Origin of the sequence: Thioalkalivibrio sp. AKL12, assembly GCF_000377925.1 — a bacterium.
Classification (GTDB): Bacteria; Pseudomonadota; Gammaproteobacteria; order Ectothiorhodospirales; family Ectothiorhodospiraceae; genus Thioalkalivibrio; species Thioalkalivibrio versutus.
Genome location: NZ_KB898891.1, coordinates 1 through 229,440, shown reverse-complemented (window position 1 = coordinate 229,440; position 229,440 = coordinate 1). Strand labels below are relative to the sequence as shown.

Below are 229,440 nucleotides of genomic sequence, written 5' to 3'. Positions count from 1 at the left end.
TTCACGAGAACGTGAGTGACTCGATTGGCCTGTTGAAGGAGAAGGGGGTCATTTGATCCCTGGACCCATGCCCGGCATGGCCCATCGATGACTTTGGAAGACGGGCGCCTGGCGCCCGTTTTTTTGTGTAGGCACGGGTCCCCGCGGTCCCGGGAATGAGGCGAAACATGGATTGCAACGGCTGCGAGTTTCACCCTGAACTGTTCTACGACGACGAATTCCAGATCTGGCTTCGGCGCGAGGACGACGACACCCTGACCGTGGGCATGACCGACCTGTCGCAGACGATTGCGGGCAAGATCATCCACGTGCGGGTGCGGCGGCCGGGTACGCGGCGACCGCCGGGCAAGCCGGTTGCCACGATCGAAAGTGGAAAGTGGGCGGGTCCGATCCCCAACTTCATCGACTGCAAGATCGTCGAGGGGAACGAGGAAGTGCTGGAAAACCCGGTGCTGCTGAATTCCGACCCCTACAATGCCTGGATTGCCCGAGTCGAGCCCACCAACGGGATCGAGGCCGCGCTGGAGGTGTTCCTGACCGGGGACAAGGCCGAGGAAGGCTACTGCAAGCGGGCCAAGGACGATGACATCCAGTGCCAGCGAAAGCTGCGGTGAGCGGGACCATGGCTGATATCGACGACGATTATTACCTGGACAACGACGAGCAGACGGTCGTGATCATCATGACCTCGGGCCCGTCGACGCCCGGCCGTTGCGCCACGCCGTTCTATCTCGGCGCGGTCATGGCCTCGATGGATGTGGACGTGCACATCTTCTTCACCATGGAGGGCGTGCGCCTGATGGAGCAGGGTGTAGCGGATGATCTGCGTGCCATGGAAGACGGCAAGTTGATCAAGGACTTTATCCAGGACGCAAAACGCGCAGGCGTGCGCTTGCACGTTTGCCAGCCCGCTCTGCCGGGGTATAGAATCGACGCGTCTTCGGATCTCATCGACGATGTCGATGAAGTGAATCGGGCGAGCGAGTTAGCCGACCTGATACTACGCAGTGATAAAACGATAACGTTTTAATTTTCCCGCTTTATTTGAATATTCCTGGAGGAAGACATGGGTGCAGTTCGGGGTTGTGATATTCCGGAAGATCTGATGTACAACGTTGAAAACAACGTTTGGGTGCGCAAGGAAAGCGACGGTACCGCCACCGTCGGTCTGACGTCCTACGCCTGTTCGCTGGCGGGCACGATTGTGTCCTACACCCCGAAGAAGGTCGGCAAGACGGTCAAGAAGGACAAGTCCTGCACCACCGTCGAATCCGGCAAGTGGGTGGGTCCGGCCAAGACCCCGGTCACCGGTGAAGTCACCGAGACCAACGACAAGGTTGCGGGTAACCCGGGCCTGATCAACGAAGATCCCTACGGCGAAGGCTGGCTGATCAAGCTGAAGCCGGAAGACTGGGATGGCGAAATCGGCGACCTGAAGACCGGTTCCGACGCCCATGCGGCCTTCGAAGCCAAGATGGAAGCGGACGGTTTCGGCGGCTGCTAAGCCCCGATCCGGTCCGGGCCGCTGACCCGTTGCGGTTGGCGGCCTCTTTTTTTCGGTAATACCCGAGTAAAACCTTCAAGAAATGCGCCGACCCGGAGACCGCCGATGACAAGCTGGAACGATGTAATCCAGCGGGTAGAGCCCCTCGAGGACGTCCCCGTCGATCCGTTGCTGGTTGATGACCTCCAGCATAGCCTGCAACACGCCGGGGATCCGGGTTCGGTGCACTTTTATACCCCGACCTTCAAGTCCTACCAGTCCAGCGAGCTGGCCGATTGTGGCAAGAGTGCGTGGCCTGCGATGTCCATCACCGGTGGTGATTGCAAGCTGGCCTGTGACCACTGCAAGGCCAAGATCCTGGACCCGATGATCCCCGTCCGCACCCCGGAGGATCTCTGGCGCCAGGTGAATGGTGTGATCGAGTCCGGCGCCCAGGGCATGCTCCTGACCGGTGGCTCGAATCATCGCAACGAGGTGGAATACGACCCGTATTACTCCACCATCCGGCGCATCAAGGACGAGTTCCCCGAATTCCGCATTGCCATGCATACCGCACTGGTGGACGACGACATTGCGCTGTCCATGGAGCAGGCGGGAATCGATGCGGCGATGATGGACGTCATCGGTGCCCAGGACACCATCACGCAGGTCTATCACCTGCGGCGCAGCGTGGACGACTTCGAGCGCACGCTCGAGAGCCTGGTGAACACCAACATGAAGGTGGTCCCGCATATCGTGATCGGCTTGCACTACGGCAAGCTGCTGGGCGAATGGAATGCGCTCGAGATGCTGGCGCGCCACCTGCCGGATGCCGTGGTGTTGGTGGTGGTCATGCCGTTCTACGCGCCGGCCAGTCGCCCGTTCGAGACCCCGGATGTGCATGCGGTGGGACGCTTCTTCCACGACGCCCGCGCGCGCCTGGGTGATACCTCGCTGCTGCTGGGCTGCGCCCGTCCACCGGGCGAGGCCAAGAGCCAGATCGACAGCTACGCCGTGATGGCGGGCCTGTCCGGGATCGCCCACCCGGCGGAAGGGGTGGTGGAACTCGCCGCGCGCCTGGGCAAGAAGGTGCGCGTGACTCCGGCCTGTTGCTCGATCGCTGTCGGGGACGAGGTGATGGCCGAAGACGCCGGAGCCGCCAGTGGCGTCGAACTGGACCTGGACACCATCGTGGCCGAGGAAGCCCGCCGTCGCGAGCAGGAGCGCAAGGCGCGCCAGGGGCTGGGCGGCATTCGCATCGTCACCGAGGGGGGCGAGGTTGCAGCCGGAGGTGGTTGTCATGCCTGAGCGCGACCAGACGACCCTGCGCATCCTCGATACCGGGCTGCGCCCGGCCGCCGAGAACATGGCGTTCAACCGCGCCCTGCTGGAATGTCATCAGGAAGGCGCATCGCCACATACCCTGCGCTTTTTGCAGTTCCAGCCCTGTGCCCTGGTGGGGTTCCACCAGAACGTGGACCAGGAGATCAACACCGAGTACTGCCAGGAGAACGGCATCGCCATCCAGCGCCGCATCACCGGCGGTGGTGCGATCTATTTCGATGCCACCCAGCTCGGTTGGGAGCTGTATCTGGACAAACGCTTTCTCGGTTCGGCCGACATGGGTCAGATTGCCGCGCGCATCTGTAACGCAGCGGCGGCCGGCATGCGTTCGTTGGGCGTGGACGCGCAGTTCCGCCCGCGCAACGATATCGAAGTGGATGGTCGCAAGATCTCCGGTACCGGCGGCGCCTTTGACGGCGATTCGATCATGTACCAGGGCACGTTGCTGATCGAGTTCGATGTCGAGGACATGCTGCGCATCCTGCGCATACCGGCGGAGAAGCTTTCCAACAAGGCCATCGAGTCCGCGCGCGACCGGGTGGTGAACCTCGCCACGCTGCTCGACGAGATGCCCGCACTGGATGTGGTCAAGGAGGCCATTGCGCGCGCCTTCGCCGAGGAGTTCGGGGTGCGCACCGAAGCCGCCGACCTGCTCCCGGAAGAACGCCGCGCCTTCGACGAGGCGCTGGCCGACATCGATACCGAAGAGTGGGTGTATCAGCGCAACCGTCCGGCGACCGATGCCCCGATGTTCGAGAGCATCTCCAAGTCCGATGGCGGGCTGATGCGGGTGGGCGTGGCGCTGGACCCGGAGCGCAAGCGTCTGAAGCAGCTGTGGATTACCGGGGATATCTTTGTGAAGCCGGCCCGCACGATCGCCGATCTCGAGGCGGCCCTGCGGGATACGCCGCAGGCGGAGATGGAGGAGCGCGTGCGCGCCTTCTTCGCCGAACGCGATGTCGAGATGCTCCAGCTGAGCGCGGATGACTTCATCGCCGCGATCCAGTCTGCGCTGGCGCAGGCCGAGGTCGAAACGGTCGCGGAATGATGAACGGAACACGAGGTTTTCGCTAATGCTGCCCGCCGCGGTGGATGTGCTGGTCGTTGGTCTGGGCCCGGGCGGGGCCTCGGCCGCGCGTGTGTGTGCCGAGGCCGGGTTGTCGGTGCTCGCGGTCGAGCGTAACAAGGCCTTCGGCGAGCCGGTGCAATGCGCCGAGTTCATCCCCAACCCGATGGGCGCGTACGCGCAGCCCGACGGCGTGTTGCTGCAGCGGATCGACGCGATGCAGAGCTTCCTGCCCTCCGGCGCGGTGGAACATTCCGACTTCCCGGGCCTGATGGTGGATCGCGGCGAGTTTGATCGCGCCATCATCCGTGCCGCCGAGGCGAACGGGGCGCAGCTGGTGACCTCGACTCCGCTGGTGGCGGTGGACGCGGAGCGTCATACCGCCCGGCTGAAACACGCCGGTGCCGAACATGAGATCGGCTATCGCGTGCTGATCGCGGCCGATGGGCCGCATTCGCCGGTCGCCGAGTCGCTGGGCCTGCCGGCCCTGCCGACGGTGCAGACCCGCCAGTACACCGTGCCGCTGAACAAGCTCTACACCGCCACCGATGTCTGGCTGTCCGATGACTACCCGGGCGGCTACGCCTGGCTGTTCCCCAAGGGCCAATGGGCCAATCTCGGTCTGGGCGCCGACAAGCGCATTGCCGGTGATCTCAAGGCGCCGCTGGAATCCCTGCATGCCCAGCTGGTCGATCAGGGTCTGCTGGGCGAGGAGATCCGCTACCGCACCGGCGGGGCGATCCCGGTCGGCGGCCTGCGGGAGTCGCTGGTCGCGGGCGACGTGCTGTTCGTCGGCGACGCGGGTGGCCTGACGCACCCGATTACCGGTGCCGGTATTGCCGCAGCGGTGGTTTCGGGCGAGGCCGCCGGCGAGGCCGCGATCGGCCACCTGGGAGGCGACGCCGAGGCCCTGGCCGACTATGACGAGGACATGCGCGACCAGTACGGGCCGGCGCTGGATCGCGCCTGCGACCGGCGCGCCTTCCTCAACGAACACTGGCGAACCCCACGGGCGCAGGAAGATGCCACTCAGCGCCGCGGATGGATTGCATTTTCCGAGTATTTCAACGATGGTGACCGGGCCGCGTAATCGGCCCCGGTCGACGGATGCCTGGCATCCCCGTGACAACGCTGGAGGAATTCCATGAGTGCAAGTGCAGAGGAGATGGTCGCGCCGATCAACTTTTATCGGCCCGACTATCACATCAAGACCCCGGACATGCGTTCGCCGGAGTACGTGCAGATGTCCACCGCGGCCGCGATCACGCTGGGCCTGGTGCCGGGCACCATGCATCGCACGTCCTGCACGCACTGCCTGAACCTCCTGGTCACGTACCCGGAAGGCTGCCGTGCCAACTGCTCCTACTGCGGCCTGGCCCGCCACCGCGAGGAATCGCGGGATTACGCCGACCGCAACTTCATCCGCGTCGACTGGCCCACCGCCAAGTACGACGAGGTGATCGAACGCGTGAAGAACCACGCCGACGGCGGCCAGTTCGAGCGCATGTGCATCTCCATGATCACCCACCCGAACTCCGATGCCGACACCGTCGAGCTGCTGGAGCGTTGGGTCGCCGAGGTCAATCACATCCCGGTGTCGATCCTGTCCAATCCGACCACGATGAGCTATGAAGACCTACAGCTCCTGCGGGACAAGGGTGCGGACATCTTCACCGTCGCACTGGACGCGGTGACCCCGGAGATCTTCGAGCGCACCCGCGGCAAGGCGGTCGAGAGCCCGCACAGCTGGGACAAGTACTGGCAGTCCATCGAGTGGGCCGCCGAGATCTTCGGCCCCGAGAAGTTTGGCGCGCACCTGATCTGCGGCATGGGCGAGACCGAGGAAGAGATCCTGCAGGTCTGCCAGCGCATTCGTGACCTGGGCGGCCACAACCACATGTTTGCCTTCTTCCCGGAAGAGGGCTCGCTGATGGAAGACTGGAACCCGGTCCCGCGTGACCAGTGGCGCCGCGTGCAGCTGGGTCGCTTCGTCATCGACTACGCCGGTGGCCGCATCGACGACATGAAGTTCAATGCCGACGGCCAGGTCGTGGACTTCGGTCTGCCGCAGGCCGAGGTGGAAGAACTGATTGCCTCCGGCAAGCCGTTCCAGACCTCCGGCTGCCCCGGCAAGTCGGACGAGGAAGTCTCGGCCTGCAACCGCCCGTATGGCGATTCCAGCCCGACGGACATCCTGTCCTTCCCGTTCGCGCTCAACTCGACCGATGTCGGCTTCGTCCAGCGGCAGATGGCCGGGGAGGATGTCGGCACCTTCGACTTCGACGCCGACGAGGCGGAAGACGAGAAGACAGCCTGAAATCGTTAGTGGTAGTATCCTGCGAAAGCCCCGGTACCCCCGGGGCTTTCGCACGTCAGGGGATCAATAAGACTTTTTGAATATTCAGGTTTCGAGCAGGGTTATCAAGGCCATTCGTCCGAGTGCCCTTGAACACACCTGCCGAAAAACTCGCGCCACGGTCGGTCACCGCGGCGCGAGCCGTGGGAACACCACCAAGACCGGACCGGCGGCGATACAAGGGGGCCGCGCGGAACCGGGGTGTTCGCACAACACAACAAGAAGACCACCAAAGGAGATATACAATGGAAGCACGCATCATTCGCCGCAGCGTGGTGACGATCGCGGTCGGCCTGGCCATGGGCTCTGCCGGCGTCGCGCACGCCACCAACGGCTACTTCGCCCACGGCTACGGCACCAAGGCCAAGGGCATGGGGGGCGCCGGCATGGCGATCTCCCAGGATTCCTACGCCCCGGCCATCAATCCCGCCGGCATCGCCGGTATGGAAAGCCGTATCGACGGTTCTCTCGCTTACTTCCGTCCCGAGCGCTCGGTGACCTTCACTGGTAGCCCGTCGATTGATAGTGATAGTGAAAACTTCTTCATCCCGTCGATTGGCTACGTCCAGCAGATCGATGAGAACCGTTCGTGGGGTATTGCCCTGATGGGTAATGGCGGGTTGAATACGGATTATCCCGCGTTCCAGAACCCTGGATGCCCCGCGCCCCCGCAAAGTGCCGGAACGGGCGTATTCTGCGGTGGCTCTGCCGGCGTTAATTTGGAACAGCTCGCGATCATCCCGACCTACGCGCAGAAATTTGCGGATGGTCGTGTGAGTGTCGGCTTCAGCCCGATCATCAGTTACCAGCGGTTCGAGGCTAAAGGGATTGGGGCCTTCGCTGTTAACCCGCAGACTGGGGACCCGGCCAGCGTGAGCCCCGAACATGTCAGCGACAACGGTACTGACACGACTTGGGGCTACGGTGGCCAGATCGGTTTCCAGGCAGACGTGGCGGATGGTGTGACCCTGGGCGGTAGTTATCGCTCCAAGATCCGTAACGGCGATTTCGACGACTACCGCGGTCTGTTCGCGGGTGGCGGCAGCTTCGACATCCCGTCCACCTATGGCCTCGGGATCTCCGCGGCAGTGACGCCCTCGGTTACGGTCACCGCTGATTATGTTCGCATCAACTATTCGGATGTGGATGCGATCTCGAACCCCAGCACCAATCAAGCCCTGCTGGGTTCCGCGGACGGCCCTGGTTTCGGCTGGCGCGATATTAATGTGTTCAAGATGGGTGCGCAGTTCGAGACGGCCAATGACTGGACGTGGCGAGTCGGTTACAACCGCGGCCAGAACCCGATCCGTTCCCGGGATGTGCAGTTCAACATCCTGGCGCCGGGTGTGATGGAAGACCATTTCACGGCTGGTTTTACCAAGGCCTTTGGCGATCAGCATGAATTGAACTTCGCCGCCATGTACGCGCCATCGAACAGTGTTACGGGGCAGACGCAGTCTGGTGAGGCCACGATCGAGATGAAGCAGTACGAGCTCGAGATCGGGTACGCGTACCGGTTCTGATCGGGAGGCCCGGGCGGTCGCCTGACCGCAGCGGGTCTCGGTGTTACGCGCCCGGGAGGGGCGCCTGGCCTTGAGGGGAAGGCCGGATCCGCCAGGGAGGGCGGGTGACCCCGAGGTTCGTGACGCACTGGGGGGGTGCGTTCCGGGCCCTTCTTCCTGCCGAGCATTCCGCTCGAACCTATTAGTGAATTCAAAGGAGGATGCCATGCGAGCAATCCACGCCTTGCGCGGGAGCGTCCGTGCGGTCGGCATGGTCGCGGCGGTTGCGCTGTTCGCGGCGAGCCAGACCGTGGCGGCCGATACCTATCGCCCGTTTGTACTGGCCTACACCGAATCGGGGACCGATGTCTCCGGCGAGGCTGCCAGTGTGCGGGAACGCCTGGAGGGGGCCGATTTCCGGTTTCTGGGCGAATACCCCATCAGTAATGACCGACACGTGGTCGTGGTCACCCACGATGACCTTCTGTCCGTCGCCGGCTCGGAGGCGCGGGGTGGCTATATCGCCCCGATCCGCGTGGCCGTAACCGCGGTCGATGGCGAGCTGCAGGTGAGCTACAACAACCTGGAGTACTTCCGCCACGCCTATCGCCTGGATCGTCCGGTCACGGGTGTCGCCAACCGCCTGTCCAGCACTCTGGGTGCCGAACGCGAGTACGGTTCCGAGGACGGGCTGAGCGAACGTGATCTCAGCCGTTATCGCTATACCTTTGGCATGGAGCGCTTTGATGCCCCGTACGAGCTGGCGAGTCATGGCTCCCGGCGGGCGGCGCTGAACGAGCTGGATGGCAATCTCGCATCCCGTGTCGCCGGGGTCAGCGAGGTCTACCGGGTGGACATCCCGGGGCAGGACGTCACCGTGATCGGCGTGGCCGTGCGCGAGGCCGACGGGGCCGCCCAGGACTCGGCCGACCTGCACCAGCTCGGCATCGTGGACGTGGGCGAGTTCCGCCATACCGCGACCGTGCCGCTGGAGATCATGGTCCGCGGGGGTGAGGTGGAGGCGCTGCACATGCGCTTCCGCAAGGCGCTGCATTTCCCGGATCTGCGGATGCTGGGGGACAACAGCTTCATGCGTCTGCGCAGCTCGCCTGGCGCGCTGGAGGAGACCCTGAAGGCGGTCGCCGGCTTTGAGGAACCGGAGGACAGCGGATTCGAGTGGTAACCCCGCTATAATCCGTACGCGCCACGGAACGGCGCAAGGGGTGACGGAATTCCCGCGTACCCCACTCAAGAACCCCGGTCTGCCGGGGTTTTTTTACGGCCCGGGCACGCAGTTGTTTTATGCTCCCGCAACACTCGCGGCAGGATGTACATCCATGAAATCGATGAAGATCGCCAATATTGGCGAGATCCGCAACGAACTCAACAAGTACAAGAAGGGCAAGAAGCTCGATATCCATCAGTTCAACCAGGTCGCGCGCCTGGCCTGGCTCGGAAAGATCGTGATGCAGCCGCTGGATCTGGAGGATGCCGAGTGCAAGTCCTTCCTGGTCTACATCCAGGAGCCGGAAGAGCTGGCCGCGCACTTTCTCGACACCGACCAGGAACTGTCCGGCGGCATCCATATCATCGATGGCGAGCAGGCCATGGCCATGGTCGAGATCATGCGCAGTGGGGTCGAGGAGCGTGCCAAGCTGTACGAGGATCTCTCGCGCAGTGACTTCTATTTCCGTTACTTCTACCAGCCCGGCCAGGAGGACAAGGCGGACGATCCCGCTGCCGGCCAGGACAAGACCGAGGGCTGACACTTGGTCGCATCGACGGTGACCCCGGAGTGGATCGACGCCGGGGCTCGCTCCGCCGAGGAACTCCACGCGCTGTATGCGGGGCTGGCGAGCATGACCTCGCCGGACGCCCCCCCGCGCGTACTCTGGACGCACGCCCGCGAGCCACATATTTCGGTCGGCGCCAGCCAGGATGCTGCGTCCGATCTGGACCTTGCGGCCTGTGCGGAGCAGGGCGTCCCGGTGGTGCGACGCCCGCTGGGCGGTGGCTCGGTCTGGGTGGATGCCGATCAGGCTTGTTTCTTCCTGGTCCAGCCGCGTCATGTCCTCGCTCGGGGGCATCGCCACTTGTTTGCCATGGGCCTGGGCATTGCGATGGATGTCCTGCGCGAGCTTGGGCTGGAGGGCGTGGAGGCGCGGGGTCAGGATGTCTGGGTCCAGGGGCGCAAGATCATGGGCACCGGCGCGGCCACGCTCGACGAGGGCTGCGTGTTCGGTGCCAGCTTCCTGCGGCACTTCCCGGTCGAGCGTTTTCTTGCCTGTGTCCATGCCCCTAGCGAGGGCTACCGCGACTGGCTGCGCCCGGCGCTGGAGACCGGCATGACGGATTGCGCCCGTCAGTGCCCGGAGCCGCCCGAGCCCGCGCAGGTCGAGGCCGCCCTGCGCGCGGTCCTGGAGCGCCGTTTCGGCGTGCCGGTGCGGGTGATCGAGCCGGACCGAGACACCATCGAACAGTGGCTGGCGGCCGGGCGCGAGGAGCTCGAGGATCTGGCCGACGGGCAGGGGTCGCCTGCGGTGCGCGACGGGATTCGGGTGAACCGCGACAACCACGTGTTCGAGACCCGCGGGGCCTGTGGGCGCCTGCGCCTGCACGTCGAGGGCTCGCACATCGCACGGGTCTGGTGCGAGGACCCGGCGACCACCGCCATCCTCGAGGAGCACCTGATTGGCGAGTCCCCGGAGCGCCTGCGCGTGCGCTCGCGCCTGAATGGCCAGCTCGACGCCCGCATGGTCGACGAGATCAGTGCCCGCATCGACGGGCTCTATCGCGGAATCGCGGCGGCCTGACCCGCCCATTTCGTTACCCACGAACGCCGGAGATGCCGTATGTCCGAACCGACGATCGAACGCCGCCTGGAGAAACGCGTCATCCTGATGACGCAGGATGCCGGCTTGACCGAGCGCATGCAGGCCCACCTGCCGCAGGGCTGGCAGTTACACCGTGTGACCGACCTGGATGAGCTCGGTCCGTGGAACGAGATCCTGCTGTATCGCTTCCTGCTGCTGGACCTGGACGAGATCGAGGCCTTCGACCCGCTGGACGTGATCCGGATGCTGCGCATGGAATACCAGATCAATCTTCCGGTATTCTGCTTCGGCGGGGATCAGGACATCCAGGACGAGATGCGCCTGGCCCGCGCCGATCGTTTCTTCGGGCGCGAAGAAATGATCGACAAGCTTCCCGAGTTCATTCGCCAGTACGACTGGTAACGGGCCCCGGTCCGGCCCGAGGGTCGGACGCAGCGTTACAGGGAGATCGTGGCATGGAACCCATCATCCGGGTGCGCGAGCTGTACAAGGTCTTCGGGCCGAACCCGCAGGAAGGCCTGCGCCTGATCGAGGACGGGCTGGACAAGGACACCATCTTCGAGCGCACCGGCAACACGGTGGGCGTGAAGGACTGCAACCTCGATATCGCCGAGGGCGAGATCTTCGTGGTGATGGGGCTGTCCGGGTCGGGCAAGTCCACCCTGGTGCGTCTGCTCAACCGCCTGATCGAGCCCACTGCCGGCACCGTGGAGGTCCGTGGGCGTGACGTCACGCGCATGAGCCAGCGCGATCTGATCCGGTTGCGCAGCGAGGATCTGGCGATGGTGTTCCAGTCTTTCGCCCTGATGCCGCACAAGACCGTGATCGACAACGCCGCGCTGGGTCTGGAGATCGCCGGGGTCGGCCGCACCCGGCGCCGTGAACGCGCCCAGGAGGCGCTGGACCAGGTGGGTCTCAAGGCCCATGCCCGCAGCTATCCGGATGAACTTTCCGGCGGCATGCAGCAGCGCGTGGGCCTGGCCCGTGCGCTGGCCACTGACCCCTCGATCATGCTGATGGACGAGGCCTTCTCGGCGCTGGATCCGTTGATCCGCACCGAGATGCAGGACCGTCTGCTGGACCTGCAGCGCGAGCACCGACGTACGGTCGTGTTCATCTCCCACGATCTCGACGAGGCGATCCGGATCGGGGATCGCATCGCCATCATGCAGGGGGGCGAGGTGGTGCAGGTCGGTACGCCGAAGGAAATCATCACGCACCCGGCCAACGAATACGTGCGCTCGTTCTTCCACGGCGTGGACATCACCCAGGTATTCCAGGCCTGCGACATCATGGACAGCGAGAACATCCCGGTACTGGATGCCGATACCACGGCCGGTGAGGCGCGCAACCGCATTGCCCACGTGCCGGGTAACGAGGCCGTGATCGTCGATGCCGGCGGGCGCTTCCAGTCCGTCGTCCAGGCCAAGCGTCTGGGCGAGCTTACCCTGGATCGCGCCGCCAGCGAGGTCGCGGTGGAGGTGGAGCCGGTCCCCGAGGATACGGCGCTGGCCGACCTGCCGCGGCGTGCTGCGCAGAGCCCGGTATCCATCCCGGTGGTGGATGGCGAGGGCCGGTTCCGCGGCCTGGTAACCCTGCGGCGCCTGGTCGAGGCCCTGGACCGCAGCCGCAACGCGGCCGCCGCGAACGGAGATTACTGACATGGAGGGGCGCATCAATATCCCGGTGGGCGACTGGATCGAGAGCGGAGTCGACTGGATCCTCGATAACCTGGAGCCGGCGCTGGACGGTATTGCCTGGTTCTTGGGGCTGCTGACCAATTCCTTCGAGGGGGCCTTGCTCGCGATCCCCGCCTGGCTGCTGGTGCTGGTGCTGGTGGGGCTTAGCTGGTGGCGGGTCAGCTGGCGCTTCGGCATCTTCGCCATCGTGGCGCTGGGCCTGATCCTCGGGATGGACCTGTGGGAGCCCACCATCAAGACGTTGTCGCTGGTGCTGGCGGCCACCGCCGTGGCGCTGGCGATCGGTATGCCGGTCGGGGTCGCGATGGCGCGCAGCGACTGGCTCGAGGCCTCCATCCGTCCGGTGCTGGATCTGATGCAGACCATGCCGCCCTTCGTCTACCTGATCCCCGCCGCAATCTTCTTCGGGCTGGGCACGGTGCCCGGCGCGATCGCCACGGTGGTGTTCTGCATGCCGCCGGTGGTGCGTCTGACCAATCTCGGCATCCGGCAGGTGAATCGCGAGCAGATCGAGGCCGGGCTGGCCTTCGGTTGCAATCGGCGCCAACTCCTGACCAAGATTCAGTTGCCTCTGGCGATGCCGTCGATCATGGCCGGCATCAACCAGACCATCATGCTGGCGCTCTCCATGGTGGTGATCGCGTCGATGATCGGTGCCGGCGGGCTTGGCAACACCGTGCTCACCGGTATCCAGCGGCTCGATGTCGGGCTGGGGTTCGAGGGCGGCCTGGGGGTCGTGATCCTCGCCATCCTGCTCGACCGGATCACTCAGAGCGTAGGACTGCGGCGCAAGGCGAGCAGTTGACCGGCCCTCGCGTCGCGCTATCCGTTTCACTCGAAGGAAGGAGTAGCACGATGAACAAGACACTGACTTCAACCCTGCTGGGCGGCGTGCTGGCCGCCTCCATGGGGCTCTCCACGGTCCAGGCTGACGATATCCAGATTGGCTGGACCGCGTGGTCCGACGCCGAGTTCGTGACCCGGCTGGCCGAACGCGTCATCGAGGACGAGATGGGCTACTCGGTCGATCTGATTCAGACCGATATCGCCCCGCAATACCAGGGTCTGGCCTCCGGCGACATCGACATGATGCTGATGGCCTGGCTGCCAGGGACCCACGCCGACTACATGGATCGTGTGGGTCAGGACGTGGTGAACCTGGGGCCGCTGTACGGAAACGCCCGCCTTGGCTGGGTGGTGCCGGACTATATCCCCGAGGACGAGCTCGGTTCCATCGAGGACCTGAAGAAGGACTCCGTGCGGGACAAGCTGAATGGCCGCATCACCGGGATCGACCCGGGCGCTGGCCTGACGCGGCTGTCGGAAGAGGCCATGGAGACCTACGGCCTGGATGGCTACAACCTGCAGATCTCCTCCGGGGCGGGCATGACCTCCGCGCTGGAACGCGCCATCCGTCGTGACGAGTGGATCGTGGTGACCGGCTGGAGCCCGCACTGGAAATTCGGCGCCCATGATCTGCGTTACCTCGAAGACCCGGAAGGGGCCCTGGGCAGCTTCGAACGGATCCATGCCCTGGCGCGTGAAGGCTTCGCCGAGGAGTACCACGACGTGGCGATGATGATCTCGCGTATGCACCTGGATCTCGAGGTCCTGGAAGACGCGATGTTCTACGCCCAGGAAAACTCCTACGCGGAGGCCGTGGATCGCTTTATCGAGGACAACCCGAAGTACGTGCAGTACTGGGTGACCGGCGTGATCGACTGATCACCGCAGGCCATGGCCATGCCCGAAAGCCCCGCTCCGGCGGGGCTTTCTTCGTCTGGGCCCCGACTCCATTGTTAACCACGAAGCGCACGAAGATACGAAGAAGGGCCAAGGCGATTGCACCACGGAGGACATGAACCGCACGCGGAAGCCCGATTCGGGGGCGGGCGACGGGTCGATCGGAACACCTTGTCGGCATTCTCCGGTCACCATGAAGACGCCCCTCCCTCGGCATCCCGGAAACCGCGCAGCGGTTATCCGGGATCGCCACTGCTGGAGATCACCCGGACGTCCGGGGGCTCGCCCGGGAGATCCCGGCTCTCCGCTTCGCTGCGGCCGGGATGACGAGGGGGTATGCGGGGCCGGGGATGACGAGGGGCGTGCGGCCGGGGATGACGGGGGCGTGTGGCAGGAGATGGCAAGGGACGGTTGTGGCTGGACCCGAAACGCGAAAGGCCCCGGGCAGGTTGCCGCGGGGCCTTTCGCTGTTGCCGTCCCCGATGGAGCGGGGCCGCGCTGGTCGGACTGGATCAGCCGATCCAGGCGTGTTCCAGCACGTCGATGCGGACCTTCTCGTGGAAGGTCTCGCCATTGCCCTCGATCACCAGGTCGCCAATGCGGGTGCCCGCGGTGTCGTAGCTGAACTTGCAGTCGAAGGTGCCCGGCAGGGACACGCTGCCCTCGCACAGGGTCTCGCCTTCCACGGAGAACGAGCACTGGGCGCTGCCGGAGCCGTTCAGCACGGCCTGCAGCCGGAATTCCTCGTTGACCGGACGGCGGTAGAAGTTCGGGTCGCGGTTCGGGTTGTACTGCAGGTTGTTCAGCTTGACGAGCTTGACAAGTTTCATACCGGGTCCTCTATTGAAGCGCTGAATCCGAGTGACGGGCGCATCCGCAAGACCAACCCCGCAGCCGTGGGGCGTTTGGTTCATGCAAGTGCGCAGGTTCGATAGAATAGAAACAGAGAATGATACAACAAAGCCTGCGGGAACACGATTGGCGGCCCGCCCAACGCGCAGCAGGGTAACGCCGCCCCCGCGCATACACCAGTCCCGGCCCCGCGGTCAGTCCCGACCGCGCGGTCGACATCGGAGATCCCATGAAGAACCTGATCAACCGCATCCGCGGTGTGGAACGCGACGTCATCGAGAAACCGGGGGACGCGGGCGACGCCCCGTTCTACAAGCCCCAGCGCGACGAGATCGAGATCTTCAAGGCGGCCTACTCGAAGCGCCTGCCGGTGATGCTCAAGGGGCCGACCGGTTGCGGCAAGACCCGCTTCCTGGAACACATCGCCCACGTCCTGGGCCAGCCGCTGGTGACGGTGTCCTGCCACGAGGACCTGACCAGCTCCGACCTGGTCGGGCGCTTCCTGCTGGAGGGCGAGGAAACCGTCTGGCAGGACGGCCCGCTGACGCGCTCGGTCAAGGAGGGTGCGATCTGCTACCTCGACGAAATCGTCGAGGCGCGTACCGACACCACCGTGGTGATCCACCCGCTGACTGACCACCGCCGCCAGCTTCCGCTGGACAAGAAGTCGCAGATCATCGATGCGCATGAAGACTTCATGCTGGTGATCTCCTACAACCCGGGCTATCAGACCGTACTGAAGGACCTGAAGCCCTCGACCAAGCAGCGCTTCGTCGGTATCCACTTCGACTACCCGGAGGAGGACGTCGAGCGCGAGATCGTGGCCAAGGAATCCGGTGGCCTGGATGCCGATCGCGTGGAGAAGCTGGTCGCCGCCGGGCGCAAGGCGCGCGCGCTGAAGGACCACGGTCTGGAAGAGGCCACCTCCACCCGTGCGCTGGCCTACGCCGGCGAACTGATGCAGGCGGGCTTGAGCCCGCGTGTCGCCTGCCGCGCCGCGATGATCGCCCCGATCACCGATGACCCCGAGCTGATCCAGGCACTGGAGGAGATCTTCGACGCCCACTTCCCCGAGTCCGAAGCGGCGTGAGTGACCCCGCGACTCAAGGCGGCGCGAAACCGGAGGCGGAAGAACTCGTCGAGATCGAGGAGATCCTCCAGCACCTGGAGGACATCAGCTTCGTCGCGCACCGCGATACGAAGGAGGCCCTGCCGGCGATTCGTCCGTTCGGGGCGACCATCGCGCGGCGCTGGATCGAGACCGCGCGCGACCTGTTTTTCCATGACCGCGAGGCCGGCAAGAGCTTCATGCGCCACTCGGCCCGGCTTGCCGAGCACATGCAGACGGTGGAGCTGTGGCTGGAGCAGGCTGCGCACTTTCAGGAGTGGGTGAACTCCAATTACGCCCTGGAAGGCTTCATGGCGCAGGCCGACCGGGTGTACGCGGAGTGGGGCGAGGCCGGCGAGCGCGAGTGGGCCGAGATCGGCCTGCGCTGGTGCGCACGTAGCCTGCCGGATGCCCGGGCCTATTTCGAGGCCCCATTCGACAAGCTCTCGGGCGGGCGCGGCATCGAGGGCCTGCGCGCCCTGATCGAGCCGGCCGAAAAGCTGTTCGACGAGCGTGGCCTGACCCTGGACGCCTACCTCGAGGGCGCCCCGATCGCCCGCAACCTGGTCGGCGACACGGGCCTGCTCTCCTGGGCGCGGCGCGGGGCGGACTTGCTGAAGGCCGGGCGCTCGCGCGGCGAGGCCTATTTCCGCCTGGAGAGCGACGAGAGTCTGAAGCTCCTGCTGGAGGCGCTGCCGGGCTTCCGCCCGCGGATGAACGGGCGCTTCCTGCGCCTGGTGCTGATGGCCTGGCTGGATGCCGACATCCCGCTGGCCGACTCCAGCTGGAAGCCGGGCGAGGGCCGCCCGATGCTCGAGACCGACGGGCGCCGCCTGTTCATGCCGGCCGTGATGGACTCCCGCGAGGAGGCGATCGTCGCCACCCAGCACGCGGCCGCGCATCTCGCCTTTGATACCTACGCGCAACCCGACGTCGAGCGCCTGTTCGAGCGCGCCGGCGCCGAGCATCCGCCGCTGGACGACAAGTCGCGCATCACCTGGCGCCCGTTGTTCGCTCAGTTCGAGGCGCGCATGTTCAGCTTCCAGGTCCTGTTTGACCTGGCCGAGGATCTGCGCGTGAACACGCGCCTGGCCCCGCGCATCCCGAACTTCCTGTCGCGCCTGGTGGAGCTTGCCCGGGCCCACGAGCGTCCGGAGGGTGCGGCCGGCATCTATTACGACTTCGCCCTGCGCGCCCACGAGGCCCTGCTGCGCGGCGAACCCCAGGACCCGCGCCTGGCGCGCATGCTGGAGCCGGACGCCGATATCGTCACTGCGTGGGCCGTGGGCGAGGAACTGTTCGCCGACGATACCTTCCCGGACATCACGATTGAGGAGCGTGCCGAGGCCTACCTGCCGGGGTTGTCGCTGAACCAGTCGCTGCCGGTCTACCCGCAGCGCAAGCGCGATGGCAGCCTGGCCGACTTCCGCGATCACGAGGCCCACGACGAGCACAAGCTCGAGCACCAGAAACAGGAAGAACAGCCGCAGCAGGCCCCGGAACAGGCGCAGAAGGACCCGGACGCGGATATCCAGACCCCGCAGCAGGAGACCTCCGGTACTGGCGGGCGCATCGGCACCGGCATACCGCAGCCGGCCCAGGTGGCCAAGCGCGGCGTACCCTATACGCCACGGAAGGACGGCATCCCGTATCCCGAGTGGGACTACCGCGAACAACGCTACATCTCCGACTGGGTGAACCTCTACGAGCGCGTGCTGGACGACGAGAACCCGGAGCTGGCGGCGACCATCCTGTCGGAGAACGCCGACACCCTGAAGCGTCTGACCCGCGGCCTGGAGATGCAGCGCCCGATGCGCCTGGCGCCACAGCGCAAGCAGCTGGACGGCGACGAGCTGGATACCGAGGCGGTGATCGACTACATCGCCGACAAGAAGGCCGGGCTCTCGCCCAAGGCCTTCATCTACCGCCGCCGCGCGGTGCAGCACCGCGACACCTCGGTGCTGATGCTGGCGGACATGTCCACCTCCATCATGGCGCGCCACCCGAGTGGGCAGGGCAAGATCGTCGACCGCATCCGCGAGGGGATGATGCTGTTCGCCGAGGCGATCGAGAAGGTCGGCGATCCCTACGCGCTCGCCGGCTTTGCCTCCAAGCAGCGTGACCAGGTCAACTACTACTGGTTGAAGGATTTCAACGAGGACTTGAACGACACCGTGCGCGCCCGCATCGCCGGGGTGTCCGGGCGCCTGGCCTCGCGCATGGGGGCGGGCATCCGTCACTCGCTGGAGGCGTTCAAGCGCAACTCCAGCCAGCGCCGCCTGTTGCTGATCCTCACCGATGGGCGCCCGGCCGACTATGACGACGGCGGTGACCAGCGCTATCTGCACGAAGACACCCGCATGGCGATGAAGGAGGCGGTGGATGCCGGTATTCACCCCTTCTGCATCACCCTGGACCCGTCCGGGTCCGAGTACCTGCCGGCCATCTTCGGGCCCGGGCACTACACCATCATCGACCACGTGGACGAGCTGCCGCGCCGTCTGCCCGAGATCTACCTGAGGCTGCGCCAGTGAATGCCACCCCCGAAGCCATCGATCAGGACGCCACAGCCCCGGGGTCGGAGCGCGCTCCGGCCCGGCGCCACGCGACCCTGCTGCATGCGCCGCGCTATCGCGGGCACAGCTACGGTGACAATCACCCCCTCGGTATCCCGCGCATCTCGCTGACCATTGACCTGATCGAGGCCTATGACGCGATCACCCCCGGGGAGATGGCCGTCACGCGCCGTGCGCAGCCGGCCGAGCTCGAATGGTTCCACACCCGCGAGTATGTCTCCGCGATGCAGCGCGCCGAGGCGCTGGGCAAGGTCTTCCAGCGCTACCGCGACCGCCACAACATCGGCAACTTCGAAAACCCGTTCTTCGTCGGCTTCTTCGCCACCCCGGCCACTGCCACCTTCGGTTCCATCCAGGGCGCCGAGGTCGTGCTGGGCGGGCAGATGGCCTTCAACCCGGCCGGCGGCATGCACCACGCCGCCCCCGACCAGGCGCGCGGTTTCTGCTACTTCAACGACCCCGCGCTCGCGATCCTGCGCCTGCGCCAGGCCGGTCAGCGTGTGCTCTATCTCGACATCGATGCCCACCATGGCGACGGCGTCGAGGCCGCGTTCATCGATGACCCGGATGTCCTCACCGTCTCCCTGCACATGGATACCGAATACGGCTATCCCTTCGAGGGCGGCCGCATCGAGGACACGGGTCCGCTCGGCAACGCCGTGAATGTGCCGCTGCCGAAGGAGACCAATGACAGCGAATTCCGCGCCGCCTTCACCCGGGTCTGGGACGCGGTGCTTGATCGCTGGCGGCCGGACGTGATTGTCGTCCAGGCCGGCACCGATGCCCTGCTGCCGGATCCGCTCGGCAAGTTCGGCATCTCCACGCAGTGTTTCCTCGCCTGCATCGACGACGTGATCGAGACCAGCCCGCGCCATGCGGATGGCACGCCGAAGCTGCTGGTCCTCGGTGGTGGCGGTTATCACCCCCTCGCGCTCGCCCGCTGCTGGACCGGCGTCTGGGCCCTGCTGACCGGTCGCGAACTCCCCGCCGCGATCCCCGCGGCCGGCCAGGCCTTGCTGCGCGAGGTCGACTGGGACATGGACGAGGAAGAGGCGTGGTACGCGAACCTGTTCGTCTCCCGCCTGGACGCCGACCGTTCCGGCCCCGTGCGTCCCGAACTCGAGGACCGCCTGGAGCGGCTTTTCCATACACACCCGCTGTTGCGCGGGTAGTGAAGAGACGCTGACCCATCACCGGCCCGTGACTGCGGGCACACACGATACCGAGCCTGGATTGCGGCTCCGCGTCTCCTGGGGCGCCCATCGGGTGTAAAGCTTTCCGACGGGGTTTCGGGCCGTTTTCCCGAAAAATGTCGGAATGGTTTACACGAGGCCCTTCGCGGTGAATCGGGTTTGAGAAGAGATCCCGATCAAACAGGGTCTTATCGGCTTTGGCGTGTGTCTTGCTTCGTAGTTGCTCGAGAGGGCGAAAGGCGCCCTGAGCGGCCAAAAGGCCGGGAGCCGGAGGTGAGTGTGATGCGCAAGTGGTGGAGTAAGCAGGTGGTGGTGCTAGCGGGCGTAATGCTCGCAGGCTCGGTGGCGAACGCGGCCATTATCGAGCTTCCGGACGTCGACGAGACCTATGACGGGATCCCGGTCGCCATTCAGTACAACGATTTCTATTCTTACTCCGGCTCGTTGCTGAACCAGTGGGGCTTCCTGTCGCAGGCCAACTACACCGGGCAGGGCACCGGCACGCTGGACCTGATTGTGGGCACGGGTGCGGGTGGTCAGAACAATCAGGGTATCGGGCCCGACGGCAGCTACAATTTTGAAGATCCCATGCCCTTCCCCGGTGGCGGCGCGAACGACTTCACCGGTAACTGGGGACTGGGTACCCAGGCCAATGGACCCGTGCTGGTGGACAACCTCCTGGCGTACCTGGATGCGATCAACCCGGGGGCCACGATCCCCACGTTCATCTTCGACCACAACCAGACAGGGAGGAACCCCGATCTGTTCGTCCAGGCCGAGGTCTTCATCTACGACCCCGTCACCGGGGAACGCGTGGCTCGCTGGATCTTCGACGACGGTAATGGCGGCCCGGTTCTCTCGCCCGGCGACGTCCAGGTGGTTGGCGAATCGGGCGAGGTGTACGAGGCCGATGCCAACAAGGGAAGCGGCAAGCTCGACTACATCGTGTTTGCCCCGACCATGGATCTCGGCCTGTTCTCCGGTGCGGGCTATCTGTTCGGGATCGATTTCTTCATGGACGACCTGAACAATGGCTTCGAGGAGCTCTATCTCAGCGGTCGATTCTCTACCACCGCCACTGAGGTCCCGCTGCCGGGGCCGGTCTGGTTGATCGGGCTTGGGCTCGTGATGCTGGGGGCCTTCCGCCGCTATCGGCATTCGGCCCCGGGCCTGTAGTCTCCGCTGGTTTCCCCTGCCGCCCCCTGGCTTCCGGCTCGGGGCGGCCTCTGACCCGCGCCCTGGCACATGCCGGGGCGCGGCTGTTTGTGCGGCCGTACAATGCCGCCGGTAGTGGCCCGCTCGCGTTGCGGGTTTTCGCAAATCCCGTCCGCTGACGTACGATTCTCCCCCACATCGGGTGGGTGAGGGTTCGGGGCATCCCGGAATCCGTCACCTGGGGCCCGCGACCAATCGAGGAGACGCATGCAGCCCGTGCAGAAACTGATACCCGGATACGCCAATGCCAAGGCGACGCGTCGTTACGCAGAGCAGTTCGTGTCCGAGGGCAAGGCCGCCGAGGGGCATTACAGCGAGTTCTCGCGCGCGAAGATGCGCCTGTCGAGCCTCGGGATCGGCACCTTCGGCGGGGCAGCCACCGCCGAGGTCGACGCGCAGATCTCCGCGATCGTTGCGCGTGGCCTGGCCGAGGGCGTCAACGTGGTCGATACCGGCGCGCACTACCGCTACGGCCGGTCGCTGGCCGCGGTGGGGGCCGGTGTGCGCACCGCGCTGGAGGCCGGGGTTGCGCGCGAGGCGATGTTCCTGATCTCCAAGGGCGGCTTCCTGACCCTGCGTGGTGGGCCTCCGGACGATATGGAGGCCTGGTTCCAGCGCGAGATCGAGGCCCAGGGCATGGGTACGAAGGATGATCTGGCCAAGGGCGCGCATCTGCTGACGCCGGAATACCTCCACTACCAGATGGAGCTGTCGCGCTCGCTGATGGGGGTGGAGACGCTGGACGCGTTCCTGATCGATCAGCCCGAAGTGCACATCCACGAGATCGGCAAGGAGCCGACCAACCGCAAGCTGGAGCCCGTGTTCGAGATGCTGGAGCGGGCGGTACTCGAAAAGAAGATCCGCACCTACGGCATCTCCACCTTCGAGGGATTCCGCGAGGAGACCGACGCGGCGGTGTTCCAGTCGCTCACCTCGATGCAGGGCCTGGCCGAACGCGCCGCGCAGACGGTGACCGGCGACGACCATGCGCGGCACCACTTCAAGATCGCCATGCTGCCGTTCAACCAGGTGATGCTGGAAGGCTTTACCCGCTTCAACACCGCGACCGGGCAGGGCAATGTGGCCAGCCCGCTGCAGGCCGCGCACCAGCTGGAGGTGTACATGATCGCGTCGCATTCCATGCTGAAGGGGCACTTGGCGAAACAGTCGGTGGAGGTGGTCGAGCAGCAACTGGCGAGCCTGCCCAACCCGGCGCAGCGCGCGTTGCAATTCAACCGCTCCACGCCGGGTCTGGGCACCTCGCTGGTCGGCATGAGCACGCCGGAACACCTGGACGACATGCTGGCGGTGATGCGCGAGCCGATGATGGACAAGAAGGCCTATCTCGGCATGTTCAAGAAGGCCGAGGAGGAATAACCCCGGCGCCATCTTTTTACCTCCCGTCATTGCGAGGAGCGCAGCGACGAAGCAACCTCCGTCCGGAACCACCGGATTCTGGATTGCGGGCGCGCTGCAAGCTTCAGGAGATTGCTTCGTCGCTGCGCTCCTCGCAATGACGGGCGACTTCGAATTTGTTCCGTATTGAATCGAAATCCACAAGGTCCGAGCCCATGCAGGTTGATCTGAAGGCCCTCGAATTCCCCGCGATCCAGCGTCTGCTGGAGCGCCTGACTGCCACGCCCTATGGCGCCGACGCCGCGCGCGGGCTGGAACCGGCGCCGAATCTGGATGCGGCGCGGGCGCTGCAAAAGGCGGTGACCGTCGCACGCCAGCGTCTGGATGCCGGCACGCTGCCGCGGCTGGGCCAGTTGCCGGATGTGCGTGCCGCGCTGCGCCAGGCGGCCAACCCCGGTTCGGCCTTGCCGGTACAGGCCCTGCACAATCTCCAGGTCATCATGCGCCAGGCCCGTGAACTGGCGGATCAGTTGGCCGACACCCCGGAGATCTATCCGGCGGATCTGAACAAGCTGTACCCACCCGAGGCACTGGAAGAGCGCCTGGCTGCCTGCCTGAACCCCGGCGGCTCGCTGCGCGAAGACGCCAGCGCGGAGCTGGTCGAGGCCTTCGGGCAGCGCGGGCGGCTGCGTGACGAGGTCGAGGCGGTGGTGAAAAAGCGCCTGGCGGACTCCGATCTTGCGCAGAAGGGCGAGGATGCGTTGAAGGTGCAGTGGCACCAGGAGCGCGCAGTCATGGTGCTGCGCGGCGACGCGGCCGGGGCGGTCAAGGGTGTGCGTCGGGGCACCGCGATGGGTGGGCGCGACCAGATCGTGGAGCCGATCGAGGCGGTCCCGTTGAACAACCAGATCGATACGGTCAACAGTCAGATCAACACCGAACAGCAGCGTCTGTTGCGCGAGCTGACCGATGGGGTGCGTCAGCATGGCGAGCCGTTGGACCTGATGCTGACCGCGCTGACCTGGATTGATCTGGCCTCGGCCGCCGCACAGCTTTCGGCGCAGATGAATGCCCATGCCCCGAGGCTGGAGCCCGAGGCCGGCGTGGAGCTGATCGAGGCCTACCACCCGCTGCTGCTGTTGCAGTTCGCCGAGGGGAACGGCCCGCAGCCGGTTCCCCTGTCGATCCGGCTGGATGGCGAGCAGCCGCTGTTGCTGATTACCGGCCCGAACACCGGCGGCAAGACGGTCGCGCTGAAGACCCTGGGCCTGCTGGTCACCATGGCCTGGTGCGGGCTGCATATCCCGGCCGAGCAGGACTGTCGCATCGGTCGTTTTGATCGGGTCATGGTCGATGTCGGTGATCACCAGAGCCTGTTTCACCATCTGTCGACCTTCGCCGGGCATGTGGAGGTGCTCAAGCGGATCCTCGACCATGCTGGCTCCGAAAGCCTGATCCTGCTGGACGAGCTGGGTACCGGTACCGACCCCGACGAAGGTGCAGCCCTCGCCATGGCGATGCTGGACGAGCTGCGCACCCGCGGTACGCGCGGGATTGTGAATACCCATCTGGCACCGCTGAAGGACTACGCGGCGCAGCATGCGGGCATCGTGAATGCCTCGATGCAGTTCGACGCGGAGACCCTCTCGCCCACCTATCGGTTGCTGATCGGCGAGCCGGGGGTCTCCTTCGGGTTGACCATCGCCGAGAAGAACGGCCTGCCACCGCAGCTGGTGGCGCGGGCCCGCGAGCATTTCGCCGAGCTGCCCACCGCGCAGGCCGGGGGCGAGCACAGCTGACCTTGCCGCGCCCGCTCGGTTTGACGTCGGGGCCGCCCAAAAAGATCGCCACGTCGCTGCGCTCCTCGCGATGACGGTGCTCGCAACCCCGTCATTGCGAGGCCCCGCCAGGGGCCGTGGCAATCTCGCGGGACCGGCAGGCCGGCGGGGTCAGCCAGCCCCGTTTGCAGGTGGCTACATCGCTGGCTCCTCGCGACGTCTGTCGCGTGCCCATCCGCTTTATGGCGTGAAATGGGGGCGATTTCATATTAGAATGGTGGGCTATTTTGATTTGTGGTGCGTGATCGCCCGACGATCGTGCACAAGCCCCCGGTAAGGAAGTCGACCACCATGTCCGAGTCCGCAAGCTCCGCCACCGCCATCACCGGCGCCGAAATCTTCTGTCGCAGCCTCCAGGCCGAGGGCGTCGAAGTCGTATTCGGGTATCCCGGTGGTGCGGTACTGCACATCTATGATGCGCTGTACCGGCAGGACAAGGTCTCCCATGTGCTGGTGCGCCACGAGCAGGGTGCGGTGCACGCGGCCGAGGGCTATGCCAAGTCCTCCGACAAGCCGGGCGTGGCCCTGGTCACCTCGGGCCCCGGCGCGACCAACGCGATTACCGGGATTGCCGATGCCTACATGGATTCGGTGCCGCTGGTGGTGTTCACCGGCCAGGTGCCGACCAGCATGATCGGCAACGACGCCTTCCAGGAAGTGGATACCGTGGGGATCACGCGTCCCTGCGTGAAGCACAACTTCCTGGTCAAGGACGTGAAGGACCTGGCGTCCACGATCAAGAAGGCCTTCTACGTGGCGACCACCGGGCGTCCCGGCCCGGTGGTGGTCGATATCCCGAAGGACGTGACCGCCGATACCTGCGTGTTCGAGTACCCGGAGAGCATCCACATGCGCTCCTACAACCCGACCACGAAGGGGCATACCGGCCAGATCCGCAAGGCGGTGGACCTGATCCTGTCGGCCAAGCAGCCGATGATCTACACCGGCGGCGGCGTGATCCTGGGGCGTGGCTCCGAGGCCCTGACCGAGTTCACCCGCCAGCTGGGCTATCCGATCACCAACACCCTGATGGGGCTGGGTGGCTATCCGGCGTCGGACAAGCAGTTCCTGGGCATGCTGGGCATGCACGGCACCTACGAGGCCAACATGGCCATGCACCACGCGGATGTGCTGATCGCCATTGGCGCGCGCTTCGATGACCGCGTGACCGGCAACATCGAGAAGTTCTGTCCGCATGCGAAGATCGTGCACGTGGATGTCGATCCGTCCTCCATCTCCAAGAACGTGAAGGTGGACGTGCCGATCGTCGGCGAGGTAGAGCCGGTGCTGCGCGAACTGATCAAGGGCCTGAACGAGGCCGGCGGCAAGCCGGACGCCGAGGCCCTGGCCACCTGGTGGAAACAGATCGCGGAATGGCAGGCGCAGGACTGCCTGAAGTACGACCAGACCTCCGGGCTGATCAAGCCGCAGTACGTGGTGCAGAAGTTCTGGGAACTGACCGAGGGCGATGCCTACGTGACCTCCGATGTCGGTCAGCACCAGATGTGGGCGGCGCAGTTCTATGGTTTCGACAAGCCCAATCGCTGGATCAACTCCGGTGGCCTGGGCACGATGGGCGTGGGTCTGCCGTTTGCGATGGGCGTGCAGTTCGCGCATCCGGAGGCGACGGTGGGCTGCATTACCGGCGAGGCCAGCATCCAGATGTGTATCCAGGAGCTGTCGACCTGCTTCCAGTACCAGCTGCCGCTGAAGATCCTGAACCTGAACAACCGCTACCTGGGCATGGTCCGGCAGTGGCAGGAGTTCTTCTATCAGGGCCGCTACGCCATGTCCTACATGGATGCGCTGCCGGACTTCGTGAAGCTGGCCGAGGCCTATGGCCACGTCGGTATCCAGATCACCCAGCCGGGCGACGTCGAGGGTGCGATCAAGGAGGCCCTGGCGCAGAAGGACCGCCTGGTGTTCATGGACTTCATTACCGACCAGTCCGAGAACGTGTATCCGATGATCCCGGCCGGTGCCGGCCAGAACGAAATGATCCTGGTCTGAGCCGGGTACAGGGAAGAGCCGTATGCGTCATATCATTAGTGTCCTGCTGGAAAACGAATCCGGTGCCCTCTCGCGGGTGGCCGGACTGTTCTCCGCGCGTGGTTACAACATCGAATCACTGACTGTCGCGCCGACCGACGACCCGTCGCTGTCGCGCATGACCATCGTCACCAGCGGTTCCGACGAAATCGTCGAGCAGATCACCAAGCAGCTGAACAAGCTGATCGACGTGATCAAGCTGCTGGACATGACCGCCTATCCGCACATCGAGCGCGAGATGGCGCTGGTCAAGGTGCGTGTGCCGGAGGCCGCCGAGCGCGAGGAGGTCAAACGCCTGGCGGATATCTTCCGCGGCCGGATCATCGACGTGGCCCACGACAGCTACGTGATCGAGATCACCGGCGAGGGCTCCAAGCTGGACGCCTTCCTCGTGGCCCTCGACGCGTTTACCGTCCTGGAGGTCGTGCGCTCCGGCGTGATGGGCATCGCCCGGGGCGACGTCGCCCTGCAAATCTGAATCCCCGGGCCCGGCCCCCGGTTGCGGGGGCCGGGCCCGTTTGTTTGCCATGGGCCCCGCTTGGGGCTGATATCAAGGAAATTGCGATGAATCTCTATTACGACAAAGACGCCGACCTCTCCATCATCAAGGGCATGAAGGTGGCCATCATCGGCTACGGTTCGCAGGGCCACGCCCATGCGAACAACCTGAAGGACTCCGGCGTGGACGTGACCGTCGGCCTGCGCGAAGGCTCCAGCTCGCGCGCCAAGGCCGAAGAGGCCGGCCTGACGGTGGCCGATGTCGATGCCGCGACCGCCGGCGCCGACCTGATCATGGTGCTGGCCCCGGACGAGTACCAGGCCGCGCTGTACCGCGATGTGCTGGAGCCGAACCTGAAGCAGGGCGCGACCCTGGCCTTCGCCCACGGCTTCGCGATCCACTACAACCAGATCGAGCCGCGCAAGGACCTGGACGTGATCATGATCGCGCCCAAGGCCCCGGGCCACACCGTGCGTTCCGAGTTCGTGCGTGGCGGCGGCATCCCCGACCTGATCGCCATCCAGCAGGACGCCTCCGGCAAGGCGCGCGACATCGCCATGTCCTACGCCTCGGCGATCGGCGGCGGGCGTACTGGCATCATCGAGACCAGCTTCAAGGACGAGACCGAAACCGACCTGTTCGGCGAGCAGGCCGTGCTGTGTGGGGGTGCCGTGGAACTGGTCAAGGCGGGCTTCGAGACCCTGACCGAGGCGGGGTATGCACCGGAGATGGCCTACTTCGAGTGCCTGCACGAGCTCAAGCTGATCGTCGACCTGATGTACGAGGGCGGCATCGCCAACATGAACTACTCGATCTCCAACAATGCCGAGTACGGCGAGTACGTGACCGGCCCGAAGGTGATCAACGAAGAGTCGCGCTGGGCCATGCGCGAGGCGCTGCGCAACATCCAGAATGGCGAGTACGCCAAGCAGTTCATCCTGGAAGGCGCGATGAACTACCCGTCGATGACCGCCAACCGACGCCTGAACGCCGCCCACGAGATCGAGCAGGTCGGCGAGCGTCTGCGCTCCATGATGCCGTGGATCACGGCCAACCAGCTGGTCGACAAGTCCCGCAACTGATGCGAGGCCCTGCGATGGACATTCCGGTCTGTCGCAGGGCGTCCTCTCTCTCGAGCACCCGATGCTGTTTCCGCTAGCTCCCGAAGGCCGTCTGTTCGTCATCATCGCCGCGTGGATGACGGTGATTACGCTGCTGGTCGGGGAGGCGGAGCTGGGCCTGTTCATGGTGATCCTCACCGTGGCCCTGATGGGGCTGTTCCGGAACGTGCGGCGCAAAGCCCCGGCACCGGCCCTGGGCGTGATCGCCCCGGCCGATGGCACGATCGAGTCGATTACCGAGACCCGGGATCCGTTTACGAAAAAGCCGGCGGTCTGCATCCGCCTGCGTCAGCGCCGCCTGGGCGAATACAACGTGCACGCCCCGCAGGAGGCCGAGATTCGCGAACGGGTCTGGCCCGGCAAGGAGACCGACGAGGTGCCGGATGCCCAGCTGGAGGGGCGTCTGGCCTATGCGCTGGAGACCGACGAGGGCACCCGGCTGACCCTGGCACTCAGCGTCGATCACTGGCCCCGCATGGTGCGCATGCAGAACAACGTCCCCGGCAACCGCCTGGGACGCGGCAAGCGCATGGGGTTCGCCGGCTTTGGTGGTACCTTCGAGGTCTGGCTGCCGGTCGGCGCGCAGGTGATGGTCGAGCCGGGTCAACGGGTCCTGGCGGGTTCGGCGTTGCTCGGCGGGTTACCCGAATCCGAGGCGACCGGGGACGACGAGAGCGCGGCGGAGGTGCTGCAATGAGTGGAGGGGACGAAGGCGACCGGCGGACGGATCCCGAGCCGGACTACATCGAGGGCGAGGATACCGTCGCCGACGACCAGCCGCCCCATCGCCGGCGCCGGCGCGGGGTGTATCTGCTGCCCAACCTGTTCACCACGGGGGTGCTGTTCTCCGGATTCTTCGCCATCGTGTCCGCAATCAATGGCGAATACATCACCGCCGCCATCGCGATCTTCGTGGCCATGGTGCTGGACACCCTGGATGGGCGCGTCGCGCGCATGACCGATACCCAGAGCGAGTTCGGCGCGCAGTACGACTCGCTGTCGGATCTGGTGTCCTTCGGTGTGGCCCCGGCGCTGGTGGTCTACCTCTGGCAACTGCACGACCTCGGCAACTTCGGCTGGGTGGCGGCGTTCTTCTTTGCCACCGCCGCGGCCCTGCGCCTGGCGCGCTTCAACAGCCGGCTCGCGGTCAGCGACAAGCGCTTTTTCCAGGGGCTGCCAAGCCCCGCCAGCGCCGCGATCCTGGTGGGCATGGTCTGGGTGCTGGAGGACTGGGGTATCCCGGCGGAGCTGGCCGACCCCTATCTGGTGGGCATCCTGGTGGTCACCGTGCTCGCCGGGGCGGCGATGGTCAGCAACCTGACCTACTTCAGCTTCAAGGACATGGACTTCAAGCATCGGGTGCCTTTCCTGGCGATTGTCGGGGTGGTGCTGGCGCTGATGCTGCTGGCCCTGGATCCGCCCAAGGTCCTGCTGGCGGCCTTCGTCATCTATGCCCTGTCCGGACCGTTGCTGACCCTGGAGCGCTGGCGCCGGCATCGTCGCCGGGCGCCGTCGGGGGAGTAACCGCGTGTCGCTGTCGGTGCGCCAGCGCCGCATCCTCGCGGACATGGGCATTCCGGTGTGGCGCTCGCGCATTGCGCTGGAGGACAAGACCGAGGCCGCGGCGCCACCGGCGGAATCCGCCCTTGTGGCGGGCGAGCACGCCGAGGTCGTGGATGCCGGGGCGCCGGACGCCGCGGTCGATACCCTGGACTGGGAGGCCCTGGAGGCGCGGGTGCGTGGCTGCCATGCCTGCGCCGAGCTGGCCCGCGAACGCACGCAGACCGTGTTCGGGGTGGGCGACCCGCGCGCGCGCTGGCTGTTCGTCGGCGAGGCCCCGGGTGCGGAAGAGGACCGCCGTGGCGAGCCCTTCGTGGGTCGTGCGGGGCAGCTACTGGACAACATGCTGCGGGCGCTGGGCCTGGACCGGAGCCGCGACGTGTTTATCGCCAACGTGTTGAAGTGCCGCCCGCCCGGGAACCGCGACCCGAAACCCCAGGAGTCCGCGGCCTGCCGCGGGTTTCTCGATCGCCAGATCGAACTGATCCAGCCAGAGGTCATTGTGGTGCTGGGGCGTGTAGCGGCCCACGCCTTGCTGGCGACGGACGAGCCGCTCGGTCGGCTGCGTGGCACGGAGCAGCGCTACCAGGGCGTTCCTCTGGTCGTGACCTACCATCCGGCCTACCTGCTGCGAAAGCCGGGCGACAAGGCGCGTGCCTGGAAGGACCTGCAGCGCGCCCGGACCTGTCTGTCAAAACCGCTCACTGATTGAGGGATTGGGAGCCTTGGCCGAGTCGCCGGGTTCCGAACCAACGACACCTCGCCCCGTCCTTTCCTTCACTGCTGCTGGAGAAGCCTGCGTCATGAGTGCCGAACCCCGCGTCCAGCCCGAGTTGCGCCGCATGCAGGTGGCGGATGTGGAAGGCGTGATGCGCGTGGAGCGCGAGGCCTATGCGTACCCCTGGACCGCCCGCATCTTCGAGGACTGTCTTCGGGTGGGTTACGACTGCTGGGTGCTGGCGGTGGATGGTCGCCAGGTGGGGCATAGTGTGCTGACGGTGGCCGCCGGCGAGGCCCACCTGCTCAACCTTACGGTGGACCCGCGCTGGCAGGGCAACGGGCTTGGCCGTTTCATGGTCCGTCGCCTGTTTGACTATGTGTGCAGTCAGGATGCAGAGGCGTTGTTCCTCGAGGTGCGCCCATCCAATGTGGCGGCGGTGCAGCTCTACCGCTCCGAGGGCTTTGAGCATATCGGTACCCGTCCGCGCTATTACCCGCTCCCCAGTGGCCGCGAGGATGCCTGGGTGCTGACGCGTCGCTGCGCCGCACCCGCCGGGGCATGAGGTGTCGGTTCGGCGCCGGAGTGTGAAGTCAGTCACAGCGTCGGGTGCAAAATCCGTAACCCGGTCGGGTTTTGCCGCCTTGGGTTCTCGTCCCGGGACCTCCGCGTTGTGACGGTCACCCCCCGGGTCTATGATCGAACTCGGTATTGGCCCCGACTCCGGATGAGGTAACCCATGTCCCGATCCCTACGTGCATTGTTTGTTTCGCTCCCCCTGGCGCTGCCGCTCCTGGCTACCGGAGGGCTTGCCCATGCCCAGCAGGCCTTCGGCTATGACGAGGCCGAGCGCCAGCAGGAGCTGCTGGAAGTCTGGTACGAGATCCGTGAAAGCAACGCACAGAAGGGCAATACGGCGGCGATGTTCGACGTGGGCATGGCGAACTACGCCGGGCGCGGCACGGCGGTGGATTACGATCAGGCCCTGCGCTGGTTTGCTCGCGCTGCGGATGCCGACCACGCCAGTGCGCATTACTATCTGGGTTACCTCTTCGCGACCGGCAAGGGCACCTCGGCCGACGCCGAACGCAGTCACGAACACTACTCCCGCGCGGCGGAACTGGGTCATGCCGATGCCCAGTACTGGCTGGGCAGCCATCTGGCCAATGGCGAGCAGGATCCGACCGCCGCACTCGAGTGGTTGGGCAAAGCGGCCGATCAGGGACTGCCTGCCGCGCAGTATTATGTGGGGTTGATGCACGAGAATGGTCAGGGCACCTCGCGTGATCCGGCCGCCGCCGCGCGCTGGTATACCGCTGCAGCGGAGCAGGGCTACCGGCATGCCCAGATCGGGCTGGGTCGCCTGCACCAGAACGGTCGCGGGGTCGAACGTGATCTGGTGCAGGCACATGTCTGGTACAGCATGGCGGACGACCGGGAACGCCTGGCCTCGCTGGAGACCCGCATGAACAACCGTGACCTGGTGACTGCCCAGGGGCGCCTCAAGGAACAGAACGCCGCGCTTCAGGCGGCCTCGGCGCGCTGATCGGGCAGCGCCGGAACCCATGCAAACGGCCCCGTTTTTCGGGGCCGTTTGCATGTTGGGCACCCGGAAAGATGAACCGGACCCGCGCTTTCGCGTTAAACTGACGGGCTTGATTCAAGCGGCCCGTATTCATGTCCTTTATCGAGGAAACCCGCCGACGCCGGACCTTCGCGATCATTTCGCACCCGGACGCCGGCAAGACCACCATGACCGAAAAGCTCCTGCTGTACGGCGGCGCGATCCAGCTCGCCGGTACGGTCAAGGGGCGCAAGTCAGCGCGCCATGCCACCTCCGACTGGATGGAGATGGAGAAATCGCGTGGCATCTCGGTCACCTCTTCCGTCATGCAGTACCCGTACAAGGGCCGCATGGTGAACCTGCTGGACACCCCGGGACACGCAGATTTCTCCGAGGACACCTATCGCACGCTGACCGCGGTGGACTCCGCGCTGATGGTGATCGACGCCGCCAAGGGTGTCGAGGAACGGACCATCAAGCTGATGGAGGTCTGCCGGCTGCGCGATACGCCGATCATGACCTTTGTGAACAAGATGGACCGCGAGGGCCGCGATCCGATCGAGTTGCTGGACGAGGTCGAGGAGGTGCTGAAGATCCAGTGCGCCCCGATCACCTGGCCGATCGGCTCGGGAAAGCGCTTCCGTGGCGTCTATCACCTCCGCCGCGACGCGGTGCATCTGTACGACCCCGAAGAGGGTGGCAAGAAGTCCACCGGCGAAATCATCGAGGGCCTGGACAACCCGCGCCTGGACGAGGTGCTGGGGCCGCAGGCCGGGGAGCTGCGCGAGGAACTGGAGCTGGTGCAGGGCGCCTCGCACGCATTTGACCCGGAGGCCTACCTGAGCGGTGCGCAGACCCCGGTGTTCTTTGGCTCGGCGATCAACAACTTCGGGATCGAGGAGCTGCTGGATGACTTCGTCGAGTATGCTCCGGGCCCGTTGCCGCGCCCGACCCACTCGCGCAAGGTAGAGCCGACCGAGGAGAAGTTCACCGGCTTCGTGTTCAAGATCCAGGCGAACATGGACCCGAACCACCGTGACCGCATCGCCTTCATGCGCATCTGCTCGGGCACCTTCGACAAGGGCGCCAAGCTGCGCCACGTGCGCATCGGGCGCGACGTGAAGATCCCGGATGCGCTGACCTTCCTGGCCTCCGACCGCGAGCATGTGGAGACGGCCTATCCCGGCGACATCATCGGTATCCACAACCACGGCACCATCCGCATCGGGGATACCTTCACCCAGGGCGAGGACCTGACCTTCACCGGTGTGCCGAACTTCGCCCCGGAGCTGTTCCGCCGCGCGCAGTTGAAGGACCCGCTGAAGATGAAGCAGCTCGCCAAGGGGCTGCAGGAGCTGTGCGAGGAGGGTGCGACCCAGCTCTATCGCCCGTTGACCAACAACGACCTGATCCTGGGGGCGGTCGGCGTGCTGCAGTTCGAGGTGGTCGCCGAACGCCTGCGCACCGAGTACAAGGTGGAGGCACAGTTCGAGAACGTGAACGTCCAGACGGCGCGCTGGGTCGAAAGCGATGATCCGAAGAAATTCGACGAGTTCAAGGAGAAGGCGGCGACCAACCTGGCCATCGACCACGGCGGCGATCTGGTCTATATCGCCCCGACCCGGGTCAACCTGCAGATGGCGCAGGAGAAGTGGCCGGAGATCCGCTTCCAGTCGACCCGCGAGCACGGCCAGCCGACGGAGTAACCTCCGCGCTCCTAACTACTCCCTCGGCGCGCGGGACATTGGCCCGTCATTGCGAGGAGCGAAGCGACGAAGCAATCTCCCGTGGGCTATCGGATCTAGCTGGGGTGCGAGCTTCTGGAGGGTGCCGCGGCGCCTTCGGCGCCTCGCAATGACGTTGCATCTGGCCTGCGCAGGAGGTTTGCATGGCGTTGAATTTCCGATGGACCCCGGCCCTGGTGGTTGTAGTGCTGGCGCTGGGCGTTGGTGCCTGTTCGGTGCACAAGACCGAGACCCGGGGTGACGGGCCCGAGCCGCGTCCGGGCACGGTCGAGCAGATGAACCCGTTCCTGCATTTTCTCGAGAGCCGCCCGACACCCGCGGAATTCGGGCGCGTCTACCCCGACGTGATGCTGGTGCTGCCCGGCGACATCGTGACCCAGGAATACCGCACCGATCACAGTCGGTTCTTCGCCGATCTGGACGACGACGGCCGGATCCGTGGCGGCGAGTTTCGCTGATCCCGCGATGCTGCAAATCTCCAACAGCGTGAGCGTCCCCGAGCACGAGATCGAGCTGATTCCGATCCGTGCCCAGGGGGCTGGCGGCCAGAACGTCAACAAGGTCGCTTCGGCCATTCACCTGCGCTTCGATATCCGCGCCTCCGGCCTGCCCGATGTCTACAAGGAACGCCTGCTGCGCCGCCGCGATCAGCGCATCAGCAAGGAGGGCGTGATCGTCATCAAGGCGCAGCAGTACCGTACCCAGGAGGCCAATCGCGAGGACGCGCTCGAACGCCTGGCGGAGCTGCTGCGCGAGGCGGGCCGCCCGATCAAGGCGCGCAAGGCCACGCGGCCGACCCGCGCATCCAAGCTGCGCCGCCTGGAGGGCAAGACCCAGCGCGGCCGCAAGAAGGCCCTGCGCGGCCGCGTCGACCCGGACTGATTCACTTCTCGGTTCACCACGAAGCGCACGAAGAAATGGAGGAATTCAAGGGCGTATTCAGCACGGAGGACAAGGAGAAATTCGAAAGGCTCTGATGTGCGTGATCCGTCAAGGGTGCGGGGTGCCGCCAAGCGCACGCAGCAGCGGCGGTTAACCGGCAGTAACCCAGGCTGCAATCAATACCCGTATCTCACTTCCACTTCCACTTCGCTGTTTTCTCTGTCCCCTCCGTGGTGAACAAGGGTTTAGTCCCCGGCGTTCGGGCTTGCGTTGGCGGTGGTGGGTTCGTGTTCCTGCTGGTGTTGCCACAGGCGGGCGTAGGCGCCGTTCCTGGCGAGGAGTTCGCGATGGGTGCCGCGTTCGACCACGCGGCCCTGGTCCAGCACCACGATCTGCTCGGCGTCCTTCACGGTGGACAGGCGGTGGGCAATGACCAGCGTGGTGCGCCGCGCCGAGACCTCGTTCAGGGCCTGCAGGATGGCCTTCTCCGAGCCCGAGTCCAGTGACGAGGTGGCCTCGTCGAATACCAGGATCGGCGGGTCCTTCAGCAGCATGCGGGCGATGGCGATGCGCTGTTTCTCGCCGCCGGAGACCTTGAGCCCGCGTTCGCCGACCACCGTGTCCAGACCGTCGGGCAGGCGTTCGATGAAATCGTCCAGGTGCGCCAGGTGTACCGCGCGCAAGATCGCCTCTTCGGACGCTTCCGGGTCGCCGTAGGCGATGTTGTAGCGAATGCTGGAGTTGAACAGCACGGTGTCCTGCGGGACCACGCCGATCGCGCGGCGCAGGCTCTGCTGGGTCACCTCGCGGATGTCCTGTCCGTCGATGGTGATGCGCCCGTCGGTCACGTCAAAGAAGCGGAACAGCAAACGCGCGAGCGTGGACTTGCCGGCCCCGCTGGGCCCGACCACCGCGAGCTTGTGCCCGGCGGGGATCTCGAGCGATACGTCGGCGAGGATCGGCCGTTCCGGCTGGTAGTGGAAGGCGACCTGTTCGAAGCGCACCTGCCCGCTGGTGACCTCGAGATCCGGTGCGTCCGGCCGGTCCTCGACCTGCACGGGCTTCTCCAGCAGCCCGAACAGGCGCTCGATGTTCGCCAGCGACTGGCGGATCTCGCGATAGACGAAGCCAAGGAAGTTCAGCGGCATGAACAGCTGGATCATGTAGGCGTTGACCATGACCAGGTCGCCCAGCGACATCTGCCCCGAGGCCACACGGCTGGCGGCCAGCAGCATCATCACGGTGATCGCGCCGGCGATGATCAGGGCCTGCCCCGAGTTCAGCAGCACCAGCGACAGGACGTTCTTGGTGCGCGCCTGTTCCCAGGTGGCCAGGCCCTCGTCGTAGCGCCGGGCCTCGAAGCCCTCGTTGCCGAAGTACTTCACCGTCTCGTAGTTCAGCAGGCTGTCGATCGCGCGGGTGTTGGACTCGTTGTCACGCTGGTTGGCCTCGCGCACGAAGCGGGTACGCCACTCGGTAATCCACACCGACCAGGCGATGTAGGCCGCCACCGCGATGATCACCGTCAGGGTGAATACCGGGCCCACCGCGATCAGCAGGATGACCGCGACCATCGCGATCTCGATGATGGTCGGCAGGATGTTGAATACCATGAAGCGCAGCAGGAAGCTGATACCGCTGGTGCCGCGCTCGATGTCCCGGGCCAGGCCGCCGGTCTCGCGCGCCAGATGAAAGCTCAGCTCCAGCCGATGCAGATGTTCGAACACGCGCAGGGCCGCCCGCCGCATGGCGCGCTCGGCCACCCGCACGAAGACCGCGTCGCGCAACTCCCCGAACAGGGTGCCGCCAAAGCGCAACAGGCCGTAGGCCACCACCAGTGCCACCGGTACTGTCACCAGCGCGTCGGTGCCGGAATCCTCGAAGTGATCGACGATGTATTTCAGTGCCAGCGGGACCAGCACGGTCGCGAGCTTGGCCAGGCCCATCAGCCCGAGGGCGAGGAACAGCCGCCCGCGGAACTCCGCGAGATAGGGGAACAGGGAGCGAACGATGCGCCAGTTGATCGCCTCGTCGGGCGCGTCGTGCACGCTGGAATGACCGCGCATGGGGGAGTCCGGGGCTGGGTAGGTCGCTTACTTTAGAGAGGCGCGGCGGAATTCGCACATGGGCGCGCGTTCAGTAGCGGCTCATCCCTGCGTCCGCGGAAGGTCAGCGGTGGATGCGGTAGCCCTCGCCCCGGTCCTGTTCCAGGTCGACCCGCAGACGCCGGATCGAGTTCACGTGCCCTGTACCTGGTTGCGCCCGGCATTCTTGGCAGCGTACAGGGCGCGGTCGGCGCGATCGACCAGGGCCTCCGCGCTCTCGCCCGGGTTCAGCTGGGCCACGCCGAAGCTGGCGGTCAGCGCGTGCCCGGTCTCGAAGTCGGTGGCCTCAAGGGTGCGGCGCAGATCCTCGGCCAGTTGGCTCGTGGCCACGACATCGCCCTGCGGGCACAGGATGAGGAATTCCTCGCCACCCCAGCGGGCGGCCCGGTCGGTTTCGCGGATGCGGGCGGCGATCAGGCGACCGACCTCGGTGAGTACGGCATCGCCGCGACCGTGCCCCAGGGTGTCGTTGATCGGCTTGAAGTGGTCCAGATCCATCATGATCGCGCCAAGCAGGCCCCCGTGACGTTCGGCCCGCCGGATTTCGTCGGCCAGCATCTCGCTCGCCTTCATGCGGTTGTGCAGGCCCGTCAGCGGGTCGGTGGTGGCGAGACGTTCCAGGCGTCTCTGGGCCGCCTCCAGGGAGTGTGTTCGCTCCTGGACCAGGCGTTCGAGCACATGCGCGCGTTCCTCCAGCTCCTTGACCGGGTACGGCTCGTCGGCATCGTGGACGCTGGCAGGGAAGGAACCGTGCAGGTGTTCCAGGCGCCAGCCGTCGCCGGTCCGGTGCAGCAAGAGGCTGGCCCGCAGCCCGTTCAGTCGCACCCGTTGTCCGCGGGTGTCGAGCAGCATGTCGAATACCAGCATCACCAGGGCGACCTCATCCGTGACGAGGCGGACGTCTTCGCGGTGTATCTCGTAGTCGAAGGGTTCCGGGACCTGTTCGATGTCGCGTCCGACGACGCGCTCCACGTCCTCGGGTGTGAAGGCCGCTTCGTCGCCTCCGGTTCCGAAGCCACTGACCTGTGGTGCGTGCCACCCGAGTACGCGTGCGAGGTCGCGCTCACGCAGCCAGGCGTCGAGGTAACCGTGAACGACCTGGCGGATTGCGGCCTTGCCGTTGGGGGGCATCGAGATCAGTCGATGCCGACGGCGCGCTGCTCCTGGCGGATCCACGCGATGATGTGGGCGGTGTCCTCGCCGGACACGCCGGCTACCGGAGGCATCTCGCCAAATTCCCAGTGGTGCTGGTGCACGCCCAGGGCCACGGCACGATGGAAGGTGATATCCGGGTGGTGCGAGGGTTCGTAGATCCGGTGGATCAGCGGTGGACCCTGGTCGGTACCGCGGGCATCCTCCCCGTGGCACTGCATGCAGTTGGCCCGGAACAGCGAGCGGCCGGCCTCGGGGTCGGCGGCGAAACCCTCCGGCGGCAGGCTGTAGTCGAGCTGCGCCGTGGAGCCCGAGGCCGCGTTCGACTCGCTGGCGGGTGCCTGCGCGGCCGCGTCGCCGGTGTCCGAATCCGGAGCCTCGGAGCAGGCGGCGAGCGTCAATAGCGCGAGACAGACAACGGGCAGGAGGCGGACGGGGGTCGGCATTGGAACTCCGGAGAAGAGGGGCTGGGTTGGCAGTCTAGCGTGGCGGGTGTTATCGCGGAAAGGCGCAAAAAACCGAATCAGCGCCTTCTTGAAAGTGTCGGTTGCGGGCGGCGCAGGGTGATTCCGACGCCTGTCGCTTGCAGCGGTGCCGGGCATTCGGCAGTCTTGCCCGCCTGTCATCTTGTTTGGAGTGTATCCATTGGAACCCTCGGGTCTTGCAGCTGGAGAAGCGCAGGGAAGCGCTCCGGCGGCGGCGCTACTGGAGATCCTGCGCGAGACCTTCGGCTATACGGAATTTCGCGGCCAGCAGCAGGCGATCGTCGAGCACGTGACCGGTGGTGGCGATGCGGTGGTGCTGATGCCCACCGGCGGCGGCAAGTCGCTCTGCTACCAGATCCCGGCGCTGGCTCGATCCGGCTGCGGCATCGTGATCTCACCCCTGATCGCGCTGATGCAGGATCAGGTCGCCGCCCTGCGCCAGAACGGCGTGGCCGCGGCCAGTCTCGACTCCGGCCAGAAGGCGGACGAGGCGCGTTCCGTGCTGGCGGCCCTGCACGCCGGCGAACTGGATCTCCTGTACATGTCGCCAGAGCGGCTGTTTGCCTCGGGCATGCTGGAACGCCTGGAAGGCATCGACCTCGCCTTGTTCGCGATTGACGAGGCGCACTGCGTCTCGCAGTGGGGGCATGACTTCCGCCCCGAATACAGTCAACTGGCGGTGCTGGCCGAGCGTTTTCCACAGGTGCCGCGCCTGGCCCTGACCGCGACCGCCGACGGCCCGACCCGCCAGGAGATCCGCGAACGGCTGTGCCTCGATCAGGCGCGCGCCTTCGTCAGTTCCTTCGACCGCCCCAATATCCGCTACCGCATCGCCCAGGCAGACGGCGGCCGGGGCGGCTCGGCACGTGATCGGCTGCTGCGCTTCATCCGCGCGGAACACGCCGGGGAGGCGGGGATCGTGTATTGCCTGTCACGCAAGAAGGTGGATGCCGTGGCCGAATGGCTGGCGGAGCAGGGTGTCACCGCCCTGCCGTATCACGCCGGCCTGCCGGCCGCGACCCGCGCGGCGAACCAGACCCGCTTCCTGCGCGAGGAGGGGGTGGTGATGGTCGCCACCATCGCCTTCGGCATGGGCATCGACAAGCCGAATGTGCGCTTTGTCGCCCACCTGAACCTGCCGAAGAGTCTGGAGGGCTACTATCAGGAGACCGGCCGCGCCGGCCGCGATGGCCTGCCGGCCAATGCCTGGATGGTCTTTGGGTTGCAGGATGTCGTGACCCTGCGCCAGATGCTGGAGGGGTCGCAGGCCGGGGCCGAGCGTCAGCGCGTCGAACAGCAAAAGCTGGAGGCCATGCTGGGCTTCTGCGAGATCACCAGCTGCCGCCGCCAGGCCCTGCTGGGATATTTCGACGAGCACATGCCGGAACCCTGCGGGGCCTGCGACAACTGTCTGGAGCCGCCGGCGACCTGGGATGCCAGCGTGCCGGTGCAAAAGCTCCTGTCCTGCATCTATCGAACCGGCGAGCGCTTCGGCGCCGGGCATGTGATCGACGTGCTGCGCGGCTCGGCCAGTGAGCGCCTGACCCGTCTGGGGCACGATCGTCTGAGCACCTTCGGCATTGGCAAGGAACTCGACAAGGCGCAGTGGCGCGGCGTGGTCCGGCAGTTGCTGGCGCGTGGGCTGCTGCGCCTGGATGACGAGGGCTACGGCGGACTGAAGCTGGATCCGGCCTGTCGCCCGGTTCTGCGCGGAGAGGAGGGGATTCACCTGCGCGAGGAGGCGGCCCGTCCGGAGAAGGGGGCACGTACCGCCAGCCCGGCACGGCGTGATACGGCCCGTACAGTCGCGGCGATGGACACCGAGGATCGCTCCCTCTGGGAGGCGCTGAGGGGCCTGCGTACCGAGCTGGCGCGGGATCAGGGGGTGCCGCCCTACGTGATCTTCAGCGATGCCACATTGCTGGAGATGGTGGCGGCCGCGCCGCGCACCCATGACGAGATGGCCGGGATCTCCGGGGTCGGGCAGCACAAGCTGGAACGCTACGGCGATGCCTTTATCAAGGCCATCGAGGGGCATTTCGGGCTATAGTGGTGCGAAAAACCACACCAAATGATGCGTTCGGGGAGACCGCGTGACCGATACCCGCTTCCTTGAGGATTTCTACCGCCTTCGCGACGGTCAGCTGGTCGTAACCCCGGAGCAGGGCAGCGACTTCGCCAAGACCCTCGCGGGCGACTTCAATCCGATCCACGATGCCGACAACCGGCGCTTCTGCGTCCCGGGGGATCTACTGTTTGCCCTGGTGCTGGACACCTACGGCGCGAGCGCGGACATGCTTTTCCGTTTCACCGGCATGGTGGGAGGCAATGTGCCCCTGGTCTTTCCGGAAAACCCGGGCGCGGCCTTTGCCATTACCGACGAGAGTGGCAAGAGCGTAATCGAGGTCGAGCGTTCGGGGGCGGTGATCGACGAGCCTAGTGCGATCGGATCCCTGATCCGCAGCTATGTCGGCTTTTCCGGGCAGAACTTCCCGCACGTGCTGGTGCCGCTGATGGAGGAGCACGGCGTGATGGTGAACCCCAAGCGGCCGCTGGTGATGTACGAGCGCATGGGTTTTCATCTGCCCGAGCCGCTGGCAGCCAGCGCAGGGGTGCCGGAGCCCCGTCTGAAGGATGCAGTGATGACGGTCAATGGCAAGCGCGGAGAGATTCGTCTGGACTACGAACTGGTCATCGACCAGTCGGTGGTTGCCGACGGCAGCAAGCACCTGGTGCTGAGCGGGCTGCGCGCGTTCGATGCCGCCGATGTCGAGCGGCTCGTCGCCGACTACGAAAGCTGGAAGGCCGCCTACTTCAATCAGCAGGCCGGGGCCCACGCCCAGGCCTGAAGTGCCTTGTTCACCACCACGCGCACGAAGACAGGAAGAAGGGCCAGGTCCAAAGCGAAAAGCCTTTACAGGTCGGCGGGAAGACGGGGCGTTTTTGCTACGAGGGCATTGGGGAGAACTGCGGACGACAGCGTCGTGCCAGGCACTGGGGCTGGGCGTGAGCGCTCGAGAACTCTTCTGACTTTCCCGTCTTCCTGTGAATCGCCCTTGAACTTCTTCCTGTCTGTGTGTGCTTCGTACTGAAAACTCAGTAGAACTGGCCGAGCGCCGAGCGGACCTGGACTTCGGTCTCGGGCGTGAGGTGTTCCGCGAGTTTTAGCGGGTGATAGGGCAGTAGCAGCACGACTGACGATCCCAGGTTGAAGCGTCCCATCTCCATCCCGCGCTCCAGTGTGATCTCGCGGTCGGGATACTCGCTCACACTGATCTCGTGACCATGGGGCGGGGTGACCTCGCCGGCCCAGACGGTCTCGATGGAACCGACGTTCTGGGCGCCGATCAGGGCCATGGCCATCGGCCCCACCGGGGTGTCGAAGCAGGTCACCACGCGTTCGTTGCGGGCGTACAGCCGCGGCACGTGACGCACGATGCGCGGGGCGACCGAGAACAGCCGTCCGGGCACATGGATCATGTGGGTCAGGGTGCCGGTCAGCGGCATGTGCAGTCGGTGGTAGTGACGCGGCGACAGGTACAGGGTCACGAAGTGCCCGTGGCGGAAGGCCTCCGCGAGCTCGTCCTCCCCGCCCAGCAGTTCCCGGACCGTGTAGTGATGCCCCTTGGCCTGGAAGATCTGTCCGCCCTCGATGCGCCCGGCGGCGCTGACCCGGGAATCGGCCGGGCTGACCAGGGTATTCGCGTCCCCCTCCAATGGCCGTGCGTCCTCGCGCAGGGCGCGGGTGAACAGCGCGTTGAAGCTGGGGTAGGTGGTCAGGTCCGGTTCCGCGGCCTCGTCCATGTTCAGGCCGAAGCGGCGCACGAAGGCGCGCAGCAGCGGTTGCAGCTGCGGCGACTCGATGCGCGCCAGACGATGCACCACGCGCGACAGGGCGTGCTGTGGCAGCAGGTGCGATAGGCGCGCCAGCCAGGGGTCGATCTTGCTCATGCGGGATCTCGTTCGGGCGTACACAGTGACATCGAGGCGGTATGATGACCGCCCCCGCACGCAACGGAAAGACCGGGCATGGATTCAACCACCGGATTGCGCACCTTGCGCGACTTCATTCGCTTCGGCGCCAGCCAGTTTCGCGGCGCCGGGCTGACCTTCGGCCATGGCACCGACAACGCCTTTGACGAGGCGGCCTGGCTGGTGCTGCACACCCTGCACCTGCCGCTGGATCTACCCGAGTCGTGGTGGGATTCGCGCCTGAGCGAGGCCGAGCGCACGCGAGTCGTGGCGGTGTTGCGCGAGCGCATCGCCACCCGCAAGCCGGCGGCGTACCTGACCCGCGAGGCCTGGTTTGCCGGGTTGCCGTTCTATGTCGACGAGCGCGTGCTGGTGCCGCGCTCGCCCCTGGCGGAGTTGATCGCCGCGGGCTTCGAGCCGTGGCTGGATCCCGATGGGGTGACTCGGGCCCTGGATCTTTGCACCGGGGGTGGCTGCATCGGTATCGCGATGGCGCTGGCCCTGCCGCAGGCGCAGGTGGACCTGGCGGATGTCTCGCCGGATGCGCTGGCGGTGGCTCGGATCAACATCGAGCGCCACCAGATGGGCGAACAAGTCCGCGCATTGCAGTCCGACGTGTTCGATGGGCTGCAAGCCGGTGACCGCTATGACCTGATCGTGTCCAATCCGCCGTACGTGGATGCCGAGGATATGGCGGCCTTGCCGGAGGAGTACCGCCACGAGCCGGCATTGGGACTGGCTGCCGGGGGCGACGGGCTGGATATCGTGCGCCGCATCCTGGACGGGGCCCGCGAGCACCTGACCGGGGACGGCGCGCTGATCGTGGAGGTCGGCAACAGCCAGGCCGCGGTGGAGGCGGCCTTCCCGGACCTGCCAATGATCTGGCTGGAGTTCGAGGCCGGCGGGCATGGCGTGTTCCTGGTCTACGCCCGCGACTTGCCCGCCGGCGCCTGACCCACGCGGACCCGCGCCCGGACCCCGGTCCGAAAACCCGGCAGAAGGCCCTGTAAACGGCGCCGGTGGCGATGCATACTGCGAGGCTATGGAATCACGTCTGGTGGATATGCAGAGTCGGTCCGAGGAAGAGCGGGCGGAGGTCAGCCTGCGCCCGAAACGGCTCGCGGACTACACCGGTCAGCCGCGCGTGGTCGAGCAGCTGGGGCTGTTCATCGAGGCCGCCCGCGGGCGTGACGAGGCCCTGGACCATACGCTGGTCGCCGGCCCGCCCGGGCTGGGCAAGACGACCCTCGCGCATATCATTGCCAACGAACTGGGGGTGGGCCTGCGTCAGACCTCCGGCCCGGTGCTGGAGCGCGCCGGCGACCTGGCGGCGATCCTCACCGCGCTGGAGCCGCGCGATGTCCTGTTCGTTGACGAAATCCACCGCCTGCCGACGGTGGTGGAAGAGATCCTGTATCCCGCCCTGGAGGATGGCCAGCTGGATATCGTGATCGGCGAGGGTCCGGCCGCGCGTTCGATCAAGGTGGACCTGCCGCCGTTCACGCTGGTGGGGGCCACCACCCGCGCCGGGCTGCTCTCGGCCCCGTTACGTGACCGGTTCGGTATCGTCCAGCGCCTCGATCATTACACTGTCCCCGATCTCGCGCATATCGTGAATCGCGCCGCCGGCTTGCTGGGCGTGGGGGTCGAGGCCGAGGGCGCGACCGAGATCGCGCGTCGCGGGCGCGGCACGCCGCGTCTGGCCAATCGTCTGTTGCGGCGGGTGCGCGATTTCGCCCAGGTGCGGGCCGACGGCGTGGTGACGCTCGATGTGGCTGCGCAGGCGCTGGACCTGCTGGCGATCGATGCCTCGGGGCTGGATGCCCAGGACCGCCGTCTGCTGGAGGTGCTGGTGGAGAAGTTTGATGGTGGCCCGGTCGGGGTCGAGAGTCTGGCCACCGCGATGAACGAGGACCGCGGCACGCTGGAGGATGTGGTCGAGCCGTTCCTGATCCAGCAGGGCTATCTGCAGCGCACCCCGCGCGGGCGCCAGGCGACCCGCCGCACGCTGGCCATGTTTGGTCTGGCGCGCACGGAGGAGGGTGACCTGCTGACGCCGATGGCCGAGGGCGCGCGCCAGCCATGACGACGGATTTCGAATGGCCGGTGCGGGTGTATTACGAGGACACCGATGCCGGTGGCGTGGTCTACCACGCGAATTATCTGAAATTCATGGAGCGCGCGCGGACCGAATGGCTGCGTGCGCTGGGCTTCGAGCAGGACCGGCTGCGCGCCGAGTACGGAATTGTGTTCGCCGTGCGGCGTCTGTCTGTGGAGATGCAGCGCCCCGCCCATTTCAACGAGGCCCTGACGGTGACCTGCCGGGTGCAGCGTCTGCGCCGCGCCAGCATCGAATTCGCGCAGGCGGTGCAGCGTGACGCGGCGGTGCTGGTGACCGGCGAGGTCGGCATTGCCTGTGTGGACGTGGCCCGGCAGGCGCCGGTGGCAATCCCCGATGAAGTGACGCACGCGCTGCGTGCGGCGGATGGAACAAAGGCATAACGGGAGATGGACAAGTGACAGTCGACTTTTCAATGTACCAGCTGATCATGGACGCGAGTCTGATCGTACAGCTGGTCATGGTGATCCTGGTGGTCGCCTCGGTGCTCTCCTGGCTGGTGATTATCATCAAGGCGCGTTCCCTCAACGCGGCCCACCGCGCCAGCGATGAATTCGAGGAGCGCTTCTGGTCCGGCGCCGATCTGTCGCATCTGTACGAGGGGGTGCGGCGCAAGTCGGAGATGTCCGGCATGGAGCATGTCTTCTCCTCGGGCTTCAAGGAATTCCTGCGAGCCCGCCAGCACGGCATGGCGCCCGGCGAGCCCGCGCACCGCGCGATGCGTGTGGCCATCGCGCGCGAGACCGACGAGATGGAGCGCTACCTGCAGTTCCTCGCCACGGTCGGTTCGACCAGCCCGTACATCGGCCTGTTCGGGACGGTGTGGGGCATCATGCATGCCTTCCTGGGGCTGTCCGGGGTGCAGCAGGCCACACTGGCGATGGTGGCCCCCGGGATTGCCGAGGCCCTGATCGCGACCGCGCTTGGCCTGTTCGCCGCCATCCCGGCGGTGATCGCCTACAATCGCTTCGCCGGGGATGTTGACCGCGTGGCCTCGCGCCTGGAGAACTTCGGCGACGAGTTCGTGGCCCTGCTGAATCGCCAGGGGGCGGGCAAGCCTGCCGAGGGTGCCGCCGGGGCGCCGGCCTAAGCCATGGCCGAGTCGCGTCGCAACAGTCGCCGCCTGCGGCGGCCCATGTCGCAGATCAACGTCGTGCCGTTCATCGACGTGATGCTCGTTCTGCTGATCATCTTCATGATCACCGCGCCCATGCTGCAGCAGGGCGTGGAGGTCGACCTCCCGGAGGCCGATGCCGAGGCCATGGAAGAGGACCCGCAGGCGGCCGAGCCGCTGGTGGTCACGGTGGATGCCGGCGGCGCCATGAGCCTGAACCAGGGGCCCTATGTGAACGAGCCGCTGGCGCCGCAGGAGATGACCGAGATCGTGCGCGAGTTCCTCGCCGAGAATCCGGGTACCCAGACCTTCGTGCGCGGTGACCGCAATGTCGATTACGGCCGCGTGATCGATGCCATGGTTGCCCTGCAGCGTGCCGGAGGCGGCCGGGTCGGGCTGATCACCGAGCCGCCGCGCGACAACCAGGACTGAGCCGCCCCGCCGTGTTCGAGCTCCTGCGCCGTCATCCCTTGAGCCTGGTCCTCGTCCTGCTTCTGCATGGCGTGTTGTTTGCGGCGTTGTTGCTGAATGTCAGCCTCGTCTCGCCGACCTCCACCCGTGCCGCTGTCGAGATCGCGGTGCAGGAGGATATCGAGGTGATCGACGCGGTCGCGGTGGATGCCGAGACCTTCGATCGCATCGAACACCAGCGCGAAGTCGCCGAGCAGGAGCAGGTCGCCGAACAGCTGCGCGCCGAAGAGGAACGCCGCCGCGCCGAGGAACAGGCCCGGCGCGAGGAAGAGCGCCGCCAGGCCGAGGAGCAACGCCGCCGCGAGGAACAGGAGCGCGCGCGCCAGCAGGCCCTGGAGGATGCCGAACAGGCCCGCCGCGAGGCCGAGGAGGAGCGTCGCCAGGCGCGCGAGGAGGCCGAGGCCGAACGCGAGCGTATCCGCCAGGAGCGCGAGGCTGCGGAACAGGCCCGGCGTGAGGCCGAGGAGGCGCGCGAGCGTGAGGCGGCGGAACGGCGGGAGCGCGAGGAAGCGGAGCGTCAGGCGCAGGAAGAGGCGGAGCGCCGCGAGCGCGAGGCGGCCGAACGCCGCGAACGGGAAGAGGCCGAGCGTCGCGCCGAGCAGGAGCGCGAACTGGAAGAGCAGCGCCGCCGCGAGGCGATGGAGCGCGAGCAGGAGCGCATGGCCGAGGCGCAGGCCCGGCGCGAGGCCGCGGAACGCCAGGCACAGGCGGATCGCGAGCTGAACGAATGGCGCGCGCAGGTGCAGTCAGTGGTGCAGCGACGCTGGCGCCAGCCATCGGGGCTGGATGCCTCGGATCGTGCCATCGTTCTCGTGCGCGTCAACGAGACCGGGCGTATCATCAATTTCGACATCGAGAGCTGCTCCGGCGGGCCCGCCTTCTGCGACTCGGTCCGTCAGACCATGGATCGCCTGTCGTCGCTGCCGCGCCCACCGGATGCGGATGCCGTGCGCGGTGGGGTGCGCATCCGCTTCGAGCCCGACTGACCGGGCCGGCGCAAGCCGGTCCACGAGGAAACACATGCAACGAATGATTCATACGATGCTGCTGGGGTTGGCGCTGCTTTGGTCGGCGCAGGCCCAGGCGGTACTGGAAGTGACGGTAACCGAGGGGGTGACGGGTGCGATCCCGGTGGCCGTGGCTCCGTTCACCTGGGACGGCGACGGGCGTCCGGGCGAGGATGTGGACCAGATCCTGGCCGCGAATCTGACCCGGAGCGGGCTGTTTGACGTCGAACGCGACGGTTTGCCCCAAGCACCCTCGGGCCCAGCCGACTTCCTTGCCCAGCCCTGGGCCGAGGCGGGTCTGGAGTACCTGGTGGTCGGCTCCATGCGCCCCGACGGCGACAACGTGCTGGTCGAGTTCCACGTGTTCGACGTGCTGGCCGAGGAACGCCTGGGCGGCTGGCGTATCCCGGTGCCGGCGGACATGCTGCGCCGCGGCGCGCATCGCGTGTCGGATATCGTCTACGAGCAGATCACCGGAGACCCGGGTGCCTTCAGTGCGCGTATCGCGTTTGTCAGCGTCGAGCGCCGCAACGACTCGCGCGAGTTTCGCCTGGAGGTCGCCGACTCCGACGGCGCCAATCCGCGCACCCTGTTCCGGTCGCGGGATCCGATCATGTCGCCGGACTGGTCGCCGGACGGTCGTGAGCTGGTCTACGTCTCCTTCGAGAATCGCCGCTCCGAGGTGTTCCGTCAGAATGTGGAGACCGGCGAGCGCAACCGGATCGCGAGTTTTACCGGCATTAACAGCGCCCCGGCCTGGTCCCCGGACGGCCGCCAGCTGGCGCTGAGCCTTTCGCGCGACGGCTCGCCGAATATCTACGTGATGGATCTGGCCTCAGGCGATCTGCGTCAACTGACGCGCTCCAGCGCGATCGAGACCGAGCCGGTCTGGTCACCCGACGGCGACACCATCTACTTCACCTCGGATCGTGCGGGCGCGCCGCAAATCTATGCCCAGCCGGCCAGCGGTGGCAATGCGCGCCGTCTTACCTTCGAGAGCGGCTACGCGGCGGCGGCCACGATTTCCCCGGATGGTCGCTCATTGGTGTACGTCCATGGGGGCGATGGCGGATTTCAGCTGGCGCGTCTCGATCTGGATGATCGCCGTGTGACGCGCCTCACGGACGGGCGCGATGCAGAGTCGCCAAGCTTTGCACCCAATGGCAGCATGATCCTGTATGCCATGACGGATGGGGGGCGAGGCGTGCTCGGCTCGGTCAGTCGCGACGGCCAGGTGCACCAGCGGTTGGCCGCCCGCGAAGGCGAGGTGCGCGAACCTGCCTGGTCGCCCCTGAACTGATGTCCCCAGACCTATTTACTATCCCTTTTTCGAGGAAACGAAAGCCATGAATAACCTGTTTCGCCTGGCCCTTGCGGCTGTCGTCATTGCGGCCCTGTCGGCCTGTGCCACACCCACGCGCGATGCCGAGGATGCCGAACGTGCTGCCGAGCGCGAGGCGGCCGCCGAACAGGCGCGTGCCGAACGCGAGGCCGCCGAGGCCCGCGGCCTGGGTCGAGATCGCGATTTCGACGCGGCGGCCCTGGACGACCCGGAAAGCCCGCTGGCCGAACGCCTGGTGTATTTCGAGTTCGACCGCGACGAGGTCAAGTCCGAATACATGCCGATGCTGGAGGCGCATGCCGCCTATCTCTCGCAGAATTCGGGTGCGCGCCTGCGTCTGGAAGGGCATACCGACGAGCGCGGCACGCGCGAGTACAACCTGGCTCTGGGCGAACGCCGGGCGCAGTCGGTGCGCCGGGTGCTGAATCTGAACGGCGCTTCGGATGACCAGCTCGAGGTCATCAGTTATGGTGAAGAGATGCCGGTGGCCTTCCAGCAGAACGAGGAGGCCTGGGCCAAGAATCGCCGGGTCGAGCTGGTCTACGAATCCCGGCGCTAAGCGACGGGAAGCCAGATGCAATCAAAGCTCGACAAGTCTTGCGGAAATGCCCCCTCGGGGGCATTTCTGTTTCGGTGCCCGGGACGTCCGGGCCTTCTTTCTGGCGTCATTCTGGCCGTAACCTTTGCCCTGGCCCCGCTGGCCCTGGTGCCGGGCACGGCCGGGGCCCAGGACGATACGGTGTTCGCCACCCAGTCGCAGATCCGCCAGCTCGAACGCCGCCTCGAGCGGGTCGAGCGGGTGCTGGATTCCAGTGCGATGAACGAACTGCTGCAGGTCTCGGAATCGCTGAGTCGGGACCTGCGCGAACTGCGTGGCGAGGTGGAAACCCTGCGCCACGAGATGAACCGTCTCAGCACCCGCCAGCGCGATCAGTTCCGTCATCTGGATGAGCGGGTGGGCGCGTTCGAGAGCGGGGCGTTAGCCACGGATGCCGCTCCGCGGGAGGAAGTGGTCGAACTGGACCTGCCGGAAGCGGACGAGCAGGCCGCCTATCAGGCGGCGTTTGACGACCTGATGGCCGGGGATTACACCACGGCCATGCGCAAGCTCGAGCAGTTCATCGAGGATTACCCCGAGGGCAACTTCACCGCCAATGCCTGGTACTGGCTGGCCGAGGCGAAATACGCCAGCGGCGAGTTCGAAGCAGCGCTGGAGGATTTCGAGCGTCTGCGAGAGGATTTCCCCGAAAGCGACAAGGGTGGGGATGCCCTGCTGAAGATCGGCTACGCCCACTACGAACTGCAGAACTTCGACGCGGCGCGCGAGGCCCTGGAGGCGGTGCGTGCCGACTACGGCGGGACCACCCTGGATCGCCTGGCCCGTGAGCGCCTGCGGCGGATCGAAGACAGCCAATGACCACGGATACGCTGCGCGATGCCCGGGGCGCCGGGGTGATCGACCCGGCCGCGGTGCGGCTGAGGATCACCGAGATGTTCGTCTCCCTGCAGGGGGAGGCGGCGCAGGTAGGCTGGCCCACCGCCTTTGTGCGCCTGACCGGTTGCCCGCTGCGCTGTCGCTGGTGTGACAGCGAATACGCCTTCGAGGGGGGCGAGGCCCTGATGCTGGCGACGATCCTTGACTGGGTCGGGCGCGCCGGGGTTCGGCATGTCTGCGTGACGGGTGGCGAGCCGCTCGCGCAGCCGGGCTGCCTGCCGCTGCTGGAGGGCCTGTGCGATGCCCGTTTCAGCGTTTCGCTGGAGACCAGCGGGGCGATGGCGATCGCGGGTGTCGATCCGCGGGTGGCGATCGTGATGGACTGGAAGGCGTCGGCCTCGCAGGAGTCCGCTCGCAATCGCCCTGAAAATATCCCCCGGCTGAAGGCCGGCGACCAGCTGAAGTTCGTGCTGGCCGGGCGCGAGGACTTTGACTGGGCGCGAGCCGAGCTGGAGCGTCTGGGGCTGGCCCCGGAGGTCGAGGTCCTCTTCTCGCCGGTGTACGGCGAACTGGAACCGAGGGCCCTGGCCGACTGGATCATCGCGGAACGCCTCCCGGTTCGCTTTCAGCTGCAGCTGCACAAGCTCCTCTGGGGCGACCAGCCAGGGCGCTGAGATGAGTGAGCGCGCGGAGAAGGCCGTGGTGCTGCTCTCGGGCGGGCTTGACTCGGCGACTTGCCTGGCCATGGCCCGCGCCGAGGGGCTGGACTGTCACGCCCTGTCGATCGACTACGGTCAACGCCATCACACGGAGCTGGACGCTGCGCGGCGCGTAGCCGCCGCCCAGGGCGTGACCGATCACCGCGTAGTGGCGGTGGATCTGAGCGCGATTGGTGGGTCCGCACTGACGGACGCCGCGATCGCCGTTCCCACGGCACCGACCGAGGGTATCCCCGTGACCTACGTGCCGGCACGCAACACGGTGTTTCTGGCGCTCGCCCTGGGGTTTGCCGAGACCCTGGACGCGCGCCTGCTGTATGTGGGGGCCAATGCGGTGGACTACTCCGGCTACCCGGATTGTCGTCCGGCCTTCATCGAGGCCTTCCGCGACCTCGCCCGGGTGGCGACCCGCAGCGGGGTGGAGGGCACGCCCTGGGAGGTGCGGGCGCCGCTGATGCACTGGTCCAAGGCCGAGATCATCCAGGCCGGGGTCCGCCTCGGGGTCGACTACAGCCAGACGGTCAGCTGCTACCAGGCCGATGCCGCCGGCCGCGCATGCGGGCGCTGCGACAGCTGCCGCATCCGCCGCGAGGGCTTCGCGGCCGCCGGTGTGCCCGACCCGACCCGCTATGTCCCCGACTGATCCGTGGCCCCGGAATGCCGCGGGGAGGAATGAAAGCGGGCTCGATCTCGTCTAGCGTCCGATGTATGCTGCGCACCCCATGGGTGCAGGCGTGCCCTGAAATCTTTCATTGAGAGGATACGCGATGGAATTCTCCAGCTTTTCAACCGCCGCATTGGCGTTCCTCGGCGGGACGTTCATTCTCGCCTTCATCATGGGTGCGGTCGCGAACAAGACCAACTTCTGCACCATGGGTGCGGTCTCCGACTGGGTAAACATGGGGGATACTGGGCGCATGCGCTCCTGGTTGCTGGCCATTGCCGTGGCCATGCTGGGTGTGGCGGTGCTCGAATTCTTCGGTGTGTTGAGTGCCGAGGGCTCGTTCCCTCCCTACCGTGGGTCCAACTTCAACTGGCTGGGCCATGTGCTGGGCGGTTTCCTGTTCGGGATCGGCATGACCTATGCGTCGGGCTGCGGTAACAAGACGCTGGTGCGTGTCGGTGGCGGTAACCTCAAGTCCGTGATGGTCATGATCATCATCGGCGTGATTGCCTTCTGGCTGACCAGCCGCGAGACGGTTTTTGGCACGGGCCAGACCCTGTTCCAGCTGCTGTTCGGCTGGATGGACAGCGTCGCCGTCCAGATGGAAAACGGCCAGGATCTGGGTTCCATCATCGCCGGCGAGAACGCGCTGACTGCGCGCCTGGTGCTGGGTCTGGTGATCGGCGTGCTGCTGCTGGCCCTGATCTTCAAGGCCGCGGACTTCCGTCGCAGCTTTGACAATATCCTGGGCGGTCTGGTGATCGGCCTGGTCGTGATCGGTGCCTGGTGGTTGACTAGCAACATCCAGGTCGACGACGGCATGGGTGGCGTGTACAGCACCCAGGAATACATCCAGGAATGGGATTTCGTGTCCGATGCGGATGATGGCGAGCGTCCGGCGCTGTCCGCGCCCTGGGCCAATCAATCGTTTACCTTCATTAACCCGATGGGGCAGAGCGTGGGCTATGTGTCCAGCGGCTTCGACCGCACCCTGCTGTACTTCGGCGTGTTGGCTCTGGCGGGCGTTATCTTGGGTTCGTTCTTCTGGGCCCTGGTGTCGCGCAGCTTCCGTTTCGAGTGGTTCTCGTCCTTCCGCGACTTCGCCAATCACTTCGTTGGTGGCATCCTGATGGGCGTTGGCGGCATCCTGGCGCTTGGCTGCACCATTGGTCAGGCGGTGACGGGGGTCTCCGCGCTGGCACTGGGTGGCTTCTTCACCTTCGCCTTCATCGTGTTCGGCTCTGCGCTGACCATGAAGATCCAGTACTACAAGATGGTCTACGAAGACGAGGCCAGCTTCGGCAAGGCGCTGATCACCTCGCTGGTGGACATGAAGCTGCTGCCGGGCGGCATGCGCAAGCTGGAAGCCATCTGATGGCATAGCGACGGGGGCACGTCTTGCGTTTTCCCCGTCGCGCCGTAAACTACGCGGCACTGGAGGCCCGGCGATCCCGGGCCTTCGACTTTGCAACGGCCAGGGCGATTCAGATGTTCGCTCCGGGCCAAACCGAAAAGGGTCGTTAGCTCAGTTGGTAGAGCAGTTGGCTTTTAACCAATTGGTCGTAGGTTCGAATCCTACACGACCCACCATTTTCTCCGGTCCCCGCACCGGCACAAGGGCCCGTCTATACGGGCTCTTTGTGTTTGTGGGTGGGGAACACGCTAGAATGCGCGGCCAACGCGCGAACGCAACAAGAGTTTTCTGCAAGATTGCGAAAGTGGCGGAACTGGTAGACGCGCTGGGTTTAGGTCCCAGTGGGGTAAAACCCGTGAGAGTTCGAGTCTCTCCTTTCGCACCACTGTCTGCATTCCGACCAGCCATGAAGGTTACCACTGCGATCGGCAGGGATGACCGATTACCGAACTATGACGAGGCCCTCCATGCAAGTTTCTGTTGAAGCCACCGGCAACCTGGAACGCAAGATGACCATCCAGGTCCCCTCCGAGCGGATCGATACCGAGGTCGACAATCGCCTGAAGTCCCTCGCCAAGCGGGTCAAGCTGGACGGCTTCCGCCCGGGCAAGGTCCCGCTGAAGGTCGTGCGCCAGCGCTACGGCACCGGTGTGTATCAGGAGGTTCTGAGCGAGGTCCTGCAGGAAAGCTACCGCGAGGCGGTTCAGCAGGAGGGCCTGGAGCCGGCCGGTAACCCGAGCATCGAGCCGACCAATCTGGAAGGCACCGACGCGATCGAATTCACCGCCAGCTTCCAGGTGTTCCCGGAAGTGCAGGTGGCCGACTTCTCCGGCGTCGAGATCGAGCGCCCGGTGGCCGAGGTCGGGGACGAGGACATCGATCGCGTGATCGACTCCCTGCGCGAGCAGAACAAGGAGTGGGCCGAGGTCAAACGCAAGGCGAAGAAAGGCGACCGGGTGACGCTGGACTTCGTCGGCTCGCTGAACGGCGAGGAGTTCGAGGGCGGCAAGGCCGACGACTTCCAGATCGAGCTTGGTGCCGGGCGCCTGATCGAGGACTTCGAGAAACAGCTCAAGGGCGTGAAGACCGGCGAGGAGCCGACCATCGATGTCACCTTCCCCGACGACTACCCGGCGGAGAACCTGAAGGGCCAGACCGCGCAGTTCGCGCTGACCATCAAGCAGGTCGAAGGCCCCAAGCTGCCGGAGGTCGATGAGGAATTTGCGAAGAAATTCGGCATCGAGGACGGCTCGGTCGAGAAACTTCGCGCCGATGTGCGGTCCAATATGGAGCGGGAACTGCGTCAGGCCCTGAAGGGTCGGGTCAAGCAACAGGTGCTGGAGGCCGTGGTCGACAAGCACGACTTCGATCTTCCGGAGGCCCTGGTGAAGTCGGAGGTCAACCGCCTGCGCGAAGAGGCCGAGAAGCGTTTCGGCGGCGCGCAGCAGACCCAGCCACTGCCGGACAGCCTGTTCGAGGAAGAAGCCAAGCGTCGCGTGCGCCTGGGCCTGGCGCTGCGCGCCATCATCGAACAGAAGGGGTTCGAGGTGGACGCCGAGCGGGTCGAGCGCGATCTCGAGGAGATGGCCGCAACCTACGAGGATCCGGAAGAGGTGAAGCAGTACTACCGCTCCAATCCCCAGGCGAAGAGCAACCTGGAGTCACTGGTGCTGGAAGATCAGGTGGTTGACTGGGTGCTCGAGCAGGGCAAGGTCACCGAGAAGGAAACCAGCTTCCAGGACGTGATGAATCCGAACAAGGAGTCGACTGAATGAGCCACGATATGGCCGACCAGGGCGCACAACACGCCCAAGGGCTGAACCTGGTACCGATGGTGGTCGAGCAGACCGCCCGCGGCGAGCGCGCCTACGACATCTACTCCCGCCTGCTGAAGGATCGAGTGATCTTCTGCGTGGGTCCGGTCGAGGACTACATGGCCAATGTGATCGTGGCCCAGCTGCTGTTCCTCGAGTCGGAAAATCCGGACAAGGAAATCAGCCTGTACATCAATTCCCCGGGCGGTGCGGTCACCGCTGGCATGGCGATCTACGACACCATGCAGTTCATCAAGCCCGAGGTCAGCACGCTGTGCGTCGGCCAGGCGGCGAGCATGGGCGCCGTGCTGCTGGCGGGCGGTGCCGCTGGCAAGCGGCACACCCTGCCGCATTCACGGGTGATGATCCATCAGCCGCTGGGCGGATTCTCGGGCCAGGCCTCGGATATCGACATCCACGCCCGCGAGATCCTGAAGATCCGTGATGAACTGAACAATGTGCTGGCCCACCACACCGGCCAGCCGGTGGAGAAGATCGCGGAGGACACCGATCGCGACCGTTTCCTGACCGCGACCGAGGCGAAGGAATACGGCCTGGTCGACCACGTGCTGACCCACCGCGACTCCGCGAGCTGAGTCCGCGTCCTTCGCAACTGCGCCCCGGAGCACCGCTGCGGGGCGCAGCTTCAATACCGGACTTCCGCTTGGCTCGTTTGCAACTGCCAGGCAAACGGGGCATGTTCTGAAGAACACTGAAATCGCAACCGAGGCAAACGGATGAGCGACGAAACCACCCCCCCCGCCGACGGCAAGCTCCTGTACTGTTCTTTCTGCGGAAAGAGCCAGCACGAGGTGCGCAAGCTGATCGCCGGGCCATCCGTATTCATCTGCGACGAGTGCGTCGAACTGTGCAACGACATCATCCGCGAGGAGATGCAGGAAGCGGGGCACGCCGAGCGTGATTCCCTGCCGACGCCGCACGAGATCCGCGCGATCCTCGACGACTACGTGATCGGCCAGAACTCCGCGAAGAAGATCCTTTCGGTCGCGGTGTACAACCACTACAAGCGCTTGCAGGCCCGGGCCGGCAAGGACGATGTCGAGCTGTCCAAGTCGAACATTATGCTGATCGGCCCCACCGGCTCCGGCAAGACGCTGCTGGCCGAGACCCTGGCGCGGGTACTGAATGTCCCGTTCACCATCGCCGATGCCACGACGCTGACCGAGGCTGGCTACGTGGGCGAGGATGTCGAGAACATCATCCAGAAGCTGTTGCAGAAGTGCGACTACGACGTCGAGAAGGCCGAGAACGGCATTGTCTACATCGACGAGATCGACAAGGTCTCGCGCAAGTCGGACAACCCGTCCATCACCCGTGACGTCTCGGGCGAGGGTGTGCAGCAGGCCCTGCTGAAGCTGATTGAGGGCACCACCGCCTCGGTGCCGCCGCAGGGCGGGCGCAAGCACCCGCAGCAGGAATTCCTGCAGGTCGATACCAGCAATATCCTGTTCATCTGTGGCGGTGCCTTCTCCGGGCTGGAGAAGGTGATCCAGCAGCGCGCCGAGAAGGGCGGGATAGGCTTTGGCGCCGAGTTGCGCACCACCGAGGCGGCCAAGTCCGGTGGTCAGTGGTTGAAGCAGCTGGAGGCCGATGACCTGGTGCGCTATGGCCTGATTCCCGAGTTCGTTGGCCGTCTGCCGGTGCAGGCGACGCTGGACGAGCTCGACGAGGACGCACTGATCACGATCCTGACCCAGCCGAAGAACGCCCTGATCAAGCAGTACGCGCGCCTGTTCGAGATGGAGGGCGTGGAGCTCGAGTTCCGCGACGATGCCCTGTCCGCGATCGCCCACAAGGCGATGGCCCGCAAGACCGGTGCGCGCGGTCTGCGCACCATCATGGAGAACATCCTGCTCGACACCATGTACGAGCTGCCCTCCATGGAGGGGGTCAGCAAGGTGGTGATCGACGAGGCGGTGATCCGTGGCGATGCCGAGCCGTACCTGGTCTACGAGAACGACTCGTTCGCCAAGAAGCAGGCTGCCGCGGATTCCTGAGCGGAAGTGTTGCGGCGCCCTTGAAAAGGGCGCCGCCGCCCCCACTTCCTCCTGTACATTCGTCCAGCCCTTAGGGGGCAACATGACCGATACCCACTCCTCCCAGAACGAGGTGGACTCCCCCGTCAAGCGCGTCGCGGTCCTGCCGCTGCGCGATGTCGTGGTCTATCCCCACATGGTCATCCCGCTGTTCGTGGGTCGCGAGAAGTCGATCCGGGCGCTGGATTCGGCCATGGCCGAGAACAAGCAGGTGCTGCTGGTCGCGCAGAAGAGCGCAGAGGTCGACGAGCCGGAGGCCGGCGACCTGCACCAGATCGGCACCCTCGGCAATATCCTGCAGCTGCTGCGCCTGCCCGACGGCACCATCAAGGTGCTGGTGGAGGGTGCCCAGCGCGCCCATGTGATGGATATCTCCACTACCGGCAATGTCGAGAAGGAAGAGGACTACTTCGTCTCCGACATCCGGTTGATCGACGAGGAATACGACACCGAGGACAAGGAGCTGGAGATCCTCGGCCGCTCCGCGCTGAATCAGTTCGAGCAGTACATCAAGCTGAACAAGAAGGTCCCGCCGGAGATCCTGACCTCGCTGGCCGGGATCGACGACACCTCGCGCCTGGCCGACACCATTGCCGCGCACATGTCGCTGAAGCTGGAGGAAAAGCAGGAAGTCCTCGAGATCGCCAATGTGCGCGCGCGCCTGGAGCACCTGGTCGCCAAGATCGAGGGCGAGATGGATGTGCTGCAGATCGAGAAGAAGATCCGTGGCCGCGTGAAGCAGCAGATGGAGAAGTCCCAGCGCGAGTACTACCTGAATGAGCAGATGAAGGCCATTCAGAAGGAACTGGGGGATCTCGAGGACGCGCCGAACGAGCAGGAAGACCTGGCCGACAAGATCGAGAAGGCGGGGATGCCGGAGGAGGCCAAGAAGAAGGCCACCGCCGAGCTGAACAAGCTGAAGATGATGTCCCCGATGTCGGCCGAGGCCACCGTCGTGCGCAGCTACATCGACTGGCTGGTCAACGTCCCGTGGAAGAAAAAGACCCGGGTCAGCAAGGACCTGACGCGCGCCGAGAAGATCCTCAACGAGGACCACTACGGCCTGGAAGAGGTCAAGGAACGTATCCTCGAGTATCTCGCGGTGCAGTCCCGCGTGCGCAAGCTGAAGGGCCCGATCCTGTGCCTGGTCGGCCCGCCCGGGGTTGGCAAGACCTCGCTGGGGCAGTCCATCGCGCGTGCGACCAATCGCAAGTTCATGCGCATGGCGCTGGGCGGGGTGCGCGACGAGGCCGAGATCCGCGGCCATCGCCGGACCTACATCGGCTCGCTGCCGGGCAAGATCATCCAGAACCTGGCCAAGGTCGGTGTGCGCAACCCGCTGTTCCTGCTGGACGAAATCGACAAGATGGCGATGGACTTCCGGGGTGACCCGGCCTCGGCGATGCTCGAGGTGCTGGATCCGGAACAGAACCACACGTTTAGCGACCACTACCTGGAGGTCGATTTCGACCTGTCGGACGTGATGTTCGTGGCCACGGCCAACAGCATGCACATCCCCGGGCCGTTGCTGGACCGCATGGAGGTCATCCGCCTGTCCGGCTACACCGAGGACGAAAAGGTCCACATCGCGCACAACTATCTGCTGACCAAGCAGATCAAGGCCAACGGCCTGAAGCCGGCCGAGATCCAGATCTCCGATTCGGCGGTGCGCGACATGGTGCGGTACTACACCCGCGAGGCCGGCGTGCGCTCGCTGGAGCGCGAGATCGCCAAGGTCTGCCGCAAGGTGGCCAAGCAGCGTCTGCTGGCCAGCGAGAAGGAGCGGGCACGCACCACCTCGGTCACGCCCAAGACGCTGGAGAAATATCTCGGCGTGCGTCGCTTCCGCTTCGGCCTGGCCGAGGAAAACGACCAGGTCGGTCAGGTCACGGGCCTCGCCTGGACCGAGGTCGGCGGCGAGTTGCTGACCATCGAGGCCAGCGTGGTCCCGGGCAAGGGCAAGACCCAGCAGACCGGCAAGCTCGGCGACGTGATGCAGGAGTCCATCCACGCCGCCCTGACCGTGGTTCGCTCGCGCGCCGAGGCCCTGGGCCTGGAGGAGAACTTCCACGAGAAGAAGGACCTGCACATCCACGTGCCGGAGGGCGCGACGCCGAAGGATGGCCCGTCCGCGGGCATCGGCATGTGCACCGCGATCGTCTCGGCACTGACCGGTATCCCGGTGCGGGCGGATGTCGCGATGACCGGCGAGATTACGCTGCGTGGTCAGGTTCTGCCGATCGGGGGCCTGAAGGAGAAGTTGCTGGCCGCCCACCGCGGAGGGATTCGCACCGTCCTGATCCCGGAAGAGAACGAGAAGGATCTGGTCGACATCCCGAAGAACATCAAGCAGAAGCTGGATATTCGTCCGGTCCGCTGGATCGACGAGGTCCTCGAGCTCGCGCTGACCCACATGCCGGAAGGCAAGGCCGGGGAAACGCCAGAGAAGGTCGAGGAAGTCGTCAAACCGGCCAAGGAAACCGGTCGCCGTCGGGTCCGGCATCACTAAGCATCTGTAATTGGAGCGAAACCGCGGGCGCTGGATTCTTCGGCGCCCGCGGTTTTTTGTGTGCTGGTTCAAGCCAGCCCGAGGGCCCCGCCGGGCGGGCGTTTGACACTTTTTCGGGGGGCTTGCTATAACCCCATGCGCATCATCTGATTTCGTGCCGAGGGCAGTCGCGGGGCCATGGAGAAAAGGTCCCCGGCTGGTGTAAGCTAGGCCCCGTCCGGCAGAAAGCCTGAGTCACCACTGAGATAAGGAAGCGCTTCATGAATAAATCCGAATTGATCGACGCGATCGCGGCGGAAGCCGATGTTCCCAAGGCCCAGGCCGGCAACATCGTGGATGCCTTGGTGAGTGTGGTCGGCGATACCCTCGCCAAGGGTGACCAGGTCTCCCTCGTGGGCTTTGGTACCTTCCTGGTGCGCGAGCGCGAAGCCCGCACCGGCCGTAACCCGCGTACCGGTGAGAGCATTCAGATTGCCGCGTCGAAAACGCCTTCGTTCAAGGCTGGTAAAGCGCTCAAGGATCGAGTAAACTAGCGCGCTTTATCGGGTGCTTAGCTCAGTTGGTAGAGCGTCGCCTTTACACGGCGAATGTCGGCGGTTCGAACCCGTCAGCACCCACCAAGTGCAACCCTGACCCTGGTTGCGCTGCACGAATACGGAGCGGTAGTTCAGCTGGTTAGAATACCGGCCTGTCACGCCGGGGGTCGCGGGTTCGAGTCCCGTCCGCTCCGCCATCTTTGAGAAAGGCGCCCTTGTGGCGCCTTTTTCTTTGTTGACCACCACGAAGCGCTCGGAGCCACACCTTTGGGCCAGACCTGGGTCCATAGCAGTCGACCGCAATGTGGGAAGGGCAGAACCAAGCCCGAGATGCATTTTCGGGAGTCCGGGGCCGGGCACTGTCATCGCGCGAGCGCATCGAATGCGAGGCCCGATCCTCCAGGCCGACGGTTCCGAGGTATGTCCCCAGTGTTCGGCGCCGGCACGAGAGTGGGCCAGGCTTCATGCGAGGAGACCGGTCCAGGAGCTCAGGTTTTCGCCGCGCCTCCCTTCCAGTCGTCTCGTCTGCCTGTAGACGCTCTTGGTCGGGCCCTTCTTCTTGTCAGCGCGCGCTGCGTGGCAGACACCGCCGCCCAGGCGCAGACGCGCGCGGGCGTGCCTGCTACCATCGGCCGCTGATTCCCGTTTTCCTCCCAATTGCCGGAGTGAGCAGAGACCATCATGTTGCAAGCGATTCGTGACCGGGCGAGCGGCTGGCTCGCCTATGTGATCATTGGCCTGATCACCATCCCCTTTGCCCTGTGGGGCCTGGGCGAGTATTTCGGCGGGGCGGGCCCGCTGGTCGCCGCCGAGGTGAACGGCACGGATATCGCGGTGCGCGACGTGCACCAGGAGGCCCGCGCCCAGCGCGACGAGATGGCGCGCATGTTTGGCGGCGAGATCCCGGATGACGTGCTGGACGAGCAGGGCATCCGCCTGCAGGCGATGGAGACCCTGATCCGTCAGGAACTGCTGCGCCAGGCGGCCGATTCCGCCGGCTTCAAGGCGGCGGGCGACAGCGTATTGCGCGAAATCCGCGGCATGCCGGTGTTTCAGGAGGAGGGCCGCTTCAGCCGCGAACGCTACAGCCAGTTGTTGAATGCTCAGCGCATCAGCCCGGCCGACTTCGAGCAGGACATCGCCCGCAGTATTGTGATGTCGCAAATTCAGCGTGGCATCCAGGCCACGGGCGTGGTGCCGGAAGCCCTGGTGGCGGATTACAGCCGTCTGCGCAACCAGACGCGGGTTGCGAGCTGGAAGGTCTTCGCCGCGGACGAGTTTGATCGTCCGGATGTGGTGGATGACGACGCGATCCGCGACTACTACGACGCCAATCCGGAAGACTTCACGACCACGGAACGGGTGCGGGTGAGCTATCTGCGCCTGGACCCGGAAGGCCTGGAGGCCGGGGTCGATGTCACCGAGGATCAGGTGCGCGAACACTACCGGGTCAATCGCAGCCGCTACGAAGAGCCGGAACTGCGCGAGGTGCGCCAGATCCGCATCCAGGATACCGACGAGGACGGCGAGGCGCGTATCCGTGAACTGCGTAGTCGCCTGGATGATGGCGAGAACTTCGGCGACCTGGCGGAGGAATACTCCGAAGACAGCCTGACGGCCGACCGTGGTGGCAGCCTGGGCGAGGTCGCCCGGGGCGATCTGGATTCCACCCTGGAGACCGTCATTTTCACCCTGCCGAAGGACCTCATCAGCCAGCCGGTACGAACGGATCGTGGCTGGTTCATCCTGGAGGTGACCTCGATCCAGGAATCCCGGGCGCAGCCGTTCGAAGACGTGCGCGAGGAGGTCGAGCAGGATCTGCGCGACCGGACGGCCGAGCAGATGCAGATCGACGCCCTGGACGACCTGATGGCACTGGCAATCGAGTTTCCGGACACTCTGGAGCCGGCCGCCGACGCCACGGGCCTGGAGGTCCAGACCAGCGACTGGTTCTCCCGCGGCTCGGGCGATGGCATCGCCCGCCATCGGTCCATCCGCGATGCGGCGTTTGACCCGCGGGTACTGGAAGACGGCAACAACAGCGACGCGATCGACCTGCAGGACCGTTCCACCGTGATCCTGCGTGTCGATGAGCACGAGCCGGCCGAGGTGCGCCCGCTGGCGGAGGTGGAGGACGAGATCCGCGAGCGCCTGCAGCGTCAGGCCGCCGCGGATGCCGCGCGTGAGGCGGGAGAGGCCCTGATCGAGCGACTGCGCGAAGCCGATGACTGGACCGCCGAGGCCGGGGAGAACGGAGAATGGAGTCGGGCGGTCGAGATCACCCGTGAACGGGCGGCCGATCTGCCAACCGGGTTGCAGGACCACCTGTTCCGGCTGGCGGCGCCAGGCGAGGGCGCAGTGGAGATTGCCGGCGCCCGGGTCGGGGAGGGTGACTTCGCGGTGACCGTGCTGGAAGCCGTACGCATGGGCGAGGATGCAGTGGATGCCGCGGCGCGCCAGCAGGCGCGCGACCAGATTGGCAACGCCTACGGGAGTGCCGAATTCCGGTCCTATCTCGCATGGCTGGAAGAGCAGGCGGAGATCAAGCGCTTCCCCGACGCGCTCGACTAGTCGCCGCAGAACCGCGAGGGGGCGCTTGGTGCGCTCCCGACCACGAAAAAGCCCGGCCCGCTTGCGCGGTGCCGGGCTTTTTTCTGGTACCCGGAATCGCCCGGGTACCGCCGGGTCGCCTTATTTTTCGAGGCCGATCTCGGCGGCGCCCAGGCCGACCGTGTTGTAGCCGGAGTCGACGTACATCACTTCGCCGGTGATCCCGGAGGCAAGATCGGAGCAGAGGAAGGCGCCGGCGTTGCCGACCTGATCCGTGGTGACGTTGCGGCGCAGCGGTGCGTTGGCCTGGACGTGATCCAGGATGCGCTTGAAGTCGCCGATGCCGGAGGCCGCCAGGGTGCGGATCGGGCCCGCGGAGATCGCGTTCACCCGGGTGCTTTCCGGCCCCAGGGTGTAGGCCAGGTAACGCACATTGGCCTCCAGGCTCGCCTTGGCCAGGCCCATCACGTTGTAGTTGGGCATCGAGCGCTCGGCGCCCAGATAGCTGAGGGTGAGGATGGAGGCGTCGCGGTCCTTCATCATGCCGCGCCCGGCCTTGGCCAGCGCGGCCAGGCTGTACGAGCTGACATCGTGCGCGATGCGGAAGCCGTCGCGGGTCATGTTGTCGAGGAAGTCCCCCTCCAGCTGCTCCTTGGGCGCGAAAGCGACCGAGTGCACCAGGATGTCGACCCCGTCCCAGTAATTGTCCAGGTGCTCGAAGACCTGTTCGATCTCGCGATCGTCCTCGACGTTACAGGGCACGAGGATGTCGGAGTCGAAATCCGCAACCAGCTTCTCGACGCGATCGCGCAGGCGTTCGTTCTGGTAGGTGAAGGCGAGTTCGGCGCCCTCGCGATGCATGGCCGCGGCAATGCCGTAGGCGATGGAGCGGTTGCTGGCCACGCCGACGATCAGTGCGCGTTTGCCCTTGAGAAAACCCATGTAAAACTCCTTGATTCTGATCCGTGCCGACGCACCCGGGCGGGTCGTCTCGACGGCGCCCGACCGCGAGCGGAACCGGGGACGGACGCGACTGTCTTCGGGATCATACCGATGTGCCGCAAGTGCGGCCAGCATCCGATGAGCCGGAGGGAATGGCTTGCTATAGTGCGAACACTTGCGGTCTTCAGGGCCGCCCACCCGGCGTCCCGGAATCGGGCCTGCCGGACTGCCACCGCAGCAACCCGGAGGCCTTGTGAGTCGTCATTTTGGTTGGATCGTGACCCTGATCGTGCTGGGTATCCTGCTGTTGCTGGTGATGGTCCAGATCGACCGCCAGTGGCAACGCATGGCCTCCATGCAGAACACCATGACCGAGCAGGCCCGGGACCTCCGTGCATTGCGGCGCAGCCTGCAGGGCCTGGAATCCGACCTTGCCTCCGGGCGCTTCGCCGGGATGGATGGCGAGCGTGCCGCGCGGGCGGACGACGTCCCCTCGGCGTTCCGGCGAGCGGCGCGCGCGGCCGAGCAGGAGGACTACGCCGAGGGTGACTGGCTGGTGCAGGCCTTTGGCACGGGCCTGGCGACCATCACGCCGTATGTCTCCTCTGATGCCTATGCCTCCGAGGTGCAGAACTACGTGCTGGAGTCGCTGGTGGTGCGTGACCCGGAGACGCTGGAGTGGCAGGGGTTGCTGGCCGAATCCTGGGAGTTCGACGATACCGGTACCGAGCTGACCTTCCGCCTGCGCCCGGGGCTGCAGTTCTCCGATGGGGAACCGCTGACGGCCGAGGATATCCGCTTCACCTTCGATTTCCTGATGACCGACGCCATCGCGGTGCCGCGGGCGAGGGCCTTCCTGGAAAAGATCGAGGCGGTCGAGGCCGTCGACGCGCGCACGGTGCGGTTCGTGTTCGAGGAGCCATACTTCGACGCCATGCGGGTGGCGGGCGGCCTGGATGTCCTGCCGGAACACTTCTATGGGCGCTACCTGGAGGATCCGGAGACCTTCAACGAGTCGCGCGGCATCCTGCTGGGGTCCGGACCCTACCGCATGGAGGATCCGACCGGCTGGACCCCGGATGCCGGCCGTATCGAACTGGAGCGCAACCCGCGTTACTGGGGACCGGTGGAGCCGTCGCTGGATCGGCTGGTGTGGCGGGTCATCCAGAATGACAGTGCGCGCCTGACCACCTTCCGCAATCGCGATATTGACGTCTACGGGGCGCGTCCACGCGAATATGCCCGGCTGCGCGACGACGAGGCCCTGCGCGAGCGCGCGGATACCCACGAGTACATGAGCCCCACGGCCGGCTATTCCTACATTGCCTGGAACCAGCAGCGCGATGGCGAGCCGACGCGTTTCGCCGACCCGCGGGTGCGCAAGGCGATGAGCTACCTGACCGACGTTGACCGGCTGATCGAGGAGGTCATGCTGGGGTATGCCGAGCGCGCGATCTCTCCGTTTTCGCCGCGCAGCGATCAGCACAATCCGGATCTCGATCCGATCCCCTATGATGTCGAGCGTGCCCTGGAACTGCTGGCCGAGGCCGGCTTCCGCGAACGCAATCGCGATGGCGTGCTGGTCAACGAGGACGGCGAGCCGTTCTCCTTCGAGCTGTCGTATTTCCAGGACAACGAGGACACCCGCCGCATCGCGCTGTTCCTGCGCGACCTCTTTGCGCGGGCCGGGATCGAGATGCGCCCGTCGCCGACCGAGTGGTCGGTGATGCTGGAACAAATCACCCGCCAGGATTTCGATGCCATCACCCTGGGCTGGACCAGCGGTGTGGAGGTGGATATCTACCAGATGTTCCACTCCAGTCAGGTGGTTTCCGGTGGCGACAACTTCATCCACTACCAGAACCCCGAGCTGGATGCGGTGATCGAGGCGGCGCGTGGCGAGGTGGACGAGCCCGCGCGCATGGAGCTTTGGCGCGAGGCCGAGCGCATCCTGCACGAGGACCAGCCGTATACCTTCCTGATGCGGCGCCAGACCCTGGCCTTCATCGACCGGCGCATCCAGAACCTGGAGCAGACCGCGCTGGGGCTCAACCTGGGGGCGGTGCCGCTGGAGATCTACGTCCCGTTCGAATCGCAGCGGTACGGGCAGTAGCCGGCGATGCCCATGGAAGCTGAAGCGGCAGGGGAGCGCCGCACGCGATGCTGACCTACATCCTGCGCCGCATGCTCCTGATGGTGCCGACCCTGTTCGGGATCACCGTGGTCGTGTTTGCGGTGATGGCGGCCGCGCCCGGTGGGATCAGCGCCCTGACGCTGGTCGAAGGGCAGGGCCTGGAGCCCCAGGCACAGAAGGCGATGGAGGACTACTACAACCAGCTCTACGGGCTGGATCAGCCGGCCCCGGTGCAGTTCGGGCGCTGGCTGAACAACATCTCGCCGATCGGATTTGCCCAGGACGCGGACGGCTCGCTGACCGGCTGGCCACACTTCAAGGTCCCCAATCTGGGCACCAGTTTCCGCTATGGCCGGCCGGTGATCGATCTGGTGGCCGAACGCTTGCCGATCACGTTGCTGCTGAACGTGCTCTCCATCCCGCTGATCTACATCGTCGCGGTCGCGGTGGGGGTGCGCGCGGCCACCCAGCATGGCCAGGCCTTCGATTCGCAGTCTGGCGTCGTGCTGCTGGCCCTGTGGTCGGTGCCGACCATGCTGGCCGGCGTGTTGCTGATCGGCTTCTTTGCCTCCGACCAGTTCTGGCAGTGGTTCCCCACCGGGGGGCTCAGCCAGCGCGCGGCGCTGGACATGACGTTCCTGCCCACGGTGGAGGTGGTCTGGGCGTTGCCGTTGTTGCTGATCCTGCCGTTTCTGGGGGTGGCGCTGGGGATCTACCTTGCGCGCTACCTGCCCGCCCGTATCCGCGGCGGGGTCGGGGCGGCACTCGGGGCCGTCTGCGGCTGGCTGATGTTCCGCGATCTGGCACCGGCCGGGATGGTCAGTACCGCAGTGGCCGTGCTTCTCGGGGGCGGAGTGGGCTGGATGATGGCGCACAGTGACTGGGGCGTCCTGCGCGGGTTTTATCTGGGCACCCTGGGGCTGGGTGCCGGGCTGGCGCTGGCGCTGGGCCTGGCGCCGGGCCATATGGTGCCGGGCTTCCTGCTGGACCGGGCCTGGCACCTGGTGTTGCCAGTGCTGTGCCTGTCCTACGGCGGGCTGGCATTCCTGGCCAAGCTTTCGCGTTCGGCGGTGCTGGAGAACCTGACCTCGGATTACGCGCGTACGGCGCGCGCCAAGGGGGTGGCCGAGCACGACGTGCTGTGGCGTCACGTGTTCCGCAATTCCCTGCTGCCCCTGATCACCGTGTCGGCCACGCTGCTGCCCTCGCTGCTGGCCGGCTCGGTGATCGTGGAGGCGATCTTCTCCATTGATGGCATGGGCAAGCTGGCGGTGGAGGCCGTGCAGACGCGCGACCGCGAGCTGGTGCTGTCGATCACCCTGATCTCGGGCGTGCTGACCCTGGTGGGCTATCTGCTGGCGGATCTGGCCTACGCCATCGTCGATCCGCGGGTGAGCTATGACTGAGACCGTGCACAACACGCAGCAGGCGGATCGCCGCAGCCGTTCCTGGGCCCGGCGCGTAGTGGGCGAGATCCTGCTGCGCTGGGGCGCCCGCCTCGGGATTGGCTGGATCGCGCTGCTGACCCTGGTCGCGGTCCTCGCGCCGGTGCTGGCGAATTCCCACCCGCTGCTGGTGCAGACCGCCGACGGCGCGTGGGCGCTGCCGTTTCTGCGCTACCTGACGGCGGCGGACGTCACCCTGTTTGGTTTGCTGGTGCTGGCTCTGATCTTCTGGCGTCTGCCCGGGCGGCCATGGCGGCGCTTCGGTCTCTGGGCGGTGCTGGGAGCGGTGCTGGGCGTGGTGGCCTGGCAGACGGTGTCGCCGCCGTCGCTGGTGATTCACGAGCAGTACCGCGAGGCCGAGGTGATGGGCGAGTATCAGCGGGTAATCCGCGCGCCGATCCCGTACTCGCCGCGCGACTACCTGCGCGATTACGCCGATACCGGGCTGGAGGCCCCGCGCGAGTCCCCGGATCGGGTGCACTGGTTCGGTACGGACGATACCGGCGCCGACGTGCTCTCGCGCATGATCCACGCCACGCGGATCGCGCTGTCCATTGGCTTCATCGCGACCGGGATTGCGCTGGGAATCGGGGTGATCCTGGGTGGGCTGATGGGCTATTTCTCGGGGATCGTGGACATGATCGGGATGCGCCTGGTGGAGATCTTCGAGGCCATCCCGACGCTGTTCCTGCTGTTGACCTTCGTCGCCTTCTTCGGCCGTTCGCTGTACCTGATGATGCTGATCATCGGCCTGACCTCATGGTCCGGCTACGCCCGTTATGTGCGTGCCGAGTTCCTGCGCCTGCGCCAGCAGGACTTCGTGCAGGGGGCCATCGCCTCGGGGTTGTCGCTGCCGTCCATCCTGTTCCGGCACATGCTGCCGAACGGCATCGCGCCGATCCTGGTTGCGGCCAGTTTTGGCGTCGCCTCCGCGATCCTCGCCGAGGCGACCCTGTCGTTCCTCGGCCTCGGCCTGGTGGATGATCCCTCCTGGGGCCAGATGCTGAACCAGGCGGTACAGAGCTCCACCTTCAACTGGTGGATGGCGGCCTTCCCCGGGGGCGCGATCTTCCTGACCGTGTTTGCCTACAACCTCATCGGCGAGGCCCTGCGTGACGCAGTGGACCCGCATGCCCGCTCCGCGGCGCGCACCGCCAATCGCGATGATGGTGCACGTCCGGCGGCCGGTGCCACCAGCGCCACCAGTGGCGGGGTGCGCTGACCATGCTGGAGGTGCGCAATCTGCAGATCCGCCACCGCGACGGCGAGGCGGCGCTGGTGGAGGATGTGAGCTTCGCCATCCGCGAGGGCGAGCTGTTTGCCTTGGTCGGGGAGTCGGGCTCCGGCAAGTCGATCACGGCGCTGGCCATCATGCGTCTGCTGGATGCGGGCTTCGAAAGGCCCTCGGGCGAGGCCTGGCTGGCCGGACGCGAAGGCCGCCAGGAGTTGCTGGGGCTTCCCAGCGCGGTGATGCAGCATGTGCGCGGCGACCGCGTCGGCATGATCTTCCAGGAGCCGATGACCTCCCTGAACCCGGTGCTGAAGGTGGGCGATCAGATCGAGGAGGTGCTGCGCCTGCATCGCCCGCAGATGAGTCCGGAGCAGCGTGCGGCGCGCACCCTCGAGGTCTTGAGCGAGGTGCAGTTGCCGAACCCCGAACAGCGCCGCGACGAGTACCCGCACAAGCTCTCCGGCGGCCAGCGCCAGCGGGTGATGATTGCCATGGCCCTGGTTGCCGAGCCGGATCTGCTGATCGCGGACGAGCCGACCACCGCGCTGGACGTCACCATTCAGGCCGAGATCCTGAAGCTGATCGACCACCTGCGCGAGAAGAACGGCATGGCGGTCCTGCTGATCACCCACGACTTCGGCGTGGTGGCCTCGGTGGCTGATCGCGTGGCGGTAATGCGCCAGGGGCGTCTGGTGGAGCAGGGGGAGTGCCTGCCACTGTTGCGCGCTCCGCAGGACGCCTACACCCGCAAGCTGATCCAGGCGCTGCCGGAGAACCTGCCACCGCTGCCGCCGGTGCCGGGCGCGGGGCGCGAAGCACTGTTGCAGGTGTCCGGCCTGCAGGTGCACTTCCCGGTGCTGAAGGGCCTGATGCGTCGCCAGGTGGATGTGGTGCGGGCGGTGGATGACGTCAGTTTCGAGCTGGAGAATGGCGAGGTACTGGCGGTAGTGGGGGAGTCCGGCTGTGGCAAGACCACCCTGGGCCGCGCGATCCTGCGCCTGATCGAGCCGACCGGTGGCGAGATCCGCTACCGGGGCGAGTCGTTGACCCACATGGCACGCAAGCCGTTGCGCCGGCTGCGGCGGCATCTGCAGGTGGTGTTCCAGGACCCGGCCTCGTCGCTGAACCCGCGCCTGAACGTACTGACGCTGCTGACCGAGCCGATGGCGGTGCACGGCATCGGCGCCAATCAGGATGAGCGGATTGCGCTGGCCGGCCGGGTGCTGGATCAGGTGGCGTTGCCGGAGGACACCCTGTGGCGCTATCCGCACGAGTTCTCCGGTGGTCAGCGCCAGCGTATCGCCATCGCGCGCGCCCTGGTGCTGGACCCGGACGTGATTATCTGCGACGAGGTGACCAGCGCGCTGGACGTATCCGTCCAGGCAGAGGTGCTGCAGATCCTGGGCCGGCTACGCGCGGAGCGACGTCTGGCGATGATCTTCATCACCCACGACATGGGTGTGGTCGAGTACTTCTCCGACCGCATGCTGGTGATGCACGACGGGCGCATGGAGGAGATCGGCGCCACCGCCGAGGTGCTGGCCAATCCGCAGGCCGACTACACCCGCCACCTGCTGGATGCCGTGCCGCGCGTCTCGCGTTATCTGTAAGCCCGCCCGCCCGCGCTGCGCGGTGCACGGCCGCCGTCTGGCGGTTGCGGGTCGCTTACCGTGGCGGATCCTTTCCTGGTGTTCTCTGCGTGTGTTCCGTGGCCGGTGCGGTGAACAACGGCCTTTCGGTTCTGCTGACCCGTGTGGGGTCGATCTACTTCTGGCAGGCGGGGCAGTAGCTGCTGGCGCGCTGGCCGATGCGGCGCGTGCGCAATACCTCGGCGCAGACCGGGCAAGGCTCGCCGGCGCGGCCGTAGACGCGCAGCGACTGGCGGAAGTAGCCGTGGGTGCCGTCCTCGTGCAGGAAGTCGCGCAGGGTGGTCCCGCCCTGTTCAATGGCCGCCGCCAACACCGCCTTGATGTGGCTTGCCAGGCGCTCGTATTCGGCGCGCGTGACGCGTCCGGCCGCGCGCCCGGGCCGAACGCCGGCGAGGAACAGGGCCTCGGTGGCGTAGATGTTGCCCACTCCCACCACGATCGCCTGGTCCATGATGAAGGCCTTGACCGGGCCCCGGCGGCCGCGGCTGCGGCGGAACAGGGAGTCGCCATCGAATTCCGGGTCCAGGGGTTCCGGGCCGAGGCCGGCCAGCAAGGCGTGGGGTCCGGCGCCCTCGGGGAGCGGCAGGCAACAGCCGAAGCGGCGCGGGTCGTGCAGGCGAACCTGGTAGCCGTTGTCCAGGTGCAGGGTCAGGTGATCGTGCCGGCGCAAAGGCGTCTCGGGCGTGCAGTGGCGCAGGCTCCCGGACATCCCGAGATGCAGCAGGAGGCCGGTACGATCGGTCTCCAGCAACAGGTACTTGGCGCGCCGGGTCAGGCTGCGGACCCGGGCGCCGGCCAGTTGCTGCACCAGCTCCGGCGGCACCGGCCAGCGCAGGCGCGGCTCGCGGACCTCGAAGGCCGTGATGCGGCGCCCGGCCAGCAGGGGGGCGAGCCCGCGCCGGGTGGTCTCGACCTCGGGCAGTTCAGGCATGCACGCCCTCGATTTCCAGCAGCAACTCGCGCCGGCAGACGTCGCCGCGGACCCACTGGACGATCGGCCCCGGATGGACGTCGTGGTAGTGCTCGGCGAGGACCGCGGCGACCTTGGGCCGGTCTTCCGGATGTCGCAGGTAGACGCGCAGCCAGGCCGGGCGTGGCAGTTCGTGGCCGGCGGTGTCATGCAGGGACCGCAAGTTGGCCAGGGTCTCGCGTGTCTGGGCGACGACGTCGTCGGGGTGACGGCTCTCGTGGCCGACGATGCTGGCGGTGCCAGAGAGCAGGATGAGTGGGCCGTCCGCGGTTTCCAGCCGGGTCGCGCGGGCGAAGGTCGGGCTCTTCGGGCTGTAGCGCGCCGGGTAATGATAGGCGCTGACCTGACGCGGGTTCTCCAGGGACTCGGCCGGGGTGCGAGTGGCGATCAGGTAGATGACCAGCTGGCGCTGGTCGCTCCCGATGGCCGTGGCGGCCGGCATGCTGGCCAGCGGGATCTCCAGGGTCTCAAGCGCGGTGGCGCGGCCCATGCAGAAGGCCTGATAGCGTTCCAGCCCGTCCTCCTCGGCATGGATGTCGCCAAAGTAGTTCCATACGCGTGCCAAATGCTCGAAGCCGCGCGCTCGGCAGGCGGCCAGCAGGGCGCGGTAGGCGTGTTCGGTCTGTTCCCGGAGGCCGTTATCCGGTCCGCTCCAGGTCGCGAAGAGGACGTCCTCGTGTTCCAGCAGGCGGACGGGCCCCTCGTGGATCGGCGTTGGCGTGCCGCTGGCGGTCCAGTACTCGACATAGTGATCCGGCGCCAGGGGGTGCAGGCCCGGGCGGATCTCCAGGTGGCCGGGCCCGCTGTCGATCCCGGTGGGTTCGCGCAGCCGGATGTGCATTCCCGTATCGGGGCCGGCGGCGGCTTCCGGCATGAGCTGGCTGCGCAGGGTAAGGGGGGGCATCTAGTTCTCCGCCAGCGAGGCGAGCAAATCTTCGGTCCAGCGTACGGCCTCCAGGTAAAGGCGGCTGGAGACCGGCGCCGGGACCGGGGCATTCGTGTTGTCCAGCGGGGGTGTCGGGCCTTCGAAGGCGGCGATGGTCGCCAGCAGCGGTGCCAGCGGTCCTGTGCCTTCCGTCAGGGCCTGTTCCATTTCGGTGGACAGGCGGAGTTCGCCCAGGATGTGTCGCAGCGGTACCCCCAGCACGCGATCCATCCCGGAGAGCATGCCGAGGGTGAAGTAGCGCTCGCACTCCTCGGGGTGGAGGCCCAGGGCGCGCGCCATCAGCATGCCCATACGGGCACGGATCATGACCTGCTCGAGCCCGTGGGTGGGATTGCCGGTACCACGCAGTACCATCAGCATCGCCAGGCGTTTGATGCGCCCCTGGCCCAGGCGCAGGATCGCGTTGTAGAGCGAATCGGTCGGGCGAGAGCCGCGATAGGCCGGGCTGTTGGCGATGCGCAGCAGCTGGATGGCGAGCCCGGGCTCGGCGGCGATCAGTTCCTCCAGCTCGGCCGGCGTCGGATCCGGCGCCTGTAGCGCGCGCAGGAGGCGCAGCAGGGCCACTTCCAGGCTCTCCAGGCGCTGTCCCTCGATTACGTGGGGGAAGGACAGGTGAAAGCCCTGGAACAGGCTGAAGCCAAGGGCCTGGCAGCGAGCATAGTCCTCGGCCGTTTCGACCTTCTCGGCCAGCAGTTCCACGTCGAAGGCGCCCAGGCTGGTGACTTCCTGCTCCAGGCGCTGGCCGCCCAGGGCGAGCACATCGAGCTTGACCAGGTCGGCCAGTTCGACCAGTTCGGAATGGCTCTCCTGAAACTGGTAGTCATCCAGTGCGATGCGAAAGCCCTGGGCCTTCAGTCGGCGTACCGCGGCGATGACCTCGGCGTCGATCTCGATATCTTCGAGGATCTCCAGCACGACCTGTTCCGGAGGCAGGCTGGTGATGACCTCGTGTTCGAGAAAGCCGCGGGTGAGATTGACGAAGGCCAGGTGTTCGCCGACCAGGTGTTGGAGACCGATGTCGATGAAGGCGCTGCGCAGGAGATCGGAGGTGGCGAGGTCGCCGTCGGTGACCGAGGCGGCATCCAGGTGCCCGGCGCGAAAAAGGAGCTCGAAGCCGATCAGATTCTCCTGATCGTCAAAGATGGGTTGCCGGCCGACAAAAATTGGTTGCATGCTTGCGCTAGGGAAACACTGATTAACGTACACGCTCGCGCTCGAGTCGCTTTGGCGTGCGAACAAGGCGCGGTGCTGGCTGTGCAGTCACTCTGCACAAGAGGGCCGCAAGGCCGTGCGTCCGCCCGTTTTCGTCAACAACGGGCGGACCAGCCTCGGTGTTCAATCGCTTGCGGGGTTGGTGCCCCAGGTTCCCCGATCCTGCGGTGCGCCGCTTGCGGGTGGAATTACTCCGCGCTGCTCGACGCGCCGGGACGCGGAAAACCTGGGGTACCAACGCGAGCGTGTACATTAATCAGTGTTTCCCTTGGTCAAAAACGGATGGGCGGCCACGACTGCGTGCGGCAGGCCGGCTCGGGAGGGACATAAGCACCATGGATTCGATTGATGCGCCATTTGGAGAAGTCGTGGAGTTGCGCCAGATCCTGCACGACTCGGGGGTCCCGCTGCTGCGGGTCATTATCCGCGATGGCGGGCGTTATACCAAGATCGAACTGGACCCGGCGACGGCTCACCGCTGGGGCCGCGTGATGACGCGCTGGGCGGAAACCGCCGCCGAGGGTGCCGCGACGCCAGGGGATGGCGGACAGCCGGATCCGGTCTGAGCCCGCATCAACGGGGGATATGGCTGGATGCATACGCGCTCGAGGTGATCTCGAGCGCCGACCGGGCGCGCTGAGCGAGGCGTGCCCGAGCCCCGCGAGCCGATTGGCAAGTGGTAAACGGTGCGCTAACGCGAATGCGTTTGCCGGTTCGTTTCTCGCTCGCGCCAACGCAAAAAGGCCCGGAACCGCGTAGGCGGGCCGGGCCTTTTTTCGCCTGTTGTCAGGCAATCGAGCCGATAGGCGCGATTACTTGATCTTGGCTTCCTTGTACATCACGTGCTTGCGGACGACGGGATCAAACTTCTTGATCTCCATCTTCTCGGGCATATTCCGCTTGTTCTTGGACGTGGTGTAGAAGTGCCCGGTGCCGGCGGAGGACACCAGGCGGATCTTGTCGCGTGCGGACTTGGCAGCCATCGTGAAGCCTCCTTAGACCTTTTCACCGCGGGCACGGCAGTCCGCCAGGACCGCGTCGATGCCGCGCTTGTCGATAATCCGCATGCCCTTGCAGCTAAGGCGCAGGCGTACGAAGCGGTTCTCGCTCTCCACCCAGAAACGGTGGAAATGCAGATTGGGCAGGAAGCGCCGCCGCGTCTTGCGGTGAGCGTGAGAAACGTTGTTACCGGTCGCCGGGCGTTTGCCGGTCACCTGACATACTCGGGCCATCGGGGGACTCCGGAATTTGGGTCTACCAGAAAGACGGCGGACTATAGCGTAGCCCCGGGGCGGGTGCAAGGGAGGCGCTGATCAATTCGGGAACATTCGCGGCGGTTTTGGGGCAGGACGCCGTGCCCCGAAAGGCCAATCGGTTCGAGTGTGAACGTGAACGAGCCGGTTAGCGGTTGTTTGCTCGCTTGAGGGCCGCTCGCTCATCGGTCTCCGGGCACAGGCCGGGTACGAGGCCCCGGTCATGGGCCCAGGCGATGATCGCGTCCAGTGGCATCGGGCGGGCGATGCCGTAGCCCTGAGCTGCGTTGCATCCGTAGTCGCGCAGCCGCGCCAGGGTGGCCGCGTCCTCGGCCCCCTCGGCGACCACCTTGAGGCCCAGGTCCCGGGCCAGGCTGATGCTGGCGCGAGTAATCTGCTCGTCGACCGGGTGCTCCAGCATTTGCCGTACAAAGGCCTGATCGATCTTGAGAGTCGTCACCGGCATACGTTTGAGGTAGGCCAGCGACGAATAACCGGTGCCGAAGTCGTCGATGGCGAGTTCCAGTCCGGCCTCGGTCAGGCGACGCAGGGCCCGGATCACCTCGTCCGGGTCCGCCATCAGGGCGGTCTCGGTGAACTCGAGTTCCAGGGCGCAGGGTGGAAGCCCCGAGACGCGAACCTTCTCCAGCAGGCGATCGGCAAATCCGGGGTCGAGGAAATTGCGCGCCGAGATGTTCACGCTGACCGGCATGTCCAGGCCTTCGGCGCGCAGGCGGGCGATGTCGGCCAGTGCGAGATCAAGGACCCGGTCGGTGAGGCTGTGGATCAGTCCGGTGCGCTCGGCCGATGGGATGAACTGGTCGGGAGCGATGCGGCCGCGAACCGGGTGTTCCCAGCGTAGCAGGGCCTCCAGGCCCATCACCTGATCGCTCGCGAGATTGACCTTCGGCTGGTAGTGCAGGCTTAGCTGGCCGTCGTCCAGTGCGCTTTGCAACTCGCCCAGGAGTTCCACGGTGTACAGGCTGTGCTCGTTGCTGCGGCGGTTGTAACTGCGGTAGCGGCGCCCCGAGTGACTGGCCTCGTGCATCGCCATCCAGGCCTTGGTCAGCAGCCGGGTGGGTTCATCCTGCTCGTGAAAGGGGAAGGAGGAGACGCCCGCGTGGGCCCCGAGATAGACCGGGATCTCGAAGACCTCGAAAGGGGTTTGCAGGCATTCGATCGCGGCGCGTGTGACGGCGAGGGTCTCTTTGCGGCTGCGGTGCGGCAGGATCAGGGCAAAGTGATCGTCGTGGATGTGGAACACGGTCGCCCCGGCGGGCTCGGCCACTGCCTGCAGGCGCTCGGCAATGGATCGCAGCAGCGGACGCTCGGCGGCGAAGCCCAGGGCGCCAATGCTGTCCGGATAGTTGTCCATCTGCAGGCTGATGACGAACACGCGGGTGGCGGCGGCTTGCGGGGCGTCGGCCTGGTGCATTAGTTGCCGGGCGTATTGTTCCAGTGACTCGCGATTCGGCAGGCCGGTAACTGGATTGTTGTAGGCCTGTTCCAGAAGCCGTTCCGAGTGGCGGCGCAGGGTGTCGAACAGCCAGCCGGAGAATCCCCCGAGGACGATGTAGATGCCGGTGCGCGTGAGCCAGTTCAATGCGGGTTGAGCCGCCCCGGTGGCGGTATCCAGGGGCATGAACGGACCCAGGAGCAACCCCGCCAGCAGCCCGAAGGCCAGCCCGCCCCACAGCCCGAACAGGGCGGCCCCCAGCAGCACCGGGATGAGGATGAAGTTGAGGTAGGCAGTGGAGGTGCCGCCGGTCTCGTATACGATCAGCGCGACCAGCGCCATCAGGAGCGGGACGGCAGCGGCCCCGGCGAGTCGCCAGCCTCCGGGGATCCCCTGTGAGCGGGCATGTGACCAGGTGGAAAACGGGGTCGGCGCCATTCCGGTTCCTTCGGTTTGTGCCATTCGGGTGCCGCCACGGTTATCGACGTAGTGGGCCGGTTTGCGTGCAGGGTCGAGAATCGCCGCGTCGCGAGAAGTGGTCGCTGTTGCCGGTCGCGGGGGCTTGGTAGCATTCCTTGACCAGGGTTTCCCTGATTGTCTGGAACCTTCTACTTGGCGGAGCGGCATGGCCGATCGGCGTTTGCAGGTTTTTCTTACGGTGGCACGGTTGCTGTCCTTCACCCGCGCCGCCGAGGTGCTGCACATGACGCAGCCCGCGGTCACCTTTCAGGTGCGCCAGTTGGAGGAACAGCTGGATACCCGACTGTTCGACCGCAACCACAATCGAGTCACCCTGACCGATGCCGGACGGCTGGTACAACGATATGCCGAACGCATCTTTGACACCTATGGCGAGATGGAGGCCGCGCTGCGCGAACTGAAGGGCGCGGACGGCGGGGCGTTGGTGATCGGCGCCAGTACCACGGTGGCGGAATACATGCTGCCGGCGCTGCTGGGTGCATTCCGCCGCGAGCATCCGGATATCGGCATTCGCCTGCGGGTGGGCAATACCGAGAATGTCGTGGTGATGGTCGAGGAGGGCAGTGTCGATCTCGGCATCGTCGAGGCCCCGGTGACCCACCGCAGCCTGCAGGTCCAGCCCTGTCTGGTGGACCAGCTGCGGCTGATCGTGCCGCCGGAACACGAGCTGGCCAGGCGCGACACGGTGACCGTCGCCGACTTCATCGAACGCCCATTCATATGCCGCGAGGAGGGTTCCGGGACCCGCGAGGTCATCATGGAGTACCTTGGGCGCGCCGGATACGACCGCAGCAGTCTGCGCGGCTGCATGGAACTGGGCAGCCCGGAGGCAATCAAGGGCGCGGTGGTGGCCGGCATGGGGGTCTCGGTGCTGTCCGAGGCGGTGGTGGCCAAGGAACTGGCCCTTGGCGAACTGGTGGCGTTGCCGCTGTCGCCGCCGCTGGAACGGCCGATCTCGCTGGTGCATGCGCGGCAGAAGTTCCGCGTACCCACGCTGGAGGTGCTGATGCAGTTCCTGCGCGGGTACTGCACCGGTCAGCGTCCGCTCGCCCCCGCATCAGAACTCAAACAGGATTGACGTGACATGAAGAACTACTGCGTGGTGCAGCATACCTATTCCGAGTTTCTCGGCCTGATCGAGTCGCAGCTGGAGAAGCGCGACATCGGCTTCTCCTACTACCGACCGTTCGTGGGTCAGGACCTGCCGGGCTCCGCGGCCCAGTTCGACGGGCTGTGGCTGCTGGGCGGCGCCTGGCCGACGGCGGATCACGAGGAGAATCCACAGGTCCCGGACGAGCTGTCGCTGATCGATATCTTCCGCCGCTCGAAGCGTCCGGTGGTGGGCGTCGGTATGGGCGGGCTGCTGGTGGCCGAGCAGGCCGGGGGCACGGCGCACGAGGACCCGATGTACCGCGCCCGCTTCGTGACCGCGCACAAGACCGCGGCCGGGGAAGGCGACGCACTGGCCGAGGCCCTGGATGGCCGGCGGGTGCTGCAGCTGGTCAACGGCCGCGTCGACCTGCCGGAGGACGTGCAGCCGATCCTGGTGGACGACGACGGCGACTGGCTGGCGATCCGGCCGGACGAGCTGACCTATGGCATGCTGTTCCGACCCGAGGTGAAGCCCGGGATGCTCGAGGACATCATCATGGAGGCGCGGCACAATCCGCCGCCGAACATGGGCGAGCTCCTGGGCGAGGCGCGCATGGAATGGGGCGAGATGCAGAAGGTGACCGAAGACGTGCTGGTGGCCCTGGTGAAGACGCTGGGCCTGATGCAGGAACGCCGCAAGATGCCGGTGTTCAGCCTGAAGATCGAGGACGAGGGATGATCCCACCCCTGGGCATGGGCAACGAGGGGGGCCTGTCCGGGGGCGATCTCGGGTCGGTGCTCGGCGGTGCGCGCAAGAAGGGCCGGGAGGACCCGGCCAAGGCGATCGCCGAGATCGCCGCGCGGCTGTCGACCGAGGATCAGGCCAGCCTGCTGAAATTCGCCCGTTTTCTGGAGCAGGAGTCGCCGGCCCCCGCGCCGGAACCGGTCCCCGAGCCGGAGCCGATCCCGCGTCCGGAGAGCGAGTCCGTCATCAAGGCGATGCGCCGGCTTTCCGCGACCTATCCCATGCTGGATCGCTCCAAGCTGCTGAACGAGACCTCGGCCCTGATGGGGCAGCACGTGATGCAGGGGCGCCCGGCGGTGGAGGTGATCGACGAGCTGGAGGTGGTCTTTCGGACTCACTACGAGAAGGCCGTCGTCCAGGATCCGACCCGACAGACGGATGCCGACCATGACGAGGCGCCGGGAGGGGCCTCGCAATGATCGACATCCTGCGCCAGTGGTACCAGCGTCATTTCACCGACCCGCAGGTGGTGATCCTGGCGTTTCTGCTGCTCGCGGGATTCCTGATCATCGTCTTTGCCGGGCGTATCCTGGCGCCGCTGCTGGCCTCGCTGATCATTGCCTACCTGCTGGAGGGGGCGGTGCGCAAGCTGGTCTTTTTGCACATCCCGCGCATCCTCGCGGTCACCCTTGTGCTGTTGGCCTTCCTGGCGCTGACGGTGGCGGCGCTGTTCAGCGTGGTGCCGCTGATGTCGGCCCAGGTGACCCAGCTGGTGCGCGAGCTGCCGGGGATGATCTCCGAGGGCCAGAACCTGCTGTTGCAGTTGCCCGAGCGTTACCCGCAACTGATCAGTGACGATCAGGTGTTCGAGCTGATGGGGGCCATTCGCGCCGAGGCGACCCTGCTGGGGCAACGCGTGGTGTCGTTCTCGCTGTCCTCGGCACGGCACCTGGTGGACGTGGTGATCTACCTGATCGTGGTCCCGCTGATGGTGTTCTTCATGTTGAAGGACCGCGATCTGATCCTGAACTGGATCCGCGGCTTCATGCCCCAGGACACCCACCTGGCCAGCGAGGTCTGGACCGAGGTGAATCTGAAGATCGCCAGCTACGTGCGCGGCAAATTCATCGAGATCGTGATCGTCTGGGCGGTCACCTTCCTTACCTTCAACTGGTTCGGGCTGGAATACGCCGTGCTGTTGTCGTTCATGGTGGGCATCTCGGTGATCATTCCGTACATCGGCGCGGCCGTGGTGACCATCCCGGTGGCGGCGGTCGCATACTTCCAGTTCGGTCTGAGCTCCGAGTTCGCCTGGGTACTGATTGCCTACGGGGTGATCCAGTTCATCGACGGCAACGTGCTGGTGCCGCTGCTGTTTTCGGAGGTCGTCAACCTGCACCCGGTGGCGATCATCGCCGCGGTGTTCGTGTTCGGCGGCATCTGGGGGCTTTGGGGGGTATTCTTTGCCATCCCGCTGGCGACGCTGGTACATGCGGTGATCAAGTCCTGGCCGCGCGCCCAGCGGCCGCCGCCGGAGTCCTCTGGAGAGCCGGCGGCCGCCGCGGCCGAAGCCGCCACCAAGTAGCCCGACATCCCTGATCGCCGGCCCGCCCGTGTGCGGGTTCGGCGGTCTGCCCGTGACATCAAGAACAAGAAGAACGCATGACCGGAACCGAGATCCTGATGAACGTGACGCCCCAGGAGAGCCGAGTGGCCCTGGTGGAGAATGGCGTCCTGACCGAACTGCACCTGGAGCGCGCCCGCCGCCGCGGGATCGTGGGGAACATCTACAAGGGCCGGGTGGTGCGGGTACTGCCGGGCATGGATGCGGCCTTCGTCGATATCGGGCTGGAACGCACGGCCTTTCTGCATGCCTCCGACGTGGCCCCGGTGGAGCGCGAGGAGCTCAATGGCAACGGCCCGTCTGCCAGCGACGCCCCTGCGGCGCCCGTGGCCGGCGGCAATGGCACCGGCACGCCGGCCCCGGTGGTGCGCGAGGGTATCCGCGAGCTGCTGCGCGAGGGGCAGGAGGTCCTGGTGCAGGCAGTCAAGGACCCGCTGGGCTCCAAGGGCGCGCGGCTTACCACCTATATCACCCTGCCGTCGCGCAATCTGGTGCTGATGCCGAACCAGTCCAATGTCGGTGTGAGTACGCGCATCGAGGACGAGGGCGTGCGCGCACGGCTGCGTGCATCCATCGAGCAGTTGCGTGACGAGCTGGCGCCGCAGCACGGCTTTATCGTGCGCACGGCCGCAGAGCTGGCCGACCACGAGGCCATGTATAACGACACGGCGTTCCTGAAGAAGGTCTGGGATACCCTGCAGGAGCAGGCTGTCGGAGCCCCGCCGGGGGCCGAGGTCTACGCCGATCTGCCGCTGGTGGAGCGCATCCTGCGCGACATGGTGGGGGGCGATATCGAGCGTATCCGCATCGATTCGCGCGAGACCTATCAGAAGGTCTGCGGCTTCGTCGAGCGCTACCTGCCGGAGCTGATCGGCCGGATCGAACACTATCCGGGCGAGCGCCCGATCTTCGACCTGTTCAACGTCGAGGAGGAGATCCACCGTGCCCTGGAGCGCAAGGTGGAACTGAAATCCGGTGGCTACCTGATCTTCGACCAGACCGAGGCGATGACCACGGTGGACATCAACACCGGCGGTTTCGTCGGCCATCGCAAGCTCGAAGAGACCATCTTCAAGACCAATCTGGAGGCCGCGCAGGCGATCGGTCGCCAGCTGCGCCTGCGCAATCTCGGCGGGATCATCATTATCGATTTCATCGACATGCAGGACGACGAGCACAAGCGCCAGGTGATCCGCGCGCTGGAAAAGGCCCTGGAACGCGATCATGTGAAGACCCAGACCTGCGACGTGTCGCCGCTGGGCCTGGTGGAGATGACCCGCAAGCGCACCCGCGAGAGCCTGGAGCACCAGATGTGCGAGCCCTGCCAGGTGTGCAGCGGGCGTGGCTATCTGAAGTCGGCCGAGACGGTGTGCTACGAGCTGTTCCGCGAGATCCTGCGCGAGGTGCGTCAGTACGATGCGCGCGAGCTGCGCGTGCTGGCCTCGCAGAACGTGATCGACCTGTTGCTGGACGAGGAATCCGCCAGCCTGGCCGAGTTGCAGAGCTTTGTCGGCATTCCGATCCGCTTCCAGGTGGAGACGCTGTACACCCAGGAACAGTTCGACGTGGTCTTCGTCTGATCTACAAGTAGATTAAGTAGACAGGCACCCGGTCCCCGTCTCCGTCAGGGAGGAAGAGGCGCGAAGATGAATCGCCAGTGCGGACCCAGCACGGATACGGGTCCCGGTCGGCCGGGCGGGTCGGATTGCGCCTTCCCGGTGGAGAAATGAGACGCCTGTCACAACTCCTGAGGGTGGCGCTGGGCGCCCTCCTGGCGCTGATCATCGTGATCGTGCTGCTGCGCCTGGCGCTTCCGCACTGGGATGGCCTGCACGCCTGGGTGGAGGATACCGCCAGCGAGCAGCTCGAGCGCGAGGTCACGGCCGCAGGTATCGAGCTCGGTTGGACCGGCTGGTCGCCGGCGCTGGTGGCGCGCGATGTCCGCGTGGCGATGCCGGATGGTGAACCGGTCGCCATCGACCACCTCGGGGTCGCGCTGAGCGTCGGGGCCAGTCTGCGCAGTCGCCATCCATCCTTCACAGTGCACGTTCGGGGCGTCGAGCTGCGCCTGGTACGCCACGCCGACGGACGCTTTTCCCTGCACGGTCGCGAGCTTGGCATGGGCGAGGGCCGCTTGTTCACGCTCCCCGTGGAGCAGTGGCCGGATGTCGAGGCCGAGGCCATTCGGTTGGTCTGGGACGATCGCAGCGCCGGCCTGGAGTCCGCTGCGTGGCTGGACCGGGCCGCCCTGCGCACGGCGCATGACGGGTCGCTGCGGATGCACCTCGAAGGGGTGCTGGATGGCGAGGCCGCGGGCGGGCACTTCGAATTGGGGCTGAAGGCCCCCGCTGCGGATTTGCGGGATGCGCGCTTCTTCCTGCGGGCCGATGCGGTCGACCTGACCGCCTGGCAGCCGTGGCTGGCCTACCTCGGCTGGCCCGCGCCCGAGGGCACGGCCGCGCTGCGTCTGTGGGGCGGACTCGACGACGGGCGCATGGCCTGGCTGCGCGGGGAGCACGAAACCACCCTCAACCTGGCCGGGGAACCGGTCGGCCCGGCCATCGGACATCGTTTCGACTGGCGGGTGCAGGAGGATCGCCACCGCTCGTCCTGGAGCGGGACCCAGCCCGGTTCCGGCGATCTGCGACTCGCCTATCGCCTGGAGGGCAAGCCGGAGGGGCTGGTGGTGGACGCGGTGGAAATGGCCGCGCGCGATCTCGAAGTGGAACCCTACGCGCCGCTGCTCACGCTGCTTCAGGATGCGGCGCCCGAGTTGGCGGAGCGGATCGCGGACCTGCATCCGCGCGGCACCCTGGACTTCGCCCGGCTGGAGGCCCGCCGCGAGGATGGCCGTCTGCAGCCTGTCTGGGCGGAGGCCGATGTGCACAACCTTGGCTGGCGCGCGGGGGATCACGGGCTGGGTGTGCAGGGCGCCTCGGGCTATATGCAATGGCGCCGTGGCGGTGTGGAATTGCTGCTGGACAGCCGCGACCTGCAGATCGACCTGCCGCGTGTGCTGGCCGATCCGGTGCCGCTGGATACGGTGCGCGGACGGCTGCGTGCCGAGCGCGATGACGCCGGACACTGGCGCCTGGCGGGCGAGGGCCTGAATGCCGCCAATGCCCATGCCGCGGTTCGCGGCCGCCTGCGGGTGCTGCTGGATGGTCACGCGGCCGGACCCCGGGTCGATATTGCGATGGACATTCTGCGAGCCGACGGTGATCACACCGCGCGCTACCTGCCGCTTTACCACCTGCCGGACAACACCTACCAGTGGCTGGTGGACAGCATCGTTACGGGCACGTCCTCCGGCGGCGGCATGGCCTATCGCGGGCGCGGGAGAGACTTCCCGTTCGCCGGCGACGAGGGTGTGTTTGATCTCTGGGCGGATGTCGAGGCGGGCATCCTCGACTATCAGGAGGGCTGGCCACGAGCGGAGGACCTCAGTGGCCGGCTCCTGTTCCACAACGCGAGCTTCCGCGCCGAGGGTGCGCGCGGGCGCATTCTGGACACCGAGGTGCGCGACACCCGGATCGGGATCGAGGACATGGAGAATGCGGTCCTCGAACTGGAAGGCACGGCAGAGGGGGATGCGGCGGATCTTCTGGCCTACCTGCGCCAGGCCGAGCTGCTGGAGGAGGCGGCCGAACTCCGTGACCAGGCGCGGCTGGACGGGCCGACCCGGCTGGGTCTGTCGCTGAACCTCCCGCTGCAGGCGGGCCGAATGGCCGAGACCCGTGTCGCCGGTGAGCTGGACCTGCGGGGGATCCGCGCCGAGGTCTCGGGCTGGCCGACCATGCTCGAGGCCGTGGAGGGACGGGTCCAGTTCGATACCGGGGATCGCGTGACGGCCGACGGGGTCACCGCGCGGGTTCACGGCGAGACGGTGACGCTGGGGGCGGACTGGCCGCTGGATGGCGAGACGGCGCGGTTGACGGCGCGCGGTCCGCAACCCCTGGCCCCGTGGCTGGAGGACTTCCCGGAACTTGCGCCCTATCTCGACGGGGCGGCGCACTGGGATGCCCAGCTGCGTTTGGGGCCGGCGGTGGACGGGGTTCGTCTGGAGTTGCGCTCGGACCTGGTCGGGGTCGCGATCGACTGGCCGGAGCCGATCGGCAAGTCCGCGGCGGCGGCCCGCGAGCTGGAGCTGGCACTGCCGCTCGGGCATGACGGCGCCGGTATCGGCCACCTGACGCTGGGGCAGGTCCTGCGCGCACACCTGCGCCTGTCACCGGCGGCCGCGCCCGAGGACCCGGCCGTACGGGGTGCCGAGCCGCGTACGGCGGCGCGCGGGATCGGGTTGCAGGCGATGGCGCTGGAGATCGGCGCGCCGTGGGCGGGTGCCCTGGCCTTGCCGGGGGAGGGGGTCTCGGTGCGGGCGCGCCTGCCGGAGTTGGCGGTCGACCCTTGGCTCAAGGCCCTGAGCGAGGCCCCCTGGGGCGGCGATGTGGATCTGGGCGCGGCCAGCCAGAATGCCGGGGAAACCGCGGGAGCGGTCGCGTTGACCCGCCTGGAACTGGATATCCGCGACCGGATCCGCTGGGGCGAGCAGGACCTTCCCGGTGTGCGCTTTCTCGGTCGACGCGGGGATGCGGGCTGGGATCTGGAGGCCACTTCCGACTGGCTGGCGGGCGAGGCACGCTGGCGCCCGATGGGTGCGGGCGGGCACGACCGCTGGGAGGCGCATGTGCGCCACCTGGTCCTGGAGGATCTTGAGTGGGACGGCGAGCCGGACCCCGATCCCGGGGTGAAGTCCGTCGCAGTCGGGGGCTTCGAGGACCCGCGCGTGTGGCCGGCCGTGGACTTGACCCTCGACAGCCTGGCGCTGGGGGATTACCGTTTCGCGGACATCGAGCTGGGGCTGGAGCCGCAGCCGAACGGTCTGGTCGTCCGGGACCTGGAGCTGCGGACCCCGGAAGGTGACCTGCACGCAGACGCCGTCGGGGTCTGGCGGGTGACCACCGGCGGTCTACCGGAGACGCGCCTGGACGTGAGCCTCTCCGGCGGTGACTGGGGCCGGGCGCTCGAGTCGGCGGGGTTGTCGCGTGCGATGGTCGGCGGGAGCGGTGACGGTTCGCTGTCGCTGACCTGGCCGGGCCCTTTGTATGCCCCGCGCCTCGCGCAGCTGGCGGGCTCCATGGAACTCTCCCTGGAGGACGGGCGTCTGGCGGATGTCGAGCCGGGCGCCGGCCGCCTGCTCGGCCTGGTGAGCCTGGACGTGTTGCCGCGGCGGTTGCGGCTGGATTTCCGCGACGTGTTCACCGAAGGCCTGACCTTCAGCGAACTGATCGCGGAGGCGACACTGCGCGATGGTGATCTCTACGTGCCGGCGCTGCGCATGGAAGGGCCCTCGGCGCGTGTACGCCTGAGTGGTCGCACCGGGCTGGTGGCGCGCGACTACGATCACGAGATCGTGGTCGTGCCCAGCCTGCGTACCGCGCTGCCGATTGTCGGGGCGCTGGTGGGCGGGCCGGTTACCGGGGTCGTGGTGCTGCTTGCGGAACGCGTGCTGGGGATTGGGGATCAGATAGAAGAGGCGGCTCGTGTCGAATACTCGGTGACGGGCCCCTGGGACGACCCACAGGTACGCGTGCTGGTACAACCGGCCGCGGGAGCCGATGGGGCTGACAATGACTAACGCCGGCAAGATCGGCGTTGCGGGTGCCATAACCGGCCCCGGTAACCAGATGATCGGAGTGACATGACTCAGGTAGCGGCCATCCAGATGGCCTCCGGACCCCAGCCCCAGGCGAACCTTCTGGAGGCAAAGCGGCTGCTGCAGGAGGCCGCCGACAAGGGCGCCCGCCTGGCGGTTTTGCCGGAGAACTTTGCCTTCATGGGCATGCAGGACACCGACATCCTCGGGATCGCGGAGGTGGCCGATGGTGCCGGCCCGCTGCAGGCGTTCCTTGCGGAGCAGGCCCGGCGCCTGGGGTTGTGGATTGTTGGCGGGACCATCCCGCTGCAGACCCCGGGCTCCGAGCGGGTGCGTTCGGCCTGTCTGGTGTTTGACGACCGCGGGCAGCAGGTGGCGCGCTACGACAAGATCCACCTGTTCGATGTGTGCCTGCCGGACAGTACCGAGGCCTACACCGAGTCGAAGGTCTTCGAGCGGGGTGAGCAGGTGGTGGTCGTCGATACGCCGGTCGGCCGCATGGGCCTGGCGATCTGCTATGACCTGCGCTTCCCCGAGCTGTTCCGGGCCCTGCTGGACCAGAATGCGGAATGGGTCGCCCTGCCGGCGGCCTTCACCGCCCAGACCGGACAGGCGCACTGGGACGTGTTGCTGCGGGCGCGCGCAATCGAGAACCAGTACTACATGCTGTCGGCGGCCCAGGGCGGCTTCCACGTGAACGGCCGTGAAACCTACGGCCACAGTGCGCTGGTGGACCCCTGGGGTCGGGTGGTCGGTCAGTTGCAGCGCAACCCCGGGGTACTGCTGGCGAACCTGGACCCGACCCAGGCCGCGCGCATCCGGAGCAGCTTCCCGGCAGTGGACCACCGCCGCCTGCCGTGCCCCGGGGCCATCTGACGCAGGAAGCGTACCCCCTGGATACCGCGTTTTCCGGGCCGGGGTGGCGATATACCCGCAACGGCCGCGCGCTTGAAAGCGAACGGCGTGCCCCAAGCTCCATACTGAAGGCCGACAGCTGCTCCCCCATGATGGACACGGAACAGCGGATTTACGGAACCCGAGAGGACTTCATGACCGACCGCCTTGCGCAACAGACCCTGCTCGACCCCGCCGGTCTCGGCGAAAGCGAGCTGAGCACCCTTCTGGGGACCACCTTCGGTCACGGTATCGATGGCGGCGACTGCTACTTCCAGTTCTCCAGCCAGGAGGGCTGGTCGCTGGAGGATGGCCTCGTGAAATCCGCCAGCTTCAACATCGAACGCGGCGTTGGCATCCGTGTGGTGCGCGGCGAGCAGACCGGGTTCGCCTATTCCGACGACATCGCGATGCCGGCCATGCTGGAGGCCGCGAAGACCGCGCGCAGCATTGCCAGTGCCGGGCAGAGCGGGCGCATTGCGGTTGCCTCGCGCGCGTCCTCGCGGCCGGCGCTGTACGCCCCCGACAATCCGCTCGATTCGCTGGGCGAGCAGGCCAAGATCGACCTCCTGAAGGAGGTGGATGCCGTCGCCCGCGCCGAGGATTCCCGCGTGACCCAGGTGATGTGTTCGCTGGCCGGGGTGCACGAGGTGGTGCTGGTACTGAATGCCCGCGGCGAGATGACCACCGACGTGCGCCCGCTGGTGCGCCTGAATGTCCAGGTGATCGTCGAGCAGGGCGGGCGCCGCGAATCCGGCACCTCCGGAGGCGGCGGTCGTCACGGCTACCAGTACTTCCGCGAGGATGGCCGCGCCGCCGGCTATGCCCGCGAGGCGGTGCGCCAGGCCCTGGTGAATCTCGATGCGCGCGACGCGCCGGCCGGCAGCATGAAGGTGGTGCTCGGGCCCGGTTGGCCGGGCATCCTGTTGCACGAGGCGATCGGCCATGGGTTGGAGGGCGACTTCAACCGCAAGGGGACCTCGGCCTTCTCCGGACGCATCGGCGAGCAGGTGGCGGCCAAGGGCATCACCATCGTCGACGACGGCACCCTGGAGGGCCGCCGCGGCTCGTTGAACGTGGACGACGAAGGCAATCCGACTCAGCAGACCGTGCTGATCGAGGATGGCGTGCTGCGCGGCTACATGCAGGACGAGATGAATGCCCGCCTGATGGGTACGCAGTCCACCGGCAACGGCCGTCGCGAGTCCTATGCCCGGCTGCCGATGCCGCGCATGACCAATACCTACATGCTGGGCGGCGACGCCGATCCGGAAGAGATCCTGGCCTCGGTGGACGATGGCCTGTACGCGGTCAATTTCGGTGGCGGGCAGGTGGACATTACCTCCGGCAAGTTCGTGTTCTCCGCCTCGGAGGCCTACCGGGTGGAGAAGGGCAAGGTGACGTACCCGGTCAAGGGTGCGACCCTGATTGGCAATGGCCCGGATGTCCTGACCCGGGTGTCGATGATCGGGAACGACATGAAGCTCGATTCCGGCGTCGGCACCTGCGGCAAGGAGGGCCAGGGCGTGCCGGTCGGCGTGGGACAGCCCACGCTGCGTATTGACGGCATGACCGTGGGCGGTACCCAGGCAGCCTGAGGGCTGCGGGGCCGATGCAACCAAGGAGGCACAGATGAATCTCGATTTTCTCGAACAGGAACGTTCCCTGCCGGAAGGGCATGGCCACGACAAGATCGTCCAGTGGCATGTCTTTCGCGCGCGCGACAAGGCCGAGCAGTTCGCCCACCACGTGGAGCTGAGCGAAGGCCAGGACCTGGTGGGCGGCTGGACGCGTGACAGCGTCGGCATGCTCTACTGGGTCGGTGTGCACGTCGACGACCTGGAGCGCTGGGGTAACGCCGGCGCGGTCCACAAGCACGGCGCCCGGGTCGACTAGTCATCCCTTCCCCGGGCCATCCGGCCCGGGGTGTCCTTGTATCGCCCCCAGATCAGTCATCGAGTAGCGGAACCCTGCATGAGTACATCTCCCGAACGCGCCATCCCGGAACCCGTGTCCCAGGAAGACGGGGGCCAGGCCCTGTCCCATTCGCCGGACTCCCTGCAGACGAGGGTTCAGCGCACGCTGGAGGCCGCGCGCGAGCGCGGTGCCTCGGACGTCCAGGCCGTGGTCAGTCACAGCGTCGGGCTGGAGTTGGGGGTGCGCAAGGGCGAGATCGAAACCCTGGAACACGAGCGTGACCAGAGTCTTTCGCTGATCGTCTATTTCGGCCAGTCCAAGGGGGCCGCCTCTACCACCGATTTCAGTGACCAGGCCCTGATCGACACCGTCGAGGCGGCCTGCCGCATCGCCCGCTACACCGAGCCGGACCCGTACGCCGGGATGCCCGATCCCGCGTTCAAGGCGAGCGAGTGGGACGACCTTGACCTGGATCACCCCTGGGGCTGCAGCGCCGCCGAGGCGACCGAGCTGGCCCGTACCATTGAGGCCGCCGGCTTCGCGGCGGATGAACGGATCGAGAACTCCGAGGGTGCCAGCGTCAGCACGCGGCGGGCCATTGCGTTTCTCGGCGACAGCCAGGGGTTCATGGGCGGCTATCGCAGCACTCGGCACTCCCTGTCCTGCGCGCTGGTGGCGCGCGACGCAGCAGGCATGCAGCGCGACTACGCCTATACCGTCGCACGTCACGCGGAGGACCTGACCGCCGCCGAGCAGGTCGGGCGCGAGGCCGCCGAGCGCACCGTGCGCCGGCTGGGCGGGCGCAAGCTGTCGACCCGCAACTGCCCGGTGCTGTTTGCCCCGGAGATGGCGCGCACCCTGATTGGCAGTTTCACCCGTGCGATCGCCGGTCCGTCCCAGTACCGCGAGAGCTCGTTCCTGCTGAACGCCATCGGCGAGAACGTGTTCCCCGCGTGGATGCAGATCGAGGAACGCCCGCAGACGCCGCGCGCGCTGGGTAGCGCCCCGTTCGACGGGGAGGGCGTGCGCACCCGCAACCGCCCGCTGATCGCCGACGGCGTGCTGCAGAGCTATACCCTCGACAGCTACGCCGCGCGGCGTCTGGGCCTCGAGGCCACTGGCAACGCCGGGGGTGCGCGCAACGTGACCGTGGCCCCTGGCGACAAGGACTTCGCCGCCCTGCTGGCCGAGATGGGGACCGGTTTCCTGGTCACCGAGCTGATCGGCCAGGGTGTGAATCCGGTGACCGGCGACTATTCCCGCGGGGCCGCCGGCTTCTGGGTGGAAAACGGCGAGCTGCAGTATCCGGTGGAGGAGATCACCATCGCCGGCAACCTGAAGGACATGTTCCAGCGGATGGCGGCTGTGGGCACCGATGTCGACCGCCGCGGCAACATCCACACCGGCTCCATCCTGATCGAATCCATGACGGTGGCCGGCGACTGATCCTGGGTGGTGAGGCCAGCCTCGGGACCATTTCCGGCTGGCCGTGCCGGGCAGGGTGGGGGTCCTGGGTGGGTTTCGCAAACGGGGCTTGCCCTGCGGACCCAGGCAACCGCCGGGGGTGCGGCGGGGATCCCCTGGCCTGGCACCGGGCCCTGTATATCGGCGCTTTTTTTGTGATTAACTAGGCATCCTTACGCGTCTGGGCGCCTTGTTGAAGCTTCTTTCGCTATTTCATCCACGTGCCCATGCAAGCGGCCGGTATTCGTTCGCCGCCCTGGTGCTCATGCTGGGCGTGCTGCTGTCGCTGCTGGCGGCGGTGCAGGTCAAGCAGTTGCTGGATGGCGAGGCGGTCGATCGGTTTGCCTTCGCCGCCGATCAGGTCACGATCCGCATCGAGGAACGCCTGGATGCCTATGCCCTGGTTCTGCGCGGGGCGGCCGGGCTGTTCGATGCCTCCGACGCCGTCACGCGGACGGAATGGCGCGATTACGTGCGCAAGTTGCGCGTCTCCGACACCCTTGAAAGGGTGCTGGGGATCGGCTTTACACGCCTCCTGCGGCCCGACGAGCTCGAGTCCCATATCGCAGAGATTCGCGCCGAAGGGTATCCGGATTACACCGTGCATCCCCCGGGCCCGCGCGATATCTACACCTCCATCGTGTTTCTCGAACCGTTTGATGCCCGTAATCAGCGGGCCTTCGGCTATGACATGTTCTCCGAGTCGGTGCGCCGCGAGGCGATGATTCAGGCCCGCGACACCGGTCGCGCCGCGTTGTCCGGTCGGGTGCAGTTGTTGCAGGAGACCGGGGACGATGTGCAGGCCGGAACCCTGATGTATGTACCGGTCTATCGCGTGGAGATGCCGACCAGCACGCGGGCGCAGCGTGCGGAGGCCCTGAAAGGCTGGACCTACAGTCCCTACCGCATGACGGATCTGATGACCGGCATCCTCGGCGACTGGGAGTTGATGGAAGGCGAGGCCGTGGGGTTGCGCATCTATGACGGCCCCGAGGTGGATTCGGAGGGCTTGCTATTCAGCAACAGCGAAATCGACTCCGGGGCGCCCAGCCGGTTTGCCCAGTCCCGGGAGGTCAATTTCAACGGGCGCATCTGGTCCCTGCAGTTCGATCATCAGAGTCCGCAGGAAGCGGTGGCCTATACCACCGCCTGGGCGACGCTGGGCGCGGGGCTGTTGCTAAGCGGCCTGCTGTTCGGATTGATCCTGTCCATCTCCGGCACCCGGGTGCGGGCGGAGCAGATTGCTGCCCGCCTGACCGAAGAACTCAGGGAGCAGGGAGAGCAGCTGCGCCAGAGCGAATACCGCTGGCGCTTTGCCATCGCGGGCTCCGGCGGTGGCCTCTGGGACTGGGACATCGCACAGGACACGATGTACTTCTCCCCCCGCTGGGCGGAGATCATGGGGGTGGAAGAGTCCGCCCTCGGGACTTCCCTGGACGAGTGGGAAAGACGCGTCCATCCGGATGATCGTGTGGCTGCGACGTCTGCATTGCGGGACTATCTCGAGGGTCGCCGGGCGCGTTACGTGAACGAGTACCGGATGCAGCACGAGGATGGCTACTGGATCTGGATTCAGGACCGTGGAATCGTCGTCAGCCGTGCCGAGGATGGGCGTCCGTTGCGCATGATCGGTACCGATACCGACATCACCGAGCGCAAGAATGACGAACTGGCGCTGCGAGCCGCGCACGCCGAATCCCAGCGTTTCCGCGCCGCACTGGATTACGTGTCCTCCTACATCTACATGAAGGATACAGAGGGCCGCTACACCTTTGCCAACCACGCCGGCCTGGAGCTGTTCGGTGTGACCCCGGAGGATCTTCCCGGCAGTGACGACAACCGGTTCTTTCCCCCGGAAACCGTGCGCCGGTTGCACAAGATCGACCGCCGGGTGCTCTCCGGTGAGCAGACGACCGAGGAGGTCGAAGTCGTCGATCCTGCCGGTCAACGCCGGGTTTACCTGGAGATCAAGGCCCCGATTCGGGACGAGATCGATCCGGAACGGATCGTCGGGCTGCTGGGCATCTCGACCGATATCACCACCCTCAAGGATCACGAGCGACAGCTGGAACGGATCGCGCATTACGATCCGTTGACCGGCCTGCCCAATCGCGTACTCCTGGCGGATCGTCTGCATCAGGCCATGGCACATTCGCAACGCCATGGCGAGCGCCTGGCGGTGGTCTACCTGGACCTGGACGGATTCAAGGCCATCAACGACACCCATGGTCACGCCGCCGGGGACCGCATGCTGGTGGAGCTTGCGGCGCGCATGAAGGGCGTGATGCGCGCCGAGGACACGCTTTCACGCCTGGGGGGTGACGAGTTCGTCGCGGTCCTGGTGGATGTGGACAGTGTCTACGTCTGCGGGCCCTTGCTGAAACGTCTGCTCGGGGCTGCCTCGGAGCCGGTACGCATCGACGACGACCGGCTTCAGGTGTCCGCCAGTCTGGGGGTGACCTTCTACCCCGAGGCCGGCCAGGACCTGGAGGCCGACCAGTTGTTGCGCCAGGCCGATCAGGCAATGTATCAGGCCAAGCTGGCCGGCAAGGGGCGTTTTCACGTGTTCGATGCCGAGCGCGACCGGACGGCCCGCAGCCATCACGAGACCATCGAGGACATCCGTCGCGCCCTGGGGGACGAGGAGTTCGTGCTGCACTATCAGCCCAAGGTGAACATGCGCACGGGCGAGGTGATCGGGGTCGAGGCCCTGATCCGCTGGCAGCACCCCGAGCATGGCCTGTTGCCGCCTGCCCGCTTCCTGCCCGAAATCGAGAATCACCCCCTGTCCGTCGAGCTGGGGGAGTGGGTCATCGAGCGGGCCCTGAAACAGATGGAAGAGTGGGGGGCCGAGGACGGCCCGGCCCTGGAGGTCAGTGTCAACGTGGCGGCCTTCCAGCTGCGCCAGAGTGACTTTGTCGAACGCCTGCAGCTGCTCCTGGAGGCGCATCCGGAAATCGCGCCCCGGCGCCTGGAGCTGGAGGTCCTGGAGACCAGTGCACTGGGCGACATGGTCGAGGTGACCCGGCGTCTCGAGGGCTGCCGTGCATTGGGTGTCGCCGTGTCGCTGGACGATTTTGGGACCGGCTACGCCTCGCTGACCTACCTCAAGCGTCTGCCTGCGGGGACCGTGAAGGTCGATCAGAGCTTCGTGCGCGATATCCTGGAGGACCCGGAGGATCTGGCCATCCTGAACGGGGTGATGAGTCTGGCCGAGGCCTTCGGACGTCGGGTCATCGCCGAGGGTGTCGAGACCCTTGAGCATGGCGACATGCTGCTGTACCTCGGCTGTGACCTGGCCCAGGGCTACGGTATTGCTCGTCCCATGCCGGCGGATCGGATCCCGGGCTGGGTGAGCGACTGGCGGCCAGCGACGCACTGGGCAGGGCTCTCCCGCATTGGTCGCGAGGACATGCCGCTGATGTATGCCTCTGTTGCCCATCGCGCCTGGGTGATGCAGGTGGAGGCCTACCTTCGCGGCCAGAGCCCGCAACCACCGCCGCTCGCCGAGGACCGGGAGGGATTGGTACACAGCCTGGAGCATTCAGGGCTGCTTTCCCCGGCCGAGCTCGCGACCCTGCTCCAGCGGCATCAGGAGATCCACGAACTGGTCGGGGAGCTGGTGCGACTCCGCGAACGGGGTCAAGGGGAACGCGCGCTTGTTCGGTTGGACGAGCTGCATGCGCAGCGTGATGGTTTGCTGGATACGCTCTCGGGGCACCTGGGTTCGGCGCGTACATTGTAGCCCCCGGTGCTGGGTGCTGGCGGCGGGCTGGCCGCCAGAAAGGGTCGACCACGGAGCGGCTCGCCCGGCGGCCAATGGCGGGCTTACAGTGAGGGAGCAAGAGCGTGGCAGGCAGGAGGGGGATGGATCATTCAGGCGCATCCAGGGGGGCGGAGCGAGGGTCGCGCGGCGCTTGCCGGAATGGTGAGCCGCAAGCGTCGGGCTGCGTGGAGCGTAGCCCTGTGGGAGTACAGCGGTGAACTTCTTCGCGCAGCAGGAGCAGACGCAGCGCAGGACCCGCTGGTTGCTGGCGCTGTTTGCCCTGGCCGTGCTGGTGATCGTCGGAGCTCTGGGCTTGATCGTCTGGGCCATGGGGGGCGGCACCGCGGCCATGGCCTGGGCCATGGGGATCACCGCGGGGCTGATCGTTCTTGCGAGCCTCTACCGCGCCTGGCGACTGCGTGATGGCGGTGGCCGCCTGATCGCGCTGGAAATGGGGGCGTCCGGGTTGAAGGCCATCCCGCGGACCCGCAGCAGCGGCAGCTGCGCAACGTGGTCGAGGAGATGGCCATTGCGTCCGGGGTGCCGGTGCCCGAGATCTACGTGCTGGAGCAGGATCTGGGCATCAACGCCTTCGCCGCCGGCTTTGCGTCGAACGATGCGGTGATCGCCGTGACCCGCGGTGCGCTGGACAGTCTGGAGCGCGCCGAGCTGAAGGGTGTGGTCGCGCACGAGTTCGGGCATATCCTCAATGGGGACATGCGCCTCAACATGCGCCTGATCGGAATCCTCTACGGGATCGAGATTCTGGCGCTGCTGGGGCAGGGAGGGCTGGCGCGGCGCCGGCGTCGACACAAGGGCGATATGGCCGATACCGGGGTGGGGGTGCTCAGCGTGACCCTGATCGTGGTGGGCTATGCCGGGCTGGCCCTGGCGCGCTGGATCCGGGCCGGCATCTCGCGCCAGCGCGAATACCTCGCGGATGCCCATGCCGTGCAGTTCACCCGCGAGCCGGACGGCCTGGCCGGTGCGCTGAAGAAGGTCGCGGCCCGCTATGCCGGGCTGAATGGCAATACCGAGGAGATCACTCACATGCTGTTTGCCAGCGACGCGATCGGCCAGATCTTCGAGACCCATCCACCCCTGCTGGATCGCATCCGCACCTTGCAGCCGCATTTCGAGCCCCGGGATCTGCAGCGCCTGCGCGACCAGCTCAATGCCCGGGTGCGGCAGCGGGCGCACGAGCGCGCCGTGGACGGCATGCAGCGCGAACGCGAGGGGCGCCTGCCGGGTGCCGAGGCCGTGGGGGATGCCCTCGGCGGCCACCCGGCACTGACCCATATTCTCGGTGCCGGCATGTTGCTTGCTGCGATTCCGGGGCCGCTGGCCTGGGCCGCGCGCTCGGATGCGCGGGCGATCGAGGTGGTCTTGTATCTCCTGTTGCATGCGGACCTGGATGTGCGCGAGCGGCAGCTGATGATGATTGCCGAGGCGTTGGGGGAGGCGCGCGGAGAGGCCGTTCGTCGTTTGCAGACAGCGGAACCTGCGCTGCGCGAGGACCTGCGCCTGCCGCTTCTGGAGCTGGGCTTCCCGATGCTGCGGCGGCTTTCAGCCGAGGAGCGCGCGCGCCTGCAGGGGCTGGTCGAGCGGCTGATTCATGCCGATGGCCGGGTGGCGGTATTCGAGTATGCCCTTGGGCGCATGCTTAGCCGCCAGCTGCGGGATGTGCAGGATCCTGCCGCGGCGGCCCGCCCCAGGACTGCCACGCTGGATGCCCACAAGGAGAGCGCGCATTACCTGCTGGCGGTGCTGGCCCACCATGGCCATCCGGACGCCCCGGCGGCGGCGCGGGCCGCGCTGACCGCCGGGATTGGCAGCCTGGACGGGGCGCTGCCGCTGGCGGTGGAGATCCCCGAGGCCCTGACCGGGGCGGCCGGTGCGCGCGCATGGGCGAATGTGCTGGACCGCGTGCTGGAACAGCTGGATACCCTGCGCATGCGCGACAAGGACTCGCTGATACGGGCGATGGTGACCACCGTCAGCCATGGCGGTCAGGTGGTGCCGGCCGAGCTCGAGCTGCTGCGAGTGATGGCGGCGTCGCTGCACGTCCCGCTGCCGCTGGCAACGGAGGGGGTGTTTGATGGTTTGGCGTAGCGGGCGGCCTGGGCATGAGGGTGCGGCCGGTGTCCCTCGAGGCGCGTTGGTTCTGGCCGAAAATGCCTTGAAACCGCTTCCACGTGGGAAATAAGCACCTGAATCCAAATTAAAATCCGACTCAAGCGGCGGATAACAAACGATTTTCCGGGCGCACATCAAGAAAATCCGAAAAAACACTTTCAATCGAGAGCGGTTTGGGAGGACAATGGCTGCGAGGTAACGGTAACAGGCTCCATGCAGCACCAGGCGACACCCCGAAAGGGGCGTTAAGATTCGCAGTTCCGGTCCCGGTTGGTTTGGGGCCGCGTAGAATCACGATCAAGTTCCATCGTCGTTCGGTTGCCCTCCAGTCTCTCCTCCCCTCGAAAACCCAATCTATTATGAACAAGCAGAGGTAACCGAAATGGCTACAGGTACAGTGAAGTGGTTTAGCGACGAAAAAGGCTTTGGCTTTATTACCCCGTCTGATGGCTCCAAGGACGTTTTCGTCCATCACAGCGCCATCCAGGGTAGCGGCTTCAAGTCGCTGGCAGAAGGCCAGAGCGTCTCGTTTGACGTCGAGCAGGGCCAGAAGGGCCCGGCCGCCGCGAACGTCGAAGCTCAGTAAGACAACCCCGGCGCGCAAGCGCCAGGTTGAGAGAGCCCCGCCTAGTGCGGGGCTTTTTTTGTGCGCGATTCTGGCTGCAAGTCGGGACGGGCGTCGTCGCATGGACTTGGCGAGGCAGAACCACGATAGAACGTGTACAGGGAATACCTTTTTTGTGTGGCGCAGACCGGGCAACGTGCTACGGTTCCCGCATGATCGCTGGATATCGTCAAACCCGCGTCCGGATGCGCCGCGCCGGCCGCGCATGGCCTCGCTGGATCGCGGTGTTCGGGGTGCTGCTGGCGCTGGTCGTGGGGAATGTGGCTGCGGCCCAGGGCCCCTATCGCGCGCCTGCAGCGATCCCGGGTACCCAGACCATCGAGGCCTCCGAGGCCTGGGCGCTGTTCCGCGCGGGCGTGCCCTTCGTGGACACGCGGCTGCGCGCGGATTTCGAGGCGGGGCGAGTGCCAGAGGCCCGCAACCTGACCATCATGCGCGACCCCGATGACGAGCGGAATCGTTTTACCCGGGAGAACCTGCTGGAGTTCATTGGCGAGCTGGACGCCCCGGTGGTGATGTACTGCAACGAACGGGACTGCTGGCGGACCGAGGCGGCCACGCGCCGCGCCCTCGGATGGGGCTTCACCAATCTCTACTACTTTCCCGGCGGCTTTCCCGAGTGGATCCGCTCCGGCTATCCCTTCGAATAGCCGCGTGGGCGCCGCAGACGCACATTCCGGCAAGGGTATACGGCTCCAGACGGTCCTGACCGCAGTCATGTTCGCCGGGCTCCTCGTGCTTGCCGGGACCCTTGCGATGGGCACGCACCTTGCGGTCAATCAGGCGGAGCAGCGCCTCGACCGGCTGGGCGTGGAGGGCCAGTCGGCCGCCTGGCGCCAGACCCTGGCGAACGAGTGGCAGCGCATGCGCGCCGAGGCGACCGCGGTGACACGCAACGAGGCGCTGATTGGCGCCATGCGTGCCGACGCGGGCATCAGCACCTACGCGGACCCGCTGTACAACCGCCTGCGCTCCGGCGGGATCGCGGACCGGATCGTGGTCCTCGATGCGCAGGGCACGGTGCGTTATGACTCCGACGGCAACCGTGGCGAGCGCGTGCCGCTGGCGGAGGCGGCGCTGGCGGACGGGCGCTTCCACGAGGGGCTGCATCATGTGCCCGGCGAGCGAATCTATGCCGGTCTGGCCATCCCGGTCTATCGTGGCGGGAATCCCATCGGCAGTGTCGTGCAACTGCGCGATCTGTCGACCTCGGCGCTCGAGTCCATGGCGGAGGCGATCGGTGGTCGTGCCGCGCTGCTGGATGGTCGCGGGCCACTGGCCCTCACCGCGCCATTCTCGATGTCCCTTTCGCTGAGTGGGCGACTGCAGGAGCAGGCAGCCGCCGGGCGCGTGGAACTGGATGGTCGGCATTCGCAGGTGGTCTATTTGCCCCTAACGCCATACGCGGCCGAGCGTCCGACCGCCAACGTGGTCCTGTCGCGTGACCTGACCGAATCGGTCGCCACCCAGAACCTCATCAATGCGCTGACCTATGCGGCTGCCTTCCTGGTGCTCGTGCTGATCGCGGGCGGGTTGTACCTGTGGCTGGGTCGCACCCTGCGGCCGATGCAGCAGGCCATGAAGACCCTCGACCGGATCGGCCATGGAGAATTCCACACGGATCTGCGCGTTGACTCCCGGGTGACCGAGATCGCCCGCTTGCAGCAGGTGACGCAGACCATGGCGCAGCGCCTCGGCCGCATCCTGGAGGTCGAAGAGGAGAACGCCCGCCTGGCGTTTCGCGATGCGCTGACCGACCTGCCCAACCGGCGACTGTTGCTGGAACACCTGGAACACGCCATCCATACGGTCAACCGGACCCGTCGGCATGCCGCATTGCTGCTGATCGACCTGGACAACTTCAAGACCCTGAACGACACCTGCGGCCATTCCGCCGGAGATCGCCTGCTGCAGGCCCTGGCCCAGCGCTTCACCGCGCGACTGCGCGACCAGGACATCGTGGCACGCCTGGGCGGCGACGAGTTCGTGGCCCTGCTGGAGGAGCTGAGCCCCGATCGTTCACAGGCGGGGGTCGACGCCCAGCGCATCGCCGGCGAGCTGCTGAAGGCGATGCGCGAGCCGGTCCGGATTGATGACATCGAGCATGTGATGTCCGGCAGCATCGGGATCACCCTGTTCCCGCGTGGCTACGATACGCCGGAGGAGTTGCTCAAGCAGGCCGATTTCGCCATGTACCAGGCCAAGCACCAGGGCCGTAACGCGGTGCGCTTTTACGACCCGGCGATGCAGCGGACCCTGCTGCGCGAGGCGGAGCTGGAGCGCAACCTGCGCCAGGCGCTGGGGCGCGAGGAACTGGTGATCCACCTGCAACCCCAGGTGGACCCGGAGGGACGGATCCTGGGTGCCGAGGCATTGATGCGCTGGCCGCAGCCGGACGGAACCTGGATCTCCCCGGGCGAGTTCATCCCGGTGGCGGAGCACACCGGGCAGATCCTCGAGATCGGCCGCCTGGCGCTGCTCCAGGCCTGCCAGACATTGCGTGCCTGGCAGGGCCGGCCAGGGCTGGAGGATCTGCCGATCTCGGTCAACCTGTCGCCGCATCACTTGCGCCAGGCGCGCCTGATGGACGAGGTAACGGGCATCCTGGAGGAGACCGGGGCCGCTGCCCAGCGGCTGCACATCGAGGTGACCGAGAGTGTGATGGCGGATGCCTCGCCGCAGCTGATTGCCAATCTGGAGGCCCTGCGGGCGCGCGGGGTGGCACTGGCGCTGGACGACTTCGGGACCGGGTATTCCTCGCTTGGCTATCTCAAGCGTCTCCCGCTGGATGTGCTCAAGATCGACCGTTCCTTCGTCCAGGACATCGAGCACGACGCGGACGACGCCAACATCGTCGCGACGATCGCGGCCATCGCCCACAACATGGGCCTGAGCCTGATTGCCGAAGGTGTGGAGAACGAGGCCCAGCGTGATTTCCTCGTGCGCCATGGCTGCCAGCGCTTTCAGGGCTACCTGTATCACCACGCCATGCCGGTCGCCGATTTCGAGGCCCTGGTGGCCGATGGGCCCGGGCGAGCGAACCAGGCGGACCGCGAACCGAGAGGACCGACGGAATGACAGAAAGCACCCAGCGCGGGTGGCGGGCACTCCTGCTCGCCGGATGGATGATGGGGGCCGCGACCGGGCCCGTCGTCATGGCTCAGGCAGGGGAGACTCCAGCCCCCTGGGGCGCGCGGCTGCGCCGGTGGAACAGGATTACCAGGGTCTGCAGGCCGTGTACGACGTGACCGCCGGGACACCGGAGGCCCTGCAGAACGTGCTCGACCACGCGGCCTACCTGAGCCGGATGGTCGAGGACGACCCCTTCGACAGCCACATCGTCCTGGTGGTCCATGGCGGGGCGCTGGACCTGTTCGCGCGCGAGCATTTCGCCGCGCACGAGCATTTCGCCGCGCACGAGCAGCTGATGACGCGTGCCCGCGGGCTGACCCTGAATGGTGTGATCGAATATCGTATCTGCCAGGCCGGCGCCGCTCGTCGCGGCTACGCCCCGGAGGACTTCCACGGCTTCGCGAGCGTCGTCCCGATGGCCGATGCCGAAATCATCCGCCTGCAACAGCAGGAAGGCTACGGGTACATGCGCTAGTGGGCCATGCCCGCGTCGGCGCTCCATGTTGTGCGCAGGGTGGACGCGGTCCTACCGGCCCGTTGCCACCCGTGGTACGTCACTCCGGGTCGAGGAACCCAGGACATCAAACCCGCACCTGATTAGCAACGAGCGTCAGCCAGGCTCAAGGGTCGTGCGGGCCCGGGTGTCCAGCCGCCCCCTGCATCGTCATCCCGGAAACCGCGCAGCGGTTATCCGGGATCTCCACGGTATGGGGTGTCCGCGCGTTGGGGCTGGATTGGCGTGTGGAGATCCCGGCTCTCCGCTTCGCTACGGCCGGGATGACGGGGAGGGGGCGCCACGGCCGGGATCACAATCAGGGTGCGCTCCGCCCGGGATGACCGGCCAGGGGTAACGGAGCCCGGGAGGGTGATATTCCCGGGAAGGCCTGGATCAAAGTGGCCGAGGCGGGCCATGCACGTCCCCGAATGAGCCCCGCCACTGGCTGACCCTCGTTGCTAATCACGAACCCGCAAGTCATTGAATGCCAGGCTTCGGCCAATGTTCCCACTGACGGCGTTGCGGTTCGCGACGAAAGCTCGGCTACACTGAGCTCACCACGCCTTGTCAGCACGACAGATCGATTCGAGGGCGACCGCGGATGTGGGGCCGCGTGTCCCCGGCGTACCAGAAGGGTATTCGATGGCGGACGATAGAACGGCGAGGGAAGGATTTCTGCACGAGTTGGCGCAGACCAGCGTGCTCGCGGAGATCTGGCAGCATTTTCCGGAGAACATGTTCCTGATTCGGGTCGAAGGCCCGGATTTCGTGGTCGAGGCATCCAACGCGAAGATGCAACAGCTGTTCGCGCAGGACTGTACCGGCCGGCGCCTGCACGACATCCTGCCGTGGCCGGTCGCAGAGCAGGTGGTCGCGCATTACCGCGACTGTCTGCGCCAGGATGCGCCCCTGCGCTACGAGGAACATGCGGCCTTTCGCGATGGCGATGGCGTCGAAAAGGAAGGGCGCTGGCTCACCCTGCTGTTGCCCGTGCATGACACGCAGGGTGCGATCACGCACTTGTTCGGAATCTCCCAGGATGTCACCGAGTTGCGCCTGGCGCGTGAGGATCTGGAGCGCTACAGCCACAACCTGGAGGCCGTGGTCGAGGAGCGCACGCAGGCGCTGAACCAGGCCAACCGCGAGTTTCAGGAGGCCAATCGGCGGCTGGAAAAGCTCGCGTCCTGCGACCCCCTCACCGGGGTTGGCAATCGCCGGCACTTTCAGGCACGGGCCGAGAGCGAGATGGAGCGCGCCCGCCGCCACGGCAGTTCCCTATCGCTGTTGATGTTCGATCTCGACGGTTTCAAGCGGATCAACGACGAAGTGGGGCACGCGGCCGGCGACGCCATGCTGAAGCGGGTCACCGCGACCGCGCAGGCAACCCTGCGCGACGCGGACCTGCTCGGACGCTATGGCGGGGACGAATTCGTCGTCCTGCTCCCGGACACCCGCCTGGCAGACGCCCGGCGGATGGCCGAGCGCCTGCAGGCGCGGGTGCAGGAACAGGCAGACATCTCCATCAGTGTCGGCGCGGCCGGCTTTCTCGCCGACGACACCCATCTCGAGCACCTCGTCCAGCGTGCGGATACCGAGCTCCTGGCCGCCAAGCGTACCCGGGCTGAACGCTAGCCCAGGACTACCGGGTGGCTTCAGGCCGGGTCAGAGACCGAAGATCTCGGACTTGAGGTTCCACTTGGAGGCGAGGGTCTCGGTCGCGTTGAGGAACTCCTCGGCGCGGGTCGGGTGGTTCCATTGGCCCTTGGCGATCCAGGCCAGCGCGGTGTCGCGGTCGGGGGCCAGCGACAGGATGTGGATCAGTTCGCCAGCGTCGGCGCCGATCACCTCGCCGCCCAGCAGGGCCCCGGTGTCCATGTCGCCGATCAGGCGCACGAAGCCCTCCGGCTCGTCCTGGCCCAGGGCGCGCGGGGAGGTCTCGAAGGCGGCAAAGCCGACCGCCGGTTCCAGTTCCTCGTCCTCGGCGTCGTCCTCGTCCATGCCCAGACGCGCCATCTCGACGGCGGAGTAGATCGCGATCGGGACGAAGCGTTCGTCCTGTTCGCGGGTGTTGCCGTTCTGGATGTTCTCGACCGCGATGGTCGCGTCGGCCAGGGCGTGGTTGGCGGTCTGCCACTCGCTGGCGACATCGCCGATGACGTAGATGTTGTCGACGTCGGTCTGCAGGGTGGGGCGGCGCTGGACGAAGCCGCGGCGGTCGGTCTTCACCCCGATCGCATCCAGGTTCAGGCCCTCGGTGTGCGGGGTGCGTCCGGTGCCGAGCAGGACCCAGTCGACCTCGAAGGTGTTGCCTTCAGTGTCGGTGATGGTGACGCCGTCGTCGGACATCTCGACCTTCTCGTAGCCCTTGACGCGGGTGGGCTCGACGCCGTCCTCGGCCAGGCGTTCCTTCAGAGTGCCCAGCGCCTGGGGGCTGAATTTCTGGCCGGACAGCGGCTTGGAGCGGCTCAGCCAGGTCACGTCCTTGCCGAGGTGGTGAAAGATCCAGGCGAACTCGGTGGCGACCACGCCGGAGCCGATGATGGCGACGCGCTGGCCGGCCGGCGGCTTGTCGTCGAACAGCATGTCGGTGGTGAGGACGCGACCGGGCGCCGCCTCGAAGGGCGCGGGCACGCTGGCCGTGGCACCGGTGGCGATGATGGTGTGCCGGGCCTGCACGGTCTCGGTGCCATCGTCGGTCACGACCTCCAGGGTCTCGGCGTCGCGGAAGCTCGCGGCTCCGTGGCGGTACTGGATCTTGAGGTGCTTCATGTAGCCGAGGTAGGAGTTGCGCACCTCGGTGACCACGTCCTTCTGGTGGTCCCAGGCCTTGCCCATGTCGGCGCTGAGACTGCCGCTGATGCCGCGGCCGGCGAAGTGGCGCTGGGCGGCAACCGTGCGTGCGGTGTGGTACCAGTCCTTCTTGGGCACGCAGCCGCGGTTGAGGCAGCAGCCGCCCCAGTCGGCCTTCTCGATGATGACGACCTTCAGTCCGCGCAGGGCGCCCAGGACGGCGGCACGATAGCCCCCGGGGCCACTGCCGATGATGGCCAGGTCAAAGGTTTCGCTCATGGTGGTTACTCGTCGGTCAGATCAATGATCGGGTCGTGCCATTCCAGCTGCGTGAGGTTCAGCTCGAACACGCGGCCGTCGGCCTCGTAGTCGAAGCGCACCGGCACATGGCGCAGCTCGCGGGCGAACCAGGCGGACAGGGCGACATCGCTGTCGTCCGTGCGGCGATCGATGCGGATGGTCTCGACCCGGCCGATCGGGGAGTCCATGGTCTCGCGCCCGGCGTACTCGAAGCGGTATTCGCGCAGGCGGTCGCGTTCCAGGGCCTGGATGGTTTCGCGGTCGCCTTCGCTGGACAGGGCCCCACTCTCCAGGCGTTGCATCATCAGATACAGCGAGCCGAGGAAGTCCAGGGTCTGCGGCGGCACCTCGAGATCGAAGCGTTCGCCGTTGATGGTACCGATCGCGCGGTTGGTCTCCCAGTCGAAGCGGGTCTCGACCTTGCGTTCGCGGCGCGGGGTGATCTGCTGGCTTCGCGATTGCACCAGCTGCAAATCGCCGCTTCGGCTGTTCATCAGGGCCTCGCGGCTCAGCTCGAAACGCCCGAGGATGCGCAGGAAACCGGAGACATGGGCGTCCATCGCCATGCGGGTCTGCACGTCTTCGTGATTGAGCGTGATGCGCGCCTTGAGCGTGTTGCCCATGGCGTTGGCCTCGTAACTGGCGGTGTAGGGCGGGATCGGGCTCAGATCGCGCTCCGCAGCCGCGGGGGCGGCCAGCAGGGCCAGCAGCAGAGCGATTGCGAGTCGGAACATGGGGGTTCTAGCCGACCGGGTGCGGTGGGCGGCTCCGGGCGTCAGGGCCTGAAACATCGTGGGTGTCCTCGTCGAGTTGCAGCGGCGCCTCAAGCGGCGAGCCGTCGGCCTGCAGGATCCGCCCGGACCACTGAATTTCGCCTGAACACACCCGCCGCACGACCTCGGGGTATAGCCGGTGCTCGGCCCGCTGCACGCGGGCGGCCAGGGTTTCGGGCGTGTCGTCGGGTGCCACCGGCACGCGGGCCTGCATGATCACAGGGCCGCCGTCCAGTTCCGGGGTGACAAAGTGCACGCTGGCGCCGTGTTCGGGCTCGCCATCGGCCAGGGCGCGGGCATGGGTATCCAGACCGCGGTACTTCGGCAGCAGCGACGGGTGAATGTTCAGCATCCGGCCGGTGAAGCGGTCCACAAAACCGGGGGTCAGGATGCGCATGAAGCCGGCCAGGATGACCAGGTCGGGGGCATAGTCCTCGATGGCGGTGGCCAGGTCGGCGTCAAAGGCCTCGCGCGAGGGGTAGTCGCGGTGGTTCAGTACCCGGTGCGGGATGTGATGCTGTTCGGCAAAGCCCAGCCCGGCGGCATCGGGGCGGTTGCTGATGACGCCGACGACCTGCGCCGGGATGCGGTCCTGCTCGCAGGCCTCGATCAGGGCGCCGAGGTTGCTGCCGCGCCCGGAGATCAGCACCACCAGGCGCTTCGGGGTCGCGGCCGATTGCCCGGCGGGGACGCTCATGCGGCGGCGTAGGAGACGCTTGGCTGGTAGTCGTCGCGCTCCTGGATCACGCCGATCGGCCAGCTGCGGATGCCGGCTCGGGCCAGCTGCGAGCTGGCGGCCTCGACCCGGTCCTCGGGGAGGATCACGGTCATGCCGATGCCGCAATTGAAGGTGCGCAGCATCTCCTCGTCGGCAATGTCGCCGGCCTGCTGCAGCCACTGGAACACCGGCGGGCGCGCCCAGCTGTCCGGGTCGATGCGCGCCCCCAGGGTATCCGGCAGCACGCGCGGAATATTCTCGGTCAGACCACCGCCGGTGATATGCGCCATCGCGTGCACCGGGAACTGCTGCAGCAGCTCCAGCAGCGGGCGTACGTAGATCCGGGTGGGGGCCATCAGTGCCTCGCCGAGGGAGACCCCGTCGGCGCCCGGCAATGGGGCATCCAGGCTGGCGCCGGAGTGTTCCAGCACGCGGCGGATCAGGGAATAGCCGTTGGAGTGGGGCCCGCTGGCCTCCAGGCCCAGGACCACATCGCCCGCGGTGACCCGGCTGCCGTCGATCAGGGCGGACTTCTCGGCGATCCCGACCGCGAAGCCGGCCACGTCGTAGTCCTCGCCCTGGTACATCCCGGGCATCTCGGCCGTCTCGCCGCCGATCAGCGCACAACCGGCCTGTTCGCAGCCCTCGGCGATGCCAGTGACCACGTCGGCGGCGATGTCCACGTCCAGGTGGCCGGTGGCGTAGTAGTCGAGGAAGAACAGCGGCTCGGCGCCCTGGACTACGATGTCGTTCACGCACATCGCGACCAGGTCGATGCCGATGCTGTCGTGACGACCGGTCTCCTGGGCCAGGCGCAGCTTGGTGCCGACGCCGTCGGTGCCGGAGACCAGAACCGGCTGCTTGTAGCGATCCATCGGCAGCTCGAACAGGGCGCCGAAGCCCCCCAGTCCGGCCATGACGCCGGGACGCCGGGTGCGCGCCGCATGCGGCTTGATGCGTTCGACCAGCTCGGCGCCGGCCTCGATGTCGACACCGGCCTCGCGGTAGGTCAGGCCTGAACGGGATTCGGACATGGGTTCCCCGATGTTTGACGACCGCGCGCCGTGGCGGTCTCGCAGAACCCGGCATGGTAGCGAGCCGGGTGCGGGCGTGCAAAGAAGACGGTCCGGCGCGGGCCGCATTGGGCCGCTTTCCTCAGGGACTTCGGCGCGGTGGGCTGTGGTATTTTGTGGCGCTTGTCGAACAATTGAACGCAACCATGTCACTGCACCCCCGAACGCATTCGCGCCTGGCTATCCTGCTGGGTCTTTTCCTCCTCGTGCTGGCCCCGGCGGCCGCGGTCGAAGGCCCGGTGGTGGTGAAGGTCACGGCCGAGGACGAGTCCGCGGCCCTGGAGCAGGGCCTGGAACAGGCGCTGGTGCGTCTGGCCGGGCTGCGCTCGGAGCCGGTACTGGAACTGGTCGAGGCGTTGCTGGACGCGCGTGACGACGCGGGCTGGATCGCGGCCCTGGAGCGCCGGCAGCAGGTCGAGGACGATTCCTACCGCCTGGAGTTCGACCGCTTCCGTCTGCGCACCGCGCTGCGCGATGCCGGGGTGCCATCCGTGCTCGGGGAGCGTCCGGGGCTGCTGGTCTGGGCCGTCCATGAGCGGGGCGGGCAGCGCGACCTGCTCGGGGATGCCGTGGACGGTCCGGGCATTCTCTCCGCGCTGGGGGATCTGGCCGCGGCGCGTGACATGCCGCTGTTGTTCCCTTTGGGCGACCTTCAGGACCGCCGCGCGGCCCAGCCATCCGACATCGTCGGCGGCGTGACCGAACCTCTGGTGGAGGCGGCGCGTCGCTACGACGCCGATGGCGTCGTGCTGCTGCATGTGCGCGAGACCACGAGCGGGGCGGAGGCGCGGGCGATTGCCGTGCACGATGGCCGCGAATATCGCAGCGCGGCGAGCGGGGAGAATCCCGGTACTGCGGCGCACGACGCGGTGGCGCAAGGGCTGGATCAGGTGGCCGAACGCCTGGCGCGGGTGGCGGCCGAGCCGGAATGGCTGCGTCTGGGATTTGCCGGGGTTCAGGGCTATGGGGCCTTCGAGCGCCTGCGCGCCGAGCTGACGCGGTTGCAGGCGGTGGAGGCCGCGCGTCTGGATTCCCTGGCCGGCGATAGCGTGGTGCTGCAGGTCCGTACTGGACTCGAGCAGGACGATCTGATCGATCTGCTGCGTGGCTCCGGCTTCGCGCGGGCCGAGACGCCCGAGGACGCCGCCGGTGCCGATGCCTGGCTGGACCGGCGCTAATCCGCGCCGGTCTCGGTTCGCGCCCACTTTCATCGAATGTTCCCTCGCCACCAGATCCCCAACGCCGTCACCATTGGCCGGATCGCACTGATTCCGCCGATCGTGTGGTTGCTGGCGCTGGAGTACTACGTGGTGGCGGTGGTGCTGCTGACGATCGCCGGGCTGAGTGATGCCCTGGATGGCTGGCTGGTGCGGCGCTACGGCTGGCACACGCGGCTCGGGGCCTGGCTGGACCCGGCAGCGGACAAGCTGCTGATGCTGGGGGTCTACGTCGCGGTGACGCTGTCCGGGCTACTGCCGTTGTGGCTGCTGGTGCTGGTGGTCGGGCGGGATGTCTGGCTGACCGTGGGCTCCGCGCTGTACCGGGTGTTCGTGGGCCCGCTGGCCATCCGGCCGCTACTGATCAGCAAGGTGAACACCTTTTTGCAGATTACGCTGGTGCTGGTCGCCATCGTGAAGGTCGGTCTGCTGGCGCTGGATCCGATCTGGGTGCAACTGCTGGTGATCGTCGTGGCCTTCACCACCGTGGCCAGCGGGCTGGCTTATACCGTGCAATGGGGGTTTTATGCCTGGCGTCACCTGCACGGACACACGAATCCGGAAGGGACCTCGGGGAGGACGCCATGAATCCGGATACCCGCGACCATGTCTGGCCGCTTTCAGCCGCCCCTCTGGCTGCCCTGGTTGGGCTGCTGGTCCTTGGCGGAGCGCTGTACCTGCTGGCGCCCATCCTCACGCCCTTCGTCGCAGCCCTGCTGATCGGCTACCTGTTCAACCCGCTGGTGACCCGGCTAGTGGCACGCACGGGGCGCTCGCGCACCCTGGCGACCGTGGTGATCTTCTTGCTGGTGATGCTGGGGTTGGCGGCGCTGATCCTGATCCTGATCCCGCTGGCGATCGCCCAGTTCGAGCGGCTTACGCTGGCGATGCCGCAAATCCTCGGCTGGTTCGACGATCAGGTGCGCCCGCGGCTGGAGGATCTGGCCGGGGATTCCCTGCCGCCGCTGGATGCCAGCGCGCTGCAGGGGCTGGTGGCCGACCACTGGCGCGAGGCCGGCGGGCTGGCCGGGGGCGTGCTGCAATGGATCGGCAGCTCGACCGGCGCGCTGGTGCTGGGGGTGCTCAACGTGGTGCTGATCCCGGTGGTGAGCTTCTATCTGCTGCGCGACTGGCCGCGGCTGCTGGACGGCCTGCGGGATCTACTGCCGCAGGCCTGGCGCCCGGCGGTGCTGACCTTCGCCGCGGAGTCGGACGAGACCCTGGGGGCCTTCCTGCGCGGGCAGTTGCTGGTGATGCTGGCGCTTGGCCTGTTCTACGCCGTCACCTTGACCGTGGTGGGCGTGGAGATGGGGCTGGCGATCGGCCTGATCGCGGGGCTGGTGAGCTTCATTCCCTATGTCGGCGTGATCGTTGGCGTGTTGCTGGCGACCGCCGCGGCGCTGGTGCAGGGCGACGGCTGGAGCCTGCTGCTGATCGTGCTGGTGATCTTCGCCATTGCCCAGGTGCTGGAGTCCATGGTCCTGACGCCCTGGCTGGTGGGGGACCGCACCGGGCTGCACCCGGTCGCGGTGATCTTTGCCGTGCTGGCGGGCGGCCAGCTGTTCGGGTTCTTCGGCGTGCTGCTGGCGTTGCCGGTGGCTGCGGTCCTGGCCGTGGGTGTGCGCCATACCCTGGCGCACTACCGGCGGCTGAATGCCGGGGATGCGCCCGCGGATGCGGATACAGGGGGCGGAGGCGCATGACGACGGGGCAAGGGGGCAATGCTGCGCCGCAGCGCCAGCTCCCGCTGGATTTGCGCCTGCGCGACGCCTCGCGCTTTTCCAGCTTCTATCCGGGCGGCAACCGCCTCGCGCGAGACGCGGTGGAGGCCCTCTCGATCGGGACCGGGATGACCGAGCCACAGATTCTGTTGCACGGCCCGGCGGGCCTGGGCAAGACCCATCTGCTGCAGGCCGCCTGCCACCAGGGCCACGAACGCGGCGAGCCCGTGGCCTATCTGCCGCTGGCCGAACTGGTGACCGCGCCGCCGCTGGCGGTGCTGGATGGGCTGGAGCGCGCCCGCCTGGTTGCGCTGGATGATCTCGACGCGGTGGTCGGGCAGGGCGACTGGGACGAGGCCCTGTTCGGGCTGCTGAATCGACTTCGCGATGGCGGCTGCCGGGTGCTGCTGGCGGCCGCGCACGCGCCGGACGGGCTGGGCAGTCGCCTGCCGGATCTGACCTCGCGCCTCGCCTGGGGGCCGGTGTTCCGCATGCAGGCGCCGGAGGAGGAGGATCTCAAACGCATCCTCGCCCAGCGCGCGGTGCTGCGCGGGCTGGAGCTGCCGGAGGCGGTGGCCGAATACCTGCTGCGCCACTACCGCCGCGACCTGGTGGCGCTACTGGAGCTGCTGGACCGCCTGGATCTCGCCGCCCTGGCCGAGCAGCGGCGCCTGACCATCCCCTTCGTCCGCGACCAGCTCGCGCGTTTCTGATCGTCACCCCGAAGCGCACGAAGGCACGAAAAAGGGCAAGGGCGGTTCACAGGAAATAAGGCGGTTTCGGATGGGGCGCCGCGGGCGCAAGGACCTTCAGGGCTGCCGCCTCCGTTGTCCGTCATCCCGGCCGGAGCGCAGCGCAGAGCCGGGATCTCCAGCGCACGAGAACCACCGTGGGTAGATCCCGGATCACCGCTGAGCGGTGTCCGGGATGACGGGCATGGGCGCGGGGCACTGCACACCGCGATGCCGTTCCGGACGATCGGCTCCAACCAATAGTTTCGTTTTTCTACCCTTCCCTTCTGCCTGTGAGACGCCCTTGCCCTTCTGCGTGCGCTTCGTGGTGGATGGAAAAGTCAGGAAGCCATCTGGCGGGCGCGGCGGGCGTCCAGCTTGACGTAGAGCAGGCAGCCGGCGAACCAGGCGAGGCTGGCGGTGGTCATCAGCACGCCGTAGAGCCGGGCGTCCGCCGCGGCGGCCAGCGTGATACCGAGGGTGATGTAGGCCAGCGCCAGCAGGCTGGACCAGGCGTGGGTGTAGCGGCGTCCGTGCAGCATGCCGCGCAGCGGGAACATCAGCGGCAGGACCAGAACGACCAGCGCCACGGCGATCGGAACGATCTCCGGCGGGTCGATCCAGGTCGTCCAGATCAGGATCACGCCCAGCAGGCCGAAGTAGGCGATCAGCGCCAGCGCGCGGGCCGCGAGGATCATGCGTCGTCTCCGGCCTGGAGCCGCAGGGCAATGCGGCCGACGCGTTCGCCCAGCGCGCCGGCAATGCGCTGCTCTTCGCGCGTGACCGGGTGTTCGCCCTGTCCCCCCGCGACGTGGCTGGCGCCATAGGGCGAGCCGCCGCTCGTGGTGGTGCTCAGTTCCGGCACGGTGTAGGGCACGCCCACCCACAGCATCCCCTGGTGGATCAGCGGCATGGCCATGGTCAGCAGGGTGGTCTCCTGCCCGCCATGCTGGGTAGCCGTGCTGGTGAACAGCCCGAACGGCCGATCCACCAGCCCGCCGCTGGCCCAGAGACCGCTGGTGCCATCAAGGAAGTGTTTCAGCGGTGCGGCCATGTTGCCGAAGCGGGTGGGCGACCCCATCACCAGTCCGGCGCATTCTTCGAGGTCGCGGGTCTCCGCGTAGGGCGGGCCGTCGGCGGGGACCGCCGGGGCGTCGCCGGCGATGTTGGTGCTCACCGGCGGGACGGTGCGCACGCGGGCGACCGCACCGGCGCGCTCCACGCCACTGGCCACGTGGCGGGCCAGTTCTGCCGTCGCCCCATAACGGCTGTAGTACAGCACGAGGATCTCGGGGGCGGCGCTCACGACAGGATCTCCAGGACCTGTTCCGGCGGGCGCCCGATACGGGCGTCGTCGCCGTGGACGAGGATGGGGCGCTCGATCAGTTTCGGGTGCTGGACCATGGTCTGGATCAGCGCCTCGTCGTCCATCTCGGCATCCTTCAGGCCCAGCTCGCGGTATTCCGCCTCGCCGGTGCGCAGAAGGTCGCGTGGCGCAATGCCGAGCTTGTCCACGATCGCGCGCAGGGTGGCCGCGTCCGGCGGGGTCTTCAGGTATTCGACGATCTGCGGTTCCACGCCCTGTTCGCGCAGCAGCGCCAGGGTCGCACGCGACTTGCTGCAGCGCGGGTTGTGGTACAGCGTAGGGGCATCGGACATGAATCCACTCCGGAGGACGACAAATGACGGAGACCAATGATAACCATGCCCGCCGCTGGCGTGTGAGCGGCCAGGTACAGGGCGTGTTCTTCCGCGCGTCCACCCGCGACGAGGCGAAACGCCTGCGCCTGACCGGTTATGCCCGCAACCAACCGGACGGCAGCGTGGAGGTGCTGGCCGTGGGTCCGCGCAAGGCACTGGACGCGCTGGAGGAGTGGCTGGCGGACGGCCCGCGTATGGCGCGGGTCGACGCGGTGGAGGCCGAGGAGTTGCCGCCGCCCGACCCGGCGCCGGGAGACTTCTCCACCGGTTGACCCGATGGCGCGTCACTAGCGCCGCAGCGGGCGGCCCGGTGGCGGAATGACCTGGACGAAGGCACGCACGTCGCGCAGCCGGTGTGGCCCGTCCGAACGAATGCGGGACTCGGTCCCCTGCATCCAGTCGCCGTCCCAGGCGACGCGTGCGGCCCCGGTGCGGGAATGGCGCGGCAGGTCGATCAGCAAGAGGCCGTCTTCATAGGCGACGTCGAGCTCGCTGCGATAGCGCTCGGCGTGGACCTCGACGCTGCGGGTCTCGCCACTGGCAAGGGTAAAGCTTGTCGGCTCCAGCGCCCGGTCGCGACCGCCGATGCGCAGGGTCCCGCCGCGCAGGCTGACGCGGATCAGGTCCCCCGGCAGTCCCGCATCGCCGCTGCGGATGGCCGCGACCTGCGCCGCCCGTTCGGCCGCCAGGGCCGTCTCCTGCTCGGCCTCGGCCTGCAGGCGCGCCTCGCGCGCCTTCTGCACCGATTCCCAGGCGCGGATGGCCTCGACACGCTCGGCCTCGCCCATCGTGTCCCACTGTTCCTCGCTTACCCCGTAGATCCGCGGGCTGCAGGCGATGAGCAAGAGAAGCGGCAGCAAGATGACTGCAAGGGAAGGCAGGTTGCGCATGATCGGGGGTCTCGGTTGGCCGGACAGTCAGTCTCGGCGATGCCTGCTGTACTGTCCCTGAACCGAACGCATGTCGAGGGTCCCGAGGTCAGGCGGCGTCGAAGCGGATGGGTTGGACCGGGTCAAGATCGACCCGCTTGCGAGCGCACCAGAGATCGTGCGCATCCTGCATCGCGAGCCAGCTTTCAGCCGTTCGTCCCAACGCCTTCGATAGTCGCAGGGCCATTTCTGGGGTGATGCCGCTCGATCCCTTCAGGATCCGTCCCAGCGTCGACGGGGCCACGTCGAGCCGCTCGGCCAGCCGACGGGCGCTGAGGTTGAAAGGCTCCAGATACACCTCGCGGATGAACTCGCCGGGATGCGGAGGATTGTGCATGTGGGTGGTGCTTTCCATCAGTGGTAGTCCTCGTAATCCAGCAGATACGCTTGGCCATCACGAAACTCGAACGTCAATCGCCAGTTGCCGCTGACACTAATCGACCAGCGTGGCGGATCGAGTCCTAGGAGCTTGTGCAGCCGAAAGCCAGGAACATCCATGTCGTCGATGACGGTAGCGGTCTCCAGGGCGATCAACAGCATTCGTAGCCGCTTCGCATGCCGATCCTGTATTCCGGCTGTGGAGCCGGATTGATAGAACCGCTTCAGTCCCTTGTGGCGGATCGTCTTGATCATGGTTCGAGTGTAGCGGTTTGCGCAACGCGCAACAAAGATTCCGAGCGCCGGCGTCTCGCTGATCGGGTCTGTCTAGAAGATCAGGTTGATCACGAGCAGCGAGACGACCATGAAGAGCACGGTCATCAGGGAGCCGGCGCGCAGGTAGTCGGCCACGCGGTAGCCGCCGGGGTCCATGATCAGGGCGTTGACCTGGTGGGTGGGCAGGATGAACGAGTTGGAGGCGGCGATCGCGACGATCAGTGCAAAGACCCGTGGATCGGCGTCGATGCCCATGCCCTGGGCGACGCTCGCGAAGCTGACCGCCAGCGGCACCAGCAGCACGGTGGCGCCCACATTCGACATCACCAGCGTGAAGAAGGTGGTCAACAGGAAGACCGCGACCTGCAATACCCAGACCGGCATCCCCTCCAGCTGCTGCATGCCGTTGGTCGCGATCCACTCCCCGGCGCCGGAGTTCTCCACCGCAAGCCCCAGCGGGATCAGCGAGGCCAGCAGAAACACCGTCTTCCAGCTGATGCCGCGATAGGCCTCGTCCATGCTGATGACGCCGCTGAAAATCATCCCCAGTGCGCCGCCCAGCAGGGCCAGCGCCAGCGGCAGGTCGGTGAACAGCACGAGCCCCAGCCCCAGCGCGAGCGACCCGAGCGCAGCCAGCGGCCGGTGGGTCTTCGAGGCCTCCTGCTTGCGCCGCGGATAGCGGCTGGTCACCACCACGAAGTCGCGGTTGTCCTCCAGCGCCTGCAGGTGCTCCCATGGGGTATGCACCACCAGCGTGTCACCGGCCTTCAGCGGGGTGTCCGGGACCTCTTCGATGATCAGGTCGTCGCCGCGCTGGATGCGCAGGACCGAGATGCCGTAGGTGCGGCGCATGCCCTTGTCGCGCACGGTCTGTCCGATCAGCTCCGAGCCGGGCGGCACGATGACCTCGGCGATCCCGCCATGGCGGGCCGACAGCACGCGCGCAAACACATCCAGCTCGTCCTTGAGGACGGTCCCGGTACTGTCGCAGGTCTTCTCGATGGTGGTGACCGGTCCGAGGATGGCCAGGTGCGCCCCGTGCTTCAGTTCCACGTCGCGGTTGGGCTCGATGCGGGTCTCGTCATCGCTGGTCACGCCGACGACGTGTACGCCAAAGGCCGCTTCGAAATCGCCCACCGTGCGTCCGGCCAGCGAGCTGTCCTCGCCCAGGCGCGCCTCGCGCACGCCGAAGTCCATGCCATAGACCTCGCGGAACCAGGCGGAAGTGGTCTGCACCCGGCTCTCGTCCGGGTCTTCCGTCTGCGGATCGCGGGCGGGCAGAACCCATTTCCCGAGCACCGCGAAGTACAGGATCAGGGTGGCCAGCAGAGCCAGCCCGATGGGCGTCACGTCGAAGAGGCCAAAGCCCTCGACATCCCCGGGTAGCAGGTCGTTGAGCAGGATCAACGGGCTGGAGGCGACCAGTGTGAGTGTGCCCCCGACGATCGCGGCAAAACCCATCGGCATCAGCAGGCGCGAGCGCGGGATGCGGGCGGCAGCACCAATGCGATTGATCACCGGCATGAACAGCGCGGCCGCGCCGATGTTCTGCATGAAGCTGGTCACGATGCCCACGGCGCCCGAGGTGGTCGCCATCACCCGGCGTTCCGTCTTCCCACCAAACCGCAGGATCAGGTCCGCCAGGCGGTTCATCACTCCGGAGCGGTCCAGCCCCGTGCCGATGGTCATCACCGCGATGATCGCGATGACCGCGTTCGAGGCAAAGCCGGAGAAGAGCGCCTCGCCCTCGACGATCGGCGCGACCCCCGGCACCAGCGCGACCATCCCCAGCAGGAACAGCACACTCAGCGCCGCGAGGTCGATCCGGATCACCTCGGTCACGAACAGCAGGATCGTCAGCCCCAGCAGGCCGAACACGATCCCCATCTCCAGCGTGAACGCTATGTGTTCCATTGCACCCGGCGCTTGCCGCGCGTGGCGGCGTTTCGGATCAGCACATCATGAACCGCAGACAAAGCGCGTGCCTCATCCCCGCAGGCGTTCGCGCAGGGTGTCGATCAGGTTGTCGAGCGGCAGGTGTTCGGCCTCGGGGGCGCGGCGGTCCTGGTACTCGAGTTCGCCGGCGTCCAGGCCGCGTTCGCCAATGACGATGCGGTGCGGGATGCCGATCAGCTCCATGTCGGCGAACATCACGCCGGGGCGCTGTCCGCGGTCGTCCAGCAGGACCTCGAAGCCGGCTGCCTGCAGGTCGTCGTGGAGCTTCTCCGCTGCCTCGCGCACGCGCTGGGATTTCTTCGCGCCGATCGGGCACAGCGCGATATCGAAGGGCGCGATGGCGGTGGGCCAGCAGATGCCGCGCTCGTCGGAGTTCTGCTCGATGGCCGCCGCCACGACGCGCGAGACGCCGATGCCATAGCAGCCCATGGTCACGACCTGTTCGCGGCCGTCCTCGTCCAGCACCCGGGCGCCCAGGGCCTGGCTGTACTTGTCGCCCAGCTGGAAGATGTGGCCGACCTCGATGCCGCGACGGATCTCGATCGCCCCGGAGCCGTCCGGGGCCGGTTCGCCCTCGGTGATGTTGCGCAGGTCCGCGCTCTCCGGTTGCGGCAGGTCGCGGCCCCAGTTCACGCCGGTCAGGTGGTGGCCGTCCGTGTTGGCGCCGACCACGAAGTCGGCCATGCCCAGCATCGCCTGGTCGGCCAGCACCGGGATCGGGCTGCCCACCGGGCCCAGCGAGCCGGGGTCGGCGCCGAAGGCGGTGCGGATCTCGGCCGCCTCGGCCATGCGCAGCGGTTCGGCGATCCAGGGGTGCTTCTCGGCCTTGACCGCGTTCAGTTCGTGGTCGCCACGCAGCACGATGGCGACCAGGTCGGCGTCGATCTCTTCGGAGGCGGCCACCACCAGGGTTTTGACCGTCTGCTCGGTCGGGATGTTCAGGAACCTCGCCAACTCGTCGATGGTGTGTACGTCGGGTGTGGCGATCTTCGCCATCTCCGTGCCGGGTGCCGGGGCCGGGTCCGGCTGAGGGCAGGGGGCCAGTTCGACGTTGGCGGCGAAGCCGGCCGGGGAGAAGGCGATGGCGTCCTCGCCGGAGCTGGCGAGGACGTGAAATTCGTGCGACGCATTGCCGCCGATGGCGCCGGTGTCGGCCTCCACCGCGCGGAAGTCCAGCCCGCAGCGTTCGAAGATGCGGGTGTAGGCGGCGTGCATCTGGCGGTAGGTCTCGGCCAGCGAGTCGCCGTCGATGTGGAACGAGTAGGCGTCCTTCATCAGGAACTCGCGCGCGCGCATGATCCCGAAGCGCGGGCGGCGTTCGTCGCGGAACTTGGTCTGGATCTGGTAGTAGTTGATCGGCAGCTGGCGGTAGCTGCGGACCTCGCGGCGTACCAGGTCCGTGATGACCTCCTCGTGGGTCGGGCCGAAGCAGAAGTCCCGGTCGTGACGGTCCTTCAGGCGCAGCAGCTCGGCGCCGTAGAAGTCCCAGCGCCCGGATTCCTGCCACAGCTCGGCGGGCTGCACCGCCGGCATCAGTACCTCCAGCGCACCGGCGCGGTTCATTTCCTCGCGCACGATGCCCTCGACCCGGCGCAGCACGCGCAGCCCCAGTGGCAGCCAGGTGTACAGCCCGGAGGCCAGCCGGCGGATGTAGCCGGCACGCAGCATCAGCTGGTGGGAGACGATCTCGGCGTCGGCCGGGGTTTCCTTCAGGGTGTTCAGCGGGAATTGCGAGACGCGCATCGGGGGCAGTCCGTGGTTGATGGCTGGAAAGGGTTCAGAACGTGGTGCCGTTGGTGCCCCAGAAGTGGCGCGGGGCATCGGCGAATTCGATATAGACGCGGGCGGGTTCGATACCCAGCTCAGCCTGCAGGGCGTCGCACAGCTTGCGCGACAGCTCGCGGGTCAGGCCCTCGGGCAGGCCGATGCTCTTGAGCTCGCAGTAGGCGAGCGCATCGGTACTGCCGCCAAAGCACATGGCCGGGTTATGCGTGCAGGCCACCATCACGTAGCCCTCGGGCTTGCCCAGCCAGTCGGCGACCTGCGCGGACAGGCGCTGGCTGAGGCCGGTGGCATCGTCCGGCAGGGCGGTATTGGTCTCGACTCGCAGCAGCGGCATGGCGTCCTCCAGATCTTGTGTGGTTCCCGGATCGGTCGCCATGATACGGGGAGCGCGGGTGCGCTGCAGCGTCCCGGCGAGTCGCCGGGGTGGGTGAAACCCTTGTCAGGGTGGCTATACTCGCTGCGAGGGAGCGGACCGGTCGCGGGAGGATGCGCCCGGATTGCGTTCAGCATCAGGAAATAATAAATTAGAAAAAGCTAATATATGGAGCCGGGACGAGTGCAAGACGGCCCATCCCCGGCGACCTCACCAAGCAAGGAAAGACCCCATGACACGAATCCGGATGCGCCACACCCTGTGGGCCCTGCTGCTGTTGCCGTTTGCGGCCCAGGCGGAGCTGCCGTTCGACACGGCCACCGCGGAACGCCAGACGATTGCCCAGGAACGCATCCTGGATGGCCGCGTCGAGGCGGTGCAGCGGTCCACGATCTCCGCCCAGACGTCCGGGCGCATCCGCGAGATCTACGTGGACGTGGATGACTTCGTCGAGGTCGACGAGCTCCTGGTTCGGGTCAGCGATACCGAGCAGCAGGCTCGTGTGAGCCAGGCAGAGGGCGATCTGGCCGACGCCCGCGCCCGCTTCAACGAGGCGCGTTCGGAGTTCGACCGGATTGAGGATGTGTTCGAGCGGGGGGTGGTCTCGCGCTCCGAGTTCGACCGCGCCGAGGCCGCGCTGGGTTCGGCGCGTGCCCGCCTGCGCTCGGCCGAAGGTCGGGTCGAGGAGGCCCGCGAGCAGCTCGGCTACACCGAGGTGTATGCGCCGTACTCCGGGATCGTCACCGAGCGTCATGTCGAGGTCGGCGAATCGGTCAGCCCGGGTTCACCGCTGCTGTCCGGGATCAGCCTGGATCAGTTGCGCGTTGCCGTGGATGTGCCGCAGCGCCTGATCCACAACGTGCGCGAGCGGCGCAGTGCCGAGGTCCTGCTGAACGGGGACCGGGTGGCGGCCGAGAGTCTGACTATCTTCCCCTATGCCGACCCGGCCAGCTCCACCTTCCGGATTCGCGTGAACCTGCCGGAGCAGCAGGACCTGGGCCTGTTCCCCGGCATGTTCGTGAAGACCGCCTTCGTGGTGGAGGACGTTGAACGCCTGCTGGTGCCGGTGGAGGCCGTGGTCTATCGCAGCGAGGTTATTGCCGTGTACGTCGTCGATGAGGACGATCGGGTCGCGTTCCGCCAGGTGCGGGTCGGGCGCCAGCATGACGGCATGATCGAGATCCTCGGCGGTCTGGACGACGATGAACGCGTGGCGCTGGATCCGGTGCATGCGCAGATCTATCTGAAGGAACATCAGCAGGTGAACCGATGAGCGATGCCGGCACGGAGGGGGCGTCCGAGCGCATGGGGATCTCCGGGCGCATTGCCAAGGCCTTCCTGACTACCCAGATCACCCCGCTGCTGGCCCTGATCGGTCTGCTGCTGGGGTTGTTCGCGATCCTGGTCACGCCGCGCGAGGAAGAGCCGCAGATCAACGTGACCATGGCCGATGTGTTCATCCCGTTCCCGGGGGCGAGCGCGCAGGAGGTGGCCCAGCTGGTGGCCACGCCGGCCGAACAGGTGCTCTCGGAGATCGAGGGCATCGACGACATCTATTCGACCTCGCGCCCGAACATGGCGCAGATCACCATCCAGTTCGAGGTCGGCGAGGATCGCACCGCGGCCCTGGTGCGCCTGTACAACCAGGTGTTCTCCAACCAGGACTGGCTGCCCCAGGGGCTGGGGGTCGGCGAGCCGATCATCAAGCCGATGGGGATCGACGACGTGCCGATCGTCAACGTGACCCTGTGGACCGAGGACCCCGAGCGCGGCGGGCACGACCTGCTGCGCGTGGCGCACGGCATCGAGGCCGAGCTCAAGCGGGTGCCGGGCACCCGCGACATCTACACCGTCGGTGGACCCGATCACGTGGTGCATGTGCGCTTCAAGCCGGAGACCCTGGCGGCCCACAACCTGTCGGTGGACGACCTGCGCGACAGCCTTCAGGCCTCGAACTTCTCGCGCGATGCTGGCCGGCTGTACCAGGACGACGAGGAAATCCTGATCCAGGCCGGCGACTTCATCACCGAGCCCGAGGCGTTCGCCAGCCTGGTGGTCGGGATGCACGAGGATCGCCCGGTCTACCTGTCGGATGTTGCCGAGGTGGTACAGGGCCCGGCCTATGCCACCGAGCATGTGCGCTTTGCCCATGGCGCCGCCGCGGGGGATCGCGCGCGCCTGGGTGATAGCCATCCGGCGGTCACGGTCGCGATCGCCAAGCAGCCGGGGACCAATGCCCCGGATATCGCCGATGCCTTGGTCGAGCGGCTGGAGCAGTTACGCGGGACCTACATCCCGGACGGCATCGAGACGACCATTACCCGCAATTACGGCCAGACCGCGGACGACAAGGCCAACACGCTGATCCAGAAGCTGATCCTGGCAACCGCCTCGGTGGTCATCCTGGTGTGGATCGCGCTGGGCTGGCGCGAGGCGTTTATCGTTGGCGTGGCGGTGGTGATCACCCTGGCGATCACGCTGTTTGCCTCCTGGGCCTACGGCTTCACACTTAACCGGGTGTCGCTGTTCGCGCTGATCTTCTCCATCGGGATACTGGTGGATGACGCCATCGTCGTGGTCGAGAACATCCACCGGCACATGGCCAAGGGCGGCAAGAAGTTCATCGAGGCGATTCCGCTCGCGGTGGACGAGGTGGGCGGACCGACGATCCTCGCGACCTTTGCGGTGATTGCGGCACTGTTGCCGATGGCCTTCGTGACCGGCCTGATGGGCCCGTACATGAGCCCGATCCCGATCAACGCCTCGATGGGGATGATCATCTCGCTGGCGGTGGCCTACGTAGTCACGCCCTGGCTGACCTACAAGGTCCTGCGTCGCCAGGCCGAGAAGCATGAGCATGCCGCGCCGGCCAGTGGTGGTCATGGCGCGGAGGGCGAGAGCGCCTCGGCCGGGCTGATGAAGCTCTTCAACACCCTGCTGCTGCCCTTCCTTGGTACTGGCGGACGCAAGAAGGTCAACCGCCTGGCGCTGTGGGTGGGCACCCTGGTGCTGATTCTGGCCTCGGTGTCGCTGGCGTACTTCCAGCTGGTGGTCATGAAGATGCTGCCGTTCGACGACAAGTCGGAGTTCCAGGTGGTGCTGGACATGCCGGAAGGGACCAGCCTGGAACGGACCTCCCGCGTGCTGGCGGAGATGGGGGACTACCTGAAGACGGTCCCCGAGGTGCACAACGTGCAGACCTACGCGGGCACCGCGGCGCCGATCAACTTCAACGGCCTGGTGCGTCAGTACTACCTGCGCGAGGGCTCGCACGTCGGCGACATTCAGGTGAACCTGGTCGATTCCTACGAGCGCGATCGCAAGAGCCACGCGGTGGCCCTGGGCGTGCGCGAGGCGATCAACGCGATCGCCGATCGCCATGGCGCGGCGGTCAAGGTGGTCGAGGTCCCGCCGGGACCGCCGGTGATGTCGCCGATCGTCGCCGAGATCTACGGACCGGACTACGACGGCCAGATCGAGATCGCCCGGCAGGTGCGCGAGCGTTTCGAAAACACCGAAGGCCTTACCGATATCGATGATTCGGTCGAGTATCCGGGGCAGAAGAAGATCCTGCAGGTCGACCGCGAACGCGCCGCGCGCTTGGGCGTGTCGCAGCAGGCGGTGGTGCAGGCGATCGAGACCGCCCTGTCGGGTGAGGACGTGACCTACCTCTATGGCTCCAACGTAAAGTACGCGGTGCCCGTGCGCCTGGAGTTCGAGCAGGCCGAGAAGGGCAGCCTGGACCCGGTGCTCGGGCTCAAGGTGCGCTCGCGCGACGGCACGCTGGTGCCGCTGTCCGAGGTCGTCAACGTCGTCGACTCGAGTCTCGAGCACTCGATCCACCACAAGAACCTGCTGCCGGTGGTCTACGTGATGGGCGACCTGGCCGGTGGGCTGGATAGCCCGCTGTACGGCATGTTCGACATGTTCTTCGGCCTGCGCGACCAGCCCATGGCCTACGACGAGCCGCTGGAGCAGCTGTTTATCAGTCAGCCGGACAACCCCTATAACTTCTCGCTCAAGTGGGACGGCGAGTGGCAGGTGACCTACGAGACCTTCCGCGACATGGGGATCGCCTACTCGGTGGGGCTGCTCCTGATCTACCTGCTGGTGGTGGCTCAGTTCCGCTCGTACATGGTGCCGCTGATCATCATGGCGCCGATCCCGCTGACCGTAATCGGGGTGATGCCGGGGCATGCCTTCATGGATGCCTTCTTCATGGACGCCAAGTTCACCGCAACCTCGATGATCGGGATGATCGCGCTGGCCGGGATCATCGTGCGCAACTCCATCCTGCTGGTGGACTTCATCAACGAGGAGATTCGCCGCGGCGTGGATGTGATCGAGGCGGTGGTGCACGCCGGCGCGGTGCGCGCCAAGCCGATCGTGCTGACCGGCCTGGCGGCGATGGTCGGGGCCGGGTTCATCCTCGACGACCCGATCTTCTCCGGCCTGGCGATCTCGCTGATCTTCGGCGTGTTCGTCTCCACGCTGCTGACGCTGGTGATCATCCCGGTGCTGTACTACCTGTACGTGCGCACCCGGGTCGACCTGATCCGCGCCCAGACGGCCTAAGCCAAACCGGTCATCGCGAGGAGCGCAGCGACGTGGCGATCTCCGTGGGCGGCCCCGGCGCCGGCTAGGGCGAACGTCGGGGGTTTCGTCCGGAGATTACTCGCTGCGCTCGCCCTTCGGGCCGGCCTGCGGCCGTTCAACGCGCTTCGCACTTTTGTGCCACGGCCCCTTCGGGGCCTCGCAATGACGGGGGTAGCGGGCACCGTCATCGCGAGGAGCGTAGCGACGTGGCGATCTCCGTGGGCGGCCCCGACGTCAGCCCGGTCGGACGTCGGGGGTTTCGTTGGGAGATTGCCACGGCCCCTTCGGGGCCTCGCAATGACGTGGCTGGAGTCCGGCGTTTTCGCCATCGGTGCGCGACCGGCTACAATCGGCGCCATCTAACCGAATGGGAGTCGCTCGATGGATGTCGAGATGGGAGAGAACGGCCTGAATGTCCTCGGGATCAGCCGTGAGCAGTGCGCCACCCTGGTCGAGGTGCTGAAAGCCAGCGAGGACCAGCGCTTCATGGAGGACCCCGAACTGCGCAAGCTGTTCAAGCTGCTGGCCGTACTGCAGAGCGATCTGTGGGACGACATGACCGCCGGGGAATTCGACTTTACCCCCTACAAGAAACAGTAGCGTTCACTGGCGTCGCTCCAGGCGCCTGCACCGGAGCCGTCCATGCCCGACAATGAATCCCGCCGGCCGTCCAATTTCGTGATCGGCAATATCTTCCTTGGTGCTGCCGCCATCATGCTGTTTTTCTTCGTAACGCTCTGGGAGGTCCTCGGGGTGTTCGCGCTGCTCATGTGGATGGGGCTGGCCGCCATCGGGGTCTACTTCATCGTGAAAGACAAGGACATCAACCCGGGCGGCCCGCCGAACTGACCCGTTGCATTCGTTACAGCCAACGGCCGTGAACCCGGCCCCGGCATCGCCGGGGCTGGCGCGTTTGCGGGGCGAGTTTCTCGAGTCCCTGGCCCAGCGGGTTGCGGAACTGGAGCGGCTGTCCCGGGCCCTCGACGGTTCGGCCCAGGATGGCGACCGGCTGACCACGCTGTACCGCGAGGCCCAGACCCTGGCGCAGGCCGCCCAGATCTTCGATATCGGGTTGATTCGCGCGGTGGCTGAATCGCTGTGTGCCGCCCTGGCCGGCGTTCGTCGTGCCCCGGCCGGGCCGGATCGCGACCTGATCCATGCCGGGGTTCGGCGCCTCGCGATGAGTGTTGAGGCCTACCGGCAGCGTGCGCGTCCGGTCGCGCAGGCCCGCATGCAGCCCTTGGGCGGGCGCCCGGCCGAAACGCGGGTGTGCCTGATCGACGACGGTGGCGAGGCCGGCGACGAGATCGCTCGCATGCTCGACGAGCAGGGCTTTCGCGTGACGCGGGGTGAAATGGGTGGCACTGGGACCGATAGTGCCCCTGAGGACGCCCCTTTATCCGCCGTGGTGCTGTGCGCCGATACCGTGGCCACGGACGGTGGCGGGTTGCTCGGCTTGGGGGCCGCGTTGGGTAGCGGTCTGCCGGTGCTGGCTGTTGCGCGCAGCTGGAGTTCCGGGGCGCGACTCGAATGCGTGCGCCAAGGCGTGGCGCGTTGTCTTGATCATCCGCTGGCCACGGACACCCTGATCGAGCAGTTGATACAGATCGGCGGCCTGATCGTCGATTCGGACTACCGCGTGCTGCTGGTCAAGAATGATGCGGCCGACGGCGGCCTCGAGTCGTACCTGACTGGCGCCGGTCTGGGTGTCGCCACCGCCTCCGATCCGGAGGTCGTCCGACGTCATCTGCGCGAGGCCGGCGCGGATGTGGTCGTCCTGGATCTGGAGGGGCTAGCCGAACCGGTGGAGTCGTTTGTCGCGTTGCTGCGCACCCGGGACAATGGTGGCGCGATCCCGCTGCTTCTGTTGACCGAGGATCCCAGTCGGATCAATCACCTGATGACGTTGCATCCAGGGGTTGCCGGGGTGTTCCTGAAGCCGGTGGAGCCGGCGCGAGTCGCGGCAACCATCACCGCGCGGGCGCGCCAGATGCGCCAGATTGACGGGGTCAGCCAGGCCTATCGGGATGCGCTGTACGAGCGCGAGCGCGAGCACGTGGCGGTCAACGAGCACTCCCTGGTCAGCATCGCCGATATCGCCGGCAATATCATCTACGCCAACGAGCGGTTCGCGCGGGTGAGCGGCTACGCCGTGTCCGAGCTTATGGGGTGCAACCACCGGATCCTGAAGTCCGGGCAACATCCGCCGGAGTTCTACGCCGACTTGTGGGAGACCATTGCCGCCGGCCAGATCTGGCGGGGCGAGGTGTGCAACCGGGCGCGCAGTGGATCGCTGTACTGGGTGGAGACCACCATCGTCCCGTATCTCGGAAGCAACGGTCGTCCCTACCAGTACGTGTCGATTCGCACCGAGATCACCCACGTGAAGCATCAGGAGCACCGCCTGCGCTCGAGCCAGATCTTCGCCAACATGGGGACCTGGGAGTGGGCGCCGAACCGCGAGGCGCTGGGCTGGTCGGAGCGCATCCCGCCGCTTCTGGGCTATCCCGAGGGCGGGCTGGAGCCGACGGTCTCCAATTTCTTGGATGCCGTGCATCCCGATGATCGCGCCCGGGTACGCACCGCCATCGCCAGCAGTCTACGCCGCGGTTCCTACCTCGAGCTGGAACACCGGGTGATGTGGCCGGACGGGTCGGAACACTGGCTGCTGGAACGTGGCGACGTGGTGCGCGGCCAGGACGGCGAGATCCTGTACATGCTGGGCGTGATGCAGGACATCACCAAGCGCAAGAATTCCGAGCTGGCGCTGTCCGACCTGTCCACCCGCCTGCTGGAGTCGCAACGGCTCGCGCGTATCGGCAACTGGGAGATGGATGCGCTTGATGGGCGGATCACCTGGTCCCGGGTGCTCCGCGAGATCTTCGAGCTGGATGCCGAAGACGCGCCGCTCGAACGTGACGACTACCTGAACCTGGTTCACCCGGAGGACCGCCATCAGGTCGAGAGCTTCCTGGCTGGCGTCGGCGAGAGTCGGCACCACGAGATCAACCACCGGGTGGAGCTGCCCGGCGGACGCATCCGCTTTGTCCACATGATCGCGAGCGGACGCTTCGATAGCGACGGCCGATTGACGCACGTCGGCGGAAGCTTGCAGGACATCACCGAGCTGCACCAGGCGCAGGAACACCTGGCGTTGTTCCAGCGCATCTTCGAAGCCTCCGAACAGGGGATCGAAGTGGTGGATCGCGAAGGCCGCTTCGTCTACGTCAATCTGGCTGCTCTGGAGATGCTGGGCTACCGTTCGGAGGAGTTGCTGGGCCGGGATTTCCACGAGCTGGGGATCATCCCGGCGGAGAACAAAAAGGAGGAGCAAGAGATCGACCAGGTGCTGGCCGAGGGCGGGGCCTGGACGGGCAAGCTGCCCCAGCGCTGTGCCAACGGGGCCGTGTTTATTACGGCCAGCACTATCGGCGTGGTGCGCGATGCCCGCGGGGAGCCGCAATACGGCTTCAACATCTTCAGTGATTTTACCGACGAATTGCGCCGTCGCTCGGAGCTCCATCGGGCCCGCGAGACGGCCGAGGCGGCCAACCGCGCCAAATCCGACTTCCTTTCCAACATGAGCCACGAACTGCGCACGCCGATGAATGCCGTTCTCGGCTTTGCCCAGTTGCTGGAGAGCGATCCGGCGCTGGATGGACACCAGCGTGGCCACCTGGAGGAGATCACGCGCGCGGGCCGGCACCTGCTGGACCTGATCAACGAGATCCTGGACCTGGCCCGGATCGAGGCCGGTCGCATGCAGGTCGATCCGGAGCCGGTGGCGCCGGGTCCGGTGCTGGAGGACTGCCTTTCGTTGCTTGCGCCTGTGGCGCGCGAGTATCGGGTGGATCTGGAGCCGGATCAGTTGCCCGAAGTCATGCTGGAGGCCGATCCGCGGCGTCTGAAGCAGGTGCTCCTGAACTTGCTCTCCAACGCGATCAAGTACAACCGGCCAGGCGGAAGCGTACGCGTGAGCTGCGAGCCGTCAGAGGCCGATGTGCGGATCGCCATCCACGACAGCGGGCCGGGGCTGAACGCGGAGCAGTGCCGGCGGTTGTTCCAGCCGTTCGAACGGCTGGCGGCGGAGGAGCAAGGGATCGAGGGCAGCGGTGTCGGGCTTGCGGTTACCCGCAATCTGGTCGACCTGATGGGAGGCGAGATCGGGGTCGACAGCGTGCCGGGGGAGGGCAGTACCTTCTGGTTTCGTCTGCCCCGGGCCCGTGACCGGATGCCGTCCGGCACCGGGGACGATGCGGCACTGCCCGGCGGCTCCGGCGCGCCGGGCGACTGCCGCGTGCTCTGCATTGAGGACCACGATGCCAACCAGCGTCTGATGCGCGAGATGCTCAAACAGCAGGGCGCGGCCGACTGCCGCATGGCGGAATCCGCCGCCGAGGGACTCGACATGGCCCTGCGGGATCCGCCCGAGCTGATCCTGCTGGACCTGAACCTGCCGGTGATGGATGGGTTTCAGGTGCTGCGCGCGTTGCGGGCCGAGCCGGAGCTGGCCGCGATCCCGGTAATTGCGGTGACCGCCGATGCCACGGATGCCACGCGCCAGCGGGCCGAACAGGCCGGTTTCAACGACCTGTTGACCAAGCCGATCGGTGCGAGTGACCTCCTGCGGGCGCTGGATCACTGCCGCGCGAGTCGCCCGGACGGTTGACCCCGCGAGGGAGTGCGTCGCGCACGTCGTCCTACAGGAAGAGGAAGCCGACGATTGCCACCGCCGCGATCACCGCGACGGCATCCGCCGTCAGCGCGGCGGCCAGGGTGTGGCGCACGCGCTTGATGCCGATGGCGCCAAAGTACACGGCGAGCACGTAGAAGGTGGTCTCGGTCGAGCCCTGCAGGGTCGAGACCAGGATGCCGACATGCGTGTCCGGCCCGGTGGCCGGATCCTGCATGATGCCGGCCATGATGCCGTAGGCGCCGGAGCCGGACAGCGGGCGCAGCAGCGCCATCGGCAGCGCCTCGGCCGGCAGGCCGAACGGCGTGGTCAATGGCCCGACCAGCCCGACAAACATCCCCAGTGCCCCGCTCTCGCGCAGCATGCCCACCGCGACCAGGATCGCGACCAGGTAGGGGATGATGCGCAGCGCGACATTGAAACCCTCCTTCGCCCCCTCCACGAACACCTCGTAGACCGGTACGCCGCGAATGACGCCGTAGGACAGGAAGCCGACCACCAGCCCGGGGATGATCCACGGCGCGATCGCCTGGCCGTAGAGGATGGTCAGCGGGATGATTGCGAGCACTCCGGCCAGCACGGTCAGCGAGACCCACGCGGGATAGCCCTCGGTGGGGACCTCGATGTTCATCGGTTGCTGGTTGGCCGTGTCCGCTGTCGGGTCGGCGTCCTGGGTCGGCTCGGCGGTCGCCTCCCGGCCGGCCTCGCGCATGGTGTCGTCCAGCTCGCTCGCGCCATCCGCGGACGTCTGGTCCGGATCAATGCTGCGAGTTGCCGGTGGTGGCAGGAAGTAGCGCTGCAGGATCAGCGCGCTGGCGATGCCGGCGATGGTCGCGAACAGGGTCGCGAACAGCGTGGTCGGCAGGATCGCGGCCGGGGCCTCGGAACCCAGCGAGGCGCGCAGGGCGATCACGCCGGTGGGCAGCAGCGTGATGCTGGAGGTGTTGATCGCCAGGAACAGCGCCATCGCGTTAGTCGCGGTGCCCGGGTGCGGGTTCAGCTTCTCCAGCTCCTGCATCGCGCGGATGCCGAACGGCGTGGCGGCGTTGCCCAGGCCCAGGATGTTCGCGGAGAAGTTCAGGATCATCGCGCCCATCGCCGGGTGTTCGGGCGGCACCGACGGGAACAGGCGCACCATCAGTGGGCGCAGCAGCCGCGCCAGTACGGTGAGCAGGCCACCGGCCTCGGCGATCTTCATCAGGCCCAGGAACAGGGCCATCACCCCGACCAGCCCCAGCGCCAGCTCCACCGCGGAACCGGCGGCCTCGATCGCGCCCTCGGACAGGGCCTGCATCGGTTGTTCGTCGGGATCGGTAGAGCGGATCTCGCGGATCGCGGCCGTCGCCACGGCGATCACGATCAGCGCGAGAAAGATCAGGTTCATGCGGTGCAGTGTGCCACGGTCAGCGGTTCTCCCCGCGTGATACACCGCGCAGCACGGCATCCATCGCGCGGGCCGGTAGCAGCCACTTGAGGAAGGCGAACAGCCGCGTGGGGAAGGTCACGTGATAGCGCACCCGCGGGCGGCGGGCCTCCAGGGCGTGCACGACACAGCGCGCGACGGCCTCGGGCCCCAGCGTGAACGGTGCATCGGCCTCGGCGTCCGCCATGCGGGCCTCGGCGGCGCGGTAGGTCTCCTGCCAGGGGCCGTGTTCGCGCTGGACGTGGTAGCGAAAGGCCTTCAGCGCGTTGGCGCGGAACGCGCTGCGGATCGGCCCCGGCTCGATCAGGGCGACATGGATGCCGGTGCCGTGGAGTTCCTGGCGCAGGGTGTCGCTCATGCCCTCGATCGCGAATTTGGAGGTCACGTAGGCCCCGCGCAGGCGCAGGGCGACCAGGCCCAGGACCGAGCTGTTCTGGATGATGCGGCCTTCGCCGGCGCGGCGCATGGCGGGCAGGACGGCGTTGGTCAATTCCAGCCAGCCGAGGACGTTGGTCTCCAGCTGCGCGCGCAGCGTGGCGCGGTTCAGATCCTCCACGGCGCCGGGCTGGCCGTAGGCGCCGTTGTTGAACAGGGCATACAGATGGCCGTCGGTCCGGTGAAGGATCTCGGTGACCGCGCTGTGGATGCTGGCGGAGTCGTCCAGATCCAGCTGCAAGGCCTCGAAGCCGTCCTTCTTCAGCCGGGCGACATCCTCGCCGCGCCGGGCGGTGGCGAACACGCGGTAGCCGCGATCACGCAGCACGCGTGCGGTACAGGCCCCGATGCCGCTGGAGCAGCCGGTGATCAGGACGGCGCGGGAAGCAGTGTCACTCACGGCGGCGCGCTCAGTAGGTCAGGGTGGCGACGCCGTCCTCGACGACCTCGCCGATGAAGGCACCGCCGCCGCGCATCCCGTCCAGTTCCGGCACTGCGTTGTCCAGCGTCAGGCCGTTCTCGCTCATCGCTCCGGCGCAGGCGTAGAAGGCGCAGCCGGCCTCGTGGGCGTCCTGCATGAAGCTGTAGACGGACTTCTCCCTGGCCTCGCCGGGGTAGATGGTCTCCGCCACGCCCTGACGCAGCAGGCGTGTGGTGCCGGCGGCGAAGTAGATCTCCACCTCGAGATCCATCGCGGCGGCGACGGTGGCCTGGAAGAAGGGCGCCCCCAGCGTGCCAGGGCGGTCCAGGTCCAGGTTCAGCAGCATGATCACGATCTTTTCGGCCATGACAGGTCCTTGCGCGGTCGTATCGTCGAGTTGGGGGTGAATGATCCGCGCTGCGGCCGCCCGGCGCAAACCCCAGCGCGGATTGGCCGGGCAGCATCAAGAGACGCCCCCGGTGGCGGCGGATATCGGCTGCATGGCCCTGAACGGCTCCCGCCTTGTCATCATCCCGGACACCGCGTAGCGGTGATCCGGGATCTCCCCGGTCGGGAAGGGGCTGACGCTGGAGATCCCGGTTCTGCGCAGACCTTCGGCCGGGCTGCCCTTGGCGGCGTGCAAGGCGAGCCGGCTGCTTGCGTGTGCCTGGGAAATACCGTTCTGGATTATGAAAACGGATTGTCGGAAGCGAAGGCCTTTCATTCCCCGAAAACGGCCGCATAATACGCCTCAACCCGTGTTTTCGCGGATGCATTCCGAGGATTCCAGTCATGCCCATTTACGAATACCAGTGCAAGGATTGCGGCGAGGTCTCCGAGATCCTGCAGAAGATCTCCGATCCGCCGGCCACCATTTGCCCGGAGTGTGGTGCCGAGGCCCTGACCAAGCAGGTGTCAGCGGCCGGCTTCCGTCTGGCCGGCGGCGGCTGGTACGAGACCGACTTCAAGAAGGACGGCAAGCGCAACCTGAAAGAGGGCAGCAGCTCGGCCACCAGCTCCAGCGGCAGTAGCTCAACGAAGTCGGACGCCTCCGGAAAGTCCGAATCTTCCGGTAGCGCCAAGACCGGTACCGCCGCGACCGGCACCTGATCAATGCTGGTCTCCCTGCGCCGCTATCTGATTGCAGGGCTGCTGGTCTGGCTGCCGCTGATCGTCACCGGCTTCATTATCAAGCTGCTGGTCGACCTGCTGGATTTCACCATCCTCCTTTTGCCGCCGCCCTGGCGGCCGGAGGCGATTCTCGGCTTCTCCATCCCGGGTGCCGGCATCGTGCTGGCGGTGGTGGTGGTGTTCGTGACCGGGGTGGTGGTGGCCAATATCGTTGGGCGCAAGCTGGTGTCGGTGGGCGAATCGATCGTCCGCCGCATCCCGCTGGTCAGTTCGATCTACGGCGCCGTCAAACAGGTCACAGAGACCGTGCTGTCCGACGGCGGGCAGGCGTTTCGCAAGGTGATGTTGATCGAGTATCCGCGCCGCGGCCTGTGGTCGGTGGGGTTCATGACCGGTGTCGCCGTCGGCGAGGTGCAGGACCGCACCGAGCGTGACGTCATCACCGTTTTCGTGCCGACCACGCCCAATCCCACCTCCGGCTTCGTGATCATGGTCCCGCGCGAGGAAGCCATCGAACTGGACATGACGGTGGAGGATGGTCTCAAGTTCGTGATGTCCATGGGGGTCGTGACACCGATGAGAAGCCCTGAAGAAGCGCCGGCGCCGGTTGCGCAGGGGCAGGGCAAATCGTAAGATTTCCGGCCTTTTCGCGGGTGCGAACGCCATGTTCGTCCCGTTTTCCCGACTCACCGTGCAGGCCCCTGGCGGGCGTGCCCTTCGGCTGGAACAGCGCAATGCGAACTCATCTGTGTGGACGTGTCACCGAGAACGAACTCGACTCGGAGGTGACCCTTTGCGGCTGGGTGAACCGCCGACGGGACCACGGGGGGGTAATCTTCGTCGACCTGCGCGACCATGCGGGCCTGGTCCAGGTGGTGTTTGACCCTGACCGCGAGGAGGTCTTCGCGCGCGCCGAGCAGCTGCGTACCGAGTACGTGATCCGTATGACCGGCCGCGTGCGTCGGCGCCCCGGGGGCACCGAGAATCCCGACCTGCCCACCGGCGCCGTGGAGATCCTCGGGCTCGAGCTGGAGGTCCTGAACGCCGCCAAGACCCCGCCGTTCCCGCTGGACGACGAAGACGTCGGCGAAGACACCCGCCTGCGCTACCGCTACATGGATCTGCGCCGCCCGCTGATGCAGCAGCGCCTGCGCCTGCGCGCGCAGGTCTCCGCGGCCATGCGCCGCTTCCTCGAGGACCGCGAGTTCCTCGACCTCGAGACCCCGATGCTGACCAAGGCCACACCGGAAGGTGCGCGTGACTACCTGGTGCCCAGCCGCACGCATCCGGGCAGCTTCTTCGCCCTGCCGCAGTCGCCGCAGCTGTTCAAGCAGTTGCTGATGATGTCCGGCATGGATCGTTACTACCAGATCACCCGCTGCTTCCGTGACGAGGACCTGCGCGCCGACCGCCAGCCGGAGTTCACCCAGCTGGATATGGAGATGGCGTTCGTCGACGAGGCGGACGTGATGGAGGTGACCGAGGGCCTGATCCGCCACCTGTTCCGCGAGGTCCAGGGCGTGGAGCTGCCGGATCCGTTCCCGCGCATGGCCTATGTCGAGGCGATGGCCCGCTTTGGCTCCGACAAGCCGGATCTGCGCATCCCGCTGGAGTTCACCGAGCTGACCGAGGTGATGCAGGCGGTGGAATTCAAGGTCTTCAACGGCCCGGCGAACGACCCGGAGGGTCGCGTGGCCGCCCTGCGCGTCCCGGGCGGTGCCAAGCTCACGCGCAAGGAGATCGACGTCTACACCGAGTACGTCGGCCGTTACGGCGCGAAGGGCCTGGCCTACATCAAGGTCAACGACCCGGCTGATATTGAGGGCGGGTTGCAGTCGCCCATCCTCAAGTTCCTGCCGGAGGACGTGACCCGGCAGATCCTGGAGAAGACCGCGGCCGCTGCCGGCGACCTGATTTTCTTCGGTGCGGACAAGGCCTCGGTGGTCAACGAGGCGATCGGCGCCCTGCGCGTGAAGATCGGCCACGACCTGGAGCTGGTCGAGGCAGGCTGGCAGCCGCTGTGGGTGGTCGACTTCCCGATGTTCGAATACGACGACCAGGACAAACGCCTGTATGCCCTGCATCACCCGTTCACCGCCCCGGCGGTGGACAGCCCGGAGGCGCTGCGCGCCAACCCCCGCGAGGCGTTGTCCCGCGCCTACGACATGGTGCTCAACGGCACCGAGGTCGGCGGCGGCTCGATCCGTATCCACAACCCCGAGATGCAGCAGGCCGCGTTCGAGGCCCTGGGCATCGGTGAGGAAGAGGCGCGCGAGAAGTTCGGCTTCCTGCTGGATGCCCTGAACTTCGGTGCCCCGCCGCACGGCGGCCTGGCCTTTGGCCTCGACCGCCTGGTGATGCTGATGAGCGGTGCCCACTCGATCCGCGACGTGATGGCCTTCCCCAAGACCCAGACCGCCGCCTGCCTGCTGACCGACGCTCCGGCCCCGGTCGGCGAGAAGCAGCTGCGCGAGCTGGGTATCCGTCTGCGTCCCAGCGCCACGCAACAGGCCGAGTAACCGCTTGTCCGGCCGAACGCCATGACCGGCATGCGCAGCAGTGTGGTCATGGTCCATGGCTGGCACATGCCGGGCCTGGAGATGGCCCTGCTGGGCCGCCGTCTGCGCGCGGCCGGCCACGAGGTTCACGGGTTCCGCTATGCCTCGCGCCGGCAAACGCCGGAGCAGGCCGCGCGCGCCCTGGCTGCGTTTCTCGAGGATGTCCCCGGCGACCTCGTGCACCTGGTTGCCCATAGCCTGGGCGGCGTGATCGTGCGCCACCTGTTCGAGGTCGCGCCGGTGCAGCGCCCCGGTCGCATCGTGATGCTGGGCTCGCCGCTACAGGGCAGCCGTGTGGCGGCGCGTCTGGCGCAGAACCGCCTTGGTCGTTGGTGGCTAGGCGCGGCGCTGGATCGCGGCCTGCTCGGCGGCAGCCCCGTCCTGCGCGGTCGCGACGTCGGCATGATCGCCGGCAGCAAGCCGTTCGGGCCGGGGCCCTGGGTCGCGCCGCTACCGGATCCGCACGATGGCACGGTCGCGGTGGACGAGACTCGCGGCCCGGAGGTCTCGCGCCACCTCACCATGCCGGTCTCCCACTTCGGCATGCTGGTCAACCGTCTCCTGGTCCAGGAGACCCTCCATTTCCTGGAAACGGGCGAGTTCCTGCCATAACCCCAGCCGGCCCGACCCCACCGCCGCCCCCGTCATTGCGAGGAGCGCAGCGACGAAGCAATCTCCGTCCGGAACCACCGGATCGTGACTCCAGCGCTCTGCCAGCGTGAGGAGATTGCCACGGCCCCTTCGGGGCCTCGCAATGACGGGGCTTGTGCGGTTGGTGACGCGCTGCGCGTCCTTCTTCGGGCCGGCCGGCGGCCGTTCAAGGCAGCTTCGCTGCTTTTGTGCTTCGTCGCTGCGCTCCTCGCAATGACGGGGGAGGGAAGAGGCGGTGTGGGTGAGTGCTGCGCCGGCATCCGTGATTACCGCCGCGCCAGCGATTAGACTGTGCGGGTCCTGCGGCTCGGTGGAATCCCGGGGCCGCTGCAACCGAACCCAATCCAAGGAGTCGTGACCGAATGGCAGGCCACAGCAAGTGGGCGAACATCCAGCATCGCAAGAATGCCCAGGACGCCAAGCGCGGCAAACTCTTCACCAAGCTGATCCGCGAGATCACCGTGGCTGCGCGCCAGGGCGGCTCGGACCCGGAGACCAACCCGCGCCTGCGCCTGGCGATCGACAAGGCGCTGGGCGCCAACATGACCCGCGACACCATCGAGCGCGCGGCCAAGCGCGGGGCGGGTGAGAGCGACGGCGATAACGTCGAGGAGATCCGCTACGAGGGCTACGGTCCGGGCGGCGCGGCCATCCTGGTCGACTGCATGACCGACAATCGCAACCGCACGGTCGCCGAGGTGCGCCACGCCTTCTCCAAGATGGGCGGCAACCTGGGTACCGACGGTTCGGTGGCCTATCTGTTCCAGAACAAGGGCGTGATCCGCTTCGCCCCCGGGCTGGACGAAGAGGTGGTGATGGAGGCCGCGCTGGAGGGCGGGGCCGAAGACGTCCAGGTCGAGGATGACGGTTCCATTGAGGTCATCACCGAACCCGATACCTATCAGGACGTCCGCGCCGCGCTGGCGGAACGCGAACTCCAGCCGGAGGATGCCGAGGTCACTTGGCGCCCGGAGACGCTCGCGCCCCTGGATGCGGAGACCGCCGAGTCGATCCTCAAGCTGCTGGACATGCTCGACGACCTGGATGACGTGCAGAACGTCTTCACCAATGCCGACTTCCCCGACGAGGTCAGCGGTGACTGATCCGGCCGCCACGTGACCGGCGTGCGCATCCTCGGGATCGACCCCGGTTCCCGGATCACCGGCTTCGCGGTCGTCGAGTATGATCGCAGCCGCGGCCGCTCCTGCGGGCACGGTGTGATCCGGCCCAAGGCCAAGGGCTTCCCCGAGCGCCTGGGCGAGATCTTTGCCGGCGTGGTCGAGGTGATCGATGAACTGAAGCCCGACGTGCTGGCCATCGAATCGGTGTTCGTCGCGCGCAATGCCCAGTCCGCGATCAAGCTGGGACATGCCCGGGGCGCGGCCATCTGCGCCGCCACCCAGGCCGGCCTTGCGGTACACGAATACGCCCCGCGTGCGATCAAGCTGGCCGTGGTCGGCATCGGCGGGGCGGACAAGGAACAGGTCCAGCACATGATGCAGCAACTTCTACGCCTGGCCGAACCGGCCAGCAGCGATGCCGCCGACGCCCTGGCCGTCGCGCTTTGCCACGCTCACACCCAGCAGCACGAGGCGCGTCTGGCGGCCGCCACCTCCGGCTCGATCGGGGGCCGTCCATGATCGCGCGGCTGGAAGGCCGGCTGATCAGCCGCGAGGTTAACGGCGTCGTGATCGACGCCGGCGGGGTTGGCTACGAGGTTGACGTCCCTTTGTCCACGCTGGCGGCCCTGCCGGAGCCGGGCGAGACCGTCGTGCTGGCCACCCATCTGGTCGTGCGCGAGGATGCCCACCAGCTGTTCGGCTTCCTGAACAAGCGCGATCGCGACCTGTTCCGGCGTCTGATCCGTGTGAACGGCATCGGCGCGAAGCTGGCGCTTGCCATGCTTTCTACCTACGCCGGCGACGAGCTGGCGTGCCTGATCAGCGGCGGCGATGTCACCGGCCTGGCCAAGGTGCCGGGGATCGGCAAGCGTACCGCCGAGCGCATCGTGCTGGAACTGGGCGAACGCCTTGCCGAGATGGGCTTTGTCGGCGCGCCCGCCGGGGGAGCGGGCGGCAGCGAACCGACGCCCGCCGCCGCGATGGAAGCCGAGGCCCTGGCCGCGCTGGAGTCGTTGGGCTATCAACGCGCCAGCGCCGAGAAGATGGTCGCCGCCGTACGCGACCAGGCGGACTCGGTGGAGACCCTGGTACGCCTGGCCCTCCGCGCCACCGTCAAGCGCTAACGCGCGCTCCGCTGCGCGGCTTAATCGTCTCCGGTGGGTTTCGTCCGGTCCTGAGGCTGGTCCCGGTTCGGCGCTCGGTGTTTACGGTGGCTTCGGTCCGCCGCCTGCCGAGCGCTCTCTCGCGAGCGCACCGCGAGGTACTTTCTTGCTTGCCCAAGAAAGTACCCAAAGAAGGGCACCCGGATTTCGCCCGGGAACCTCGCTCCGGACGCGCTGGGCCGGCGGCGCTGAACTCGCTACGCTGCGCTTCGCTCAGACATCCAGCGCCTTCTTCCGGCCCATCACGCCCTCCACGAGGGGCTCCATACGGGGGAGAAGGTCAAAACAAACGGTACCCCGTAGGGTGCGGATGAGCGCAGCGAAACGCACCATCTCCCACGCCGTGCGAAACCCTGATGCGATTCGCTACGCTCATCCGCATCCTACCCCCTGGCGCCCGCTACGCGGGCGCGGCACGCCATGGCCGCAGGCCGAGCGTGCCCAGATGCCGGAACAGCCCGCCTCCATCCAATGGCACAGGCCTTCGGACCGCCGTTGTCTTGACCTACCTCCCCGTTGTCGTCGCGCCGAGTGGAGAGGCTTTTCGCGGGAGAAAAGGCGCTGGATGTCTGAGCGAAGCGCAGCGTAGCGAGTTCAGCGCCGCCCGCGAAAAGCCTCGGAGCGAGGGAAACCCCGGCCCGCGCAGCGGGCCGGGGTCGCGGCAGTCGGGCGTGTTTCTTGGGTACTTCTTTGCACGAGCAAAGAAGTACCTCGCGGTGCGCTCGCGAGAGAGCGCCTGGCAGGCGGCCAGACGAAGGCACGTAAACATCGGATGACGAACCAGGACCAGCCAAGAGGGTGGTAGGTCGATTCGGGGCATTGGAAACGTAGGAGGGAAGGCGGCGGGACGCCGCCAGGCGCGTTAGCGCGACGAGCCGAGGCTTTTCTCGATGCGGTCGGCGAGGGCGACCAGGCGTTCCGAGCTCCCGGAGGTGTCCGCGCCGGCCTTCTGCTGCCGGCACTCCAGCATCTCGTGCGCCAGATTGAGCGCCACCATCACCGCGATGCGCTCGGCGCCCACGATGCGCCCGCCATCGCGCAACTCGCGCATGCGCTCGTCGATCAGCGACGCCGAGGCAAACAGGTCGGCGCGTTCCTCCGGTGGGCAGGCGATCTGGTACTCCTTGCCCATGATGGAGACGCGGACAGGTTCGGACTGGCTCATTCGCTGTGCTCCATCGAGCGCAGGCGCGCGATCATGTTCTCGACCCGGTGGCGCGCCTGTTCGTTGCGTTCCTTGAAGGCCGCGCGTTCGCCCTTGAGCTGGCGGATCTGCTCCTGCAACAGGTGGTTCTCCTCGCGCAGGGCCGCATGCTCTTCCAGAAGGCGCGTGATCGCGGCCTCCAGGCGTTCGGTCGGGTCGATCGCTGAATCGTCGTTCGGCTGCATAGCCTCGGGCCCCGCGTGGCAGGTGCGGCTTTCGCCGCGAGTCGATTAATCTCTGGAGTCTAGGAGGCGTTCGAGCGAAGCGTCAACTTGCGTGACTCACAGGGAGACGCCGGTCAATGTACGCGTTCGTGCACCAGGCATTCCGGGGTTTGTTGCGGCCTGGCACCCGCGCTGGCCACAATACGTGCAATCCCCTAGCCATCAAGTGTTGTCGCCCATGACCCAGCCACCCGAACCCGGCCCCGACGCTACCGTGATCGAGGGTACGGCCCATAACGGAAAGCCGTGCCGGATTGTCGACAATACGGGCACTGTGCCGCGTCCGGAGCTGGAGCACCTGTTGAACGCCTTGATCGAGGACAAGCGCTTCGGTCTCAACATGTTGTCCTCCACCGGCTCCAGCGCGATCAAGCTGGGGGAGCCGCAGTTCACCCATCTGCAGGTGGGGGACGATCTCTATCGCTTCCTGCTGTTCCCCTACGAAGCGCGGCTGGAGTCCTTCTGATGACGCATTCACCGGGCACCGGAAACGCCAAGTCCCTGGACGGCCTGGAGCGCGACCCCGAGGCCCTGCGCGAGCAGCTCGAACACGGGCTGCGCAGCATGGGCTATGCGCAGACGCCGGCCTCGGCCCACGGGCTGTTCACCGGATGCCTGGTAGCCGATCCGGGTTCCGATGTGGAGGCCCTGGAGCTGAGCCTGGGCGAGGCACTGCCACTGACCGAAGGCGCAGGGGAGCGCTTCGACAAGACCGTGGAGGCGATCCGTCGCGCGCTGCTGGCGCAGCTCTACGACGTGGAGCTGGGTTTTGGTCCGCTGTTGCCGGAGGACGACGCCATCGAGGCCCAGGCCCAGGCCCTGTCGGAGTGGGTGGACGGCTTCATCGCCGGGCTCGGGCAGACACCCCGTTTGGCCAAGCTCAAGCCCTCGGCCGAGGCCAGCGAGATCCTGCGCGACTTCGCCGAGATTGCTCGCATCGAACTGGAACCGGACGATGACGAGGACAACGCGGCGGCCTTCGAGGAACTCAACGAATACGTGCGCGTGGGCGTGTTGCTGATCGCCGACGAGCTGGCCCCGGACGACCCGAAACGGATCCCGATGCAATGACGCGAACGCGACAAGCCCCCCGGCCGGGCCGGATGCCCGAGATCCCCCAGGGCGAGTTTGCCCGGCGCCGCCAGCGGCTGATGCGGGCGATCGGCCCGGACTCGATCATCGTCGTCCCCGCCGCCCACGAGCGTACGCGCAACCGGGACGTGGAATATCCCTTCCGTCAGGACAGCGACTTCCTCTACCTGACCGGCTTCCCCGAGGCGGATGCGGTGGCGGTGCTGGTGCCGGGCCGCCCGGCCGGCGAGTACATCCTGTTCTGCCGCGACCGCGACCCCACCCAGGAGACCTGGCAAGGGCGGCGCGCGGGACCGGACGGTGCGATGGAGACGTACGGGGCCGAGTGCGCCTTCCCGATCGAGGATATCGACGAGATCCTGCCGGGGCTGATGGAGAACCGCGCAGTGCTGGCCGCGCCGTTCGGACGCGACGAGCCCCTGGACCAGCGCCTGTTCGGCTGGGTCAACCAGGTCCGGGCCAAGGCCCGCAACGGCGTGCGCGCGCCGCACGAGTTCGTTGCGGTGGAGCACCACCTGCATGAGCAGCGGCTGTTCAAGAAGGCGCCGGAGCTGAAGCTGATGCGCCACGCCGCGGCCATCTCCACCCAGGCGCATGTGCGCGCGATGCAGGCCTGCCGGCCGGGCCTGACCGAGTTCGCGGTGGAGGCGGAGCTGCTGCACGAGTTCCACCGCTACGGCACCGAGACGGCGTACCCTTCCATCGTCGGCGGCGGCGAGAACGGCTGCATCCTGCACTACATCGAGAACCGCGCCGCGCTGAACGACGGCGACCTGCTCCTGATCGACGCCGGCTGCGAGGTGCAGGGCTACGCCTCGGATATCACCCGTACCTTCCCGGTCTCCGGGCGCTTCGGCGAGCGCCAGCGCGAGGTCTACGAGTGCGTGCTGGCCGCCCAGCTCGCCGCGATCGAGCAGGTCCGCCCCGGCAACGACTGGGACACCCCGCATGTAACCGCCGTGCGCGAGCTGACCCGCGGGCTCAAGGAGCTGGGCGTGCTCAAGGGCCGCCTGGACAAGCTGATCCGCGACCAGGCCTACCGTCCGTTCTACATGCACCGCACCGGCCACTGGCTGGGGCTGGACGTGCACGACGTCGGCGACTATCGCGTCGGCGACGCCTGGCGCCAGCTCGAGCCCGGCATGGTGATGACCGTGGAGCCCGGGCTCTACTTCGGGCCCTACAGCGAGGCACCGAAGGAACTGCGCGGTATCGGCGTACGCATCGAGGACGACGTGGCCGTTACCCGCGACGGTCACGAGGTCCTGACCGCGCACTGTCCCAAGACTGTCGCCGACATCGAGGCCTGCATGGCCGGCGACCTCCCGGGCTGGAACTGACCATGCCCGCCTGGCGGACCACATCCCGCACAACCGCGCAGCCCGCGCCGCTCCCGACAGCCCTTGTGGGAGCGGGCCTGCCCGCGAATAGGGAGCGGACCCCGCCCCTGGGTGTGTCCATAACCGTAGGGTGCGTTGAGCTCTGCGAAACGCACCGCTCACCACGGAGCCACGCGCCCCGTGATGCGATTCGCTGCGCTCATCCGCATCCTACGCAGCGGTATTTTGCCAACGGTCCATCAGGACCCTGCGTGTTTTTCGGCCGGCATGGTTACGGCTACAAATGGACGGGAACCCACCACTCCCGTCATCGCGAGGCGCGCAGCGCCGTGGCGATCGCCTTCCGTTGCCACTCGATCCCGCCAATGTGCAGGCATCCAGAGGTTGCCACGGCCCCTGCGGGGCCTCGCAACGACGGGGTAATTGGCTGACATGACCGAACAACGATCCGATATCGCCATCGTCGGTGGCGGGCCGGTAGGTGGCCTCGCCGCCTGCACCCTGGCGCGGGCGGGCTACGCGGTCACGCTGTTCGAGCGCGGCGCACCGCCGGCGCCGGACGCCCACCCGAATGACACCCGCGGCTATGCCCTAGCGGCCGGCTCCGTGCAGTTCCTGGACGATCTGGGCTACTGGGCGCCGCTGGCCGAACGGGCGACCGCGATCCGTTCCATTGTCGTCAGCCGCCGCGGTGGCCTGGGGCGCGTCCACCTGAACGCGGCCGATCACGGCCGCCACGCCCTCGGCCAGGTGGTGCCGGCCGTCGCGCTGGAGCCGATGCTGGACGCGGCCTGCCGTGATGCCGGCGTGGACGTGCGCCACCACTCGACGCTGGCCGGCGTGGGCGAGGTGACGGACGACCAGCGCGCACTGCGCATCCGCGGCGCCGACGGCGAGAGCACCTGGGCCGCGCGCCTGATCCTGGCCGCCGACGGCATCCAGTCGCCGACCCGAAAGGCCCTGGGCCTGCCGGTGAACCGCCTGCGTTACGCGGCGGATGCCCTGGTCTTCGATGTCCTGCCCGCGCGGTCGCACAACGGCCAGGCCTTCGAACGCTTCACCGACGAGGGCCCGCTGGCGCTACTGCCGCAGGCGGAAGGGCGGATGAACGTGGTCTGGGTAGCCCCGCCGGAGACCTGCGAGCGCCGCCTGGAACTGGGCGAGGCCGAACGCCTGCGCGAGCTGCAGGCCCGCTTCGGCTGGACCCTGGGGCGGCTGCGCCCGGCGGGCCGCGTGGTGCGCTTCCCGCTGGAGCGGGTGCATGCCCCGGAGCCGGTCGCGGACCGCGCGCTGCTGCTGGGCAATGCCGCGCACGCGGTGCACCCGGTGGCGGGGCAGGGGTTGAATCTTGCCCTGCGCGACGTGGCGACCCTGCTGGGGGCGTTGCGCGAGGGGCGCGGGCAGGGTGGGGCGCCAGGCTTTGTCGCCGACCCCGGCGCACCCGCAACACTTGCCGCCTATGCCCGGGCCCGGCGTGCCGACGTGAACGGCGTGGTGGCGGCGACCGACTTCCTTGCCCGCGGCATGCTGCACGCGGCGGGCCTGCGCGGGCACGCGCTGGGCAGCGGGATGATGGCCGTCGACCGCCTGCGCCCGGCGCGCGATCGCCTGGCACAGGCGGCGATGGGCCTTGGCCCGCTGCCGCGCCATACTGCGCGCCATCTCGCCCGGCCGGACACAGGGGGCGGGGCATGAGCGCGTCCGGTTCCCGCGACGTGCTGGATCTGCTGGTGGTGGGCGCCGGTGCGGTTGGTGGCGCCATCGCGCTGGGCGCGGCCCGCCAGGGCCTGCGCGTCGGGCTGCTGGAGCGCGCTGTCGCGCCCACCTTCAGCGACGCGACCCCGGTGACGCGCGTCGCCACGCTCAACATCGCCTCCATGGAGTTCCTGGCCCGTCTGGGGGTGCAGGACGCCCTCGAGGCGCGCCGCGCCCATGCCTTCTCCGGCATGGCCGTGTGGGATGCCCACGGCCCCGGGCATATCCGCTTCGACGCCGACGAGCTGGGCGTACCGGCGCTGGGCTGGACCGTGGAGCACGCCGCCCTGGAGGCCGTACTGTGGACCGAGCTGGAGGCCGCCGGCGTGGCCTTGTGGCCGGAAACGGAATGGAAAAGCCTCGACACCCGCCCGGATCGGGTGGATGTCTATGGCCCGCAACATGCGCTGCTGGCCTCCGCCCGTCTGGTGGTCGCGGCCGATGGCGCGCAATCGCCCCTTCGCACCCGCATGGGTATCCCGGTGCGCGAGCAGGACTATCACGCCCGTGGTGTGGTCGCGACCGTGACCACCGAGCGCCCGCACGAGGACACCGCCTGGCAGCGCTTCGTCGACGACCAGATCATCGCCTTCCTGCCGCTCGCGGACGGACGCAGCTCCATCGTCTGGTCCCAGCCCGAACACCAGGCCGACGACACGCTGGCGCTGGACGACGCCGGCTTCTGCCAGGCGCTGGAGGCGGTGATCGACCACCGCCTGGGCGCGATCACCGCCACCTCCAAGCGCGCCAGCTTCCCGTTGGTAGCCCGCCACGCCCGCGATTACCACGCCGGCCGCGTGGCCCTGGCCGGGGATGCCGCCCACACCATCCACCCGCTGGCCGGGCAGGGCCTGAACCTCGGGCTGGCCGACGCCCGCGCCCTGGTCGAGTGTCTGCACGGCCCCGCCCGCCGCGACCCGGGTGCCGAGGCCGTCCTGCGCGCCTACACCCGCGACCGGCGCAGCGAGAACGCCTTCATGCAGCGCGCCATGGACGGCTTCCGCCTCGTCTTCGGCACCCACGCCGCGGGCCTCCCCGAACTGCGCGGTCTCGGCATTCGCCTGGTCGACCAGGCCACCCCCCTCAAGCGCCGCCTCGCCCTGCGCGCCTTCGGGCTCGATTAAGGCGACCCAGGTTGTTCGGCCCGGGGTGATGCGATTCGCTTCGCTCATCACATCCTACGAGTGCTTTAAACCGCAGTCCGAGCCGGGGTCGGGTGCGGCAGCGCTCGCTGGACCCTGTGCATGGCGGGGCCGTGGTATCCCGTAGGATGCGCTGAGCGCAGCGAACCGCATCATGGCCTCGGGAACCCCTCCTCATCGATCCCTGGCACTCTGCCATGTCCCCGCGACGCCGCCCATCCGCCTCGCCCGGTCACCCCGACCGTTCGTCGAACCCCCGGCATACCGCCCACACGTCCACCCCACCCGTCATCGGCCGGAGCGCAGTGCAGGGCCGCAGGGCCGGGACCTCAAGGGATTGGGGTTCCCTGAACCTGCGAGATCCCGGATAACCGCTGCGCGGTTTCCGGGATGACGGCGGCGGGTGGCCGAGGTCTTGTTCGAAGAGAGCCCGAGACGAGTCCTGCACACCGTCATCCCGGCCGCAGCGAAGCGAAGGGCCGGGATCTCCGGATGAACCCCCGCGCTTCAACCGCCCACCATGCCCCTGTAGGAGCGGCCTCGGCCGCGAAGCCCCTGCCAAAGCCTGATCAGCGCAAACGTGTCGCCTCCCGGCCACACTTCAACAGCCCAAGGATATGTCGCGTTTCCACAACACACCCTCCTCGTCGTCACCCGAAAATGACCTCGTTGCAAAAAAACAACGGCCGTTGCATCGCATTGACCTGCCTTGCGAGCGTTGCAAATCCCCCGTGCGAAGCAAATCCCGAAAAAAATAAGAAAAACCTGATCAAGCCACCCGTTCCCTCGCCTCCAGGCAGGTAAGTCGATCCTAATGATCCCCTCGATTCAGCAAGTTGCTGGATATCTCGCATCTTTCTGTAGCCTGTTCCCGCAAGTGTTTGATCTTCCGAAATCCACCCTGCGTCACGTTCAGCGCCCAACTGTGGCAACTTTTTCCCTCCCAGGGGTTGAAAAGAGACACCGTGGTGTATATAAAACACCTGTCATTCGCGGCATCGACCGTGGATGCGGCGTAAGAAACGAACAACACACCTCTCCTGGGAGATACGCACCATGAAAAAACAGATTCTTGCCGTCGCCGTTGCCGGCGCCTTCGCAGTCCCGGCCTTCGCCGCCGCCGACACCAACGTCACCCTGTTCGGTCAGCTGCAGACGCAGGTCGTCCACCACAGCGCCTCCGGTGACAGTGGTTTCTTCAACGACGGCTTCCGTGTTCACGACGGCGGCGCTGCTGGCAACTTTGGCGACGGTGCCAATCCGAACCGTATCGGCGTCATGATCAACCACGACCTGGGCAACGGCCTGACGGCACTGGCCAAGATCGAACAGAACGTCACGACCGGTGACGGCTTCGACTCCAGCGCGCGTGACGTCTACGTTGGCCTGGACGGCAACTTCGGTCGCGTCCTCGCCGGTCGTATGGCCTCCCCGTACGTCACCGCCGGTAAGGACCCGCTGAACGCAACGTTCATGCAGGCCCGTACCCAAGGTGGCCGTTTGCCCCCGGGTGGTGGTGGTCTGGGTGGTCTCGGTGAAGGCTCCTACCTCGACAACGGCCTTGCGTACAGCAACAGCTTTGGCATGGTCAGCCTGAACGTCGCGGCTTTTGTCGATAATGGTGACGACAGCAACACCGCGTTCGCTGGTCGCCTGAACTTCGATCTGGGTCCGGTCGACTTGTACGTCGCTCACAACCACGCTGACGACTACGTCGATCACCCCATCGGTGGCCAGGATTTCCGCGCTTCCAAGATCGGTGCTGACTGGCGGTCGGGCCCGTTCCGCCTGGTCGGTGAAGTGACCGACTTCAAATGGGAAGATGCTGCTGGCGACACCGCAGCCGATGGCAACACCTACTTCCTCTCCGGCACCTACACCATGGGCCGGAACGATTTCGTGCTGAACCTGGGGCACGCCCGTCTGAAGGATGATAATAACGTCGACTACGCTGCTGTCGCTGTGAAGCACAACTTCAGCAACCGCGTGATGGCGTTTGCGGGCGTTAGCTACAACAGCACCGATAACTCTACGCTCGACAGTGACAGCGATGTGATCGCTGATACCGGTAGCCTGTCCTTCACCGGTGTTGGCGGCGGTATGCGGGTGTCCTTCTAAGGACAACCACTGCTACCAAGCGGTATAACAACAAGTTTGTAGCTTGTTTTGCGGGGCCCCCAGGGGCCCCGTTTTTTATGCGTGACCGGGCCCCGTTGGGGCCTTTTTGCGTTTGCGGCTGGTGGTTCGAGTCGGGGCATCACCTGCGTATTGGGAGACTAGGCTGAGCGGAACGCATTGCACCACGCGACGCCGGACCAGCACGTAGTGAGCGGCCCGTTCTGCGGGCCACGATGCAGCCTGTCAGGTGAGACAGACTCGCTTGGTATCACTGCGCCGGGGGCCTGCTCTCCCTTGTCATCCCGGCCGGAGCGCAGCGGAGAGCCGGGATCCGTCTGGTCATTGTTGCCGGAGGGCTGGGTTATGGCGAGCGGGGGGATCGCGGATAACCGCGTTGCGGTTTCCGGGATGACGATTGGGTGTGGCGGCGTGCCATATGGCAGGTCTGGTAGATGGGGTGACTCCCGCCGTTGTTGGTGCGTTTCGCGGGGCTCAACGCACCCTACGAGACGGACTGGGCTGGCTTCGGTGATCCTTGTCATCCCGGCCGGAGCGCAACGCAGAGCCGGGATCTACGGTATCGGGGCTCGTAGAGGGTCTGCGCAATCCGCAGGTAGAGCCGGTCGGCACGCGTGGCGAGCGTGCGTCAGGCCGGGTCGGGGCAGAGTTCGAGGATTTGGTTGAGGACGGCGCAGGCTTCCGGGTAGGCCGGCATCGGCACCTGACCGGCCGGGTGGGGGCTTGCGTTGCGTTGCCGCCAGTCGAAGGACTTTACCTGGTGACAGAGGATGTAGCTTGTTCGTGCGTCCGGCGTGGTACCCGCCACCACGGCGAAAGGGTTGGTGGCGTTATAGTCGGCGGTGGTCATGGGGAGCCCCGAACCAGGGAGGTACGGCGCTTGAAGCTAGCGGGCGATAGAACAAGGAAGGGGTGAACATCTTGCATCTCCCGCCGCGCCTGGGGATTGCAGTCTATCCAGATCACGTCCCGGCGCTTGGGTACCCAATCCCTGGGTGTTGCGCGTTTCATCATCGTTCATTTCCGATCGCGTCCGTGCACATGGCCTCGCCGCCGTGTACATCCGGGGCGAATCCTTCCAGCCGCTCCTCCAGGTTCATGGATGGAGCGGTTTCCGGGCGGATCACGATCTGGTTGCCCTCGACCGATACGATGACGGATTGGTCGGCCTCCAGGTGTGCGGCGCGTGCGATGGGCGCGGGAAGGCGAACACCCAGGTTGTTGCCCCAGCGCTTGATTTTCAGTCGTGTCTCGGCCGTAGCGATATCCGCATGATGTATGGACATTGTTTAAACAACTGTATAACCCCGGTGTGGGGGCGTGCCAGGAGTTCGTGTCAGGGCGGACAGGCGAGATCCCGGATAACCGCTTGGCGGTTTCCGGGATGACCATCGGGTGTGCGGCGTTCGAAGATGGCGGGTTGGGCCGAAGGGCCCCCCGCGCCGTTGCCAGTGCGTTTCGCGGGGCTCAACGGTCCCTCGGGAGGTGCTCGTCCACAGGATGGCGATGAGCAAAGCCAATCGCATCAGGGGGACCTCGCGAGCAGGGTCGACGCGGGTCTTGAGGGTGCGGTGAAAGGTGACGTTTGAACCTGCCGGTGCGGTATCGGGTCTCGCTGAGGGTCTGCTAAACCCGATGTTAGACCCCGTCGGTGTGGCGGTTCGGCCCGACGGGATGTCGCAGGCCTGACTCGTCTTCGTGGTGGACGGGGCTGGATTTGCGTCGCCGCCCATCGCCCCACAGGCGTGCTCTTACCTCCTGCGGGTATCTGCACGTACCGCAAGACTACTGGTCCGAGGTGAGCCCCGGTGGAAACCCAGTCTATTTCGGCTGCGCGATACGGAAGGAGGTTTCGAGGATATGCGTGCTGGCCTTGATGAAAATGCGGTGTTCCCCGGGCTGGCTTACCTGTAGCGGGGCTGCATGCACAATGTAAATGGCTTCCTCGGTTTCAGGTGGGGCCTGAAGCGGGTTTGCCGAGATGGGCCGCGCCTCGTGTCCGTCGGGTGAGCGGAAGACGAAATCCGCCTTGGTGGTTGGTGTTACCCCAGAGAAGCGAAAACAAAAGGCGAGTTGGCTAATGATCGTGGGCAGTTGGTGCACTGTGACCACGGAGCCGGGATAGACTCCCATTAACGAGTATCGGCCGTCCGCTTCGAGGCGTACGTCGTCGCAGATCAGGAGGTCGCCGAGGCGCGGGGTTTTGGGGTTGGCGGGCATGGTGGCATTTGTTACCGATTGTCGGTCAGAGTACCAGCGGCTCGGTGGTGAATGAGCGCGAGGGCAGGGTCTGACCGGTGGATGTGTACAGCATGTCCGCGAAAGCATCCGCGTACTGATGAACCGCAGTGAGTGCGGGCGACCACGGGCGCTTGAAGGTTTGGGCATCCATGATCGAATAGCACGGATTGAGTTCAAAGATGAACGGTCGTCCGTCTGCTTCGCGGGCATAGTCAACGATCGCATAATCCAGGCCCGTCCGTGCCTTGGCCTGGAGCAGCTCCGCTGCCTCCTCCGGTTCCTGGTCAAGGAAGGTGTTGTTCTCCTCGCGATGTTGCTTCTCACGGGCCATGTCACGCGAGTCCGCGTGGATGTTCCAGTGAGGGGAGGAAATGACGTGTCGGGGTATGGCCTTATTACCTACCAGCACGCAGCGGTACTTTCGGTAGAAACCATCCGGGTCGACAAAATCATGGAATTCGGCAGCGATGGTTCTGCGGCCAAACGTCTTGGGCGAGAGGTCGAGCGCGGCTGAACGGTCGCGGACGTACTGCATGGTCGAACCCAGGTGTGCAAGTTCGTCGCGTACTATCACGGGAAACTCCAGGTCGGGTGCGTCGATCAGCTCCGCGGCGTTTCGCACATAACGAACCCGTGCGGTCCTGAAACCCGACTCCAGCAGCAGTCGGGACAGCGGAATGCGTTCGCATTTGTCTAGCGCGGCAGGGCGGTTAATAAACGGCTTTCCTTGATCGTTCGCTGCCCGTTCCAGCCGGGTCATGCGCTCGCGCTGAAATGAGCTGTTGCACGCGGCGTTCAGTATCACGTCGGCATCGCTGACGCTGGATATCGCGAGATCTTCGATGCGCCGACAGTCCAACCGTATGGCGTGATTCCGCCACAAATAATTGAAAAGGTAGTCGTGGATGGTCGCGCCGTGTTCCTGAAACACCGCGATCACGCGAAGCCTGGGAAGCTGCCTGATCATTGTGGGTGATGTGTTGGCAAGGCAACCAGGGTGCGCAAGCTCCAGGCCACCTCAAGCTGCTCGCTGGAGTTGATGCCCAGGTATGCCTCTACTGCCTCGAGAATTTGAGAGTCTTCCAGGCCCTGCAGGTCGAACAGGGTCCGGAAAAAGAAGGCGAGCTGTTGTGCGTCCGCAAAGACCCAGGGGCACGAGACGCGCTGGTCCAGATGTACCGACCACCCGGAGGCAGCGAGCTCGTCTAGTGTCAGGTTAGACAGGTAAAGCCCTTCGTGTCCCGTGCTGTTGTGGGCACCGACGAAGTCATCGAGAAAACGAGCAACAGCAGAGTCTTCGTCTACGTCACTGAGCACGAACCTTCCGTCCTCGCGTGTGACGCGCCGGCATTCGTCAAAGAAGCCCTGTTTGCACTCCAGGTGGTGAACACCCGCAAGGCTGACAACGGCATCGATGGACTGGTCCTTCCAGGGGAGTGGAAGGAGTTCTGGCCCATGTTCTGGTTTGTCCCGGTCTACGTGAGGGGCCGGGCCAAAGGTGTCGCACGGTTCGTGTGCCCAATATGTCGTACTTGCCGGCAGGTAGCGACCGAGATAGCCGCCTCCGGCGGGAACATCGGCGACCATATCGTTGGGACGCGGCCGCAAGTGACGGACCACTTGAGCGAATTCGCGGTCCCGCGCATTCGGTACCAGCTTCATCGCCTGGTGGTAACGATTCCCTCTTTGCTGGAAGAGACTTTCATAGTCTTCCATGCGACTCATCCCTGTTCATCCGTCTTGTGTTCCTGCGGGCGTTGGAGCAATACCGCTGCGTAACCAACTCCATCGTGCGGTGGCTGTGTGCTGCCTGCAACCGGTATACAAAAAAGGGGCGGTACCGCTGCCGGTACCGCCCCGATTACGTCGGCCGTACAACGTGCCGACAATAACGCCTAGTTGAAGCGGTACCGCACACCCAGATTCAATGCCGTCTCGTCACCAGCGCGGATCTCACCAAGAATGCTCATGGCGGGGTTGATCTGGTATTCCATGCCGCCCAGCAAACCGAGTTCGCGTCGGTTCTGCAGCCGCAGCGTGCCAGTTGAGCCGTCCAATTCTTCGATTTCACTCGAACGCACGAGATCGTATTCGCTTTTCACGCGCGCGTATTTCAGCCCGCCATATGGGCGGAAGTCGCCGACCACGCGTTCGAGAACCAGGGCGGCGTGCCATTCCGAACTCTTGTGTCCGTCGACGGACACCACTTCGTTACTTCCTTCCCAGAAGATCGGTGAGTAGGTATCCCACCCACCTCCAGCGTCCCGGATCTGATACATCACATCCAGGTTGAGCGCGACGCCTCGCTCATTCCACTCGTGAAGGTTGAACCGTCCGCCCACTGCGGCAAGCCAGCCTACGTCGGTGGATCCAGATTGAAAACCGGCCGCCTCCTGTGAGATTGGGCCAAATTCGTCACGGTCTCGGCCGGTGAAACCATCGCCTTCGGAGAAAGACTGTTCAAAGTAGCCGTTGATGGAGCTGAAGTTGCTGAGTCGGGACTGGGTCGCACCCACTCGCCCGTAGAGCTCGATCCGCGGTGTTACTGAATAGTTAAGCTGCGCAAACAGATCGGTTTGTTCCTCGTCGGCATTGAGCCCGTTGAAGCCTTCGGTGAAGGTTTGGCCCCCTCCACCACCATTGATGGGTCCATCAGAGATGGGACCTTCATCCAAGCGATCACCATTGGGACTGGTCGAAGTGACGCTTCCAACCTCGGCATCCCCGTTTTGGGACATCTCCCTGCGAGACCGTTCCACACCGATACTCAGAGACCACCGGTTGTCGGCCGAGGTGGCCATGTTGCCCACCGGTGCCGCCAGGAGGCTCGCGGGTGCCAGCGTGCCGGCGAGGCCAAAACCCAGTGCCAGTGTCATGACCGAGCGAGTGAAGGTTTTCGAGTGCATGTTCTCCCCTTTTTGACGTCTAGACCAAACAAGTCAGTCCTCGGACCGACATTCTCCAGCAATGATGCTAAAGAGTCGGAGGCCCAGGGGCAATCCCGTGTCCGTCGCGGATGCGGGACCAGACGTCACGGCGTTGATACAGATAAAGCGCTAGGTGTGGCCGTTCGTTGGGGCTGTAATCGAAGGATTGGTAATCCGTTAGCCTGGCAGATCGCGCCTGGCCTTGATGGGCTTCAGGCTGCTGCGACTTACAACGACCACGTTTTGAGGCGTAAGCGTGTTCGTGCCATCACGTAACGGGATCGACGCGGATTTCGAGGGTGAGGGTGTCGCGGTCGCGGGTGGTGCGGCGGGAGGCGAGGCCGCGCTGCTCGGTGGCGCTCTCGCTGTGGACGCCGCCGAGGGTGTGCCAGGCGCCTGGCTCCAGGGTGAGCTGGGTGTCGATGGCGTCGCGGTCCACGGCGCCGCGCGCGAGGGGGCGTTCGTGGAGCTGGGAGATAGCCACGCGCACACGGCCGTCGGGCTGGACCTGGGGGCGCACGCGGAAGCCGCGGGCGGTGTCCTGTAGCAGGGGTTCGACGCCGACGCCGGCGCGGCCGTGGATGATGCGGAAGCCGGCGGTGCGGGTCTCGCCGACCAGGATGATGGCGTCGGTGCCTTCGCGCAGGCGCAGGTGCTGGGTCTGGTCGTCGCGGCGCGTGGTGCGCAGGCGCTGGGTGGTGATGCGCCCTTCGGTGCCGTCCGGGCCGCTCTCGAACTCGAAACCGCTGCCGCGTTCGGTTCGCGGGGCGTCGCTGTGGCGGCGCACGGAGAGGATGAGGTCCTGGGTCGGGGCGTCAAGTTCGGTGACGACCTCGCGGATCTGCTGGAGGGTGTGGGCGTCGGCGCGCACCAGCAGGCGGAAGCCGTCGCCGCGCAGGGTGGCGGTGTCGCCGAACAGGGCCTGGAGCTCGGGCAGCAGGCTGTGGGCCGGACGGTTTTGCAGCGGCAGAACGGCGACCTCGGCGTGGGGTTCACGCGCGAGCGCGGCTCCGGGCAGGAGCGTGCCGGCGGTTAATGCGAGGGCGCCTCGTAGCCAGCGGCGCCGATCCACCATGCGGGGCATGTCAGACGAGGAGGCGGCGGAGCTCGACGGCTTCATCGCTGAGACTCCAGTTGGCCTCGAAATCCTGGGCTGCGCGCTGGGTGCCGGGCCGGTCCTCGACGTCGCCGCGCAGGATGCGGCGTCCGCCGGCCTGCGTGAGCTGCATCCAGCCGCTGTGGTCGGCGATGGCGGTGACGGTGAGCGGGCTTTCCTCCGCGGCCTCCAGCCGGCGCACCGAGACGGCGCTGGGTAGACGCTTGATGCTCTCGACCAGGCTCGGGAGTTGTTCCTTCAAGGCGAGATCGTCGTCCACCAGCAGGCGGATATCGGTATGGCGATGGCGGCGCGCGATGCCGGCCAGCTCGGCGCCGAGGTCGGCACCCGCGATCTCGGCCAGCAGCGCGACGCGGGCATGCAGCCAGAGGCGCCGGCGGGTGGCGGCCAGGAGTTCGGCCAGCAGGGCCTCGGCGTCGATCAGGGTCGGGTCGCGTTCGGGGGTGGTCATCGGCGTGTCGCTCGCGTGCTGGGTGCTCCTCTCAGCATAGGCGAGTGCGGGTGTGTTCGCATCTCCGGGTTCGGTGGTGGTTTCGTGCGGCGTCGGGGGCCGGCTGGATTCGTTGGTTTCGGGGCGGGGATTCGCGTGCAGGCACGCTCCCACAGAATGCCTCGCAGGATGCCGAAGAGCGTAGCGAATCGCATCGTGGGTGGGGTATGCCCCGTGGTGAGTGGTGCGTTTCGCAGGGCTCAACGCACCCTACGTTTGTGGGTGTTGCGGGGTGAGGGGTGTTGCCGATTCGCGGGCGAGTCGGCGCCCACAAGGACCCTCGTAGGATGCGGATGAGCGCAGCGAATCGCATCACGGGGAGCGTGGCCCCGGAATGAGCTATAGCGGATGCGCGGCCAGGCCGTGGTTGGGACGGCTCCAGGGTTGGCTGGGTCGTGCGATCGGGGAGTGGATGCGGTGGAGCATGCGGCGGTGGGGGATGCCGGCGTCTTCGAAGGTGTCGCTGATGACGAAGAAGTCGTGGCGGGCGTAGAAGCCGATGCGGGTGCTCTGGGCGTTCAGCCAGACCTCGCGCCAGCCGTGGCGGGCGGCGGCGTGGACGGCGCAGTCCAGCAGGCGCGAGCCGATGCCGTGCCCGCGCCAGGGTTCGCGCACGGCCATGCGGCCGATCTGGCCGGAGGGCAGCATGCGCAGGGTGCCGACCGGTTCCTCCCCCGGCCCGGTGGCCAGCCAGTGCAGGGCGGCGGCGTCCAGGCCGTCGAACTCCAGTGGTTCGGGCACGCCCTGTTCCTCGACGAAGACCTCGCAGCGAACTTGGGACAGGGCCTCGGCGTCGGCAGGCCAGGTGGCCTCCCGGAAGGCGATGCGGTGTTGCATGGCAATCCTCCGTCGGGACGCCGTGAGGGAGAGCCCCGATCCGTACGCGCGCGGACGGGTGGATGAATGGCTCCCCGGCCTTCCTGGCCCTGGGTCCCGAACGGAAAAGTTTAGTCTACGTTGGGGCATTCTTCCTGTGAGTTAGTTAGCGGATCGTGAGCCTCGCGAACCAATCACTGTGCATGAACCGGAGGTGCCTTTTGTCGTTGTGCGCGCCGCGCGGCCATCCATGGGCGCGTGCGGGTGGCAGGGCGGGGCGATCGCCACGGCGCTTCGCGCCTCGCGATGACCGGTGAACGTTTGGCGCCTGGTTTGAGCCTGCGATGCACTTGCGCGAATGCAACTGCGGGCAACCGGGATGCGACGGATTCAGCGTTGGCCGATCAGGGTGTCGCGGAAGCGGCGGGACAGGGGCTCTTCCGGGTGCAGCCAGATACCGAAGTAGGCCGTGGCGAAGTCGTGGCCGGGGACCTCGATCAGCGGTGTGCCGTTTTGCAGCAGGCGGGTGCCATGGCCTGGGCGGTATTCCAGGGCGTAACGGTCGCCCGCCTCCATGTCGCGGTAGGCGGCGTTGAAGGTCTCCAGCCGGTCGGACAGGGCCGCAAGGGTGTCCGGGGTCTGCTGGTCTTCGAGCAGGCTGTTTCCACTCTTGCGGAAGTCGTCGGCGCTGATGGCGCGCAGGTACTCCAGTTCCAGGCGCTTGGGTACGTCGGCCGTCAGTACATCGTCCGGAGCGACGTCTTCCGGGACGTAGAGCGCGCCGACGTAGACGCGAAAGATGGTGTAGCGATAGAGCCGCCCGGCGCGCAGCGGGACGGTCGTGTCGTCGATCGTGACCGTGTCGGCAAAGCGGACGCCGTCGATCTCGGTCGCGGCGCTGGCGGGTGCGACGGTCAGGAACAGTGCAAGCAGCAGCATGGATGCGAGCAGGGTCCCGCGGCGGGTGGCGTGGCTATTCATGGGGTGGTTCCTCCGGGCTGGGCTGAAGGCGCGGCGCGTTCGCGCGCGTGGATGCGTTCGCGCAGGGCGTGCTGGGCGTCGGCGTCGATGGGGAAGCGCCAGATCAGGGCCATCGCCGCGAGCTTGAACAACACCGGCAGGCCGGCGTAGGCCAGCGCCAGCACGAGCAGGGCGGTGGGGCCGTTGTCGCCGTCGGCCGAGAAGCCGGCCAGGCCCAGCAGCGGGAAGCTGATGCCAACGGCCAGGGCCAGGGCCAGCTTGGTAGCCATGCCCCACAGCCCAAAGAAGAGTCCGGCGCGCTCGCCGCCGCCGTCGGCGGTGTCCTGGTCGATCACGTCGGCCTGCATCGCAGCCGGCAGCGCCAGGTCCACACCGAGGCTGAGCCCGGTCAATACGGTGATGGCGTAGAACGCGAGCACGTCGCCGGAACCGAGGAACGGAACCCAGATAAAGAAGGTCGAGGCGAGCAGCATCGACAGCGTCCACACCCGGTGCTTGGGCAGCCGGCGGGCGAGGCGCAGCCACAGGGGCAGCGCGAGGATGCCGGTGGCGAAGTAGACCAGCAGCAGTGGCCCGGCGTGTCCGGGGGCCTCCAGCACGTGGGTGATGAACAGCAGGAACAGGGTGGCCGGGATGGCGTTGGCGGTGCCGTTCAGGACCCAGGCGAGGACTAGGCGGCGGAACGGTTGGTTGGACCGCAGCAGGGTCCAGCCGGCGCGCCAGGGCACCGGTGCCAGGCGCCCCGGGCGCTCCGGCACCCGCCAGAGCAGGACGACGAAGGCGATCGGCAGCAGCACCCACAGCAGGACTGCAAGGGTGGCCAGCGCCGCGCCGGCATCGTCCTGCAGGCCCAGGACCGCGGGGAGCGCGGCGGCCGTTACCGTGCCCAGGACGACGAAGCCCTCGCGCGTGGCGGTGATGCGCGAGCGCTCGTGGTAGTCGCCGGAGAGCTCGGCGCCCCAGGCGGCGTAGGGCAGGGCGACCAGCGTCCAGCCGAGGTAGACCAGGGTGCTGAAGATCAGCAGATACCAGGCGCCGGCATCCGCCGGTGGGCGGAACAGGAAGGGCGCGGCGATCAGCAGCAACGGGACGCCCGCAAGCATGACCGCGCGCCGCCGCCAGGCGCCGGGGATGCGGTCGGACAGATGGCCGATCAGCGGGTCGGTGACGACATCCAGCAGCCGCGCCAGCAGCAGGAAGACGCCGACCAGGGTGACGCCCAGGCCGGTGTGCTCGGCGTAGTGCGCGGGCAGGAAGACATACAGCGGCAGGCCGAGGACGGCCAGGGGCATGCCCAGGCCGCCGTAGGCGAACAGTCGCGGCCAGCGTAGTGTGCTCACCTCATCGGTTCGCGGGGTCATGGCCCGGCGCGGCGGGCTGGACGGGACTTTGCAGAACCGCCTGCATCAGGTTCACGCGGGCGGTGTCGAAGCCGACCTCGCAATAGGCGAGGTAGTAGCGCCACATGCGCAGGAACGACTGCGAGTAGCCCAGCGCCTCGATGACCGGCTCCGCCTGGCGGACCTCCCGGTGCCAGTGGCGCAGCGTGCGCGCGTAGTCCTCGCCGAACAGGGCCTGGTCCTTGACTGCGAGCCCGGCGCGCTCGGCCTCCGCGTTGAAGCGCGGGACCGAGGGCAGCATGCCACCGGGGAAGATGTAGAGCTGGATGAAGTCCGCGTTGCGGCGGTAGTACTCGAAGGCCTCCTCCGCGATGGTGATGACCTGCAGCGCCGCGCGGCCGCCCGGGCGCAGGCAGCTGCGAACCTTGGCGAAGAAGGTCGGCCACCAGTGTTCGCCCACGGCCTCGAACATCTCGATCGAGACCACGTGATCAAAGGTGCCCTGCAGGTCGCGATAGTCCTGCAGACGCAGCTCGACGCGGTCGCTCAGGCCGGCGCGTTCGATGCGGGCGCGGGCATAGTCGAGTTGCTCCTGCGAGAGTGTCACGCCGGTGACGCGGTAGCCACGCTGCGCGGCCATCTCGGCAAAGCCGCCCCAGCCGCAGCCGATCTCGAGGATATGCGCGCCGGGTTCGGCGTTCAGCTGGTCCAGCAGGCGGGCGTACTTCTGCGCCTGGGCCTGTTCCAGGGCCTCGTCGCCGCGGGTGAACAGCGCCGACGAGTAGCTCATGGTGCGGTCCAGCCACAGGTTGTAGAAGTCGTTGCCGAGATCGTAGTGGAAGCGGATGTTGGCGCGGCTCCCGCGGCGACTGTTGCGGTGCATCCAGTGGCGCATGCGGTCGATGGCGCGCTGCCATGTCGGGCGCTCGGCCATCGGCGCCAGGGCCTGTTCGTTGTCGGTGGCGAAGCGCAGCAGCGTCTGCAGGTCGGGGGTGATCCAGTCGCCACTGATGAAGCCTTCGGCGAAGCCGATATCGCCGTGGCGCAGCAGGCGCAGGATGGCCCGCCACGGGCGGCGGAAGTGCCATACCGCCTCGACGCCGGCCTTGCGCCCGCGCAAGGTGATGCGGTCGCCGGACGGACCGATCAGGGTGATCTGCCCGGTGTCGATGTCTTTCAGGGCGCGGGCGACCAGGCGCAGGGCCCAGTCGCGCCGGGCCGTGCCTTCCTGCGGGGTGTCGATGTGGTCGAGGGCCATTAGTCGATCTCCTGTGCGGGGGGTGCGGGCCGTGGGTGATAGCGCCCGCCGCGCCACCAGATTCTGAGAGCCTGCCAGTGGATCAGCGGCAGGATCTTGAGGGTCATCCAGGGTTTCTTCAGGAAGGCGGCCAGCAGGGCGCGGTCGCTGAACGGGCGCAGGCGGCCGTGTTGCGAGGCCACCAGCATCAGGTCCTGGTCCTGGTATTCGTTGATCGCGATGCGCAGCGATGCGCCGGACTGCAGGCACGGCGGCGTCAGGGTGAAGGCGTAGCGCGCGTGCATGTCGATGAACGGTGACACGTGGAAGGCCTTGTTCTTTTCCTGGCGCACGGGGAGGGCCATGGGGGCGCCGTTCTCGTGCAGCAGGTAGTGGTGGTGCTCGCCGAAGGTATTGCGCACCTCCAGCAGGATGGCGCGCAGGTCGCCGTCGGCATGCCGGGCGTACCAGACACTGAGCGGGTTGAAGGCGTGCCCGAGGACGCGCGGCATGGTCAGCAGGTGAATCGGGCCACCGGCCAGGTCGATGGCGTGTTCGGCCAGGTGGGCCTCGATCCACGGGCGCCAGGGGCGGCCGTCGCGCGGGCCGTGGTCCCGGGTGCGCAGGCTGAACAGGTTGAAGCGATTCAGCGAGAACAGACGGCAGCGGCGGGTGGTCTCCTCCAGGCGATCGATATCGAACAGCGCGCTGGTTACCGGGTAGCGAAAGCGATATTGCTGCGGAAAGAACCGCTGGTGCAGCACCGTGCCATGGACCAGGGCGGCGTCCATTCACGCGCTCCGGGATTGCGCAGGCGGCGCGTGCGCCGGTTCCGCTATGCCGCCGTGAATGGCGGAGCCCGGTTGGCGGGCGGTCTGCATGGGGGGGTGCGCAGGGCAGGACCAGGGCGGTTCGATGCCCAGCGATCGCCCGATGGAAACGGCCGAGCGCAGTCCATCCTCGTGGAAGCCGTAGCCCATCCACGCACCGGCGAAGTACAGGTTGTTCTCGCCCTGGGTGGCCGCGAGGCGCTGACGCGCCTTCTCCGCCGCGGTGTCCATGACCGGGTGTTCCCAGTGCTGTTCGCCGAGCACGGTGTTCGGGTGCGGCTCGCGCCAGGGGTTCAGGCTGATGATGTAGTCCTGGCGCCGTTCCAGGCGATGCAGGCGGTTCATCCAGTAGGAGACCGAGACGCTGTCGCGCGCCTGGGTGGAGCGCCCGGAGAGATAGTTCCAGGAGGACCACACGCGGCGCGAGCGGGGCATCAGCGCCGGGTCGGTGTGCAGTACCGCGCGGTTGGGCTGGAAGCGGCAGGCGGCGAGCAGACGCTCGCGCGCCGGGTCGGCCTTGTTCAGCAGCCAGCGCGCGGTGTTGGCGTGGCAGGCGAACACGACCGCGTCGAACCCCACTGCCTGATCGTGGGTCAGGACCTGCCACCGGTCGGCCTCGGGGATCACTGCGCGCACCGGTTGGTGAACCACGCTGCCGGGTTCCAGGCGCCCCGCGAGCCGCTGGACGTACTCGCGGCTGCCGCCGACCACGGTGCGCCATTGCGGGCGATCACGCAGATCCAGCAGGCCGTGGTTGTGGAAAAACTGCAGGAAACTGGCGGCCGGGAACTCGCGGATCTCCTCGGGCGGGCAGGACCAGATCGCGGCCGCCATCGGCAGCAGGTAGTCCTCGGTGAAGCCGCGGCCCAGGCGGTGTCGGGCGAGAAACGCGCCGAGCGTGCCCTCCGGGCTTTCGCCACGCTCGAACAGGCCCTTGCCCAGGCGGTTGAAGCGCAGGATATCGCGCGCCATACGCAGGAAGGTCGGGCGCACCAGGTTGCGGCGCTGCGCGAACAGGGTGTTCAGATCGGAGCCGGCATACTCGACGCCCGCGGGCTGGCGCGAGTAGCCGAAGGACATGTCCGTATCCTGGGTGGGGACGTCGAGTTCCGTGAACAGGCGGGTGAGCAGGGGGTAATTGCGCTCGTTGTAGACCACGAAGCCGGTATCAATGGCCGTGTGGCCCTGCGGATCGGGTACCTCCACCGTATGGGCGTGGCCGCCGAGCTCCGGTTCCGCTTCGAACAGTTGGACCTGGTGCCGGGTCTGCAGAATCCAGGCGGCGGACAGGCCGGCGATGCCTCCGCCGATGACGGCGATGCGCGAGCGTTGCATGGTGGTGGATCTCCGGGCCGCAGGGCGATGTACATCTTATACAATAACTGTACAATCTTTGTAAATGGTGGCGGTAAAAAGTTCCCCGGCTTCCAATAGGAGGGCGGTTTACCGCGAAACAGGCGCAGCGGGAGACGCGGATCGTGAACACAGACAAGCAGGCGCAAGCGGGCGCACCGGAGTGGCCGGCAGAGGTGCGCGATGCACTGACGACCCACGAGATCGTGGGCATCACCTCCGGGCTGTCGGATTTCCGGGATGCCGAGGCGCTTCTGCAGGCGACGGCCCCGGGGCGCTGGCAGCGGCTGGAGTGGGGTATGGGCTCGGCCCATAACCGCGAGCAGTTCCATGCGTTGCAACAGGCCACCGGCGCCGCGGTGCTGCCGCTGTTTGTGACGCGTGAAGGGGTGATCGGCGGCCTCCCTGAACTGCGCGAGTACCTGGGCCACCGGGCCTTGCAGGCGCGCGGCGAGGGCGCGCGCCCGGATACCCCGGCACCTGCATTGCAGGTGCTCGGGTACGCCGGGCTGCTACCCTTCGCGTTCTTCGGCATCGGCGCCTGGATGGCCCAGCCCGAATGGCAGGTTTTCGCACTGGAGGCCCTGGCGCTCTATGGTGCGGTGATCCTGTCGTTCCTGGGGGCGGTCCACTGGGGCATCTATCTGGCGGATCGGCAGCACCGGGTGGGTCCGCTCTCGGCGCCGGTGTGGGCGGTGGTGCCGTCCGTCCTGGCCTGGCTGGCGGTGCTGCAGCCGCTGCCGCAGGCCTTGATGACGCTGGCCGTGCTGTTTCTTGGGGTGTGGTGGGTGGATCGGCTGAGCCTGCAACGGCGGGCGTTGCCCCGTGGCTATCTCGGTCTGCGCCTGATGCTGACCGTGGGCGCGATGCTGGCCCTGGCCTCCGGCCTCGCGGTCACCATCGCGGCCTGAGCAGGAAAGAGGAAGAACGCGAGAATGAACGAGAACAAGGAACCATCGATGAACGCAGATGACCGCATGGCCGACGAGCCGACGGCCACCCCTGCCTCGGGCCAGCCGCTGGCCGCCCCGGAACAACTCGCCGAGCACTACCGCGAGATTCTCGCCGGGCTCGGCGAGAATCCGCAACGCGAGGGCCTGCGGGACACGCCGATGCGCGCAGCCAAGGCCATGCAATATCTGACGCGTGGCTACCAGCAGGACCTGGACACCATCGTGAATGATGCGCTGTTCTCGTCCGATAACGACGAGATGGTCCTGCTGCGCGATATCGAGCTGTACTCCCTGTGCGAGCATCACCTGCTGCCGATCATCGGCAAGGTGCATGTCGCCTACCTGCCCGATGGCAAGGTGATCGGCCTGTCGAAGATTGCCCGCATCGTGGACATGTTCGCCGCGCGGCTGCAGATCCAGGAGAGCCTGACCCGCGAGATTGCCGAGGCGCTGATGCAGGTGACGGGGGCCAAGGGGGTTGGCGTGGTGGTGGATGCCAAGCACATGTGCATGACCATGCGCGGGGTGGAGAAGCAGCACTCCTCGATGGCGACCTCGGTGATGCTGGGCGCCTTCCGCGAGGACGGGCGCACCCGGCGCGAGTTCCTGAACCTCATCCGCGGCAGCCGCGACTGAACCCCGACCGGGCGGCGTCGGGCGCGTTCAGCGCAGCGGGATGCTGAACGAGATGTAGTTGACCCCGGCCATGCGCATGTGGCGAACGTCCTGCGCCAGGCTGTTCAGCAGGTAAAGGCCCAGCTCGCGCAGCGATTGTTCGTCGCTGGCCGTCCACTGGCGTGCCTCGCGCAGCGCGGCCTCGTCGACCTCGGCCGCGGCGGTGCGATCGATCATTTCCACCGCCAGCGTCTCGCCTTCGCGTTCCAGACGTACATCGACCGGCCGGCTGCGTCCCGGCTCGCGGGCTGCCTGCTCGGACAGATGCATGAAGACCTCCTCCAGGGCGATCTGCAGTTTGACCGATTGCTTTTCCGGCAGGCTCAGGCTTTCGCCGAATTCCTGCGCCATGGCATGGACCTGTGGCAGGGAATCCGCCTCGGGCTCGAAGGTCGCGCGTCGATGCGGGCGGGGCCGCAGGTTGAAGATCATGCTGAGTGCCACCGCCACCGTGCCGCCGGTGGAGACGCCGTTATTCAGAAACGGGCTCAGCGCCTCCGGGATCAGGTGGTGGAAAAACAGTTCGTTCTGGAAGATGAAACCCGTCGAGAAGGCGACACCGATGATCAGCCCGCTCTGGTAGTTGAGGCCGTCCTGGGCGCACAGGCGGATCCCCGCGACGAACAACAGGGCCAGCAAAATGAGCAGGAACGCGCCGAAGACGGGGCCTGGCAGCGAGATCATCAGCATGTTGAGCTTGGGAATCAGCGCGATCAGCGCGAGAAAGGCGGCGAAGTAGTAGCCGACCCGGCGGGCGGCCATGCCGGTCAGCTCGATCGAGGAGACGCCAATGCCATAGGTCGTGTTGGGCAGTGTGCCCAGGCTGCCGGCGATCATGTTGCCCAGGCCGTCCGCATACAGCCCGCCGCGCACGCGGTCGTGGTCGATCTTGCGCGGGGTGCGGTAGGAGTTGCGCTGCGCGACCTGGGTATCGCCAATGGACTCCACCGCTCCGACCAGGGTCACGATCGCGAAGGTCAGAAGCAGCGTGAACCAGGTGGGCGAGAACTCGAAATAAAAGCCGGGCCATTCCAGCGGCGGCAGGCCGAACCAGGCGGCCTCGGTGACCTCCGAGAAATCCGTGACGCCGAAGATCATCGCGACCACGATCCCGGAGCCCAGTCCCATGATGGGCGCCCACAGCCGCAGCAGGCGTCCGCCGAAGACCGCCACGAGAATGGTGAACCCGAGGGTGAACAGGGCCACCACCAGCGCCCGCCAGGTCCCCTCGTAGTCTCCTTCACCCTGCATCATGTCGGCTGTGGTGGGGATTACGCCGAGCACCACCAGCATGATCACGACCCCACTGACGGTGGGCGTGATGATGCGGCGGAATAGCCCGAGATAGCGCGCGAACAGAAACTGTACCGGGGCCGACAGCACTGCAAGGGTGCCGACCAGCGCCATGCCGCCGACCAGGGCGGCCTCGATGCCCACGGCCAGGTAGGCGGTCGAGGTCCCCATGAAGATCAGGTAGCCCGATCCGATCGGGCCGACGCGGCGGACCTGAATCAGTGTGGCAAGCGCGCTGCCGATGAGGGCGGCGAATACGGTCCACTGGGTCGCGGCCAGATCGAGACCGATGGCGCGGGCCAGGATCAGGGGGGCGATGATGATGGTCGGTGCGACCAACAACAGGCTCTGCAGCGCACTGATTGTGCATTTGACCGGAGGCGGGTGATCGTCTACCTCATAGATGATCTTCGACTGGGAAGCTTCGGCCACGGTGCCCCCTGGGCGCGGTTGGCGAAAGCGCGCAATCATAACAGCCACGTGGTGTCGGGAGCCCAGGAGGTTTTGGTTGGGCGTTGCCCGCGAGTCGTTGGGGACGGGCAACCAGACAAAAAAAGACCCGGCGCAATGGCCGGGCCCAAGATCGTTCAGACACCCGTGTGATGGAGGGTTGTGATCTGAACGGCGGGTCATCGGCTGCCGTTGCCACGAGCCGATGATTTCCGCAAGTTGTATAAGTGGACAGGGACTGTGGAAACAGGTTCCTGCCACCCGCCGCAAGAATGTGGCATGCGTCACATTTTCTCCCCCCTGGCACCACGGAGTCGCGATGCGCGGTCTTGAACAGATCCCCTGGCTGTATGACGGCCTGATGGCCGGTGCCGATCTTCTGGGGCTGCGCCGCTGGCGACGGCGCCTGGTCGAGGGCGCCGAAGGCCGGGTGCTGGAGGTCGGGTGCGGGACCGGGCGCGATCTGCCGCTGTACGCGGATCCGACGCAAGTGATCGGCATGGATCCGGACCTGGCCGCGCTGCGGAGGGCGCGACGCCGTGCGCCGGCGGTCCCGCTGGTGGTGGCGAAGGCCGAGGCGCTGCCATTTGCGGATGGGGTGTTCGATAGCGTGGTCTCCGGCCTGGTTTTCTGCAGCGTCCAGGACCCGCCGCGGGCCCTGGGCGAGGTGCGCCGGGTGCTGGCGGACGGCGGCGCGTTGCGCATGCTGGAGCATGTGCGCCACACCCGCCCGCTGCTGGGACGGGCCCAGGACCGGGTGCAGCCGGCCTGGACCTGCGTCACTGGCGGTTGCCATCCCAATCGCGATACCGAGGCCGCGGTGGAGCAGGCCGGGTTCTGCATCGAACCCGAGGATCGCGTGGCCCGTGGCGTGATGCGGCGCTTTGCCGCGCGGGTCTGCCGAGCGCCCGAAGATCCTGCCGGACGCAACGCCGGGAAGACTGACTGAAGGTCGAGGGCCTTGTTCACCACGAAGGGCACGCTGGCGCGAAGAAGGGGAAGCATCGGCGACGAGAGTTCCGGTGCTGATCGTCGTTCGTGCAGTTGTGCGTTGAAAATCCTCCCGCGTGCGAAAAAATCGTGCATGGAGGCTCAAGTCTTGCGGGATGCGGCCGTCACCGGGGGAAGGCCCGTCGTCCTGAGCGCTGGTGGGCCTGTACATTCAGATTCCGGGAGTACCAGGATGGACGCAAGCGCGATTGCCGCAATGGCCACCCAGCAAAGCCAGCAGCAGCTGGCCATGCAGAAAGATGTGGCCCTGCAGAAGAAGGCGATGGAGTCGCAGGAGATGGCCGCTCAGTCGATGCTGGAGGCACTACCCGACATTGGCGAGATGCAGGCCGCCACACAGGGTCTGCCGGCAAACGTGGGCACCAACATCAACACGACCGCCTGACGCCCCCCAGTCCTTTCGCCCTGCAAGGCCCCGGCGCGTTACTGCCCGGGGCCTTTTCGTTTCCTGATTGGCAACGAGCGTCAGCCAGGCTCAAGGCCCGTGCGGGCCCGGGTCTCCAGGCGCCTCCTACATCGTCCTCCCGGAAACCGCGCAGCGGTTATCCGGGATCTCCACGGTATGAGTGACCCGTACGTTGGGGCTAGAACGGCGTGTGGAGATCCCGGCTCTCCGCTGCGCTACGGCCGGGATGACGCGGAAGTATTTTGGTCCCGGGTGTCGGAGCCGCTGTGTCCGGATGCCCCCGTACCCCGCGATCACGCGGTCTTCCATCCAGAGCCGTCGCGCCCTGCGCGGCAGGCCGGGAGCCTGCCCTGCACCGTGCCTTGGGTGCCCTCTGTGGTTACACGCCCCGGTGTTTCCTTCGTCTCTTTGAGTGCTTCGTGGTGAACCCATTCAGGCGGCCGTCCGTTACTGCCGCTGCGCCTCGAACTCGATCATCAGTTCGACCTCGTCGCCAACGATGTCGCGGGTCAGGCCGTAGGTCATGCCGAAATCGGAACGATCAAAGCTGCCACGCATCGACGCCCCCAGCACGTACGGGCGGCCGAACAGGCCACCCAGCGGGAACGGGTAGCGCCCGACCTTGTTGATGGTCACGTCGAGATGGATGGTGCGGGTCTCGCCCAGCAGCTCCAGGCCGCCGCTCAGGCGCCCGGTGTTGTCGCCGGTGGGCTGGTAGCGCGTGGCGGTGAAGCGCATCTCTGGGTATGCCTCGACGTGCAGGAAGTCCTCGTTGCGCAGGTGGTCGTCGCGCTCGGCGTGGTTGGTGAACACGCTGTCGGTCTTGATGACGAAGAAGCCGCCCTCCAGTTCGCCGGAGTCCGGGTCGAAGGTGAACTCGCCCTCGGCCTCCAGGAACATGCCCATGACCTTGGCGTAGCCGGCGTGATCGACCAGGAAACCGACTGCGAAGTGGTCGGGGTCGATGACCCAGCGGTCGGCATCGGCCAGGGCGGCAGCGGGCAGGGCGAAGGTTGCGGTCAGCAGGCAGGTCAGGAGCGTGGAGCGCAGGCGGCTGGAAAAGCGGTGGTTGCGGGCGTCAGTCATGACACACCTCCGGTCGGTGGCGGTACAGCCAGTGGATATCCACGGCAAAGGACAGGCCGAGGGCCAGTAGCCCGGCCAGGGCGATGGTGATGCCGGCGCTGGCGGGCAGGCCGGGGATCAGCACCAGAAGCAGCACCACGGTCTGCAGCACACAGACGGTCTGGCGGCGGCGGCTGGGTGGCAGCGCCCCGGCCAGCCAGGGCCAGGGGCGGGCGGCCAGCACGAAGGCATAGCGCATCAGCCCGATCAGGATCACCCAGGGGCCGACTGCGGTCATCTGCCAGGCGAGCACGGACAAAGCCAGGATCATCGCTGCGTCCAGTTCCATGTCGAAGCGGGCGCCGAATGCGGTGGCGCTGTCGGTGCGCCGCGCGACGGCCCCGTCGAGCCCGTCCAGCAGCAGGGCCAGACCCGCCAGCGCAATCACCCAGAGGGCCAGCAATGGGTCACCCGTGGCAGGGGGGACGAATACCAGGGCCCCCAGGGGTGCGGTCAGGGCGGCGCGCAGCAGCGTGACCCGGTTGGCCGGGCCGGGGCCACGCCCGTCCCGGGCCAGTCCGTCCGGGGGGGTGGTGGTGGCGAGCAGGGCGCCGAGCATGAACCAGAGCACGACAAAGCCGATGATTGCGTGCGGTCCCAGTTCGGCGTGCAGCATCAGCGCCGCCGTGACGACCAGGCCCAGCAGGCCGGCGACGAGCCCGTCGGCCGCCCAGACGCGGAGACCGGTCCGTATCCGTGCCGCGGAGCGACGTTTGGCGGTGGATGATTCCATGTGGGGATTGTAGCCCTCCGTTGGAGGTCTCCGGGGCCTTGCCTTGCGACCACGCCGCGCGCCGGGAGTTGCCGCTTGGAATACGCTTCGCCCACACTGCGCGGATGATGACGCCGCCTTGCACCCTGACCTTGCAGTGCTTCCGGTGAACACGCCGGCTCCCGAACAGGCCTTCTGGGTCGTCCGTCCCGGCACGGGCGAACTGCGCCCGGAGGCACTGGCGGAGCCGGCCTCGGGGGAGGTGCGGGTGCGCACGCAGTTTTCCGCGATCAGTCGTGGGACCGAGGCGCTGGTCTTTCATGGCCGGGTCCCCGCGAGCCAGCATCAGGCAATGCGCGCGCCGTTCCAGGCGGGCGAGTTCCCCGGGCCGGTCAAGTACGGATACATCAGCGTCGGAACGGTCGAGGCGGGGGGCGAAGGGGATGCGCCGCTCGGGCAGCGGGTGTTCTGTCTGTATCCGCACCAGAGCGCCTACGTCGTTCCCGCGGACGCGGTGGTCCCGATCCCGGATGCGGTGCCCGCGGAGCGCGCGGTGCTGGCGGCCAACATGGAGACGGCGATCAACGCGGTCTGGGATGCGCATTCCGGTCCGGGGGATCGCATCGCCGTAATCGGGGCGGGGGTGGTCGGGCTGCTGGTGGCCTGGCTGCTGCGCGCGATCCCCGGCACCGAGGTGACGTTGATCGACCCCAACCCCCAGCGCGAGGCTGTGGCGGCCCGGCTGGGGTTGAGCCTTTGCACCCCGGACGCGGCGCAAGCGAATCCGGACCTCCAGGGCCTGGACGGGGTCGTGCATGCCAGCGGCAACCCGGCCGGGCTGGAGCAGGCGCTGGCGCTCGCCGGGGTCGAGGCCCGAGTGGTGGAGATGAGCTGGTACGGCGATCAGCCAGTGCCGGCGCCGTTGGGCGAGGCCTTTCACTCGCGGCGGCTGACGTTGCGCAGCTCGCAGGTCGGACGCATCCCGCCGGAGCGCGCGGCGCGCTGGGACTATCGCCGCCGCCTGGCGCTGGCGCTGTCGCTGCTGACCGATCCGGCGCTGGATGCCCTGATCAGTGGCGAGGATGCGTTCGCCGACCTGCCGACGGCAATGCAGCGTGTCTCCGGGCCCGAGGCCGAACGCACGCTCTGCCACCGTATCCGTTATTGACCCTTTTCCGATTAACGCGACCTGCGGGGAATTGCACGATGTACAGCCTGAACGTCCGTGATCATTTCATGATCGCCCACAGCTTTGCCGGCGAGACCTTCGGCCCGGCCCAGAAGCTCCACGGCGCGACCTACGTGGTCGACGTGACCTTCCGCCGCAAGGCCCTGGATGCCGACGGGCTGGTGGTGGATATCGGCCGCGCCAGCGAGGTGGTCAAGGCCCTCCTGGGGGACCTGAACTACCAGAACCTGGACGAGCGCGAGGAGTTTCGCGGCCAGAACACCACCACCGAGTTCCTCGCCCATGCGTTGCATCAGCGCGTGGCGCGCGCCATCCATGCCGGCGAGTTGGGCGAATCGGCCCGCGAGCTGGACGCGGTGTGCGTGACGCTGAACGAGTCGCACGTGGCCTGGGCCAGCTACGAGGCGGCACCCTGAGCCGAATGCGTGAGCTCGGCCTGGTGGTGCCGGGGTCGCTGGAGCAGCGCACCGGGGGGTATCGCTACGATGCGCGCATGGTCGCGGGCTTGAGGGCGCGCGGCTGGACGGTGACGGTGCGCGAGCTGGAGGGGGCATTCCCCGGGCCGAACCCGGCGGCCGAGTCGGCCCTGGACGCCGCGCTTGCGGGCTTTCCCGATAGGCGGGCCGTGCTGCTGGATGGCCTGGCGGCGGGTGCCTTTCCCGGGGTGCTGGCCCGCCACGCCGAGCGCCTGCATCTGATCTATCTGCTGCATCACCCGCTGGGTCTGGAGACCGGGCTGGAACCGGCGCGGGCCGATGACCTGCTGGCGCGTGAACGCGCCGCCGTGGGTCAGGTCGAGGGCGTGCTGGCCACCAGTGCTTTCACCGCCGGGCAGGTGGCCACCTGGGGGGTGTCTTCCGGGCGGCTCCAGGCGATACCGCCGGGGATCGAACCGCGCCCGCAGGCGTTGGGGCCCGGTCCCGGCGAGCCGCCGCTGCTGCTCTGTGTGGGGTCGGTCGTGCCGCGCAAGGGCCAGCTGGAACTGGTGCAGGCCCTGGCGTGCATACGGACCACGGACTGGCGGGCGGTCTTGGTGGGTTCGCGGGTGCGGGACGCGGCCTATGTGCAGCGGGTGGAGGCGGCGATCACCGAGGCCGGGCTTGGAGACCGGATCGAGTGGGCCGGCGAATGCGATGATGCGGCGCTGGAGGGCTGGTACGGGCGGGCCTCGCTGTTTGTCCTGCCCAGCGCTTACGAGGGCTTCGGCATGGCCTATGCCGAGGCAATGGCGCGCGGCCTGCCGGTGATCGGTACCACCGGTGGGGCGATCCCTGCGACCGTGCCGGAGGCGGCCGGCCGGCTGGTCCCGCCGGGAGATATCGGGGCGCTTGCCGAGGCCATCGACGCCTTGTTGGTCGACGATGGAGCGCGCCACCGGATGGGACGGATGGCACGCGACGCGATGGCGGAACGTTCGGACTGGGATGGTGCGGTGGCCGCACTGGAACAGACGCTGGAGGCGTGGCTGCAATGACGGAATCCTTCGACGCCGACTGGCTGGCCCTGCGCGAGGCAGCCGATCATGCCGCCCGGCCGGAGGCCCTGGTCGAATCCCTGCGTGCGCATTTGGCTGGGCGTCGTGTCGCCGCCCCCCTTGAGGTGACGGATCTGGGCAGCGGCACCGGCTCCAACCTGCGCTACCTCGCGCCGCGACTGCCGCCCCCGCAACACTGGCGGCTGGTGGACCACGATACCGGGCTGCTGGGCCGCGCCGGCGCTCCCGGCGCCGGGATCGAGCTCGAGCGGTGGGTGAGCGACCTGGCCGACGATCCGGCTGCGGCCCTCGCGAGCGGATCATCGCTGGTGACCGGTTCGGCGCTGCTGGATCTGGTTTCGGAGGCCTGGCTGGACCGGTTGCTTGCGGCCTGCGCCGAACAGGGTGCCGCGGTGTTGTTCGCACTGAGTTATGACGGGCGGATTCGCTGGTCGCAGCCGCATGCCCTGGATGCCGAGTTGGAGGACGCGGTCAATCGGCACCAGTGCTCGGACAAGGGGTTCGGCGCGGCCCTGGGGCCGACCGCGGCGCCGGCCTGTGCGGCGCGGCTCGAGGGGCTGGGGTACGGGGTGCAAACCTGCGCCAGTGACTGGCGGATTGACGCGCATCGGGCGGGGCTGGGTGCGGCCCTGATCGACGGCTGGGTGGCCGCGGCCAGCGCGATCGACCCGGGCCGGGCGGCGGATCTGCGTGCCTGGGGCAAGGCGCGCGCCGTGGCGCTCGCCCGCGGCGAGGTCGAGCTGACCGTCGGGCATCAGGATGTGCTCGGTTTGCGCTGACCCACGCCGCCCGGGTGTTTTAATCAGCATCCCCTTACAAGGGAGAATTGGCGCCGATGTGCTGTCCATTATCCTGTTCGCTCTGGAAGGCGTTTCGGTGCAGGATAGAAATAGGTAATGGAATGAACGCTTGACGGAGACCCCGGAGTAGCGCTGATGAATGCATTCATCCGTGTTGCCCGAGTCGCTCCGCCAATGGAAAAACCGGAAAAGGTGAGGCATGGAACAGGCAGACAACAAGCAGAGAAGTTTCGTTAATCGCTACTGGATCCTGATCGTGATCGTGCTGTGGCTGATCGCCTGGTCGGCGCGCGATGTACTGGCCCCCAGCGCCGATGCGGTGCCGGAGGACACGGATGTCGAGGCCGTTGCGGTCGCCGAGGATGCCCCGGCCCCAGCGGACGAAACAGCGCCGCGTGAGGGGCGTTTGTCGGAGGGCGACATGGACCCGATGACGGGCGAGGCCTACGAGCGTGAGGACGAGGGCAGCGCACAGCGCCCGATCCCGGACCCGCAGGAACAGGCGCAGCTCCGGGCCACCGGCGAGCCGATGAGCGAAGAAGAGGTCGCGCGGCAGGTGCAGGAGGCGCTGGAGGCCGGGCGTGTCGCCTACTGGCGGGGCGGACCCGAGGAGGCGGTCGAGGTGCTGCGCACGGCACTGGAAGACATTCCGGCCACCTCGGCGCAGCGTGCCGACCTCTACGGCGAGCTGGGCAACGCCCTGTATGCCGCTGACGATGCCGCGGGCGCGATGCGGGCCTGGGACAGCGCCCTGGGGCTGTTGCCGACAAGCGAGCGGCGTTCGATGATCGAGCGCCTGGCGCCGGTGTATGACCGCCACCACCGCGATGGCGCCCGCCACCTGCGACAGTACCGCTAGGTCTTTCGCGCTGCCGGAAGGCGCGGGCAGGGCAACCGAAAAGGCCCCGGGGGTGCACACCTCCGGGGCCTTTTCTTGTGGGGGCGGCCGTCTGCCAGCCGCAGGTTCAGACTAGCTGGTAGCGGTGCAGCTTGCGCCACAGGGTGCTGCGATCCATGCCCAGGGCGCGGGCGGTCTGTGAGCGGTTTCCGGCATGGGCGACCAGTGCCTCGCGCAGGCGCCGGGCCTCCGGATGCTCGCTGGGCTGGCCGTCGCGGGTCGGGTGGCCCGCCCGGTCGTTCGGTTGGCCGTCGGGAGCGTGGGCCGGGTCATGGCGGTTGGTGCGCGGCGCATGGATCGTGTCCGCCGCATCGGCATCCATCCGGATCGGCTGGGGCAGGGGAAAGTCGTCCACCTGACCATTGCGGGCGTGCAGGGTCAGACACTCGAAGACGTTCTCCAGCTCGCGGAAGTTGCCCGGCCAGGGGTGCTCCTGCAGCCGTTCCTTCAGATGCGGCGCGATGCGGATGCCGTGGTGCACCTCGTAGGCCTGCAGGGTGGCTTCCAGATCCCGGGGACGCTCGCGCAGCGGCGGGATTTCCACCGTGGCGACCGCGAGGCGGTAGAACAGGTCGGTGCGGAACGCGCCGGCCTCGACGCGGCTGCGCAGGTTCTGATTGGACGCGGAAAGGATGCGCACATCCACTTGCCGGGTGGTGTTCTCGCCGACGCGTTCAAAGGCGCCATCCTGGACCGCGCGCAGCAGCTTGGCCTGCAGGCGCGGGCTCATCTCGCCGATCTCGTCGAGGAACAAGGTGCCGCCGTCGGCCGCCTCGAAGCGCCCGACCCGGTCGTTGACCGCCCCGGAGAAGGCCCCGCGGGCGTGGCCGAACAGTTCGGATTCCAGCAGCTCCTCGGGGATCGCCGCGCAGTTGATCTCGACGAACGGGGCACGGATGCGGCGGCTGGACTGGTGGATGGCCCGGGCCAGGCGCGTCTTGCCGGTGCCGGATTCGCCCATGAGCATCACGCGCACGTCGCTGGCGGCCACGCGCCGTGCGAACTGCAGCGTGGGCCGGCAGCTGGCGTCGTGGGAATGGAAGTGGCTGTCCTCGAGCCCGTCCTGTCCGTCCTCGCTGACGGTTTCCACCGCGGTTGTTCGCCGGCGCTGCGGTTGCAGGGTGATCAGACGTAGCGCGCGCTGGTCATCGTTCAGGCGCAGTGGCTGGCTGATCACCTCCAGCGGGAGGGTCTCGTCGTCCAGCTCCGCCATTAGCGAGAAGTGCAGGGCGTGCGGCGTGCTGTTGGCGTCGGCATCGTGCTCGCCGGCGGCAATGGCGGCCTCTTGCAGGTGTTGTTCGAGATTCAGTGGTCCGAGGTTCGCCAGGGTGAGGCGGGCATCGGAGGGGATTTGCAGCGTCTGGTGAAAGGCCGGGTTGGCGAACAGGACACGGCCCCGGGTATCGCTGATGAGGTGTGGGTCCCGACTGTGTCGGATGCAGATTTCGGCCAATTCCGTTGTGGTCATCCCGCCTCCTTTTCTTGTTGGAGGGGTCGGCGGAAGCGGTGCGGTGTTGCAACATCCGGGGGCACCTGCAACACCCCCGGTATGGCCCGTTTCGCCAATCCCTGTCTCGGTTATAGCGCGAAACGGGGTTGTTGCAACAGTCATTGCTTAAATATCAGTAAATCCTAATTAAATGATTGTTTTATAAGAAAGTCGCTATATTGGCATGTACGTTGCTTGTAGTTCGGCATGAGTTCTTCTACAACTATGGGCAATGGATATCCGCCTCGGTCGTCAGTCGGCAGAACGCCCCCGCCAAGCGGGCTTCGTTGCCGCGCGCCCCAGTGCGGCCATTCCCCGATCCGAGGCCCGGTGCCCGTGTGGGCAGCACGGCTCGACACCTTCTCCCATCGCGGCGTTCGACGCGAGGTACTGACGATCATGTTTGCGCGAGTTTCCCGACGCCTCCTGGCCCGCACCCTCCTGGGTACCGCACTGGCCCTGCCGCTGTTCGGCATCTCGGCGGCCCACGCCGCTGGTCCGATCCTCACGGTGGAGCCGGATCAGGCGGCCACCCAGACCGTTAGTGGCACCGTGGTCCCCTATCGTGAAGTCACCCTGACCGCTCAATCCGCGGGGCGCGTGGTGGATGTGGCGGGCGCCGAGGGCGACCGCTTCGAACAGGGGGCGGTGCTGGTGGCGATCAGCGACGACCGGCTGCGCGCCCAGCGCCAGGCGGCTCAGGCCGAGATGCGCACCACCGAGGCCGCGATCCGCGAGGCCCAGATGCAGTACGGCCGCGAGATGGTCTCGCCGCAGTCGCGCAGCATTGGCCAGATGCCGGGCATGGGCGTGCCGTCGATGTTCGACCAGATGTTCACCCAGCCGATGGGCCAGGTCATGGGCATGGGCGATCCCGCGCTGGATCGCCGTACGGATCTCTATTCCCGCTACATCGGCGTGGATCAGGCGCAGGCGCGCTGGGAGCAGGCCCGGGCCCGGGTCACCGAACTGGACGCGGCCATCCGCGACACCCGGTCCGAGGCGCCCTTCGATGGCCTGGTGATGCACAAGCACGTGGAAGAGGGCGATACCGTCCAGCCCGGCCAGCCGCTGGTGAGCTTCGGCCATGTCGAATTCCTGCGCGTCGAGGCGCAGGTGCCGGTGCGGCTGGTGAGCGGCCTGCAGGAAGACGACTACGTGCAGGTGCGGCTGGATACCGGTGACGAAGTGGAGGCCCGGGTCGCCCGGATCTTCCCCCTGGCCGACCCGCAGCGCCACACCGTCACGGTCAAGTTCGACCTGCCGCAGGGCGTGCGCGGTGGCCCGGGCATGCATGCGGCGGTGCATCTGCCGCAGGGCGAGCTTTCCAGTAACCGGGTCGTGATCCCGCGTTCGGCATTGATCCCGGGCGGTGCCTTGCCGCGCGTGGCCGTGCTTGATGGCGAGGGCCACGTCCGCGTGCGCATGGTGCGCCTGGGTGGCGGACGCGGCGACCAGGTGGTGGTGACCTCCGGGCTGGAGCCGGGCATGCAGATCCTGGCCCGACCGGGCGCGGGTGTGCGTTCCGGCCAGCCCGTGGGGCGCGGTTCCCCGGATTCGGGCGTCGGACGCCGCGACGGTGTCACGGACCCCTGGAGCCGTATGTAGGGATCCATACCCGGCTGCAGGCCGGGACTATCAGCGCCGGTTGCTGCCCCCTGGCAGGTGCACCGGTGGCGACGCGCCGGCCGAACCGGTGCTCGGGACGCCAGACTGACAACAGGACTGTTCAAGCTCGATGGCCGAAGACGACAAACAATCCGAGACCGGTTTCCGGCAGAAACACGGTGACCCCGGCATTGCCGGGCGCATGGCGGCGGCCTTTATTCATTCGCCGCTGTCGTCGCTGCTGCTGATTGCCAGTATCGCGATCGGCATCCTCGGCCTGATGGTGACGCCGCGCCAGGAGGACCCGCAGATCTCCGTGCCGATGGTGGACATCATGGTCTCCTACCCCGGCGTGCCGTCCGAGCAGGTGGCGAGCCTCGCGGCACGGCCGCTGGAGCGGCTGATGAGCGAGTTGTCCGGGGTGGACAACGTCTACTCCGTGTCGCATCGCGGCGAGGCGATGGTGACCGTGCAGTTCGACGTTGGCGAGGAGATGGAGTCGTCCATCGTCAAGGTGCACGACAAGCTGATCGCCAATCGGGACCTGATGCCGCCCGGCGTCAGCGAACCCATGGTCAAGGCCAAGGGTGCGGACGACGTGCCGGTGGTCAACCTGACCTTCTGGTCCCATGAGGTGGACGATGCCCTGTTGCGCCAGATTGCGCTGGATGCGCAGCAGCAGCTGAACGAGGTCCCCGACACCAACCAGAGCTTCGTGGTCAGTGGGCGCGAGGAGCGCCTGCGCATCGAGGTGTTGCCGGAACGCCTCGCGGGCTATGACGTCAGCCTGGACGAGATCGCCCAGGCCGTGCAGTCGGCGAATGTCGAGGGCGCGGCTGGACGCATCGAGAGCGGGGGGCTGAGTACCGCGGTGTACACCGGGCGTTTCTTCACCGGTGCGGCCGATCTCGAGCAACTCCTGGTTGCGGTCAGTGACGGCCAGCCGGTCTATCTGCGCGATGTGGCCGAGGTAACGTACGGCCCGGGCGAGCTGGAGCGGTTCGTGCGCCACTACTCCGGTCCGGCAGCACCCCAACCGGATGCGGCACCGGAAGGCGCCGCGGCGGTCACGCTGGCCATTGCCAAGAAGCCCGGCAGCAACGGGGTGACCGTTGCCAACGACGTGCTCGAGCGCCTGGAGCGTCTGAAGGGCAGCGTGATCCCGGACAACGTCGAGGTGGCGGTTTCGCGCAACTACGGCAAGTCTGCCAACGAGAAGGTCAACGAGCTGCTCTTCAAGCTGTTCATCGCCACCTTCGCAGTGACCATCCTGGTGGGCCTGTTCCTGGGGGTTCGTGCCGCGGTCGTGGTGCTGATCGTGATCCCGGTGGTGATCCTGTTCACTGTGTTCAGCGCGTGGCTGCTGGGCTACACCATCGATCGCGTCAGCCTGTTTGCGCTGATCTTCTCCATCGGCATCCTGGTCGATGACGCCATCGTGGTGGTGGAAAACATCTACCGACGCTGGCTGATGAAGCGCGGCATCGATACCGAGACCACGGTGGATGCGGTGCGCGAGGTCGGCAACCCGACCATCCTGGCCACCTTCACGGTCATCGCGGCCCTGCTGCCGATGGGTTTCGTCTCCGGGATGATGGGCCCGTACATGCAGCCGATCCCGGTGCTGGGGTCCGTGGCCATGCTGTTCTCGTTGGTGGCGGCGTTTGTATTCACCCCGTGGCTCACCCAGCGCCTGCGTCCGAGCATGGCGTATCTGGAAAAGGCCACCGACAAGGAACATCGCCAGGCGGAAAAGCTGGGGCGGTTCTACCGCACGGTAATCCCGGGGCTGGCCGACAACCGGGTGCGCGGCTACGCCTTTTTGATCGCCGTCATCGTGATCTTCTTCCTGATGGTCAGCCTGTTCATGACCACGGACGTCCGCGTGAAGATGCTGCCCCTGGATAACAAGCCCGAGTTCCAGGTGATGGTGAACTTCCCCGAGGGCACGGCCCTGACCGAGACCGCGACGCTGAGCCACGACATGGCCAGCGCCCTGCGCGAGATGGACGAGGTGGTGGCTCTGCAGTCCTACGTCGGGACCGCGTCGCCGTTCAATTTCAACGGCCTGGTGCGGCACTACTACCTGCGCAACGAACCCTGGCAGGGGGACATCCAGGTGCAGCTGGTGGACAAGGGCGACCGCAGCCGGACCTCGCACGATATTGCCACCGAGGCGCGCGAACGCCTGACCCCGCTGGCCGAGGCGGCCGGCGCGCGCATCCAGGTGGTCGAGATGCCGCCGGGTCCGCCGGTGCTGCAGTCGATTGTCGCCGAGATCTACGGCCCTGATGCTGCCACCCGCCGCGCTGTAGCCCGCGATCTCGAGGGCATGTTCGCCGGTGCCGAGCACGTGGCCGATGTGGACAGCTTCCTGCAGGCGCCACACAACGTCTGGCACTTCGATGTGGATCGCGATAAGGCGCTGCGCCGCGGTGTGACCGTGGACACCATCAATCGAACCCTGGAGACCGCGATCGGCGGGCGGATCCTGGGCGATGTAAAGGCGCAGTCGCTGGTCGAGCCGCATTTGATCGAGATGCGTCTGCCGATGGCAACGCGCAATGACATCCGGCAGCTGGAGATGCTGCCGATCTCCACCCGGCAGGGCGGGTCGATCCCGCTGGCCGAGCTGGGCGAATTCGTCCAGCGCCCGCAGGACGAGCCGATCTACCACAAGAACCTGCGTCCGGTGGAGTACGTGACCGGCGAGGTGGTCGGGCGTCTGGCCGCGCCGGTGTACGGCATGCTGGAGGTCCAGGAACAGCTGGAGGACTACCGTCTTCCGGATGGCAGTCAGGTGCAGCCGCACTGGCTGGGGCCGCCGCCCAATGATGGCTCGACCGCCTTCGAATGGGCCGGCGAGTGGACGGTGACGTACGTGACCTTCCGCGACATGGGGATCGCCTTCGCGATCGCGCTGATCCTGATCTACATGCTGGTGGTCTGGGAGTTCGGCAACTTCGTGTTGCCGGGCATCATCATGGCCCCGATCCCGCTGACCCTGATCGGCATTATTCCCGGCCACTGGCTGATGAACGCCGAATTCACCGCGACCTCAATGATCGGCTTTATCGCGCTCGCGGGGATTATTGTCCGCAACTCGATCCTGCTGGTGGACTTCGGTCGCCAGGCGGTGGACGAGGGCCACGACGTGCGCGACGCGATGATCCTGGCCTGCCAGGCGCGTACCCGTCCGATCATCATCACCGCGCTGGCCCTGCTGGCCGGCTCCAGCGTGATCCTGTTCGATCCGATCTTCCAGGGCATGGCGATCTCGCTGATGTTCGGCACGGTGGTGGCCACCCTGCTGACCCTGGTGGTGATCCCGCTGGGCTGTATCTCCGGCCGCCGTGCCTTCTGCCCGACCAGCCTGGACGAGGACGGTGCGGCCACGGCGGGCTGTGGCAATGGCAATGGCCATGCTGTGCGTGCCGGTGTGACGGCCAGCCCGACCCAGGGTGCGTCTCCGGGGGCATCCGGCGAGGGGAATGACCTGTTCGGCCCGCGCGAGGGCGGGCCGGTCACCCAGGTCGTGCAATACGCGGGGCTTTATCTCAAGTGCCTGGTCGTGGCTTTCATCGAGGGCCTGCGCGACCTGGCGCTCGCCCTGGGGCGCCTGATTCGGTCTTTCATTGAACGCCGCCGCAATGGCGATGGCGGCCCCCCGCCGCCCAGCGGCGGATCGGGCGGTCCCTCCGCCGGGCCTGGCGGGCCGACGGGCGGTGCCCCGGGGAGCGGTGGCGCGTCGGGCACGGGTTCCGGCGGGGCTGCGGCGACTCCGCAGTCCCGTTCGGAAAACCCGTCGGCGGACTCGAAGCCGTCAGGCCCTGTTGCGCAGGCACCTGAGGCGACCGGCACCCCAGAGCGAGCGGCTTCCACCCCCGCCACCGGGAATGCCGGAGCCCAGGACGCCGGTGCCGTGCCGTCCAGCCGCGCTCAGGCTGAGAAGCCCGACGCTGGGACTGCGAAACAGGCGGCCACCTCCAGGACCACGTCCCGCGCCGGGGTAGGCGAGACGACCGCATCGACTACCCCGGTCGGGTCGCGTGCCGGGAAAGCCGGCTCCACGCGGGGTGCTGGCGATACCGCGGGGACCAAGGCTACGAAGAAGTCGCCAGCGGGCACCTCGGTAAGCGCGAAGGGCAAGTCCACCGCAGCCGCGAGAAAGACCCCCGGCGACACGTCCGTGTCCGGTGACGCCACGCAAGGACGCGCAAGCAGCACCAGCAAGGGCACCGGAACCCGGAAAACGGGCAGCGCGAGCGCGAACAAGCGCGCGTCGACGGCATCCAACAAGAAGGCCGGCGGGACAAGCAAGACCGGCACCACGAGCAGCAAGACCGGCCGCAAGGACAGCGGCAGCACCCCCAAGGGGAGCGGCAAGTCGGGTACACCCGGCAAGGGCCGCACCCGACGTGGGATTCGACTCAAGTGAACATGCAAGCAAGACCTCGAGGAGGTTCGCAATGAAGAAGCGTTTCAATTCCCGAATGATTGGTACCACGCTGGCCAGTGCCGCCGTGGCATCCGTGCTGGCCCTGGGCGTCGCCCAGGCCCAGGAACAGGGCCAGGGTCAGGGCTACGGCCAGGGTCCGGCGATGGGCCAGCAGGGCCCGGTGCCCGGCCCCTACGGGCATGCCCCGTACGGCTCCGGCATGGGCGCACACCCCGGTGGCGGGATGATGCAGCAGCGTGAAGGCTCCGGTGACTTCAGCTTCGGCATGTCCGGGCGCAGTCAGGGTCATGGCTACGGGCGCGGCCACGGTGATGGGTACGGCCAGGGCTATGGTCGCGGCCATCAGGGCTATGGTCCGGGATACGGCCCGGGGTATGGCCCCGGTTACGGCCCCGGTCCGCAGCAGGGTGGCTTCGGCCATCCGGGCATGATGCAGCCGGGCTATGGCATGCAGCAGCGTCAGGGCTACGGCCAGATGCAGCAGTTCGATCCGGACAACCTGCCGGAAGACATGCCAGAAGAGATGCGTGAGCGCATCCAGGCCCAGCACGCCGAGCGCCAGGAGCGCATGGAAGAGATGGAAGCCATGCGCGAAGCGCGTCAAAAGGCGATGGAAGCCGGACGTGCGGCGTACGAGGAAGAGATGGAGCGCCAGCGTGAGCGCCGCATGGAGATGATGCAGGAGCGTCGTGAATCCATGCAGGAAGAAGGCGAGTACTGATCTTCGGATCGGGGATCGCATGCCGACGGGCGCTGGTGCCCGTCGGAGTGGAAGCCAGACGGAGGCAGTTCGCCATGCAGGGCAGGCAGTCCGGTCAACCGAAACGCAGGCGGGTCAGAAACGCCCCGATACTCGGGGTATTGCTGGCCACGGGGTTTCTGTTGCCGGCCGCCGACCTGGCGGCGAGTGATCGCCACAACCCCTGGGCCTCTGGTACGCCGGAGGTGCAGCGGTCGGCCCCGGAACGCCCGCGCGGGCGTTTTCCGGACCGCGATTACGACCCGTCACGGCGGGGCGAATCGCGGGATGCGCCAGGCCCGCCGCAGCACGCTCCGGCGTACCGCGGCTACGGGCCGCAACACCCGTACGGCACACCGGGTGCTCCGTCGTTCCACACCCCTGGCGGGATGCCGGGGGGCTATCCATACGGGTATCCGGGGCAGTCCGGTTACCCGGGCATGGGCGGGCCGTCTTCGGTCTTCCCCTGGGGGATGGGCGGTTTCCCGTTCCCCTGACCAGTAAGGCGTGCATTCGGGAAGCCCTCCCCGCGTACACGCATTCAAATTGAGGGCATGACTCCTTCAGGAGGTAGCACCATGAACAAGTTGGTCAAAGCAGCAGTTCTCGCCGTTTCCCTGGGTGGCCTGGCCGCCCCGATGATGGCCTCCGCCCAGTGGGGCGGCCCCGGCTACGGGTATGGCCCCGGCGCCTATGGCCCGGGCTACGGCTATGGCCCGAGCATGCCGTTCTTCGGTGGCCCCGGTTACGGCTCCGGTCGTAATTACGGCATGGGCGACATGATGGGTGACATGATGGGTGACGGTAACTTTGACTTCTCCGCCAGCGGTCGTGGCCGCGGCCACGGCTACGGTCATGGCTATGGGGATGGCTACGGCCGGGGTTATGGTCAGGGTTACGGCCATCCGGGTTATGGCTACGGCCCGGGCTACGGCTACGGTCCGGGCTACGGCCCGCGGGGCTATGGCCCGCAGGGTCAGATGCCGCAGCAGCAGGGCCAGGGCAACTAAGCCCGTCGCTGTTCGGGCCTGCCCGGTGTCGGGCAGGCCCCTTTTTTTCGGAGCCGTGCGGATTGGTGGGTTGCGCGTAGCCGCCAATCCGCAATGCTCGAAGGAGACGCCATGCAGACCGTCGTCGCCAATCTGAAAGGTGGTACCGGCAAGAGTACCGTGGCCTTTAACCTGGCCCTGTGGTTGCTGGAGGGGCGTCGTCGCGCCCTGACCGTGGATCTGGATCCGCAGCGAACCCTCAGCGATGTGCTGGAGGTGCGCCACGAGGAAGGCTACGAACCCGCGCTGGACGGGGTCAGTGATCTCGATGCGGTCCGCTCCCGCGCGGGCGATTACGACGAGGTGCTGATCGATGTCGGTGCGTCGGACATGGCCTCCCTGATGACAGCGGTGGAGGGTGCCGACCGCGTGCTGATCCCGGTGCCGCCCAGCCAGGCGGACGTCTGGTCGACTTATCGCTTCGTTCAGCGCATTCAGGAGCAACGGGGGTCGCGTGATCGTCCCGAGATTCTGGCATTCATCAATCGTGCCGATACGCACCAGGCCGTGCGTGAGACCGACGAGACGCACGAGGCGCTGCAGCAGATCGAGGGGGTCCGCTTGCTGAAGCCGCGGCTGAAGCAGCGCATGGCCTTTCGCCGTTCCTTCAGCGAAGGGCTCTCGGTGCGCGAACTGGAGCCCCGCGGCAAGGCCGCCGCCGAGCTGGATGCCCTGGCTGTAGCCCTGTTCGGGCGCAACCGCCGCAAGAAACAATAATGTGTCGCGTCCGGTGATCACCGGACGGCGGGCACCGAGCAGGAGAGCTTCATGCGCTTCATACGCAATGCGTTGGTCGTGATCGGATTGCTGGCACTGATCGGGGTGGGGTATGCCATTTTTGCTTTCGAGCCCTACCTCGGTCAGGTCCGCTCGCTGGATTCCCAGGCGCCCAAGGTCTATTCGCAGATGGCCCGCACGGTGCTGGAGACCGGCGATGCCGCGGAGGCCATGGTCTACAAGCGCAAGGTGGACGCGGGCCTGGCGGTCGACGAGGTCGAGGATATTCTGCGGCTGGTGGCCAACGAGCTGAATCTCCGCAACGTCGGCGAATTGCCGATGGGGGAGGAGGTACGCAGCGTTACCGGGGAGGACTTTCCGTTCCTGAAGATCTATATGTTCTGTGATGTGGCGATTGCCGCGCAGATGGTTCGCCACAGCCCGGCGATGGCTGCGTATCTGCCGTGCCGGATCGTGCTGCAGGAAGATGCCGAGGGCAATCTGTGGCTGATGACGCTGGATCTGGAGCCGATGATCCACGGAGGGCGGCCGCTGCCCGGGGATCTGCGCGAGCAGGCCATTTTTGTGAAGGAATCACTGGAGGAAATCATCGACCGCGCCGCCGTCGGCGCCTTCTGACGGGGGTAGCGAACCCGATTCCATGCATCGACCAAGGGCGTTCAATGAGTGACGAGAGTAACAGTGATTTCAACAGGGTCCGCGACGAGGCGGACAAGGCGGATGCCCGCTCCCGGCGTGTGGAGCTGATTGTGTACGCCGCCTTGCTGGCCTTCGTGGTCCTGGCCATCTACGGGTTCTGGCTGATCACCAGCCTGACGCGGGATGTCAGCCAGCTGACCCAGGAGATCGCCCAGATGACCCAGGTGGTCGATCGCGACATGTCCACCATCGCCGGGCACATGGCCTCGATGGACCACCAGATGACGGACATCAACAACACCATGCGGGTAATGAACGAGGAAGTGGCGGTGATCGCGGGCAATACGCGCTCGATGGATGCCAATATCGGCTCGATGACGCGCGATACCAGCGTGATGGCGGGCGCGATCACGGGCATGCAACAGGACATGTGGAGTCTGAATCGCAATGTGGGGGCGCCCATGGGTATGATGAACATGTTCAACCCATTCACCGATCAGAGCGGTCCGGTCCGGGGTTCGCCGGGGCCGTATTACCCGCGCTGATCACGCGTTTCGACTGACGGAGTCCGCATGTTCAATCGTCCTGGCCCTCGGGTACGCAAGCAGCTCAAGCTGCTCAGCGACCGCCTTGCCGAAGAGAATCCGGTCCTGAAGGGGGTGGTCGACCCCTTCCGTGATCTGGACCGGGTCGGCTATGCGGCCGGTCTGCTGGATCCCACCGAAGACTCCTACGCCTTCACCATCTCCTGGTGGCCGATGATCGCCATGCTGGGGACGTTCTCGGCCGGCAAGTCCACCTTCATCAACGAATACGTGGGCACCACCGTGCAGCGCAGCGGTTCGCAGGCGGTAGACGACAAGTTCACCGTGATCAGCTACGGCGGAAGCGAGCACGTGCAGGAGCTGCCGGGGCTCGCGCTGGACGGCGATCCGCGTTTCCCGTTCTATCGCGTATCCGACGAGATCGAGCGCATCACCGACGGTGGCGGGCGTACGGTGGATCATTTCCTCGCGATGAAGACCGCGCGTGCGGAGCATCTGCGCGGGCGCATCATCATCGACTCTCCCGGGTTCGATGCCGACGAGCAGCGCGCGACAATCCTGCAGCTGACCGACCACATCATCGATCTGTCCGACCTGGTACTGGTGTTCTTCGATGCCCGCCACCCGGAACCGGGCGCGATGCGCGACACCCTGGAGCACCTGGTCAATCGCGTCGCCGAACGCAATGATTTCACCAAACTGGTGTTTATCCTTAACCAGATCGACACCACCTGGCGCGAGGACAACCTGGAAGAGGTTGTTTCCGCCTGGCAGCGCGCCGTGGTGCGTCAGGGCAATGCCACCGGGCGCTTCTATTGCCTGTACAACGAGAGTGCGGCGGTCGAGATCGGCGATCCTCAGGTGCGCGAGCGCTACGAGGAAAAATCCCGGCGCGACCGTCAGGAGATCCACGCCAAGATCCAGGAGATCAGTTCCTCGCGTTCCTACCGGATCCTTGGCTCGCTGCAGGCGATCGCCGAATCCATCGAGATGGACGTCATGCCGGCGCTGCAACGTGCGCTCGCACGCTGGCGCCGCCGTGTCATGCAGTTCGACGCCGGGATGTTCGCGGTGGTCGCGGTGATCCTGGGCCTGATTGGCTACCAGTGGACTGGTGGTGTGGCCCCGTGGACCGATGGCAGCGTCTGGCAGTCCATGGGCGAGCGCCCGTTGCTGACGGTCTTTGGCATCGTGGTGCTGGCCATCGTGCTCGGCGGGATTCACTTCTTCAATCGCCGCTGGCTGGCGCGCCGCATCGCGCGGACGCTGCCGATCGAGACCCCCGCCGGTAACTGGCGCGCGGCCTTCGAGAAGAACACGCGTCCCTGGCGCCCGATGATGGGACGAGCACCGCTGGGTCTGGGACGGCGGATGATCGGCCGCCTGCATCAGTTGCGCGACCGCGCCGAGGCCTACATCCAGCGCCTGAACAACCAGTTTGTGGATGCCAGCCCGGTCTCGCGCCAGGGCGGGCGGGCCTCGGCCAGCGATATCTACAACCCGAAGGAGCCGGAAGCCCCGGTCCCTGACCCGACGCCGGGCACGGATGCGCCCCGCGATTACGCCGAGCCGGAGGCGCCGGAGAGGCGCTAGGGGTAGGGGCAGGCATGATGCCTCCTCCTGCGCCGGCTCGCAGCAAGCAGCACGACCAGCGGGTGCGATTACCGGCCGCTAATGTTGTGCAGGAGGAGAACGATGACCATACTGGCGTGGCTTATGTTCGCGCTGGCCATGATCCTGGTGCCCATCTCGGTATGGGCCAGCATGGCAGCGCTGGGGGTTTGTGCCGGGTGTGCACTGATCCGAGACTGGCGCAGGGGGCGTCAGGCGTCGGAGCAGTAGGCTCTCCCGCCCCGACACCCACGGGCTTTAACCAACTGGGGACGGATCGTGCGCAGGGGGCTGTGGCGGATCCGATTCCTGTTACCACTGGAGGAGAAAGTAGAAATGAGTGATCAAAAGAAGATGGCCATCATTGCCACGAAGGGTAGCCTGGACTGGGGTTATCCGCCCTTCATCCTCGCCTCCACGGCGGCCGCTCTGGGCTACGACTGCGAGGTGTTCTTTACCTTCTATGGCCTGCAACTGCTGCGCAAGAAACTGGATCTGCAGGTGACCTCGCTGGGCAATCCGGGCATGCCGATGCCGATGCCGATGCCGGTGCTTCTGCAGGCCCTGCCGGGCATGCAGAAGATGATGACCGTGATGATGAAGAAAAAGATGGCGGCGAAGGGCGTCTCCGATCTGGGCGACCTGCGCGAGCTGTGCCTGGAGGCCGAGGTACGCATGATTGCCTGCCAGATGACGGTGGACCTGTTCGACATGGACACCAGCGAATTCATCGACGGCGTGGAATACGCCGGGGCCGCCGCGTTCTTCGAGTTTGCCGGCGAGTCCGATATCTGCCTGTTCATCTGAGCCGGCAGCGCGCCTGGCGCGCCCCTCAAGGCCCCGCGGCATTGCGCTGCGGGGCCTTTTTCGTTTTTGGGGTGCCTTCGTGCGCTTCGTGGCGACCGACAGAAAAAGGTCAGTCGTGGCCGGCGTACATGGCCTCGATGGCTTTGGCGTAGTGCTTGGTAATGACCGGGCGCTTGAGCTTCATGGTCGGGGTCAGCATGCCGTTGTCCACTGACCAGGGTTCGTGGACCACGTGGACGTGGCGGATCCTGGCATAGCCGGGAAAGTCGCGTAGCTGGTACTGCATGCGCTGGAGCAGGGCGCGCTCGGTAGCACGCGACAGGCGTCCGGCGGCACTGGGTTCGAGGTCGTGGTCCTCGGCGAAGGTCGCCCAGGCCTCGGGTTCGGGGACCACCAGGGCGCTCAGGAAGGAGTGGCCGTCGCCGACCACCATGACCTGATCGAACAGGGCATCCAGGGCGATGGCCATCTCCATGTCCGCCGGTGGGACCTTCTCGCCATTGGTCAGTACGAGGATGTCCTTCAGGCGTCCGGTGATGAAGATGCGGCCATCGTCGTCGATTCGTGCTTGATCCCCGCTGTGCAGCCAGTGATCCTGGTCGATCGTGGAGGCGGTGGCCTCTTCGTTCTTCCAGTAGCCAAGCATGACGCTGCTGGAACGGGTAAGCAGCTCGTCCATTTCGCCGATCTTTACTTCGACCCCCGGAAGGGGCTTGCCGATGGAGGCGGGCAGGTTGTCGTCCGGGGTGTTGACGCTGACCACCGGGCTGGATTCGGTCATGCCGTAGCCATGCAGTACCGGGAGGCCGAGGCCGATGAAGAAGCGGGCAATCGGTGGCGGCAGCGGCGCGCCGCCGCATACGGCGAAGCGCAGCTTGCCGCCCAGGCGATTCAGCACCTTTTGTGCCACGATTCGCTCCAGCAGGGGCCACAGCAACAAGCCCGGGGACCAGGATGCACGGCCCTGCTGGTGTTCGAAGCGGCGCCAGCCAATGGCCACCGTGGCCTTGAACAGGCCACGGCCGATCGCGGATTTCTCCTTCAGGCCGGCCTGGATGCGGCCATGCACACGTTCGTAGATGCGCGGGACCGAGATCAGTACGGTGGGCTGCACGGACATCAGATCCTCGCCCAGGCCCTGGATAGAGCGCGCGAAGGCGACCTCGGCGCCGATCAGCATGGGCATGTAATAGCCGCCGGTGCGTTCCAGCATGTGGGACAAGGGCAGGAACGAGAGGAAGCGGTCGGTATCCGACAGCGGTCCGGCGGTGGAAGAGGCCTGGGCGTTGTCGAGAATATTGCGGTGCGACAGCATCACGCCTTTGGGTCGCCCCGTGGTGCCGGAGGTGAACACGATGGTCGCCAGGCCCAGGGGGTCCAGGTCCGGGCGATGCACGTGGTCGGGGTCGCCGCGCTCCAGCCAGCGGTCGAGGTCCATCACCCGCGAGTCATCGGGCTCGCCTTCGGTGTGGCCCAGGCAGACGATGCGCTTGAGCGAGGGCATGTTTTCGAAGTGTTCGGACAGGCGGCGGTTGTGCATGCTCTCGCCCAGCAAGAGCAGGCGGGCCTGAGTCTGGCCAATGATGTAGGCGACGTTGTCGGGGCGGTCGTCGGTGTACAGCGGCACGGTAATCAGCCCCAGTTCGCTGGCGGCCTGGTCGAGGGCGACCCACTCGCGCGAGTTGCCGAGCATCAGCGCAACGCGTTCCCCGGGCTTGAAACCTTCGCGCGCCAGCGCAGCCTGCCAGCGATCCACCATCGCGGCCATTTCGCCCCAGGTGGTCTGCTTCCAGGTCTGGTCGTCGGCGCTGAAGTGGCGATAGGCCGGGGCATCCCGACTCATGGAGACCCGGGTGCGGAACAGCGCCGGCAGGGTGGGGGCCTGTTCCGGGGTGATGGTGGTCGACGACATGAGGGCCTCGCGCGCTAGGGTCCGATGACCCGGACGTTAGAGGAGGCGTCCATCCGGGGCAAGCGGGGCCCCGTGGACAACCTGTCGAGGGATCAAACCTAGCGAATCCCCAGCGGGTGGGCAACGGGCTGGTAGGCGATGGCGCCGAGGACCAGGCTGAGACCGATCAGGGCGATCACGCCGCCCCCGGCCAGGCCCAGGGACGGCCCAATGTAGGTGAGTCGGCCCATGCGCGTCGGGCCCAGCCAGCGACGGGTCCAGTCACGCGCGGAGACGGCGAGGGTCGCCAGCACCGAGACCGTCGCCGCTGTGCCCAGTGACATCGCCAGCACGGCGGCCACGCCAGCCCAGGCCAGGCCCAGGGCGGTGGAGACCGCCATGATCAGCACCGCGCCGGAACAGGGGCGAATGCCGACGGCCAGCACCGTGCCCCACCAGGTACCACGCTGGTTGGGATCCACGTGGTGCGGGGTGCCGCAGCCGCAGTGCGCGTCGTGTTCGTGCGCATGATCGTGATCGTGGGCTTGAGCGCGGTGGGCGCGATGCAGCCGCCACGCATGGCGCAGGGCACGAACCATCAGCCACAGCCCGAGCAGCGCGACCAGGGCGAAGCTGGCGATCTCCAGGGTGCGTACCTGACCCAGGGTGTCGCGGGCCAGCCAGCCGAACAGGCCGATCAACACACCGACCAGGGCGATGGCGGTGACGCCCTGCGCCAGCGCGGAGGCGGTGGATAGCAGGATGCCGCGCCGCAGGTTCTGCGGCTGGGTCAGCAGGTAGGCGCTGATCACCGCCTTGCCGTGGCCGGGGCCGGCGGCGTGGAAGATCCCGTAGAGCAGGCTGACCAGGATGAGCGCCCCGGCGGTTTGTGTGGTCGGACCGTCGCGCAGGGCGTGCAGGCCCTCGGTCAGGCTGCGGTGCAACTGCCGCTGGGTCTGCAGCATCCAGCCGGTCAGGCGTTCCAGGTGGCTCGGGGGCTCAACCAGTGGGGTTGGCGCCTGATTGCCGCTGGCGGGCGCGTCGCGTTCGGCGGGCGCCCCGGTGGGGGCGCCCAGCGGGTGGCCGGTCTCGGCCTGCACGAGTCCGGAGCCGCCAAACAGCAGGGCCAGCAACAGAAGTAGCAGGTTGAGGGAAGGGCGTCGGAACAGGTCTTGGTCGGTGCGCATGGCGTTACTGTATAACACTCAGTCTGCGGTGTGGTGTGCGTGGCGTCCGATCGCGCGGCAGCACCAGGCTCAGTCGCATTCCAGCGTGGCGGTTTCCGCGAAGTGACGGCCCAGGTCGTTGACCGGGCTGCGGTCCGAACGTTCCAGGGTGGCGGCGTAGCGGATCAGCTGCGGGTCCGGTCGGGGCTCGGTGACGGCGACCTCGCAACCGGGCCGATTCTCCACGAAGACGATGTCGTCCGGATCGTGCCGGATCTCGATCCAGTATTCCGGATCGAAGACGCGGTAGGTGAAGGCGTCACCGGCGGTGATGTCGTGTTCGTCCAGCGGCAGCTCGAAACGCAGGTGCAGGCGCCGGTCCTCCAGGGTCAGGCGCGCGTTGCGGGCCTGCGGCACGTCCAGGCGCTCGTCGCCCAGGTTCAGTTCGGTGAAGTAGTCATAGGCAGCCAGGTTTCCGAGCATGCGTTCGGCGGCGTGTTCCAGCGCCGCATCGATGCCGGTGGCACCGTCGAGGTCCCGGGTCAGGTCTTCCAGCAGCATGTGGCTGTAGGTCGGGTCGATGCGCCAGGATTGCTCCATGCTCGCCAGGTTGCCGGCATCGTCGAAGACCAGCCCCATGCGCAGGTCGATCCACGCATGCGGGTGGGCGAGCGCGCCGGCCGGCAGGAGCAGACCCAGAACCAGCGTCAATCGCATGAGCCAGGGGCGCAGATGCATCGGCTTCAGGTGGCGCGCTGCCAGCGCGTGCCATCCGGCGTGTCTTCCAGCTCGATGCCGCGCGCGACGAGTTCGTCGCGGATGGCATCCGCCTTGGCGAAGTCGCGGTCCTGGCGCGCGGCCTTGCGTGCGGCGATGCGCTCCTCCACCCAGGCGGCCAGGTCATCGTCCCCGGCGTCGCCCTGAAACCACGTGGCTGGGTCCTGTTGCAGCAGACCCAGCAGGGCGGCGCCCGCCAGCAGTTCACCCTTGCGGCGGGCCCGTTCGGCATCGTCGGATGCTGTTGCCAGGGCGTCGCTCATGCGGTGCAGCGCGGTGATCGCGGCGGGGGTGTTCAGGTCGTCCAGCAACGCCGTGAACACTGCCGTGTCGGAGGCAGTAATGTCGTCGGCCTCGATGTCGGCCACATCGCGCAGTACGCGGTACAGGCCATTCAGGCTGTTGCGCGACTGGGTCAGGGTCTCTTCCGAGAAGTTCAGCGGGGCGCGGTAGTGGCGCGACAGTAGTGCCAGGCGCAGGACCTCGCCGGGGTAGTGCTGCAGCAGGTCGTGCAGCAGCTGAAAATTGCCCAGCGACTTGGACATCTTCTCGCCGTCGATGGTCAGGTGCCCGTTGTGTACCCAGTAACGGGCGTAGTGGGTACCGTGCTCGTGGCAGCCTTCGGCCGCGCAGCCCTGGGCGATCTCGTTTTCGTGGTGCGGGAAGACCAGGTCGTGGCCGCCGCCGTGGATGTCGATCATCGGGCCCAGGTGGCTGCGGATCATTGCGGTGCATTCCAGGTGCCAGCCGGGGCGGCCCGTGCCCCAGGGGCTCTCCCAGCCGGGCTCGCCCGCCGCGGCCGGCTTCCACAGCACGAAGTCGCCGGGGTGGCGCTTGTAGTCGGCGACCTCGACCCGGGCGCCGGCCTGCATGTCCGCCAGCGAGCGCCCGGACAGGGCGCCGTAGTCCGGGTAGGAGGTCACGTCGAACAGCACGTGGTTGTCGGCCATGTAGGCATGGCCGCGTTCGATCAGGCGTTCGATCAGCTCGATCATCGGCTGGATGTGTTCGGTCGCGCGCGGCTCGAGGGTCGGCTTGAGCGTGCCGAGTTCGGCGATGTCCTCGTGGAAGGCCCGGGTGAAGCGTTCGGTCAGCGCGGCGATGGGCTCGCCGTTGTCGGCGGCGGCCTTGTTGATCTTGTCGTCGACGTCGGTGATGTTGCGGGCGTAGACCACGTGATCCGGGCCGTAGAGCTCGCGCAACACGCGGAACAGCACGTCGAACACGACCACCGGCCGGCCGTTGCCGATGTGCACGCGGTTGTACACGGTGGGGCCGCAGACGTAGAGCGTCACCCGCTCCGGGTCCTGGGGCACGAACGGCTCGTCGCGCCCGCCCAGGGTGTTGTGCAGTCTGAGGGTCCGGGCCGCGCTCATTGCCCGGTGTCCTTGCCGTACAGCGTCTCGGGGGCGATCTCGGGATCGCTGGTCACCACGACGGTGTCCTGTCCGACCTGCAGGTAGAAGCAGCTGCGCCGCCCCGTGTGGCAGGCGGGGCCGGTCTGGTCGACCTTCAGCAGCAGGGTGTCGCCGTCGCAGTCCAGGTGCAGCGAATGCAGCTGCTGCACCTGCCCGGACTGCTCGCCCTTGCGCCACAACGCCTGGCGCGAGCGCGAGTAGTAGCAGACGCGTCCCGTCGCCAGGGTCTCGTCCAGGGCCTCGCGGTTCATCCACGCCAGCATCAGGACCTCGCCGGTGTCGTGCTGCTGGGCAATGGCGGGGATCAGCCCGCCGGCATTGAGCTTCAGGCGATCCAGGACCGCTGGGGTCGGGTGGCGCTCGCCACGGGGCTCGCCTTCGAGTTGCTTGAACATCGCTGCGTCCGCTTGCGGGAGCGGCGAAGAATACCATTTTCGAACCGCGCTCCGAAGCCCGCAATCCGGCCCCGCCAGACCTGGGTTGCGCTTGGGCCACGGGTGGTCGATGCTCGAGACAGGACAGCTGGCGGGCAGGGAATGCCGGCCGCGTCTCCATGGCGGTCGGAGGAATGGCATGGCGGGAGACAACAAGGGAAGCTGGAGACCCAGCGCGGGGCGCACCGCGTTACTCGTCGCCGTGCTGTATCTGGTTGTCGGGCTGCTCTGGATCGCCCTGTCCGACCGGGCCCTGCTGCTGATGGTCGACGATCTGGAGCTGCTGGGGCAGTTGCAGACCCTCAAGGGCTGGGGCTACGTGGTGGTTACGGCCATCCTCCTGTTCCTGCTGGTGTATTTTCCCCTCAAGGCCCGTGACCGCGCCTCGCGCGAGGCGCGCCGGCTTACCGGGATTGTTGAACGTTCCCCGGTGGTTGCCATCGAGTGGGCTACCACCCCCGGCTGGCCGGTCACCTTTGTCTCCCCGAATATCGAGCGCTGGGGCATCGCCCGCGATGCCCTGCTGCGCGGCGAGGTGCACTATGCCGACCTGATCCACCCCGATGATATCGACCGCATCGTGACCGAGGTCGCCGCGCACATCGAGCGCGGCCCGGACCGTTACACCCAGTTGTATCGCCTGCGGGACGGACCGGGCGGCTGGGTCTGGCTGGAAGACCGGACCTGGCTGACCCGTGACGAGTCCGGACAGGTGATCCGTATCAATGGCCTGCTGGTGGACGTGACCGAACGCCGGCGCGCCGAGCAGGACCTGCGTGATTCCGAGACCCGCTTCCGTGCGATCTTCGACAACGTGCAGGAGGCGATCCTGCTGCAAGACCTGGATACCGAGGCCCTGATCGGGATCAACGCTGCGGCCGAGAAGATGTACGGCTACAGCCGTGCCGAGTTGCTGGCCTGCAACGTGGCCGATCTTAGCGCGGACGAGACCGGATTCGACGTTCAGCGCCAGAAGGCCCTGATGGAGCGCGCCCGGCGTGGCGAACAGCTGGTGTTCGAATGGCGCGCCCGGCACCGTGACGGCCACGGGTTCTGGGTGGAGGCCAACCTGCAGGTCACCGAGATCGCCGGAGAGAAGCTGCTGCTGGTGACGCTGCGCAATATCGAGGCGCGCAAGCAGGCGGAGGCCGCCCTGGCACGCCAGGTGGATCGCCTGAGCCAGGCCGAGCGCCACGCCGGCCTGGGCAGCTGGGAGTACCTGCTGGATAACCGCGAGTTGTGGTGGTCCGATCGGTTGTATGCGCTGCTGGGCTGTGATTCCCACTACGGCAAGCCGACGCTGGAGTCGTTTGCCCGCAATTTCTTCGACCTCGAGTCCGCGGACGGGGCGAGCTTCTCCGCGGCGATGGAGACCCTGATCGCCGGCGGCCGGCCCGGGCCCCAGCGGTTGCTCCTGAAGGCCCGGCCCGAGGCGCGCGAGGAGGCCTGGTTCAGTCTCACCATGGAGGCGCCGATCGAGCGCGCCGACGGCCTGCATTACGTACAGGGCACGGTGCTGGAGGTGACCGAGCTCAAGCGCAACGAACTGGAACTGCGCAATCTGAATGCCACGCTCGAACAGCGGGTGGCGGAACGCACGGCGGCCCTGCAGGCGCTTAACCAGGAACTGGAATCGTTTTCCTATGCCGTCTCCCACGACCTGAAGGCACCCCTGCGCGGAATCGAGGGCTACAGCCAGTTGCTGGAGGCGGACTACGGCGAGCAGCTGGAGGGTGAGGGTCGCGTCTTCCTCAGCAATATCCGCAATGGCGTGGCGCAGATGAACGAACTGATTTCGGATCTTCTGGCCTACTCGCGCATGGAGCGTCGGCCGCTGGAGGAGCGCACCGTCCGCGTGCGCGCGCTGGTGGAGGAGGTGCTGGAGTCGGTGGATCCGGGACTGCGTGAGCGCGCCGAGGTGAGTATCGAGATCGACCCCGATCTCTGCTTTGTCAGCGACCCGGATGGCGTCGCCCTGATCCTGCGCAACCTGCTGGAGAACGCGTTCAAGTTCAGTGCCGAGCGCGAGGCCCCGCAGGTAACGGTGCAGGCCGAATCCCGCAGCGCTACACTCGGGATCACGGTGCGGGATAACGGGATCGGTTTTGACATGGCGTTTCGGGATCGTATCTTCGATATCTTCCAGCGCCTGAACCGTGCCGAGGCCTATCCGGGGACCGGCGTCGGCCTGGCCCTGGTGCGCCGTGCAGTCCACCGGCTGCGCGGCGAGATCCGCGCCGACGGCACGCCGGGCGAGGGGGCCGCCTTCCACGTGGAGTTCCCGCGATGAGCCACGCCGGACGTCAGCCCTCCATCCTGGTGGTGGAGGACAACCCGGTGGATATCGATCTGATGCAGCGCGCCTTCAAGCGGAGAAACCTCTCCAACCCGCTGGAGACCGCGCGCGATGGGGTGGAGGCGCTGGAGTTTCTCGATCGCTGGGAGCGCGGCGAACTCGCGCCGCCGGCGGTGATCCTGCTGGATATCAAGCTGCCCAAGGTGGACGGACTGGAGGTGCTTCGGCGTATCCGTGCGCACGAACGCTTCCGGCGCATTCCGGTGGTGATGCTGACCTCCTCCAGCGAGGACCGTGACATCGCCACTGCCTATGACTGCGGCGCCAACTCCTACATTGTCAAACCGGTGGATTTCGCCCAGTTCGTGCAGGTCGCCGAGCAGGTCGAGCTCTACTGGTGCCTGCTCAACCACCCGCCGGTCTGAAGCCGCGGCCCCCTTGCAACCCGAGACCCCATGCGAATCCTGCTCGTAGAAGATCACTCGGCAGATGCCGATCTGCAGCGCCGCGTCCTGGAACGCCAGGTGCCGGGCGCGGCCGTGTCCCCGGCGGGGTCTCTGGCCGAGGCGCGCGCGGCGCTGACCGGGGCGGATGGCTTCGACTGTGTGGTAGTGGATCTGCGCCTGCCGGATGGCAGCGGTCTCGACTTGATCAGCGAGCTGCACGCCGCGGGACGCGGCGAGGCCGTGCTGGTGCTCACCGGGCACGGCGAACAGGAAACCGTGGTGGCGGCGTTTCGCGCGGGTGCCGATGACTATCTGACCAAGGCCGATGGCTACCTGGAGCGCCTTCCGGGGCGGGTGGTGGATGCTTGCGCCCGGCGCGAGCTGCGGGTGATCGAGGCGCGTGAGCCGCTGCGGGTGCTGTATGTCGAGCACAGCGAATTCGATGTGGGTCTGACCTGCCGTGCTCTGGCGCGCGCGGCCCCGCATGTACAGGTGGAGGCGGTGCACACGGCGGAAGATGCCCTGGCGGTCCTGCCGGAAAGTGCCACCGGGGATCTGGATTTCGACCTGTTGCTGGTGGACTACCGGTTGCCCGGAATCGACGGGCTGGAGTTGGCGCGCATCGTGCGCGAGGACCGCAGGCTGGATCTGCCGACCATCCTGGTGACCGGCCAGGGCACCGAGGACCTCGCTGCACGCTCGTTGCGTATGGGCGTGGAGGACTACGCGGTCAAGCAAGACGGGTATCTGAATACCCTGCCGCTGCTGCTGGACCAGGTGTTTGCGCGCGCGCGGCTGCGCCGGGAACGTACGGCGCTGGCAGCCTCCGAGCGGCGCTACCGCGAGGTGATCGAGCGCGCCGGCGATATCGTCTTCGAGACCGATGCTGCCGGTTGCTGGCGTTTCCTTAATCCGGCCTGGACGGCCATCACCGGCCATTCGGTGGAATTGTCGATCGGCGAGGAGATGCTGTCGTTCATGCCGCTGGAGGATCGCGGTGTGGCGGCGCGACTGCTGACGCGCGCCGCGGAGGCCGACGACGGCCGGCTGGGGGCCGAGATTCGTCTGCGCGCGGCCGATGGCTCGCTGTGCTGGCTGGAGCTGCGCGGCCAGGTCAATCTGGATGCCGCGGGCCAGGCCACGGGCCTGTCCGGGAGTCTGGTGGACGTGACCCGGCGGGTGCTGGACCAGCGCGTTCAGGAGGTGCGCGGGAACGTACTGGCACGCCTGGCCACGGGGGAGCGCGATCCGCGCCTGCTGGAGGATGTGGTCAAGGGCCTGGAGTCGCTGGCCCCCGACCTGCACGGTTGCATCATGCTGCTGGATGCCGACAGTCAGGAACTCCACGGCGTGGCGGCTCCACGGCTTCCGGACCCGCTGCGCAGTGCGACCCGCCGAATCCGCGCTGCTCAGGGGATGGCCTCCTGCGGCGAGGCCGCGTGGAGTGGCGAACCGATGATCATCGAGGACTGCGGGACGCACCCGAACTGGGCCGGGTTCTGCGATCTCGTACGTGGGGCGGGCTTTGGCGCCTGCTGGTCGTTCCCCTTCCGGGATGCCGACGGTGGCGTGCTGGGCACCCTGGGTATTTATCTCGGCGCGTCACGCGGACCCTACCCCGGCGAACGGGTGCTGATCGACGAGTTCACCCAGATCGCGGGGCTGGCGGCGCAGAAGCTGCGCGTCTCACAGGCCCTGGGCGATCGCGAGCGAGCGCTGCGGACCGCCGCCGAGCTGACCGTGGAACTGTTGCGAGAGGACAACCCCGCCAGCGTGATCCACCGGCTGCTGGCCGAACTGGGGCAGGAGGCTGGCGCCGACCGTGCTTATGTGCTGGTGGCCGAGCTGGACCACGCGGTGCGCGAGGCCCTGGATATCCACCGCTACTACTGGGTGCGTTCGGATACCGAGGAGATGATTCGCCCGCCGCCGCTGCGCAACCTGAGCCTGGAATCGGTCCTGCCGCGCTGGCACGAGATCCTGCAGGGCGGCGGTGCGGTCGATGTGCTGACCCGCGAGCTGCCGGATGAGGAACGCGCGATCCTGGAGGCCTCGCAAAGCCAGGCTGTGCTGCTGGTACCCCTGTACGTGGAGGGCGAGTACCGCGGGTTCCTCGCGCTCGACCGGGTGCGGCGCGCGCAGCGCTGGACCGAGGCGGACCAGAGCCTGGCGCGCATCGTCGCCTCCAGTCTGGGGGCGGCGCTGGAACGGCGCCAGGCCTTGCTGGGCCTGCGGCGCATGGCGGCGGTATTCGAGAGTACCCGGGACGGCATCATCATCACCGACCTGACCCCGCGGATCGTCGCGGTGAATCCGGCCTTCGTCGACATCACCGGTTTTTCCGAGGCCGAGGCGATGGGTCGCAACCCGAGTTTCCTGCAGTCCGGGCGACACGATGCCGATTTCTTCAAGCGCATGTGGGGCGGGCTCCAGCGAGAGGGACACTGGCAGGGCGAGATCTGGAACCGGCGGCGCAATGGCGAGGTGGCCCCGCAGTGGCTCAGCCTCAATACCGTCTATGACGAGCAGGGCCAGGCCCTGCATTACGCCGGCGTACTGACCGACATGTCGGAGCTGCGCCGGTCGGAGGATGAACTGCAGTACCTGGCGCAACACGATGCCCTGACCGATCTGCCCAATCGCAGTCAGCTGCAGGTGATGCTGGGGCAGGCGCTGGAGCGTGCCCGCATGCATGGGTACCGGATTGCGGTGCTGAATCTCGATCTGGACCGGTTCAAGAACGTGAACGATTCCATGGGGCACCCGGCGGGCGATCAGGTGCTGGTGGAGGTCGCGCGGCGTCTGCGCGGGGTGCTGGGGCCAACCCATGTGCTGGGTCGGCTGGGCGGCGATGAATTCCTGATTGTGGCGGAGAACCCGGACAGCGACGACGAGATCGCGCGCTGCGCCCGCAGTTTGCTGGCAAGCTTCGAGCGCCCCTTTACGCTGGAGGACGGGCGTTCGGTCTATCTGAATGGCAGCATCGGCATCAGTCTCTACCCGGATCATGGCGACACCGTGACCGCGCTGATCCAGCACGCGGATGCGGCGATGTACCAGGCCAAGGCATCCGGGCGCCAGACCTGGAGTGTCTATACCCAGGCCCTGACACGCGCGGCCGACGAGCGCCTGGAGCTGGAGAACCGACTGCGCCAGGCCCTGCAGGACGACAACGGCGAGTTGCGGCTGCATTTCCAGCCACAGGTGCGGCTGGAGGACGGGCAACCCTTCGGCATGGAGGCGCTGCTGCGCTGGCAGCCGGCACAGGGGGAGATGATCCCGCCGGATCGCTTTATCCCGATCGCCGAGGACACCGGGTTGATCGTTGCGCTGGGCGAGTGGGTATTGCGCGAGGCCTGCGACGCCGGGCGCCGATTGCTGGACCGGGGCGCCGGAGATTTCGGTCTGGCGGTCAATCTGTCCCCGGTGCAGCTGCAGCGCAGCGACTTCGTCAATCGCGTGGCGGAGATCCTGGCGCTGAGCGGCTTCCCGGCCGCCCAGCTGGAGCTGGAGATCACCGAGACCGCGATCATGCAGCAGGGCGATCAGGCGATTGCACGGTTGGTGGCGCTGAAGGCGCTGGGGGTGAAGCTGGCCATCGACGACTTCGGGACCGGGTATTCCTCGCTGGCGGCCTTGAGGACCTATCCGCTGGATGTCCTGAAGATCGACCGCAGTTTCGTGGATGGTGTTGCCAGCGAGAGCGCCGACCGCGAGATCGCCGCCACCATCATCGCGATGGGCCGCAACCTGAATATGCAGGTGATCGCCGAAGGCGTGGAGACGGCGGAGCAGGCGGCCTTCCTGCAGGAGCGCGGCTGTGCCCTGGGTCAGGGGTATCTCTACAGTCGGCCGCTGGAGATCGAGGCGCTGGATGCCTGGATGACGAAGCATGCCGGCCTGCCGACACCCTGAGGGGCCCCGCTGGGTCAGTGTCGTCAGGCATGCCCGCATGGCATCCCCTGGGCCGCTCCGGTAGCCTTTAGGCCCGTCTCTTGCCCGGAGCTGCCCCGATGTCCGATCCGTCCCGTCCCACTGCGTTGCGTTCGATCACCTTTCACGGCCTGGAGCCGGGGCCGCGTCTGATCGTGCTGGGGGCGGTGCACGGCAACGAGACCTGTGGCACCCAGGCCACCGAACGCCTGCACGCGGAGCTGGAGTCGGGGCAGCGGCGTTTGCTGCGCGGACAACTGACGCTGGTACCGCGCACCAACCCGCTGGCCTATCAGCTGGAAAGCCGCATGGGCGAGCGCAACCTGAACCGCAATCTGCGCGTGACCGACGACCCGCAGGACTTCGAGGACCGCATCGCCAACGTGCTGTGCCCGCTGCTGGCGGCGCATGATGTGCTGCTGGATCTGCACTCGTTCCACACCGGTGGGCAGCCGTTCATCATGCTCGGCCCGCGCGACAACGACGGCGAGCTGGAAGGCTTCACGCACGCGGCCGAGGAACAGGCGCTGGCGGCCTGCCTGGGGCCGCAGCGCATGGTCGAGGGCTGGCTGGATACCTACGCCCGCGGGGTCGCGCGCCGGATGAAGAACCCGAACGCCAGCCAGCGCGCGCAGATGCTCAGTACCGACCCCAGCTACGGCATCGGCACCACCGAGTACATGCGCTCGCAGGGCGGCTACGGCGTGACCCTGGAATGCGGCCAGCATGACGACCCGCAGGCGCCGGAGGTGGCGTACAACGCGATCCGCAACACCCTCGCGCATCTGGACATGCTGGAGGCCCCGGCCACCGCGGGCCAGGCCAGTCCGGAGGTGCTGCGTCTGGTCGAGGTGATCGACCGCGACCACCCGGATGACCGCTTTGCGCGGGAGTGGAAGAGCTTCGATCCGCTGGCGGCCGGCGAGCTGATCGGTACGCGTGCCGACGGCACCGAGGTGCGTGCCCCGGAGCCGGGCTTCATCGTGTTTCCCAACCCCAATTCCTTGCCGGGCAACGAGTGGTTCTATCGCGCCGAGTTCAGTGACCGCAAGGTCGTCTGAGCCGGGAATCCGCGCGGCATGGACTTTGCGCCCTCCGGCGTTGCGTTGCTGCTCCTCGCCGCCGGGTTCTTCGCCGGCCTGCTGAATGCGGTGGCCGGTGGCGGCAGTTTCCTGACCCTGCCGGCGCTGATGAGCGTTGGCGTGCCGCCGGTGGCCGCGAATGCCACGGGGACCGCGGCCCTGCTGCCCGGTTATCTGGCCAGCGTGCTGGCGGATCGGCGGCAGTTACGCGGGGCGTGGCAGGAGCTGGGCCGAGGGCTGGCCTGGGGCCTGCTGCTGGCGGGGGTGCTGGGCGGGGCCCTGGGGGCCTCCGTGCTGCTGCTGACCGGGGATGCCCGGTTCCGCGCGCTGATCCCCTGGCTGTTGCTGCTGGCCACGGTGCTGTTTGCCCTCGGCCCTTGGCTACAGCATCAGGCCGCGCGGACGCATTCGGGGCCGCTGCGGGTATTGGGGGCCGGGCTGGGCTGTGCCTACGGCGGCTATTTCAACGGTGGGGTCGGCATCCTGCTGCTGGCCATCCTGCGTGGCCAGGGGATCACGGATCTCGCGCGGGCGAATGCGGTGAAGAACCTGCTCTCCTCGGTGCTGACCCTGATGGCGGTGGGGGTCTACATCGCGGGCGGGCAGGTGGTCGCGACCGGGCTGCTGGCTGTCGGGGCCGGTGCGATCCTGGGCGCGCGGCTCGGTATCGCCCTGGTGCGCCGCGTGCCGGAGGCCGGCTATCGGCATGCCGTCACCCTGATCGGGGCGGTGATTACCCTCTTGTTTTTCCTCGATCCGGCCTGGCTCGCATCGCCTGACGTGTAGGCTGCGTTGAGCGAAGCGAAACGCATCGGTCGGCGTGACGTCTTTCCGTGTACCCGTGCGTCCTGATGCGTTTCGCGGGGCTCAACGCAGCCTGCGAAGCGTCTGCCATTGGCGTTGAGGGCCCGGTCAGGGGTTCGGGGTGCGTGCGGCGTCGAGTGTCCGGGCGAAGGCGTCCAGGGCGGCGGTATCGGATTCCGGCAGGATGGCCTCGATGCGGGGGCGCCGTGGCGTGTCCGGGGCGTCCATCGGCTCGAGCCCGTCGTGGCCGCCCACGGTTGATGCGGCGTCAGGCCTGGTCGGTCTTGTAGGATGTGTTGAGCGAAGCGAAACGCATCGTTCGGGGTGGCGTCTTTTGCTGTAGCGTGCGTTCTGATGCGTTTCGCGGGGCTCAACGCATCCTACGAGGCGTCGATTGGCACCGGGTGGTGGGTTAGGTGTTCGGGGTGTGTGCGGCTTCGAATGCCTTGGCGAGGGCGTCCAGGGCGGTGGTGTCGGATTCCGGCAGGATGGCCTCGATGCGGGGGCGCAGTAAGGGGGCTGGCGGGTCCATGGCCTCCAGCCCGCCGTGGCCGTCCACCCGGTTGATGCGTTGCCAGCCCTGGTCGGTCTCCACCAGCCCTTTCAGCCGGTCGCCGGTAAAGCCGTCGACCAGGCCTGCGAGCGTTGCGTGGTCGACGATCTGCCCCTCGGGCATCAGCCAGCTGCGACCGATGTAGCCATCGCCACGGGTGTCAATGGTGACCCATTCATCTGCCGCGGGAGCGGCATGGTCGTGGTCGTGGTCGTGGTCGTGGTCGTGGTCGTGGTCGTGGTCATGGTCATGGTCATGGTCATGGTCATGGTCATGGTCATGGTCATGGTCATGGTCATGGTCATGGTCATGGTCATGGTCCGTGGATTCGGTCGCGGCGTCGAGGAAGGCGCGGGCCTCGGGGAACAGGGCACCGCCGCGTTCCAGCCGGGGCCGGTCCAGCCATTCGCGCTCGATGCGGGCCTGAGTCGTCTCGACCACCAGGGGGCGCGGCGAGGGCATCGCGGCGACGTAGGCATGCAGCGTCTCGCGGTCATCCTCGCTGTAGAGGTCGGCCTTGTTGGCCAGGAGTACATCGGCCAGGGCGATCTGGTCCTGCCAGGTCGGGTGCTCGCGATGGCGGGGCGAGGCCAGGTGGCGTGCGTCCATCAGGGTCACGGTGGCGCGCAGATCGAGGACGCCGGCATAGGGCGGTTCGGTCAGGGTGCGGATGATCTGGGCCGGGTGCCCGAGACCGGTCGGTTCGATCAGGATGCGGTCGGGTTTCTGGCTGCGGATCAGCCGGTTCAGGCCGACGGTGAACATCTGCGCCGAGACGCAGCACAGGCAGCCGCCGGGGATCTCCTCCAGGGCCACGCCGGTATCCGCCAGCAGCCCGCCATCCACGCCGATCTCGCCGAACTCGTTGACCAGCACAGCCCAGTGCTCGCCTTCCGGGCGCTGCGCGAGCAGGTGACGGATGGCGGTGGTCTTGCCGACGCCAAGAAAACCGGTGATCAGGTTCAGCGGGATGTCGCGATGTTGGGCCATTTTAGCTGGGGTCGTCCAGTTGCGCGGGCGGTGGGCCGGTGCCGTTGTCTGCCGGTCCAAGGGTTTCGGGGCGCACGCCCTCGCTCTCCAGGCTCTGGCGCATGGCATCGTCGGCCTGCTGGGACATGACGATGATGGAGATACGGCGATTGATGGCCGCTTCCGGTTCTTCGCGGTTGAAGGGCACGCTGGCCGCCAGACCCACCACCTGGGCAATCTGGTCGGATTCGGTGCCGCCGGCGATCAGCGCGCGGCGGGCCGCGTTGGCACGGTCGGCCGAGAGTTCCCAGTTGGTGTAATCCGGGCGCAGCAGCGGGCGCGCGTCGGTGTGTCCGGTGATCGAGACGCGGTTGGGGACCTTGTTGATCAGGCTGGCCAGTTCGCGCAGGATCGCGTCGGCGTGCTCCAGCGGCCGCGCGCTGGCACTGTCGAACATCGGCCGGTTCTCGCGATCGATGATCTGGATGCGCAGGCCCTCGGGCGTGATGTCCAGGAGCAACTGGTCCTTGAAGGGCTCCAGCGCCTGGCTTTGTTCGACCGCTTCCTCCAGGGCCCTTTGCAGTGTCTCGAGGGCCTCACGGTCGCGCGCCTCGGCCAGGTCGTCCAGGGTTTCGTCGTCGATGCCACTGGGGGGAGCGACGGATTCCGGGTCTTCCATCAGTTCTGGCAGGCCCTCGAAATCGATAATCGACGGGTCCACTCCTGTGCCGTCCCCGGGCGCCTGTCCGGGGACGGGTGCACGGCCTTCGAAGGCTGACGGGTTCTGAAAGTACTCGGATAAACCGGCAAGATCTTCGGCCTCCATCGCGGCGAGCAGCCACAGGAGCAGGAAGAAGGCCATCATCGCGGTGGCGAAATCGGCAAAGGCCACCTTCCACGAACCGCCGTGGTGAGCGGCCTTGACCACCTTCTTCTTGACGATGATCGGCTGGGTCTTGTCCTCGACGCCCATGGGTGCGTTCCGGACGGCCTCAGGCCGCCTTCACGTGCTCCTCGAGTTCGGAGAAGCCGGGCCGCAGCTCGCTTTCCATGGTCTTGCGGCCGAATTCAACCGCCACTTGCGGGCTGTACCCCTGAACATTGGCGAGGATGCAGGCCTTGATACACTGCAGAAACTTCGCCTCTTCCTGGGATCGCGCCTCCAGTGCGGCCGCGGTCGGACCGACGAAGCCGTAGGCCAGCAGGATGCCGAGGAAGGACCCGACCAGGGCCGCCGCTACGTTCATGCCTATTTGTTCGATTGAGCCGCCGAGCGCACCCATGGTGTTCACGATCCCCAGCACCGCCGCCACGATGCCGAAGCCGGGCAGGGCATCCGCCACGCGGTTGACCGCGTGGCTGGGGCGCTCGGATTCCTCGTGATGGGTCTCCAGGTCCACGTCCATCAGGGCGTCCAGCTCGTGCGGGTTCATCGAGCCGGAGATGATCAGGCGCATGTAGTCGGTGATGAACTCGACCGCGTGATGGTCCTTGAGTACCCGGGGATGCGCCTGGAACAGGGCGCTTTCCTCGGGCTCCTCGACGTCGCCTTCGATGCCCATCAGGCCTTCCTTGCGGGCCTTGGTGAACAACTTGTACATCAGCGCGAGCAGGTCGAGGTAGTCTTCGCGCGAGTACTTGGCGCCGCCTTTCAGCAGCTGGGGAAGGGACTTGAGGACCGTGATCACGACCCGGAAGGGGTTGGCGATCAGGAAGGCGCCCAGGGCCGCGCCGCCGATGATCATGTATTCGTACGGCTGCCAGATGACCATGATATTGCCACCGTGCAGCATGAAGCCGCCGAACACGCCGCCGAGCACGATGATAAAGCCGAGAATGTACTTCACTGATGGGGTTCCGGGATGTGGGCTCGAGTAGGGGTTCTGCGGGCCAGTTCACAGTGCCGCAGTTGCTATAGTGACGGGCATAACCATAACGACTCCCCTGCGCGAGGTACAGCATGTCCCTGGACAAGGACGCGCCCTACATGGACGAAGCCGCCCGCCTGGCGGCCGTGGAATGGCCGATCCTCGAGGCGAGCGATGCGGTGTTTGCCGACCCCGACGCTCTGGTTGAGCGCTCGCTGCGCGAACTGGCGCGTTACGCCGAACGCGACCCCGGTCTGAGCCTGCGTCTGGTCCTGCGTGCAAACCGTTCGCGCCGCGGCCTGCGCCAGGAAGTGCACGCGGTGGGGGACGCCATCGCTATGCTGGGGTTGCAGAACGTCCATCAGGAGGCGGCTGCGGCGCCGCGCGTCGAGGATGTCGTTACCCAGCCGCAGGCTTATCGCGAGATGGCGGCGCAATCGCGGCTGGCGGCAATGATTGCGACCGAAATCGCAGGCGAGCGCCACGATACCGAGCCGGGCGAGCTGGCCCTGGCCGCCCTGCTGAATCAGCTCGGCCTGCTCGCCCTGCTGGTGGAGGGCGAGCCGCGCCTGGCCCGGTTGATGGAGATCCTCGAGCTGAATGCGCTTCCGGACGAGGCCAGTTACACCGCACTGGGGTACGCAACGGACGATCTCTCGCGTGCGATGGCGGAACAAATGGAGCTGCCGGAACTGGTGCAGGGGACGCTGCGGGCGGTCAATGCGGCGCATCACCGGGCCTTTGAGGTGATGGTTGCGAGTGCCGTGGCCTGGCAGGTCTTTCGCGGCATGGATACCGCGCGCGGTGACCGCGACCTCGCGTTGTTGGCCGGGTTGATGGGCTTGACCGACAAGGAGGCCGCGGACCGGATCAGTGCGGTGATCGAGCGTTTCAACGCGGATGTCGCGGTCTACCATCATGAACCGCTGGATCCGCAGATACCCGGGCGGGTCTGGCTGCGCGAGCCCCATCGGCCGCGCCTGGCCCTGATGCCGCGGGCCGACCTGCTGGAAGAGGGGATTGGCGCGCTCGAGAAAGAGGAAAACCGCGAGCTGCGCGTACGGCGGATGCTGCGGGTGATGCAGTTCGGAGTGGGCCTGAACCGGGTGGTTTTTGCCCGTCTGTCCCGGGATGGCGAGACGCTGCGCGCCGAGCACCTGGTCGGCACGCTGCACGAACCGGAGTTCAGTCACTTTGTGATCAACCGTGCGGCGCTCGGACCGTTGGCGCAGGTTCTGGATATGGACACGCCGCAGTGGTGGGACCGCAAGCGCATCCATGAGCAGATGCCCTCGGCGGTGCGCAAGCTGACCGGCGGGGTCGACTGCCTCGTCGCGCGCCTGTGCGATGGCGAGCGCGTGCTGGGCCTGGTCTACGCCGACCGGCGTTCGCGTGACCTGGAGCTGACCCCGTTTGCCTTCGAGGGCTTTCGGCGTGTGCTGGCCGCGGCATCGCGGACTGTTGAACCCCGGTAGGCCGCCGCCAGGTGCGATTCAAGTTTGGGGCATCTGGGTCGATACATTCGTAAGAGCGAATGTATTCGCCGGGGATCATCCTCGAGGGCGCGGGGCGCAGCGAACGGCCCGCGCGAATTTTGATTGCCGGACACGTCCTGTTCGGCACACAAGAATAAGGAAGTACGGCATGCGCAAGAATCTTCCCGTCACCCAGACGGACTATTCGCTCGATCGGCATGGGGATCTGATCTCGGCCACGGACGAAAAAGGCCGCATTCGCTATGCGAACGACGACTTCGTCGAGGTCAGCGGCTTCGACTGCGCGGAGTTGGAGGGGGTTGCACACAATATCGTGCGCCACCCGGACATGCCGGAGGCCGCCTACGCGAACATGTGGGCGACCCTGAAGGCCGATGGGGCCTGGATGGGCATCGTCAAGAATCGGCGCAAGAACGGCGATCATTACTGGGTGGACGCGTTTGTCACCCCCGCCTACGAGCACGGCCGCAAGACCGGCTACGAGTCGGTGCGGGCGATCCCGGAGCGCGAACATGTGGCACGCGCCGAGAAGGTGTATGCCGCGATCAACCGGGGGCGGAGCTTCGCACGGCGCTGGTATCACGGCCTGACCTGTCGTCTGGCGGGCACCTGGATCGTGGGCGTCCTGCTGGCACTCGCCGTCGTGTTCTCGGCGTCTTCGCCTGTGGTGCAGGCGGCCCTGCTGGTGCTGATCTTCGCCGTCGGCGGCGTGGCGTCGCTGGTGTTTACCTCCGGGGTGCGCCAGGCGGTCAAGCGCGCCCAGGCCCAGTTCGACAACCCGGTCATGGAGGCCATCTACACCGGACGGCGCGATGACAGCGCCTCGCTGGAACTGGTACAGCGCTTCGGCGAGGCCAAACTGCGCACCGTGCTGGGCCGCATCGAGGACAAGGCCGAGGCGGTGAGTGACGATGCCCACTCGATGGCCAGCAGCGTGGACCAGACGGCCGCCGGCGTGGAGCGCCAGCAAAACGAGATCGACCAGGTCGCCACGGCGATGAACGAGATGACCTCGACCATCCAGGAGATGGCGAGCAACTCCGCGCGCGCCGCCGAGGCCGCCAACAACGCCGAGAAGGAAACCGGGGCCGGTCAGGATGTCGTGAACGACACGGTTTCCGTGATCAACCGCATGGCAGCGGAGGTCGAGTCCACGGCCGAGAAGCTCGGCAAGCTGGAGGCGAGCACCGTGGAGATCGACAAGATTCTGAGTGTCATTCGCGAGATCGCCGAGCAGACCAACCTGCTGGCGCTGAATGCCGCGATCGAGGCCGCCCGCGCCGGGGAACACGGCCGCGGGTTCGCCGTGGTGGCCGACGAGGTGCGCAGCCTGTCGCAGCGCACCGATGAATCCACGGTGACCATTCGCAATATGATCGAGAGCCTGCAGTCCGGGGCGCGCGAGGCCATGTCCGCGATGCGTGCCAGTCAGGAGCGGGCCGCCGACGGGGTGGAGAAGGCCCAGGCGGCGGGCGATTCACTGACCAGCATCCGCGAGGCCGTTGGCCAGATCACCGAGATGAACACCCAGATCGCCACCGCGGTCGAAGAGCAAAGTGCGGTCTCCGAGGAGATCAACCGCAACGTGACATCCATTCGCGATGTGGCCACCGAGACTGGCTCCGTCTCTGCCCATGCCCGCGATGCCAGTGCGCGGATGCAGGCCGAGGCGGCCGAACTGAAGGCGCTGATCCACCGCTTCGAACAGAAGTAAGCCGAGCCTCGATTGGGCCGTTATCGACTCGGTAGGGGTTGGAGCGGTGGGGTCGAGCCTGCGTGGCGATGGCGCGCGGAACCGCGTTGGCACGCAGTGGCAGGATGCGTTGAGCGCAGCGAAACGCATCCTGCAAGTTCATGTGTCGCCAGAGGCCCTGATGTTCTCTGTGCCTCGTGGCGAACAGGAACGTCAGGCGGTCTGGCGGTAGCGGCGTTCGATGTAGGCCTCGACGCGGGCCTGGAATTCTTCGGCGATGTGGTCGCCCTTGAGGGTAACGGTCTTCTCGCCGTCCTCGTAGACCGGGGCGACCGGTTGTTCGCCGGTGCCGGGCAGGGAGATGCCGATGTTGGCGTGCTTGCTCTCGCCGGGGCCGTTGACCACGCAGCCCATCACCGCGACGGTCATCTCCTCCACGCCCGGATAGCGTTCCTTCCAGGTGGGCATCTGGTGGCGGATGTAGGTCTGGATGTCCTGCGCCAGGTGCTGGAAGTATTCGCTGGACGTGCGTCCGCAGCCGGGGCAGGCAACCACCGACGGCAGGAAGCTACGCAGCCCCATACTCTGCAGGATCTCCTGGGCAACCAGGACCTCGCGGGTGCGGTCGCCGCCGGGCTCCGGTGTCAGCGAGATACGGATGGTGTCGCCGATGCCCTGTTGCAGGAGCACCGATAGCGCGGCCGTGGAGGCGACGATGCCCTTGGCCCCCATGCCGGCCTCGGTCAGGCCCAGATGCAGCGGGTAGTCGCAGCGTGCGGCCAGGTCCTGATAGACCGAGATCAGCGGCTGCACGCCGCTGACCTTGGCCGACAGGATGATGCGGTCATGCGGCAGGCCGATACGTTCGGCCTCGGCCGCGCTCTCCAGCGCCGAGGTGATCAGGGCCTCCTGCATCACCGCTTCCGGTGACAGGGGGGCGGCGCGCTCGTTGTTCGCGTCCATCATCCGCGCGAGCAGGGCCTGGTCGAGGCTGCCCCAGTTCACGCCGATGCGCACTGGCTTGTCGTACTCGCAGGCGGTCTCGATCATGGCCGCGTACTGGCTGTCGCGCTTCGAGCCGCGCCCGACGTTGCCCGGGTTGATGCGCAGCTTGGCCAGCGCCTGCGCGCACTCCGGGTATTGAGTCAGCAGCTTGTGGCCGTTGAAGTGGAAGTCCCCGACCAGCGGCACGTCCAGTCCCATCGCGTCCAGGCGCTCGCGGATCTCCGGTACGGCCTTCGCCGCGGCCTCGGAGTTCACCGTGATGCGCACGACCTCGGAGCCGGCGCGCGCGAGTTCCGCCACCTGCACGGCGGTGCGCAGGGCGTCCGCGGTGTCGGTATTGGTCATCGATTGCACCATCACCGGGTGGTCGCCGCCGACGGTGACGTTGCCGACGCGGACGGGGACGGTCTTGTGGCGCTTGGGAATCGTATTCATCAGTAGGCGCGGGCGCGAGGTAACGGTGTGCGGAGTGTAACGCAGCACTGCTCGACTGCCGAGAAACTGCAGGCCCCAAGTCGTAATGTCCCCGTCATGGCGAGGCCCCGCAGGGACCGTGGCCATCTCCTGACGCAGCCCCGACGCTTCGCCTCGGCCCGACGCCGGGGTCACCCCCGGAGATCGCCACGTCGCTGCGCTCCTCGCGATGACGGTGCTCGTTTTCCCGTCATGGAGAGGCCCCCGAGGGGCCGTGGCCATCTCCGGACGCAGCCCCGGACGTTGGTCCTGGTCGGCGCCAGGGCTGGAAGGTGTTCTCGACCGCGGCGCGACTGGCCGCGTGCCGGGCCTCGACGCGCTCGGCGATGGCCTGCTGCCAGGCCAGGCGGGTCTCGGCGTGCAGGGCGTCCAGGGCCTCGTGCAGGGCCTGCTCCAGGTCTTCGCGGTGGCGGGTCTCGTCGAGCCGCAGAAGCAGCCAATCCACGCCGATGATCGTGGCCCCGGCAGCGGTGATGCCACAGCCCAGCGAGAACGGACCGCTCCAGGCGCAGACCCCGGCACCAAGGGCGCCCGCGCGGCCGGCGCGACCGAGGCTGCGCGCCAGCCCCGCCTGCGTGGCGCGGGCGGCCAGCCGGGCCTGCACGGCGCGCGCGATCAACGGGGTCGCGAGCCCGGTGCCGGCGGCGGCGGTGGCCGCCAGGCCGGTGCGCTGGTCGAAGCGCTCCAGGTCGATATCCAGCGCCGCGTGCAGGGCGTGGCCGCGTTCGATCTCGGCCGCTGAGCCCCCGCCGGCGCGCGGCGGTGGGCTCGGGATGCGCGCGTCCGCGAGGCGGTCGGCCAGCTCCAGACGCCAGGCGTCGCGGACCTGGCGTTGTTGCTCGTCCAGACCCCATTCGACGCGGGTGGCCAGGTCCTGCAGGGCGCGCTCCCACAGCGCCTCGGGCAGCAGGCGCTCGCGCAGCATCTGCGCGGGGGCATCCGGTTCGGCGTCACCCAGCCACTGGGTCCCGCGCAGCCACAGGCGCATGTATTCGGCGCCCAGCGAGTAGTACCAGTCCGCGACCTCGGGGACGCGGTCGTGCAGTTCCGCGAAACGGGCATCGAGTTCGGTATCCACGCGGCCTTGCCAGTGGTCCCGGGCCTCGGCGTCCCCCGCCTCCAGCCATTCGAGCGTGAAGCGTTCGAGGTGGGTGAGGCGTTCTTGATCGACCTGGTAGCGCTGCTCGCCGAGTTGCAGGGTCAGCGGCGCGGCCTCTTCCCAGCTGCGGGGTTCGTGCTGGCTGGCCAGCCACAAAAGGCTGGTGCTGGCCAGCAGGGTCAGGACCAGCCAGGTCCAGGCCGTATGCCACCCCGCCGTCATCGCCATGGCCGGGTGCCGGTTGGGGCTTGCGGGATGCACGACGGCATGGCGGGGTCCGCGCTACTCGATGACGGGGGCGTTGCGCGGGTCGCCCAGGGTGTCGTTCGTCGGGCGCAGCGGCAGCAGGCCGTTGGCCAGGAGCAGGAAGCCGAGGGCCAGGAAGGCCTGTTCCGCGAGTACCAGCAGCCAGCCGAGCAGGGCCGGCAGGGATTCCACACCCTGCGGGAACCACTGCTGGCCCAGCCACAGGCGCAGGGCGTCCTGGGCGGCGGCGAGTTGCAACCCGGCCTCCAGCAGATGGCTGCGCGCGGCCTCCTGGTGGACCAGGAACCAGACCGCCTGTTCCAGCGAGGCGCCGGTCAGGTCGGGGTACCGGGCCAGCAGGGCCAGCGCCAGCAGGGCGACGATCAGCAGCATGCCCGTGAGCCGCAGGGCCCCGCGGCGGACCAGTTCCGGTGCGAACTGCGGATGGGCATGGCCGCGCAGCAGGCGGGCGAACAGGGCCTCGCTGATCACCAGCACGAAGCCGGCGACCAGCAGGGCGGCCCAGACCTCCTGGGTCGGGATGCGCGCGAGGGTGATCAGCAGCAGTCCGCCCAGCAGCGCGCCGATGATCAGGTGCCGCAGGGCCATCAGCGGCCCGCCCCGCAGGCGCCGAGGCCATTGGCTGGTCGGCTCCAGGTAGCCGCGCAGGAAGGCCGCGCGCCGTACCCGGTGGCGCCGGAAGCCGCCATGGGCGATCAGCAGGGTGACACCGATCCACAGCGCCATCACCCCGGCCTCGGGCAGGACCCGCAGGTTCATGTGCATCAGCCACAGCCCGATTACCAGCAATGTCACGGTAAAGGCATGGCGCAGGGCGATATGCCGGGTCGGGGGTGGGCTGGACGCGGTGGACGAGGATGAACGGGACACGGGGACTCCAGGAGGATATGCACGCCCTGATGGTAGCAGGCGCGGGGGTTGTCGCCTGGCGTTCCGGTTTCGTTCAGCCGGAGGCGCTATAACAGCGGCATGACTTGGACTCGTCTCGCTCGATACTGTTCGCCGGCCGTGTTCGGTCTGGCGGTGTGGCTAATGCTGTGGTGGCCGGCCTCTGTGGCCGCGGAGGAGCTGCGCCTGCATGCGGTGTTCGGGGATCGCGCGGTGCTGTCCGTGGGGGACGAGCGGGCCGTGGTCTCCACCGGCGAGTCCGGCCCGGGCGGGGTGCGGGTCCTGCGCACGCGCCCGGGCGCGGCCCTGGTGGAGTACGGCGGCCGACAGCATGAGCTGCGGGTGCAGCAACGGGCGGCCCCGGCACGGCCGATTGGGCCGGCGGAGGGAGGTGGCGAGGTGCGGGTGCATCGGGATTCGCGCGGCGAGCATGCGCTGACCGCCGGGGTGAACGGCACGGCCGTTACCGTCGTCGTCGATGCGCAGGCTGACTCGGTGTTGCTGCGTGAGACCGATGCCGAGCAGGCCGGGATTGACGCCGATCAGGGGCGCTCGGTGCGCATCCGCGACGCCCGGGGTACGCAGCATGGGCAGCGCGTCCGGATCGAGCAGTTGCAGGTGGGCGCGCTACGCCGTTCGGGAGTGAGTGCGATCGTGTTGCCCGACGATGCACTGCCGCGCTCGCGTCTGGGCCGCAGTTTCCTCGAGCACTTCGCGGTCGAAACGGACGGCGATGCCGTCGTGATCCGCGAGCGCTGAGGAGGTGGGTTAGCATGTGGCCCGTCATGACCCCCGAGATTCCTGCATGCCGCTGATTCGGCGCCACCCCGAGAACGCGCCCGCCCCCCGGCGCGAGATCTTCGGCTGGGCGATGTTCGACTTCGCCAATCAGGCCTACACCTTGTTGATCATCACGGTGATCTTCGGCGACCTGTTTACGCGGGTGATTGTCGGCGATGCCCCGGATTATCGTCTCGGTAACCTGTTGTGGAGCGTGGCCCTGGCGGTCAGCTACGCGATGGTGATCGTGGCCGCACCGTTTGCCGGGGCGATCATGGATGCCACCGCCTCGCGCAAGCGTTTCCTCGCCGCCTCGTGGGTGCTGACGATCATCACCACCGCGTTGTTGTACTTCGTCGAACCGGGGCTGGTGTTCTTCGGCATGGCGCTGATCATCGCCTCGAACTTCGGCTATGCCATCGGCGAGTCCTTCATCGCCAGCTTCCTGCCCGACCTGGGGCCACCGGAGAAGCTCGGCTGGATCTCGGGGCTGGGCTGGGGTCTCGGGTATATCGGCGGGTTGGTGGCGACCGCCTTTGCCCTGGGGCTTCTGGGCGAGGTGAGCGCGGAGAACTTCGAGCGCATTCGCTGGGTCGGGCCGTTCGCGGCCGCGTTCTTCCTGGTCTCGGCGCTGCCGACCTTCCTGTTCCTGAAGGAGCGCGGTACCCGTCGGCGCATGGCGCGCAACGTCCAGCTGGGGCTCGGCTGGAAGCGGGTGAAGGCCTCGCTGGTCACGCTGGGCGAGCGCCGCGACCTGCGCGCGCTGTTCGTGTCCATCTTTTTCGTGATGGCCGGGATCTACATCATCATCGCCTTCACCTTCATCTATGGCGCGCAGGTGATCCAGTGGGACGAGCCGACGCGCGTGATGATGTTCGTGGTGACCCAGATCACCGCGGTGATCGGTGCCGTGGGCTTCGGGTTCCTGCAGGACCGCGCGGGGCCGGTGCGCATCTATCGCATCACGCTGGTGCTTTGGGCATTGGCGGTGCTGGCGATCTTCGCCACGCCGACCATCGCCCAGTGGCTGAGCGTGCTGCTGGGACGACCGGTGGAGGCGCAGATGGTGTTCCTCGGCGTCGGCATCCTGGCCGGGCTTTGCCTCGGTTCGGCGCAGTCCGCCGGGCGTGCGCTGGTGGCGCTGATGGTTCCGGCGCGCGAGGCCGGGCGCTGGTTCGGGTTCTGGGGGCTGGCGTCCAAGGCCGCGGCGATCTTCGGCCTGCTCGGCATCGGGCTGCTCCAGGTCTGGCTGGGCCTCGAGAACGCCATCCTGTTCTGCCTGTTCCTGTTCCTCGCCGGGCTGCTGGCGTCCATTCCCATCCGCCTCGCCGACCGCCGCCAGGCCGCGGCGGTTTGATTCGCCACGAAACACACGAAGGCCCTTCTTCGTATCTTCGTGCGCTTCGTGGTGGAAATTCGAGCTACTCGTCTGGATCGCTCAGGCGTGTGGCGAGATGACCCGGGGCCTGGCGGCAATCGAGGATGGCGTAGACGCGGATGATTTCGTCATCGACCCGATAGTAGATCGCGAAGGGGAAGCGGCGGGAAAGCAGACGATGGAAACCATGATGCTGCTCGTGCACGCCGGCGTACAGGAGCAGGGAGTCGATGTCGGAAAAGAGGGCATCGAGGAAATACTCGCCCAGCCCCGGTGACCGGGAGGTGTAGAACGCAGCACCTCGGGCCAGGTCCTCTTCCGCCGCGTCGAGGAGTTCGATCAAGCGCAAGGCAGGCCGTTACCCGTTGCGCAGGCGTCGCTTGGCGTCGTCCCAGGGGCGAAATCGGGCCTCACCGCTGGCGGCGGTCGCCTGGCGCTGTTCCAGCACGTCGCGATGCCAATTGGGGACCGGGACATCCGCCGGATTACGCGCTAAGTCTTCCCACAGCTCCTCCATGGCGCGGAGCTTTTCGGTCGTGGTCATTTGGTCGAGAGCGAGGGATGCAGTCACGTGTAACTCCCTTCAAACATACGAATCCAGTATAGCCCGTCGGCTGAGTACACGCCGTCGGGCCGGTCTCGTTTGATCAACCACGAAGCGCACGAAGGCACACGAAGGGCGATTGCACCACAGAGGACACGGCATACACAGAGAAAATCGAAGACAGCCCCGAACCGGGCAGGATGCCGTGGAGCGCAAAGGAAGCGCATCAATGCCCGCCACTGGTCTGACTGGACCACTCACCGTTCTTCTCGCCCCAGCTTTTCGGCCCCCTGGCCCGCCATCGCATTTCTCCGTGCCTTCCGTGCCCTCTGTGGTGCAACCCGCGCTTGACCTTGACCTGGCCCTTCTTCGTGCGCTTCGTGGCGGGAGTACAAAGCCACGGGTGGCCCCGGAGGGCTATTCGGTGGCGTGGTGGGTGGTGGTGGCGCCGCGGTCGAAGCGGCCTTCGTAGAGGCGCAGCAGGGCGGGGATCACGAACAGCACCAGCACGGTGGCGATGGCCAGGCCAAAGACGATGGAGATCGCCATCGGGATCAGGAACTGGGCCTGGACCGAGCGTTCGAACAGCAGCGGGGTGAGGCCGGCGATGGTGGTGACCGAGGTCAGGATCACCGCGCGCAGGCGCTGGCAGGCGGCCTCGACGATCGCCTCCTGCAGGGCCAGCCCGGCCTCGCGCAGGCCCTGGTAGAAGCTCACCAGGATGATCGAGTTGTTGACCACGATCCCGGTCAGGCCGAACAGGCCGAACAGCGACAGGATGGTCAGCTCCACATTCAGGATCCAGTGTCCGAGCAGGGCGCCGAGGATGCCGAACGGGATGATCGCCATCACGATCAGTGGCCAGCCCCAGGAGCCGAACACCCAGGCCAGGGTGATGTACATCAGCCCCAGCGCCAGGATCAGGCCCGTGCGCATGTCGGCGAAGGTCTCGGCCTGGTCGGCTGCACGCCCCTCGAAGGAATACTCGATGCCGTAGCGTGCCGCGAGGTCGTCCAGCGGGCCGTCCTCCAGCGCAGCACGGATGCGCGCGGCGTTGTTCACGCTGCGGTCGACCTCGGTGGAGACCTGGATGGCCAGGCGGGTATCGGCATGGCGCAGGGTCTCGAAGCCCTGGCGCGAGCGCAGATCGACCACGCTGCCCAGCGGGGCGAATTCGCCGCTCGGCAGGCGCAGGTTCAGCCGCTCCAGGCTCTCGCTGGAATGGCGTTCGTGATCCGGCAGGCGCACGCGCACCTCGACCTCCTCCAGTCCGTCCTGGTAGAGCTGGGCGAGGTGGCCGTCGAAGGCGTCGCGCAGCTGGGCACCGACCGATTCGGTGGTCAGACCCAGGGCGCGGCCCTCCGGCTTGATCTGGAACACCAGCTGTTCGCGGCCGAACGGGGTGTCGTCGTTGGTGGCGAAGGTGCCGGCGAAGTCGTCGAAGATATCCGCCAGTTCCAGTGCCGCATTTTTCAACACATGCGGGTCGTCGCCGGTCAGGCGGACCTCCAGATCGCGTCCTGGCGGGCCGGTCTGGCGCTCGTCGATGCTGAAATTCTCGATGCCCGGGGCCTGGCGCACGCGCTCCTCCCAGGCCTGGATGAATTGGCGGTTGCGCACCTCGCGCTGTTCCGGCGATGCCAGTTCGACCTGGATGTTGCCGAACTGGTCGCCGCGTGGGGCGTTGCCGTCGCCGGGGTCGATCCCGCGCCCAAGCCGAGTCACCGAGGCGCGCACCAGGTCGCCGCCGAGCTCCTGTTCGGTCTCCGCCAGGGCCTCCTCGACGTGGATCAGGAAGGCCTCCACCCGCTCCGGCGGGGTGCCGGCGACGAAGTTGACGCCAGCGTTGACGATGGTGCCCTCCGGCGACGGGAAGAAGGTGAAGCCGATGCGCCCGCTGGCGGCCAGGCCGATGGCCAGGATCAGAGCGCCGACGGCCAAGGCAAGGGTGGTGCCGGAATGATTGACCGAGACCGTGACCGCGCGGCGGAAGGCGCCGTTGCGGAAGCCCTCGAAGCCGTTGTCGAACCGCTCGCGCAGGCTGCCCGGGCGCGGCGGCTTGAGCCGGTGCATCACGCCCTTCAGGTGGGCAGGCAGGATCAGGAAGGCGATCAGCAAGGTGGCGATGATCACGCAGATCACCACCAGCGGGATGTCGAACAGGATGTTGCCGATGATCCCCCCGATCAGCATCAGCGGCAGGAAGGCGGCGACCGTGGTGAGCGAGGCGGCGATCACCGGGCCGACCATGCGCCGGGCCCCGTCGCGCGCGGCACGGCTGGCCGACATTCCGCGCTGGTGCAGGCTGTAGGCGTGTTCCGAGACCACGATGGCGTTGTCGACGATGATCCCCAGCGACATGATGAAGCCGAACAGCGAGATCATGTTGATCGAGCCGCCGACCACCCACAGCACCACGAAGGCGGCGGTGAACGCGATCGGGATACCCAGCGCCACGCGCAGGGCGATGTGGCGGTTGAGGAACAGGAACAGGATCGCTAGCACCAGCAACAGGCCGCCCAGACCGTTTTTCAGCAGCAGCGTGATGCGCTCGGACAGGAGCTCCCAGAAGGCGTCGGTGACCTGTAGATCAACCCCTGGCGGCAGGGCGGGGCGGGTCTCGGCCAGCCAGTCTTCCAGCACCTGGGCGGCGGCGAGGGAGTCGCCGGTCTCCGAGCGCAGCAGCTGCATTTCGATGGCCCGCTGACCGTTGGCGCGGACGCGCACCTGGCCATCGCGGTGGCGCAGGTCCAGGGTCGCGATATCGCCCAGGGTCAGGCGCCCCAGCTCGCCATCGCCGCGCAGTACCAGGCGCTCGAAGCTGACGATGTCGCGCGCCTGCTCCAGGCTGCGGATCTGGCGCGCGGTGTCGTCGCGACCCACCGAGCCGGCCGGCAGGTCCTGCGCCATGGCGCGGATCTGCTCGCCGATATCCGCGAGCGTCATGTCCAGGCGGTAGAGCGTTGCGGATGGCACCTGGATGGCCATCTCGTCCTCGGTCAGGCCGGTGAACTCGATGCGCGCGATGCCGGCATCCAGCAGTTCGCGTTCGAACTGACGCGCGAGGATGCGCAGTTGCTGCGGGTCCTCGGGGCCGGTCAGCAGCAACCGCGCCACCGGCTCGTAGCGGATGATGCGGGTGACCACCGGGGTCTCGGCGGCCTCCGGCAGGTTGCGCTGCTGGTTTACACGGTCGTTGACCTGCTCCAGCGCCAGGGTCATGTCGGTCCCGGCCTCGAACTCCATGGTGACCACGCCGATGCCCAGTGCCGAGGTGGAGGTCATGTTGCGCAGGCCGTCGACGGTGCGCAGGTCCTGCTCCAGCGGGTCGACGATGGCGCGTTCGACGTCCTCCGCGCTGGCCCCCGTCCAGGGCACTTCGACGGTCACGAAGTCGAGCTCGAAATTGGGGAAGAACTGGGTGTTCAGCTTGGTCAGGGCGAAGGCCCCGGCCAGCAGCATCAGTGCAATCAGCAGGTTGGCGGCGAGGCGATGCTCCAGAAACAGCTGGATCGGGCCGCGTGGAGGCCCGTCGTGTTCCTGCGCGCCGCCACCAGGCATGGGCTGCCCGGATTCCGGCGCGCTGCCGGTCTCCGATTCGCTCATCGGCCGGAATCCTGTTCTTCAACCTCGACCCGCAGGCCGTCCACGGCATTCGGCAGGCGGGTGGCGATCAGGGTGTCGCCAGCGGTGATCGCGTCGCTGCGGATCAGGGCGAGGGTGTTGCCGTCCGCGTCGATAAAGTCGCCCAGGCGCTCTACTTGCAAGGACTCCAGGCGCCCTTCAACCACGCGGAACACGCGATCGCGTCCGAACAGCGACTCGAACGGGACCGCGAGGCTGTCGGGCTCTTCGGGTAGCTGCAGGCGCAACTCGACGAAGCGGTTCAGCGGCAGCCGCTGGCCCCCTGCGCGGACTTCGAAGACCCCGCGCATCCCGGATTCGCCGGTGCGGGTCTTGCCCTCCAGGCGCGCCAGCTCCGTTTCGATTTCGTGGCCGCCGACCATGGCATGTGCGGGGAGGCTTGTGCCCGCCTGCAGCAGGGCCTCGACCCGGGCGACCAGGTGTTCCGGAAGGCTGGCGCGAATCTCCAGGTCATCCACGGCGTACAGCCGCAACAGCGGGTCCCCCGGCCGGGCGCGTTCGCCAGTGGCGACCTCGACCTCGACGACGCGGGCGTCGAAGGGGGCGCGGATGGTGGTGCGTTCCAGGTCGATCGCGGCCTGCGCCTCGGCGGCGCGGGCGCGCGCCAGGCGGGCCTCGGCCTGGGCCCGGCGCATCGGGGCATCGGCCACGGCCTGCTCGCGGCTGTCCACGGTGATGCTGGCCTGTTGCAGGCGTTCGCGCGCGGCATCGACGTCGGATTCGGAACCGAGATTGCGTCCGCGCAGGTCGCGGGCCCGTTCCAGGCCGCGCTCGGCAATCGCCAGCAGCTCGCGTTCGCGGCGCAGGGCCTCGCGGTCGAAGCGGGCGCGCAGTTCCTCACTCTCGACCGCGCCTTCCAGTTCCTGGCGTTCGGCCTCGCGCTGGTCCAGCAGGAGCTGGGCCTCGCGCGGGTCGATGCGGACGAGGGCATCGCCCGACGCCACCCGCTGCCCTGCGCGCGCCGGCACGTCTTCGATCTCGCCCTCGACCGCGGCACGCAGCAGCGCATCGCGGGCGGACTGGCTGCGTCCGTTCAGGATGATGCCCGGGCGGTGGGTGCCGGGCTCGGCGGTCAGACCCTGCACCGGCCAGGTGCGTTCGCTGGCCTCCGGCGGCGGGGCCGAGGGCCCGGTCGCGCGCAGAATCATGAATCCCACCACCGCGACGGCGAGGATCAGGACAGGGAGGATGGCTCGGCGGAGGGCGCGCGGCATGGGTATCTCGGTTGTGTTCGCGGTACTGGCAAGCCGGGTGTGGCTCGTCGCTTGGAGACGCGCGGGGGCCGGAGGTTCCCGCAGCGGGCCACATCATACCATCGCGGTTTGTGGGGGAACCCCCGCGCTTGCGGTCAGTCCCTGTTGTGCCAATATTACGTTTTGCTTAAATGAGGATAAAGGCGATGAAGGGATCCAAGCTGTTTCTTGGCGGCCTTTTGGCGGCGGGTTTGCTGGCGGGCGGCGTTGCGGCTCCGGTCCTGGCCGAGGCGCCGCAGATCTGCGAGTGCCGCGATGGCCTGGAGATGGAGGGGACGCCGTGGATTCGCCTGATGCCGGGCGACATGACGGGTGGTTACTTCGTGCTCCGCAATAGCGGCGATCAGGATTATCGGATCGTTGCGGCGGAGGCGCCCATCGCGAAGGTGGTGGAGCTACACGAGCATGCCCATGTGGATGGCGTGATGCGCATGCGCCAGGTCGATGGCCTGGAACTCCCGGCTGGCGAGACCCTGGTGCTGGAGCCGGGCGGACTGCATCTGATGTTCATCGGCCTGCACGAGCCGCTGACGGCGGGGGACTGGATCCCGGTTCTTCTGGAGTTTGCCGACGGTGAAACCATGGCGATCCATGCCCGGGTGCAGCGGAGCGAGGGTGCCGGTGAGGGGCACCCCCGCGGGCACAATATGGACGGAGACGCTCGCGACATGGGCCACGGGGCCGGGCACGACGGGCACTGAAACGGACGCGGCGTACCCGTTGGGTACACAGCGTTCCGGCCTTACTGGTTGGCGGGCCGGGTCGGGATCTCGACGTCGGCATCCTCGCGCAGCGCCTCCAGATACTCCTGGATGGCACGGCTTTCGAGGATCTCGATCAGCTCCGCGCGCACGTCTTCCAGTTCCGGGACCGGGGTATCGCGGGTTTCCTCCAGGCGGATGATGTGCCAGCCGAAGCGGCTCTCGACCGGTTCCGCGGTGGTCTCGCCCGGTTCCAGCGCCATGGCCGCCTCGCTGAATGCGGGGACCATTTGTTCCGGGGCGAACCAGCCAAGTTCGCCACCACGGGCCGCCGAGCCCGGATCGGTGGAATGGGCCTCGGCCAGTTCGGCAAAGTCCGCGTCGGCCTCCAGCTCTTCGAGCAGTTCGCGGGCGCGCTCCACGTCTTCCACCAGGATGTGCCGCGCGCGATATTCGGTACCGCGGATTTGCTCGATCTGGCGGTTGTACTCCGCTTCGAGGTCCGCCTGGGTGATGTCGAGCTCTGCGGTGATGCGCTCCATCAGCAGCGAAGCCAGCAGGTTGGTCTCGACCATGCGCAGGATGCGCCGGGTCTCGGCATCGGTATCCAGCCCGCGGGCGACCGCCTCCTGACGCAGTAGCTCAAGGCTGATGACTTCCTCCAGCGTGCCGTCGCTCGCGGCCGGGCCGGGATCCTCGTCCATGCCGGCGTAGGCGAACAGGTCGGCGCGGGTGATCGCTTCACCGTTGACGATAGCGACGGTATCGGCGTCCCCGGTATCCGTGGTGACGTCGTCACCGGTGAACTCCGGCGTGGCTTGGTCCTGCGTGTCGCAGGCGGCGAGCAGCCCGGCGAGCGCCAGGGCGCTCAGGGCTGTAGTCAGGATGCGCCGCTTCATCAAAACACCTGCTTGAACGGGCGTACGTCGACCGTGGTGTACACGCCGGCCGCCACGTAGGGGTCGGCGTCGGCCCACTCCCGTGCGGCCTCCAGCGAGGGGAACTCCGCGACGATCAGGCTGCCGGTGAAGCCGGCCGGGCCCGGGTCGTTGCTGTCGATGGCGGGGCAGGGGCCGGCCAGGATCAGCCGGCCGTCGTCGCGCAGGGCCTGCAGCCGGGCGACGTGTTCCGGGCGCGCGGCCAGGCGCGCATCCAGCGAATCGGGGGCATCCTCGCCCTGGATCATGTACAGCATCGGCATTCTCCTCGGTAAGGGCACCAGTCTAACGATGTCGGCGGGCGGATGCCGTTAAGGAGACGCTGATTGAATCGCGCGCTCGCGTTGGTGCCCCCTGTTTTCCGAGACAAGGCGCGTCGAGCAGCGGGTAGTGGTTCTACCCGCAAGCGGCGCAACGCAGGATCGGGGAACAGGGGGCACTAACCCCACAAACCATTCAAAGCAGGGGCTCGGCCGCTTTTGCGCGCGCACGGCGTTGCGGCTCCCTTGTGCAGAGTGACTGCACGGCAGTCACCGCGCCTTGTTCGCACGCAAAAGCGACTCGAGCGCGAGCGCGCGATTCAATCAGCGTCTCCTTAAGGGCTCGTTCTTATGGGCGCGCCGATGGATGCGCTACACTGCGCGGCCGATCACCGCACCGACTTGTCCCATGATCTCGATCCACCCCGATAATCCCCAGCCCCGGCTGATACGGCAGGTCCTGGACCAGCTGCAGGAGGGGGCCGTCATCGCCCTGCCGACGGATGCCTGCTATGCGCTGGCCTGCCTGCCGGGCGACAAGACCGGGGCGGATCGCATTCGCCGCATCCGTCAGGTGGACGAGACCCATCACCTGACGCTGTTGTGCCGCGATCTCTCGGAACTGGGCGTGTACGCGAAGGTGGACAACACCGCCTTTCGCCTGATGAAGGCCCTGACCCCGGGGGCCTACACGTTCATTCTGCCCGCCACCCGCGAGGTCCCGCGGCGGCTGCAGCACCCGAAGCGCCGTACGATCGGCATGCGCGTGCCGGCGAGCCCGATTGTCTCGGCGCTGCTGGAAGAGCTGGGGTCGCCGCTGATGTCCGCGACCCTGCAACTCCCCGGGGATGAACACCCGTTGAGCGAGCCCTGGGAGATCGAGGAGCGCCTGGGCAAGGTGGTGGATCTGGTGATTGACGGCGGCGCCGGGACCCTGGAGGCCACCAGCGTGGTGGATCTAACCGGCGACGCGCCCGAGGTGATGCGGCATGGCCTGGGCGACGTGGGATTTCTGGATGAATAGCCCCGGCCGACGGCGGGGATCACGGCGCGGCACGGCCGCAGGGAGGCGCAATGCGTAAGTGGGTGGTTCTTGCGGTGGTGGTGCTGGCAGTGGCGGCCATCTGGCCGGTGGTGGTCGGCACACAGGTCGAGGGTACCGTCGCCGAGACACACGAGGCTCAGCTTGGCGAGGTGTATCTGCGTCACGAGATGCTCGAATACGAGCGCGGCTACCTGGCCGCCAGCGGTCGCAGTCGGCTGATCCTGGAGGATGCCGACGGGCGCTTCGAGATCCCCCTGGTACACGCTGTGCGCCATGGCCTGCTGGGGGCGCGCGGCGATTCCTTCGTGGATCTGGATACCCTGGCCGCCCCGGACGACTCGCTGCTCGCCCATCTGTTGCGCTCGCTGGATCTACAGGTGCATTCGCGCTCGGGGATCGGCGGTGGTGTGACCACCCGCATTGCGTTCGACGATCTGCGCATGGACCTGATGAGCGTGCCCGAGGTGGCCGAACACGCCGCTACGGTGGGCGGTCCGCTGTGGCTGGATCTTGCGGCGGGCCAGGGGCGCTTCGCCTGGTCGTCCGAGCAGATCCTGGTGAGCCTGGACCTGCCGGAAACGAGATTGTCCGATGCCAGCTTCTCGTGGGAGGCGCGCGAGGCACGTTATGCCACGGTTTTCGAGGCCGATGCCGACGGGGTCTTCGGGCGGCTGCCGGACTACGAAGGCGGCCTGGCGGCGGCCGTGATCGAACTGCGTGAGGGCGAGGCGACCCGCCTTCACCTGGAGCGCCCCCGCCTCGACGCCTTCCAGCATACGAACAACGACCGCATGGACTCGCGCCTGCGGCTGCAGGTCGATCACGCCCGGGTGGATGATGGCGCGGGGGATGCCCTGACGCTCACGGCCCTGGACCTGCAGGCGGCGATCCTGCGCTGGGACCGTCCCAGCATGCTGCAGTTTCTGGCCGAGCTGGAAGCGGTCGACGCGCGCGGCATCGAGGGCGAGCAGCGCAATGCCCTGATCGGTTCGGCGATGATCGATGCCCTGGGCGGCATGATTGAACACCAGCCGGCGATCCAGTTGCGGGCGTCGCTGAACGACGAGCCGCCCCGGCAGGTCGCGCTGGACGCCGAGCTCGGCCTGCATGGCACGCAGCAAAGTCTGACGACCCGCCCGCTGGAGACCCTGCGGCTGGACAGCGATCTGCGACTCGGGCTGGAATGGGTGGCCGAATTCGACGCCGCGTATCCCGATATCGACCTGGACGCGCAGTTGCATGCCCTGGCTGCGGATGGCTGGGTCCGTCGCGATGCCGAGGCCGGCTACTGGCACGGCACGCTGGCGATGGCGGACGGCCGCGTGCGCATCAACGACGTGGATCGCACGGCAATGCTTCTGGCCTTGCTGTTCGCCTTCTCCGGCGGCATGTTCTGAGACGACTGACCGGGCGTGGACGCGTCCGTTTTATTCTGAGAGGAAGGGATAGATTCCGTGAGCAGTAACCAGGGTACCAACCAGCGCGTGATCTCCGGCATGCGCCCCACCGGGCGCCTGCATCTGGGCCACTACCACGGTGTGCTGAAGAACTGGATCGAGTTGCAGCACAACTACGAGTGCTTCTTCTTCGTCGCCGACTGGCATGCGCTGACCACCCATTACGAGGATCCGGGTGACCTGCAGCAGCACGTGACCGAGATGGTCATCGACTGGCTGGCGGCCGGGGTGAGCCCGGGTTCCGCCACGCTGTTCGTGCAGTCGCGCGTGCCGGAGCACGCCGAGCTGCATCTGCTGTTGTCGATGATTACCCCGCTCGGCTGGCTGGAGCGGGTACCGACCTACAAGGATCAGCAGGAGCAGCTGCGCGAGAAGGATCTGGCGACCTACGGATTCCTCGGCTATCCGGTGCTGCAGAGCGCCGACGTGCTGGCCTACCGCGCCGGCATGGTCCCGGTGGGCGAGGACCAGGTATCGCACCTGGAGGTCACGCGCGAGATCGCGCGGCGCTTCAATCACCTCTACGGCCGCGAGCCCGGCTTTGCCGAGAAGGCCGAGGCGGCCGCCGACAAGATGGGCAAGAAGGCCGCCAAGCGCTACCGCGACCTGCGCAAGCGCTTCCAGGAGCAGGGCGAGGAAGAGTCGCTGGAGGTTGCCCGGGCCATGCTCGATTCGCAGCAGAACATCTCGCTGGGGGATCGCGAGCGCCTGTTCGGCTACCTCGAGGGTGGCGGCAAGATCATCCTGCCGGAGCCGCAGCCGCGCCTGACCCCGGCCTCGAAGATGCCGGGCCTGGACGGGCGCAAGATGTCCAAGAGCTACGGCAACACCATCAGCCTGCGCACCGAGCCGGCCGAGGTGGAGAGCCTGATCCGTACCATGCCGACGGACCCCGCGCGGGTGCGGCGCACCGATCCGGGGGATCCGGAAAAGTGCCCGGTATGGGACCTGCACAAGGTCTACACCGATGCGAGCCAGCGCGAGGAGCTGTACGCCGGCTGCACCACGGCGGGCATCGGCTGCCTCGACTGCAAGCGCCCGCTGATCGAGGCGGTGCAGGCCGAGCTGGAACCCATCCAGCAACGCGCGAAGGAATACGCCGAGGATCCGGCGCTGGTGCGCTCCATCATCGTCGAGGGCTCCGAGGCCGCCCGCGAAGAGGCCCGCGAGACCCTGGAAGAGGTGCGCCGGGCCATGGGCCTGGACTACCTGCGATGAGCCAGAGTCTGAGGCATGGACCCGTACGCTGACTCGAGCGACGACCTCGAGCGCCCCGCGACCGTCGAGACCGGCGCGCACGGGGAGGTGCTTTATCGGGTGCATGGCGAGCCGGTGGCGGAGCTGCCGGCCGATCTCTATATCCCGCCCGACGCCCTGGAGGTCTTTCTCGACTCCTTCGAGGGGCCGCTGGATCTGTTGCTGTACCTGATCCGTCGCCAGAACCTCGACATCCTGTCGATCCCCATCGCCGAGATCACTCGGCAGTACATGGGCTATATCGAGGTAATGCAGGCCCTGCGCCTGGAGTTGGCGGGGGAATATCTGGTGATGGCCGCCCTGCTGGCCGAGATCAAGTCACGCATGCTCCTGCCGCGGCCGAAGGAGGCCGAGGCAGACGAGGATGCCGACCCGCGCATGGCGCTGATCCGGCAGCTGCAGGAATACGAACAATTCAAGATCGCCGCCGAACGAGTGGATGCCCTCCCGCGCATGGATCGCGATGTGTTCGCCGCTGGCGCCAGCGTCGAGGCGCTCGAGGGCCCGCCGCCGCCCGGGCCGACGCTGGACGAGCTCATGGAGGCGCTGGCGGCGGTGATGCACCGCGCCAGTCTGATGGCGCACCATCATGTCTCCACCGAGCAGCTGTCGGTGCGCGAACGCATGTCGAACATCCTCGACAGCCTGCATCCCGAACGCTTCACCGATTTTGTGACCCTGCTTCTGGCTACCGAGGGGCGCCAGGGAGTCGTGGTGTCGTTCCTGGCGGTGCTGGAGCTGACCAAGGCGGGCCTGATCGAGTGGGGCCAGAGCGAACCCTACAGCCCTATCCGGTTGCGCCGGCGTGGGGCGCCCGTGGGAGACGAAGGGGGAACGCCGGCGTGAACGAAACCACTGTATCGGGTGTGCAGGTGTCTGCCGCCGCTGTTGATGACGAACAGTTGCGGGCCGTCGAGCTGGCGGTGGAGGCCGTGCTGTTCGCGGCCGCGGAACCGGTGGGGCCGCGCGACCTGAAGGCTGCCTGCGAGGACCTTGGCGAGATCGATCAGGCCTTGCTGGAACGGGCGCTGGGTCGTCTGCAGGAACGCTATAACGATCGCGCGATCGAGTTGGTGCGCTCCGCTGGCGGGTATCGCTTCCGCGTGCGTTCGCGCTTCTCCGCGACCGTGCAGGCGGCCCAGCCCGAGCGCCCGGCGCGGCTGTCACGGGCCCTGCTGGAGACGCTGGCGATTATCGCCTATCGCCAGCCGGTCACCCGCGCCGAGATCGAGGCTGTGCGCGGGGTGGCGGTCAGCACCGGGATCATGCGCACGCTGCAGGAACGCGAGTGGGTACGGGTGGTAGGGCACAAGGAGGTGCCGGGCCGCCCCGCGCTGTACGCGACCACCCGTAGCTTCCTCGACGACCTGGGTCTGCAGCGCCTCGAAGAACTGCCGCCGCTCGATCAGATCCGCGACCTGGCGGATGTGGCCTCCGACGCGGGCCTTAGCCTGTCGCCACCGGACGCGAAAGAAGACGCCGGTCCGGGCACGAACCAGCGTCTCGATTTCGATGACGGGGATGCCGATCCGGATCCGGAGCCGGCACCCCCGACGCACTCACTCTGAGATTAGCACTGGGCCGTTTCGGCGGTTTCCGGGCAGTCGTGCTGTACCAGGCGATCGTCGTCCAGCCATTCCATGATGCCGTCGGTCACGTTATAGACGTTCGCGTAGCCAAGGCCGTCGGCCAAAGCGCGGGCGAGGGCACCGGTGCGGTTGCCCACGCGGCAGATCAGTACGACATCCTCGTCGGGCTTGACCAGATTGGTGAACTGCTCGCCAAAGGTCGGGTTGAGCTCGCCATTCTCGTCGAAGGCGGTAATGCGATGGCTGCCCTCGATCACGCCGGTCTCCGCCCATTCGTCCGGACGGCGGATGTCGACGATGGTTGCGCCCTCGCGGATCTTCTCGGCCAGGCCTTCGTTGTCCAGCCCGCTAAACGGTGCGCGTTCGATGTCGAGGATCTCGACCTCGAAGCGCAGGGTCGCGTTGGACGGGATGATGTTGCCGGCCCCGCGTTCGCCATAGCCGAGTTCCGGCGGGATGACGATCTCGCGCTTGCCGCCTTCGCGCATGCCCATCACGCCCTGTTCGAAGCCCGGGATCACCTGGCCCGCCCCCAGCGTGAGCGCAAATGGCGCGCCGGACTCGCGGCTGGAATCGAACACGCTCCCATCTTCGTCCAGCGTCCCGGTGTAATGCAGGATGGCCGTGTCATGGCGCACGATCCCGGGCCCTTCGCCGGCTTCGATTTCGTGGATTTCGATGGATGCTTCCGACTCTGCACTGGCAATGCCGCCTGCGAGCATTGAGCCGATCAGCGCCGCTGTAAATATAATAAATCCGGAATATGCGGAACGACAAAACTTGATCTTCATTGTGTAGCATCCGTTAATATTTAAAAATATTAATAAATTATTGGTATCAGCAAGTTGCGATGTCCAGTGGGGCGCTATTCTACACCACATGTCAGTGATCGAATACAGGCGTTATGTAGAAGTTTCTGGATCTTGTAAAAAATCCCCATTTTTTATTGCAGGCTTTGAAGGCGTTTGCTACAACTCCAAGTGGCTGTCCCAGGGAGAGAGGGGCAGTACATGAGATTTTGTTCCGAGAACAAGCCGGAGGCAGGCAAATGACTGACCACAAGAACGATGGTTCCGAGATGGACCGCAAGTCCGAAGAAGAAACCCGGGAAACCGAACAGCTGACCGAGACGGGCGCGGCCCGTCGCGGGTTCCTGGGTCGCCTGGGCAAGGGCGGTGCCGCCCTGGCCGTGATGGGTCTGGGCGCGGAAACCGCCATGCAGACCATGTTCCAGCGCAGCACTCTGTCCAGCGCCGTGGCCGCCGGCATCGAGGGCTTCCACGTGGAGGGCAAGGTGGACGGCGTTATCTGGCTGAATGACCGCCCGATCAACGGCGAGCTGCCGCCGCACCTGCTGCATGACGAAGTGACGCCGTTCCCCAATATGTTTGTCCGCAATAACGGCGTGCCTCCGGAGAAGGCCGGGATCGACGCATCCGCATGGACCCTGACGGTCCACGGCGAAGCGGCGAACGAGGAGAAGTCCTACACCATCGCGGACCTTAAGGAGAAATTCGAGCACCACACCCTGCAAATCTGGATCGAGTGTGGTGGCAACGGGCGTGCCGCGTTCGAGCCGTCCCCGCGCGGTAACCAGTGGGATCTGGGTGCGGTTGGCTGCCCGACCTGGACGGGTGTGCGTCTGCGCGACGTGCTGGAAGACGTCGGTTACGACGCCGACAAGGCCGAGTACATTGGCTTCAAGGCCGGTGACGCGCACCTGAGCGGCCGTGATGATCTGGATGCGCTGTCGCGTGGCTGCCCCATGCGCAAGGCCGTGGAAGACGAGACCCTCATTGTCTGGGCGATGAATGGCGAAGACATCCCGGAACAGCACGGCTATCCGCTGCGCCTGATCACCCCGGGCTTCCCGGGTTCCGCCAGCGGCAAGTGGCTGACCGAGATCCTCGTCCGTGATCGCGAGCATGACGGTCAGGGCATGACCGGCCACAGCTATCGCGTACCGCGTCATCCGGTGGAGCCGGGTGCCGACGTGCCGAACGAGGACATGGTCGTCCTCGAGGAAATGCCGGTGAAGTCCCTGATCACCTATCCGCAGACCGGTGCCGAGACCTCCGTTGGCAGCACGCTGAAGGTTGCGGGCAAGGCCTGGGATGGCTATGGCGATGTCGAGGAGCTTCATGTGTCGACCGATTTCGGGGTGACCTGGCAGAAGGCCGACCTGAAGCGTCCGGTGAACAAGTTTGCATGGCAGACCTGGGAGGCGGACATCGAGTTCTCCGAACCCGGTTTCCATCAGGTGTGGGCCGTGGCCACCAACAGCAAGGGCGATCGTCAGCCGATGGTGCTGCCGGGCTGGAACCCGCGGGGCTACGGCAACAACAAGGCCCACCACATTGATGTCCGAGTCAAAGCCTAAGGAGCCCTAATGAAGTCGAAGATGGTCCTGTTGTTGCCGGCCATCCTCGGCCTCCTCTGGGTGGTGCCCGCGACCGCGGGCGACCACGTCGAGGCCGCCGAGGAATACGAGACCGATTCGGAAACCGGGCTGATCAAGGCGCCGGGATTCGATACGGTCAAGAACAATTGCACGGTATGTCACTCGGCCCGGTTGTTCACCAGCCGTGGGTACACGCGCAAGATCTGGCTGGAACAGATCCGCTGGATGCAGGACACGCAGGGGCTCTGGGAGTTTTCCCCCGAAGTGGAGGAAGAGATCCTGGACTACCTGGAAACCTTCTACCCACCGAATTGATCGTGACACGGTGAAGACAAAACGCCCCGGGTTTTCCCGGGGCGTTTTTTTGTGTGTGCCCTGTGTAGGCGGGGCGCCGTTGCCCTCGGCGCCCCGCCTCTTTATTCGCGGCCTGCGTGCGTGATGGCCCAGCAACGATGGGGCGGGGGCGGGCGTCGGTAGTCCTCGTCCAGGGTCTCGCGGGTGATGTCGCGGGCATGGAGCCCGGTCAGGGCCTCGTGGTCCAGCTCGAAGCGGCGGCGGTTGGTGGAGAAGTAGAGCACGCCGTCCGGGGTGAGCAGGCGCGCCGCCAGGAGGATCAGGTGGGCATGGTCGCGCTGCACCTCGAAGTCGTCTTCGGTGCGCTTGGAGTTGGAGAAGGTGGGCGGATCCAGGAAGATCCGCTCGAAGACCATGCCGGGGGTGTCCGTGGCCCCTTCCAGCCAGTGGATCACGTCCTCGCGCAGCAGGGCGTAGGTGCCGGGCTGGCGACGGCTGCGGCCATCGCGGATCTCGGCCTCCAGGCCGTTGGCGCGGAAGTTGTCCTCGGCCCACTCCAGGTAGGTGTTGGACAGGTCCACCGAGACGGTCTGGCGGGCACCGCCCACTGCGGCATGCACGCTGACCGCGGCGGTGTAGCAGAACAGGTTCAGCAGGCGCAGGCCGCGGCATTCCTGTTGCAGGCGCAGGCGCATCGGTCGATGGTCCAGGAACAGCCCGCTGTCGAGGTAGGCATCCAGGTCGACCCACAGGCGGCAGCCGTGCTCGTGCACCGGAAACGGAGCGGGTTGGGCGGTCTCCGCGCGCTGGTACTGCGAGCGTCCCTTCTGTGCCCGGCGCTGCTTGTAATGCAGGTGGGCGGGTTCGATGCCGGTAACCTCCAGCATCGCGGCCAGCGCGCCGCGCAGACGCGCCTCGGCGCGTGCGGGATCGACGCTGGCGGGCGCGGCAAACTCCTGCACATGCAGGTGAACCGTGCCGTCCTCGGCCTCGTAGCGGTCGATCTGCAGGGGGTATTCGGCCAGGTCGGCGTCGTAGATGCGATAGCAGGTGATCTCCTGGCGCCGCGCCCAGCGAGCCAGGTGACGCAGGTTCTTCTGCAGGCGGTTGGCGAAATCCGGCGCCGGGGCCGCGGCCGGCTCGTCGCGCCGATGGATCTCGAACTGCAGCAGGTGGCAGGCAAGGGTGCCGTTGTAGAAGCGGTGCTTGTGGCTGGCGCGCAGGCCCAGGCGTTGCGAGTCCGTGGTGTCAGCCACCAGCAGGGCGACATGCCAGCCGCCGAAGGCGCTGCGCAGGCGCTCGCCCAGCAGGCTGTAGAGCTTGATCAGTTCCGGGGTGTTGCCGATGCGCTCGCCGTAGGGCGGGTTGCTGACCAGCATGCCGTGGTCGGCCGGGGGCTCCAGGCTCAGGGCATCGGCCTGCTCGAAGCGCGTGCAGTCGCGCACGCCGGCGGCCTGGGCCGCCTTGCGGGCGGCGGCCACCGCGCCCCGGTCGCGGTCGCTGCCCAGCAGCGGCGGGCCCTGCCAGGGGCGCACCGCGTCACGCGCCTCGGCCACGCAGCTGGCCCAGAGCCCGGCGTCGTGGCCGGACCAGCCATGGGGGCGGAAACCCTCGCGCAGCAGGCCGGGGGCGGTATGGGTGGCCATCAGGGCGGCCTCGATCACCAGGGTGCCGCTGCCGCAGAAGGGGTCGAGGAACTGCGCGTCGGGATGGGTCTCCAGGTGTTCCGGCCAGCCGGCACGCATCAGTAGTGCGGCGGCGAGGTTCTCGCGCAGCGGGGCGTCGCCGCCGCTGCCGCGATAGCCGCGACGGTGCAGGCCACCGTTGCCGAGGTCCAGGCTGATCTGGGCCTGTCGGCCCTGCAGTTGCAGCAGCACGCGCACGTCCGGATCGGCGGCGTCCACGTCGGGGCGTTCGCCGGCGGCGTCGCGGAAGGCGTCGGCGATGCCATCCTTCACGCGCACCCCGGCGAAATGGGTATGCCCGATGTGCGAACTCTTGCCGGTCACATCCACCGCAAAGGTGGCGTCGAGCCCGAACAGGGCGGGCCAGTCCAGGGCCCGGCTGGCGACGTAGCAGGCATCACCGTCGGGTTCGTCGAAGCGTACCAGCGGCAGCAGGATGCGGCTGGCCACGCGGCTGCCGAGCAGGCAGCGGTACAGCGTGGCGAGATCCGCGTGAAAGTGGATGCCGGCGCGGTCTTCGCGCAGGTCCAGGGCACCGAATCCCTCCAGCTCGCGAGCGACCAGCGGGGCGAGCCCGCCGGCGGCCGTGGCCAGATACTCGCGGTGGTCGGCCGTCGGGTCGAAGGGGGCAATCGGTTCGCCGGAGGAAGACTCGGTCATCGTGGGCTCGGGCTGGCTGGGAAGCCCGACATTCTGGCACAACCGGGTGCCGTGCCGGAGCGGGACCGGGGGCTCGCGGCGTTCAGCGCAGCAGGCGCCGGCGGATCAGGTAGGTGGCCAGGATGATGGCGCTCCCGCCGTAGGCGGTGATCACGGCCAGGTGCGGCAGCCAGGCCGCGGGCCAGGTGCCGGTCATCAGTGGGCGCACGATCTCCAACACATGCGCCAGTGGCAGGGCCAGGGCCAGGCCCTGCACCCAGCCGGGCAGTTCGGTCAGCGGAAAGAACACCCCGGACAGCAGCAACATCGGCGTGACGGCCAGGGTGAAGTAGTAGAGGAAAAAGTCGTAGCTGCGCGCCAGGGCGGTGATGACCAGGGCCAGCGCGCCGAAGGTGAACGCGGCGAGGAAGATCACCGGCAGCGCCAGTAACGCGCGGGCATCGGCCACCAGCCCCAGCACGCTGGCGACGATCAGGATGGTGATGGCGCTGATCAGGCCCTTGGTCGCGGCCCAGACGGCCTCGGCGAAGACGATGTCGTCCAGCGTGAGCGGGGTGGCCAGCATGCCCAGCCAGGTGTTCTGTTCCGCCATGCGGGTGTAGGCGGAATACATGCCCTCGAAGCTCGCGGTGAACATCGCGGAGGAGCAGATGATGCCCGAGGCGATGAACACCATGTAGCGCATGCCGTCGAGATCGCCCACCAGGCTGCCGAACCCGTAGCCGAAGGCCAGCAGATACAGGATCGGCTCGCCGAAATTGCCCAGCATCGACGGCACGATCAGCTTGCGCCAGACCAGAAGGTTGCGCCGCCAGACGGCGACGAAGCGCAGGCTGGGGCGGGGCAGGATGGGGTGGGCGCCGGACATGGGCTCAGTCCCTCAGCTCGTGGCCGGTGAGTTTCAGGAAGACGTCTTCCAGATCCGCCTCGCGCAGGGTGGGCTCGTGGCCGAGCGTGCGCAGGCGCTCGCGCAGGCGGTCCGGCTCGGCGGTATAGACCAGCCAGGTGTCCGCTACCTGGTGGGCCCGGTCCTTCGGGCCCAGTTCGCGCTGCAGGACCTCCCCGGCGTCCGCACCGCCGACGGTCAGCACCCAGGGCTCGATGTGTTCGGCGATCAGCCGGCTCGGGGCATCACAAGCGATGATGCGGCCGTGGTCGATGATCGCGATGCGGTCGCACAGTTCCTCGGCCTCTTCCATGTAGTGGGTGGTCAGCACGAGGGTGACGCCCGAGGCGCGCAGCGCCCGAAGCTGGCGCCACAGATGATGCCGGGCCTGCGGGTCGAGACCGGTGGTGGGCTCGTCCAGCACCACCACCTCGGGTTCGTTGATCAGCGCACGGGCCAGGGTCAGGCGCCGCTTCATGCCGCCGGACAGGGCATTGATGCGCGCGCCGCGCTTGTCGTTCAGGTTGACCTGCCCCAGCAGCCGGTCGATGCGCGACTCCACCTCCGGCCCGGCCATCCCGAAATAGGCGGCGTAGGTGCGCATGTTCTCGATCACCGTGAAGTCGGGATCGAGGGTGTCGAACTGGGGCACGATGCCGAGGCGTTCGCGCACGGCGCGTTCGCCTTCCGGCATGGGCAGGCCCAGGACCTCGACCTGCCCGCCGTCGATCGGCGTCATGCCCAGCAGCATGCGCAGGGTGGTGGTCTTGCCAGCACCGTTGGGACCCAGCAGGCCGAAGAACTCGCCGGGGGCAATCTCCAGATCCACGCCGTCCACGACGGCAACGCCGTCGTACGCCTTGTACAGCTGCTGAATGCGGATGGCGGACACGGCGGGACTCGTGGCGGATGGAGAATGCATACCATACCGATTCGCGGCGGTACCCCCAATGTCCCTCTGTGAAGCCATGAAAAAGGCCCGGATCTCGCGATCCGGGCCGATCTTTCGGCACGTTTTCGGAATGTGTTAGGGCCGGCTGTAGGTATAGCCCTGGTGTTGCAGCCAGGAGATGTGCGCCACGCCGCTCGGGATTACGTCGTCTTCGGAGGCGTCGAAGAGTTCTTCGAGGGCGATATTGCGTCCGCGCAGGGTGTTCGCACAGACCTGGAACTCCACGTTCTGCATCTTCAGGTTCTCGATGCGGCCGCGCAGGTTCTCGTTGGTGTTGGCAGTTTGCAGCAGCCCGAGGCCGTCCCCGTGCATCACCACCTTGATCTCCATGTTGTCGGCGCCCACGGCGTTGATATGGTTCTGGATGTTGCCCATCGCGGCCATGTAGCGCCGCTCGTCGTCGTAGTTCACGTGGTAGATCACTTTGTGCGTGCCATAGTCGAAGTCGCTCGCGGCCGCCAGGCCGGGGATGCCGAGCACCATGGCGAGCAGGGCGGGAAGGAGCAGTTTCATTGCGTTCATTGCACAGGTTCCTCCTGAAACAACAACGAACCCGGGCGGGTTTGAGGTGCGCCACGGGGCCTTGCGCCGGGGTTGGCGCGCTGCGATCGGGGACTTCGCGGTGAAGGCGATCGACAGGTATGAATAAGACGCATCAGCCATGCGCCTATTCCCGTCTGCAGCGCCACAAAAAGGGTCATGTGCCGTGTGGGGCGGGTTTGCGAGTGGAGTCTAGTTGCACAAAGAAAAGGGCCCGGGAAGACCCGGGCCCGAAGCGACGACCGGGAGATGGCGGTCGCCGCGGTGCTTGCCGCAGGGGTATTACGGACGCACGTAGGTGTAGCCCTGCTGCTGCAGGTGCGACAGGTGGGCCACGCCGCTCGGGATGATGTCGTCCTCGGAGGCGTCGTAGAGATCGTTGGCAACATCGATGTTCCGGCCAACGACGGTGTTGTTGCACACCTGGAAGTCAACGTCCTGCATCTTCAGCTGATCGACGAAGGCCTTCAGGTCCTCGTTCGATTTGGCGTGCTGCAGCAGGCTGAGCCCGTTGCCGTGCATCACGACCTTGATGCTCATGCGGTCGGCGCCCACGGCGTTGATGTGGTTCTGGATGTTCCGCATCGCGCCGATCTGCCGCTGTTCGTTGTCGTGGTTCACGTGATAGACGACTTTCTGTTCGGAGTAGCCGTTGTCGGCGAGGGCGGCACCCGGCAGGGCGAATACGGCGGCCGCCATGGCCAGCGGAAGGATGAAGCGTTTTTTCATGATCGGGCTCCTGCGTTTGTTCCCGTGTTTTGTTTTCGATACGCCCGGGGCGTATGCCGCGTTGCAATCAGAGACCGGATCCAGGCGGCGTCCATGCCTCTGGTGTCCGGTTATTGGGTAAGACGGGAACCGTTGGCGATTATTCCGATAAAATACAAGATAAGCATTTGATATAAAGTCGAAAATTAGAATATTAGCGTGAGCTTTTTTGGTGCATGCCCCAGGTTGCATGCACGGCCAGGGTGAGCAGGACCAAGCCGCCGGCCAGTAGCGTGAGGGTGCCGGGGGCCTCGGCCAGGAACAGCCAGACCCAGAGCGTGCCGAACACCGCCTCCAGCACCAGGAACAGGGCCACCTCGCCGGCCGGCAGAAAGCGGGTCGACAGGGCGATCAGGGTCAGCGCCAGGGGGAGCTGGAGGAGGCCCATGATCGCCAGGACCGCGAGGCTGTCGAGCCCGACCGCGAGTGGCGTCGCCAGCGGCCATGCGATCAGCGCGGCCAGCATCCCGCCCGCCGCGATCACGGCCAGACGGTCCACCCGGGGCGAGCGGCGCAGCAGGGTCAGGTTGATGCCGACCACCAGGGCCGCCAGCAGCGCCAGGGCGTCGCCCAGCCAGCCCCCGGCCTCCAGCGAGCCGGCCAACACCCCGCCGATCCCGCCGATAGCGATCAGCATGGCGATCCAGGTCCGCAGCGGCACCCATTCGTGCAGCAGCAGTCCGGAGAACACGGCCGCGAACAGCGGCGAGGCCGCCAGGATGACCACCACGTTGGCGACCGTGGTGTGCAGGATGGCGAGCACGAACAGGATGGTGGTCGCCGCGAATCCGGCCGCCACCCAGCCGGCATCGCGCCCGCCCAGTCGCAGGTGGGTCCAGGCCCAGCGCCCGTCGAGGATCCGCAGCAGCAGGGTCAGGGCGAGGGCCATTGTCGCCTTCCCGTAAATTCGGTCCATTGAAAACTGGAGGTCTCCGGGCACACTAGAGCCAAAGGAGGCCGAGATGCGCAAGAGTCGGTTTACGGA

The 229,440-nt window shown here is 66.9% G+C and carries 206 protein-coding genes, 4 tRNA genes and 3 pseudogenes (1 of these 213 only partly in view); 139 read left to right on the top strand and 74 right to left on the bottom strand.

Annotated elements, in window-relative coordinates; translation table 11 throughout:
- The 16 genes from D579_RS0103580 to D579_RS0103505 form a co-directional block, all read left to right on the top strand.
- A protein-coding gene (locus D579_RS0103580) for a CoB--CoM heterodisulfide reductase iron-sulfur subunit B family protein (protein ID WP_018144004.1) crosses the window boundary here: on the top strand, positions 1-56 show its end. Its footprint begins 856 nt before the window's first position; the window shows 56 of its 912 coding nt (coding positions 857-912); its start codon lies off the left edge, out of view; its stop codon occupies positions 54-56.
- 111 nt (positions 57-167) lie between these two features.
- Positions 168-614, top strand: coding sequence for a glycine cleavage system protein H (locus D579_RS0103575; protein WP_018168416.1), 447 nt, complete (start codon positions 168-170; stop codon positions 612-614).
- A gap of 8 nt (positions 615-622) precedes the next feature.
- Complete coding sequence (locus tag D579_RS0103570) at positions 623-1,030, top strand: DsrE family protein (protein WP_026287984.1); 408 nt, start codon at positions 623-625, stop codon at positions 1,028-1,030.
- 36 nt (positions 1,031-1,066) lie between these two features.
- Positions 1,067-1,504, top strand: a complete 438-nt coding sequence (locus tag D579_RS0103565; RefSeq protein WP_077276997.1) for a glycine cleavage system protein H — start codon at positions 1,067-1,069, stop codon at positions 1,502-1,504.
- 105 nt (positions 1,505-1,609) lie between these two features.
- Complete coding sequence (locus D579_RS0103560; protein ID WP_018144000.1) at positions 1,610-2,791, top strand: radical SAM protein; 1,182 nt, start codon at positions 1,610-1,612, stop codon at positions 2,789-2,791.
- Entirely contained in the window at positions 2,784-3,875 is a 1,092-nt protein-coding gene (locus tag D579_RS0103555) for a biotin/lipoate A/B protein ligase family protein (protein WP_018951140.1), read from the top strand. The genes D579_RS0103560 and D579_RS0103555 overlap by 8 nt, the downstream gene beginning before the upstream one ends.
- A gap of 25 nt (positions 3,876-3,900) precedes the next feature.
- Positions 3,901-4,983 (top strand): NAD(P)/FAD-dependent oxidoreductase, encoded by a 1,083-nt coding sequence (locus D579_RS0103550; RefSeq protein WP_018951139.1) that lies wholly within the window; start codon positions 3,901-3,903, stop codon positions 4,981-4,983.
- Between the two features lie 54 nt (positions 4,984-5,037).
- Positions 5,038-6,210, top strand: a complete 1,173-nt coding sequence (locus D579_RS0103545) for a radical SAM protein (protein ID WP_018938853.1) — start codon at positions 5,038-5,040, stop codon at positions 6,208-6,210.
- A 284-nt stretch (positions 6,211-6,494) separates the two neighbouring features.
- Positions 6,495-7,772, top strand: coding sequence for an OmpP1/FadL family transporter (locus D579_RS0103540; protein WP_018951138.1), 1,278 nt, complete (start codon positions 6,495-6,497; stop codon positions 7,770-7,772).
- Positions 7,773-7,977: 205 nt separating this feature from the next.
- Entirely contained in the window at positions 7,978-8,934 is a 957-nt protein-coding gene (locus D579_RS0103535; RefSeq protein WP_018951137.1) for a hypothetical protein, read from the top strand.
- A gap of 154 nt (positions 8,935-9,088) precedes the next feature.
- Entirely contained in the window at positions 9,089-9,517 is a 429-nt protein-coding gene (locus D579_RS0103530; protein WP_018143994.1) for a hypothetical protein, read from the top strand.
- Positions 9,518-9,520: 3 nt separating this feature from the next.
- Positions 9,521-10,564, top strand: a complete 1,044-nt coding sequence (locus D579_RS0103525) for a lipoate--protein ligase family protein (protein ID WP_018951136.1) — start codon at positions 9,521-9,523, stop codon at positions 10,562-10,564.
- Between the two features lie 39 nt (positions 10,565-10,603).
- A complete protein-coding gene (locus D579_RS0103520) occupies positions 10,604-10,987 on the top strand; it encodes a hypothetical protein (protein WP_018951135.1) in 384 nt (127 codons plus the stop codon).
- A gap of 53 nt (positions 10,988-11,040) precedes the next feature.
- Entirely contained in the window at positions 11,041-12,246 is a 1,206-nt protein-coding gene (proV, locus tag D579_RS0103515; protein ID WP_018951134.1) for a glycine betaine/L-proline ABC transporter ATP-binding protein ProV, read from the top strand.
- 1 nt (position 12,247) lies between these two features.
- Positions 12,248-13,090: a proline/glycine betaine ABC transporter permease gene (locus D579_RS0103510; RefSeq protein ID WP_018143990.1), complete on the top strand. Its 843-nt coding sequence runs from the start codon at positions 12,248-12,250 to the stop codon at positions 13,088-13,090.
- Positions 13,091-13,140: 50 nt separating this feature from the next.
- Positions 13,141-14,010, top strand: a complete 870-nt coding sequence (locus D579_RS0103505) for a glycine betaine ABC transporter substrate-binding protein (protein ID WP_018951133.1) — start codon at positions 13,141-13,143, stop codon at positions 14,008-14,010.
- Between the two features lie 530 nt (positions 14,011-14,540).
- On the opposite strand, the gene D579_RS0103500 is transcribed toward D579_RS0103505, so the two are convergent.
- A complete protein-coding gene (locus D579_RS0103500) occupies positions 14,541-14,858 on the bottom strand; it encodes a hypothetical protein (RefSeq protein WP_018143988.1) in 318 nt (105 codons plus the stop codon).
- 251 nt (positions 14,859-15,109) lie between these two features.
- On the opposite strand from D579_RS0103500, the gene D579_RS0103495 reads away from it, so the two are divergent.
- The 17 genes from D579_RS0103495 (at position 15,110) to arfB (ending at position 34,304) form a co-directional block, all read left to right on the top strand.
- Positions 15,110-15,970, top strand: a complete 861-nt coding sequence (locus D579_RS0103495; protein ID WP_018168425.1) for a CbbQ/NirQ/NorQ/GpvN family protein — start codon at positions 15,110-15,112, stop codon at positions 15,968-15,970.
- Positions 15,967-18,522, top strand: a complete 2,556-nt coding sequence (locus D579_RS0103490; RefSeq protein WP_018951132.1) for a nitric oxide reductase activation protein NorD — start codon at positions 15,967-15,969, stop codon at positions 18,520-18,522. Before D579_RS0103495 ends, D579_RS0103490 begins: the two co-directional genes overlap by 4 nt.
- Complete coding sequence (locus D579_RS0103485; RefSeq protein WP_018951131.1) at positions 18,519-19,736, top strand: acetoin utilization protein AcuC; 1,218 nt, start codon at positions 18,519-18,521, stop codon at positions 19,734-19,736. Before D579_RS0103490 ends, D579_RS0103485 begins: the two co-directional genes overlap by 4 nt.
- A 303-nt stretch (positions 19,737-20,039) precedes the next feature.
- Positions 20,040-20,933, top strand: coding sequence for a PEP-CTERM domain protein (locus tag D579_RS0103480; RefSeq protein ID WP_018951130.1), 894 nt, complete (start codon positions 20,040-20,042; stop codon positions 20,931-20,933).
- Positions 20,934-21,179: 246 nt separating this feature from the next.
- Positions 21,180-22,349 (top strand): aldo/keto reductase, encoded by a 1,170-nt coding sequence (locus D579_RS0103475; RefSeq protein ID WP_018938861.1) that lies wholly within the window; start codon positions 21,180-21,182, stop codon positions 22,347-22,349.
- 194 nt (positions 22,350-22,543) lie between these two features.
- The gene (locus tag D579_RS0103470; RefSeq protein WP_018951129.1) at positions 22,544-24,127 is read left to right on the top strand and encodes a DNA mismatch repair protein MutS; all 1,584 of its coding nucleotides are present in this window, start codon (positions 22,544-22,546) and stop codon (positions 24,125-24,127) included.
- 330 nt (positions 24,128-24,457) lie between these two features.
- The gene (gene ilvB, locus D579_RS0103465) at positions 24,458-26,176 is read left to right on the top strand and encodes a biosynthetic-type acetolactate synthase large subunit (RefSeq protein ID WP_018938863.1); all 1,719 of its coding nucleotides are present in this window, start codon (positions 24,458-24,460) and stop codon (positions 26,174-26,176) included.
- 22 nt (positions 26,177-26,198) lie between these two features.
- Positions 26,199-26,693, top strand: coding sequence for an acetolactate synthase small subunit (gene ilvN / locus D579_RS0103460; protein WP_018143980.1), 495 nt, complete (start codon positions 26,199-26,201; stop codon positions 26,691-26,693).
- A gap of 86 nt (positions 26,694-26,779) precedes the next feature.
- On the top strand, positions 26,780-27,796 hold the full coding sequence (gene ilvC, locus D579_RS0103455; RefSeq protein ID WP_018168432.1) for a ketol-acid reductoisomerase: 1,017 nt from the start codon (positions 26,780-26,782) through the stop codon (positions 27,794-27,796).
- 61 nt (positions 27,797-27,857) lie between these two features.
- Entirely contained in the window at positions 27,858-28,532 is a 675-nt protein-coding gene (locus tag D579_RS0103450) for a phosphatidylserine decarboxylase (RefSeq protein WP_018938865.1), read from the top strand.
- Entirely contained in the window at positions 28,529-29,359 is an 831-nt protein-coding gene (pssA, locus tag D579_RS0103445; protein WP_018951128.1) for a CDP-diacylglycerol--serine O-phosphatidyltransferase, read from the top strand. The genes D579_RS0103450 and pssA overlap by 4 nt, the downstream gene beginning before the upstream one ends.
- A gap of 4 nt (positions 29,360-29,363) precedes the next feature.
- The gene (locus D579_RS0103440) at positions 29,364-30,107 is read left to right on the top strand and encodes a uracil-DNA glycosylase family protein (protein WP_018951127.1); all 744 of its coding nucleotides are present in this window, start codon (positions 29,364-29,366) and stop codon (positions 30,105-30,107) included.
- Positions 30,108-30,198: 91 nt separating this feature from the next.
- On the top strand, positions 30,199-30,678 hold the full coding sequence (gene rimI, locus D579_RS0103435) for a ribosomal protein S18-alanine N-acetyltransferase (RefSeq protein ID WP_018938867.1): 480 nt from the start codon (positions 30,199-30,201) through the stop codon (positions 30,676-30,678).
- Positions 30,679-30,852: 174 nt separating this feature from the next.
- Positions 30,853-31,659, top strand: a complete 807-nt coding sequence (locus D579_RS0103430; protein WP_038050166.1) for a tetratricopeptide repeat protein — start codon at positions 30,853-30,855, stop codon at positions 31,657-31,659.
- Positions 31,660-31,790: 131 nt separating this feature from the next.
- The gene (locus D579_RS0103425) at positions 31,791-33,383 is read left to right on the top strand and encodes a peptide chain release factor 3 (RefSeq protein ID WP_018143973.1); all 1,593 of its coding nucleotides are present in this window, start codon (positions 31,791-31,793) and stop codon (positions 33,381-33,383) included.
- Between the two features lie 182 nt (positions 33,384-33,565).
- A complete protein-coding gene (locus D579_RS0103420; RefSeq protein WP_018951125.1) occupies positions 33,566-33,880 on the top strand; it encodes a hypothetical protein in 315 nt (104 codons plus the stop codon).
- A gap of 7 nt (positions 33,881-33,887) precedes the next feature.
- A complete protein-coding gene (gene arfB / locus D579_RS0103415) occupies positions 33,888-34,304 on the top strand; it encodes an alternative ribosome rescue aminoacyl-tRNA hydrolase ArfB (RefSeq protein ID WP_018143971.1) in 417 nt (138 codons plus the stop codon).
- 245 nt (positions 34,305-34,549) lie between these two features.
- On the opposite strand, the gene D579_RS0103410 is transcribed toward arfB, so the two are convergent.
- The 3 genes from D579_RS0103410 to D579_RS0103400 all read right to left on the bottom strand — a co-directional run bounded on the left by D579_RS0103410 (position 34,550) and on the right by D579_RS0103400 (position 38,007).
- Positions 34,550-36,370: an ABC transporter ATP-binding protein/permease gene (locus D579_RS0103410; RefSeq protein WP_018951124.1), complete on the bottom strand. Its 1,821-nt coding sequence runs from the start codon at positions 36,368-36,370 to the stop codon at positions 34,550-34,552.
- 171 nt (positions 36,371-36,541) lie between these two features.
- Positions 36,542-37,540, bottom strand: a complete 999-nt coding sequence (locus D579_RS0103405) for a diguanylate cyclase (RefSeq protein ID WP_018951123.1) — start codon at positions 37,538-37,540, stop codon at positions 36,542-36,544.
- A gap of 5 nt (positions 37,541-37,545) precedes the next feature.
- Entirely contained in the window at positions 37,546-38,007 is a 462-nt protein-coding gene (locus D579_RS0103400; RefSeq protein ID WP_018951122.1) for a c-type cytochrome, read from the bottom strand.
- Between the two features lie 199 nt (positions 38,008-38,206).
- Here D579_RS0103400 and recQ point away from each other — a divergent pair, with 199 nt between their 5' ends.
- Both recQ and D579_RS0103390 read left to right on the top strand, forming a co-directional pair.
- On the top strand, positions 38,207-40,096 hold the full coding sequence (gene recQ, locus D579_RS0103395) for a DNA helicase RecQ (RefSeq protein ID WP_018951121.1): 1,890 nt from the start codon (positions 38,207-38,209) through the stop codon (positions 40,094-40,096).
- A gap of 43 nt (positions 40,097-40,139) precedes the next feature.
- Positions 40,140-40,895, top strand: coding sequence for a DUF3581 family protein (locus D579_RS0103390; protein WP_018951120.1), 756 nt, complete (start codon positions 40,140-40,142; stop codon positions 40,893-40,895).
- Positions 40,896-41,142: 247 nt separating this feature from the next.
- Here D579_RS0103390 and asd read toward each other — a convergent pair whose 3' ends face one another.
- On the bottom strand, positions 41,143-41,997 hold the full coding sequence (asd, locus tag D579_RS0103385) for an archaetidylserine decarboxylase (RefSeq protein WP_018951119.1): 855 nt from the start codon (positions 41,995-41,997) through the stop codon (positions 41,143-41,145).
- Positions 41,998-42,075: 78 nt separating this feature from the next.
- Between asd and prmB the strand changes: the two genes are divergently transcribed.
- The 22 genes from prmB to D579_RS0103275 all read left to right on the top strand — a co-directional run bounded on the left by prmB (position 42,076) and on the right by D579_RS0103275 (position 61,790).
- A complete protein-coding gene (gene prmB, locus D579_RS0103380) occupies positions 42,076-42,972 on the top strand; it encodes a 50S ribosomal protein L3 N(5)-glutamine methyltransferase (RefSeq protein WP_018951118.1) in 897 nt (298 codons plus the stop codon).
- Positions 42,973-43,060: 88 nt separating this feature from the next.
- Positions 43,061-44,104 (top strand): Holliday junction branch migration DNA helicase RuvB, encoded by a 1,044-nt coding sequence (ruvB, locus tag D579_RS0103375; RefSeq protein ID WP_038038349.1) that lies wholly within the window; start codon positions 43,061-43,063, stop codon positions 44,102-44,104.
- Entirely contained in the window at positions 44,101-44,520 is a 420-nt protein-coding gene (gene ybgC / locus D579_RS0103370) for a tol-pal system-associated acyl-CoA thioesterase (protein ID WP_018143962.1), read from the top strand. The genes ruvB and ybgC overlap by 4 nt, the downstream gene beginning before the upstream one ends.
- A 32-nt stretch (positions 44,521-44,552) precedes the next feature.
- On the top strand, positions 44,553-45,227 hold the full coding sequence (gene tolQ / locus D579_RS0103365; protein WP_018168448.1) for a protein TolQ: 675 nt from the start codon (positions 44,553-44,555) through the stop codon (positions 45,225-45,227).
- Between the two features lie 3 nt (positions 45,228-45,230).
- A complete protein-coding gene (tolR, locus tag D579_RS0103360; RefSeq protein ID WP_018143960.1) occupies positions 45,231-45,683 on the top strand; it encodes a protein TolR in 453 nt (150 codons plus the stop codon).
- An 11-nt stretch (positions 45,684-45,694) separates the two neighbouring features.
- Positions 45,695-46,708: a cell envelope integrity protein TolA gene (gene tolA / locus D579_RS0103355; RefSeq protein WP_018951117.1), complete on the top strand. Its 1,014-nt coding sequence runs from the start codon at positions 45,695-45,697 to the stop codon at positions 46,706-46,708.
- A gap of 34 nt (positions 46,709-46,742) precedes the next feature.
- Positions 46,743-48,029, top strand: coding sequence for a Tol-Pal system beta propeller repeat protein TolB (gene tolB / locus D579_RS0103350; RefSeq protein ID WP_026289433.1), 1,287 nt, complete (start codon positions 46,743-46,745; stop codon positions 48,027-48,029).
- Positions 48,030-48,075: 46 nt separating this feature from the next.
- Positions 48,076-48,630: a peptidoglycan-associated lipoprotein Pal gene (pal, locus tag D579_RS0103345; RefSeq protein ID WP_018168451.1), complete on the top strand. Its 555-nt coding sequence runs from the start codon at positions 48,076-48,078 to the stop codon at positions 48,628-48,630.
- Positions 48,631-48,645: 15 nt separating this feature from the next.
- Positions 48,646-49,488: a tol-pal system protein YbgF gene (gene ybgF / locus D579_RS0103340; RefSeq protein ID WP_018951115.1), complete on the top strand. Its 843-nt coding sequence runs from the start codon at positions 48,646-48,648 to the stop codon at positions 49,486-49,488.
- Positions 49,485-50,180 carry a 7-carboxy-7-deazaguanine synthase QueE gene (gene queE / locus D579_RS0103335; RefSeq protein WP_018951114.1) on the top strand — a complete coding sequence of 232 codons (696 nt, stop codon included), beginning with the start codon at positions 49,485-49,487 and terminating at the stop codon, positions 50,178-50,180. The genes ybgF and queE overlap by 4 nt, the downstream gene beginning before the upstream one ends.
- Position 50,181: 1 nt before the next feature.
- Entirely contained in the window at positions 50,182-50,868 is a 687-nt protein-coding gene (gene queC / locus D579_RS0103330) for a 7-cyano-7-deazaguanine synthase QueC (RefSeq protein WP_018951113.1), read from the top strand.
- A 124-nt stretch (positions 50,869-50,992) separates the two neighbouring features.
- A complete protein-coding gene (locus D579_RS0103325) occupies positions 50,993-52,264 on the top strand; it encodes a YeeE/YedE family protein (protein WP_018951112.1) in 1,272 nt (423 codons plus the stop codon).
- Between the two features lie 139 nt (positions 52,265-52,403).
- Positions 52,404-52,479 (top strand) — tRNA-Lys (locus tag D579_RS0103320).
- 122 nt (positions 52,480-52,601) lie between these two features.
- Positions 52,602-52,688: transfer RNA gene (locus tag D579_RS0103315), tRNA-Leu, on the top strand.
- Positions 52,689-52,770: 82 nt separating this feature from the next.
- Entirely contained in the window at positions 52,771-54,078 is a 1,308-nt protein-coding gene (gene tig / locus D579_RS0103310) for a trigger factor (protein ID WP_018951111.1), read from the top strand.
- Positions 54,075-54,713 (top strand): ATP-dependent Clp endopeptidase proteolytic subunit ClpP, encoded by a 639-nt coding sequence (gene clpP, locus D579_RS0103305; RefSeq protein ID WP_018938883.1) that lies wholly within the window; start codon positions 54,075-54,077, stop codon positions 54,711-54,713. The genes tig and clpP overlap by 4 nt, the downstream gene beginning before the upstream one ends.
- 141 nt (positions 54,714-54,854) lie before the next feature.
- Positions 54,855-56,135 (top strand): ATP-dependent Clp protease ATP-binding subunit ClpX, encoded by a 1,281-nt coding sequence (gene clpX / locus D579_RS0103300; RefSeq protein WP_018143950.1) that lies wholly within the window; start codon positions 54,855-54,857, stop codon positions 56,133-56,135.
- An 82-nt stretch (positions 56,136-56,217) separates the two neighbouring features.
- Complete coding sequence (lon, locus tag D579_RS0103295) at positions 56,218-58,683, top strand: endopeptidase La (protein ID WP_018951110.1); 2,466 nt, start codon at positions 56,218-56,220, stop codon at positions 58,681-58,683.
- 260 nt (positions 58,684-58,943) lie between these two features.
- Positions 58,944-59,216: an HU family DNA-binding protein gene (locus tag D579_RS0103290; RefSeq protein WP_018143948.1), complete on the top strand. Its 273-nt coding sequence runs from the start codon at positions 58,944-58,946 to the stop codon at positions 59,214-59,216.
- Between the two features lie 11 nt (positions 59,217-59,227).
- Positions 59,228-59,303 (top strand) — tRNA-Val (locus D579_RS0103285).
- A 36-nt stretch (positions 59,304-59,339) separates the two neighbouring features.
- Positions 59,340-59,416, top strand: a tRNA-Asp gene (locus D579_RS0103280).
- A 484-nt stretch (positions 59,417-59,900) separates the two neighbouring features.
- A complete protein-coding gene (locus D579_RS0103275; protein ID WP_018951109.1) occupies positions 59,901-61,790 on the top strand; it encodes a SurA N-terminal domain-containing protein in 1,890 nt (629 codons plus the stop codon).
- Between the two features lie 120 nt (positions 61,791-61,910).
- Here the strand turns inward: D579_RS0103275 and D579_RS0103270 are convergent, their stop codons facing one another.
- Positions 61,911-62,711, bottom strand: coding sequence for an enoyl-ACP reductase (locus tag D579_RS0103270; RefSeq protein WP_018938774.1), 801 nt, complete (start codon positions 62,709-62,711; stop codon positions 61,911-61,913).
- A gap of 253 nt (positions 62,712-62,964) precedes the next feature.
- Between D579_RS0103270 and D579_RS0103265 the strand changes: the two genes are divergently transcribed.
- From D579_RS0103265 to D579_RS0103250, 4 genes are read left to right on the top strand one after another with little or no spacing between them, the layout of a single operon-like run.
- Positions 62,965-64,824, top strand: coding sequence for a peptide-binding protein (locus D579_RS0103265; protein WP_018951108.1), 1,860 nt, complete (start codon positions 62,965-62,967; stop codon positions 64,822-64,824).
- A gap of 47 nt (positions 64,825-64,871) precedes the next feature.
- Positions 64,872-66,251: an ABC transporter permease gene (locus tag D579_RS0103260; RefSeq protein ID WP_018143944.1), complete on the top strand. Its 1,380-nt coding sequence runs from the start codon at positions 64,872-64,874 to the stop codon at positions 66,249-66,251.
- The gene (locus D579_RS0103255) at positions 66,244-67,512 is read left to right on the top strand and encodes an ABC transporter permease (RefSeq protein ID WP_018951107.1); all 1,269 of its coding nucleotides are present in this window, start codon (positions 66,244-66,246) and stop codon (positions 67,510-67,512) included. The genes D579_RS0103260 and D579_RS0103255 overlap by 8 nt, the downstream gene beginning before the upstream one ends.
- A gap of 2 nt (positions 67,513-67,514) precedes the next feature.
- Positions 67,515-69,131, top strand: a complete 1,617-nt coding sequence (locus tag D579_RS0103250) for an ABC transporter ATP-binding protein (RefSeq protein WP_018951106.1) — start codon at positions 67,515-67,517, stop codon at positions 69,129-69,131.
- Between the two features lie 154 nt (positions 69,132-69,285).
- On the opposite strand, the gene mutM is transcribed toward D579_RS0103250, so the two are convergent.
- Genes mutM through D579_RS0103235 form a run of 3 tightly spaced genes read right to left on the bottom strand, consistent with a single transcriptional unit; the run spans position 69,286 to position 72,259 of the window.
- Positions 69,286-70,101, bottom strand: coding sequence for a bifunctional DNA-formamidopyrimidine glycosylase/DNA-(apurinic or apyrimidinic site) lyase (mutM, locus tag D579_RS0103245; protein ID WP_018951105.1), 816 nt, complete (start codon positions 70,099-70,101; stop codon positions 69,286-69,288).
- Entirely contained in the window at positions 70,094-71,044 is a 951-nt protein-coding gene (locus tag D579_RS0103240) for a hypothetical protein (protein WP_018951104.1), read from the bottom strand. The genes mutM and D579_RS0103240 overlap by 8 nt, the downstream gene beginning before the upstream one ends.
- On the bottom strand, positions 71,045-72,259 hold the full coding sequence (locus D579_RS0103235) for an EAL and HDOD domain-containing protein (RefSeq protein ID WP_018951103.1): 1,215 nt from the start codon (positions 72,257-72,259) through the stop codon (positions 71,045-71,047).
- A gap of 374 nt (positions 72,260-72,633) precedes the next feature.
- Here D579_RS0103235 and D579_RS0103230 point away from each other — a divergent pair, with 374 nt between their 5' ends.
- A complete protein-coding gene (locus tag D579_RS0103230) occupies positions 72,634-72,864 on the top strand; it encodes a hypothetical protein (protein WP_018143938.1) in 231 nt (76 codons plus the stop codon).
- 246 nt (positions 72,865-73,110) lie between these two features.
- Here D579_RS0103230 and rpmG read toward each other — a convergent pair whose 3' ends face one another.
- The 3 genes from rpmG to D579_RS0103215 all read right to left on the bottom strand — a co-directional run bounded on the left by rpmG (position 73,111) and on the right by D579_RS0103215 (position 75,445).
- The gene (gene rpmG / locus D579_RS0103225) at positions 73,111-73,281 is read right to left on the bottom strand and encodes a 50S ribosomal protein L33 (RefSeq protein WP_017941410.1); all 171 of its coding nucleotides are present in this window, start codon (positions 73,279-73,281) and stop codon (positions 73,111-73,113) included.
- Positions 73,282-73,293: 12 nt separating this feature from the next.
- Positions 73,294-73,530, bottom strand: a complete 237-nt coding sequence (gene rpmB / locus D579_RS0103220; protein WP_018143937.1) for a 50S ribosomal protein L28 — start codon at positions 73,528-73,530, stop codon at positions 73,294-73,296.
- 169 nt (positions 73,531-73,699) lie between these two features.
- The gene (locus D579_RS0103215) at positions 73,700-75,445 is read right to left on the bottom strand and encodes a bifunctional diguanylate cyclase/phosphodiesterase (protein WP_018951102.1); all 1,746 of its coding nucleotides are present in this window, start codon (positions 75,443-75,445) and stop codon (positions 73,700-73,702) included.
- A 187-nt stretch (positions 75,446-75,632) separates the two neighbouring features.
- Between D579_RS0103215 and D579_RS0103210 the strand changes: the two genes are divergently transcribed.
- From D579_RS0103210 to D579_RS0103130, 17 genes and pseudogenes are all read left to right on the top strand, one after another.
- Entirely contained in the window at positions 75,633-76,565 is a 933-nt protein-coding gene (locus tag D579_RS0103210; protein WP_018143935.1) for a LysR family transcriptional regulator, read from the top strand.
- Between the two features lie 6 nt (positions 76,566-76,571).
- Positions 76,572-77,318, top strand: coding sequence for a type 1 glutamine amidotransferase (locus tag D579_RS0103205; RefSeq protein WP_018143934.1), 747 nt, complete (start codon positions 76,572-76,574; stop codon positions 77,316-77,318).
- A complete protein-coding gene (locus D579_RS0103200) occupies positions 77,315-77,803 on the top strand; it encodes a hypothetical protein (RefSeq protein WP_018951101.1) in 489 nt (162 codons plus the stop codon). Before D579_RS0103205 ends, D579_RS0103200 begins: the two co-directional genes overlap by 4 nt.
- Positions 77,800-78,909 carry an AI-2E family transporter gene (locus D579_RS0103195; RefSeq protein ID WP_018951100.1) on the top strand — a complete coding sequence of 370 codons (1,110 nt, stop codon included), beginning with the start codon at positions 77,800-77,802 and terminating at the stop codon, positions 78,907-78,909. Before D579_RS0103200 ends, D579_RS0103195 begins: the two co-directional genes overlap by 4 nt.
- A gap of 77 nt (positions 78,910-78,986) precedes the next feature.
- Entirely contained in the window at positions 78,987-80,528 is a 1,542-nt protein-coding gene (locus tag D579_RS0103190) for an Rne/Rng family ribonuclease (protein ID WP_018951099.1), read from the top strand.
- A gap of 146 nt (positions 80,529-80,674) precedes the next feature.
- Positions 80,675-84,586, top strand: coding sequence for a YhdP family protein (locus D579_RS0103185; protein ID WP_038050163.1), 3,912 nt, complete (start codon positions 80,675-80,677; stop codon positions 84,584-84,586).
- 63 nt (positions 84,587-84,649) lie between these two features.
- On the top strand, positions 84,650-85,480 hold the full coding sequence (locus D579_RS0103180; protein ID WP_018951097.1) for a carbon-nitrogen hydrolase family protein: 831 nt from the start codon (positions 84,650-84,652) through the stop codon (positions 85,478-85,480).
- A gap of 173 nt (positions 85,481-85,653) precedes the next feature.
- Complete coding sequence (gene tldD, locus D579_RS0103175; RefSeq protein ID WP_026289432.1) at positions 85,654-87,096, top strand: metalloprotease TldD; 1,443 nt, start codon at positions 85,654-85,656, stop codon at positions 87,094-87,096.
- 34 nt (positions 87,097-87,130) lie between these two features.
- Complete coding sequence (locus D579_RS0103170; protein WP_018143927.1) at positions 87,131-87,394, top strand: hypothetical protein; 264 nt, start codon at positions 87,131-87,133, stop codon at positions 87,392-87,394.
- A gap of 78 nt (positions 87,395-87,472) precedes the next feature.
- Positions 87,473-88,861: a metalloprotease PmbA gene (pmbA, locus tag D579_RS0103165; protein ID WP_018951095.1), complete on the top strand. Its 1,389-nt coding sequence runs from the start codon at positions 87,473-87,475 to the stop codon at positions 88,859-88,861.
- Between the two features lie 283 nt (positions 88,862-89,144).
- Positions 89,145-92,624 carry an EAL domain-containing protein gene (locus D579_RS0103160; RefSeq protein ID WP_018951094.1) on the top strand — a complete coding sequence of 1,160 codons (3,480 nt, stop codon included), beginning with the start codon at positions 89,145-89,147 and terminating at the stop codon, positions 92,622-92,624.
- A gap of 235 nt (positions 92,625-92,859) precedes the next feature.
- Positions 92,860-94,757: pseudogene (locus tag D579_RS14160) on the top strand (M48 family metalloprotease).
- Between the two features lie 406 nt (positions 94,758-95,163).
- Positions 95,164-95,367: a cold-shock protein gene (locus D579_RS0103150; protein WP_018143924.1), complete on the top strand. Its 204-nt coding sequence runs from the start codon at positions 95,164-95,166 to the stop codon at positions 95,365-95,367.
- A 224-nt stretch (positions 95,368-95,591) separates the two neighbouring features.
- Complete coding sequence (locus tag D579_RS0103145; RefSeq protein ID WP_018951092.1) at positions 95,592-96,056, top strand: rhodanese-like domain-containing protein; 465 nt, start codon at positions 95,592-95,594, stop codon at positions 96,054-96,056.
- A gap of 67 nt (positions 96,057-96,123) precedes the next feature.
- A complete protein-coding gene (locus D579_RS0103140) occupies positions 96,124-98,484 on the top strand; it encodes a bifunctional diguanylate cyclase/phosphodiesterase (RefSeq protein ID WP_018951091.1) in 2,361 nt (786 codons plus the stop codon).
- A gap of 50 nt (positions 98,485-98,534) precedes the next feature.
- A pseudogene (locus D579_RS0103135) lies at positions 98,535-99,013 on the top strand (hypothetical protein).
- A gap of 705 nt (positions 99,014-99,718) precedes the next feature.
- Positions 99,719-100,666: a GGDEF domain-containing protein gene (locus D579_RS0103130; RefSeq protein WP_018951089.1), complete on the top strand. Its 948-nt coding sequence runs from the start codon at positions 99,719-99,721 to the stop codon at positions 100,664-100,666.
- A gap of 30 nt (positions 100,667-100,696) precedes the next feature.
- Here the strand turns inward: D579_RS0103130 and D579_RS0103125 are convergent, their stop codons facing one another.
- The 4 genes from D579_RS0103125 to purM are packed head-to-tail and all read right to left on the bottom strand — an operon-like array spanning position 100,697 to position 104,649.
- Positions 100,697-102,103 (bottom strand): NAD(P)/FAD-dependent oxidoreductase, encoded by a 1,407-nt coding sequence (locus D579_RS0103125; protein ID WP_018951088.1) that lies wholly within the window; start codon positions 102,101-102,103, stop codon positions 100,697-100,699.
- Between the two features lie 5 nt (positions 102,104-102,108).
- Positions 102,109-102,858 (bottom strand): DUF3108 domain-containing protein, encoded by a 750-nt coding sequence (locus tag D579_RS0103120; protein WP_018176048.1) that lies wholly within the window; start codon positions 102,856-102,858, stop codon positions 102,109-102,111.
- 7 nt (positions 102,859-102,865) lie between these two features.
- Complete coding sequence (gene purN, locus D579_RS0103115; RefSeq protein ID WP_018951087.1) at positions 102,866-103,594, bottom strand: phosphoribosylglycinamide formyltransferase; 729 nt, start codon at positions 103,592-103,594, stop codon at positions 102,866-102,868.
- Positions 103,591-104,649, bottom strand: coding sequence for a phosphoribosylformylglycinamidine cyclo-ligase (gene purM / locus D579_RS0103110; RefSeq protein ID WP_018951086.1), 1,059 nt, complete (start codon positions 104,647-104,649; stop codon positions 103,591-103,593). Before purM ends, purN begins: the two co-directional genes overlap by 4 nt.
- Before the next feature lie 185 nt (positions 104,650-104,834).
- Here purM and D579_RS0103105 point away from each other — a divergent pair, with 185 nt between their 5' ends.
- From D579_RS0103105 to hda, 4 genes are read left to right on the top strand one after another with little or no spacing between them, the layout of a single operon-like run.
- Entirely contained in the window at positions 104,835-105,866 is a 1,032-nt protein-coding gene (locus tag D579_RS0103105) for a DUF2066 domain-containing protein (protein WP_018951085.1), read from the top strand.
- Between the two features lie 36 nt (positions 105,867-105,902).
- Positions 105,903-106,493, top strand: a complete 591-nt coding sequence (locus D579_RS0103100; protein WP_018951084.1) for a CDP-alcohol phosphatidyltransferase family protein — start codon at positions 105,903-105,905, stop codon at positions 106,491-106,493.
- Positions 106,490-107,608 (top strand): AI-2E family transporter, encoded by a 1,119-nt coding sequence (locus D579_RS0103095; protein ID WP_018951083.1) that lies wholly within the window; start codon positions 106,490-106,492, stop codon positions 107,606-107,608. Before D579_RS0103100 ends, D579_RS0103095 begins: the two co-directional genes overlap by 4 nt.
- Entirely contained in the window at positions 107,605-108,339 is a 735-nt protein-coding gene (gene hda, locus D579_RS0103090; RefSeq protein ID WP_018951082.1) for a DnaA regulatory inactivator Hda, read from the top strand. Before D579_RS0103095 ends, hda begins: the two co-directional genes overlap by 4 nt.
- A gap of 359 nt (positions 108,340-108,698) precedes the next feature.
- Here the strand turns inward: hda and D579_RS0103085 are convergent, their stop codons facing one another.
- From D579_RS0103085 to arsC, 3 genes are read right to left on the bottom strand one after another with little or no spacing between them, the layout of a single operon-like run.
- The gene (locus tag D579_RS0103085; RefSeq protein WP_018143910.1) at positions 108,699-109,055 is read right to left on the bottom strand and encodes a DUF2069 domain-containing protein; all 357 of its coding nucleotides are present in this window, start codon (positions 109,053-109,055) and stop codon (positions 108,699-108,701) included.
- Positions 109,052-109,663 carry an NAD(P)H:quinone oxidoreductase gene (wrbA, locus tag D579_RS0103080; RefSeq protein WP_018951081.1) on the bottom strand — a complete coding sequence of 204 codons (612 nt, stop codon included), beginning with the start codon at positions 109,661-109,663 and terminating at the stop codon, positions 109,052-109,054. The genes D579_RS0103085 and wrbA overlap by 4 nt, the downstream gene beginning before the upstream one ends.
- Positions 109,660-110,016 (bottom strand): arsenate reductase (glutaredoxin), encoded by a 357-nt coding sequence (gene arsC, locus D579_RS0103075; RefSeq protein WP_018143908.1) that lies wholly within the window; start codon positions 110,014-110,016, stop codon positions 109,660-109,662. The genes wrbA and arsC overlap by 4 nt, the downstream gene beginning before the upstream one ends.
- Before the next feature lie 23 nt (positions 110,017-110,039).
- On the opposite strand from arsC, the gene D579_RS0103070 reads away from it, so the two are divergent.
- Positions 110,040-110,330 carry an acylphosphatase gene (locus D579_RS0103070; protein WP_018951080.1) on the top strand — a complete coding sequence of 97 codons (291 nt, stop codon included), beginning with the start codon at positions 110,040-110,042 and terminating at the stop codon, positions 110,328-110,330.
- A gap of 15 nt (positions 110,331-110,345) precedes the next feature.
- Here the strand turns inward: D579_RS0103070 and D579_RS0103065 are convergent, their stop codons facing one another.
- From D579_RS0103065 to D579_RS0103040, 6 genes are all read right to left on the bottom strand, one after another.
- On the bottom strand, positions 110,346-110,948 hold the full coding sequence (locus tag D579_RS0103065) for a hypothetical protein (protein ID WP_018951079.1): 603 nt from the start codon (positions 110,946-110,948) through the stop codon (positions 110,346-110,348).
- Positions 110,949-111,036: 88 nt separating this feature from the next.
- Positions 111,037-111,342: a HigA family addiction module antitoxin gene (locus D579_RS0103060; RefSeq protein ID WP_018951078.1), complete on the bottom strand. Its 306-nt coding sequence runs from the start codon at positions 111,340-111,342 to the stop codon at positions 111,037-111,039.
- A complete protein-coding gene (locus D579_RS0103055; protein ID WP_026289428.1) occupies positions 111,342-111,620 on the bottom strand; it encodes a type II toxin-antitoxin system RelE/ParE family toxin in 279 nt (92 codons plus the stop codon). The genes D579_RS0103060 and D579_RS0103055 overlap by 1 nt, the downstream gene beginning before the upstream one ends.
- Before the next feature lie 72 nt (positions 111,621-111,692).
- Entirely contained in the window at positions 111,693-113,555 is a 1,863-nt protein-coding gene (locus D579_RS0103050; RefSeq protein ID WP_026289427.1) for an SLC13 family permease, read from the bottom strand.
- A gap of 72 nt (positions 113,556-113,627) precedes the next feature.
- Positions 113,628-115,340 carry a proline--tRNA ligase gene (locus D579_RS0103045; RefSeq protein ID WP_018951075.1) on the bottom strand — a complete coding sequence of 571 codons (1,713 nt, stop codon included), beginning with the start codon at positions 115,338-115,340 and terminating at the stop codon, positions 113,628-113,630.
- A 34-nt stretch (positions 115,341-115,374) separates the two neighbouring features.
- Positions 115,375-115,716 (bottom strand): phenylpyruvate tautomerase MIF-related protein, encoded by a 342-nt coding sequence (locus tag D579_RS0103040; protein ID WP_018649775.1) that lies wholly within the window; start codon positions 115,714-115,716, stop codon positions 115,375-115,377.
- Positions 115,717-116,002: 286 nt separating this feature from the next.
- Between D579_RS0103040 and D579_RS0103035 the strand changes: the two genes are divergently transcribed.
- The 5 genes from D579_RS0103035 (at position 116,003) to D579_RS0103015 (ending at position 125,020) form a co-directional block, all read left to right on the top strand.
- Positions 116,003-117,028 (top strand): efflux RND transporter periplasmic adaptor subunit, encoded by a 1,026-nt coding sequence (locus tag D579_RS0103035; RefSeq protein WP_018938748.1) that lies wholly within the window; start codon positions 116,003-116,005, stop codon positions 117,026-117,028.
- Positions 117,025-120,330 carry an efflux RND transporter permease subunit gene (locus D579_RS0103030; RefSeq protein ID WP_018951074.1) on the top strand — a complete coding sequence of 1,102 codons (3,306 nt, stop codon included), beginning with the start codon at positions 117,025-117,027 and terminating at the stop codon, positions 120,328-120,330. The genes D579_RS0103035 and D579_RS0103030 overlap by 4 nt, the downstream gene beginning before the upstream one ends.
- 402 nt (positions 120,331-120,732) lie before the next feature.
- On the top strand, positions 120,733-120,951 hold the full coding sequence (locus D579_RS0103025) for a hypothetical protein (RefSeq protein ID WP_018143900.1): 219 nt from the start codon (positions 120,733-120,735) through the stop codon (positions 120,949-120,951).
- A 42-nt stretch (positions 120,952-120,993) separates the two neighbouring features.
- The gene (locus D579_RS0103020; RefSeq protein ID WP_018176042.1) at positions 120,994-121,200 is read left to right on the top strand and encodes a hypothetical protein; all 207 of its coding nucleotides are present in this window, start codon (positions 120,994-120,996) and stop codon (positions 121,198-121,200) included.
- Between the two features lie 28 nt (positions 121,201-121,228).
- The gene (locus tag D579_RS0103015) at positions 121,229-125,020 is read left to right on the top strand and encodes a PAS domain-containing protein (RefSeq protein WP_018951073.1); all 3,792 of its coding nucleotides are present in this window, start codon (positions 121,229-121,231) and stop codon (positions 125,018-125,020) included.
- A 31-nt stretch (positions 125,021-125,051) separates the two neighbouring features.
- On the opposite strand, the gene D579_RS0103010 is transcribed toward D579_RS0103015, so the two are convergent.
- Genes D579_RS0103010 through D579_RS0103000 form a run of 3 tightly spaced genes read right to left on the bottom strand, consistent with a single transcriptional unit; the run spans position 125,052 to position 127,690 of the window.
- Entirely contained in the window at positions 125,052-126,428 is a 1,377-nt protein-coding gene (locus D579_RS0103010; protein WP_018168496.1) for a nucleoside recognition domain-containing protein, read from the bottom strand.
- A 19-nt stretch (positions 126,429-126,447) separates the two neighbouring features.
- The gene (locus D579_RS0103005) at positions 126,448-127,302 is read right to left on the bottom strand and encodes an SDR family NAD(P)-dependent oxidoreductase (protein WP_018168497.1); all 855 of its coding nucleotides are present in this window, start codon (positions 127,300-127,302) and stop codon (positions 126,448-126,450) included.
- Positions 127,303-127,312: 10 nt separating this feature from the next.
- On the bottom strand, positions 127,313-127,690 hold the full coding sequence (locus D579_RS0103000) for a DsrE family protein (RefSeq protein ID WP_018143893.1): 378 nt from the start codon (positions 127,688-127,690) through the stop codon (positions 127,313-127,315).
- Positions 127,691-127,730: 40 nt separating this feature from the next.
- Here D579_RS0103000 and D579_RS15060 point away from each other — a divergent pair, with 40 nt between their 5' ends.
- The 8 genes from D579_RS15060 (at position 127,731) to ruvA (ending at position 133,908) form a co-directional block, all read left to right on the top strand.
- Positions 127,731-127,871, top strand: coding sequence for a hypothetical protein (locus D579_RS15060; protein WP_155985595.1), 141 nt, complete (start codon positions 127,731-127,733; stop codon positions 127,869-127,871).
- A 244-nt stretch (positions 127,872-128,115) separates the two neighbouring features.
- On the top strand, positions 128,116-128,433 hold the full coding sequence (locus tag D579_RS0102990) for an FmdB family zinc ribbon protein (RefSeq protein WP_018951071.1): 318 nt from the start codon (positions 128,116-128,118) through the stop codon (positions 128,431-128,433).
- Positions 128,434-128,436: 3 nt separating this feature from the next.
- Positions 128,437-129,087, top strand: a complete 651-nt coding sequence (locus tag D579_RS0102985) for a DUF502 domain-containing protein (protein WP_018168499.1) — start codon at positions 128,437-128,439, stop codon at positions 129,085-129,087.
- Positions 129,088-129,188: 101 nt separating this feature from the next.
- A complete protein-coding gene (gene aspS / locus D579_RS0102980; RefSeq protein WP_018951070.1) occupies positions 129,189-130,973 on the top strand; it encodes an aspartate--tRNA ligase in 1,785 nt (594 codons plus the stop codon).
- A gap of 21 nt (positions 130,974-130,994) precedes the next feature.
- Positions 130,995-131,624, top strand: a complete 630-nt coding sequence (locus D579_RS0102975; protein WP_018143889.1) for a triacylglycerol lipase — start codon at positions 130,995-130,997, stop codon at positions 131,622-131,624.
- A 401-nt stretch (positions 131,625-132,025) separates the two neighbouring features.
- Positions 132,026-132,766 carry a YebC/PmpR family DNA-binding transcriptional regulator gene (locus D579_RS0102970; protein WP_018168501.1) on the top strand — a complete coding sequence of 247 codons (741 nt, stop codon included), beginning with the start codon at positions 132,026-132,028 and terminating at the stop codon, positions 132,764-132,766.
- A 21-nt stretch (positions 132,767-132,787) separates the two neighbouring features.
- Positions 132,788-133,303, top strand: a complete 516-nt coding sequence (gene ruvC, locus D579_RS0102965; protein ID WP_026181986.1) for a crossover junction endodeoxyribonuclease RuvC — start codon at positions 132,788-132,790, stop codon at positions 133,301-133,303.
- A complete protein-coding gene (gene ruvA / locus D579_RS0102960) occupies positions 133,300-133,908 on the top strand; it encodes a Holliday junction branch migration protein RuvA (RefSeq protein WP_018951069.1) in 609 nt (202 codons plus the stop codon). The genes ruvC and ruvA overlap by 4 nt, the downstream gene beginning before the upstream one ends.
- A 901-nt stretch (positions 133,909-134,809) precedes the next feature.
- Here ruvA and D579_RS0102950 read toward each other — a convergent pair.
- Both D579_RS0102950 and D579_RS0102945 read right to left on the bottom strand, forming a co-directional pair.
- Positions 134,810-135,112: a cell division protein ZapA gene (locus D579_RS0102950; protein ID WP_018143885.1), complete on the bottom strand. Its 303-nt coding sequence runs from the start codon at positions 135,110-135,112 to the stop codon at positions 134,810-134,812.
- Entirely contained in the window at positions 135,109-135,336 is a 228-nt protein-coding gene (locus D579_RS0102945) for a cell division protein ZapB (protein WP_018950274.1), read from the bottom strand. The genes D579_RS0102950 and D579_RS0102945 overlap by 4 nt, the downstream gene beginning before the upstream one ends.
- Positions 135,337-135,553: 217 nt before the next feature.
- Here D579_RS0102945 and D579_RS0102940 point away from each other — a divergent pair, with 217 nt between their 5' ends.
- From D579_RS0102940 to D579_RS0102915, 6 genes are all read left to right on the top strand, one after another.
- Positions 135,554-135,841 (top strand): hypothetical protein, encoded by a 288-nt coding sequence (locus D579_RS0102940; RefSeq protein ID WP_026289426.1) that lies wholly within the window; start codon positions 135,554-135,556, stop codon positions 135,839-135,841.
- A complete protein-coding gene (locus D579_RS0102935) occupies positions 135,841-136,446 on the top strand; it encodes a UPF0149 family protein (protein WP_018951066.1) in 606 nt (201 codons plus the stop codon). The genes D579_RS0102940 and D579_RS0102935 overlap by 1 nt, the downstream gene beginning before the upstream one ends.
- A 32-nt stretch (positions 136,447-136,478) precedes the next feature.
- On the top strand, positions 136,479-137,807 hold the full coding sequence (gene pepP, locus D579_RS0102930) for a Xaa-Pro aminopeptidase (RefSeq protein WP_018951065.1): 1,329 nt from the start codon (positions 136,479-136,481) through the stop codon (positions 137,805-137,807).
- A 432-nt stretch (positions 137,808-138,239) separates the two neighbouring features.
- Complete coding sequence (locus tag D579_RS0102925) at positions 138,240-139,502, top strand: FAD-dependent monooxygenase (protein ID WP_018951064.1); 1,263 nt, start codon at positions 138,240-138,242, stop codon at positions 139,500-139,502.
- The gene (locus D579_RS0102920; RefSeq protein ID WP_018951063.1) at positions 139,499-140,686 is read left to right on the top strand and encodes an FAD-dependent monooxygenase; all 1,188 of its coding nucleotides are present in this window, start codon (positions 139,499-139,501) and stop codon (positions 140,684-140,686) included. The genes D579_RS0102925 and D579_RS0102920 overlap by 4 nt, the downstream gene beginning before the upstream one ends.
- A 1,074-nt stretch (positions 140,687-141,760) precedes the next feature.
- Positions 141,761-142,822, top strand: coding sequence for a porin (locus tag D579_RS0102915; RefSeq protein ID WP_018951062.1), 1,062 nt, complete (start codon positions 141,761-141,763; stop codon positions 142,820-142,822).
- 646 nt (positions 142,823-143,468) lie between these two features.
- On the opposite strand, the gene D579_RS0102910 is transcribed toward D579_RS0102915, so the two are convergent.
- The 15 genes from D579_RS0102910 to D579_RS0102845 all read right to left on the bottom strand — a co-directional run bounded on the left by D579_RS0102910 (position 143,469) and on the right by D579_RS0102845 (position 156,154).
- Positions 143,469-143,690, bottom strand: coding sequence for a hypothetical protein (locus D579_RS0102910; protein WP_018951061.1), 222 nt, complete (start codon positions 143,688-143,690; stop codon positions 143,469-143,471).
- Positions 143,687-143,767 carry a hypothetical protein gene (locus D579_RS15280; RefSeq protein WP_231367869.1) on the bottom strand — a complete coding sequence of 27 codons (81 nt, stop codon included), beginning with the start codon at positions 143,765-143,767 and terminating at the stop codon, positions 143,687-143,689. Before D579_RS15280 ends, D579_RS0102910 begins: the two co-directional genes overlap by 4 nt.
- A gap of 83 nt (positions 143,768-143,850) precedes the next feature.
- Positions 143,851-144,126, bottom strand: a complete 276-nt coding sequence (locus D579_RS0102905) for an AbrB/MazE/SpoVT family DNA-binding domain-containing protein (RefSeq protein WP_018951060.1) — start codon at positions 144,124-144,126, stop codon at positions 143,851-143,853.
- 535 nt (positions 144,127-144,661) lie between these two features.
- Positions 144,662-145,060, bottom strand: coding sequence for a hypothetical protein (locus D579_RS0102900; RefSeq protein ID WP_018951059.1), 399 nt, complete (start codon positions 145,058-145,060; stop codon positions 144,662-144,664).
- Between the two features lie 25 nt (positions 145,061-145,085).
- Positions 145,086-146,021: a RimK family alpha-L-glutamate ligase gene (locus D579_RS0102895; RefSeq protein ID WP_018951058.1), complete on the bottom strand. Its 936-nt coding sequence runs from the start codon at positions 146,019-146,021 to the stop codon at positions 145,086-145,088.
- A gap of 23 nt (positions 146,022-146,044) precedes the next feature.
- Complete coding sequence (locus D579_RS0102890; protein WP_231367882.1) at positions 146,045-146,797, bottom strand: class I SAM-dependent methyltransferase; 753 nt, start codon at positions 146,795-146,797, stop codon at positions 146,045-146,047.
- 179 nt (positions 146,798-146,976) lie between these two features.
- On the bottom strand, positions 146,977-147,987 hold the full coding sequence (locus D579_RS0102885; RefSeq protein ID WP_026289424.1) for a hypothetical protein: 1,011 nt from the start codon (positions 147,985-147,987) through the stop codon (positions 146,977-146,979).
- A 289-nt stretch (positions 147,988-148,276) separates the two neighbouring features.
- The gene (locus D579_RS0102880) at positions 148,277-149,128 is read right to left on the bottom strand and encodes a hypothetical protein (RefSeq protein WP_018951056.1); all 852 of its coding nucleotides are present in this window, start codon (positions 149,126-149,128) and stop codon (positions 148,277-148,279) included.
- Positions 149,094-149,576 (bottom strand): hypothetical protein, encoded by a 483-nt coding sequence (locus tag D579_RS0102875; RefSeq protein ID WP_018144443.1) that lies wholly within the window; start codon positions 149,574-149,576, stop codon positions 149,094-149,096. The genes D579_RS0102880 and D579_RS0102875 overlap by 35 nt, the downstream gene beginning before the upstream one ends.
- 378 nt (positions 149,577-149,954) lie before the next feature.
- The gene (locus D579_RS0102870) at positions 149,955-150,452 is read right to left on the bottom strand and encodes a GNAT family N-acetyltransferase (RefSeq protein ID WP_018951055.1); all 498 of its coding nucleotides are present in this window, start codon (positions 150,450-150,452) and stop codon (positions 149,955-149,957) included.
- Between the two features lie 369 nt (positions 150,453-150,821).
- Positions 150,822-151,412, bottom strand: a complete 591-nt coding sequence (locus D579_RS0102865) for a chalcone isomerase family protein (RefSeq protein ID WP_018951054.1) — start codon at positions 151,410-151,412, stop codon at positions 150,822-150,824.
- Entirely contained in the window at positions 151,409-152,773 is a 1,365-nt protein-coding gene (locus tag D579_RS0102860) for an MFS transporter (RefSeq protein ID WP_018951053.1), read from the bottom strand. Before D579_RS0102860 ends, D579_RS0102865 begins: the two co-directional genes overlap by 4 nt.
- On the bottom strand, positions 152,754-154,010 hold the full coding sequence (locus tag D579_RS0102855; protein ID WP_018951052.1) for a cyclopropane-fatty-acyl-phospholipid synthase family protein: 1,257 nt from the start codon (positions 154,008-154,010) through the stop codon (positions 152,754-152,756). The genes D579_RS0102860 and D579_RS0102855 overlap by 20 nt, the downstream gene beginning before the upstream one ends.
- The gene (locus tag D579_RS0102850; protein ID WP_018951051.1) at positions 154,010-154,780 is read right to left on the bottom strand and encodes a DUF1365 domain-containing protein; all 771 of its coding nucleotides are present in this window, start codon (positions 154,778-154,780) and stop codon (positions 154,010-154,012) included. Before D579_RS0102850 ends, D579_RS0102855 begins: the two co-directional genes overlap by 1 nt.
- Complete coding sequence (locus D579_RS0102845; RefSeq protein WP_018951050.1) at positions 154,781-156,154, bottom strand: NAD(P)/FAD-dependent oxidoreductase; 1,374 nt, start codon at positions 156,152-156,154, stop codon at positions 154,781-154,783. It abuts the gene before it with no gap.
- 143 nt (positions 156,155-156,297) lie between these two features.
- Here D579_RS0102845 and D579_RS0102840 point away from each other — a divergent pair, with 143 nt between their 5' ends.
- The gene (locus tag D579_RS0102840; RefSeq protein ID WP_018951049.1) at positions 156,298-157,083 is read left to right on the top strand and encodes a DUF3429 domain-containing protein; all 786 of its coding nucleotides are present in this window, start codon (positions 156,298-156,300) and stop codon (positions 157,081-157,083) included.
- 24 nt (positions 157,084-157,107) lie between these two features.
- Entirely contained in the window at positions 157,108-157,761 is a 654-nt protein-coding gene (folE, locus tag D579_RS0102835) for a GTP cyclohydrolase I FolE (RefSeq protein WP_018951048.1), read from the top strand.
- Positions 157,762-157,788: 27 nt separating this feature from the next.
- Here folE and D579_RS0102830 read toward each other — a convergent pair whose 3' ends face one another.
- On the bottom strand, positions 157,789-159,525 hold the full coding sequence (locus D579_RS0102830) for a uracil-xanthine permease family protein (protein ID WP_026289422.1): 1,737 nt from the start codon (positions 159,523-159,525) through the stop codon (positions 157,789-157,791).
- A 337-nt stretch (positions 159,526-159,862) separates the two neighbouring features.
- Between D579_RS0102830 and D579_RS0102825 the strand changes: the two genes are divergently transcribed.
- On the top strand, positions 159,863-160,492 hold the full coding sequence (locus tag D579_RS0102825; protein ID WP_018951046.1) for a class I SAM-dependent methyltransferase: 630 nt from the start codon (positions 159,863-159,865) through the stop codon (positions 160,490-160,492).
- Between the two features lie 234 nt (positions 160,493-160,726).
- Positions 160,727-160,939, top strand: coding sequence for a putative motility protein (locus D579_RS0102820; protein WP_018937902.1), 213 nt, complete (start codon positions 160,727-160,729; stop codon positions 160,937-160,939).
- 468 nt (positions 160,940-161,407) lie between these two features.
- Here D579_RS0102820 and D579_RS0102815 read toward each other — a convergent pair whose 3' ends face one another.
- Together D579_RS0102815 and D579_RS0102810 are read right to left on the bottom strand one after the other, a co-directional pair.
- Positions 161,408-162,046 carry a YceI family protein gene (locus D579_RS0102815; RefSeq protein ID WP_018951045.1) on the bottom strand — a complete coding sequence of 213 codons (639 nt, stop codon included), beginning with the start codon at positions 162,044-162,046 and terminating at the stop codon, positions 161,408-161,410.
- Complete coding sequence (locus D579_RS0102810) at positions 162,039-162,818, bottom strand: CDP-alcohol phosphatidyltransferase family protein (protein ID WP_018951044.1); 780 nt, start codon at positions 162,816-162,818, stop codon at positions 162,039-162,041. The genes D579_RS0102815 and D579_RS0102810 overlap by 8 nt, the downstream gene beginning before the upstream one ends.
- A gap of 136 nt (positions 162,819-162,954) precedes the next feature.
- Here D579_RS0102810 and D579_RS0102805 point away from each other — a divergent pair, with 136 nt between their 5' ends.
- The 5 genes from D579_RS0102805 to D579_RS0102785 all read left to right on the top strand — a co-directional run bounded on the left by D579_RS0102805 (position 162,955) and on the right by D579_RS0102785 (position 167,140).
- Entirely contained in the window at positions 162,955-163,965 is a 1,011-nt protein-coding gene (locus tag D579_RS0102805) for a zinc-binding alcohol dehydrogenase (protein WP_018951043.1), read from the top strand.
- Between the two features lie 38 nt (positions 163,966-164,003).
- A complete protein-coding gene (locus D579_RS0102800) occupies positions 164,004-164,402 on the top strand; it encodes a 6-carboxytetrahydropterin synthase (RefSeq protein ID WP_018951042.1) in 399 nt (132 codons plus the stop codon).
- Between the two features lie 5 nt (positions 164,403-164,407).
- Complete coding sequence (locus tag D579_RS0102795; protein WP_018951041.1) at positions 164,408-165,460, top strand: glycosyltransferase family 4 protein; 1,053 nt, start codon at positions 164,408-164,410, stop codon at positions 165,458-165,460.
- Positions 165,457-166,260 (top strand): hypothetical protein, encoded by an 804-nt coding sequence (locus D579_RS0102790; RefSeq protein WP_018951040.1) that lies wholly within the window; start codon positions 165,457-165,459, stop codon positions 166,258-166,260. The genes D579_RS0102795 and D579_RS0102790 overlap by 4 nt, the downstream gene beginning before the upstream one ends.
- A 220-nt stretch (positions 166,261-166,480) precedes the next feature.
- Positions 166,481-167,140, top strand: coding sequence for a hypothetical protein (locus tag D579_RS0102785; RefSeq protein WP_018951039.1), 660 nt, complete (start codon positions 166,481-166,483; stop codon positions 167,138-167,140).
- A gap of 106 nt (positions 167,141-167,246) precedes the next feature.
- Here the strand turns inward: D579_RS0102785 and D579_RS0102780 are convergent, their stop codons facing one another.
- Positions 167,247-168,647, bottom strand: coding sequence for a sigma-54-dependent Fis family transcriptional regulator (locus D579_RS0102780; RefSeq protein ID WP_018951038.1), 1,401 nt, complete (start codon positions 168,645-168,647; stop codon positions 167,247-167,249).
- A gap of 420 nt (positions 168,648-169,067) precedes the next feature.
- Between D579_RS0102780 and D579_RS0102775 the strand changes: the two genes are divergently transcribed.
- The 10 genes from D579_RS0102775 to D579_RS0102730 all read left to right on the top strand — a co-directional run bounded on the left by D579_RS0102775 (position 169,068) and on the right by D579_RS0102730 (position 180,863).
- Positions 169,068-170,276 (top strand): efflux RND transporter periplasmic adaptor subunit, encoded by a 1,209-nt coding sequence (locus tag D579_RS0102775; RefSeq protein ID WP_026289421.1) that lies wholly within the window; start codon positions 169,068-169,070, stop codon positions 170,274-170,276.
- Between the two features lie 130 nt (positions 170,277-170,406).
- Entirely contained in the window at positions 170,407-174,714 is a 4,308-nt protein-coding gene (locus D579_RS0102770) for an efflux RND transporter permease subunit (RefSeq protein WP_018951036.1), read from the top strand.
- A 31-nt stretch (positions 174,715-174,745) separates the two neighbouring features.
- Positions 174,746-175,456, top strand: a complete 711-nt coding sequence (locus D579_RS0102765; RefSeq protein WP_018176020.1) for a sulfur globule family protein — start codon at positions 174,746-174,748, stop codon at positions 175,454-175,456.
- Between the two features lie 596 nt (positions 175,457-176,052).
- Complete coding sequence (locus D579_RS0102760; RefSeq protein ID WP_018951035.1) at positions 176,053-176,484, top strand: sulfur globule family protein; 432 nt, start codon at positions 176,053-176,055, stop codon at positions 176,482-176,484.
- Positions 176,485-176,595: 111 nt separating this feature from the next.
- Entirely contained in the window at positions 176,596-177,240 is a 645-nt protein-coding gene (locus D579_RS0102755; RefSeq protein WP_018144420.1) for an AAA family ATPase, read from the top strand.
- Between the two features lie 51 nt (positions 177,241-177,291).
- Positions 177,292-177,879, top strand: a complete 588-nt coding sequence (locus D579_RS0102750) for a DUF302 domain-containing protein (RefSeq protein ID WP_018937888.1) — start codon at positions 177,292-177,294, stop codon at positions 177,877-177,879.
- Positions 177,880-177,923: 44 nt separating this feature from the next.
- The gene (locus tag D579_RS0102745; protein WP_018144418.1) at positions 177,924-178,445 is read left to right on the top strand and encodes a hypothetical protein; all 522 of its coding nucleotides are present in this window, start codon (positions 177,924-177,926) and stop codon (positions 178,443-178,445) included.
- Between the two features lie 27 nt (positions 178,446-178,472).
- A complete protein-coding gene (locus D579_RS0102740; protein WP_018951034.1) occupies positions 178,473-180,038 on the top strand; it encodes a dynamin family protein in 1,566 nt (521 codons plus the stop codon).
- 102 nt (positions 180,039-180,140) lie between these two features.
- Positions 180,141-180,287: a hypothetical protein gene (locus D579_RS15205; RefSeq protein WP_018144416.1), complete on the top strand. Its 147-nt coding sequence runs from the start codon at positions 180,141-180,143 to the stop codon at positions 180,285-180,287.
- Positions 180,288-180,392: 105 nt separating this feature from the next.
- Positions 180,393-180,863: a DsrE/DsrF/DrsH-like family protein gene (locus D579_RS0102730; protein WP_018144415.1), complete on the top strand. Its 471-nt coding sequence runs from the start codon at positions 180,393-180,395 to the stop codon at positions 180,861-180,863.
- Positions 180,864-180,972: 109 nt separating this feature from the next.
- Here the strand turns inward: D579_RS0102730 and D579_RS0102725 are convergent, their stop codons facing one another.
- From D579_RS0102725 to hisI, 5 genes are all read right to left on the bottom strand, one after another.
- The gene (locus D579_RS0102725) at positions 180,973-182,775 is read right to left on the bottom strand and encodes a long-chain fatty acid--CoA ligase (protein WP_018951033.1); all 1,803 of its coding nucleotides are present in this window, start codon (positions 182,773-182,775) and stop codon (positions 180,973-180,975) included.
- A 98-nt stretch (positions 182,776-182,873) separates the two neighbouring features.
- A complete protein-coding gene (locus tag D579_RS0102720; protein ID WP_018951032.1) occupies positions 182,874-183,941 on the bottom strand; it encodes a nickel/cobalt transporter in 1,068 nt (355 codons plus the stop codon).
- A 69-nt stretch (positions 183,942-184,010) separates the two neighbouring features.
- A complete protein-coding gene (locus tag D579_RS0102715; protein ID WP_018176013.1) occupies positions 184,011-184,658 on the bottom strand; it encodes a DUF1007 family protein in 648 nt (215 codons plus the stop codon).
- Between the two features lie 5 nt (positions 184,659-184,663).
- Positions 184,664-186,073, bottom strand: coding sequence for a cysteine--tRNA ligase (cysS, locus tag D579_RS0102710; protein WP_018951031.1), 1,410 nt, complete (start codon positions 186,071-186,073; stop codon positions 184,664-184,666).
- Positions 186,070-186,510: a phosphoribosyl-AMP cyclohydrolase gene (hisI, locus tag D579_RS0102705; RefSeq protein WP_018176011.1), complete on the bottom strand. Its 441-nt coding sequence runs from the start codon at positions 186,508-186,510 to the stop codon at positions 186,070-186,072. The genes cysS and hisI overlap by 4 nt, the downstream gene beginning before the upstream one ends.
- 241 nt (positions 186,511-186,751) lie before the next feature.
- Here hisI and D579_RS0102700 point away from each other — a divergent pair, with 241 nt between their 5' ends.
- From D579_RS0102700 to D579_RS0102680, 5 genes are all read left to right on the top strand, one after another.
- Positions 186,752-188,839: a PAS domain S-box protein gene (locus tag D579_RS0102700; protein ID WP_018176010.1), complete on the top strand. Its 2,088-nt coding sequence runs from the start codon at positions 186,752-186,754 to the stop codon at positions 188,837-188,839.
- A complete protein-coding gene (locus D579_RS0102695) occupies positions 188,836-189,270 on the top strand; it encodes a response regulator (RefSeq protein WP_018176009.1) in 435 nt (144 codons plus the stop codon). Before D579_RS0102700 ends, D579_RS0102695 begins: the two co-directional genes overlap by 4 nt.
- Before the next feature lie 30 nt (positions 189,271-189,300).
- Positions 189,301-193,206 carry an EAL domain-containing protein gene (locus D579_RS0102690; RefSeq protein ID WP_018951030.1) on the top strand — a complete coding sequence of 1,302 codons (3,906 nt, stop codon included), beginning with the start codon at positions 189,301-189,303 and terminating at the stop codon, positions 193,204-193,206.
- Positions 193,207-193,304: 98 nt separating this feature from the next.
- A complete protein-coding gene (locus D579_RS0102685) occupies positions 193,305-194,285 on the top strand; it encodes a M14 family metallopeptidase (RefSeq protein WP_018144406.1) in 981 nt (326 codons plus the stop codon).
- Positions 194,286-194,303: 18 nt separating this feature from the next.
- Positions 194,304-195,092 (top strand): sulfite exporter TauE/SafE family protein, encoded by a 789-nt coding sequence (locus D579_RS0102680; protein WP_018951029.1) that lies wholly within the window; start codon positions 194,304-194,306, stop codon positions 195,090-195,092.
- A gap of 126 nt (positions 195,093-195,218) precedes the next feature.
- Here the strand turns inward: D579_RS0102680 and D579_RS15055 are convergent, their stop codons facing one another.
- The 4 genes from D579_RS15055 to motA form a co-directional block, all read right to left on the bottom strand.
- Positions 195,219-195,365, bottom strand: coding sequence for a hypothetical protein (locus D579_RS15055; protein ID WP_155985594.1), 147 nt, complete (start codon positions 195,363-195,365; stop codon positions 195,219-195,221).
- Between the two features lie 157 nt (positions 195,366-195,522).
- A complete protein-coding gene (locus D579_RS0102670) occupies positions 195,523-196,653 on the bottom strand; it encodes a GTP-binding protein (protein WP_018951027.1) in 1,131 nt (376 codons plus the stop codon).
- Between the two features lies 1 nt (position 196,654).
- Complete coding sequence (motB, locus tag D579_RS0102665; protein WP_018937877.1) at positions 196,655-197,605, bottom strand: flagellar motor protein MotB; 951 nt, start codon at positions 197,603-197,605, stop codon at positions 196,655-196,657.
- Positions 197,606-197,624: 19 nt separating this feature from the next.
- Complete coding sequence (gene motA / locus D579_RS0102660; RefSeq protein ID WP_018937876.1) at positions 197,625-198,479, bottom strand: flagellar motor stator protein MotA; 855 nt, start codon at positions 198,477-198,479, stop codon at positions 197,625-197,627.
- A gap of 113 nt (positions 198,480-198,592) precedes the next feature.
- Between motA and D579_RS0102655 the strand changes: the two genes are divergently transcribed.
- Both D579_RS0102655 and D579_RS0102650 read left to right on the top strand, forming a co-directional pair.
- Entirely contained in the window at positions 198,593-199,975 is a 1,383-nt protein-coding gene (locus D579_RS0102655) for an HDOD domain-containing protein (protein ID WP_018951026.1), read from the top strand.
- A 169-nt stretch (positions 199,976-200,144) separates the two neighbouring features.
- Positions 200,145-201,710 carry a PAS domain-containing methyl-accepting chemotaxis protein gene (locus D579_RS0102650; RefSeq protein WP_018176000.1) on the top strand — a complete coding sequence of 522 codons (1,566 nt, stop codon included), beginning with the start codon at positions 200,145-200,147 and terminating at the stop codon, positions 201,708-201,710.
- Between the two features lie 192 nt (positions 201,711-201,902).
- Here the strand turns inward: D579_RS0102650 and ispG are convergent, their stop codons facing one another.
- The 3 genes from ispG to D579_RS0102635 form a co-directional block, all read right to left on the bottom strand.
- Entirely contained in the window at positions 201,903-203,129 is a 1,227-nt protein-coding gene (ispG, locus tag D579_RS0102645) for a flavodoxin-dependent (E)-4-hydroxy-3-methylbut-2-enyl-diphosphate synthase (RefSeq protein WP_018951025.1), read from the bottom strand.
- 229 nt (positions 203,130-203,358) lie between these two features.
- Positions 203,359-204,495 carry a hypothetical protein gene (locus tag D579_RS0102640; protein ID WP_018951024.1) on the bottom strand — a complete coding sequence of 379 codons (1,137 nt, stop codon included), beginning with the start codon at positions 204,493-204,495 and terminating at the stop codon, positions 203,359-203,361.
- Between the two features lie 54 nt (positions 204,496-204,549).
- Positions 204,550-205,404 (bottom strand): hypothetical protein, encoded by an 855-nt coding sequence (locus D579_RS0102635; RefSeq protein WP_018951023.1) that lies wholly within the window; start codon positions 205,402-205,404, stop codon positions 204,550-204,552.
- A 162-nt stretch (positions 205,405-205,566) separates the two neighbouring features.
- On the opposite strand from D579_RS0102635, the gene D579_RS0102630 reads away from it, so the two are divergent.
- Positions 205,567-206,181: a TIGR02281 family clan AA aspartic protease gene (locus D579_RS0102630; RefSeq protein WP_018951022.1), complete on the top strand. Its 615-nt coding sequence runs from the start codon at positions 205,567-205,569 to the stop codon at positions 206,179-206,181.
- A 46-nt stretch (positions 206,182-206,227) separates the two neighbouring features.
- On the top strand, positions 206,228-207,559 hold the full coding sequence (locus D579_RS0102625; RefSeq protein ID WP_018175995.1) for an MFS transporter: 1,332 nt from the start codon (positions 206,228-206,230) through the stop codon (positions 207,557-207,559).
- A gap of 64 nt (positions 207,560-207,623) precedes the next feature.
- On the opposite strand, the gene D579_RS0102620 is transcribed toward D579_RS0102625, so the two are convergent.
- From D579_RS0102620 to D579_RS0102605, 4 genes are all read right to left on the bottom strand, one after another.
- Entirely contained in the window at positions 207,624-207,929 is a 306-nt protein-coding gene (locus tag D579_RS0102620; protein ID WP_018175994.1) for a type II toxin-antitoxin system RelE/ParE family toxin, read from the bottom strand.
- A 9-nt stretch (positions 207,930-207,938) separates the two neighbouring features.
- On the bottom strand, positions 207,939-208,124 hold the full coding sequence (locus tag D579_RS0102615; protein WP_018175993.1) for an addiction module protein: 186 nt from the start codon (positions 208,122-208,124) through the stop codon (positions 207,939-207,941).
- A 417-nt stretch (positions 208,125-208,541) separates the two neighbouring features.
- Positions 208,542-211,730 (bottom strand): efflux RND transporter permease subunit, encoded by a 3,189-nt coding sequence (locus D579_RS0102610; RefSeq protein WP_018951021.1) that lies wholly within the window; start codon positions 211,728-211,730, stop codon positions 208,542-208,544.
- Entirely contained in the window at positions 211,727-212,983 is a 1,257-nt protein-coding gene (locus D579_RS0102605; protein ID WP_018951020.1) for an efflux RND transporter periplasmic adaptor subunit, read from the bottom strand. The genes D579_RS0102610 and D579_RS0102605 overlap by 4 nt, the downstream gene beginning before the upstream one ends.
- Positions 212,984-213,168: 185 nt before the next feature.
- Between D579_RS0102605 and D579_RS0102600 the strand changes: the two genes are divergently transcribed.
- Positions 213,169-213,723 carry a copper chaperone PCu(A)C gene (locus tag D579_RS0102600; protein ID WP_018951019.1) on the top strand — a complete coding sequence of 185 codons (555 nt, stop codon included), beginning with the start codon at positions 213,169-213,171 and terminating at the stop codon, positions 213,721-213,723.
- Positions 213,724-213,764: 41 nt separating this feature from the next.
- On the opposite strand, the gene D579_RS0102595 is transcribed toward D579_RS0102600, so the two are convergent.
- Positions 213,765-214,622 (bottom strand): peptidylprolyl isomerase, encoded by an 858-nt coding sequence (locus D579_RS0102595; RefSeq protein ID WP_018951018.1) that lies wholly within the window; start codon positions 214,620-214,622, stop codon positions 213,765-213,767.
- Positions 214,622-214,918 (bottom strand): YciI family protein, encoded by a 297-nt coding sequence (locus D579_RS0102590; RefSeq protein ID WP_018144390.1) that lies wholly within the window; start codon positions 214,916-214,918, stop codon positions 214,622-214,624. The genes D579_RS0102595 and D579_RS0102590 overlap by 1 nt, the downstream gene beginning before the upstream one ends.
- A gap of 412 nt (positions 214,919-215,330) precedes the next feature.
- Between D579_RS0102590 and D579_RS0102585 the strand changes: the two genes are divergently transcribed.
- The 5 genes from D579_RS0102585 to scpB are packed head-to-tail and all read left to right on the top strand — an operon-like array spanning position 215,331 to position 220,248.
- The gene (locus D579_RS0102585; RefSeq protein WP_018168560.1) at positions 215,331-215,945 is read left to right on the top strand and encodes an L-threonylcarbamoyladenylate synthase; all 615 of its coding nucleotides are present in this window, start codon (positions 215,331-215,333) and stop codon (positions 215,943-215,945) included.
- Between the two features lie 50 nt (positions 215,946-215,995).
- Positions 215,996-217,363, top strand: a complete 1,368-nt coding sequence (locus D579_RS0102580) for a DUF945 family protein (RefSeq protein WP_018937865.1) — start codon at positions 215,996-215,998, stop codon at positions 217,361-217,363.
- Positions 217,364-217,420: 57 nt separating this feature from the next.
- Positions 217,421-218,641, top strand: coding sequence for a tryptophan--tRNA ligase (locus D579_RS0102575; protein ID WP_018951017.1), 1,221 nt, complete (start codon positions 217,421-217,423; stop codon positions 218,639-218,641).
- A 15-nt stretch (positions 218,642-218,656) separates the two neighbouring features.
- Entirely contained in the window at positions 218,657-219,526 is an 870-nt protein-coding gene (locus D579_RS0102570; RefSeq protein ID WP_018951016.1) for a ScpA family protein, read from the top strand.
- On the top strand, positions 219,523-220,248 hold the full coding sequence (gene scpB / locus D579_RS0102565; protein WP_018937863.1) for an SMC-Scp complex subunit ScpB: 726 nt from the start codon (positions 219,523-219,525) through the stop codon (positions 220,246-220,248). Before D579_RS0102570 ends, scpB begins: the two co-directional genes overlap by 4 nt.
- A gap of 2 nt (positions 220,249-220,250) precedes the next feature.
- Here scpB and D579_RS0102560 read toward each other — a convergent pair whose 3' ends face one another.
- On the bottom strand, positions 220,251-220,991 hold the full coding sequence (locus tag D579_RS0102560) for an FKBP-type peptidyl-prolyl cis-trans isomerase (RefSeq protein WP_018951015.1): 741 nt from the start codon (positions 220,989-220,991) through the stop codon (positions 220,251-220,253).
- A gap of 326 nt (positions 220,992-221,317) precedes the next feature.
- Here D579_RS0102560 and D579_RS0102555 point away from each other — a divergent pair, with 326 nt between their 5' ends.
- Both D579_RS0102555 and D579_RS0102550 read left to right on the top strand, forming a co-directional pair.
- A complete protein-coding gene (locus D579_RS0102555) occupies positions 221,318-222,649 on the top strand; it encodes a sulfite oxidase (RefSeq protein ID WP_018951014.1) in 1,332 nt (443 codons plus the stop codon).
- A gap of 9 nt (positions 222,650-222,658) precedes the next feature.
- Complete coding sequence (locus tag D579_RS0102550) at positions 222,659-222,985, top strand: hypothetical protein (RefSeq protein ID WP_018937860.1); 327 nt, start codon at positions 222,659-222,661, stop codon at positions 222,983-222,985.
- A gap of 101 nt (positions 222,986-223,086) precedes the next feature.
- On the opposite strand, the gene rlmKL is transcribed toward D579_RS0102550, so the two are convergent.
- The 6 genes and pseudogenes from rlmKL to D579_RS14155 all read right to left on the bottom strand — a co-directional run.
- Positions 223,087-225,309: a bifunctional 23S rRNA (guanine(2069)-N(7))-methyltransferase RlmK/23S rRNA (guanine(2445)-N(2))-methyltransferase RlmL gene (gene rlmKL / locus D579_RS0102545; protein WP_018951013.1), complete on the bottom strand. Its 2,223-nt coding sequence runs from the start codon at positions 225,307-225,309 to the stop codon at positions 223,087-223,089.
- An 82-nt stretch (positions 225,310-225,391) separates the two neighbouring features.
- Positions 225,392-226,177, bottom strand: coding sequence for an ABC transporter permease (locus tag D579_RS0102540; protein ID WP_018951012.1), 786 nt, complete (start codon positions 226,175-226,177; stop codon positions 225,392-225,394).
- 4 nt (positions 226,178-226,181) lie between these two features.
- Positions 226,182-227,087, bottom strand: a complete 906-nt coding sequence (locus D579_RS0102535; protein WP_018937858.1) for an ABC transporter ATP-binding protein — start codon at positions 227,085-227,087, stop codon at positions 226,182-226,184.
- A gap of 135 nt (positions 227,088-227,222) precedes the next feature.
- Positions 227,223-227,669 (bottom strand): DsrE family protein, encoded by a 447-nt coding sequence (locus D579_RS0102530; protein ID WP_018168570.1) that lies wholly within the window; start codon positions 227,667-227,669, stop codon positions 227,223-227,225.
- Positions 227,670-227,969: 300 nt separating this feature from the next.
- On the bottom strand, positions 227,970-228,416 hold the full coding sequence (locus tag D579_RS0102525; RefSeq protein WP_018937856.1) for a DsrE family protein: 447 nt from the start codon (positions 228,414-228,416) through the stop codon (positions 227,970-227,972).
- Between the two features lie 193 nt (positions 228,417-228,609).
- A pseudogene (locus tag D579_RS14155) lies at positions 228,610-229,347 on the bottom strand (DMT family transporter); the annotation flags it as partial.
- Between the last annotated feature and the right edge of the window lie 93 nt (positions 229,348-229,440).

Coding starts and splice junctions, on each gene's coding strand:
- D579_RS0103550 (WP_018951139.1), top strand. CDS start 3,901: ATGCTGCCCGCCGCGGTGGATGTGCTGGTCGTTGGTCTGGGCCCGGGC.
- D579_RS0102650 (WP_018176000.1), top strand. CDS start 200,145: ATGCGCAAGAATCTTCCCGTCACCCAGACGGACTATTCGCTCGATCGG.
- D579_RS0103405 (WP_018951123.1), bottom strand. CDS start 37,540: ATGCCCCCCAACGGCAAGGCCGCAATCCGCCAGGTCGTTCACGGTTAC.
- D579_RS0102550 (WP_018937860.1), top strand. CDS start 222,659: ATGAAGTCGAAGATGGTCCTGTTGTTGCCGGCCATCCTCGGCCTCCTC.
- D579_RS0103430 (WP_038050166.1), top strand. CDS start 30,853: ATGTCCCGATCCCTACGTGCATTGTTTGTTTCGCTCCCCCTGGCGCTG.
- D579_RS0102940 (WP_026289426.1), top strand. CDS start 135,554: ATGACCCAGCCACCCGAACCCGGCCCCGACGCTACCGTGATCGAGGGT.
- D579_RS0102715 (WP_018176013.1), bottom strand. CDS start 184,658: ATGCATCTGCGCCCCTGGCTCATGCGATTGACGCTGGTTCTGGGTCTG.
- D579_RS0103125 (WP_018951088.1), bottom strand. CDS start 102,103: ATGAGCGAAACCTTTGACCTGGCCATCATCGGCAGTGGCCCCGGGGGC.
- D579_RS15060 (WP_155985595.1), top strand. CDS start 127,731: ATGATCCGCGCTGCGGCCGCCCGGCGCAAACCCCAGCGCGGATTGGCC.
- rimI (WP_018938867.1), top strand. CDS start 30,199: ATGAGTGCCGAACCCCGCGTCCAGCCCGAGTTGCGCCGCATGCAGGTG.
- D579_RS0102655 (WP_018951026.1), top strand. CDS start 198,593: ATGTCCCTGGACAAGGACGCGCCCTACATGGACGAAGCCGCCCGCCTG.
- D579_RS0102540 (WP_018951012.1), bottom strand. CDS start 226,177: ATGTCCGGCGCCCACCCCATCCTGCCCCGCCCCAGCCTGCGCTTCGTC.
- D579_RS0103060 (WP_018951078.1), bottom strand. CDS start 111,342: ATGGAAAGCACCACCCACATGCACAATCCTCCGCATCCCGGCGAGTTC.
- D579_RS0102945 (WP_018950274.1), bottom strand. CDS start 135,336: ATGCAGCCGAACGACGATTCAGCGATCGACCCGACCGAACGCCTGGAG.
- D579_RS0102820 (WP_018937902.1), top strand. CDS start 160,727: ATGGACGCAAGCGCGATTGCCGCAATGGCCACCCAGCAAAGCCAGCAG.
- D579_RS0102885 (WP_026289424.1), bottom strand. CDS start 147,987: ATGCACTCGAAAACCTTCACTCGCTCGGTCATGACACTGGCACTGGGT.
- D579_RS0102770 (WP_018951036.1), top strand. CDS start 170,407: ATGGCCGAAGACGACAAACAATCCGAGACCGGTTTCCGGCAGAAACAC.
- D579_RS0102670 (WP_018951027.1), bottom strand. CDS start 196,653: ATGGCCCAACATCGCGACATCCCGCTGAACCTGATCACCGGTTTTCTT.
- D579_RS0103085 (WP_018143910.1), bottom strand. CDS start 109,055: ATGATCCTCGCGGCCCGCGCGCTGGCGCTGATCGCCTACTTCGGCCTG.
- D579_RS0102720 (WP_018951032.1), bottom strand. CDS start 183,941: ATGCGCACCGACCAAGACCTGTTCCGACGCCCTTCCCTCAACCTGCTA.
- D579_RS0103055 (WP_026289428.1), bottom strand. CDS start 111,620: ATGATCAAGACGATCCGCCACAAGGGACTGAAGCGGTTCTATCAATCC.
- D579_RS0102800 (WP_018951042.1), top strand. CDS start 164,004: ATGTACAGCCTGAACGTCCGTGATCATTTCATGATCGCCCACAGCTTT.
- purM (WP_018951086.1), bottom strand. CDS start 104,649: ATGTCCGAATCCCGTTCAGGCCTGACCTACCGCGAGGCCGGTGTCGAC.
- asd (WP_018951119.1), bottom strand. CDS start 41,997: ATGAGCAAGATCGACCCCTGGCTGGCGCGCCTATCGCACCTGCTGCCA.
- D579_RS0103535 (WP_018951137.1), top strand. CDS start 7,978: ATGCGAGCAATCCACGCCTTGCGCGGGAGCGTCCGTGCGGTCGGCATG.
- D579_RS0103255 (WP_018951107.1), top strand. CDS start 66,244: ATGACTGAGACCGTGCACAACACGCAGCAGGCGGATCGCCGCAGCCGT.
- ilvB (WP_018938863.1), top strand. CDS start 24,458: ATGTCCGAGTCCGCAAGCTCCGCCACCGCCATCACCGGCGCCGAAATC.
- motB (WP_018937877.1), bottom strand. CDS start 197,605: ATGGGCGTCGAGGACAAGACCCAGCCGATCATCGTCAAGAAGAAGGTG.
- D579_RS0103000 (WP_018143893.1), bottom strand. CDS start 127,690: ATGGCCGAAAAGATCGTGATCATGCTGCTGAACCTGGACCTGGACCGC.
- D579_RS0103250 (WP_018951106.1), top strand. CDS start 67,515: ATGCTGGAGGTGCGCAATCTGCAGATCCGCCACCGCGACGGCGAGGCG.
- D579_RS0102825 (WP_018951046.1), top strand. CDS start 159,863: ATGCGCGGTCTTGAACAGATCCCCTGGCTGTATGACGGCCTGATGGCC.
- D579_RS0102610 (WP_018951021.1), bottom strand. CDS start 211,730: ATGAGCGAATCGGAGACCGGCAGCGCGCCGGAATCCGGGCAGCCCATG.
- D579_RS0103275 (WP_018951109.1), top strand. CDS start 59,901: ATGTTGCAAGCGATTCGTGACCGGGCGAGCGGCTGGCTCGCCTATGTG.
- D579_RS0103150 (WP_018143924.1), top strand. CDS start 95,164: ATGGCTACAGGTACAGTGAAGTGGTTTAGCGACGAAAAAGGCTTTGGC.
- D579_RS0102855 (WP_018951052.1), bottom strand. CDS start 154,010: ATGGCCCTCGACCACATCGACACCCCGCAGGAAGGCACGGCCCGGCGC.
- D579_RS0102890 (WP_231367882.1), bottom strand. CDS start 146,797: ATGGAAGACTATGAAAGTCTCTTCCAGCAAAGAGGGAATCGTTACCAC.
- queC (WP_018951113.1), top strand. CDS start 50,182: ATGAGTGAGCGCGCGGAGAAGGCCGTGGTGCTGCTCTCGGGCGGGCTT.
- D579_RS0102870 (WP_018951055.1), bottom strand. CDS start 150,452: ATGCAACACCGCATCGCCTTCCGGGAGGCCACCTGGCCTGCCGACGCC.
- D579_RS0103510 (WP_018143990.1), top strand. CDS start 12,248: ATGGAGGGGCGCATCAATATCCCGGTGGGCGACTGGATCGAGAGCGGA.
- ybgC (WP_018143962.1), top strand. CDS start 44,101: ATGACGACGGATTTCGAATGGCCGGTGCGGGTGTATTACGAGGACACC.
- arfB (WP_018143971.1), top strand. CDS start 33,888: ATGCTGCAAATCTCCAACAGCGTGAGCGTCCCCGAGCACGAGATCGAG.
- tolQ (WP_018168448.1), top strand. CDS start 44,553: ATGTACCAGCTGATCATGGACGCGAGTCTGATCGTACAGCTGGTCATG.
- D579_RS0102760 (WP_018951035.1), top strand. CDS start 176,053: ATGAACAAGTTGGTCAAAGCAGCAGTTCTCGCCGTTTCCCTGGGTGGC.
- D579_RS0102865 (WP_018951054.1), bottom strand. CDS start 151,412: ATGAATAGCCACGCCACCCGCCGCGGGACCCTGCTCGCATCCATGCTG.
- D579_RS0103070 (WP_018951080.1), top strand. CDS start 110,040: ATGACGGAGACCAATGATAACCATGCCCGCCGCTGGCGTGTGAGCGGC.
- D579_RS0102530 (WP_018168570.1), bottom strand. CDS start 227,669: ATGAACGCAATGAAACTGCTCCTTCCCGCCCTGCTCGCCATGGTGCTC.
- ruvB (WP_038038349.1), top strand. CDS start 43,061: ATGGAATCACGTCTGGTGGATATGCAGAGTCGGTCCGAGGAAGAGCGG.
- D579_RS0103400 (WP_018951122.1), bottom strand. CDS start 38,007: ATGCCGACCCCCGTCCGCCTCCTGCCCGTTGTCTGTCTCGCGCTATTG.
- D579_RS0103270 (WP_018938774.1), bottom strand. CDS start 62,711: ATGGGTTTTCTCAAGGGCAAACGCGCACTGATCGTCGGCGTGGCCAGC.
- clpP (WP_018938883.1), top strand. CDS start 54,075: ATGAGCCACGATATGGCCGACCAGGGCGCACAACACGCCCAAGGGCTG.
- D579_RS0102790 (WP_018951040.1), top strand. CDS start 165,457: ATGACGGAATCCTTCGACGCCGACTGGCTGGCCCTGCGCGAGGCAGCC.
- D579_RS0102910 (WP_018951061.1), bottom strand. CDS start 143,690: ATGACCACCGCCGACTATAACGCCACCAACCCTTTCGCCGTGGTGGCG.
- pepP (WP_018951065.1), top strand. CDS start 136,479: ATGCCCGAGATCCCCCAGGGCGAGTTTGCCCGGCGCCGCCAGCGGCTG.
- D579_RS0103025 (WP_018143900.1), top strand. CDS start 120,733: ATGGATGTCGAGATGGGAGAGAACGGCCTGAATGTCCTCGGGATCAGC.
- D579_RS0103235 (WP_018951103.1), bottom strand. CDS start 72,259: ATGCAACCAATTTTTGTCGGCCGGCAACCCATCTTTGACGATCAGGAG.
- D579_RS0103030 (WP_018951074.1), top strand. CDS start 117,025: ATGAGCGATGCCGGCACGGAGGGGGCGTCCGAGCGCATGGGGATCTCC.
- D579_RS0102775 (WP_026289421.1), top strand. CDS start 169,068: ATGTTTGCGCGAGTTTCCCGACGCCTCCTGGCCCGCACCCTCCTGGGT.
- D579_RS0102900 (WP_018951059.1), bottom strand. CDS start 145,060: ATGCCCGCCAACCCCAAAACCCCGCGCCTCGGCGACCTCCTGATCTGC.
- D579_RS0102605 (WP_018951020.1), bottom strand. CDS start 212,983: ATGCCGCGCGCCCTCCGCCGAGCCATCCTCCCTGTCCTGATCCTCGCC.
- D579_RS0102875 (WP_018144443.1), bottom strand. CDS start 149,576: ATGACCACCCCCGAACGCGACCCGACCCTGATCGACGCCGAGGCCCTG.
- D579_RS0102525 (WP_018937856.1), bottom strand. CDS start 228,416: ATGAAAAAACGCTTCATCCTTCCGCTGGCCATGGCGGCCGCCGTATTC.
- D579_RS0103575 (WP_018168416.1), top strand. CDS start 168: ATGGATTGCAACGGCTGCGAGTTTCACCCTGAACTGTTCTACGACGAC.
- hda (WP_018951082.1), top strand. CDS start 107,605: ATGACGACGGGGCAAGGGGGCAATGCTGCGCCGCAGCGCCAGCTCCCG.
- clpX (WP_018143950.1), top strand. CDS start 54,855: ATGAGCGACGAAACCACCCCCCCCGCCGACGGCAAGCTCCTGTACTGT.
- D579_RS0102970 (WP_018168501.1), top strand. CDS start 132,026: ATGGCAGGCCACAGCAAGTGGGCGAACATCCAGCATCGCAAGAATGCC.
- hisI (WP_018176011.1), bottom strand. CDS start 186,510: ATGTTCAAGCAACTCGAAGGCGAGCCCCGTGGCGAGCGCCACCCGACC.
- D579_RS0103555 (WP_018951140.1), top strand. CDS start 2,784: ATGCCTGAGCGCGACCAGACGACCCTGCGCATCCTCGATACCGGGCTG.
- D579_RS0102985 (WP_018168499.1), top strand. CDS start 128,437: ATGCTGGTCTCCCTGCGCCGCTATCTGATTGCAGGGCTGCTGGTCTGG.
- D579_RS0102570 (WP_018951016.1), top strand. CDS start 218,657: ATGGACCCGTACGCTGACTCGAGCGACGACCTCGAGCGCCCCGCGACC.
- D579_RS0102860 (WP_018951053.1), bottom strand. CDS start 152,773: ATGACCCCGCGAACCGATGAGGTGAGCACACTACGCTGGCCGCGACTG.
- D579_RS15280 (WP_231367869.1), bottom strand. CDS start 143,767: ATGCAAGATGTTCACCCCTTCCTTGTTCTATCGCCCGCTAGCTTCAAG.
- pssA (WP_018951128.1), top strand. CDS start 28,529: ATGAGTGGAGGGGACGAAGGCGACCGGCGGACGGATCCCGAGCCGGAC.
- D579_RS0102815 (WP_018951045.1), bottom strand. CDS start 162,046: ATGACTGACGCCCGCAACCACCGCTTTTCCAGCCGCCTGCGCTCCACG.
- D579_RS0103570 (WP_026287984.1), top strand. CDS start 623: ATGGCTGATATCGACGACGATTATTACCTGGACAACGACGAGCAGACG.
- D579_RS0102950 (WP_018143885.1), bottom strand. CDS start 135,112: ATGAGCCAGTCCGAACCTGTCCGCGTCTCCATCATGGGCAAGGAGTAC.
- D579_RS0103095 (WP_018951083.1), top strand. CDS start 106,490: ATGAATCCGGATACCCGCGACCATGTCTGGCCGCTTTCAGCCGCCCCT.
- tldD (WP_026289432.1), top strand. CDS start 85,654: ATGACCGACCGCCTTGCGCAACAGACCCTGCTCGACCCCGCCGGTCTC.
- D579_RS0102600 (WP_018951019.1), top strand. CDS start 213,169: ATGAAGGGATCCAAGCTGTTTCTTGGCGGCCTTTTGGCGGCGGGTTTG.
- D579_RS0103120 (WP_018176048.1), bottom strand. CDS start 102,858: ATGTTCCGACTCGCAATCGCTCTGCTGCTGGCCCTGCTGGCCGCCCCC.
- D579_RS0103020 (WP_018176042.1), top strand. CDS start 120,994: ATGCCCGACAATGAATCCCGCCGGCCGTCCAATTTCGTGATCGGCAAT.
- D579_RS0103290 (WP_018143948.1), top strand. CDS start 58,944: ATGAATAAATCCGAATTGATCGACGCGATCGCGGCGGAAGCCGATGTT.
- D579_RS0103520 (WP_018951135.1), top strand. CDS start 10,604: ATGTCCGAACCGACGATCGAACGCCGCCTGGAGAAACGCGTCATCCTG.
- D579_RS0102915 (WP_018951062.1), top strand. CDS start 141,761: ATGAAAAAACAGATTCTTGCCGTCGCCGTTGCCGGCGCCTTCGCAGTC.
- D579_RS0103035 (WP_018938748.1), top strand. CDS start 116,003: ATGCGCCACACCCTGTGGGCCCTGCTGCTGTTGCCGTTTGCGGCCCAG.
- D579_RS0102750 (WP_018937888.1), top strand. CDS start 177,292: ATGCGCTTCATACGCAATGCGTTGGTCGTGATCGGATTGCTGGCACTG.
- D579_RS0102990 (WP_018951071.1), top strand. CDS start 128,116: ATGCCCATTTACGAATACCAGTGCAAGGATTGCGGCGAGGTCTCCGAG.
- D579_RS0103195 (WP_018951100.1), top strand. CDS start 77,800: ATGATCGACATCCTGCGCCAGTGGTACCAGCGTCATTTCACCGACCCG.
- aspS (WP_018951070.1), top strand. CDS start 129,189: ATGCGAACTCATCTGTGTGGACGTGTCACCGAGAACGAACTCGACTCG.
- D579_RS0103045 (WP_018951075.1), bottom strand. CDS start 115,340: ATGCGCGTCTCGCAATTCCCGCTGAACACCCTGAAGGAAACCCCGGCC.
- D579_RS0103495 (WP_018168425.1), top strand. CDS start 15,110: ATGAAGAACCTGATCAACCGCATCCGCGGTGTGGAACGCGACGTCATC.
- D579_RS0103170 (WP_018143927.1), top strand. CDS start 87,131: ATGAATCTCGATTTTCTCGAACAGGAACGTTCCCTGCCGGAAGGGCAT.
- D579_RS0102625 (WP_018175995.1), top strand. CDS start 206,228: ATGCCGCTGATTCGGCGCCACCCCGAGAACGCGCCCGCCCCCCGGCGC.
- D579_RS0102755 (WP_018144420.1), top strand. CDS start 176,596: ATGCAGACCGTCGTCGCCAATCTGAAAGGTGGTACCGGCAAGAGTACC.
- D579_RS0103105 (WP_018951085.1), top strand. CDS start 104,835: ATGTCACTGCACCCCCGAACGCATTCGCGCCTGGCTATCCTGCTGGGT.
- D579_RS0103475 (WP_018938861.1), top strand. CDS start 21,180: ATGCAGCCCGTGCAGAAACTGATACCCGGATACGCCAATGCCAAGGCG.
- D579_RS0103410 (WP_018951124.1), bottom strand. CDS start 36,370: ATGCGCGGTCATTCCAGCGTGCACGACGCGCCCGACGAGGCGATCAAC.
- D579_RS0103065 (WP_018951079.1), bottom strand. CDS start 110,948: ATGCGCAACCTGCCTTCCCTTGCAGTCATCTTGCTGCCGCTTCTCTTG.
- arsC (WP_018143908.1), bottom strand. CDS start 110,016: ATGTCCGATGCCCCTACGCTGTACCACAACCCGCGCTGCAGCAAGTCG.
- pal (WP_018168451.1), top strand. CDS start 48,076: ATGAATAACCTGTTTCGCCTGGCCCTTGCGGCTGTCGTCATTGCGGCC.
- D579_RS0102975 (WP_018143889.1), top strand. CDS start 130,995: ATGACCGGCATGCGCAGCAGTGTGGTCATGGTCCATGGCTGGCACATG.
- proV (WP_018951134.1), top strand. CDS start 11,041: ATGGAACCCATCATCCGGGTGCGCGAGCTGTACAAGGTCTTCGGGCCG.
- D579_RS0102630 (WP_018951022.1), top strand. CDS start 205,567: ATGCTGTGGTGGCCGGCCTCTGTGGCCGCGGAGGAGCTGCGCCTGCAT.
- D579_RS0103545 (WP_018938853.1), top strand. CDS start 5,038: ATGAGTGCAAGTGCAGAGGAGATGGTCGCGCCGATCAACTTTTATCGG.
- D579_RS0103205 (WP_018143934.1), top strand. CDS start 76,572: ATGAAGAACTACTGCGTGGTGCAGCATACCTATTCCGAGTTTCTCGGC.
- D579_RS0102725 (WP_018951033.1), bottom strand. CDS start 182,775: ATGTCGTCGACCACCATCACCCCGGAACAGGCCCCCACCCTGCCGGCG.
- tolR (WP_018143960.1), top strand. CDS start 45,231: ATGGCCGAGTCGCGTCGCAACAGTCGCCGCCTGCGGCGGCCCATGTCG.
- folE (WP_018951048.1), top strand. CDS start 157,108: ATGAACGAGAACAAGGAACCATCGATGAACGCAGATGACCGCATGGCC.
- D579_RS0103160 (WP_018951094.1), top strand. CDS start 89,145: ATGCTGGGCGTGCTGCTGTCGCTGCTGGCGGCGGTGCAGGTCAAGCAG.
- D579_RS0102690 (WP_018951030.1), top strand. CDS start 189,301: ATGCGAATCCTGCTCGTAGAAGATCACTCGGCAGATGCCGATCTGCAG.
- D579_RS0102615 (WP_018175993.1), bottom strand. CDS start 208,124: ATGACCACGACCGAAAAGCTCCGCGCCATGGAGGAGCTGTGGGAAGAC.
- D579_RS0103180 (WP_018951097.1), top strand. CDS start 84,650: ATGACTCAGGTAGCGGCCATCCAGATGGCCTCCGGACCCCAGCCCCAG.
- D579_RS0103420 (WP_018951125.1), top strand. CDS start 33,566: ATGGCGTTGAATTTCCGATGGACCCCGGCCCTGGTGGTTGTAGTGCTG.
- queE (WP_018951114.1), top strand. CDS start 49,485: ATGACCACGGATACGCTGCGCGATGCCCGGGGCGCCGGGGTGATCGAC.
- D579_RS0102765 (WP_018176020.1), top strand. CDS start 174,746: ATGAAGAAGCGTTTCAATTCCCGAATGATTGGTACCACGCTGGCCAGT.
- D579_RS0102880 (WP_018951056.1), bottom strand. CDS start 149,128: ATGAAGCCGTCGAGCTCCGCCGCCTCCTCGTCTGACATGCCCCGCATG.
- ybgF (WP_018951115.1), top strand. CDS start 48,646: ATGCAATCAAAGCTCGACAAGTCTTGCGGAAATGCCCCCTCGGGGGCA.
- prmB (WP_018951118.1), top strand. CDS start 42,076: ATGGATTCAACCACCGGATTGCGCACCTTGCGCGACTTCATTCGCTTC.
- D579_RS0102785 (WP_018951039.1), top strand. CDS start 166,481: ATGGAACAGGCAGACAACAAGCAGAGAAGTTTCGTTAATCGCTACTGG.
- D579_RS0102560 (WP_018951015.1), bottom strand. CDS start 220,991: ATGCTCGCAGGCGGCATTGCCAGTGCAGAGTCGGAAGCATCCATCGAA.
- D579_RS0102585 (WP_018168560.1), top strand. CDS start 215,331: ATGATCTCGATCCACCCCGATAATCCCCAGCCCCGGCTGATACGGCAG.
- pmbA (WP_018951095.1), top strand. CDS start 87,473: ATGAGTACATCTCCCGAACGCGCCATCCCGGAACCCGTGTCCCAGGAA.
- D579_RS0102680 (WP_018951029.1), top strand. CDS start 194,304: ATGGACTTTGCGCCCTCCGGCGTTGCGTTGCTGCTCCTCGCCGCCGGG.
- D579_RS0102920 (WP_018951063.1), top strand. CDS start 139,499: ATGAGCGCGTCCGGTTCCCGCGACGTGCTGGATCTGCTGGTGGTGGGC.
- D579_RS0103505 (WP_018951133.1), top strand. CDS start 13,141: ATGAACAAGACACTGACTTCAACCCTGCTGGGCGGCGTGCTGGCCGCC.
- D579_RS0102640 (WP_018951024.1), bottom strand. CDS start 204,495: ATGGCGATGACGGCGGGGTGGCATACGGCCTGGACCTGGCTGGTCCTG.
- D579_RS15205 (WP_018144416.1), top strand. CDS start 180,141: ATGACCATACTGGCGTGGCTTATGTTCGCGCTGGCCATGATCCTGGTG.
- D579_RS0103260 (WP_018143944.1), top strand. CDS start 64,872: ATGCTGACCTACATCCTGCGCCGCATGCTCCTGATGGTGCCGACCCTG.
- tolB (WP_026289433.1), top strand. CDS start 46,743: ATGCAACGAATGATTCATACGATGCTGCTGGGGTTGGCGCTGCTTTGG.
- D579_RS0103050 (WP_026289427.1), bottom strand. CDS start 113,555: ATGGAACACATAGCGTTCACGCTGGAGATGGGGATCGTGTTCGGCCTG.
- D579_RS0103145 (WP_018951092.1), top strand. CDS start 95,592: ATGCGCCGCGCCGGCCGCGCATGGCCTCGCTGGATCGCGGTGTTCGGG.
- D579_RS0103560 (WP_018144000.1), top strand. CDS start 1,610: ATGACAAGCTGGAACGATGTAATCCAGCGGGTAGAGCCCCTCGAGGAC.
- D579_RS0103325 (WP_018951112.1), top strand. CDS start 50,993: ATGGAATTCTCCAGCTTTTCAACCGCCGCATTGGCGTTCCTCGGCGGG.
- rpmG (WP_017941410.1), bottom strand. CDS start 73,281: ATGGCTGCCAAGTCCGCACGCGACAAGATCCGCCTGGTGTCCTCCGCC.
- D579_RS0103040 (WP_018649775.1), bottom strand. CDS start 115,716: ATGCCGCTGCTGCGAGTCGAGACCAATACCGCCCTGCCGGACGATGCC.
- D579_RS0103500 (WP_018143988.1), bottom strand. CDS start 14,858: ATGAAACTTGTCAAGCTCGTCAAGCTGAACAACCTGCAGTACAACCCG.
- D579_RS0102795 (WP_018951041.1), top strand. CDS start 164,408: ATGCGTGAGCTCGGCCTGGTGGTGCCGGGGTCGCTGGAGCAGCGCACC.
- D579_RS0102905 (WP_018951060.1), bottom strand. CDS start 144,126: ATGTCCATACATCATGCGGATATCGCTACGGCCGAGACACGACTGAAA.
- purN (WP_018951087.1), bottom strand. CDS start 103,594: ATGAGCGTCCCCGCCGGGCAATCGGCCGCGACCCCGAAGCGCCTGGTG.
- D579_RS0102595 (WP_018951018.1), bottom strand. CDS start 214,622: ATGAAGCGGCGCATCCTGACTACAGCCCTGAGCGCCCTGGCGCTCGCC.
- cysS (WP_018951031.1), bottom strand. CDS start 186,073: ATGAGCGCGGCCCGGACCCTCAGACTGCACAACACCCTGGGCGGGCGC.
- D579_RS0103530 (WP_018143994.1), top strand. CDS start 9,089: ATGAAATCGATGAAGATCGCCAATATTGGCGAGATCCGCAACGAACTC.
- lon (WP_018951110.1), top strand. CDS start 56,218: ATGACCGATACCCACTCCTCCCAGAACGAGGTGGACTCCCCCGTCAAG.
- D579_RS0102935 (WP_018951066.1), top strand. CDS start 135,841: ATGACGCATTCACCGGGCACCGGAAACGCCAAGTCCCTGGACGGCCTG.
- D579_RS0103230 (WP_018143938.1), top strand. CDS start 72,634: ATGGATTCGATTGATGCGCCATTTGGAGAAGTCGTGGAGTTGCGCCAG.
- D579_RS0102925 (WP_018951064.1), top strand. CDS start 138,240: ATGACCGAACAACGATCCGATATCGCCATCGTCGGTGGCGGGCCGGTA.
- D579_RS0103010 (WP_018168496.1), bottom strand. CDS start 126,428: ATGAACCTGATCTTTCTCGCGCTGATCGTGATCGCCGTGGCGACGGCC.
- D579_RS0103470 (WP_018951129.1), top strand. CDS start 22,544: ATGCAGGTTGATCTGAAGGCCCTCGAATTCCCCGCGATCCAGCGTCTG.
- D579_RS0103200 (WP_018951101.1), top strand. CDS start 77,315: ATGATCCCACCCCTGGGCATGGGCAACGAGGGGGGCCTGTCCGGGGGC.
- mutM (WP_018951105.1), bottom strand. CDS start 70,101: ATGCCTGAACTGCCCGAGGTCGAGACCACCCGGCGCGGGCTCGCCCCC.
- ruvA (WP_018951069.1), top strand. CDS start 133,300: ATGATCGCGCGGCTGGAAGGCCGGCTGATCAGCCGCGAGGTTAACGGC.
- D579_RS0103450 (WP_018938865.1), top strand. CDS start 27,858: ATGCTGTTTCCGCTAGCTCCCGAAGGCCGTCTGTTCGTCATCATCGCC.
- ilvN (WP_018143980.1), top strand. CDS start 26,199: ATGCGTCATATCATTAGTGTCCTGCTGGAAAACGAATCCGGTGCCCTC.
- D579_RS0102695 (WP_018176009.1), top strand. CDS start 188,836: ATGAGCCACGCCGGACGTCAGCCCTCCATCCTGGTGGTGGAGGACAAC.
- D579_RS0102555 (WP_018951014.1), top strand. CDS start 221,318: ATGACTGACCACAAGAACGATGGTTCCGAGATGGACCGCAAGTCCGAA.
- D579_RS0103100 (WP_018951084.1), top strand. CDS start 105,903: ATGTTCCCTCGCCACCAGATCCCCAACGCCGTCACCATTGGCCGGATC.
- D579_RS0102730 (WP_018144415.1), top strand. CDS start 180,393: ATGAGTGATCAAAAGAAGATGGCCATCATTGCCACGAAGGGTAGCCTG.
- D579_RS0103240 (WP_018951104.1), bottom strand. CDS start 71,044: ATGCCCCCCCTTACCCTGCGCAGCCAGCTCATGCCGGAAGCCGCCGCC.
- D579_RS0102780 (WP_018951038.1), bottom strand. CDS start 168,647: ATGACCACAACGGAATTGGCCGAAATCTGCATCCGACACAGTCGGGAC.
- tig (WP_018951111.1), top strand. CDS start 52,771: ATGCAAGTTTCTGTTGAAGCCACCGGCAACCTGGAACGCAAGATGACC.
- rpmB (WP_018143937.1), bottom strand. CDS start 73,530: ATGGCCCGAGTATGTCAGGTGACCGGCAAACGCCCGGCGACCGGTAAC.
- D579_RS0103215 (WP_018951102.1), bottom strand. CDS start 75,445: ATGGCGCCGACCCCGTTTTCCACCTGGTCACATGCCCGCTCACAGGGG.
- D579_RS0103565 (WP_077276997.1), top strand. CDS start 1,067: ATGGGTGCAGTTCGGGGTTGTGATATTCCGGAAGATCTGATGTACAAC.
- D579_RS0103140 (WP_018951091.1), top strand. CDS start 96,124: ATGTTCGCCGGGCTCCTCGTGCTTGCCGGGACCCTTGCGATGGGCACG.
- D579_RS0103540 (WP_018951138.1), top strand. CDS start 6,495: ATGGAAGCACGCATCATTCGCCGCAGCGTGGTGACGATCGCGGTCGGC.
- D579_RS0102745 (WP_018144418.1), top strand. CDS start 177,924: ATGAGTGACGAGAGTAACAGTGATTTCAACAGGGTCCGCGACGAGGCG.
- ispG (WP_018951025.1), bottom strand. CDS start 203,129: ATGAATACGATTCCCAAGCGCCACAAGACCGTCCCCGTCCGCGTCGGC.
- ilvC (WP_018168432.1), top strand. CDS start 26,780: ATGAATCTCTATTACGACAAAGACGCCGACCTCTCCATCATCAAGGGC.
- D579_RS0102845 (WP_018951050.1), bottom strand. CDS start 156,154: ATGCAACGCTCGCGCATCGCCGTCATCGGCGGAGGCATCGCCGGCCTG.
- D579_RS0102810 (WP_018951044.1), bottom strand. CDS start 162,818: ATGGAATCATCCACCGCCAAACGTCGCTCCGCGGCACGGATACGGACC.
- D579_RS0103210 (WP_018143935.1), top strand. CDS start 75,633: ATGGCCGATCGGCGTTTGCAGGTTTTTCTTACGGTGGCACGGTTGCTG.
- D579_RS0103185 (WP_038050163.1), top strand. CDS start 80,675: ATGAGACGCCTGTCACAACTCCTGAGGGTGGCGCTGGGCGCCCTCCTG.
- D579_RS0102580 (WP_018937865.1), top strand. CDS start 215,996: ATGCGTAAGTGGGTGGTTCTTGCGGTGGTGGTGCTGGCAGTGGCGGCC.
- D579_RS0102740 (WP_018951034.1), top strand. CDS start 178,473: ATGTTCAATCGTCCTGGCCCTCGGGTACGCAAGCAGCTCAAGCTGCTC.
- D579_RS0102850 (WP_018951051.1), bottom strand. CDS start 154,780: ATGGACGCCGCCCTGGTCCATGGCACGGTGCTGCACCAGCGGTTCTTT.
- D579_RS0102590 (WP_018144390.1), bottom strand. CDS start 214,918: ATGCTGTACATGATCCAGGGCGAGGATGCCCCCGATTCGCTGGATGCG.
- D579_RS0103480 (WP_018951130.1), top strand. CDS start 20,040: ATGCGCAAGTGGTGGAGTAAGCAGGTGGTGGTGCTAGCGGGCGTAATG.
- D579_RS0103425 (WP_018143973.1), top strand. CDS start 31,791: ATGTCCTTTATCGAGGAAACCCGCCGACGCCGGACCTTCGCGATCATT.
- rlmKL (WP_018951013.1), bottom strand. CDS start 225,309: ATGACCGAGTCTTCCTCCGGCGAACCGATTGCCCCCTTCGACCCGACG.
- D579_RS0102685 (WP_018144406.1), top strand. CDS start 193,305: ATGTCCGATCCGTCCCGTCCCACTGCGTTGCGTTCGATCACCTTTCAC.
- D579_RS0103190 (WP_018951099.1), top strand. CDS start 78,987: ATGACCGGAACCGAGATCCTGATGAACGTGACGCCCCAGGAGAGCCGA.